217 protein-coding genes, 4 tRNA genes, 1 pseudogene and 2 riboswitches (2 of these 224 running past the window's edge) are annotated in these 228,017 nt (G+C 64.7%); of the genes and pseudogenes, 105 read left to right on the top strand and 117 right to left on the bottom strand.

Features of this window, described 5'->3' with window-relative positions; genetic code table 11:
- From AB0366_RS03285 to AB0366_RS03250, 8 genes are all read right to left on the bottom strand, one after another.
- Positions 1-267, bottom strand: partial view of a helix-turn-helix domain-containing protein gene (locus tag AB0366_RS03285; protein ID WP_347873186.1) — the 5' end (the start) only. 1,401 nt of this gene lie to the left of the window's left edge; 267 of the gene's 1,668 nt are visible here — the first part of the coding sequence; it begins with the start codon at positions 265-267; its stop codon lies off the left edge, out of view.
- Positions 268-302: 35 nt separating this feature from the next.
- Positions 303-860 (bottom strand): hypothetical protein, encoded by a 558-nt coding sequence (locus AB0366_RS03280; protein WP_347873187.1) that lies wholly within the window; start codon positions 858-860, stop codon positions 303-305.
- Positions 857-1,366 (bottom strand): SCO family protein, encoded by a 510-nt coding sequence (locus tag AB0366_RS03275; RefSeq protein WP_347873188.1) that lies wholly within the window; start codon positions 1,364-1,366, stop codon positions 857-859. The genes AB0366_RS03280 and AB0366_RS03275 overlap by 4 nt, the downstream gene beginning before the upstream one ends.
- Positions 1,363-2,913: a hypothetical protein gene (locus tag AB0366_RS03270; RefSeq protein WP_347873189.1), complete on the bottom strand. Its 1,551-nt coding sequence runs from the start codon at positions 2,911-2,913 to the stop codon at positions 1,363-1,365. Before AB0366_RS03270 ends, AB0366_RS03275 begins: the two co-directional genes overlap by 4 nt.
- On the bottom strand, positions 2,910-4,493 hold the full coding sequence (locus AB0366_RS03265) for an AMP-binding protein (protein ID WP_347873190.1): 1,584 nt from the start codon (positions 4,491-4,493) through the stop codon (positions 2,910-2,912). The genes AB0366_RS03270 and AB0366_RS03265 overlap by 4 nt, the downstream gene beginning before the upstream one ends.
- Positions 4,486-5,607, bottom strand: coding sequence for an NAD(P)-dependent alcohol dehydrogenase (locus AB0366_RS03260; RefSeq protein ID WP_347873191.1), 1,122 nt, complete (start codon positions 5,605-5,607; stop codon positions 4,486-4,488). The genes AB0366_RS03265 and AB0366_RS03260 overlap by 8 nt, the downstream gene beginning before the upstream one ends.
- Positions 5,604-7,064: an aldehyde dehydrogenase family protein gene (locus AB0366_RS03255; protein WP_347873192.1), complete on the bottom strand. Its 1,461-nt coding sequence runs from the start codon at positions 7,062-7,064 to the stop codon at positions 5,604-5,606. Before AB0366_RS03255 ends, AB0366_RS03260 begins: the two co-directional genes overlap by 4 nt.
- 96 nt (positions 7,065-7,160) lie before the next feature.
- A complete protein-coding gene (locus tag AB0366_RS03250) occupies positions 7,161-8,099 on the bottom strand; it encodes a hypothetical protein (RefSeq protein WP_366242672.1) in 939 nt (312 codons plus the stop codon).
- 80 nt (positions 8,100-8,179) lie between these two features.
- Between AB0366_RS03250 and AB0366_RS03245 the strand changes: the two genes are divergently transcribed.
- Complete coding sequence (locus AB0366_RS03245) at positions 8,180-8,794, top strand: TetR family transcriptional regulator (RefSeq protein ID WP_121870885.1); 615 nt, start codon at positions 8,180-8,182, stop codon at positions 8,792-8,794.
- A gap of 7 nt (positions 8,795-8,801) precedes the next feature.
- Here AB0366_RS03245 and AB0366_RS03240 read toward each other — a convergent pair whose 3' ends face one another.
- Genes AB0366_RS03240 through AB0366_RS03210 form a run of 7 tightly spaced genes read right to left on the bottom strand, consistent with a single transcriptional unit; the run spans position 8,802 to position 15,335 of the window.
- Positions 8,802-9,527, bottom strand: a complete 726-nt coding sequence (locus tag AB0366_RS03240) for a YoaK family protein (protein WP_121870884.1) — start codon at positions 9,525-9,527, stop codon at positions 8,802-8,804.
- Between the two features lie 50 nt (positions 9,528-9,577).
- Positions 9,578-10,330, bottom strand: a complete 753-nt coding sequence (locus tag AB0366_RS03235) for a TauD/TfdA family dioxygenase (protein ID WP_366242671.1) — start codon at positions 10,328-10,330, stop codon at positions 9,578-9,580.
- Positions 10,327-11,349 carry a D-alanine--D-alanine ligase gene (locus AB0366_RS03230; protein ID WP_366242670.1) on the bottom strand — a complete coding sequence of 341 codons (1,023 nt, stop codon included), beginning with the start codon at positions 11,347-11,349 and terminating at the stop codon, positions 10,327-10,329. The genes AB0366_RS03235 and AB0366_RS03230 overlap by 4 nt, the downstream gene beginning before the upstream one ends.
- Complete coding sequence (locus AB0366_RS03225) at positions 11,349-12,635, bottom strand: ATP-grasp enzyme (protein ID WP_366242669.1); 1,287 nt, start codon at positions 12,633-12,635, stop codon at positions 11,349-11,351. The genes AB0366_RS03230 and AB0366_RS03225 overlap by 1 nt, the downstream gene beginning before the upstream one ends.
- Positions 12,632-13,411 (bottom strand): class I SAM-dependent methyltransferase, encoded by a 780-nt coding sequence (locus AB0366_RS03220; protein ID WP_366242668.1) that lies wholly within the window; start codon positions 13,409-13,411, stop codon positions 12,632-12,634. The genes AB0366_RS03225 and AB0366_RS03220 overlap by 4 nt, the downstream gene beginning before the upstream one ends.
- 17 nt (positions 13,412-13,428) lie before the next feature.
- Positions 13,429-14,640 (bottom strand): sedoheptulose 7-phosphate cyclase, encoded by a 1,212-nt coding sequence (locus AB0366_RS03215; RefSeq protein WP_366242667.1) that lies wholly within the window; start codon positions 14,638-14,640, stop codon positions 13,429-13,431.
- 29 nt (positions 14,641-14,669) lie between these two features.
- The gene (locus AB0366_RS03210; protein WP_366242666.1) at positions 14,670-15,335 is read right to left on the bottom strand and encodes an HAD-IA family hydrolase; all 666 of its coding nucleotides are present in this window, start codon (positions 15,333-15,335) and stop codon (positions 14,670-14,672) included.
- Between the two features lie 262 nt (positions 15,336-15,597).
- Between AB0366_RS03210 and AB0366_RS03205 the strand changes: the two genes are divergently transcribed.
- The 4 genes from AB0366_RS03205 (at position 15,598) to AB0366_RS03190 (ending at position 20,702) form a co-directional block, all read left to right on the top strand.
- Positions 15,598-16,503 carry a diiron oxygenase gene (locus AB0366_RS03205; protein ID WP_121872676.1) on the top strand — a complete coding sequence of 302 codons (906 nt, stop codon included), beginning with the start codon at positions 15,598-15,600 and terminating at the stop codon, positions 16,501-16,503.
- Between the two features lie 38 nt (positions 16,504-16,541).
- Positions 16,542-18,038 (top strand): FAD-dependent oxidoreductase, encoded by a 1,497-nt coding sequence (locus AB0366_RS03200; RefSeq protein ID WP_366242665.1) that lies wholly within the window; start codon positions 16,542-16,544, stop codon positions 18,036-18,038.
- 99 nt (positions 18,039-18,137) lie between these two features.
- Entirely contained in the window at positions 18,138-19,235 is a 1,098-nt protein-coding gene (locus tag AB0366_RS03195; protein ID WP_187298412.1) for a ferredoxin reductase, read from the top strand.
- Between the two features lie 24 nt (positions 19,236-19,259).
- Positions 19,260-20,702, top strand: a complete 1,443-nt coding sequence (locus tag AB0366_RS03190; protein WP_121870876.1) for an acyl-CoA desaturase — start codon at positions 19,260-19,262, stop codon at positions 20,700-20,702.
- Between the two features lie 92 nt (positions 20,703-20,794).
- Here the strand turns inward: AB0366_RS03190 and AB0366_RS03185 are convergent, their stop codons facing one another.
- Both AB0366_RS03185 and AB0366_RS03180 read right to left on the bottom strand, forming a co-directional pair.
- Entirely contained in the window at positions 20,795-22,147 is a 1,353-nt protein-coding gene (locus AB0366_RS03185) for an MFS transporter (protein ID WP_128645279.1), read from the bottom strand.
- Between the two features lie 110 nt (positions 22,148-22,257).
- Complete coding sequence (locus tag AB0366_RS03180) at positions 22,258-23,145, bottom strand: DUF5996 family protein (RefSeq protein WP_121870874.1); 888 nt, start codon at positions 23,143-23,145, stop codon at positions 22,258-22,260.
- A gap of 141 nt (positions 23,146-23,286) precedes the next feature.
- Between AB0366_RS03180 and AB0366_RS03175 the strand changes: the two genes are divergently transcribed.
- Positions 23,287-24,108 (top strand): class I SAM-dependent methyltransferase, encoded by an 822-nt coding sequence (locus tag AB0366_RS03175; protein ID WP_366242664.1) that lies wholly within the window; start codon positions 23,287-23,289, stop codon positions 24,106-24,108.
- Positions 24,109-24,112: 4 nt separating this feature from the next.
- Here AB0366_RS03175 and AB0366_RS03170 read toward each other — a convergent pair whose 3' ends face one another.
- Positions 24,113-24,553: an SRPBCC family protein gene (locus AB0366_RS03170; RefSeq protein ID WP_366242663.1), complete on the bottom strand. Its 441-nt coding sequence runs from the start codon at positions 24,551-24,553 to the stop codon at positions 24,113-24,115.
- Between the two features lie 25 nt (positions 24,554-24,578).
- On the bottom strand, positions 24,579-25,046 hold the full coding sequence (locus AB0366_RS03165; RefSeq protein ID WP_366242662.1) for a polyketide cyclase: 468 nt from the start codon (positions 25,044-25,046) through the stop codon (positions 24,579-24,581).
- A 190-nt stretch (positions 25,047-25,236) separates the two neighbouring features.
- Between AB0366_RS03165 and AB0366_RS03160 the strand changes: the two genes are divergently transcribed.
- Positions 25,237-27,417: a glutamine synthetase III gene (locus AB0366_RS03160; protein WP_366242661.1), complete on the top strand. Its 2,181-nt coding sequence runs from the start codon at positions 25,237-25,239 to the stop codon at positions 27,415-27,417.
- Positions 27,418-27,582: 165 nt separating this feature from the next.
- The gene (locus AB0366_RS03155) at positions 27,583-28,656 is read left to right on the top strand and encodes an alkene reductase (protein WP_366242660.1); all 1,074 of its coding nucleotides are present in this window, start codon (positions 27,583-27,585) and stop codon (positions 28,654-28,656) included.
- 61 nt (positions 28,657-28,717) lie between these two features.
- On the opposite strand, the gene AB0366_RS03150 is transcribed toward AB0366_RS03155, so the two are convergent.
- The 3 genes from AB0366_RS03150 to AB0366_RS03140 are packed head-to-tail and all read right to left on the bottom strand — an operon-like array spanning position 28,718 to position 31,756.
- Positions 28,718-30,223 carry a tripartite tricarboxylate transporter permease gene (locus AB0366_RS03150; RefSeq protein WP_121870868.1) on the bottom strand — a complete coding sequence of 502 codons (1,506 nt, stop codon included), beginning with the start codon at positions 30,221-30,223 and terminating at the stop codon, positions 28,718-28,720.
- A gap of 16 nt (positions 30,224-30,239) precedes the next feature.
- Positions 30,240-30,770, bottom strand: a complete 531-nt coding sequence (locus AB0366_RS03145) for a tripartite tricarboxylate transporter TctB family protein (protein WP_366242659.1) — start codon at positions 30,768-30,770, stop codon at positions 30,240-30,242.
- Positions 30,767-31,756, bottom strand: coding sequence for a tripartite tricarboxylate transporter substrate-binding protein (locus tag AB0366_RS03140; RefSeq protein ID WP_366242658.1), 990 nt, complete (start codon positions 31,754-31,756; stop codon positions 30,767-30,769). Before AB0366_RS03140 ends, AB0366_RS03145 begins: the two co-directional genes overlap by 4 nt.
- A gap of 103 nt (positions 31,757-31,859) precedes the next feature.
- On the opposite strand from AB0366_RS03140, the gene AB0366_RS03135 reads away from it, so the two are divergent.
- The 3 genes from AB0366_RS03135 to AB0366_RS03125 all read left to right on the top strand — a co-directional run bounded on the left by AB0366_RS03135 (position 31,860) and on the right by AB0366_RS03125 (position 34,816).
- On the top strand, positions 31,860-32,264 hold the full coding sequence (locus AB0366_RS03135; RefSeq protein WP_366242657.1) for a universal stress protein: 405 nt from the start codon (positions 31,860-31,862) through the stop codon (positions 32,262-32,264).
- A 132-nt stretch (positions 32,265-32,396) separates the two neighbouring features.
- Positions 32,397-33,800, top strand: a complete 1,404-nt coding sequence (locus tag AB0366_RS03130) for a hemolysin family protein (RefSeq protein WP_366242656.1) — start codon at positions 32,397-32,399, stop codon at positions 33,798-33,800.
- A complete protein-coding gene (locus AB0366_RS03125) occupies positions 33,797-34,816 on the top strand; it encodes a hemolysin family protein (RefSeq protein ID WP_366242655.1) in 1,020 nt (339 codons plus the stop codon). Before AB0366_RS03130 ends, AB0366_RS03125 begins: the two co-directional genes overlap by 4 nt.
- A 317-nt stretch (positions 34,817-35,133) precedes the next feature.
- Here the strand turns inward: AB0366_RS03125 and AB0366_RS03120 are convergent, their stop codons facing one another.
- Positions 35,134-35,613 (bottom strand): DUF6764 family protein, encoded by a 480-nt coding sequence (locus AB0366_RS03120; RefSeq protein ID WP_366242654.1) that lies wholly within the window; start codon positions 35,611-35,613, stop codon positions 35,134-35,136.
- Positions 35,614-35,821: 208 nt separating this feature from the next.
- On the opposite strand from AB0366_RS03120, the gene AB0366_RS03115 reads away from it, so the two are divergent.
- Complete coding sequence (locus AB0366_RS03115) at positions 35,822-36,172, top strand: VOC family protein (RefSeq protein ID WP_366242653.1); 351 nt, start codon at positions 35,822-35,824, stop codon at positions 36,170-36,172.
- Between the two features lie 10 nt (positions 36,173-36,182).
- Here the strand turns inward: AB0366_RS03115 and AB0366_RS03110 are convergent, their stop codons facing one another.
- Positions 36,183-36,557, bottom strand: coding sequence for a helix-turn-helix domain-containing protein (locus AB0366_RS03110; RefSeq protein ID WP_366242652.1), 375 nt, complete (start codon positions 36,555-36,557; stop codon positions 36,183-36,185).
- A gap of 113 nt (positions 36,558-36,670) precedes the next feature.
- Here AB0366_RS03110 and AB0366_RS03105 point away from each other — a divergent pair, with 113 nt between their 5' ends.
- Positions 36,671-37,525 carry an SDR family oxidoreductase gene (locus tag AB0366_RS03105; RefSeq protein ID WP_366242651.1) on the top strand — a complete coding sequence of 285 codons (855 nt, stop codon included), beginning with the start codon at positions 36,671-36,673 and terminating at the stop codon, positions 37,523-37,525.
- Between the two features lie 59 nt (positions 37,526-37,584).
- The gene (locus AB0366_RS03100; RefSeq protein WP_366242975.1) at positions 37,585-38,169 is read left to right on the top strand and encodes an FKBP-type peptidyl-prolyl cis-trans isomerase; all 585 of its coding nucleotides are present in this window, start codon (positions 37,585-37,587) and stop codon (positions 38,167-38,169) included.
- 85 nt (positions 38,170-38,254) lie between these two features.
- Here the strand turns inward: AB0366_RS03100 and AB0366_RS03095 are convergent, their stop codons facing one another.
- On the bottom strand, positions 38,255-38,884 hold the full coding sequence (locus AB0366_RS03095) for a lipocalin family protein (protein ID WP_366242650.1): 630 nt from the start codon (positions 38,882-38,884) through the stop codon (positions 38,255-38,257).
- Positions 38,881-40,875: an MMPL family transporter gene (locus tag AB0366_RS03090; protein ID WP_366242974.1), complete on the bottom strand. Its 1,995-nt coding sequence runs from the start codon at positions 40,873-40,875 to the stop codon at positions 38,881-38,883. Before AB0366_RS03090 ends, AB0366_RS03095 begins: the two co-directional genes overlap by 4 nt.
- 207 nt (positions 40,876-41,082) lie before the next feature.
- On the opposite strand from AB0366_RS03090, the gene AB0366_RS03085 reads away from it, so the two are divergent.
- A complete protein-coding gene (locus tag AB0366_RS03085) occupies positions 41,083-41,562 on the top strand; it encodes a MarR family winged helix-turn-helix transcriptional regulator (RefSeq protein ID WP_366242649.1) in 480 nt (159 codons plus the stop codon).
- Between the two features lie 279 nt (positions 41,563-41,841).
- Positions 41,842-42,180 (top strand): STAS domain-containing protein, encoded by a 339-nt coding sequence (locus AB0366_RS03080; protein ID WP_366242648.1) that lies wholly within the window; start codon positions 41,842-41,844, stop codon positions 42,178-42,180.
- A 151-nt stretch (positions 42,181-42,331) separates the two neighbouring features.
- Here AB0366_RS03080 and AB0366_RS03075 read toward each other — a convergent pair whose 3' ends face one another.
- From AB0366_RS03075 to pruA, 3 genes are all read right to left on the bottom strand, one after another.
- Positions 42,332-42,520, bottom strand: coding sequence for a hypothetical protein (locus AB0366_RS03075; protein ID WP_121870857.1), 189 nt, complete (start codon positions 42,518-42,520; stop codon positions 42,332-42,334).
- A gap of 184 nt (positions 42,521-42,704) precedes the next feature.
- A complete protein-coding gene (locus AB0366_RS03070; RefSeq protein WP_366242647.1) occupies positions 42,705-43,649 on the bottom strand; it encodes a proline dehydrogenase family protein in 945 nt (314 codons plus the stop codon).
- Positions 43,646-45,295, bottom strand: coding sequence for an L-glutamate gamma-semialdehyde dehydrogenase (gene pruA, locus AB0366_RS03065; RefSeq protein WP_366242646.1), 1,650 nt, complete (start codon positions 45,293-45,295; stop codon positions 43,646-43,648). Before pruA ends, AB0366_RS03070 begins: the two co-directional genes overlap by 4 nt.
- Positions 45,296-45,394: 99 nt before the next feature.
- On the opposite strand from pruA, the gene AB0366_RS03060 reads away from it, so the two are divergent.
- Complete coding sequence (locus tag AB0366_RS03060; RefSeq protein ID WP_366242645.1) at positions 45,395-46,966, top strand: helix-turn-helix domain-containing protein; 1,572 nt, start codon at positions 45,395-45,397, stop codon at positions 46,964-46,966.
- Between the two features lie 28 nt (positions 46,967-46,994).
- On the opposite strand, the gene AB0366_RS03055 is transcribed toward AB0366_RS03060, so the two are convergent.
- The 4 genes from AB0366_RS03055 to chvE form a co-directional block, all read right to left on the bottom strand.
- Positions 46,995-48,005 carry a LacI family DNA-binding transcriptional regulator gene (locus AB0366_RS03055; RefSeq protein ID WP_366242644.1) on the bottom strand — a complete coding sequence of 337 codons (1,011 nt, stop codon included), beginning with the start codon at positions 48,003-48,005 and terminating at the stop codon, positions 46,995-46,997.
- Between the two features lie 91 nt (positions 48,006-48,096).
- The gene (gene mmsB, locus AB0366_RS03050) at positions 48,097-49,428 is read right to left on the bottom strand and encodes a multiple monosaccharide ABC transporter permease (RefSeq protein WP_366242643.1); all 1,332 of its coding nucleotides are present in this window, start codon (positions 49,426-49,428) and stop codon (positions 48,097-48,099) included.
- Positions 49,425-50,963 carry a multiple monosaccharide ABC transporter ATP-binding protein gene (gene mmsA / locus AB0366_RS03045; RefSeq protein ID WP_366242642.1) on the bottom strand — a complete coding sequence of 513 codons (1,539 nt, stop codon included), beginning with the start codon at positions 50,961-50,963 and terminating at the stop codon, positions 49,425-49,427. Before mmsA ends, mmsB begins: the two co-directional genes overlap by 4 nt.
- A gap of 8 nt (positions 50,964-50,971) precedes the next feature.
- Positions 50,972-52,108, bottom strand: coding sequence for a multiple monosaccharide ABC transporter substrate-binding protein (gene chvE / locus AB0366_RS03040; protein ID WP_366242641.1), 1,137 nt, complete (start codon positions 52,106-52,108; stop codon positions 50,972-50,974).
- A gap of 1,037 nt (positions 52,109-53,145) precedes the next feature.
- On the opposite strand from chvE, the gene AB0366_RS03035 reads away from it, so the two are divergent.
- Positions 53,146-55,974, top strand: coding sequence for a TrlF family AAA-like ATPase (locus tag AB0366_RS03035; protein ID WP_366242640.1), 2,829 nt, complete (start codon positions 53,146-53,148; stop codon positions 55,972-55,974).
- A gap of 281 nt (positions 55,975-56,255) precedes the next feature.
- Here AB0366_RS03035 and AB0366_RS03030 read toward each other — a convergent pair whose 3' ends face one another.
- The 4 genes from AB0366_RS03030 to AB0366_RS03015 all read right to left on the bottom strand — a co-directional run bounded on the left by AB0366_RS03030 (position 56,256) and on the right by AB0366_RS03015 (position 59,202).
- Positions 56,256-57,059, bottom strand: a complete 804-nt coding sequence (locus AB0366_RS03030; protein WP_366242639.1) for an ABC transporter — start codon at positions 57,057-57,059, stop codon at positions 56,256-56,258.
- 32 nt (positions 57,060-57,091) lie between these two features.
- Positions 57,092-57,406 (bottom strand): multidrug efflux SMR transporter, encoded by a 315-nt coding sequence (locus AB0366_RS03025; protein ID WP_366242638.1) that lies wholly within the window; start codon positions 57,404-57,406, stop codon positions 57,092-57,094.
- Positions 57,407-57,418: 12 nt separating this feature from the next.
- A riboswitch (guanidine-III (ykkC-III) riboswitch) is annotated at positions 57,419-57,481 on the bottom strand.
- Positions 57,482-57,517: 36 nt separating this feature from the next.
- Positions 57,518-58,255, bottom strand: coding sequence for a TIGR03943 family protein (locus AB0366_RS03020; protein WP_366242637.1), 738 nt, complete (start codon positions 58,253-58,255; stop codon positions 57,518-57,520).
- Positions 58,252-59,202 carry a permease gene (locus AB0366_RS03015; RefSeq protein ID WP_366242636.1) on the bottom strand — a complete coding sequence of 317 codons (951 nt, stop codon included), beginning with the start codon at positions 59,200-59,202 and terminating at the stop codon, positions 58,252-58,254. Before AB0366_RS03015 ends, AB0366_RS03020 begins: the two co-directional genes overlap by 4 nt.
- Positions 59,203-59,372: 170 nt before the next feature.
- On the opposite strand from AB0366_RS03015, the gene AB0366_RS03010 reads away from it, so the two are divergent.
- Together AB0366_RS03010 and AB0366_RS03005 are read left to right on the top strand one after the other, a co-directional pair.
- Entirely contained in the window at positions 59,373-60,080 is a 708-nt protein-coding gene (locus AB0366_RS03010; RefSeq protein ID WP_366242973.1) for a response regulator transcription factor, read from the top strand.
- A gap of 26 nt (positions 60,081-60,106) precedes the next feature.
- Positions 60,107-61,492 carry a HAMP domain-containing sensor histidine kinase gene (locus AB0366_RS03005; RefSeq protein ID WP_366242972.1) on the top strand — a complete coding sequence of 462 codons (1,386 nt, stop codon included), beginning with the start codon at positions 60,107-60,109 and terminating at the stop codon, positions 61,490-61,492.
- Here AB0366_RS03005 and AB0366_RS03000 read toward each other — a convergent pair.
- From AB0366_RS03000 to AB0366_RS02990, 3 genes are read right to left on the bottom strand one after another with little or no spacing between them, the layout of a single operon-like run.
- The gene (locus AB0366_RS03000) at positions 61,472-62,590 is read right to left on the bottom strand and encodes an AbrB family transcriptional regulator (protein ID WP_366242635.1); all 1,119 of its coding nucleotides are present in this window, start codon (positions 62,588-62,590) and stop codon (positions 61,472-61,474) included. The two genes, AB0366_RS03005 and AB0366_RS03000, sit on opposite strands and share 21 nt — an antisense overlap.
- The gene (locus AB0366_RS02995) at positions 62,587-62,997 is read right to left on the bottom strand and encodes a universal stress protein (protein WP_366242634.1); all 411 of its coding nucleotides are present in this window, start codon (positions 62,995-62,997) and stop codon (positions 62,587-62,589) included. Before AB0366_RS02995 ends, AB0366_RS03000 begins: the two co-directional genes overlap by 4 nt.
- Positions 62,998-63,030: 33 nt before the next feature.
- Positions 63,031-64,413, bottom strand: a complete 1,383-nt coding sequence (locus AB0366_RS02990; protein WP_366242633.1) for a CitMHS family transporter — start codon at positions 64,411-64,413, stop codon at positions 63,031-63,033.
- Positions 64,414-64,581: 168 nt separating this feature from the next.
- Between AB0366_RS02990 and AB0366_RS02985 the strand changes: the two genes are divergently transcribed.
- On the top strand, positions 64,582-66,246 hold the full coding sequence (locus AB0366_RS02985; protein ID WP_366242632.1) for a sensor histidine kinase: 1,665 nt from the start codon (positions 64,582-64,584) through the stop codon (positions 66,244-66,246).
- Positions 66,243-66,899, top strand: coding sequence for a response regulator (locus AB0366_RS02980; RefSeq protein ID WP_366242631.1), 657 nt, complete (start codon positions 66,243-66,245; stop codon positions 66,897-66,899). The genes AB0366_RS02985 and AB0366_RS02980 overlap by 4 nt, the downstream gene beginning before the upstream one ends.
- Here the strand turns inward: AB0366_RS02980 and AB0366_RS02975 are convergent.
- Positions 66,882-68,297, bottom strand: coding sequence for an MFS transporter (locus tag AB0366_RS02975; protein WP_366242630.1), 1,416 nt, complete (start codon positions 68,295-68,297; stop codon positions 66,882-66,884). The genes AB0366_RS02980 and AB0366_RS02975 overlap by 18 nt on opposite strands.
- A gap of 17 nt (positions 68,298-68,314) precedes the next feature.
- Complete coding sequence (locus AB0366_RS02970) at positions 68,315-68,740, bottom strand: HIT family protein (protein WP_366242629.1); 426 nt, start codon at positions 68,738-68,740, stop codon at positions 68,315-68,317.
- A gap of 124 nt (positions 68,741-68,864) precedes the next feature.
- On the opposite strand from AB0366_RS02970, the gene AB0366_RS02965 reads away from it, so the two are divergent.
- The 4 genes from AB0366_RS02965 to AB0366_RS02950 all read left to right on the top strand — a co-directional run bounded on the left by AB0366_RS02965 (position 68,865) and on the right by AB0366_RS02950 (position 74,783).
- A complete protein-coding gene (locus AB0366_RS02965) occupies positions 68,865-70,118 on the top strand; it encodes a bifunctional glycosyltransferase family 2/GtrA family protein (protein ID WP_366242628.1) in 1,254 nt (417 codons plus the stop codon).
- Positions 70,115-72,127 (top strand): glycosyltransferase family 39 protein, encoded by a 2,013-nt coding sequence (locus AB0366_RS02960; protein WP_366242627.1) that lies wholly within the window; start codon positions 70,115-70,117, stop codon positions 72,125-72,127. The genes AB0366_RS02965 and AB0366_RS02960 overlap by 4 nt, the downstream gene beginning before the upstream one ends.
- 78 nt (positions 72,128-72,205) lie before the next feature.
- The gene (gene purD / locus AB0366_RS02955; RefSeq protein ID WP_366242626.1) at positions 72,206-73,456 is read left to right on the top strand and encodes a phosphoribosylamine--glycine ligase; all 1,251 of its coding nucleotides are present in this window, start codon (positions 72,206-72,208) and stop codon (positions 73,454-73,456) included.
- A 178-nt stretch (positions 73,457-73,634) separates the two neighbouring features.
- Positions 73,635-74,783 carry a pyridoxal phosphate-dependent aminotransferase gene (locus tag AB0366_RS02950; protein ID WP_366242625.1) on the top strand — a complete coding sequence of 383 codons (1,149 nt, stop codon included), beginning with the start codon at positions 73,635-73,637 and terminating at the stop codon, positions 74,781-74,783.
- 32 nt (positions 74,784-74,815) lie between these two features.
- Here the strand turns inward: AB0366_RS02950 and AB0366_RS02945 are convergent, their stop codons facing one another.
- On the bottom strand, positions 74,816-75,847 hold the full coding sequence (locus tag AB0366_RS02945; RefSeq protein WP_366242624.1) for a GntG family PLP-dependent aldolase: 1,032 nt from the start codon (positions 75,845-75,847) through the stop codon (positions 74,816-74,818).
- A gap of 49 nt (positions 75,848-75,896) precedes the next feature.
- Here AB0366_RS02945 and AB0366_RS02940 point away from each other — a divergent pair, with 49 nt between their 5' ends.
- A complete protein-coding gene (locus tag AB0366_RS02940) occupies positions 75,897-76,535 on the top strand; it encodes a TetR family transcriptional regulator C-terminal domain-containing protein (protein ID WP_366242623.1) in 639 nt (212 codons plus the stop codon).
- A gap of 107 nt (positions 76,536-76,642) precedes the next feature.
- On the opposite strand, the gene AB0366_RS02935 is transcribed toward AB0366_RS02940, so the two are convergent.
- Entirely contained in the window at positions 76,643-77,293 is a 651-nt protein-coding gene (locus AB0366_RS02935; RefSeq protein ID WP_366242622.1) for a DsbA family oxidoreductase, read from the bottom strand.
- Positions 77,294-77,418: 125 nt separating this feature from the next.
- Between AB0366_RS02935 and purB the strand changes: the two genes are divergently transcribed.
- Positions 77,419-78,843, top strand: a complete 1,425-nt coding sequence (gene purB, locus AB0366_RS02930) for an adenylosuccinate lyase (protein WP_366242971.1) — start codon at positions 77,419-77,421, stop codon at positions 78,841-78,843.
- Here purB and AB0366_RS02925 read toward each other — a convergent pair whose 3' ends face one another.
- A complete protein-coding gene (locus AB0366_RS02925) occupies positions 78,844-79,635 on the bottom strand; it encodes an HAD-IIA family hydrolase (RefSeq protein WP_128646277.1) in 792 nt (263 codons plus the stop codon).
- A gap of 68 nt (positions 79,636-79,703) precedes the next feature.
- On the opposite strand from AB0366_RS02925, the gene AB0366_RS02920 reads away from it, so the two are divergent.
- Positions 79,704-80,129 (top strand): HIT domain-containing protein, encoded by a 426-nt coding sequence (locus AB0366_RS02920; RefSeq protein ID WP_366242621.1) that lies wholly within the window; start codon positions 79,704-79,706, stop codon positions 80,127-80,129.
- On the opposite strand, the gene AB0366_RS02915 is transcribed toward AB0366_RS02920, so the two are convergent.
- Complete coding sequence (locus AB0366_RS02915; RefSeq protein WP_366242620.1) at positions 80,116-81,231, bottom strand: ABC transporter substrate-binding protein; 1,116 nt, start codon at positions 81,229-81,231, stop codon at positions 80,116-80,118. The genes AB0366_RS02920 and AB0366_RS02915 overlap by 14 nt on opposite strands.
- 346 nt (positions 81,232-81,577) lie before the next feature.
- Between AB0366_RS02915 and AB0366_RS02910 the strand changes: the two genes are divergently transcribed.
- The 5 genes from AB0366_RS02910 to AB0366_RS02890 all read left to right on the top strand — a co-directional run bounded on the left by AB0366_RS02910 (position 81,578) and on the right by AB0366_RS02890 (position 86,762).
- Complete coding sequence (locus AB0366_RS02910; protein WP_121870830.1) at positions 81,578-82,849, top strand: SidA/IucD/PvdA family monooxygenase; 1,272 nt, start codon at positions 81,578-81,580, stop codon at positions 82,847-82,849.
- A 17-nt stretch (positions 82,850-82,866) separates the two neighbouring features.
- Positions 82,867-83,919 (top strand): iron chelate uptake ABC transporter family permease subunit, encoded by a 1,053-nt coding sequence (locus AB0366_RS02905; RefSeq protein WP_366242619.1) that lies wholly within the window; start codon positions 82,867-82,869, stop codon positions 83,917-83,919.
- Positions 83,916-84,983: an iron chelate uptake ABC transporter family permease subunit gene (locus AB0366_RS02900; protein WP_366242618.1), complete on the top strand. Its 1,068-nt coding sequence runs from the start codon at positions 83,916-83,918 to the stop codon at positions 84,981-84,983. Before AB0366_RS02905 ends, AB0366_RS02900 begins: the two co-directional genes overlap by 4 nt.
- Positions 84,980-85,786: an ABC transporter ATP-binding protein gene (locus AB0366_RS02895; RefSeq protein ID WP_121870828.1), complete on the top strand. Its 807-nt coding sequence runs from the start codon at positions 84,980-84,982 to the stop codon at positions 85,784-85,786. Before AB0366_RS02900 ends, AB0366_RS02895 begins: the two co-directional genes overlap by 4 nt.
- An 82-nt stretch (positions 85,787-85,868) precedes the next feature.
- Positions 85,869-86,762: a siderophore-interacting protein gene (locus tag AB0366_RS02890; RefSeq protein ID WP_121870827.1), complete on the top strand. Its 894-nt coding sequence runs from the start codon at positions 85,869-85,871 to the stop codon at positions 86,760-86,762.
- On the opposite strand, the gene AB0366_RS02885 is transcribed toward AB0366_RS02890, so the two are convergent.
- Entirely contained in the window at positions 86,759-87,958 is a 1,200-nt protein-coding gene (locus AB0366_RS02885) for an FAD-dependent monooxygenase (protein WP_366242617.1), read from the bottom strand. The genes AB0366_RS02890 and AB0366_RS02885 overlap by 4 nt on opposite strands.
- Before the next feature lie 117 nt (positions 87,959-88,075).
- Here AB0366_RS02885 and AB0366_RS02880 point away from each other — a divergent pair, with 117 nt between their 5' ends.
- From AB0366_RS02880 to AB0366_RS02870, 3 genes are read left to right on the top strand one after another with little or no spacing between them, the layout of a single operon-like run.
- Entirely contained in the window at positions 88,076-89,119 is a 1,044-nt protein-coding gene (locus AB0366_RS02880) for an iron ABC transporter substrate-binding protein (protein WP_366242616.1), read from the top strand.
- Positions 89,120-89,122: 3 nt separating this feature from the next.
- Entirely contained in the window at positions 89,123-90,691 is a 1,569-nt protein-coding gene (locus AB0366_RS02875; protein ID WP_366242615.1) for an ABC transporter permease subunit, read from the top strand.
- Entirely contained in the window at positions 90,688-91,743 is a 1,056-nt protein-coding gene (locus AB0366_RS02870; protein WP_366242614.1) for an ABC transporter ATP-binding protein, read from the top strand. The genes AB0366_RS02875 and AB0366_RS02870 overlap by 4 nt, the downstream gene beginning before the upstream one ends.
- On the opposite strand, the gene AB0366_RS02865 is transcribed toward AB0366_RS02870, so the two are convergent.
- A complete protein-coding gene (locus tag AB0366_RS02865) occupies positions 91,740-92,306 on the bottom strand; it encodes a hypothetical protein (RefSeq protein ID WP_366242613.1) in 567 nt (188 codons plus the stop codon). The two genes, AB0366_RS02870 and AB0366_RS02865, sit on opposite strands and share 4 nt — an antisense overlap.
- 23 nt (positions 92,307-92,329) lie before the next feature.
- Entirely contained in the window at positions 92,330-93,742 is a 1,413-nt protein-coding gene (locus AB0366_RS02860; protein WP_366242612.1) for an MDR family MFS transporter, read from the bottom strand.
- A gap of 62 nt (positions 93,743-93,804) precedes the next feature.
- Between AB0366_RS02860 and AB0366_RS02855 the strand changes: the two genes are divergently transcribed.
- The 3 genes from AB0366_RS02855 to AB0366_RS02845 all read left to right on the top strand — a co-directional run bounded on the left by AB0366_RS02855 (position 93,805) and on the right by AB0366_RS02845 (position 98,731).
- Positions 93,805-94,689 (top strand): phosphoribosylaminoimidazolesuccinocarboxamide synthase, encoded by an 885-nt coding sequence (locus tag AB0366_RS02855; protein ID WP_366242611.1) that lies wholly within the window; start codon positions 93,805-93,807, stop codon positions 94,687-94,689.
- Positions 94,686-96,812: a S9 family peptidase gene (locus AB0366_RS02850; protein WP_366242610.1), complete on the top strand. Its 2,127-nt coding sequence runs from the start codon at positions 94,686-94,688 to the stop codon at positions 96,810-96,812. Before AB0366_RS02855 ends, AB0366_RS02850 begins: the two co-directional genes overlap by 4 nt.
- 221 nt (positions 96,813-97,033) lie before the next feature.
- Complete coding sequence (locus AB0366_RS02845; protein ID WP_366242609.1) at positions 97,034-98,731, top strand: AAA family ATPase; 1,698 nt, start codon at positions 97,034-97,036, stop codon at positions 98,729-98,731.
- Positions 98,732-98,915: 184 nt separating this feature from the next.
- Here the strand turns inward: AB0366_RS02845 and AB0366_RS02840 are convergent, their stop codons facing one another.
- From AB0366_RS02840 to AB0366_RS02830, 3 genes are all read right to left on the bottom strand, one after another.
- Entirely contained in the window at positions 98,916-99,521 is a 606-nt protein-coding gene (locus AB0366_RS02840; RefSeq protein WP_366242608.1) for a hypothetical protein, read from the bottom strand.
- A gap of 567 nt (positions 99,522-100,088) precedes the next feature.
- Entirely contained in the window at positions 100,089-100,763 is a 675-nt protein-coding gene (locus AB0366_RS02835) for a response regulator (RefSeq protein WP_366242607.1), read from the bottom strand.
- Entirely contained in the window at positions 100,760-102,313 is a 1,554-nt protein-coding gene (locus AB0366_RS02830) for a sensor histidine kinase (protein ID WP_366242606.1), read from the bottom strand. The genes AB0366_RS02835 and AB0366_RS02830 overlap by 4 nt, the downstream gene beginning before the upstream one ends.
- Before the next feature lie 176 nt (positions 102,314-102,489).
- On the opposite strand from AB0366_RS02830, the gene AB0366_RS02825 reads away from it, so the two are divergent.
- The 3 genes from AB0366_RS02825 to AB0366_RS02815 all read left to right on the top strand — a co-directional run bounded on the left by AB0366_RS02825 (position 102,490) and on the right by AB0366_RS02815 (position 105,284).
- Positions 102,490-103,887, top strand: coding sequence for a cation:dicarboxylase symporter family transporter (locus AB0366_RS02825; RefSeq protein ID WP_121870820.1), 1,398 nt, complete (start codon positions 102,490-102,492; stop codon positions 103,885-103,887).
- Positions 103,888-104,020: 133 nt separating this feature from the next.
- Positions 104,021-104,527: a glutathione peroxidase gene (locus AB0366_RS02820; protein ID WP_121870819.1), complete on the top strand. Its 507-nt coding sequence runs from the start codon at positions 104,021-104,023 to the stop codon at positions 104,525-104,527.
- Positions 104,528-104,582: 55 nt separating this feature from the next.
- Positions 104,583-105,284: a DUF2334 domain-containing protein gene (locus AB0366_RS02815; protein ID WP_366242605.1), complete on the top strand. Its 702-nt coding sequence runs from the start codon at positions 104,583-104,585 to the stop codon at positions 105,282-105,284.
- Between the two features lie 166 nt (positions 105,285-105,450).
- Here the strand turns inward: AB0366_RS02815 and AB0366_RS02810 are convergent, their stop codons facing one another.
- The 6 genes from AB0366_RS02810 to AB0366_RS02785 all read right to left on the bottom strand — a co-directional run bounded on the left by AB0366_RS02810 (position 105,451) and on the right by AB0366_RS02785 (position 113,806).
- The gene (locus AB0366_RS02810) at positions 105,451-107,130 is read right to left on the bottom strand and encodes a glycerol-3-phosphate dehydrogenase/oxidase (protein ID WP_366242604.1); all 1,680 of its coding nucleotides are present in this window, start codon (positions 107,128-107,130) and stop codon (positions 105,451-105,453) included.
- A gap of 53 nt (positions 107,131-107,183) precedes the next feature.
- Positions 107,184-108,944 carry a thiamine pyrophosphate-binding protein gene (locus tag AB0366_RS02805; RefSeq protein ID WP_347871289.1) on the bottom strand — a complete coding sequence of 587 codons (1,761 nt, stop codon included), beginning with the start codon at positions 108,942-108,944 and terminating at the stop codon, positions 107,184-107,186.
- 62 nt (positions 108,945-109,006) lie between these two features.
- Positions 109,007-110,404, bottom strand: a complete 1,398-nt coding sequence (locus AB0366_RS02800; RefSeq protein ID WP_347871290.1) for an iron-containing alcohol dehydrogenase — start codon at positions 110,402-110,404, stop codon at positions 109,007-109,009.
- Complete coding sequence (locus tag AB0366_RS02795) at positions 110,401-111,258, bottom strand: HAD-IIA family hydrolase (protein ID WP_366242603.1); 858 nt, start codon at positions 111,256-111,258, stop codon at positions 110,401-110,403. The genes AB0366_RS02800 and AB0366_RS02795 overlap by 4 nt, the downstream gene beginning before the upstream one ends.
- Positions 111,255-112,754: a glycerol kinase GlpK gene (gene glpK, locus AB0366_RS02790; protein WP_347871292.1), complete on the bottom strand. Its 1,500-nt coding sequence runs from the start codon at positions 112,752-112,754 to the stop codon at positions 111,255-111,257. Before glpK ends, AB0366_RS02795 begins: the two co-directional genes overlap by 4 nt.
- A gap of 92 nt (positions 112,755-112,846) precedes the next feature.
- Positions 112,847-113,806, bottom strand: coding sequence for a hypothetical protein (locus tag AB0366_RS02785; RefSeq protein ID WP_347871293.1), 960 nt, complete (start codon positions 113,804-113,806; stop codon positions 112,847-112,849).
- Positions 113,807-114,214: 408 nt separating this feature from the next.
- Between AB0366_RS02785 and AB0366_RS02780 the strand changes: the two genes are divergently transcribed.
- Positions 114,215-115,780: an FGGY family carbohydrate kinase gene (locus AB0366_RS02780; protein ID WP_347871294.1), complete on the top strand. Its 1,566-nt coding sequence runs from the start codon at positions 114,215-114,217 to the stop codon at positions 115,778-115,780.
- Here the strand turns inward: AB0366_RS02780 and AB0366_RS02775 are convergent.
- Positions 115,744-116,586, bottom strand: coding sequence for a DeoR/GlpR family DNA-binding transcription regulator (locus AB0366_RS02775; RefSeq protein WP_366242602.1), 843 nt, complete (start codon positions 116,584-116,586; stop codon positions 115,744-115,746). The two genes, AB0366_RS02780 and AB0366_RS02775, sit on opposite strands and share 37 nt — an antisense overlap.
- An 18-nt stretch (positions 116,587-116,604) precedes the next feature.
- On the opposite strand from AB0366_RS02775, the gene thiM reads away from it, so the two are divergent.
- On the top strand, positions 116,605-117,423 hold the full coding sequence (gene thiM, locus AB0366_RS02770; RefSeq protein ID WP_366242601.1) for a hydroxyethylthiazole kinase: 819 nt from the start codon (positions 116,605-116,607) through the stop codon (positions 117,421-117,423).
- Positions 117,424-117,615: 192 nt separating this feature from the next.
- The gene (locus AB0366_RS02765) at positions 117,616-118,242 is read left to right on the top strand and encodes an LppP/LprE family lipoprotein (protein WP_366242600.1); all 627 of its coding nucleotides are present in this window, start codon (positions 117,616-117,618) and stop codon (positions 118,240-118,242) included.
- Here the strand turns inward: AB0366_RS02765 and AB0366_RS02760 are convergent.
- Positions 118,239-118,877, bottom strand: coding sequence for an MBL fold metallo-hydrolase (locus AB0366_RS02760; protein WP_366242599.1), 639 nt, complete (start codon positions 118,875-118,877; stop codon positions 118,239-118,241). The genes AB0366_RS02765 and AB0366_RS02760 overlap by 4 nt on opposite strands.
- 100 nt (positions 118,878-118,977) lie before the next feature.
- On the opposite strand from AB0366_RS02760, the gene purS reads away from it, so the two are divergent.
- Genes purS through AB0366_RS02735 form a run of 5 tightly spaced genes read left to right on the top strand, consistent with a single transcriptional unit; the run spans position 118,978 to position 120,786 of the window.
- A complete protein-coding gene (gene purS / locus AB0366_RS02755; protein ID WP_121870815.1) occupies positions 118,978-119,229 on the top strand; it encodes a phosphoribosylformylglycinamidine synthase subunit PurS in 252 nt (83 codons plus the stop codon).
- Complete coding sequence (purQ, locus tag AB0366_RS02750; protein ID WP_366242598.1) at positions 119,226-119,903, top strand: phosphoribosylformylglycinamidine synthase subunit PurQ; 678 nt, start codon at positions 119,226-119,228, stop codon at positions 119,901-119,903. Before purS ends, purQ begins: the two co-directional genes overlap by 4 nt.
- 34 nt (positions 119,904-119,937) lie before the next feature.
- Positions 119,938-120,288 (top strand): VOC family protein, encoded by a 351-nt coding sequence (locus AB0366_RS02745; protein ID WP_366242597.1) that lies wholly within the window; start codon positions 119,938-119,940, stop codon positions 120,286-120,288.
- Positions 120,289-120,295: 7 nt separating this feature from the next.
- Positions 120,296-120,628, top strand: coding sequence for a hypothetical protein (locus AB0366_RS02740; protein ID WP_032395921.1), 333 nt, complete (start codon positions 120,296-120,298; stop codon positions 120,626-120,628).
- Positions 120,625-120,786, top strand: coding sequence for a hypothetical protein (locus AB0366_RS02735; protein ID WP_179273649.1), 162 nt, complete (start codon positions 120,625-120,627; stop codon positions 120,784-120,786). Before AB0366_RS02740 ends, AB0366_RS02735 begins: the two co-directional genes overlap by 4 nt.
- A 275-nt stretch (positions 120,787-121,061) precedes the next feature.
- Here the strand turns inward: AB0366_RS02735 and AB0366_RS02730 are convergent, their stop codons facing one another.
- Complete coding sequence (locus AB0366_RS02730; RefSeq protein ID WP_366242596.1) at positions 121,062-121,184, bottom strand: hypothetical protein; 123 nt, start codon at positions 121,182-121,184, stop codon at positions 121,062-121,064.
- Between the two features lie 272 nt (positions 121,185-121,456).
- On the opposite strand from AB0366_RS02730, the gene AB0366_RS02725 reads away from it, so the two are divergent.
- On the top strand, positions 121,457-121,897 hold the full coding sequence (locus tag AB0366_RS02725) for a glycosyltransferase (RefSeq protein WP_366242595.1): 441 nt from the start codon (positions 121,457-121,459) through the stop codon (positions 121,895-121,897).
- A 30-nt stretch (positions 121,898-121,927) separates the two neighbouring features.
- On the opposite strand, the gene AB0366_RS02720 is transcribed toward AB0366_RS02725, so the two are convergent.
- A complete protein-coding gene (locus tag AB0366_RS02720) occupies positions 121,928-122,773 on the bottom strand; it encodes a hypothetical protein (RefSeq protein ID WP_366242970.1) in 846 nt (281 codons plus the stop codon).
- A gap of 130 nt (positions 122,774-122,903) precedes the next feature.
- Here AB0366_RS02720 and AB0366_RS02715 point away from each other — a divergent pair, with 130 nt between their 5' ends.
- Complete coding sequence (locus AB0366_RS02715; RefSeq protein WP_366242969.1) at positions 122,904-124,202, top strand: M18 family aminopeptidase; 1,299 nt, start codon at positions 122,904-122,906, stop codon at positions 124,200-124,202.
- Positions 124,203-124,530: 328 nt separating this feature from the next.
- Here AB0366_RS02715 and AB0366_RS02710 read toward each other — a convergent pair whose 3' ends face one another.
- Positions 124,531-125,295: a nucleoside phosphorylase gene (locus tag AB0366_RS02710; RefSeq protein ID WP_366242594.1), complete on the bottom strand. Its 765-nt coding sequence runs from the start codon at positions 125,293-125,295 to the stop codon at positions 124,531-124,533.
- A 102-nt stretch (positions 125,296-125,397) separates the two neighbouring features.
- Here AB0366_RS02710 and purL point away from each other — a divergent pair, with 102 nt between their 5' ends.
- The 10 genes from purL (at position 125,398) to purM (ending at position 138,859) form a co-directional block, all read left to right on the top strand.
- Entirely contained in the window at positions 125,398-127,689 is a 2,292-nt protein-coding gene (gene purL / locus AB0366_RS02705) for a phosphoribosylformylglycinamidine synthase subunit PurL (protein WP_366242593.1), read from the top strand.
- A 101-nt stretch (positions 127,690-127,790) separates the two neighbouring features.
- Positions 127,791-129,518, top strand: coding sequence for an alpha/beta hydrolase (locus AB0366_RS02700; RefSeq protein WP_366242968.1), 1,728 nt, complete (start codon positions 127,791-127,793; stop codon positions 129,516-129,518).
- Positions 129,515-130,108, top strand: coding sequence for a CPBP family intramembrane glutamic endopeptidase (locus tag AB0366_RS02695; protein ID WP_366242592.1), 594 nt, complete (start codon positions 129,515-129,517; stop codon positions 130,106-130,108). Before AB0366_RS02700 ends, AB0366_RS02695 begins: the two co-directional genes overlap by 4 nt.
- 2 nt (positions 130,109-130,110) lie before the next feature.
- Complete coding sequence (locus AB0366_RS02690; RefSeq protein ID WP_094615482.1) at positions 130,111-130,497, top strand: sterol carrier family protein; 387 nt, start codon at positions 130,111-130,113, stop codon at positions 130,495-130,497.
- A 127-nt stretch (positions 130,498-130,624) separates the two neighbouring features.
- Positions 130,625-132,187 carry an amidophosphoribosyltransferase gene (purF, locus tag AB0366_RS02685; RefSeq protein WP_037194761.1) on the top strand — a complete coding sequence of 521 codons (1,563 nt, stop codon included), beginning with the start codon at positions 130,625-130,627 and terminating at the stop codon, positions 132,185-132,187.
- A gap of 114 nt (positions 132,188-132,301) precedes the next feature.
- Positions 132,302-133,972: an ABC transporter substrate-binding protein gene (locus AB0366_RS02680; RefSeq protein ID WP_366242591.1), complete on the top strand. Its 1,671-nt coding sequence runs from the start codon at positions 132,302-132,304 to the stop codon at positions 133,970-133,972.
- A 96-nt stretch (positions 133,973-134,068) separates the two neighbouring features.
- Positions 134,069-135,064: an ABC transporter permease gene (locus AB0366_RS02675; RefSeq protein WP_183130429.1), complete on the top strand. Its 996-nt coding sequence runs from the start codon at positions 134,069-134,071 to the stop codon at positions 135,062-135,064.
- Positions 135,064-136,032: an ABC transporter permease gene (locus tag AB0366_RS02670; RefSeq protein WP_314145733.1), complete on the top strand. Its 969-nt coding sequence runs from the start codon at positions 135,064-135,066 to the stop codon at positions 136,030-136,032. The genes AB0366_RS02675 and AB0366_RS02670 overlap by 1 nt, the downstream gene beginning before the upstream one ends.
- Positions 136,029-137,666: an ABC transporter ATP-binding protein gene (locus tag AB0366_RS02665; RefSeq protein WP_366242590.1), complete on the top strand. Its 1,638-nt coding sequence runs from the start codon at positions 136,029-136,031 to the stop codon at positions 137,664-137,666. The genes AB0366_RS02670 and AB0366_RS02665 overlap by 4 nt, the downstream gene beginning before the upstream one ends.
- 92 nt (positions 137,667-137,758) lie before the next feature.
- Positions 137,759-138,859 (top strand): phosphoribosylformylglycinamidine cyclo-ligase, encoded by a 1,101-nt coding sequence (gene purM / locus AB0366_RS02660; RefSeq protein ID WP_032376541.1) that lies wholly within the window; start codon positions 137,759-137,761, stop codon positions 138,857-138,859.
- Positions 138,860-138,947: 88 nt separating this feature from the next.
- Here purM and AB0366_RS02655 read toward each other — a convergent pair whose 3' ends face one another.
- The 3 genes from AB0366_RS02655 to AB0366_RS02645 form a co-directional block, all read right to left on the bottom strand.
- Complete coding sequence (locus tag AB0366_RS02655) at positions 138,948-139,142, bottom strand: DUF3073 domain-containing protein (RefSeq protein WP_008719426.1); 195 nt, start codon at positions 139,140-139,142, stop codon at positions 138,948-138,950.
- 351 nt (positions 139,143-139,493) lie between these two features.
- The gene (locus tag AB0366_RS02650; RefSeq protein ID WP_366242589.1) at positions 139,494-140,129 is read right to left on the bottom strand and encodes an MOSC domain-containing protein; all 636 of its coding nucleotides are present in this window, start codon (positions 140,127-140,129) and stop codon (positions 139,494-139,496) included.
- Positions 140,126-141,247, bottom strand: a complete 1,122-nt coding sequence (locus tag AB0366_RS02645) for a folate-binding protein YgfZ (protein WP_366242588.1) — start codon at positions 141,245-141,247, stop codon at positions 140,126-140,128. The genes AB0366_RS02650 and AB0366_RS02645 overlap by 4 nt, the downstream gene beginning before the upstream one ends.
- A gap of 110 nt (positions 141,248-141,357) precedes the next feature.
- On the opposite strand from AB0366_RS02645, the gene AB0366_RS02640 reads away from it, so the two are divergent.
- The 6 genes from AB0366_RS02640 to AB0366_RS02615 all read left to right on the top strand — a co-directional run bounded on the left by AB0366_RS02640 (position 141,358) and on the right by AB0366_RS02615 (position 149,511).
- On the top strand, positions 141,358-142,656 hold the full coding sequence (locus AB0366_RS02640; RefSeq protein ID WP_366242587.1) for a dicarboxylate/amino acid:cation symporter: 1,299 nt from the start codon (positions 141,358-141,360) through the stop codon (positions 142,654-142,656).
- 34 nt (positions 142,657-142,690) lie between these two features.
- Positions 142,691-143,557 (top strand): aminodeoxychorismate lyase, encoded by an 867-nt coding sequence (locus tag AB0366_RS02635; protein WP_366242586.1) that lies wholly within the window; start codon positions 142,691-142,693, stop codon positions 143,555-143,557.
- A 131-nt stretch (positions 143,558-143,688) separates the two neighbouring features.
- Positions 143,689-145,200: a cytochrome ubiquinol oxidase subunit I gene (locus AB0366_RS02630; protein WP_366242585.1), complete on the top strand. Its 1,512-nt coding sequence runs from the start codon at positions 143,689-143,691 to the stop codon at positions 145,198-145,200.
- A 9-nt stretch (positions 145,201-145,209) separates the two neighbouring features.
- Complete coding sequence (gene cydB / locus AB0366_RS02625; protein WP_366242584.1) at positions 145,210-146,247, top strand: cytochrome d ubiquinol oxidase subunit II; 1,038 nt, start codon at positions 145,210-145,212, stop codon at positions 146,245-146,247.
- Positions 146,244-147,932, top strand: coding sequence for a thiol reductant ABC exporter subunit CydD (gene cydD, locus AB0366_RS02620; RefSeq protein WP_366242583.1), 1,689 nt, complete (start codon positions 146,244-146,246; stop codon positions 147,930-147,932). The genes cydB and cydD overlap by 4 nt, the downstream gene beginning before the upstream one ends.
- Positions 147,925-149,511: an ATP-binding cassette domain-containing protein gene (locus AB0366_RS02615; protein ID WP_366242582.1), complete on the top strand. Its 1,587-nt coding sequence runs from the start codon at positions 147,925-147,927 to the stop codon at positions 149,509-149,511. Before cydD ends, AB0366_RS02615 begins: the two co-directional genes overlap by 8 nt.
- A gap of 193 nt (positions 149,512-149,704) precedes the next feature.
- Here AB0366_RS02615 and AB0366_RS02610 read toward each other — a convergent pair whose 3' ends face one another.
- Positions 149,705-150,346, bottom strand: coding sequence for an FABP family protein (locus AB0366_RS02610; protein ID WP_366242967.1), 642 nt, complete (start codon positions 150,344-150,346; stop codon positions 149,705-149,707).
- A gap of 384 nt (positions 150,347-150,730) precedes the next feature.
- Here AB0366_RS02610 and AB0366_RS02605 point away from each other — a divergent pair, with 384 nt between their 5' ends.
- Positions 150,731-152,251: a cutinase family protein gene (locus AB0366_RS02605; RefSeq protein WP_366242581.1), complete on the top strand. Its 1,521-nt coding sequence runs from the start codon at positions 150,731-150,733 to the stop codon at positions 152,249-152,251.
- Positions 152,252-152,329: 78 nt separating this feature from the next.
- Here the strand turns inward: AB0366_RS02605 and AB0366_RS02600 are convergent, their stop codons facing one another.
- From AB0366_RS02600 to AB0366_RS02580, 5 genes are all read right to left on the bottom strand, one after another.
- The gene (locus AB0366_RS02600) at positions 152,330-152,635 is read right to left on the bottom strand and encodes a DUF1416 domain-containing protein (protein ID WP_037194601.1); all 306 of its coding nucleotides are present in this window, start codon (positions 152,633-152,635) and stop codon (positions 152,330-152,332) included.
- 1 nt (position 152,636) lies between these two features.
- Positions 152,637-153,473 (bottom strand): sulfurtransferase, encoded by an 837-nt coding sequence (locus tag AB0366_RS02595; protein ID WP_068049880.1) that lies wholly within the window; start codon positions 153,471-153,473, stop codon positions 152,637-152,639.
- A gap of 38 nt (positions 153,474-153,511) precedes the next feature.
- Complete coding sequence (locus AB0366_RS02590; RefSeq protein ID WP_121872656.1) at positions 153,512-153,988, bottom strand: DUF4395 domain-containing protein; 477 nt, start codon at positions 153,986-153,988, stop codon at positions 153,512-153,514.
- A gap of 253 nt (positions 153,989-154,241) precedes the next feature.
- Positions 154,242-154,661: a thioredoxin family protein gene (locus AB0366_RS02585; protein ID WP_366242580.1), complete on the bottom strand. Its 420-nt coding sequence runs from the start codon at positions 154,659-154,661 to the stop codon at positions 154,242-154,244.
- On the bottom strand, positions 154,658-155,437 hold the full coding sequence (locus AB0366_RS02580) for an LmeA family phospholipid-binding protein (protein ID WP_366242579.1): 780 nt from the start codon (positions 155,435-155,437) through the stop codon (positions 154,658-154,660). The genes AB0366_RS02585 and AB0366_RS02580 overlap by 4 nt, the downstream gene beginning before the upstream one ends.
- Positions 155,438-155,567: 130 nt before the next feature.
- On the opposite strand from AB0366_RS02580, the gene AB0366_RS02575 reads away from it, so the two are divergent.
- The 6 genes from AB0366_RS02575 (at position 155,568) to pstB (ending at position 161,386) form a co-directional block, all read left to right on the top strand.
- Positions 155,568-156,329, top strand: coding sequence for a response regulator transcription factor (locus tag AB0366_RS02575; RefSeq protein WP_121870786.1), 762 nt, complete (start codon positions 155,568-155,570; stop codon positions 156,327-156,329).
- Complete coding sequence (gene mshD, locus AB0366_RS02570; protein ID WP_366242578.1) at positions 156,330-157,235, top strand: mycothiol synthase; 906 nt, start codon at positions 156,330-156,332, stop codon at positions 157,233-157,235.
- A gap of 203 nt (positions 157,236-157,438) precedes the next feature.
- Entirely contained in the window at positions 157,439-158,536 is a 1,098-nt protein-coding gene (gene pstS, locus AB0366_RS02565) for a phosphate ABC transporter substrate-binding protein PstS (RefSeq protein WP_366242577.1), read from the top strand.
- A gap of 87 nt (positions 158,537-158,623) precedes the next feature.
- Entirely contained in the window at positions 158,624-159,661 is a 1,038-nt protein-coding gene (gene pstC / locus AB0366_RS02560; RefSeq protein WP_314145715.1) for a phosphate ABC transporter permease subunit PstC, read from the top strand.
- 3 nt (positions 159,662-159,664) lie between these two features.
- The gene (gene pstA, locus AB0366_RS02555) at positions 159,665-160,573 is read left to right on the top strand and encodes a phosphate ABC transporter permease PstA (protein ID WP_128645801.1); all 909 of its coding nucleotides are present in this window, start codon (positions 159,665-159,667) and stop codon (positions 160,571-160,573) included.
- 36 nt (positions 160,574-160,609) lie between these two features.
- Positions 160,610-161,386, top strand: a complete 777-nt coding sequence (gene pstB / locus AB0366_RS02550; protein WP_121870781.1) for a phosphate ABC transporter ATP-binding protein PstB — start codon at positions 160,610-160,612, stop codon at positions 161,384-161,386.
- Between the two features lie 154 nt (positions 161,387-161,540).
- Here the strand turns inward: pstB and phoU are convergent, their stop codons facing one another.
- The 6 genes from phoU to AB0366_RS02520 all read right to left on the bottom strand — a co-directional run bounded on the left by phoU (position 161,541) and on the right by AB0366_RS02520 (position 168,181).
- Positions 161,541-162,215, bottom strand: coding sequence for a phosphate signaling complex protein PhoU (gene phoU, locus AB0366_RS02545; RefSeq protein ID WP_121870780.1), 675 nt, complete (start codon positions 162,213-162,215; stop codon positions 161,541-161,543).
- 66 nt (positions 162,216-162,281) lie between these two features.
- Positions 162,282-164,174, bottom strand: coding sequence for an LCP family protein (locus AB0366_RS02540; protein WP_366242966.1), 1,893 nt, complete (start codon positions 164,172-164,174; stop codon positions 162,282-162,284).
- Between the two features lie 148 nt (positions 164,175-164,322).
- The gene (gene dusB, locus AB0366_RS02535) at positions 164,323-165,462 is read right to left on the bottom strand and encodes a tRNA dihydrouridine synthase DusB (RefSeq protein WP_366242576.1); all 1,140 of its coding nucleotides are present in this window, start codon (positions 165,460-165,462) and stop codon (positions 164,323-164,325) included.
- A gap of 94 nt (positions 165,463-165,556) precedes the next feature.
- Positions 165,557-166,513 carry an acyl-ACP desaturase gene (locus AB0366_RS02530; RefSeq protein WP_068283329.1) on the bottom strand — a complete coding sequence of 319 codons (957 nt, stop codon included), beginning with the start codon at positions 166,511-166,513 and terminating at the stop codon, positions 165,557-165,559.
- A gap of 271 nt (positions 166,514-166,784) precedes the next feature.
- Positions 166,785-166,860 (bottom strand) — tRNA-Lys (locus AB0366_RS02525).
- Positions 166,861-166,927: 67 nt separating this feature from the next.
- Positions 166,928-168,181, bottom strand: coding sequence for a lipase family protein (locus AB0366_RS02520; protein ID WP_366242575.1), 1,254 nt, complete (start codon positions 168,179-168,181; stop codon positions 166,928-166,930).
- Between the two features lie 665 nt (positions 168,182-168,846).
- Here AB0366_RS02520 and AB0366_RS02515 point away from each other — a divergent pair.
- The 6 genes from AB0366_RS02515 (at position 168,847) to AB0366_RS02490 (ending at position 171,039) form a co-directional block, all read left to right on the top strand.
- Positions 168,847-169,515: a TetR/AcrR family transcriptional regulator gene (locus AB0366_RS02515; RefSeq protein ID WP_121870772.1), complete on the top strand. Its 669-nt coding sequence runs from the start codon at positions 168,847-168,849 to the stop codon at positions 169,513-169,515.
- 79 nt (positions 169,516-169,594) lie between these two features.
- Positions 169,595-169,667: transfer RNA gene (locus AB0366_RS02510), tRNA-Glu, on the top strand.
- A gap of 124 nt (positions 169,668-169,791) precedes the next feature.
- Positions 169,792-169,865, top strand: a tRNA-Asp gene (locus AB0366_RS02505).
- A 56-nt stretch (positions 169,866-169,921) separates the two neighbouring features.
- Positions 169,922-169,998 (top strand) — tRNA-Phe (locus AB0366_RS02500).
- Positions 169,999-170,082: 84 nt separating this feature from the next.
- Complete coding sequence (locus tag AB0366_RS02495) at positions 170,083-170,652, top strand: DUF6584 family protein (protein WP_366242574.1); 570 nt, start codon at positions 170,083-170,085, stop codon at positions 170,650-170,652.
- Between the two features lie 84 nt (positions 170,653-170,736).
- Entirely contained in the window at positions 170,737-171,039 is a 303-nt protein-coding gene (locus AB0366_RS02490) for a hypothetical protein (RefSeq protein ID WP_220709110.1), read from the top strand.
- Between the two features lie 30 nt (positions 171,040-171,069).
- On the opposite strand, the gene AB0366_RS02485 is transcribed toward AB0366_RS02490, so the two are convergent.
- Together AB0366_RS02485 and AB0366_RS02480 are read right to left on the bottom strand one after the other, a co-directional pair.
- Positions 171,070-171,369: an ANTAR domain-containing protein gene (locus AB0366_RS02485; RefSeq protein ID WP_366242573.1), complete on the bottom strand. Its 300-nt coding sequence runs from the start codon at positions 171,367-171,369 to the stop codon at positions 171,070-171,072.
- Positions 171,370-171,459: 90 nt separating this feature from the next.
- Positions 171,460-172,044, bottom strand: coding sequence for a helix-turn-helix domain-containing protein (locus tag AB0366_RS02480; RefSeq protein ID WP_121870769.1), 585 nt, complete (start codon positions 172,042-172,044; stop codon positions 171,460-171,462).
- 135 nt (positions 172,045-172,179) lie between these two features.
- Here AB0366_RS02480 and AB0366_RS02475 point away from each other — a divergent pair.
- Positions 172,180-173,261 (top strand): annotated as a pseudogene (locus AB0366_RS02475) (hypothetical protein).
- Here AB0366_RS02475 and AB0366_RS02470 read toward each other — a convergent pair.
- From AB0366_RS02470 to AB0366_RS02450, 5 genes are all read right to left on the bottom strand, one after another.
- Positions 173,188-174,138: a pseudouridine synthase gene (locus AB0366_RS02470; protein ID WP_366242572.1), complete on the bottom strand. Its 951-nt coding sequence runs from the start codon at positions 174,136-174,138 to the stop codon at positions 173,188-173,190. The pseudogene AB0366_RS02475 and the gene AB0366_RS02470 sit on opposite strands and share 74 nt — an antisense overlap.
- 90 nt (positions 174,139-174,228) lie before the next feature.
- Positions 174,229-175,224, bottom strand: a complete 996-nt coding sequence (locus AB0366_RS02465; protein WP_366242571.1) for an NADP-dependent oxidoreductase — start codon at positions 175,222-175,224, stop codon at positions 174,229-174,231.
- 10 nt (positions 175,225-175,234) lie between these two features.
- Complete coding sequence (locus AB0366_RS02460) at positions 175,235-175,660, bottom strand: organic hydroperoxide resistance protein (RefSeq protein ID WP_027495882.1); 426 nt, start codon at positions 175,658-175,660, stop codon at positions 175,235-175,237.
- The gene (locus AB0366_RS02455) at positions 175,657-176,115 is read right to left on the bottom strand and encodes a MarR family winged helix-turn-helix transcriptional regulator (RefSeq protein WP_121870766.1); all 459 of its coding nucleotides are present in this window, start codon (positions 176,113-176,115) and stop codon (positions 175,657-175,659) included. The genes AB0366_RS02460 and AB0366_RS02455 overlap by 4 nt, the downstream gene beginning before the upstream one ends.
- A gap of 97 nt (positions 176,116-176,212) precedes the next feature.
- Positions 176,213-177,262, bottom strand: a complete 1,050-nt coding sequence (locus tag AB0366_RS02450; RefSeq protein ID WP_366242570.1) for an iron-siderophore ABC transporter substrate-binding protein — start codon at positions 177,260-177,262, stop codon at positions 176,213-176,215.
- Between the two features lie 251 nt (positions 177,263-177,513).
- Here AB0366_RS02450 and AB0366_RS02445 point away from each other — a divergent pair, with 251 nt between their 5' ends.
- Positions 177,514-178,605 (top strand): 3-deoxy-7-phosphoheptulonate synthase, encoded by a 1,092-nt coding sequence (locus AB0366_RS02445; RefSeq protein ID WP_366242569.1) that lies wholly within the window; start codon positions 177,514-177,516, stop codon positions 178,603-178,605.
- Here the strand turns inward: AB0366_RS02445 and AB0366_RS02440 are convergent.
- On the bottom strand, positions 178,602-179,222 hold the full coding sequence (locus AB0366_RS02440; RefSeq protein WP_366242568.1) for an alpha-ketoglutarate-dependent dioxygenase AlkB: 621 nt from the start codon (positions 179,220-179,222) through the stop codon (positions 178,602-178,604). The genes AB0366_RS02445 and AB0366_RS02440 overlap by 4 nt on opposite strands.
- Before the next feature lie 59 nt (positions 179,223-179,281).
- Between AB0366_RS02440 and AB0366_RS02435 the strand changes: the two genes are divergently transcribed.
- Positions 179,282-179,707, top strand: a complete 426-nt coding sequence (locus tag AB0366_RS02435; protein WP_366242567.1) for a VOC family protein — start codon at positions 179,282-179,284, stop codon at positions 179,705-179,707.
- 11 nt (positions 179,708-179,718) lie between these two features.
- On the opposite strand, the gene AB0366_RS02430 is transcribed toward AB0366_RS02435, so the two are convergent.
- A complete protein-coding gene (locus tag AB0366_RS02430) occupies positions 179,719-180,738 on the bottom strand; it encodes an AraC family transcriptional regulator ligand-binding domain-containing protein (protein ID WP_366242566.1) in 1,020 nt (339 codons plus the stop codon).
- On the bottom strand, positions 180,735-181,907 hold the full coding sequence (locus AB0366_RS02425) for a pyridoxal phosphate-dependent aminotransferase (RefSeq protein WP_366242565.1): 1,173 nt from the start codon (positions 181,905-181,907) through the stop codon (positions 180,735-180,737). The genes AB0366_RS02430 and AB0366_RS02425 overlap by 4 nt, the downstream gene beginning before the upstream one ends.
- Before the next feature lie 62 nt (positions 181,908-181,969).
- On the opposite strand from AB0366_RS02425, the gene AB0366_RS02420 reads away from it, so the two are divergent.
- Entirely contained in the window at positions 181,970-182,956 is a 987-nt protein-coding gene (locus AB0366_RS02420) for an LLM class F420-dependent oxidoreductase (protein WP_366242564.1), read from the top strand.
- Positions 182,957-182,972: 16 nt separating this feature from the next.
- On the opposite strand, the gene AB0366_RS02415 is transcribed toward AB0366_RS02420, so the two are convergent.
- The 3 genes from AB0366_RS02415 to AB0366_RS02405 form a co-directional block, all read right to left on the bottom strand.
- Positions 182,973-183,641, bottom strand: coding sequence for a DUF3239 domain-containing protein (locus AB0366_RS02415; protein WP_366242563.1), 669 nt, complete (start codon positions 183,639-183,641; stop codon positions 182,973-182,975).
- Positions 183,642-183,681: 40 nt separating this feature from the next.
- Positions 183,682-185,337, bottom strand: coding sequence for a DNA repair helicase XPB (locus tag AB0366_RS02410; RefSeq protein ID WP_037187427.1), 1,656 nt, complete (start codon positions 185,335-185,337; stop codon positions 183,682-183,684).
- An 88-nt stretch (positions 185,338-185,425) separates the two neighbouring features.
- Complete coding sequence (locus AB0366_RS02405) at positions 185,426-187,717, bottom strand: helicase-associated domain-containing protein (protein WP_366242562.1); 2,292 nt, start codon at positions 187,715-187,717, stop codon at positions 185,426-185,428.
- A 61-nt stretch (positions 187,718-187,778) separates the two neighbouring features.
- On the opposite strand from AB0366_RS02405, the gene AB0366_RS02400 reads away from it, so the two are divergent.
- A complete protein-coding gene (locus AB0366_RS02400) occupies positions 187,779-187,967 on the top strand; it encodes a hypothetical protein (protein WP_366242561.1) in 189 nt (62 codons plus the stop codon).
- Between the two features lie 78 nt (positions 187,968-188,045).
- Here AB0366_RS02400 and AB0366_RS02395 read toward each other — a convergent pair whose 3' ends face one another.
- The 3 genes from AB0366_RS02395 to AB0366_RS02385 all read right to left on the bottom strand — a co-directional run bounded on the left by AB0366_RS02395 (position 188,046) and on the right by AB0366_RS02385 (position 189,739).
- The gene (locus tag AB0366_RS02395) at positions 188,046-188,657 is read right to left on the bottom strand and encodes a resuscitation-promoting factor Rpf1 domain-containing protein (RefSeq protein WP_121870759.1); all 612 of its coding nucleotides are present in this window, start codon (positions 188,655-188,657) and stop codon (positions 188,046-188,048) included.
- 8 nt (positions 188,658-188,665) lie between these two features.
- Positions 188,666-188,873, bottom strand: a riboswitch (cyclic di-AMP (ydaO/yuaA leader).
- A gap of 269 nt (positions 188,874-189,142) precedes the next feature.
- Positions 189,143-189,517, bottom strand: coding sequence for a YccF domain-containing protein (locus AB0366_RS02390; RefSeq protein WP_366242560.1), 375 nt, complete (start codon positions 189,515-189,517; stop codon positions 189,143-189,145).
- A gap of 3 nt (positions 189,518-189,520) precedes the next feature.
- Positions 189,521-189,739 carry a hypothetical protein gene (locus tag AB0366_RS02385; RefSeq protein WP_037188795.1) on the bottom strand — a complete coding sequence of 73 codons (219 nt, stop codon included), beginning with the start codon at positions 189,737-189,739 and terminating at the stop codon, positions 189,521-189,523.
- Between the two features lie 197 nt (positions 189,740-189,936).
- Here AB0366_RS02385 and AB0366_RS02380 point away from each other — a divergent pair, with 197 nt between their 5' ends.
- The gene (locus AB0366_RS02380) at positions 189,937-190,353 is read left to right on the top strand and encodes a cold-shock protein (RefSeq protein ID WP_008719325.1); all 417 of its coding nucleotides are present in this window, start codon (positions 189,937-189,939) and stop codon (positions 190,351-190,353) included.
- Between the two features lie 13 nt (positions 190,354-190,366).
- Here AB0366_RS02380 and AB0366_RS02375 read toward each other — a convergent pair whose 3' ends face one another.
- From AB0366_RS02375 to AB0366_RS02365, 3 genes are read right to left on the bottom strand one after another with little or no spacing between them, the layout of a single operon-like run.
- Entirely contained in the window at positions 190,367-190,879 is a 513-nt protein-coding gene (locus AB0366_RS02375) for a DUF2771 domain-containing protein (RefSeq protein WP_366242559.1), read from the bottom strand.
- Positions 190,876-192,612, bottom strand: a complete 1,737-nt coding sequence (locus tag AB0366_RS02370; protein WP_366242558.1) for an MFS transporter — start codon at positions 192,610-192,612, stop codon at positions 190,876-190,878. The genes AB0366_RS02375 and AB0366_RS02370 overlap by 4 nt, the downstream gene beginning before the upstream one ends.
- Positions 192,613-192,616: 4 nt before the next feature.
- The gene (locus tag AB0366_RS02365) at positions 192,617-193,456 is read right to left on the bottom strand and encodes a glutaminyl-peptide cyclotransferase (protein ID WP_366242557.1); all 840 of its coding nucleotides are present in this window, start codon (positions 193,454-193,456) and stop codon (positions 192,617-192,619) included.
- A gap of 32 nt (positions 193,457-193,488) precedes the next feature.
- Between AB0366_RS02365 and AB0366_RS02360 the strand changes: the two genes are divergently transcribed.
- Genes AB0366_RS02360 through AB0366_RS02350 form a run of 3 tightly spaced genes read left to right on the top strand, consistent with a single transcriptional unit; the run spans position 193,489 to position 197,736 of the window.
- On the top strand, positions 193,489-194,469 hold the full coding sequence (locus AB0366_RS02360; RefSeq protein ID WP_366242556.1) for a DUF3027 domain-containing protein: 981 nt from the start codon (positions 193,489-193,491) through the stop codon (positions 194,467-194,469).
- A gap of 23 nt (positions 194,470-194,492) precedes the next feature.
- On the top strand, positions 194,493-197,195 hold the full coding sequence (locus AB0366_RS02355) for an ATP-binding protein (protein WP_366242555.1): 2,703 nt from the start codon (positions 194,493-194,495) through the stop codon (positions 197,193-197,195).
- A complete protein-coding gene (locus AB0366_RS02350) occupies positions 197,185-197,736 on the top strand; it encodes a phosphatase PAP2 family protein (RefSeq protein ID WP_366242554.1) in 552 nt (183 codons plus the stop codon). The genes AB0366_RS02355 and AB0366_RS02350 overlap by 11 nt, the downstream gene beginning before the upstream one ends.
- Here AB0366_RS02350 and AB0366_RS02345 read toward each other — a convergent pair.
- A complete protein-coding gene (locus AB0366_RS02345) occupies positions 197,705-197,848 on the bottom strand; it encodes a hypothetical protein (RefSeq protein WP_167327272.1) in 144 nt (47 codons plus the stop codon). The genes AB0366_RS02350 and AB0366_RS02345 overlap by 32 nt on opposite strands.
- A 143-nt stretch (positions 197,849-197,991) precedes the next feature.
- A complete protein-coding gene (locus AB0366_RS02340; protein WP_366242553.1) occupies positions 197,992-198,240 on the bottom strand; it encodes a DUF2530 domain-containing protein in 249 nt (82 codons plus the stop codon).
- A 74-nt stretch (positions 198,241-198,314) separates the two neighbouring features.
- Between AB0366_RS02340 and AB0366_RS02335 the strand changes: the two genes are divergently transcribed.
- The 3 genes from AB0366_RS02335 to AB0366_RS02325 are packed head-to-tail and all read left to right on the top strand — an operon-like array spanning position 198,315 to position 201,576.
- Positions 198,315-199,766, top strand: coding sequence for an NCS2 family permease (locus AB0366_RS02335; protein WP_366242552.1), 1,452 nt, complete (start codon positions 198,315-198,317; stop codon positions 199,764-199,766).
- Positions 199,767-199,818: 52 nt separating this feature from the next.
- Entirely contained in the window at positions 199,819-200,247 is a 429-nt protein-coding gene (locus AB0366_RS02330; protein WP_037188786.1) for a MarR family transcriptional regulator, read from the top strand.
- A 57-nt stretch (positions 200,248-200,304) separates the two neighbouring features.
- Positions 200,305-201,576: an MFS transporter gene (locus AB0366_RS02325; protein ID WP_317797822.1), complete on the top strand. Its 1,272-nt coding sequence runs from the start codon at positions 200,305-200,307 to the stop codon at positions 201,574-201,576.
- Between the two features lie 7 nt (positions 201,577-201,583).
- On the opposite strand, the gene AB0366_RS02320 is transcribed toward AB0366_RS02325, so the two are convergent.
- From AB0366_RS02320 to AB0366_RS02300, 5 genes are read right to left on the bottom strand one after another with little or no spacing between them, the layout of a single operon-like run.
- A complete protein-coding gene (locus tag AB0366_RS02320; protein WP_121870753.1) occupies positions 201,584-202,189 on the bottom strand; it encodes a response regulator transcription factor in 606 nt (201 codons plus the stop codon).
- A complete protein-coding gene (locus tag AB0366_RS02315; RefSeq protein ID WP_121872647.1) occupies positions 202,186-203,316 on the bottom strand; it encodes a histidine kinase in 1,131 nt (376 codons plus the stop codon). Before AB0366_RS02315 ends, AB0366_RS02320 begins: the two co-directional genes overlap by 4 nt.
- Before the next feature lie 38 nt (positions 203,317-203,354).
- The gene (locus AB0366_RS02310) at positions 203,355-204,128 is read right to left on the bottom strand and encodes an ABC transporter permease (RefSeq protein WP_366242551.1); all 774 of its coding nucleotides are present in this window, start codon (positions 204,126-204,128) and stop codon (positions 203,355-203,357) included.
- Entirely contained in the window at positions 204,125-205,060 is a 936-nt protein-coding gene (locus tag AB0366_RS02305; protein ID WP_347873581.1) for an ABC transporter ATP-binding protein, read from the bottom strand. Before AB0366_RS02305 ends, AB0366_RS02310 begins: the two co-directional genes overlap by 4 nt.
- Positions 205,057-205,284 (bottom strand): hypothetical protein, encoded by a 228-nt coding sequence (locus AB0366_RS02300; protein WP_183130231.1) that lies wholly within the window; start codon positions 205,282-205,284, stop codon positions 205,057-205,059. The genes AB0366_RS02305 and AB0366_RS02300 overlap by 4 nt, the downstream gene beginning before the upstream one ends.
- Before the next feature lie 172 nt (positions 205,285-205,456).
- Between AB0366_RS02300 and AB0366_RS02295 the strand changes: the two genes are divergently transcribed.
- Together AB0366_RS02295 and AB0366_RS02290 are read left to right on the top strand one after the other, a co-directional pair.
- On the top strand, positions 205,457-206,077 hold the full coding sequence (locus AB0366_RS02295; protein WP_366242550.1) for an MFS transporter: 621 nt from the start codon (positions 205,457-205,459) through the stop codon (positions 206,075-206,077).
- Positions 206,078-206,140: 63 nt separating this feature from the next.
- Positions 206,141-206,782 carry a hypothetical protein gene (locus AB0366_RS02290; protein ID WP_366242549.1) on the top strand — a complete coding sequence of 214 codons (642 nt, stop codon included), beginning with the start codon at positions 206,141-206,143 and terminating at the stop codon, positions 206,780-206,782.
- Here AB0366_RS02290 and AB0366_RS02285 read toward each other — a convergent pair.
- A complete protein-coding gene (locus AB0366_RS02285; RefSeq protein WP_366242548.1) occupies positions 206,763-207,962 on the bottom strand; it encodes a GNAT family N-acetyltransferase in 1,200 nt (399 codons plus the stop codon). The two genes, AB0366_RS02290 and AB0366_RS02285, sit on opposite strands and share 20 nt — an antisense overlap.
- Positions 207,963-208,079: 117 nt before the next feature.
- Between AB0366_RS02285 and AB0366_RS02280 the strand changes: the two genes are divergently transcribed.
- Together AB0366_RS02280 and AB0366_RS02275 are read left to right on the top strand one after the other, a co-directional pair.
- Entirely contained in the window at positions 208,080-208,883 is an 804-nt protein-coding gene (locus AB0366_RS02280) for an RNA methyltransferase (protein WP_121870747.1), read from the top strand.
- A complete protein-coding gene (locus tag AB0366_RS02275) occupies positions 208,880-209,149 on the top strand; it encodes a DUF2537 domain-containing protein (RefSeq protein ID WP_366242547.1) in 270 nt (89 codons plus the stop codon). Before AB0366_RS02280 ends, AB0366_RS02275 begins: the two co-directional genes overlap by 4 nt.
- Positions 209,150-209,255: 106 nt before the next feature.
- Here AB0366_RS02275 and AB0366_RS02270 read toward each other — a convergent pair whose 3' ends face one another.
- From AB0366_RS02270 to AB0366_RS02250, 5 genes are all read right to left on the bottom strand, one after another.
- Positions 209,256-210,008 (bottom strand): hypothetical protein, encoded by a 753-nt coding sequence (locus AB0366_RS02270; RefSeq protein ID WP_366242965.1) that lies wholly within the window; start codon positions 210,006-210,008, stop codon positions 209,256-209,258.
- Between the two features lie 92 nt (positions 210,009-210,100).
- Positions 210,101-211,000: a septation protein SepH gene (gene sepH, locus AB0366_RS02265; RefSeq protein ID WP_366242546.1), complete on the bottom strand. Its 900-nt coding sequence runs from the start codon at positions 210,998-211,000 to the stop codon at positions 210,101-210,103.
- 112 nt (positions 211,001-211,112) lie between these two features.
- Positions 211,113-211,784: a rhomboid-like protein gene (locus AB0366_RS02260; protein ID WP_366242545.1), complete on the bottom strand. Its 672-nt coding sequence runs from the start codon at positions 211,782-211,784 to the stop codon at positions 211,113-211,115.
- Between the two features lie 91 nt (positions 211,785-211,875).
- Complete coding sequence (serC, locus tag AB0366_RS02255) at positions 211,876-212,997, bottom strand: phosphoserine transaminase (protein ID WP_121870742.1); 1,122 nt, start codon at positions 212,995-212,997, stop codon at positions 211,876-211,878.
- A 69-nt stretch (positions 212,998-213,066) separates the two neighbouring features.
- Complete coding sequence (locus AB0366_RS02250) at positions 213,067-214,185, bottom strand: citrate synthase 2 (protein WP_366242544.1); 1,119 nt, start codon at positions 214,183-214,185, stop codon at positions 213,067-213,069.
- Positions 214,186-214,320: 135 nt separating this feature from the next.
- Between AB0366_RS02250 and pdxH the strand changes: the two genes are divergently transcribed.
- The 5 genes from pdxH to AB0366_RS02225 all read left to right on the top strand — a co-directional run bounded on the left by pdxH (position 214,321) and on the right by AB0366_RS02225 (position 219,477).
- Positions 214,321-214,938, top strand: a complete 618-nt coding sequence (pdxH, locus tag AB0366_RS02245) for a pyridoxamine 5'-phosphate oxidase (protein WP_366242964.1) — start codon at positions 214,321-214,323, stop codon at positions 214,936-214,938.
- Positions 214,935-216,227 (top strand): MFS transporter, encoded by a 1,293-nt coding sequence (locus AB0366_RS02240; protein ID WP_366242543.1) that lies wholly within the window; start codon positions 214,935-214,937, stop codon positions 216,225-216,227. The genes pdxH and AB0366_RS02240 overlap by 4 nt, the downstream gene beginning before the upstream one ends.
- Entirely contained in the window at positions 216,211-217,140 is a 930-nt protein-coding gene (locus AB0366_RS02235; protein WP_366242542.1) for an aldose 1-epimerase family protein, read from the top strand. The genes AB0366_RS02240 and AB0366_RS02235 overlap by 17 nt, the downstream gene beginning before the upstream one ends.
- Positions 217,137-218,108, top strand: coding sequence for a carbohydrate kinase (locus AB0366_RS02230; protein WP_366242541.1), 972 nt, complete (start codon positions 217,137-217,139; stop codon positions 218,106-218,108). The genes AB0366_RS02235 and AB0366_RS02230 overlap by 4 nt, the downstream gene beginning before the upstream one ends.
- A 70-nt stretch (positions 218,109-218,178) precedes the next feature.
- Positions 218,179-219,477, top strand: a complete 1,299-nt coding sequence (locus AB0366_RS02225) for a citrate synthase (RefSeq protein WP_037191728.1) — start codon at positions 218,179-218,181, stop codon at positions 219,475-219,477.
- 213 nt (positions 219,478-219,690) lie between these two features.
- Here the strand turns inward: AB0366_RS02225 and AB0366_RS02220 are convergent, their stop codons facing one another.
- Positions 219,691-220,491 (bottom strand): carbon-nitrogen hydrolase family protein, encoded by an 801-nt coding sequence (locus AB0366_RS02220; RefSeq protein ID WP_366242540.1) that lies wholly within the window; start codon positions 220,489-220,491, stop codon positions 219,691-219,693.
- Between the two features lie 182 nt (positions 220,492-220,673).
- Between AB0366_RS02220 and AB0366_RS02215 the strand changes: the two genes are divergently transcribed.
- The gene (locus AB0366_RS02215) at positions 220,674-221,033 is read left to right on the top strand and encodes an FKBP-type peptidyl-prolyl cis-trans isomerase (protein ID WP_094612261.1); all 360 of its coding nucleotides are present in this window, start codon (positions 220,674-220,676) and stop codon (positions 221,031-221,033) included.
- On the opposite strand, the gene AB0366_RS02210 is transcribed toward AB0366_RS02215, so the two are convergent.
- The 4 genes from AB0366_RS02210 to AB0366_RS02195 form a co-directional block, all read right to left on the bottom strand.
- The gene (locus AB0366_RS02210; protein ID WP_366242539.1) at positions 221,026-222,048 is read right to left on the bottom strand and encodes a 2-oxoglutarate and iron-dependent oxygenase domain-containing protein; all 1,023 of its coding nucleotides are present in this window, start codon (positions 222,046-222,048) and stop codon (positions 221,026-221,028) included. The two genes, AB0366_RS02215 and AB0366_RS02210, sit on opposite strands and share 8 nt — an antisense overlap.
- 62 nt (positions 222,049-222,110) lie before the next feature.
- Positions 222,111-223,412 (bottom strand): HAMP domain-containing sensor histidine kinase, encoded by a 1,302-nt coding sequence (locus AB0366_RS02205; RefSeq protein ID WP_366242538.1) that lies wholly within the window; start codon positions 223,410-223,412, stop codon positions 222,111-222,113.
- Positions 223,409-224,137, bottom strand: a complete 729-nt coding sequence (locus tag AB0366_RS02200; RefSeq protein WP_366242537.1) for a response regulator transcription factor — start codon at positions 224,135-224,137, stop codon at positions 223,409-223,411. Before AB0366_RS02200 ends, AB0366_RS02205 begins: the two co-directional genes overlap by 4 nt.
- 10 nt (positions 224,138-224,147) lie before the next feature.
- On the bottom strand, positions 224,148-224,354 hold the full coding sequence (locus AB0366_RS02195) for a hypothetical protein (protein ID WP_032395828.1): 207 nt from the start codon (positions 224,352-224,354) through the stop codon (positions 224,148-224,150).
- Between the two features lie 140 nt (positions 224,355-224,494).
- Here AB0366_RS02195 and AB0366_RS02190 point away from each other — a divergent pair, with 140 nt between their 5' ends.
- Positions 224,495-225,823: a deoxyribodipyrimidine photo-lyase gene (locus tag AB0366_RS02190; protein ID WP_366242536.1), complete on the top strand. Its 1,329-nt coding sequence runs from the start codon at positions 224,495-224,497 to the stop codon at positions 225,821-225,823.
- A 28-nt stretch (positions 225,824-225,851) separates the two neighbouring features.
- Here the strand turns inward: AB0366_RS02190 and AB0366_RS02185 are convergent, their stop codons facing one another.
- Both AB0366_RS02185 and AB0366_RS02180 read right to left on the bottom strand, forming a co-directional pair.
- Positions 225,852-226,754 (bottom strand): DMT family transporter, encoded by a 903-nt coding sequence (locus tag AB0366_RS02185; RefSeq protein ID WP_366242535.1) that lies wholly within the window; start codon positions 226,752-226,754, stop codon positions 225,852-225,854.
- A 74-nt stretch (positions 226,755-226,828) separates the two neighbouring features.
- Positions 226,829-228,017: the 3' portion of a propionyl-CoA synthetase gene (locus tag AB0366_RS02180; RefSeq protein WP_366242534.1), read on the bottom strand. It continues 668 nt past the right edge of the window; 1,189 of the gene's 1,857 nt are visible here — the last part of the coding sequence; its start codon lies beyond the right edge, outside the window — the gene reads right to left on this strand; the stop codon is at positions 226,829-226,831.

Below are 228,017 nucleotides of genomic sequence, written 5' to 3'. Positions count from 1 at the left end.
GACCGCGCGATTTCCGACGCGCCTGTCGACGATCTTCGAGGTGCGATCCGCCAGCAGGACGGAAAAACGAGTATCGGACAGTTCGTCGACCAGCTTGTCGAGAACAGGCGCAGCAGCACGAAGGAGGCTGCTACGGGTGTCGATGTCCTCGATGGTGCGTTCGCGTACATCCATACCCGGATCGAGCCCGCTCATCGCTGCCCGTCGCCACGCGAGCTCGATTTCGGGTCGTTGTCCGAGCGAACGTTCCGGGTGTTCGATGGCCATGTCGGTTCTTTCCTCTTTTTCTACGACCATAGCCCTCATACAGCCGAAAAAGCGGCCATCGGAACCATTGCCGTCACCATCAGGCCAGTGGACCATGCAGACCGGGCATCGCACGCCTGCAGTGTCTCGGAACGCCGTCGAAGGACGAGCGCGAACGCGGTCCCGGCCCAGCCGATCAGAACAGCCGGGCCCAGCCAAGTGGACAGCGCAACCGTGCCATCGGTGTGGTGGTGCTGACCGAGAGGCGTGAATCCCGTTGCGGTGGCGGCCGTGTGGACGTTGGCGGTCATGTGATTCGGGAGCACGAACAGCATCATCAATCCCATTGCAGCAAGGTCGAGGGAACACAGCATCCCGGTCCCAACCGGTCGGGGATCCGATGTCAGCCACAGCGCCAAGACCACCATGACCGCGCCGCCCAACAGACACAACCACACACCGAGGTCCCCGGTCGGCACCATCGATACCATCGCCACCGCGCACGCGATGTGCGCTGTGGCTTCACGGAAGGTGGGTTGCAGGCGTGCCATCAGAGGAAGCAGAGCGCCGCCCGCCCCCACGGCCATCGCCAGAGCGTGGAACCCTCCGTTCACGATGCTCCCAGCACTGCCTTCAGCTGTTCGACCAGCTCGTCCTCCCCGACTGCGTCCGTGAAATGGGTTCTGTACGCCCCGGTCGGATCGAGAACGAAGGTGAAGGCCGAGTGTGGCATTTGGTACCCGTCAGGAGCGTCCGAATCCGAGACGGTCGTCGAGAACACTCGGAACGATTGCTTGGCACGGTCGATCTGCGCCCGCGTTCCGGTGAGTCCCGTGAACCGCGGATAGTCCTCGGCGAGAAAGTCCTTCATCACTCTCGGCGTGTCACGCTCCGGATCGACCGTGATGTACAGCGGCCGAACGTCGTCGGCAAGTGAACCGATCCGGTCGAGGACCGACGACAGCCGTTTCAGTGCACGCGGGCAGACCATTCGGCAGTGCGTGAATCCGAAGAAGACCACCTTCCACTGTCCGTGGTAGGTCGAGTCGGTGACCGATTTCCCGTCGTCGTCGACGAGATCGAAGGTTCCGCTCACGAGGCGGGTGGGGACCGCGTTCACCGCGCCGCCCCCAACACGAGTCGGAGCGCGTGCGGTCGCCCGGGCCGTAGGACCACCGCGAGACCGCCGTCGGTGCGTGATGCGGATACATCACCGTCGGAGGCCGACGCCACTTGCTCGTCCCCCTCGTACAGGCTCCACTCCCGATCGTTCGGAACGTTCGAGATCAGCACTCGGCCGTCTCCCGAGCGATCTTCGTGTCGGGTGATTCGAAAGTGCAGAACCGATGTGTCGGAGTCGAAGCGAGCCTGGCTCACGGACACGTCGCCACCGACCTCGACGAGGGAGGGTTCACTGTGCCTCGACGCGTCCCAAGGCTCGTTGTAGAACTTGTTCAATCCGTCGGGCACGTTCAGTCGAGCGTAACCGAGGAGAACGTTGCCGGTCATGGGTTCGACTTCGGTGCGATGTCCGTCGGAGTCGGTCGCAGTGTCATTGCGCGGGTAGTACAGTCCACCGTCGCGCCAGGTCGGCATCATGAAGCGATCTGCATGGCGCAGCAGGCTTTCGAGTGTTTTGTCGTCGCCCATCTCCGACGACCACACTGTGGTCCAGCCGAAGTCGCACGAGTCGTATCTACCCACTCGCCCCATCGCCTCGGGATCGGGTGACGGGTGGACGCTCATCGTCCCGTCCGGGCCGTCGAACACGAGGTCGCCGATCTGCGACGCGTAATGCGTGTGAACGTATTCCGAGTTCCACATGTTCATGAGTGACCCGCACCAGGCGTCTGTCCATGCGCTGACCGGCCGCGTCGGAATGACGGTTCGTGAGTCCTCGAGAACCATCATGTTGTAGTGACCGGATTGGTCGAGCCGCCCCAGTTCGCTCCATACCTTCTCGTAGCTTTCGGTCACTTCTTCCGCCGTACTGCCGCCGTTGAGCAGATCGTGCATGCGAAAGCCCAGAATGGCTGGTTGGTTGCAGATCTGGAACACGCAATTCGGTTCGCACGCAACGCCCAGATAGCCGCTCTCGACCATTTGCCAGTACACCGTTTCGTTCAGTGAATTCTGATCGTATTCGAATCTATGACCTTCACCGCCCCAGTAGAAAGTCCATTGGTCGAACGTCAGTGCACCGGGCTCGGCGTATCGGTCGTCGGCGAAGAGATAGTTGTACATCAGCGCCATCGACTGCACATAGGCGCTGTACATGATGTTGTCCTTGACGACGGGGTTCCATTGCTCCCGGTACTCACCTGACAGATGTGCGTTCATGATGAATCCCCCGCGGCTGGTGTCGTGCCAGTACGACCAGACTTCGGGCAGCAACATCTTGTCGATGAGTCGCTCGAAGACCGGCTTGAACACGCCGGGCGCATTGGGGAGTCTGTGTCTGTAGGTCAATGCCATCGCGTAGGTCATGTACGCGAGCTGAAATCGGAACGAACCGAAATCGTCCTGCCCTCCGGCCTTGCCGTGCATGAGGGACCAATCGTTCGGCAGGTTGCGCGACAGATTGTCGAAGTGCCGCAGATGGCCGAGTTGTTCTTCGGACAAGATGTCGGACCGCATGTCCTCCGGGGTTCGTTCGATAGTTGTCATAGTGTCCTTCTCATTGTTTGCCGGTGGTTCGCCGGTGCTGGGTCGAGCTCGAATAGTTTGCGGCGCATCAATTTTCCCGACGAGGTCTTCGGTAGGTCGTCGATGAACACGACATCTCGTGGACGTTTGTACGCGGCCAGGTCGGCCTTGCAGAATTGGAGAATCGACTCCATGGTCGGCGAGGTTCCGGCCTTGGCCACCACGTACGCCACCGCTACCTCGCCGCGAACGTCGTCGGGTCTGCGTCCGACCGCGACCATTGCCACATCGGGGTGTGCGCCGACAACTCGCTCGATTTCTGCCGGATAGACGTTGTACCCGCCGGTGATCAACATGTCCTTCATGCGATCGACGACGAAGTAGTGACCTGTGCTGTCCACGGTTGCGATGTCACCCGTCCGCAGCCATCCGTCGGACTGGAGTACCTCGTCGGTTGCGTCGACATTGCGGTAGTACCCCAGCATCACCAAGGGCCCTCGAACCATCAGTTCGCCGGCCTCGCCCACCGGTGACTCACCTGAACCGTCCAGCGCGCGTATGCAGAGTTCTGTGCCGGGTAGCGAGACTCCGATCGATCCGGGTACTCCTGGCGCGTACAGGGTATGGGTGGCTCCGAGGCCGGCGATCTCGGTCATGCCCCACAGTTCGAGCATCGGTTTGCCGGTGAGTGCCTGCCACTCTTCGAGTACGGACGGCGGGAATGTCTGCCCGCCGACGGTCGAGACACGAATGCTTGTCAGATCGGAGCGACCGATCATGTTGTGCGCCAGCATCATCGAGTACATCGCCGGAACGCCCTCGAACATGGTGGCACGCTCGGACTGTATCGCTTGCAAGGCCGCGCCGGCATCGAAACGGTCCATGAGCACCACGGTCCCGCCGACGAGAAACGTCGAATTGATCGCGACGTTGCCGTACACGTGCGGTGCAGGCAGCGCGGTGAGGACGACGTCGTCGGCGGTTCGCCCGTGCATCGCCGCGGTGTATGCGCAGTTGAGCAACACTGCCTGATGCGACTGCATCGCGCCCTTGGGATGACCGGTGGTTCCAGAGGTGTAGCCGATCGAACACAGATCCGTGGGGCGCGGCCGCGCGACGGCAGGACGGTCAGCGTCTGCGGACTCGACGAAGGAGTCGAAAGACACGGCCCCCGAGATCGCTTCGTCGGCGAAGGTGACAACCAAACCGAGCGTTTCCACCACGACCGCGGAGGCGACTGCAACCGCAGTTTGCTCATGCCCGACAAATACCGCGCGGGCCTCGCAGTCCCGCAGTACGAACTCGAGTTCGGGTCCGGTCAACATCACGTTGACCGGATTGGCGACCGCGCCTGCGCGCAGAATCCCGTGATAGCTCACGACCCACTGCCAACTGTTCTGTCCGTACAGCGAGACGACGTCGCCTGCACCGATTCCGGCATCTCGAAGCGCTACCGAGACTCGACGCGCCGACGCGTCGAGTTCCGCGTAGGTCAGGCGTCGACCACCGGCAACCAGACCTACCTTGTGCGGAAAACGTCCGGCTGCGAATGCGAGAATCTCGGCCGGGCCGACGCGCGGGCGCGTGTCGACCTCAGGCATGGGCGCTGTGCTCGGAATCGAACACCACGACTGCTTTGGCCACTGCTCCGTGGTGGGCGGCGTTTACGGCGGCGTTGATGTCTGCGAACGCGTAGGTATCGATGAGCTTGTCGAAGGGGAACTGCCCCTGCTTGAACAAGCTGATCATTCGGGGGATGAATTCGGACGGAACTGCGTCTCCCTCCACCACACCCACCAACGACTTGCCGAACAACAGCAGCCCTTGATCGATGGTGATCTCGTTCGGGATCCCCTGGAATCCGACCGTGGCGCAGACGCCAGGAGTCTGCAAGCACTCGAGAGCGCTGCGAACCACGGCGGGAAAGCCGATGCAGTCGACCGAGTAGTGAACGCCAGCACCGTTCGTGATGTCGCGAACAGCCTGTGCAGCATCGACATCACGCGAATTCACGATGTGTGTCGCGCCCAGTTCGAGTGCTTTCTGCAGGTGCGAGTCGTCGATGTCGACGGCGATGATGGGCGAACATCCGGCTACCACCGCACCGAGAATCGCGGCCAAGCCGACGGCACCGACTGCGAACACCGCGATCGAGGAACCACGCCGCGGCCGAAGGGTGTTGAGAACTGCGCCCGCACCGGTCTGAATTCCGCATCCCAGGGGGCCGAGCAATTCCAGCGGAATGTCGTCGTCGACCTTGATCGCGTTCTGCACCTCGACCACACAGTGGTCGGCCCAGGACGACTGGCCGAACCAGGCACCGAGAACGGGTTTTCCGTTGCGACCGAGCGGTGTCGACCCGTCGGCTCGGGCACCGGAAAGGTTGCGAGCGTTGAACTCTCGGCAGTGCTGTGGCAGACCCGACGAGCAGTTGTCGCAGACGCCGCAGTGCGCGTACGACAGAACCACGCTGTCACCGACCGTCAATTCCGTGACACCCCGGCCGACCTCGACCACGGTGCCCGCCCCTTCGTGGCCCAGGACGATAGGAGTCTGACCCTCGGCAGGACCAGCGATCAGGCCCAGATCGGTATGGCACACTCCGGTTCCGGCAAGCTTGACCAGTACCTCGTTCTCACGCAATTCATCGGTCTCGAGTTGCTCGATGACGAGCGGCGAGTTCGCCGCACGGAGTACTGCTGCTTGTATTTTCACGATACGACGCCTTCGGTCTTGTTGATGGTGATCGTTTGATGATTGGTGTATTCGGCAAGTCCGTGGAGCGAGTTCTCTGCTCCGATCCCGGACTGCTTGTGACCCCCGAACACCTGATGCGGTGAATATTGGTGCACCTCGTTCAGCCACACCGTGCCCGCTTCCAGTTGTTCACCGATTCGCGTTGCGGCGTCCAGATCTGCACCCCAGACGGTGGCACCTAGACCCCACACCGTGTCGTTGGCTCGGCGAATGACATCGTCCTCGTCCGTCCATCGCAAGAGCGGCAAGATCGGGCCGAACGGTTCCTCGGTGACCAATCGCGAGTCCTCGGGTGGGTTGTCCACCAAAGTGACCGGCACGTACCATCCTTCGGCTGCGGGATCGATCTCACCGCCCAGCGCGAACTCGTACCCGTTCGCGGTGCAGTCCTCGAAATATTCGCGAACTTTGTCGTACTGTGCCTGATTCTGAATGGGTCCGAGGTCTGTTCCGGATTGTGCGCCGTCGCCGACGACGACCGTTTGTGCAAATGCAACCAGCTCGTCCCGAACGGCGTCGTATACGTCGTCATGGATGTAGATCCGTTTCGCGGCATTGCAGAACTGTGCGTTGTTCTGAAAGGCCGCCCAGAATATTTGCGGAGCCACCTTCACAGGGTCTACGTCCGCCAATACGATCGCGGGATCGTTTCCGCCCAGCTCGAGAGTGATGCGCTTGAGGCTCTCTGCAGCAGAACGCATCACGTGTTTTCCCGTGTCGGTGCTGCCCGTGAAAGCAATCTTGGAAATGCCGGGATGAGAGGTGATCCACTTGCCGAGATCGTCGTCACCACTGACTGCGCTGAGCACGCCTGGGGGCAGTACCTCCTGCGCCAATTCGATCAGTTTCAGATCGCACAGGGGAGTGAACGGAGACGGCTTCACGATCATGGTGTCCCCGGCCACCAGAGCGGGAGCGATTTTCCACACCATCAGCAGAATCGGAAAATTCCAGGGAACGATGGCACCGACCACACCCAGTGGTGTGTGGCGGCTGACGACTCGCCGGTCGGCACTGTCCTCCAGCACTTCCTCGGGGAGGGACTGTTTGGCGATCTCGCGGAACCAGGTGACCGAGCCGTAGACCTCCCACTCGGCCATCGGGCGTGGCTTGCCCTGCTCGGTGGTGAGCAGCGCCATGAATTCCTCGGCGTGCGCTTCGAGCAGGTCGCCGAGTGCGGACACTGCGGCCTGTCGATCTGCCAGCGGCGTCTTCGACCAGCGTGTGTAGGCGCGTTGTGCCGCCTCGACGGCGCGATCCAGATCATCGCGGGTCGCCACCGGCACGGTTGCAACGATGTCTTTGGTCGCAGGATTGAAGACAGGTGCGGTACTGGCGGTAGTCGCGGGACGGCCGTCGATCGTCATCACGAATTCGGTGTCGACCAGCGCGCGCGCTGCAGATTCGACGCTCATGGGAACTCCCCTCGGTAAGTACGTCACACCGAACAGGTGTGATGTGACTCATGATGGGCGCAAATCCATACGATCTCGTGTTCGGATTTTGGACACTCAGGCGCGCGGGCCGAACTCCTCGTACAGCTCTGGCAGGAACCCGGCGAGGTGGTTCATCTCCTGCCCGCAGTGCAGCAGCAGATCGCGAGCGAGATCGATCCCGAGCACGAGATCCGTCGGGTCCACCGACGCCCCACGGCGGACGGCGCACGCGGCCTGCTTCACGTCCGGTACGTGCAGCCCTCGAAGGTTGAGGAAGAAGCGGCTACGCATCTCGGCACCGCCGTCCACGGGGCGCACCTGGTGGGCCAGCCAGCCCAGGTCCACCGGTGCGATGGAGCTGCCCACTCGGCCGAAGACGATCGTCTGACCTGCGGGGACGTCGAAGCCGTGCGCAATGGGATCGCGAAAAGCGATGCCCAGCTGCTGCAACTTCGGACCGACGTACTCGTCCACGAACGTCGTGTTGCCGATGTATTTTGCCCTGTCGGGAATGTCGAGTGCCGTTCGATCCTCGGCGAGGTCTGCGTAGAGGTGGTCATCGGGATGCCACAGCTTGTAGCGTGCAGCCTCGACGGAATGCCAGCCGAACCACCAGTCCCACATCGCTGCCGTCACGCGCGGCATCACCGTGCGGACCGCCACGAACGTCACTCCGTCGGCGCGTCGACCGTATCCGGTTTCGACGCTGGAGTATCCGGTGGGCGCGAGATCGGTTGTGATCGAATCGAATCCGGGAATCGAATCGGGTGCGAGAGCTGGTCCCGCGCAGGTGTCCGTAACGACGGCCGGTGCGGGCACCGTGCGCTGTGCCATGTATCGGGCGTACGGCAGATTCCGATCGGCGTCGCGATAGCCCTGATAGCGCTCGCCGCACTCGTCGCCCGAACCGGTCGCCGGTGCCGCTGCCGCCTTGGCTACCGGGCCGACGACGGCGACCGTGGCCGCGGCGGCTGCTCCGATCAAGATCCGGCGTCGCGTCGGTCCCCGGCTCATGTCCCCACCCTGCTCAACATCTGTTGAGGCTAGGTTGTGGAATCGGCGAATGTCAACGGCCTGGCACTACACTGCGCGGTATGAGTCCGGCACACCCCAAGGACGATGAGTCGAGAGTGCGTCGGCGCGACGAGATCGCCACCGCCGCGATCGAGGTGCTCGCCAACCGAGGGCTTCGCGGCTTGACGCACCGGGCGGTGGACGCTGCAGCAGGTCTCGGCCCCGGGTCGGTCAACTACCATGCGCCCACTCGAAGTCGACTGCTTCACCTGGCGCTCGGCCAACTGTTCGTCCGTGACTTCGAGGTGGCCGGAGCGACGTTCGGCAGTCTCGTCGACGTCAAACCGCTCAACGTCGACGTCGTGGTGTCCCGCATCATCGATTTCATCGACGCCATGACGTCCGGGGATGCCGTCAAGCGGGTGATCGCTCGCCACATCATGCTCGGCGAGGCGCAGCACGACGACGAAATCCGCGAGCTGTTCGACAGTCAGCGAGCAGCATTCGTCACCTACACCCAGTGGATCGTCGCCTCGCTGGACTCCGAGGATCCGCCGTCCGACGCCGAAACCCTCGTGGTGATGATCGAAGGTCTGGTGCAGCGGCAAGTGCTGATCGGATCACGACTTTCCCCGACGTTCATCGAGCAGATGTTGCGCAAGATCGTCGTGGCCTCACCTCTGGTCGAGGACTGAGCGGACGTCATCCCAGTAGCGACCGACGCTCGGTGTGGGTGAACGTGAAGATCGTTGCGCCGAAGCTGATCAGCGCGGTGAGGAGCAATACCTGCGGGCCGGTGATGACGACGCCGATGAAGGCGCCGATCGCACCTCCCAGTGCGAAGGATCCGAGAAGAGCTGTGTAGCAGAGCCAGTCGTAGCGCGTTCCGCCGCCGAACATGTGCCGTTCGATACCCTGGCCGAGTTTGACCATGGTGCCGGTGACGTAGCTCAGGGGAATATAGGTTTCTTCCTTCTTCGTGAACGCGGTGTTCAGTGCACCGAGTGCGAAGGCCACCAACAGAATCGGGTAGAAGTTCACGGTGGCCGACGACCATCCGGAGATGGCGATGTCGATTGCTCCCGCGCCGGCGAGCGCGATCGTGGTCAGCACTGTCGCTCCGTGGGGATGGTTGGACCAGTAACGACGCCGGCAGATCGACGAGATCACCACGCCGGCCAGAAAGGAGCCCATGAGCGCGAGAGCCGCGATAGGTGAGGCACCCGGGGTGACCTCCTTGCCCTCGGGATGCCCGAAGTGTCCGACGACCGCGCGTTCGGTGTTGCCGGTCATGAAGGTCACGAAGTAGCCGGCGGAATGCAGGAACGCCACTGCACCCACCATCCCTGCCAACCCGGACAATATCCAGGACAGACGAGCTTCGGCACCGACGGCTGTTTCGCGGCTGATCGTCAATGGGGAAGTCATGACTCGATTCTCCTGGCTACGGGCGAACCGGCAAATCTTTGAGTTGTCAGTCACATAACCGACGGCGATTCAGCGTTCGCCACCATTCCGCGATGCATCACCCTGTTTCCCACGACTCCGCTGTGATCGGCTCGATGCATCACACATCGGTTGTCCCACATCACCACATCGTCGGGTGCCCACGCATGTCGCAGCACATTGGTTTCGCGAGTGGAGTGCTCGAACAGGTGGTGCACAGTCTCGTGGGCCTCCTCGGTGGACATTCCGCTGATCGCGACGCACCGCGCCGGTGCAGACAACGCCAGTGCGGTGCGCCCGGACACGGGATGTACTGCGAACAAGGGGTGTTCGGCACAGGAATCGGTGTCCGATGCCACCCCGGTCACTCGGTGTGTCACCGTTCTTCCGGCCAGGCTCGCTTTCAGACCGGCAGGCAATGTGTCGTACGCCGCGTACTGGTCGCTGAACAACGTGCTGCCACCGACCTCCGGCACCTCGACCGCACGTAATGCGGTGTAGGCAGGCGGATTCGGGACATACGTGGTGTCCACGTGGAAGGTCGATTTCGGAGGTGTGGTTCGGCCGACGTTGCTGATGACGTTCAGATCGGGAAAGCCCGGCACAGGTGTCTCGCCCTCGGTGAACATCATGTCGCCGAACCGCCGGAGAAACGCCAGGAAGCCTGCATCGTCCACGGGCTGATTCCGCAGAATCAGCACGCCGTGTTCGGCCAACAGCATTCGGAGTTCGTCGGTCGCAGTGGAGTTCAGGTCCAGATCGTCGATCTCGATTCCCAGCGTCACGAGGACATCTCCTTCGCCGACAGTTCGTCGAGCGATCGTGCGAACAGTTCGTCGACGGCGATGCCTGCCGCAGAGGCCATCACCGCGAGCACGCTCGACGGTGAGTACGAGCAGTACAGGCCTGCCTCGAGGAACCACGGCTGCCCGTCGGGGTCGATCCGGAAGTCGAAGAGTCCGTAGTGTCGGCAGCCGAGGGATCGATAGCACGATCGTGCTGCGGCCCAGACCTTCTCGGTGACCGGATCGGAAACGTCCACTATCCACGCCTTGGTCTGTTCCTTCGCGACCAGATACAGATCTCCGTCCGAGGTGCGATTCAACTTGTCGGCGCTGGTGCGAATCGACTCGACGGCATACTCCTCGAGGGGCAGGCAGATCAGTTCACCGCCTCGTTCGACGATGCCGCAGCGGACTTCGCGGCCGAGTTCGATGTACGACTCCACCAGCGCCGCAGACGAGTACGTCAGAGCCTCGCTCACTGCGGTTGCCAGACGGTCGGATTCGCGAACCAGGGTGACGCCCATCGAATTGTCCGAGTCCACAGGCTTGACGACGACCGGCAGATCGACGTCGACGTCGTCGCCGCAGCGGACCACGACACCGGCGGGAACGGCGACCCCGGCCGCCGCGACGACGGCTCGGGCGCGAGCCTTGTCCGCGGTCATCGCCATCACGTCCGGACCGTTGCCCACGTACGGCACGCCCAACAGATCGAACAGGCTGCGGTATGTCGTCATGCCGGGCAGACAGAACATCTGCGGCACCATGACATCGAAGTGCCACGACGACATGACCTCCACTGCCTGTGCCAACGACATCTGATGCGCCGCAGACACACTGGCAGCGTCGATTCCGCCGGGAAAGCTCCAGAGACCGCCGGGGGAGACGAACGCCACCTCGAACCGGTAGGCAGGATCCCCACCGAGCGCGTCGAGGAATCCGCCCGCGTACACCCGCGACAGATCGCAATGGAACTCGTCCACCGACGATCCGACCAACACCAGTACCGACAGGGCCATCAGTCGCCTCCGTTCTCCACGAGCTTGCCGATATTGAAGTCGATGCGAGACCAGCCGGTTCGCGCCAGAAGATTTCGCACCAGGAGCGACGGAATCTGGAGGTGGTGCACCAGCAGATAGGGCAGTGGATCCCAACCTGTGAGGATGGCGTCCTTACCCTCGAAGATGCTGCGAAAGCGAGCCTTTCGGTTGTCCTCGGTGAGCAGACGCCACACCTCGTGGTAGATCCAGTAGGTCGGGCGAGCCGAGGAGAGCGGCACAACCTCGGGGTGTCCGTCGTCGAGATACGCGGCAGCCAGGTCGGGATGGTCGTAGAACATCGTGATGGCCGAATGGGTGCGAGGGTTGCATTCGATGGCATAGATGTGGCCGTCGGCAGCGGACTCGATGAAGTCGAACGACAGCTGGCCGGTGACGTCCAGCGAATTGACGAAAGTGTGCACCCAGCTCAGGATTTCGGGCTTGTCCACCATCTCGTAGTTGACCTGGAACGCCGACGATTCGCAGCAGCCGTACACCTGCAACCGTCCTCCACGGACGGTGCCGTGGGTGCAGTACTCCTGCCCGGCGACGAACTGCTGGAGGATCCACGGATCGTCCTCGGAGATCCCGAGACCGCGTGCGAATCGCAGGTTTTCGGCGGGCGTGTCGCGGGTCAACCGCGTCAGGTCCATTCGGCCGACCGGGTTGTAGGAGATGCGTTTGAGGATGTACTCGCGGCCCGTCGGAAAGTCGAACTCCTCGATCTGCCGCACGTCGGTGATGCGCAGCCAATCGGGAACGCGCAGGCCGAGCGATGCAGCGCGCTCGGAGAATCGGGACTTGTCGTCGAGCATGCGAACGGTGTCGCCGTCGCCGTGAATCACCTCGCAGTGTGGATCGAGGAGTGCCCGTGCGTCGGCATCGTGAATGCTCGCAGCGGGACTTGCCACTGGGACGAAGACGTCGACGCCCTCGCGGAGCACCACATCCAGAAGTGCTTGGGCATAGCCGGATTCGGTCGGTTCGGGTACGCAGTGGAATCGGTCGACAGCCCGGGAGAATCGGTGGCCGGTGAAGCGATACTTGCCCGATTCCACCAGAACGACGCGATGGCCGGCGAGATGGAAGGACCGCGCGAGCTGCAGGGCCTTGGTCATCTTGCCGCCGCTGATCAGCACCGTCTTCGGTGAGTCGGTTCGGCGAGTGGCGGGCCGACCGCCGCGTACGGCGGCCACCCCCGCCGCCACGAGGTCGACGGGGAGGGTGGCCGCGAGGCCGACAAGCGCGGCAACCGTACGAATCATGTTCGACGGATCAGCGTCACGCCGTCGCGCAGGGGAAGCAGAACCTGCTCCACACGAGGGTCGTTCGCCACGTAGTCGTTGAATTCGGCGACGGCACGGCCGTTCTCGGACGGCTGTTCGCTGTACGGCTGGCCCTGCAACAGAGTGTTGTCGACAGCGATCACGGCGTTCTCGGCCAGCAGCTCGCTGCCGAGCAGGTGTTCCACGTACGCGCGGTATCCGGTCTTGTCGGCGTCGACGAAGACCAGATCGAACGTTCCGTCCAGCCGGCGGAGAGTGTCCAGCGCCGGCCCCACCTCCACCGTGATGGACGAGCCCGCTGGTGATTCCGCGAAGCAGGACTGCGCGAACTCGGCCACGTACGGATCCACCTCGCACGCGACCAACTCGCCGCCTGCGGGCAGAGCCTCGGCCATCGCCAGAGCCGAGTAGCCGGTGAACATACCGATCTCGAGCACCCGCTTCGCCCCGGTCATGTGCACGAGGAACGCAAGGAAGCGTCCCTCCACGTGGCCGGAGAGCATCTCCATCTCCAGGGGCCCCGAGCCGGAGACGACGTCACGTGATCTCCAGTCCTCGGTGCGGGTCCGCGACGCCAGAGTCGCCAGCGCTGCGGATTGGGAGGTGGTGCAGGTGTCGAGATACGGGTCGAGTCCCGCGGCGAGATCGCGGGCTCGATGAACACGGGTGGTCAGCTCGTCGGTGACCCCGGCGCCGGCGTCGAGCAGATCGGCTATCTCGCTCAGCTCGCGCGCCAGAATCGTCGTCGGGGTCACCGGTCGCGGGGCCTTCGTCACGGCGTCGGCGCGGTGAACATGTCGAGGCCCTCGCCTGCCCGGGGGAAGTCCAGGCAGATCTTCTTGTGCAGCGTCAGAACGTCGGCCAGCTCGGCTGCGTCGAGGTCGTTGAGGAAGCGGCACGTACCGATCGGATCGGGAACCGCGGCGCGCAGGATGCCGTCGCGGGTCTTGAGGATCGATGCCGTTGCCTCGGAAAGCAACTCCGGTGTCAGGTACGGGCTGTCCAGGGCCAGGCCGATGCTGGCCATCACGCCCAGTACCCGGTCGCGGTCGGCCGTGGACAGGTGTCCGCGTTGCTCGGCGACGGTCGTCGAGAGCGCCATGTCGATGTTGATCGCGTGGCCGTGGAAGAACGGGGCAGGCGGGGTCAGTTCGAGGGTCGGGCTCCACGTGTGGCCGAAGGCGATGACGCGATCGAGATCGATCTCGTGCAGATTGGGTGCTTCGAGTTCGAGCATCGTCGCGATTGCCGAGTAGGTCAGTCTGTCTGCGACCGAACGCAATTCCGCTGTTCCGTCGAGATGACCGAATCGGGTTCGCAGCAGTTCCGGACCGTACTGTTCGAGCATCTCGAAGATCTCCAGATTGCCGACGACGGAGATCTTGATCAGCTCGGCCATGCCGTTGCGCACCTGATCCTCGGGCAGCGTGCCGAGGAACGAGAAGTCCAGCAGCACCTTCTGCGACGCGTGGTAGGCACCGAGGCGGTTCTTGTGCTTTCCGTAATTGACGGCCACCTTGATGGACACGCTCGCGTCGATCAAGCCGATCAGTGTGGTGGGAATGCGAATGTACGGGGTGTTGCGGCGGTAGCTGGCGCACGCGAAACCTGCTACGTCCGTGGTCAGTCCGCCGCCCACCACGAGCACCGGCTCGGTGCGGACCAGACCGAACGCATCGAACTCTCCCACGATGCGCTCGAACGTCTCCAGCGACTTCGCGGTCTCCGCAATGTGAACCGGAACCACCGTCAGTGCGATCTCGTGGTGATCGAAGTACGCGCTGATCCGGTCGCCGTAGATCTCGTGCACCGATTCGTCGACGACCATCAGCGCGCGACCGTACGGCCGGTAGCTGTCGGCCAATTCGGTGTTCTCGATTGCGAACACTCCGTCGACATAGATCAGGTCGTACTCGATGCGCTCGTATCCCTCGACGCGAAACGACCTGTCCCCGGCAACGACCTGGGCCTGAAGATTGCTCACTGATTACTCCTGGAGGTTTGTATGGAAGGTCAGACTGAGAGCAGAGCTCGGACGCGCTCGGGATCGAGTGCATCGACGGTCTCGGTGGCCGAGACGAATTCGGTTCCTGCGGTGTTCTCGTTGGGGAATGCCACACAGGTGATGCCCGCGGCGACGGCGGCCTGGACTCCGCCGGCGTTGTCCTCGATGGCCACACTGTCGGACGCGCTCTCTCCCAGCGTCTTCAGGGCGTATTCGTACGAGGCGGGATCGGGCTTCCCGGGCTCGACCGAGGTCGCGTCGACGATGATGTCGAACGAGTCGACCGTCAGCTCAGGACTCAGAGCGGCCAGCAGCGCGTCGATGTTCTCTCGCGAGGTCGTCGTCACGAAGCCGACTTTGAGGCCGTTCGCTTTCGCGGAGTCGATCGTGTCGGCGACGCCCGGACGCGTCTTCACGTCCGATTCGCCGATCAGCCGTTGGAAGATCTCCGACTTGCTGGCGTGTATTGCGGCGGCGTCCACCTCGGTACCGGCCTCGGACGCGTATTCGCTGATGCGGTCGGCACCACCGTTCGATCCGAGCATGGCCCGGTAGTCGTCGCGGGACCAGTTCCAGTTCAGATCGTGTGCTGCGAAGGCCTCGTTGAACGAGCGGCGCTGCAGTTCGGACGTGTCGACGAGTGTGCTGATCGAGCCGAACAGAATTGCGGGCATGGTTGCCTTTCGGAGCGAGAGACGTTGTACCAGTCAACGTCTCGCGCATGCGCGATGGGGTGAGTTGGTTGCGGGGGTATGCCCCACCGGAACCGAATCGGAAACCTTCGAATTATTTTTCGTTCGGCTGCGAGAGCGCGCGTCGCGAGGCGAGGAGAACGAATTCAGGAAATTTGCCCGAGCGACTACCTGTGTCGCCGAGTACCTGGTAATCTCCGTAACAGTTATCTACAGCTTTTCGACGATGGAAGGAACCACGGCGATGACCAGCACACTCTCCAGGAACGACGTTCTCGAGCCCGAGGACGTTTCCGCTCGTTTGCTCGATTCCGCCGCCCAGTTGTCGTACGACCCGTCCGAGGAGGTCGACTGGGAAGCCGATCTCGATCCCTCCCTCTACGGACTCAACCCGGAGTGGAGCACCCTCTACGGCACGAAGCTGTGGGACGAGATGAGCGAGGAGCAGCGCATCACGCTCACCCGCCACGAAGTCTGCTCGATCATGAGCACCGGCATCTGGTTCGAGATGATCCTGCAGCAGATGGTTCTGCGCGATCAGTACTGCAAGGATTCCTCGGGATCGGACTTCCAGTTCGCGCTCACCGAGATCGCCGACGAGTGCCGTCACTCGATCATGTTCGCCCGCGCCTGCCAGAAGATGGGCATCAAGGCATACCTGCCGCGTCGATCCAGCATCGAACTCGGCCGCGGCTTCAAGGCCCTCGCGTCCGCCGAGATCGCCTACGGCGGCATCCTCGTCGCCGAAGAGGTGCTCGACGTCATGCAGCGCGACTGGATGCGCGGCGAGAACGTACTGCCGCTCGTGCGCACCACCAGCAAGATCCACGTCGTCGAAGAGTCGCGGCACATGACCTTCGCGCGCGCTCAGATGCGTGAAGACATCGCGGGGAAGAGCCCGGCTCGCCGCAAGGCCAGCGCGCTCGTCGTCGCCATCGCCGCCCGCATGATCGTGTCCAACATGGTCAACAAGGAGGTCTACGCAGCAGCGGGCCTCGACGTCGACCGCGCAGTGAAGGAAGCGAAGAACAACGCTCACCACCACACGATGATGCGCACCTCGAGCGAGCACCTGATGGCATTTCTTCTCGACTGCGGTTTGGTCACCAAGCCGGCCGAGATGATCTACCGTCGCCTGCACATGCTCTGACAAATACCGCTCGAGGCCGTGAAGGACATCCGATAACAATGCCGTTCGCGATCACGCAGAACTGTTGCAACGACGCATCCTGCCTGTCGGTGTGCCCCGTCAACTGCATCCATCCGACGCCGGACGAGCCGGATTTCGGCAAGACCGAGTTGCTCTACATCGATCCGCGCTCGTGCATCGACTGCGGGGCCTGCGCCGACGCGTGCCCGGTGGACGCGATCACTCGCGTCTCGAGATTGACGCCCGATCAGCAGATCTACGCCGACATCAACGCCGACTACTACAAGGACAAGCCCGCCGTGGCGGAGTGGGGCGCGCCCCGATTCCCGGTGGCGACGGTCAACGACCTGCCGCCGATCGACATCGCCATCGTCGGGACCGGACCGGCCGCCTGCTACACCGCCCAGGCGCTGCTGCGCGTGCCCGGCACCAACGTCACGTTCTACGATCGGCTGGCCACCGCAGGCGGTCTCGCCCGCTACGGCGTCGCTCCCGACCACCTGGGTACCCGACGCATCAGCGAGCACTTCCGTGGGATCTTCGTCCATCCACGGGTGACGATGAAGCTCGGTGTCGAGGTCGGTAAGGACATCGACCACGTCGAACTGGCCCGAAAGTTCGACTCGGTGGTCTACGCCGTCGGTGCCGACAAGGACCGAGCACTCGAGATTCCCGGCATCGACCTCGACGGATCCGTCAGCGCGCGCACCCTGGTGGGCTGGTACACCGGCCACCCCGACGTGCCCGCCGACGCGATCGACCTCACCGGCGTCGACCGCGTCACCATCATCGGAAACGGCAACGTCGCACTCGATGCCGCACGCATCCTCACTGCCGACCCGGACGGGCTCGACGGAACCGAGATCGCCCCGCACGCTCTGGCCGAGCTGCGTCGCCATCGGGTGAACGAGGTCGTCGTCCTCGCCCGTCGTGGTCCGGAGTTCGCCGCTTTCACCCGTTCCGAATGCAAGGCGCTGGTCGACCGCGCCGGCGTCGATGTCGTCGTGGCAGGACCGGACGGAATCGTCGACGCCATCGATCGCCTGCCGTTGTCCGCTCCCGCATCGGCTCTGGCCGGGGCACCGCGAGTCGAGCTGGGATCTACTGCGCAGGGCCGGCGTATCGTCTTCGCGTTCGGCCGGGCACCGTCCGCCCTGCACGGCAGCGGCTCGGTGCAGTCCATCGAGGTCGGCGTCGGTGAGCAAGCGGTTTCGCTCGAGACCGAGCTGGTACTGCTGGCCATCGGCTACCGCGGAACCCCGTCGCCGGGTATTCCGTTCGACGACATCACCGGCACCATTCGCAACGAGGGCGGTCGCATCACCACTGCCGACGGCACTCCGGTGCCAGGGTGTTACGTCGTCGGATGGGCCAAGCGAGGTGCCACCGGTGGCATCGGCGACAACAAGATCGACGCCGAGGAAACCGCCGAGGCACTGCTTGCCGATGTGCCGACCCGGGGCCCGGCTCGTCCACTCGGATGGTACGGAAAAGTGAGCGCGGCGCTGGGCGACAGGGTGTCGCGAGCACGCTGACCGGTCGGTATCGGCAGGTTCTGTTCACCTTGTGTAGCAGTCTCATTCGAGTCTGAGCAATTTCGGTGCACAGCTGTCCACGCGGGGTTACCGTTGAGTATGGCTGAACGGGGGGCCAAGCCCCAGGTTTCTTTTGTGAGACGGACGATGCTGCGCGCAGTCCGATCTTTGTTCAATCCGCTCCGGCCCGACGACTACCTGTCGATGATCAATCCGCTGTGGACCACCCGCGAGCTTCGGGGGAAGGTCGAGCGGGTGACACCGGAGGGCTCGGAGGCCGTCTCGGTCTACATCCGGCCCGGCTTCGAGTGGCAGGGCCATACGCCGGGACAGTACGTGCGGCTCGGGGTGCTGATCGACGGCCGCTATCACTGGAGGGCGTATTCACTCACCTCCGATCCGGACCCCGTGGACGGATTGGTCAGTGTCAGCCCCAAGCTCGTGCCCTCCGGGACGGTCTCGCCGTACCTGGTGGGAACGATCAGGACCGGAGACATCGTTCGGCTCAGCGAGGTGGAGGGTGAGTTCACCCTGCCGAGCCCGATTCCGGACAAAATGGTCTTCATCAGCGCGGGCAGTGGAATCACGCCCATCATCAGCATGTTGCGCGCCCTCGATCACCACGATCAGGTGCGCGACGTCGTGGTGGTGCACTCGGTGCACGACCGCAAGCAGTTGATGTTCGCCGAGACGCTCGACGAGCTCGACGCCAAACACGACGGTTTGACGGTGAAGTTGCGGATCACCAGCGACGAAGGTCGGATGAAAGCATCCGAACTGGACGAGTTGGTCCCGGATTGGCGTGATCGCGAAGCATTCTGCTCCGGACCGGGTGAACATCTGGACGATCTGCGTTCCTACTGGAAAGACCAGGGGGACTACGACAAGTTCCACCACGAGAGTTTCCAGCCCGTCATCGGCGGCGGAGACGATGCAGGTGAGGGCGGCACGGTCAAGTTCATCAACAGCAAGAAGGACGTCGAATGCGACGGTGGCACAACGATTCTCGCCGCAGGTGAGGAAGCCGGACTGGATCTGACGTTCGGTTGCCGCATCGGCATCTGCCACACCTGCGTGGGTACCCTGAAAAAGGGGCGTTTACGTGACCTACGTAACGGGGATATCTCCGAACCTACGGGGCAAGCGGTTCGGATCTGTGTCAACACTGCTGAGGGCGACATCGAAATCGAACTCTGATCAACACATCGAACAGGGGAATTCATGACGATCGACGAAACCACCAGGCGCACCACGACCAGTGACGAGCCGGTGAACCCACTGGCGCACCTGAGTGACGAGACCATTGCCGAACTCGCCAAGGAGTTCGACGCCATTCACGACGAGGTGTACGCCAGCCTCGGCGACAAGGACCGCAAGTACATCACCTCGGTGATCGCAGCCCAGCGCCAGTTGCTGGTCGCGGGACGAGTGTTGTTGCTCGGATCCACCAGCAAGCCGGCCTGGCTGGCGGGCACTGCGTGCCTCGGGATCGCGAAGATCCTCGAGAACATGGAGATCGGCCACAACGTCATGCACGGCCAGTGGGACTGGATGAACGATCCGGAGATCCACTCGTCCGTGTGGGATTGGGATACCGCCTCCACCGCGAACTCGTGGAAGCACTCGCACAACTACGTGCATCACACGTACACCAATATTCGCGGCAAGGACAAGGATCTCGGGTACGAGATCATGCGTATCGATCCGCGGCAGAAATGGCACCCCGCGTACTTGGCCCAGCCGTTCTACAACGTTCTGTTGATGGCGTTCTTCGAGTGGGGCGTGGCGCTGCACGACCTGGACATCGAAGCCATCCGACGCGGCGAGAAGCCGGTCAAGGATCTCGTCGAGGACCTCAAGGGCATCGGCGTCAAGGCACGCAAGCAGTTCGTCAAGGACTATGTGGGCTGGCCCATCATCAGCGCCGGTGCGTTCGCGCTGGCGCAGCTGGCCTCGGGTGGCCGGTTGCCCGAGAGCAAGAGGTCTCGTCTGGCGTCCAAGCTGCGTGGCTCCGCACGTTTCGGCAAGAACCGTCGCACCGCGGCACTGCTGGACAGCCGGTTCAGCGGGGTCGAGAGCACGTTCCTGTCGACGGTGGCCGCGAACTTCACCGCCAACATCATTCGTAACGTCTGGTCGAATGCCATCATCTTCTGCGGTCACTTCCCGGATCAGGCATACACCTTCAGCCAGGAAGAAGTGGAGAACGAGACTCGCGGCGGCTGGTACGTCCGTCAGCTCGTCGGTGCCGCCAATATCGACGGCGGACCACTGTTCCATCTGATGAGCGGCAACCTGAGCTACCAGGTGGAACATCACCTGTACCCGGATATGCCCAGCACTCGGTACTCGGACGTCGCGCCGAAGATCAAGGACATCTGCGAGCGCTACGAATTGCCCTACAACACCGGGCCGTTCTTTCAGCAGTGGGGAATGGTCCAGCGGACCATCGCCCGTCTGGCGTTCCCGGGCGGCAAGACTCGGCCGAAGCCGGGCCCCTACCGTCCCGAGGAGAGCTGGCGTCGCAAGTTCGCCGAGGGAGCCACCAAGGACAGCGAGGCCGCCAAGACGCGTGGTCGCGTTCCCGCCGGCCATCCAGCGGCCGGACCGGAGCACAACTCCGGCGGCGTCGACGTTCAGCCACCGCCCCGCGGCGACGACTAGAGATCGACCGCTCGAACCGACGAAGTACCGCGGCCACCCGATCATCGGGTGGCCGCGGTACTTCGTTGTTGGGGTTCCGTCGTTGCGGTCGATCAGGTCATGTCGACGTCCTTGGTCTCGATCAACCGCTTGGTGCACACCAGGCTGAGCACCGACAGCAGGGCCAGCATGACGCCGATGGAGATGCTGCCGAATGCAGCCGTGAGCGGTGCCGCGAGCATCGGCGGAATCGCGCCACCGAGGACGCCGGCGAGGTTGTAGCCCAAACCTGCTCCGGTGTAACGGAATCGAGTCTGGAACAGCTCGGGGAGCAGGGCTCCTGTCGGTCCGTAGGCCACTCCGAAGATGGCGAGCGTGACGCACATGCCGATCACGAATGCTGCGGGTGACCCGGTGTCGAGAACGGGGAACAGTGCGATCGACCAGGGAATCGCGAGCATGCACGCTCCCATGATCACTCGCCGTCGGCCGACGCGATCGGAGTAGGTCGCCGAGACCGCGATGGCGATTCCGAAGATGACCGCGGCGCCGATTCCGGTGATCAACACGAACGGGCGGTCGAATCCGAGGGTCTTGGTGCCGTAGCTCGTCAGGTACGCGGTCCCCATGTAGAAGAAGGCGAACAGGGATGCCAATGCGCCTGCAGCAGTGATGATTTCACGCTTCTGGATGCGCCAGGCGTCGAAGATCGGCAGTTTCGTCGGAGCCGCATTCGCCGGGGCCTGCTCCTCGGCGAGCTTGTTGGCGCGGAAGACCGGGGTCTCCTCGATGGCCAACCGCATGTACAGGCCGATGAGCACCAGAACGGCGCTGAGCAGGAACGGGATTCGCCAACCGTAATTGAGGAACGTCTCGTTGGTATCGCCGAGCAGCAGACCGGTCGCGAGGAATGTCGCACTGGAGAAGATGAAGGCTGCCGACGGTCCCAGCTGGGGGAACATCGCGTAGAAGCCACGTTTGCCGGGCGGTGCGTACTCGGCCGTGAGCAGGGTCGCGCCGGCCCATTCACCGCCGACCGCGAACCCTTGCCCGAATCTGAGCAGCACCAGGATGATCGGAGCGGCCACGCCGATCGTCTCCGCGCCGGGGAGCAGACCGATGGCGAACGTGGACACCCCCATCAGCAGCAGCGTCGAGATCAGGGTCTTCTTGCGACCGATACGGTCACCGAAGTGTCCGAACAGCACTGCGCCGACGGGCCTGGCGATGAACGCGACCGCGAACGTCGCGAACGAGGCCACAGTGCCTGCGGTGGAGCCGAGAGCCGGGAAGAATATCGTCGGGAAAACCAGCGCGGCTGCGGTGCCGTAGATGAAGAAGTCGTAGAACTCGATCGTCGTGCCGATGCCACTGGCGACAGCGACCCGGCGGACACTGGTCTTGGTCTGCACCGCAGGTGGCGTCGATGCGGACACACCCGGGTCGTCGGGTGAGACAGTGGTCATGGTTCCTCCGTTTTGTCGGGTATCGGGTAAATGTGCGATACCGAGTGCGACGAACGGTAGTGACCCGGGTCACCCCACGAATACCCCCGAATGGGGGGACCGGTCGAGGACTACTCCCAATGGGCGGTTTCGACGGCCGCTCGGTGGGTCTGCTCGAGAAAGGCCCTGAGCACGGCGTCGGGATCCTCGGCGGTGCGCACCGACCGATAGGGCAGGACGTATTCGCCGAGATCGCGATCGAAGTACGCCGGGGCAGTGACGGCCGGATGGCTGTCGTACCCCTCCGGATCGGGATACGCGTAGGCGTAGAAGACGCCCTCTGCGGCACCGCCCGGCCAGAAGCCGGCGCTGGAGACCTCGTCGCTGTAGGCCTCGTGCATCACCCAGTCCGGACAGTTCGGAATTCCGCCCGGGTGCTGTGGTGCGGGGCGACCCGAGAATCGAGTGACCGCGAGATCGAAAGCGCCCCAGAAGAAGTGCACCGGACTGGACTTTCCGCGGAAGTCGGCTCGGAAGGCCGAGAACACCCGATGTGCGCTCACGAGCGATCGCCAGAACTTCTCGATCGCGGCCGCGTCGTACGACGCATGCGAGACGTCTTCCGCGAACGGCGTGGCGTGCGTCAACTCGACGGGCACGCCCACCATCGGAGCGTCCACACCCAGTTGCGTCAGCAGGTCGAGGTACTCGGCGTAGAAGTCGGCGACGGTACGCGGTTCGAGCTTCATGCTCCGTCGCTCACCGTCGGTGGTGGCGAGTATCAGCCGGTGCTCGAGGAAATCGAAGCGAATCTCGAGCCCCCGATCGCCGAGCGGCATCAGCGACGTCGTCAGGCCCGACGCGTCGACGTACAGCGCAACGCCCCACCAGTGATTGATCGAGGGCGACAACGCCATTCGTGTCTTTCCGACGATCTGGGTCCACAGGTGCACGGTGTCGCGAGTGTCCACCCAACTGTCCACCTCGAGTCGAGGCCATGCGTCGTGAGAATTTGTCATGTGTCGATGATGCACGCTCGGCGGTGGCGGAGGCCACACTCGGTGCGTACTCGGCCTCAGGCGCACCTCAGGGTTCGCCGGTACCGTCTGCTCCAGGGGCGGGGCGCCTGTGTCTGCGGTCGGTGAAGCGGAGGTGATCGTATGTCCATAGACCACAATCGAGACGTGTTCGACAGCGCGCGGGTAGCCGCTGCATACGTGGAGTACGCCGGTCCCACCGATGGGTTTCTCGACCGTGGGGAGGCAGCGGCGCTGGTCGCGGCAGCCGGGGTTGCTCGCGGAACGCCGGTACTGGACGTGGGCGTCGGAAGTGGCCGAACCACGGCGCTGCTGCGATTGCTCAGCGACCGCTACGTCGCGATCGATTACGCACCGAACATGATCGAGGGCTTTCGGCGGAATTTCCCCGACCTGCCTGCGCACGTTGCCGATGCGCGCGATCTGGCGGACTTCACCGACGGCGAGTTCGGCTTGGTGGTGTTCAGCAACAACGGAATCGACACCGTGACACATGACGAACGGATTCGGGTACTCGCAGAATTCCACCGAGTTCTCGGCGAGTCCGGAATTCTGGTGTTCTCCACGCTCAACCGCAACGGACCGTCGTTCGGGGAGAAGCCGTTTCAGTTGAGCAGACCGACCCAACGGTTCACGTTCTCACTCGAGCGCGTCGTGACGGCCATCGGGAGGCGACTGCTCGATCCCGCCGGAGTCGTTCGCAGCGTTGCCAATTGGTGGTCTGCGCGCTCGAGGGTCGTCGATCGCGGAACGTGGGCCGTCGCTCCGCTCGCTGCGCACGACTTCGCTCCGTTCATGCACTTCACCACTGTGGCGGACGTGCGACGACTGGTGACCGATGCCGGGTTCACCATCTCCGAGATCTTCGCCGACGACGGTTCGATCGTGGCACCCGATGCCCTGGCGAGCTCGGCGGACAACTTCACCGTCGTCGCACGCAAGTAGGGCCTCAGCCCAGTCGCTCGAGCGCCTCGGTCATCTTCTCCACCGTCTCCGGAGCGACTTTCGCTTCGAATCCCGCTTTCAGAAACGGTCCGGCTACCTTGGCGGCACCGTTGAATTCGACCTTCGCGTGATAGTCGATTCGGGTCGAGTGTGATCCTTCGGCGGTCAACGTGATGTCGTCGACGCTGGTGGCCGTCTTGTTCTCACCTTCGAACACGATGTGATGGGGCTCGTCGGTGACCAACGTGTAGGTCAGTTCGGTCGTGATACCGAACAACTTCGAGACATTGTGCCACTGCGTGCCGACGGCAACCGGACCGTCGGAAATCTGCGTGCAACTCTGCGTCCCGGGATCCCACGCTGTCGCGTTGGAGAAGTCTCGGAGAAAGGCCGCGGCCTTCTCGATCGTGACTTCGGCGGTGAATGTTCTGGTGACGTCGACCATGAAGCTCTCTCTCTTTCTGTGCGGATCAGTCTTCGAGGCGGACGCCGAGATGGTCGGCGAGGCGGCGCATAGTGTCGACTATCTGGTCCTCGGTCACCCGAGGAAATCCGGCCATCTTCCGAAACTCGGGGTCGGTGACGCGAGACCAGTCGTAGACCTGAGTCAGCGCGGTGCGATCCGCCGAGACCGCGTCGAGCTCCCAGGACCACCGCGTACCGCGAGGCTCCATGCCCTGACGACGAGGAATCCAACCGATGCGCCGGTCCTGTTCGAATACGAACACGGTGTTCTCCATGACGTACTCGCCGAGCTCCGGCTGGTACATGTCCATTGCGAAGGTGTCGCCCACGGCTTCCAGCGGCGTCGGGTCGATCGCGCCGCGTAGCATTTCCGAGCCGTCGACAGCGGCCTGAACCTCGGGGTTGGCCAGTGCGGTGAACACCGAGGCAGGGGGCGCGTCGATCTCGCGGCGGACGGTCAGCTGGTCGGTCACAGGGCTCACTTTCGATTGTTTACGCTGGCTACGGAGTTACCCCCGTCTGCGCAGAAAGAAACTCCGATCGCCGTTTTTGCCTCGCAGTGGACACAACGACGAAACACGACCGCCACGTCGCATTCGTACAGTCGCCGAGTCGGACTCCGCAAAATCCAGCTGCGGAGCAGCACCTTGTCAAGGGGTAGCCATGAGTGGAAATACCGTCCGCCTGCAGGCGATCAAAGACGTCGAGGCGTATGTACCGCCTGCGGTCAGCTTCGTCGGAGACGAGAAGCCGGGCGAGATATTCGGTGAGAACGTCTTCAGCAAGGTCGTCATGCAGAAGCGTCTGCCCAAATCGGTCTTCAAGTCGGTGATGGCGACGATCGACAAAGGCAAGAAGCTCGACCCCATGGTCGCCGACGCTGTCGCGTCGGCAATGAAGGACTGGGCTCTCGAGAAAGGCGCGACGCACTACGCGCACGTCTTCTACCCCCTCACCGGATTGACGGCCGAGAAGCACGACAGTTTCTTCGACCCGGTCGGTGACGGCAGCGCACTCGCGGAATTCGCGGGCAAGACTCTGATCCAGGGCGAGCCCGACGCCTCGAGCTTCCCCAACGGCGGCCTGCGCAACACGTTCGAGGCGCGCGGATACACCGGCTGGGACGTCACCAGCCCGGCGTACGTGCTCGAGAACCCGAACGGCAACACCCTCTGTATCCCGACGGTGTTCGTCTCGATGACCGGTGAAGCCCTCGACCACAAGACGCCGCTGCTGCGCAGCCAGCAGGCGATGGGCGGTCATGCCGAGCGCATCCTGAAGCTCTTCGGCCACGAGAACATCGAGAACATCGTCTCGTTCTGTGGTCCCGAGCAGGAGTACTTCCTCGTCGACCGACACTTCTTCCTCGCCCGACCCGACCTGCTCAACGCGGGCCGCACCCTGTTCGGCTCGAAGCCGCCCAAGGGCCAGGAGTTCGACGACCACTACTTCGGTGCCATCCCCGAGCGTGTGCTCGGCTTCATGATGGACACCGAACGCGAGCTGTTCAAGCTCGGCATCCCGGCCAAGACCAGGCACAACGAGGTCGCACCAGGACAGTTCGAGATCGCCCCGATGTTCGAGCGTGGAAACATCGCGGCCGATCACCAGCAACTGCTGATGACGACCTTCAAGACCATCGCCAAGAAGCACGGCATGGAGTGCCTGTTCCACGAGAAGCCCTTCGAGGGCGTCAACGGTTCCGGCAAACACGTCAACTTCTCGCTCGGAAACTCCGACCTGGGATCGCTGCTCGTTCCCGGCGACAACCCACACGACAACGCGCAGTTCCTCGTCTTCTGTGCCGCCGTCATCCGCGCGGTACACAAGTACGGCGGCCTGCTGCGCGCCTCGGTGGCGTCGGCGACCAACGATCACCGCCTCGGCGCGAACGAGGCTCCGCCCGCGATCATCTCGATCTTCCTCGGCGATCAGCTCGCCGACGTGTTCGATCAGATCGCCAAGGGTGCAGCCACGTCGTCGAAGGGCAAGGGCACCATGATGATCGGTGCCGACACCCTTCCCGTGCTGCCGACCGATCCCGGCGACCGCAACCGAACCAGCCCGTTCGCCTTCACCGGCAACAGGTTCGAGTTCCGCGCCCCCGGTTCGATGCAGACCGTCAACGGCCCGATGGTCACGATCAACACGATCATGGCCGAGGCTCTCGACTACATGGCGACCAACCTCGAAGCGGCCGTCGCCGACGGCACCGATTTCGACACGGCCGTGCAGAATCTGTTGACGGAGATCATCACCGAACACGGCGCGGTGGTGTTCAACGGCGACGGCTACTCCGACAACTGGCAGATCGAGGCCGAGTCACGGGGCCTACCGAACCTGCGTACGACGCTCGACGCCTTGCCGGAGCTGATCTCGGACTCGGCGATGGAGCTGTTCGAGAAGTACAAGGTCTTCAACCACCGAGAAATGCACTCGCGCTACGAGATCGGACTCGAGCAGTACGCGCTGACTGTGTTCGTCGAAGCGCGGCTGACGCTCGAGATGGGTCAGACGTCCATCCTGCCCGCTGCGGTGCGCTACCAGACCGAGTTGGCGCAGAACGTCAGCGCGCTCAAGGGCGCAGGCGTCGACGACGTGGACATGACTGCGCTACAGGCAGTCTCGGCTCCACTGTCGGAGTTGCGCGCGGCTCTGGCGACGTTGAAGTCCGCTCTCGAGGCGGATCCGGGCGGCGACGCTCTGGCCGAGGCCACACACGCCAAGGACGAACTGCTGCCCGCGATGGCCGCCGTTCGTTCTGCAGCGGACACCCTGGAAGCGATGGTGGCCGACGATCTCTGGCCGCTGCCGACATACCAGGAGATGCTCTACATCCTTTAGTGCGCTACGCGCAGTGGTGTGGCTGAGTGCCGTCTGTGGCACTCGGTCACACCACTGTTGTTTTCGGGGTGAGCAATGTCTCGGACCGGAATAGCTTCGTGGAACTCCGTCGTTTCGAGTGAGCAGTGGCAAAGACTGTGCACGCACTCGTGAGGAGAGAGATCCATGAAGTTGTTTTCCCCGTTGACGCTCGGTGACCTGAAGCTCGACAACCGGCTGGTGATGGCCCCGCTGACGCGGGTGCGTTCGGGACGTAACGGAGTGCCTGGCCCGCTGGTGGTCGAGCACTACAAGCAGCGCGCATCCCTCGGTCTCATCGTCACCGAAGGCACCTACCCGAGCCACGCGGGCCAGGGGTTTCCGGGCCAGCCCGGGCTGGTGACGGACGAGCAGATCGCCGGCTGGCGCAACGTCACCGACGCAGTGCATGCCGACGGCGGATCGATCGTCGCGCAGGTGATGCACGCAGGTCGAGTGACGCACGAGGCGACGACGGGTGGCCACGAGGTCGTCGGACCCAGTGCGATCGCCATCGACGGCGAGACCCGCACCTACGAGGGCAAGAAGCCGTACCCCACCCCTCGTGCGCTGCGTGAAGACGAATTGCCCTCGGTGATCGCAGATTTCGTGCAGGCGTCGAAGAATGCCATCTCGGCCGGAATGGACGGCGTCGAGGTCCACGGTGCCAACGGGTACCTGCTGCACGAGTTCCTCTCGCCCGCCTCCAATCAGCGCGACGACGCGTACGGCGGCTCGCCCGAGAACCGGGCACGCTTCGTGGCCGAGGTGGTCGAAGCAGTGGCCGACGCGCTCGGAGCGGGCAAGGTGGGAATTCGCATCTCACCCGAGCACAACATCCAGGATGCGCTCGAGACGGATTCCGACGACGTGCGTGCCACCTACCGTGCCCTGGTCGAGCGGCTCGCACCGCTGGGGCTGGCGTACCTCAGCGTGCTGCACAAGGATCCGGCGGGCGAGCTCGTTCAGGATCTGCGGCAGGCGTTCGGCGGACCGGTGCTCGTCAACAGTGGCTTCGGTGAGATCACCACCCGCGACGAGGCTCTGTCACTGATGGAGGACGGTATCGGCGACGCCGTCGTCGTCGGGCGTCCGGCGATCGCGAACCCCGACCTCGCGTACCGCTGGCGTGAGGATCTGCCGTTGAACGAGCCGGATCAGAGCACCTTCTACTCCGAGGGTGCCAAGGGCTACACGGACTACCCAGCGTTCAGTGCCTAGCGGCAGTGGTGCGGTCGAGTGCCCTCCGGGGCACTCGACCGCACCACTGCGCGGAGCGCACTCAGAAGTCGGCGGTCTTGCGGGCGCGGACCTTGCTGACGATCGAGAACACCACGGCGATGATCATCAGTGCGTACAGCACGATGGTGATCGCGCTGCCGACCAGGATCGACGGGTCACCCTCGCTGACGGCCAATGCGCGACGCAGCGACTCCTCGGCCAGCGGGCCGAGGATCACCGCGATCAACACCGGTGCCAACGGAATGTCGTAGCGGCGCATCATGAAGCCGACGATGCCGAGCCCGAGCATGAAGATCAGATCCACGATCGAGGCACTCGATGCGTACACGCCGAGGGCGGCGAACACCGAGATGCCGGCGTAGAGGTAGTTCTTCGGGATCTTGAGCAGCTGCGCCCACAACGGTGCGAACGGCAGGTTGAGGATCAGCAGCACGATCATCGCCACGAACAGGCTGGCCAGTAGGGCCCAGACGATGTCGCCGCTGCGCTCGAACAACAGTGGTCCGGGCTGCATGCCGTACTGCTGGAAGGCAGCCAACATGATGGCCGCCGTCGCCGACGTCGGCAGACCCAGAGCCAGTAGCGCTCCCATTGCCGTTCCGGCCGTGGAGTTTCCCGCGGCCTCCGGCCCGGCGACACCGCGAATGGCGCCCTTGCCGAACATCGGCTTCTCGCGCTTGCGATCGAGCCTGCGCTCGGTGCCGTACGCCAGGAAGCTCGGCACTTCGGCACCGCCAGCGGGGATCACACCGAACGGCACACCGAATGCCGTGCCGCGCAACCAGGCCGGCATCGCATCGCGGAACTCGGCCTTGCTCAGCCAGGGGCGTCCCTGCGACTTGATGAGGCTTCGATCCTCGGGCCGACCGATCTTGGATGCGATGTGGATGACCTCACCGAGCGCGAGCATCGCGACGGTGATGACGACGATGTGAATGCCGTCGAACAGGGCAGGTACCTCGAACGTGAATCGTGAAGCGCCCGAGGGTCCGTCGATGCCGATCACGGCCAGGGTGAGGCCGATCAGCAGTGCGGTCAGACCCTTGAGAGCCGAGTCCGAGACCACGGCCGAGGTGGCGATGAACGCGAACACCGCGAGGGCGAGGTACTCGGCCGGGCCGAAGTTGGTCGCCAACGACGCGAGCGTGGGAGCGAAGAACACCACCAGGGTCGTGGCGACGATGCCGCCGATGAACGCGCCGATGGCCGAAGTGGCCAAAGCCTGTGGGGCCCGGCCGTTCTTGGCCATCCGGTGCCCCTCGAACGTCCCGGCGATCGCGGTGCTGTTGCCGGGGGTGTTCATCAGGATGCCGGAGATCGAATCGCCGAACAGACCACCGAAATACACTCCGGCGAACATGATCAGCGCGGCGGTGGGGTCGAGGGTGAAGGTGACGGGCAGCAGCAGGGCCACCGCCATGGCAGAGCCGAGACCGGGTAGGACGCCGACGGCAGTGCCGAGCAGCGCGCCGACGAACACCCAGACCAGGTTCATCGGTGTCAGCGCGGTGCCGAAACCGTCGATCAGATTACTCAATGAATCCATCGTGAAGTCAGCTCCGTCAGAAGATCTGGGCGAGAACGCCGCCGGGCAGGGTCAGGCCGAGGCCCGCGGAGAATGCAATCTGAATTGCGCTCGAGACCAGTAGCGCGACGGCCGCGTCGAACACGTACCGGCGACCACCCAATCCGACCGAGACACCCCAGAAGAGCAGCGCTCCGGCAAGAACCCAGCCGAGCGGGTCGAGCAGTGCGATGAACACGGCAACCGATCCGACGGTGATCGACAGGGTGCGCCAGTTGCTGACGGTGCCGGTGTGCGGCTTTCCGTCGGCGTCGACACCGCGGTCGATCACGTCGGGCTTGACCAACAATTGGATGGTGACCAACAGAGCGACGACGAAGCAGCCGCCGGCAACGATGGCCGGAAAGACCTGCGGGCCAGGTGATGTGGCCGTGGGTGGAACCTGCATCGTGACGGTTCCGTAGACCAGGAAGGCTCCGAGTGCGACGAGCAGCGCGGGAACGATCAGTCCACTGCGGCCCGTCCAGAACGATCGGGATGTGTCCGTGTCGGTAGTCGTCGTTGTCATACCAGCCCCAACTCCTCGAGAATTCCGGTGATTCGTTCCTGCTCCACGTCGAGGAATTCGCCGAATTCGTCTCCGGTCAGAACCGATTCCTTCCAACGGTTGCGTTCGACGGCCGTCGCCCACTGCTCGGTCTCGACCATCTCGGAGACGATCTCGATCAGAGTCTGTCGGTCCTCGTCCGAGATCCCCGGTGGGGCAACGATTCCGCGCCAGTTGACGAGGTCGACGTCGTAGCCCTGCTCGATGAATGTATCCACGTCGAATCCCTCGAGCGGCTCGGGCGAGGCGACTGCGAGTGCGCGCACGTTGCCGGCCTCGATCTGATCGCGGAAGTCGTTGAATCCACTGACTGCCACACCGACGGTGTTCGACAGCAGCGACGTGAGTACCTCACCGCCGCCGGAGTAGGCGATGTAATTGATTGCGGCCGGGTCGATGTCGGCTTCCTGTGCCAACTGGCCCGCGACGATGTGGTCGATTCCGCCGAGCGAACCGCCGCCGATCGGAAGGCCTCCGGGGTTGGCTCGCCACGCCTCGATCATGTCCTCGAGATTCTGGATCGGTGAATCCCTCGGCACGACGAACACTTCGAAGTCCTCGGCCAGTTTCGCGATCGGGACGGTGTCGGCCAGAGTCGTCTCGGAGTTGTTGATCGCGATACCGCCGAGCATGACGGTTCCGGTGATCATCACGGTGGTGGGCTGCCCGCTCAGGTTCTCGAGCTGGCTCAGACCGATCGTGCCGCCTGCGCCGGGGACGTTGACGACCTGGGCGTTGTTGACGATGCCGTCACTGCGCAGTGCCTGCTGCGATTCGCGGGCGACGAGATCCCAGCCGCCGCCCGCAGCGGCCGGTGCGATCAATGTGAGCTTGGCGCGAGCATCGGAGCCGCTGGCGCTGTTGGCGGCGTCGATTCCCGCGACAGTCACCGCTCCCACCACCGCCAATGCGCCGGCCGTTCGTAGGAGTGTGGGCGATATCGCCATCAGAGACCTTTCGTGTGGTGTGTCACAGCGTCAGGTTAGATACAGTCTGTCGGATTAGTCCAGTTCACAACTCTCCGAGGGCGATCCTCGGTGGATACGAGCAATGGGAGAGAACGTGTCGGTAGCGAGCGCAGTGGCAGTAGCGATGAGCAACACACCGGAGGGTCAGGAAGCATTGCGCCGCGGTGCCGCCGAGGCCGAGCTGCGTCAGGCCCCGTTGATCGTGTTGTCGGTGGTGGACCGGGATTCGGTGTCCGCGGACGACCGTAGCTCCGCTCAGTCCGAGGTCGAGCGAACGCTGCCGGGGATCGCGGCCACCGTGCGTGTCGAGCCCGACGGCGGCGACCCGGCCGGCGCTCTGGTCGATCTCGTCGCGGACGTCGGTGCGGGCATGGTCGTCATCGGTTCCAAGCGTCGTTCCGCGGTCGGCAAGTTCCTGATGGGCAGCACCGTGCAGCGGGTGCTGCTCGACTGCCCGGTACCCGTTCTCGTCGTCAAGGCGCCGTGACTTCCCTCGCGGCACGGTAGTATCGGACAAACTTCCCACCATACGACCCTGAGGAATCATGGACAGCGATAAACCCGGGCCGGACACGGCTCCCCGCACTACGGCTACTACGTGCGAGGCGGTGTCCGGCGAATGAGCGTAGTGCTCACTCTCTTGCTCGGCCTGCTCGTCGTTTTTCTCATCACCGTCGCGACCGGCTACTTCGTAGCTCAGGAATTCGCGTACATGACCGTCGACCGGTCCCGGCTCAAGGCTCGCGCCGAGGCCGGCGACGCCGTCGCGGCTCGTACCTTGACCGTCACCAAGCGCACGTCGTTCATGCTGTCCGGTGCACAGTTGGGCATCACGGTCACCGGCCTGCTGGTCGGCTACGTCGCCGAACCGCTGATCGGTCAGTCGTTCGGCGCAATTCTGGGCGGCGTCGGAGTGCCGACGGCAGTCGGTGTCGGCCTGGGCGCAGTTCTGGCGATCACGTTCGCGACGTTCGTGCAGATGCTCTTCGGCGAGCTGTTTCCCAAGAACTTCGCCATCGCTCGTCCCGAGCCGGTGGCCAGATGGCTGTCGCTCTCGACCACCATCTACCTCAAGCTCTTCGGCTGGTTGATCACCATCTTCGACCAGTCGTCGAACCTGTTGCTCAAGGCGCTCAAGATCGAGCCGGTGCACGACGTCGAGCATTCGGCCAGCCTGCGCGACCTCGAACACATCGTCTCGGACTCGCGGGAGACAGGCGATCTGCCCGACGAGTTGTCGACGTTGCTCGACCGCATCCTCGACTTCCCTACTCGCACAGTCGAACACGCGATGATTCCGCGTTCGCGCTCGGCGACGGTCCGCGATACCGACACCCTCGCCGAGGTCGCGGCCCTGATGGGTCAGGAACACTCTCGCTATCCGGTGCTCGACGACGACGACGGCATCGTCGGCGTGGTCCATCTCGCGGACGTCCTGTCGGCGACGGTGCCGGGTTCCACCCCGATCTCCGAGCTCACGCGTGATGCGTTGATCCTCCCGGAGATCCAGAGCCTGCCCGACGCGATGCGCGAGTTGCGCTCGACGAAGAACCAATTGGCTTGTGTGATCGACGAATACGGCGGTCTGACCGGCGTCATCACGATCGAGGACTTGGCCGAGGAACTGGTCGGCGAGATCACCGACGAGCACGACGACGACCTGTCCGATCCGAGTCCGGTCAGTGCCGACGACGGCAGCTGGACCATGGCCGGGGAGGTGCACGTCGACGAGGTCGAACGCGCCATCGGTATCGATCTGCCCGAGGGCGATTACGAGACCATCGCCGGTTTTGCCATCGCGCACAACGGATCTCTCCCCGACGTCGGGGAACGGATCGAAGTGGACCTACCACCGGACAACGCCGATCTGGCGAACGACGAGGAGAGTCCCATTCGCTTCGTGATCCTCGAGATCGAGGAGATCGACAGCCACGTCCCGTCCCTGCTGACCCTGACACTCGGCGAGCGTGACCCCGAGCACGACGACGAGTCGGCCGAGACGAAGGAAAGTGTGCACCGATGAGCAACATCTGGGTCTTCCTGGCCGTCACGATCGGCCTCATCGCTGCCAGTGCGTTCTTCGTGGCCGTCGAGTTCGCGCTGTTGGCCGCCAAGCGGCATCGGCTCGAGGACGCGGCTCCCAATTCACGGGCCGCGCGTGCCGCTCTGCGCAGCTCGTCCGAGCTGACCGTTCTGCTCGCCGGCTCGCAACTCGGCATCACGGTCTGCACCCTCGGCCTCGGAGCGACGACGAAGCCGGCGGTGCACTATTGGCTCACGCCGCTGTTCGAGAGCGGCGGCCTGCCGTACTGGTTCGCCGACGTTCTCGGCTTCGTGCTCGCGCTGATCGTCGTCACCTTCCTGCACCTGGTGGTCGGTGAGATGGCTCCGAAGTCCTGGGCAATCGCCCATCCGGAGAAGTCCGCGACGATGCTCGCAATCCCGATGCGCGGGTTCATGTTCCTGACGCGTCCAGTACTGACGGCGCTGAACAACATGGCGAACTGGTGCCTGCGACGGGTTGGCGTCGAGCCGGCCGACACCGTGGGTACGGGCCAGAACGCGGACGATCTGCGTCAGCTGGTGGAGCATTCGGTGAACGTCGGTGCTCTCGACGCCAGCTACCAGGCGCAGATCTCGAGTGCGCTCGAACTGCAGGAACTGACCGTCGGTGACCTGGTGCGCCAGTTCGGCAAGCCCACGTCGGTACCGTCGACGGCGACCATCGCCGACGTGCGCGAGGCCTCGCGTCGCTCGGGGCATCTGCGGATTCTGGTCAGCGACGCGGACGTGGTCAAGGGCGTGGTGCACGTGCGCGATACGTTGACCTCTCCGCAGACCCTGGCCGAGATCACGCGTCCGGCATACACGCTGGAGGCGACTACGCCGGTATACGTTGCCCTGCAGTCGATGCGCGAGACCCGGCATCACCTGGCACTGGTGGTCGACGGTTCGGCGGCGGCGGACGATCCGGCGCGCAGCGTCGGCGTCGTGACCTTGTCCGATGTGCTGACCCGGCTGTTGCCCCAGCCCGTCTGATTCGGTTTCGAACGAGGCATCCCCGCCCGGCCTGCGTGGCCGAGCGGGGATGCCTTTGTCGTGTCGGGTCCTGGATTTCAGACCGGGGCGACAACCAGCAGGTGTGCCCAGTACGACGCGACGTCGTGGCCGAGTTGGGGGAGCAGAACGTCGTAGAGCAGGTAGGACATCATTGCCGTCGAACTCCTTGTTCAGCGGGCCGTTGCCGACTCGCGTTCCGAGACTGTGGGTGACCGAGACTGTAGGTCACCCAGACTGTAGATCACGCGGCCTTCGGTCACATCCATATCGCCCACTCGCGCCCCCCGTGGCGTGCGTCAGCCGATGCAGCCCTGCAGGGTGGTGAAGCTGCCGGCAATTCCGGCACCGTCGCACACTGCGCCGGTCGGGGTGAGGGTGATGGTGGAGCCGGGTGCTGCCACCGCGATGGAGAGCCCGAGGCCGGCCGCGGTGTTCTGTGCGACGGCACCGGGGCCGAAGGCGATCGCTGCAGGCGCGCCACCGAAACTGCCGTTGCTGACTGCAGTTCCACCGTTCAGCCCGAGTGCCAGGGCTGCTGCGTTGTCCATTGCCTCGGCCGAACCCCACCCCTCGAGCCCGAGGCCGGCTGCCGCGCTCGCGCCGTCTGCCGAGCTGTCGCACTGCGATCCTCCGACGAGCGCAGCGATATCGGCCCCTCCCGGTGCGGTGGTGCAGGCGACCGGCGCTGCGGATGCGGTGCCGGGTACCAGCGCCGCGAACGCACACGCGAATCCGAATGCTGCCGCTCCGCCGACAATCCTCTTGGTGTGGAACATGGTGAATGCCTCCCCAGATCAGTGCGTCGGCACCGGTGTGCCGAGCGTGTCGGTCGCCGGGCCGATGTCGCACACGGCCCTCGCGTCCTGGCATCGAGTCTCGACGGGTCCGAACGCGGCACGGGTTCGGCATCATCACGGAAGCATCTCGTTAGTATCACGCTGAGATAACGCCCTTGTGGGTGCTCGCGGCCTCTAGGATCGGTCTGTGATCGGGCGGATGGACGAGGTCGTCTTCGACTGTGCGGAGCCGGCGTTGCTGGCGGAATTCTGGGCCGAGGTGCTCGGCGGCGAGCCGATGGTGCGCGATGAGCGCTGGCATTACGTCGACGTTCCCGGGTTCACTCGGCTCGCGTTTCAGCGAGTACCGGAGGGCAAGTCGGGCAAGAATCGACTCCACCTCGACGTCGCGGTATCGGATATCGACCATGCCGTCGGGCAGGCGGTTGTTCTGGGCGCGACGGTTCTCGGCGAACGACACTCCGACGCGGCGGGAACCTTTCAGGTTCTCCTCGACCCCGAGGGCAACGAGTGGTGCCTGGTGACGCCACCCGCGTGAGCCCGGTCGATCAGCGGGCGTCGTGTTCGGCGCGTGATTCGAGGACGGCAGGCATGTTGCCCTCGATGAGTTCGATGAGGTCGCTCAATCGGGTACCGACGTCGCGTCCCAGCGGGGTGAGGCTGTACTCCACCTTCGGTGGGATGGTCCCCTGCACGGTGCGAATCACGAGGCCGTCTCGCTCCAGGGTTTGCAGGGTCTGCGAGAGCATGCGTTCGCTGACGCCGTCGACGCGTCGGCGCAACGCATTGAATCGGTAGTCACCCTCGGTGAGCGCGGCGAGCGCGAGCACGCCCCACCTGCTGGTGGCGTTCTGCAAGGTCTGCCTCGACGCACAGTCACGCGCGAAGACGGACGCTTCGAGTGATTCTGCGGGCTCGGGCATATCGCCATGCTAGCGCATGCGAAAGAGTGAGTGATGACTTCAGGGGTTGCACTGTACGAAAAGTAAGTGCATAGTGATGTGGTACTTGAAACCTCAACCTCAGGAGCTCGATCATGACCACAGCGGTAACCGGAGCAACGGGCAACCTCGGCGGACTCGTCGTCGACGCACTCATCGAGCGTGGCGTCGCACCCGCCGAGATCGTGGCGATCGTCCGAAACGCAGACAAGGCCTCGCCGCTCGCCGAACGAGGCGTCGTGGTTCGGGTCGCCGACTACTCCGATTCCGCCGCGATGACGGCGGCTCTCGCGGGCGTCGACAAGCTGCTGCTCGTCTCGGGCTCGGAGGTAGGTCAGCGAATTGCGCAGCACACCAACGTGATCGAGGCAGCGGAGGGTGCCGGAGTGGGCCTCATCGCCTACACCAGCCTGCTCGCCGCCGATACGTCCGGAGTGAGCCTCGCGCCCGAGCACAAGGCCACCGAGGAACGCCTCGCCGCGTCCAGCATTCCCGCGGTATTCCTGCGCAACGGCTGGTACTGGGAGAACTACCTCGGCTCGCTCGCGCAGACCATCGAGGGCGGAGTGCTCCTCGGTGCGGCAGGCAACGGCAAGCTCGCCGCCGCGTCTCGCGTCGACTTCGCCGCCGCGGCCGCCGCCGTGCTGACACTCGATGATCAAGGCGGAAAGATCTACGAGCTCGGCGGCGACGAACGCCTCACCTACGCCGAGCTCGCGGCGGTCATCAGCGAGATCTCCGGCAAGCCGATCGTCTACAAGGACGTCTCCGAGTCCGAGTACACCGCGATTCTCCAGGGCGCGGGACTGCCCGACTTCGTGGCAAGCATGTTGGCCAGCGCGGACGCAGGAATCGCTCGCGGCGAGCTCGACTCCGATTCCGGAGACCTGCAGGCCCTGATCGGTCGAGCATCGACCCCGGTCGCAGACGTACTCCGCGCCGCAGTGTGACGGGCATCGGAGGCAGTACTTGTAGCGTGGGCGCGGTGAATCACTCCTACACCCGCACCATGTTCCTGGCCGCCTCCGTCTCGCTCGTCCTGCTGACGGGTGCATGCAGCTCGGACTCGGACTCCTCGTCCCCGGTGACCTCCACGTCGTCCGCTTCGTCCGACGCTGCTGCCCCGGCCGCCTCGAGCACCTGCCCCACGGCGACACCCGACGCCGCAGCCACCCCCGAATGGACGCTCGACGGGGACTCCGGCAGCATCGCCGTCGTCGGATCCACCGACACGGCCGCGCCCGCGGTCACCGTCGACACACCGTTCAGCGTCGCCGAGACGCAGGTCGAAACACTGGCAGCGGGGGACGGGCCGGTCATCGCAGCCGACGCCGAGGTGTCCGTCTGCTACATGGGCGTCAACGGACGCACCGGGGAGACGTTCGACAGCAGCTTCGATCGGGGTGCACCGGTCGAATTCCCACTCGACGGCGTCGTCGCCGGCTTCCAGAAGGCCATCGCCGGACAGACTGTCGGCTCGACCGTCGCCGTGGCAGTAACCTCGGCCGACGGATACGCGACCGGCAATCCGGCGGCCGGAATCGAGCCGGGAGACAGCTTGATCTTCGCGATCTCGATCCTGTCCGCGAGCTGAATCCGGCTCCGCCGGAGCTCGTGCGCGTTTTGCGTACCCAGAGCTACGCAAAACGCGCACGAGGGGTGGTGCGGCTCCGTCGGACTTACACCGTCGAGAGCTGCTGAATCGTCGTCGCGCCGCCCGGGGTGGGCGTCGTGGTGATGAAGTTCGAGTCGTAGCCCAGCGATTCGACGACGCTGCGGATCCCGCGGAACTGCTCGACGCTGACGTCGGGCGTGCGCTTGAGCACGAATCCGGACGTGCGGTTGGGGCTTCCCACGAACGCCCACGAGTAGTCGTCGGCGATGTAGGCGACGATGTAGTTGGTCGGCCCGTCGAGGCTCTCCTGGGTGGGCACTCCCGGGAAGCTCACGTGCAGTTGGGCATTGGTGACGGTGTCGTTGACCCGAGCGTTGCCGACGATGCGGTTCTCGCCACCGGTCCAGGTGGTGCAGGTGTTCTCGACGCGAATGTTGGATTCGTCGATCATCTGGTAGTTCGCCTGGGTGTCGCGGGCGCAGATCAGGTTGAACGGCTGCGGCACCGCGGCAACCTGGTTCCAGGTGCCCAGGTAGCGCTCGACATCGAGTGACGGGATCGGAGCCAGTGGCTCGAGACCGACCGATCCCAGGGGCCCGACCGGCTGAGCCTGAGCCGGGGCCGCGGTCAGCAGTGCGCCTGCGGCGAGGGCACCGACAAGTGCGGTTCGGCCGAATGCGTTGCGGATCTTCATGAATTTGCTCCTTGTGTTGTGTTCTTGCTCGAGTCGATCCTGTTCGGCCACCAGATCCCCGGGCCGATGAGGGTGAACAGGGCGGGAATCACGACGGTACGTACCACGAAGGTATCGAGCAGAATGCCGAGTCCGACGATGATGCCGAGTTGGGTCAGGGTGATCAGCGGTAGGACGCCGAGCACGCAGAAGACGGCTGCCAGAACGATTCCCGCGCTCGTGATGACACCTCCGGTGGCCGACACGGCCCGCACGATGGCAGACCTGGTGCCGTGCTCGGGCGTCTCCTCGCGGGTGCGAGTGACCAGGAAGATGGTGTAGTCCACGCCGAGAGCTACCAGGAACAGGAACGCGAACAGCGGAGTGTTGTCGTCGAGGGCGGGGAATCCGAAGACGTGCAGGCTCACCCAGCTGCCGATCCCGATCGCGGCCACTGCGCTCAATACCGTTGTGACAACCAGGATCACGGGTGCGATGAGGGCGCGCAGCAGCACCAGAAGCACGGCGAGCACGACCACGAGGATTGCGGGAATGACCACGAGGCGATCGCGGGCCGCTGCGTCGGAGGTGTCGAGTGCCTTGGCGTCGCTGCCGCCTACCTGTGCTCGGTCCACGCCGGTGACTGCGGCGCGGAGGTCCTTCACGACGGCGAACGACTCGTCGGATGCGGGGGCCGCATCGGTGACGACCGACAAGCGTGTGAGCCCGGTATCGGAATCTGCGACGCGATCGACCGAGACGACTCCGTCGATGCCCTGAGCGGTGCCGATGACTGCGTCGATGTCTGCGGTGGGAGCGAGGACCGTCATCGGATCGGCGGACCCGGCCGGAAAGTGTTGCGAGAGAGTGTCGAAGCCCTCGACGGACTCGGCGGTGACGCGGAACTGCTCGGTTTGCGAGAGACCGATCTGGGTCCCGAACAGTGCGGCGCAGCAGGCCAGGAGCGCGACGATCGTGACCGAGGCGGTGGCTACGGGGCGTCGGGCAACGCCTGCGGCGATCGAGTGCCACACGCCCTCAGTGGTGGTGTCCCGGTCCGATTCCTTGGGAACGAACGGCCAGAACAGCTTCGGGCCACACAGTGCCAGCAGGGGCGGCAGTACGAACAGGACGAACACTGCTGCGACGACGAGTCCGGCCGCGGCCAGCGCCCCCAGGCTGCGGGTGCTCGGCAGCATCGCCAGGAGCAAGGTCAGCAAGGCCAGCACGACGGTCGCGTTGCTGGCGAGGATGGCGGGGCCGGCCTGGCGAACGGCGCGGTGCAGGGCGAGGCGATGATCGGACTCGCGACGCAGCTCCTCGCGGTATCGAGAGATGAGCAGCAGTGCGTAATTCGTGCCTGCACCGAACACCAGGACGCTGGTGATTCCCGAGGTCGAACCGTCGAAGGAGAGGCCGGTGGCCTCGGCGAGCACGGTGCCGACGGTGGTGGCGAATCGGTCGGCGAAACCGATGACGGCCAAGGGCACCAACCACAGGATCGGTGATCGGTAGGTGACGATGAGGAGGACGGCGACCACGAGTGCAGTGACGGCCAGAAGCGTGATGTTGGCACCGGAGAAGGAGTTCGCGATGTCGGCACCGAACGCGGGTCCGCCGGTGACCTGAGCAGTCAGATCGGGCGAGAGGCCGTCGGTTGCAGCGGACCGCAGTTCGGTGATGAGTTCGTTGAGCGTGAAGCCCGACAACTCGGAATCGACCTGGACCAGCGCAATCGCAGCTTTGCCGTCGGGTGCGACGATCGGGGGCGGGCCGGGCTCGTCCGGCACCGAGCGATCGACGGCGAGCAGCCTGCTCTGTGCGGCAGCTGCGCCCTCGATATCGGCCGGTGTCAGGTCGCCACCGTCGGCGCGGCTCAGCACCAGAATCACGGGTGCGGTGTCGGAGTCGGGGAACTGGGAGAGGAGCTCGTCCACCTGGTAGGACTCGGCCGATGTCGGCAACGAGTTGGGCGATTGGTCGGCGGAATCGTTGCTGCCCACCAACCCCATCACGGCGACCGCGAGGATGAAGATCGCTGCCGCCAGGGCGCCGGATCTGCGCCCGGTGGCCGCAGCCGCGACGCGGTCCCAGACGGTCTTGTTCTCGGTTCGAGTGCTGTCCACGGTCAAACAATCTCATTTACTTAGATATTAAGCAACTGAATCTCTTGCGGGCAGTAGTCTGACGTTGACCGCAGCGAAGGAGTTACCACCGACATGGCCGACCGAAACCACCTCGAATCCGCGATTGCCGCGGATCTACGAGCGATGTCGTCGGTCTCCGAACAGATCGGCCAAGTGTTCGGTGCTCTGCACAGCCTGCGGCCCAACGACTTTCGTGCGCTTCTTCACGTCATGGTTGCCGACGTCGAGGGTGCGCCGCTGACGGCGGGGGAGCTGGGCACGATGCTGGGGCTGTCGTCCGCGGCGATGACCTACCTCGTCGAGCGCATGATCGCCTCCGGTCACATCCGCCGCGAATCCGACGCATCCGATCGCCGCAAGGTAATTCTGCGATACGACGAGCATGGGATGGAGGTCGCTCGCGGGTTCTTCGGGCCCCTCGGCAGGCGCACGAGCACCGCGTTGGCGGACCTTCCCGATGCCGATCTCGCCGCCGCGCATCGGGTGTTCGAAGCGCTCATCGGAGCCATGCGAGAACATCACGCCGACCTGGGAAGCAGCGGTCGAGCGTAGGGGCTGCGCCCGGGTTCAGTGTTCGAAACGCTGGTGGGCGGCCTGCTCGAGCCAATGCTGGACTCCGAGCGTGCAGTTGCCGTAAGGTTGGCCGCGGTTGAGCTAACAGCCGGTCACGGGGAAACGCAGCGAAGTCGGCGTCCGGGTCAGGCAACATTCTGCTCCCGCTGCGTCAATCGGTTTCCCCCTCAGTTCGACCGATCGATGGGATCTGCCATGAGTGTTGAATCTTCAGGCAACAAAGTTCGAACCACCCCGGTGACTGTCGCGGAGAAGTCCGTGTCCGTCGCAGCAACCGGAGCAATCTTTACCGCGCACGACGGTCCCGACGGCTCGCTCGTCGTCGCCGTCCACGGCGACATCGACATGCGCAGCGCGCCGATGTTCTCCGATTTCGTCTGCAGCCGCGTGTCCAGCAAACGGCATGTCACCCTCGACCTGTCCAATGTCGAATTCTTCGGCATCGCAGGTCTCACCGTCTTCGATGCAGTCCGTGAGTACACGGCAGGCATCGAAGCATCATGGTCGATCGTCGCAGGACGCTCGGTCTCACGTCTGATCCAGGTCGCCGACCTCGAGTCCACGATTCCGACGGCTCGTCCTTCGAACGACCAGTAATACTCCGGCGGTCATCGCCGCGACAAGAGGTGGGCAGCTCCAGTACAGGGGCTGCCCACTGTTCGTTCACTACCTCGGGTAAGAGCGGACGGCCCCGCGCTCGGCTGAGCCGACCTGCGGAGCCGTCCGAAATCCCTGCGGTGCAACCGAACTAGTCTTTGGTTCCCTCGGAGTCGCTGAAGAACGCCCACTCGCCGTCGTGCTCGACCTCGAGTCGCCACCCCAACTCCTCGTTGTCGGCGCGGCTGTCCTTGAACCAGGCGTGCGCGTCCTCGGAACTGGAAATGTCCTTGGTCGCGGCGACGGTTCCATGCGGATCGATAACTCTGTAATTTGCCATGCAGCCAGGGTGCCCCGATGTCGCAGAACCTAATCCACGGTGGGACGCGGTGGCCGACCCTGAGATCCGCAAACGCGCGCGCATTCGTCGAATGCGCGCGAAATCGCCTCGGATACGACGCGATACTGCGCGCACCTGGCAAACGCGCGCGCGTTTGCGGCGACCGGGTGGGGCGGTGCACCTTCTACGTGCGCGAGAGCACCGACCGCGCGAAGAACATCAGGTTCGCCGGACGCTCGGCCAGTCTGCGCATGAAGTAGCCGTACCACTGCGATCCGTACGGGACGTACACGCGTACGTTGCGCCCGGCGCCCACGAGTCGCCGCTGTTCGGGATCTCGGATTCCGTACAGCATCTGGAACTCGAACTCCTCGGACGACCGTCCTGCAGCCGACGCCAACCTGTCCGCCGCCTCGATCATCTGCGGGTCATGCGAGGCCACCATCGGGTAGCCGCGGCCGTTCATCAGGACCTGCAGACACCGGAGGTAGGAGTCGGAGACCTCCCGTGCACTCTGGAACGCCACCGACGACGGTTCGTTGTACGCACCTTTGCACAGTCGGATACGAGATCTCGGTCCGGACAGGTCGTGGCAGTCGGCCTCGGTGCGCCGCAGGTACGCCTGCAACACGGTGCCCAGGTCGGGGAAGTCCACGCGCAGTTCGCGGACGATCGACAGGGTCGAATCGGTGGTGGTGTGGTCCTCGGCGTCCACCGTCACCCACACCCCGGCCGCGGCGGCGGCAGTGCAGATCGTCCGTGCGTTCTCCAGTGCCAGAGTACGGTCGATTCCCTGGCCGAGCGCGGACAGCTTGAGCGATATCTCCAGTGCGGTTGCATCGGCATCTCGCGTCGAAAAGCGTTGTATCAGTGAGAGGTACGCGTCCACGGTTGCCCTCGCCTGGCCTCGGTCGGTGGTGTCCTCACCGAGGTAGTCCACCGAGACGAACCGGCCCGACGCCAGCAGGGCGTCGACTGCGCTGACGGCAGCGGGCTCCGATTCGCCCGCCACGAAGCGGTCGACGAGGGACCGGGTGGCGCGTAGACGTGTCACCGTCGCCTGCAGTTTCGGCGAACGTGCGGCCGCCAGCAGTGCCGGTCGCAGCGGGTTGCTCAGCAGAGTGGTCATCGCGTGCCCTCACCTTCCTGATGCGGGTAGCCGTGAGTGGTCGGCGGGACGAACGTTTCCTTCACGGTGCGGGCCGAGGACCATCGCAGCAGGTTCTGCGGTGAGCCCGCCTTGTCGTTGGTTCCCGACGCGCGGGCTCCGCCGAACGGTTGCTGTCCCACCACCGCGCCGGTCGGCTTGTCGTTGACGTAGAAGTTGCCTGCGGCGAATCGCAATGCCGCATGGGCTTGTTCGACGGCGGTGCGATCGGTGGCGATGACCGCTCCGGTCAATGCGTACTTCGATCCGGAGTCGACGGTGCGCAGCGTTTCGGCATAGGCGTCGGGCTTGGCGTCGTCGTACACGTGGACGGCGAGGATGGGGCCGAAGTACTCGGTGGTGAAGGCCTCGTCGGTGGGATCGTCGCCGAGAAGGACCGTGGGGGAGACGAAGTACCCCTCCGAGTCGTCGCAGGTACCGCCTGCAGCGATGGTCAGGCTCGAGACGGACTTCGCTCGATCGAGAGCAGCTGCGTTGCGGTCGAACGCTTTTCGGTCGATGACCGCTCCGCCGTAGTTGGACAGGTCGGTCACGTCGCCGTATTTCAGAGCCGAGACCTGCTCGATGAACTTATCGCCCATCGAAGCCCACAGCGATTTCGGTACGAAGGCCCGGGACGCTGCCGAGCACTTCTGTCCTTGGAAGTCGAACGCGCCGCGAATCATGGCGGTGGTCAGCACATCCGGATCGGCCGAGCTGTGCGCGACGATGAAGTCCTTGCCGCCGGTCTCGCCCACGAGCCGTGGATACGAGTTGTAGTTCGAGATGTTGTTGCCCACCTCGCGCCACAGCGTCTGGAATGTCGCCGTGGACCCGGTGAAATGGATCCCGGCCAGACGCGGATCGGCAAGGGCCACTTCGGATACCATCGGCCCGTCGCCGAGAACCAGGTTGATCACCCCCGGTGGCAGACCTGCAGCTTCGAGCAACTGGAGCGTCAGATACGCGGCCACTGCCTGGGTGGGCGAGGGCTTCCACAGCACGGTGTTGCCCATCAAGGCAGGTGCGGTAGGGAGGTTGCCTGCGATGGCGGTGAAGTTGAAGGGGGTGATGGCGTAGACGAAGCCCTCGAGCGGACGGTATTCGACGCGATTCCACACTCCCGGTGCCGAGATCGGCTGCTCGGCGAGAATCTGCCGAGCGAACGCGACGTTGAACCGCCAGAAGTCGATCAGCTCGCAGGGTGCATCGATCTCCGCCTGGTAGGCCGACTTGGACTGACCGAGCATCGTTGCGGCAGCGATTCTTTCGCGCCACGGGCCGGACAGTAGATCGGCGGCCCGCAGGAACACCGCGGCGCGCTCGTCGAAGGGAAGGTCGCGCCAGGCGGGGGCGGCTGCCGTCGCGGCGTCGATGGCGTCGCGCACATCCTGGTGAGTGGCACCGGTGAAGCTGCCGATGATCGACGAGTGCTTGTGCGGTTCGACGACGTTCTCGACCGGGCCGTCGGCCTGTCGGTGAACGCCGCCGATGACCTGACGGATCTCCACCGGGGAACTCCGGAGCTCGCCCAGACGGCTGCGCAAGCGGGCCCGTTCCGGGCTACCCGGGGCGTAGGTGTTGACCGGCTCGTTGGTGGGGGTGGGGACGGATGTGACGGCGTCCATGGCTGCTCCTCGTCTTCGATGTGTGGTGCCCATTGAAGTCCGATCCGCACGGCGTTCAATCAGCCCTTCGGCCAAAGAATTTGTGATCTACTTGTCCGTATGGCCAACACGGTGTCGCTGCGTTCCATGCTGACCTCACTGCACAGCGCCGTCGTCGAACTCATCCTTGCGCCCGCAGGAACGGACATGGCAGTCGAGTCGGTCGCGCTGCTCGATGCCGACGACCTGCGCCTGCCTCCGGGAACATCCTCCGATCTGACGCTGCTGGTGGGCGTGACCGAGGCCGATGTGGTGCGGTGGTTCGACGATCTCGTCTTGCGCCCGATCGCAGACCGACCACTCGCAGTGCTGACCAAAGTGGCCGCCTCGACTGCGCTGTCCCACGGTGCGCGGGAGACGGGCATCGCACTGGTTGCGGTGCACCAGCAGACACGGTGGGAGCTGCTGCTGTCGATGATGCGTGGAGTCCTGGACCAGGTTCGCGCCCAGAGCCCGGACGACGGACTGTTCGGAGCCGACACCGACCTCTACGAACTCGCGCAGACGGTGGCGTCACTGACGAAGGGCATGGTGAGTATCGAGGACGAGCGCTCGCATGTGTTGGCCTACTCGGCATCCGACGACGCGGCCGACGAACTGCGGACTCTGTCGATCCTCGGACGCGAGGGGCCGGCCGACTATCTGCGCAGACTGCACGAGCGAGGCGTGTTCGATCGACTCCGCCGCACCGACGAGGTGATCGACGTGCCAGCCGATGCCGAACTGGGAATTCGTCGACGCCTCGCGGTCGGAATCCGTCGGATATCCGGCAGCCCAACGACTCTCGGGACGATCTGGGTGCAGGAGGGTGCCGCCCCGCTCGCCGCCGATGCCGACGCGGTGCTGCGTGGTGCCTCGGCCGTCGCGGCCCGCCTGATCACCCGCATCGCGAACGCCCCGACCAACGAGGCCCTGCAGATTCAGCGCCTGCTCGGGGCCAGGGGCGGCGGTGTCGACGTCCCTTCACTGGCGTCGGCGCTGTCGATACCCACCTCGGGATCCGCGGCGGTCGTCGGATTCGCTGCCTGCGGGGGGTTCGAGATCAGCGCCCTGGCACCGTCTGTTCGACTGCATGCCAGCGCTTTTCGACGAGACTCGTTGGTCACCACCATCGGTGAGAGAATCTACGCACTGTTTCCCGGGGTGGCGTCGGGCACGGGGATTGCGGCGTGGACCGCCGATGCCGTGGGGCGGATCGAGACGCGTACCTCGCTGGCATTGCGAGCCGCGGTCGCCGCACCGATCGCCGATCTCGACGGGGTGGCGGTGGCCAGATTCGAGGTCGACCGAGTGCTCGACGGCACCACCGGCGAGGTGCGCGTCACGACGCTGGAGGAGTCGAGAACCTCTGTGTTGCTGGGCGAAATCCTGGAATTGATCGCCAATCACGAACAGCTGCGAGACCCGCGCATCACCGCCCTCGACCGATACGACGCCACCAACGACTCCAGAATGCGCGAGAGTCTCGAGACTTATCTGGCGTGCTTCGGCGACGTTCGCGCCGCCGCCGAGCGACTGCACATTCACCCGAACACCCTGCGCTACCGCATTCGCCGCGTCGAGCAGATTCTGGACCTCGATCTGACCGACGCCGACGCGCGTCTATTGGTGGAACTGCAGCTGCGCATGTGAGCGAAAACTCGTAGCAGGCTACGAGGTTCTATGCACGTGCGGCACCGGTGCTCGCTCGGATCACCAGGCTCGGCTCGATGCTCGAACGTCTGGTGCTTCGGTTTCCGGTGTCGATCTGGTCGAGCAGAATTTCGACGCTTCGGACGCCGACGTCGGTGAATTCCTGGCGGATGGTGGTCAGGGGCGGCGAGAAGAATTCTGCGTCGGGAACATCGTCGAAGCCGACCACGCTGACGTCCTCCGGTACTCGCTTGCCGTGGACCTCCAGTGCGCGTAGCACCCCGAGAGCCATGGCGTCGTTACCTGCGAACACTGCGGTGACGTCGGCGTTCCCGGCCAGTTCGCTGCCTGCCCGGAATCCCGATTTCGCGGTCCAGTCGCCGCTGAGAGTGGCCGGTGGTTCTATGCCGGCATCCTCGTGGGCCATCCGCCATCCGGTGACGCGGTCGGCGGCCTCGTACCACCCCAGCGGGCCGGCGACGTGCCATACGGCGCGGTGTCCGAGCGAGAGCAGGTGTGCGGTTGCGGCCCTGGCTCCGGCGATCTGGTCCACCGATACGACGGCCAGATCACCGGCAGGCGAACCCTCGACGGCGACGAGCGGCAGCTCCCCGGCCAGATCGGCGATGTCGCCGCCGTCGGTTCGCAGGGGCGCAATGACGACGACGCCGTCGACACCCTGCTTCTGCAACCGGCGCACACAGGTGATGATGGCCGACTCGTCGAACGAGGTGGGAACGCCGACCACCACGGAGTAGCCGGCGTGGCGGGCCGCGTACTCGACGCTGTAGAGCGTCGACACCGGACCGTAGAGAGCGTTTCCGGTTCCCACGATTCCGATGGTCTTGCTGCGGCCGGTGACCAGAGCGCGAGCCGCAGTGTTCGGCCGGTAGCCGAGTTCCGAGATCGCTTGATCCACCTTGGTTCTCGTCGCTTCGGTCACGTTGGGATGACCGTTGATGACGCGGGAGACGGTCTGATGGGACACGCCTGCGAGCCGGGCGACATCGGTCATGGCGGGTCCGCGAGTCGGTGTCATCTTTTCCGAGCCTCCCTTCGTGGTCGAAGACAATCACAGCATGCCCGGGGCTGCGGTGCCCGCGACTGCGTGGTTTATGTGGGTGTGTGGTTCACGTGGGTGTGGTCACCGCCGAACCGGTCGTGGTGGGCGCGGGCTTACCGGGCTCGGCACCGGAGAACATCTCGGCAGGCACGGGCACCCCCAGATAGCTGCTCGGCGGCGCGGCTTTGTCGCCCTTGCTGCCCTTACCGCTCGCTGCTCGGCGCTTGGTCCAGATGTCGAACGCCACCGCGGCGAGGAGTACCAGGCCCTTGACCAGCTGAACGCGTTCGCTGGGCGAACCGATGAGCGACATCCCGCTGTTGATCACGGCGATGATGAGCCCCCCGGTCAGCGCGCCGACGATGCGGCCGACGCCGCCCTGCACCGCTGCGCCGCCGATGAAGGCCGCTGCGATCGCATCGAGCTCGAAGCCGTTGCCCGCGGTGGGTCCGGCCTGATTGAGGCGGCCGGCGAAGATGATTCCGGCGAGTGCGGACAGCACGCCCATGTTCACGAAGATCCAGAAGGTGACCGGCTTGACCTTGATGCCCGAGAGCGACGCAGCGTGAATGTTTCCACCGATGGCGTACACGTGCCGACCGAACACCGTCCGGCCTGCCACCGTGGAATAACCCATCACCAGTACGGCGAGAAGGATCAGCACGTACGGCAGGTTCTTGAAGCGCGCCAGCTGGACGGCGATGGCGAGAACCAGACCGCCGGCCAGAACCATCTTGAGCAGGAACAGCGGCATCGCATCGACGGCCTGACCGTACTTCTGCCGTCCCGTTCGAGAACGCCACTGGCCGAACACGATTGCGGCCACTGCGAGGATCGCGACGAGCAAGGTGAAGATGTCCGCACCGCCGAGCGGACCGAGACCCACATTTCCCAGGAAGCCGGGGAGGAAGCCGTTCGCGAGCGTTCGTACGGGTCCGGGGAACGGTCCGATGCCCTGGTTGCCGAGCACGATGAGGGTGACGGCGCGGAAGATGAGCATGCCCGCCAGGGTCACGATGAACGCCGGAATGCCGAAGTACGCAACCCAATAGCCCTGCCAGGCTCCGATCAGACCGCCGATGATCAGCGTGATGAGCACTGCGAGCGGCCACGGCACGTTCTGCTGGACCATCAGCACACCGGAGATCGCTCCGGTCGCCGCGACGACCGATCCGACGGACAGGTCGATGTGGCCCGCGATGATGATCACGACCATGCCGATGGCCAGGATGAGGATGTACGAGTTCTGCACCACCATGTTGCTGATGTTCTGCGGCACCAGGAGTTGGCCGCCGGTGAGAACGGTGAACAGCAGGATGATCAACGCGAACGCGATGAAAATCCCGCTCTGGCGGAGGTTTCGCGTGAGCAGCCCCCGGACGGTGATGAGCTGATTCATCGAAGTACTCCTGTTCCACGGGTCATGAGATGCATGAGGGATTCCTGTGTCGCGTCCTCGCGAGTCACCTCACCGGTGATCCGGCCTGCGGACAGCGCGTAGATCCGGTCGCACAGCCCGAGCAGTTCCGGTAGCTCGGAGGAGATCACCAGAACTGCCTTGCCCGCGTCGGCGAGACCGTTGATGATCGAATAGATTTCGAACTTCGCGCCGACGTCGATTCCTCGCGTCGGCTCGTCGAGGATGAGCACATCGGGATCACTGAAGATCCACTTGCTCAGCACGACTTTCTGCTGATTGCCGCCGGAGAGCTTGCCGACAACGGCGGAGACGTTCGGTGCCTTGATGTTCATGCTCTTCCGAAAGCCCTCGGCGACCTTGTACTCCTGGTTGTCGTCGACGAAACCGCCGGTCACCAGTTTGTCGAGCGCGGCAGTGGAGATGTTGCGCTTGATGTCGTCGATCAGGTTGAGGCCGTATCGCTTTCGGTCCTCGGTGGCATACGCGATTCCGTGATGGATGGCGTCGCTGACGGATTTGACGTGAATTTCCTTGCCGTACTTGTACAGGTGCCCCGAGATGTCGATGCCGTAGCTGCGTCCGAAGACACTCATGGCCAACTCGGTGCGTCCGGCACCCATCAACCCGGCCAGGCCGACGATCTCACCACGGCGCAGCGTCAGATTCGCCCCGTCGACGACGGTTCGGCCGTGCTGGGTGGGGCTGTGCACGGTCCAGTCCTCGATGCGCAGAACTTCCGCTCCCACAGTGGATTCGTGGGGAGGGAACCGGTGCTCGAGATCGCGGCCGACCATCAGCGAGATGATGCGATCCTCGGTGACCTCCGGGTTGCGCATGTCCAACGTCTCGATGGTTCGGCCGTCGCGAATGATCGTCGTCCGGTCTGCGATAGCGGCGATCTCGTTGAGCTTGTGCGAGATGATCACGCACGTGATTCCCTCGTCTCGCAGACCGCGTAGCAGGTCGAGGAGATGAGAAGAGTCCGAATCGTTCAGTGCCGCAGTCGGTTCGTCGAGGATGAGCAGCGTCACGTCTTTCGACAGTGCCTTCGCGATCTCGACGAGTTGCTGCTTGCCGACGCCGAGATCGCCCACCACGGAGACGGGGTTCTCCCGCAGCCCTACCCGGTTCAGTAGGGCTGCGGCCTCGGAGTTGGTGCGGTTCCAGTCGATGAACCCGCGCCTGGTCCGCTCGTTGCCGAGAAAGATGTTCTCGGCGATGGACAGATGCGGACTCAACGCGAGTTCCTGGTGAATGATGACGATGCCCTCGGCTTCGCTGCTCCTGATGTCGGAGAACGCACACGGCTTACCGTCGAACACGATCTCGCCGTCGAAGGTTCCGTGCGGGTAGACACCCGACAGGACCTTCATCAGAGTCGACTTTCCGGCACCGTTCTCGCCGCAGATCGCGTGAATCTCACCGCGCTCGACCGTCAACGTGACGTCCTGGAGAGCCTTCACTCCCGGAAACGTCTTGGTGATGCCGTGCATCTGCAAGATGTGGCTCGTCATCTCCGAACTCACTTCAACTGGTCCTGGGTGTAGTAGCCGCCTTCGACCAGCAGCTGCTCGTAGTTGCCCTTGTTGACGATCTCGGGCTGCAGCAGGTACGCGGGAACGACCTTGTCGCCGTTGTCGTAGTCCGTCGTGTTGTTCGTCTCCGGCGTCTGGCCGTCGAGCATGGACTGAGCCATCTGAATCGTGACCTCGGCCAGTTCCCGGGTGTCCTTGTAGATCGTGGAGTACTGCTCGTCGGCGATGATCGACTTCACCGACGGCACCTCGGCGTCCTGACCGGTGACGATGGGGTACGGCTGACCGGCCGTACCGTAGCCGTTGCTCTTGAGCGCGGAGAGGATTCCGATCGACAGGCCGTCGTACGGAGAGAGCACGCCCTGCACCTGCTGGCCCGAGGAGTACGTCTTGGTGAGCAGATCCTCCATGCGCTTCTGTGCGGTCGCCGGATCCCAGCGAAGTGTTGCGGCCGTCTCGAAATCGGATTCGCCGCTGCCGATCTTCAGGGTTCCGGCGTCCAGATACGGCTGCAGAGTCTCCATCGCGCCGTCGAAGAAGAACGTGGCGTTGTTGTCGTCGGGCGATCCGGCGAAGACCTCGATGTTCAGTGGGCCCGCGGGGGCGTCGGCCTTGTCGGTACCGTCCTCGTTCTTCAGTCCGAGGCCGACGAGCAACGATGTGGCCTGGTCGACGCCGACCTTGTAGTTGTCGAACGTCGCGTAGTAGTCGACGTTGGGGGAATTGCGAATGAGGCGGTCGTACGCGATGACGCCGATGCCGTTGTCCTTGGCTTCCTGCAACTGCGTGGTGATGGCCGTGCCGTCCACCGAGGCAACGATGAGAAGCTTTGCGCCCTGGGTGATCTGGTTCTCGATCTGGTTGACCTGAGTGGGGATGTCGTTCTCTGCGTACTGCAGATCGACCTTGTAGCCCTGGCCCTCGAGCGCGCTCTTGAGGTTGTCGCCGTCGGCGATCCATCGAGCCGAGGACTTGGTCGGCATCGTCACGCCGATCAGCGCGCCTGCCGTGCTCCCTCCGTCGGCCGGCTCGACGTCCGCGGTCTTGGTGCTCGATCCGCATGCGGTGACCGTGATGGCCAGTGCCACCGCGGCCGCGGCCATGGGTAGATGTCGAAACTTCATCGTTTCTCCCTGCTCGGTGAAATCAGATCTCGAAAGTCGTTGGTCGAGGCCTCGCATGTGCCTCACATCACATCAAGACGAAAGTGTGAGCGATAACATCGGCAATGTCAAAGATTATTTTCCGCAACCCAGTTGACCAGTGTGAGCGCTAACATCTGCAGCAGACGGCATCGAACCGTTACCTCTGCTTTCGAACCCTCAGCGACCTCGCCATCATGGCCAAGATGGCTGATGCCACGTGTGTGATCCCGGTTCTACTCGACGGACCCAGCCTCGCCGCTCGCGCGGTCCCCCTGCCCAGGGGTGATTGCATTCCCGCATGGAAACGGGCAGTCCGCATTGCGGCTGGCCACCGCTCCCGCACCCGGCAATTCCGCCGCCGCCCGTGACTCGACCTGGCGACGATCGGGTGGTGCTGATCGACGTCGACGGAGTCCTCGCGGACCTCGACGCCTACCAATCCCTACTTGCCGCCGAGGAACGGCCGGCCGAGCCTCGGTGCCAAGAGTTCTCCGCCCACATTCCCGACGCCGCCCTGATCAACACCGGATTCGCCCCTCCCGGACGAACTACACCCATAACCAGCCTGGCAGACCAAGCGTTTCCACGCCCGATCTGTCACCCACCAATACCGAGCTTGGCTCCGCGCATTCATCGACGACGACCCCGTTGTGCGCGCCAGACTGGCGGATGCCGAGATCCCCGCCTTTGACGCGCACCCTCGCAACTCTGACCACGCATGCCTGCGTAGTGCATTTGAACCACCGACGTGACCTGCTGATGGTCGGCCGCCCGCACGGACCCAAAATTAATGGCCGCTGGGTAGCCCGTGAACGCAGTCGACTCTGACACTGATATCGGTGACAGAAACGTTTCTGGCACCCCTGTCGGGTCCCATCTTCCGGAGATCAATGATGCCCACAGCGAAGCATGGCGCAAGAGCTGTACGAACCGCATACCGGATGGTCTTCTGTCGGACTGCGCCGCTAGTGTCTAAAGCACTGAACCGGGTCCGGAGTGAAAGAGGACGGCGCACCATGAGCAGCTACGAGGTCGAGTACGCCAGAGGGTCTGAGTGGAGAAAGTGGGACCTTCATGTCCACGTCCCAAGCGCAACCGGTGCCGAGAACCGCTACACAATGCTGCCCAACGGTGAACCAGACTGGGACAGATTCTCCACCCTTGTCGAGGCTTCGGATGTTGCCGTCGTTGGAATTACAGATTACTTCAACTTAGATCGCTACTTTGATTTTGTAGCTGCATTCAGGCGCAAATATCCCACGTCTGACAAACGTTTTCTTCCGAACATGGAGGTTCGCTTGAATGAGGCTGTCAACAAGGCGGGGGAGGAAGTAAATCTGCACCTAATATTCTCTGATAGCCTGACCGTAGACGATGCAGACCGGTTTATGCGTTCGTTGCGAACCGAGCTGCACACATCAGACGATCGGAAAATGTCTTGCCGTGACCTCAAGACTGCAGAGCACCTCGGTTCCGCGACGGTAACCCGGAAAGCGATTGCCGATGCGATTAGAGATACCTTCGGGATGAAGAACGATCAGCAGGATAGTGTCCTTATTTTGACTTCTGCGAAGGGCGATGGCATACGCGCGCAGCGTGGAGCAAAACGCAAAGCGAACTTGACTGACGAGATTGACAAAATGTCTGACGGTTTCTTTGGTAGGTCGACGAGCAGCGAGTATTTTCTCAACACGTCGCGTCTAGAGAATGAGCATGATGAAATCCGTGCAAAGCCGGTTTTCTCCGGCTGCGACGCTCATACATTCGACGATCTCAAGGACCGGCTTGGAAAATCGATCTTAGATGGTCCCAACCAAACTGAAGTGACTTGGGTCAAAGCCGATCCAACTTTTTCTGGGCTGCGTCAAACTTTGATTGAACCGTTAGACAGGGTGCGAATACAGCCGACGATGCCAGATTCTAAGGAACCGTACAACGTCATTTCAAGCGTGTCTTTCTCTGATACCAGTACTTTTCCTGCTGAAATCAAGTTCAATCAGAATCTCTGCTCCATCATTGGTAGTAGGTCTTCCGGAAAATCGTCTCTCCTGGCTTACATCTCACACGCAGTCGATCCGCAGCTAACGGTTGAGCAGCAGATCGCCGCGCGAATTGCGGCCAATTCAGAAGCGGCAGGTCCGGCAGCAGGTTACCGTTGGTCGCAAGTGCCTGCTGGCACGTGTCAAGTAAATTGGGGCGGTACGTCAGGCGGCTCTGGGCAGGTTATCTATATTCCGCAAAACTCTCTGTACGCGATCAGTGAGCGCCCTGACGAGATCACCCAGAAGATAAAGCCCGCGCTGTTTCGTGATGATGCCGAGTTTCGGGCTGCAACGGAACGGGCGACAGCCGACCTTGAATCGGCAGATTCCGCGATGGAACACGCAATCAAGCTCTGGTTCGACCTTTCTCTGAAGATCGAGAAGGCGGAGCAAGACCTGCGATCTATGGGCGATCCCGATGGAATCGCTGCGGTGAGGGATGAGCTAGCAGCCGAAATCAACAAGCTTCGGGATGAGTCTTCGTTGACGCCGGAGCAGGTGCAGCAATATGAAAAGGTTATTGAGGCCATCGCAACTTCGCGAGTGCACGCAGCCGAGATTGAGGAGAAAATACGGCAGCTATCGGTGTACGTGGAGCCTCAGGCGGACGGTGGGATCAGCGCAGGGCAGCTACAAAACTGGGCGGTAACGGAAGCCGTGGGCGTCCAAGTCGAAACCATTCCGATCCCTTCCGATGTGGATCAGACTCTCGCAACTGAGATCACCAACCTAGTAATAAGTACCCGCGAATCCATTCTCGAATCTCTCTCGAACTTGTTGGTCAACGCTCGTACACAACTGGAGGCTGATTTGCGTGAAGCCCGCCTCTCTGGTCAGCGACTGGAGGCGGAAAACGCCGATCTTATCGCAATGAACGCTATGAACGCCGAGCTGGATTCGGTTGTCCAGCGGCATCAAAACCAGGTGGAGGCGCTAAAGCGCATAGAGGTCCAGAAAGAGGCGATTTTACGACTGGCCGCGCAGCAGGCTGAATCAGTGAATTCGGTGAAGGGGTCCTTGGGCACACGTAACGAAGCGTTAGCAACGCTTCGCACTGTATTTGATCGGCGACGGCATGAGTTGGACGAAATGGTACTGGGTATGGAGATTTCCCTGAACCCTGACACCGTTGACGCGCTGAGTCAAGATCTCCACAAACAAAACAAGAGTCCATTCTTAACCGAAGATAAAGTGCTCGATCTAGCGCATGTGCAAGCCAACCCAGAAGTATTCATGCGTGCTTTGGCCTCAGGCACGCAGAAAGTGAAGCAAGGAAGAAGTCCGGCCGATGTAGCGACTGCAGTGCTACAAGCCACGCCTGAGGTTCGATATTTTGCTGAACTCGATGGGGACAGGGTGGGAGGTTTCGCGGTTTCAACGATGACCCCTGGGAAGCAAGCTCTGTTTGCATTGACGTTAATCCTCAACGAGTCAACCGATAAATGGCCTCTACTTATTGATCAGCCAGAAGACGACCTTGATAGCCGGTCCATTTTTGAACAAATTGTTCCTTATCTCGTGAAAAGGAAGTCAGACCGGCAAATAATAATGGTTACTCACGACGCGAACCTAGCAGTCGGAGCGGATTCTGAACAGATAATTGTTGCGAACAGGCATGGAGACGACCGGCCGAATGCAAATGGGCGGACTTTCGATTACAGATCTGGCTCTTTGGAGCACAGTGGGCCGATGATAGATCATGCGGAGGCTCTGAAAGTTTGTGGTACACGGGAGCATGCGTGCTTAATCCTGGACGGAGGTGAAGATGCGTTCAGGAAGCGGCGCCAGAAATATCAGATTTGAGATTGGTTGCTTTCGCTTGCCCGCTGAACGTCGCGGGCCAAGCGCTTGCCGCCAACCGATCTTGCGACCTCTACCTCCAGCTGCAGAATGAGAACCTGGCCGACCCTGCGTAGGCCGAAGCTGGTCTCGTAGCTGGTATCGAAAGACGGGAAGATTTGACTGACAACTACTTTGACTGGAGATGTCGATAGGTAATCGGCCTTGTAACACCGGCCTTCTCCGTTCCACAAGGACGGGCCAGCAGACAGCCTGTCGGCGGTGCCGGCCACCGGCCGGGGGCGTCAGTGCAGCTCGTGAACCGACTGCTTGCCGCTCTTGAGCCAGCGACTCGGGAGTCGTCCGACCAGCTCTCCCAGCGGGTGAACGGCAGCCGAGAGGATCTCCACAGAATCCTGCAGGATGTCGATCGAGATGCTCATCCGCTCGATGTTCGGGGCCACCGATGTCAGCGTTTCCGAGAGCTTGACCAACTGATCGAGCGGACCGTCCTTGGCCGTCAAACGCTCGACGGCACCGTCCTCGGCGAGAAGCGTTTCGAGGATGCCCTCCTCGGCGATGGCCCGTTCGATGAGGCCGTCCTGACGCGTGAGCACCTCGAGCGGGCCGTCCTTTGCCGTCAGTCGTTCGAGCGGTCCGTTGGTGGCGGTGATGCGGTCCAGTAGGCCGCCCTCCGCGAGGAGTCGTTCGAGCGGTCCGTCCTCGGCGAGCAGTCGGTCCAAGGGGCCGCCGGGAGCCAGGATTCGCTCGACCGGGCCGCCCGGGGACAGCAGTCGTTCGAGGGTGCCGTCCTCGGAGGTGAGGCGGTCGACGACGCCACCCTGGGCGAGGAGGCGATCGAGTGGCCCGCCTTCCTTGAGTGCATTGCCCAGGGCGCGGTCGTCGGAGGTGAGCTGGCCGAGCTGGGCGAGCAGCTGCATCGTGCCACCGCGCGGGTTGGCGAGCGAGGCGACACCTGCGGTGCCGGACGCACCGGTGGCCAAGGCCATCCTGGTGGTCGCCAGCGCGACCTCCGCGACGCCGATCGCCTGCTCGGCGATGGCAATTCCGGCGCGCGCGGGCAATGTGATCGCTGACACCCAGTTCATCGTTTTACTGTAACTGCTCGTAGCCCAGAAAATCAGTGAAGAACCTTCAGTCCCACGACGCATCCGACGATGCCGACCAGAAGCGCAACCTTGAGCAGCGAGGCGGATTCGGCACCGGTGATCATGGCGTACGTGACGGTGAGGGTGGCACCGATTCCCACCCAGACGGCGTAGGCGGTGCCGGTGGGCAACGAGCGCATCGCGATCGCGAGGCCGATCATGCTGAGCACCACCGTGACTCCGAAGACGACGGACGGTCCGAGTTTGGTGAAGCCCTCGGACTTACCGAGTGCTGTCGCCCAGACTGCTTCGAGGACGCCGGAGACGACGAGAATGATCCAAGCCATGAGAAATCACTCCTTGCACCGTCTTGTCGCTGTTCGGGTACGGTGCGCTCGTCCGATTGTCGGAAGTGACTTGTACGATCGTACCAATTTTGGCCGACAGTGGCCACAGTGTCAGTACGCGTACGTGTTCGCCGGTGCCTCGATTCGCTCGACCGTCGACACCGTCATCGTGGGTGTGAACGCGGTGTCCTCCGTCGCCGTGGCAGCGTCGACGGTTCCCGATATCTGCAGCCAGGTGCCGTCCGGAATGTCGTCGAGAGCTGCGCTACCTGCGTCGAGGTGGATGCGAACGGACCTGGCGTCGGCCGCGCAACAGATGATGAGAATGCGAGCGAGGTCGATGCCTTCTCTCGTTCCGTCGGCGCGCGGCGAGCCTCCGTTCGCGGTCGCGACGGCAAATCCGGTGACGCGAATCTCCCGTCCGTCGAGGCTGCCTTCGGTGTCCCTGACCGCGCGTTGCACAACATCGAGCAGTGGAACCTCGGGTGCGCGCTCGTCCGGCAGGGGTGGAAACGCTGTCCTCTGACGATCGGCCGCCGAGGTGACGGATCGATCGCCGACCGCCGAGACTCCCAGCGCGGGTGGTGCGATGAACAGGATGACCGCGAGCGGGACCAGGAGCAGCCAGTACGGACGCGAATCGTGATCATGACCGTCGTCACCGGGCCCACCGCGGCGGATGTCGGCGACGATCGACGCGATCGCCAGGGCGACGATCAACACCCCGGCGGTCAGCAGATACGGATGCAGCGACGGTTTGACGTATCGCACAAAGCTGCCGTCCCACGAGATCTTGACCATCGCTCCGCCGAGGAGCAATAGCAGCAGATTCTGCACCTCGCGTTTCATCGCGCACCCAGAAACAGGTAGCCGCTCACCGAGGCGCACACGATTGCGACCACGAAGGTCAGGGGAGCGAAGCGAGCCACGAAGCCGCGTCCGAAGCTGCCCGCCTGCATCGCCATCAGCTTCACATCGACAGCAGGTCCCACCACCAGAAAGACCAGCCGCGGCAGCAGCGGCAGCATCGACATGCTCGCCGCGACGAATGCGTCGGCCTCCGAGCACAACGCCAGGATCACCGCGAGCACGGCCATCACCAGGATCGACAGCAGCAGCTGCCCGGCGAGATGGGCGAACACCCAGTCGGGCACCACCAGGTGCAGCAGCGCGGCAGCCGCTGCTCCGAACACGAGGAAAGCTCCGGCCTGGAGCAGGTCCGTACGCGCCGACTCACGGAAGGTCTCCCACTTCGAGGTTCCGTGGCGGTGTTCGCGATCCGCGAGTCGAGCGGTGATCCACTCGGCCTTGCCGAACCTGGTCCACAACCAGCCCATCACCAGTGCGGTGGCGAGCGAGCCGAAGAACCGCGCGAGAACCATCGCCGGTTCGCCGGGAAAGGCCACTGCGGTGGAGACCAGGACGACGGGGTTGATCGCCGGTGCGGAGAGCAGAAACGCCAGAGCTGCAGACGTCGGCACACCCTGATCCATCAGCCGACGCGAGATGGGAACGGCTCCGCACTCACAACCGGGCAAGGCCATTCCCGCGAGACCGCTCACTCCGACAGCAGCGGTGGCGTTCTTCGGCACCACCTTCTGCAGAACAGCGGGTGAGACGAATGCGGCGATGCCTCCGCTGACGAGCACACCGAGCACCAGGAATGGCGTCGCCTGCACGAAGATCCCGGTGAAGACCGTCGCTCCGGTCTGCAGCGCGGGGGACGAGTCGACCCACCGGGTGGCGTCGGCACCGAAGACGATGCCCAACACGAGCAGAGTTGCGAATACGTGCATGGATGACACGGGAGGCCGAGTCCTGAATCGGCCGTCCGTCTTCGCGTCGAGCATCGCTGCCATCATGCCTCCTCCGGGGTTCCACCGTGCTGCCGGTGGCTCACAGCTGTCGGTGGCTCACAGCAACCTCACAGCGAGAGTGCAGCGGACGAGCAGCTTCCCGGACGATGATGGACACCGTGAGCGAGACACCCGAGGCACGAGTCCTGATCGTCGACGACGAACCGACCATCGTCGAGCTGCTGTCGGTCAGCCTCCGATTCCAGGGGTTCGAGGTCGCGACGGCGTCGTCCGGTCCCGAGGCTCTGGACAAGGCCCGCAACTTCAGGCCCGAGGCTCTCATTCTCGACGTGATGATGCCCGGCATGGACGGCTTCGGTCTGTTGCGCCGGCTCCGAGCGGACGGAATCGATGCCCCCGCCCTGTTCCTGACCGCGCGAGATTCGGTGGAGGACAAAGTGACCGGCCTGACGCTCGGTGCGGACGACTACGTCACCAAACCGTTCTCGCTCGAAGAGGTGGTGGCCCGGCTCAGGGTCATCCTGCGGCGATCGGGCAAGAGCGAGGACACTCAGCCGTCCCGAGTTGCGTTCGCAGACATCGAACTCGACGACGACACCCACGAGGTGTGGAAGGCAGGCGAGCCGGTCTCGCTCTCACCCACCGAATTCACGTTGCTGCGGTACTTCATGGTCAACGCGGGAACCGTGCTGAGCAAGCCGCGGATTCTCGACCACGTGTGGCACTACGATTTCGGCGGCGAAGTGGGAGTGGTGGAGTCCTACGTTTCGTACCTGCGCCGCAAGGTCGATACGGGTGATACCCGATTGATCCACACACTGCGGGGAGTCGGCTACGTCATGCGTCAGCCACGGTGACGGGCATTCGAGGTCGGATTCGGAGTCTGCCGCTGCGTTTCACCTTGGTCGCAGCGCTGCTGCTTCTGGTCGGGCTCGGTCTGCTGGCGTCGGGGGTTGCAGTGACCTCCTCGCTCGAGACCTCGCTGATGCGTCGGCTGGACAGTCAACTCATCGAGGCGTCCCAGGGGTGGGCGAAGCCGGGTGGAGAACGCCCGCCTTTTCCGGTCGACGAACCCAACCCGAACAGACCGCCGTCCAACTTCTTCGTTCGCTCGGTGGCCAACGACGGTACCGTCCGCGGCCCGATCAACGATGTGGCGGAGGATGTTCCGGATCTGTCGGGCACGCCGTCGGCCATCCCGACGACCGTCGGTTCCGAGGGTGACCCGTCGAAACAATGGCGGGTGATCACGGTGACCAACAACGAAGGCTCCACCACCGTGGGAATGTCGCTCAGCGCCAACCAGCAGACCGTCAGCAGGCTCGCGGTACTTCAGTTCTACATCGGAGCAGCGGTGTTGCTGGCCCTGGCCGTGATCGCGTATTTCGTGGTGCGGCGCAGTCTGCGACCGCTGCGTGAGGTGGAGACCACTGCTGCGGCCATCGCTGCCGGGGATCTGCATCGCCGAGTGCCCGAGTGGAGTGAGAAGACCGAGGTGGGCCGGCTGTCGGCGGCCCTGAACGGAATGCTCTCGCAGATTCAGCGCGCGTTCGCCGCAACTGCGGCCTCGGAGGAGGCGGCACGTGCGTCCGAGGATCGGATGCGCCGCTTCGTCGCCGACGCCAGTCATGAACTACGGACGCCGCTGACGACGATCCGCGGGTTCGCCGAGCTGTACCGGCAGGGTGCGATGAGCGACATCGCCGTGCTGATGAACCGAATCGAGGGCGAGTCGGCGCGCATGGGACTGCTCGTCGAAGACCTGCTGATGCTCGCGCGCCTCGACGCCCAACGACCCCTCGAAGTACGCCGAGTCGATCTGCTCACCATCGCCGCCGACGCCGTGCACGACGCGAAGGCGGTCTCGCCGCAGCGCGACATCTCGCTGAAGGTGTTGGCAGGACCGGGAATTCCTGAGGTCGACGGTGACGATGCTCGGCTGCGGCAGGTACTCGCGAACCTCGTCGGGAACGCGGTTCGGCACACGCCCGAATCCGCGTCGATCACCGTGTGTGTCGGGACCACCCGGTCTTCGGTGCTGCTCGAAGTACAGGACACCGGGCCGGGTCTGCGAGAGGAGGAGGCCGCGCACGTCTTCGAGCGCTTCTATCGAGCCGATTCCTCGCGGACCAGGGAGAGCGGCGGCAGCGGGCTTGGGCTGTCGATCGTCGCGGCGTTGGTCGCCGCTCACCGAGGCACGGTGCGAGTGCACAGCACCCCGGGGCAGGGCGCGACCTTCCGGGTCGAATTACCCCGCGCCGACGGTTGATTCGCTCGCCGCCCTGGCCTTCTTGCGTTCGGCCAGCCTGGTGTACGCGGCTGCGGCGAGTGGCGCAGCGACGAGCATCGACACCAGCCGGATCACCTGAACGCACGCCACGAAGGTGACGTCCGATCCGGTCGTCGCCGACACCGCCAGCACAGCGGCCAACCCGCCGGGGGTGGTGGCGAGGTAACCGGTCAGCATGCTGACCCCGGTGACGGCGGAGAGCGCCCAACCGAACAGTGCGCACACCAAGCCGATCGAGAGGACCAACAGCGCCGCCCACGGAAATATCCGTCCGATGGCCCGCAGGCTCGCGGTCGTGAACGCAAGTCCCGCTTGCCATCCGATGACGATGAACGCCACCGGCAGCAGGACCGTGGGCACCGAGATGTCCACGGGCCACCCGAGCAGCTCGCATGCGCCCGCCACCATCAGCGGTCCGAGCGTTGCCGGTGCCGGCAGTCTGATCAGACGCGCGAGCACGATCCCCGTGACGACGGCTCCGAGCAGAAAGGCCGTGCCGAGATACCAGGGCGTCGAGATCTCCTCTCTCGCCGCACCACTGCCGGAGTCGGCGTGGAAGGCGAACGTGACGATCAAGGGCATCGTGACCACCACGAGTGCAACGCGCAGGTACTGCACCACGGCGACGATGCGCTCGTCGCCGCCGAGCTCCCGGGCGATGGACACCAGACCCGTTGCGCCACCCGCGATCAGGGACAGTGCGCCGGTGACCGGGTCGACATCGCGATGCAGGGCCAGCAGCGCGCCACAGCCGGCGCTGACGACCAGCGTTCCCGCGCCGACGAGAACGGCGGGAATCCAGTTCTCGCCCAACGCACCGAGTGTCTCGGTGTCGAGCATCAGCCCGATCGTCACCGCCAGGGTCCCCTGCGCCGCCATCGACAATGGACGGGGGACGGCCGCGGGTCCGAGACCGGTCAGTGCGAAGACCACGGCGACGACGAGCGCCGCGAACAACGACGGTGCTGTGAGCCCCAGCGCCGCGAAAAGGGCCCAGCCCCCGACGGATACGGCTGCGAGGCCGATCCATCGGAGGCTGTGCCCCACTACTTTTCCGGCGCGGTCGGAGACACTCACACTCCGGACTTGACCAGCAGAACCGGAACCGGAATCTCGAGCAGCAGCCGCTGAATCGTCTGTCCCATCAGGAACTTGCCGACGGCCGAACGGTGGCGCGACCCGACGACGAGGATCTCGGACTTCTGTTCCTCGACCAGTGTCAGCAGGGTGTTGACGGCATCGGGATCGGGCCTACCCACCGCCACGGTCCAGGTAACGGCGTCGGCGTGGTCGATGTCGGTCAGAGCGGTCTCCACCGAAGTGGACACTGCCTGCGTCTCGGCCGCCTCGGCGGACGGTTCGGCAGATCCCGACAGTGCGTGCAGGACGACGAGGTCCGTCTCTCGGATGCGTGCTTCTCGAACGGCGGCCGCCAGTGCGGCGCGGCCCTCGGGTGAATTGTTGTGCAGTACGCCAACGGTCATGAGGGGTTCTCCTACGCGAGGTGGGGTGGGGGATCAGCCGAACGGGATCTGGCCGAGGACGATGCCGACGGCCAGCATCGCGAGGGAGACGACCACCGCTCTCCACAGGACTTTCTTGTGGTGGTCGGCCAGCGACACTCCGGCGAGGGTGACCAGCAGCAGGATGGCCGGAACCAGCGGGCTCTGCAGGTGGACGGGCTGACCGGTGATCGATGCACGGGCCATCTCGACCGGGTCGATGCCGTACTTCTCGGCGGTCTCGGTCAACACCGGGAGGATGCCGAAGTAGAACGCGTCGTTGGTCATGAAGAACGTCAGCGGGATGCTCAGGATGCCGGTGATGACGGCCAGGTACGGGCCCATGCCGGGCGGGATGACGTTGAGCAGCCACTCGGCCATGGCCTCGACCATGCCGGTGCCCTGGAAGACGCCGGTGAGGATTGCCGCGGCGAGCACCATGGCGACCACGGAGACGATGGAGGACGAGTGCCGTGCGATCGCGTCGCCCTGCTCCTTGACCTTGGGGAAGTTGACCGTCAGGGCAATCGAGGCGGCGATCATGAACAGCACCGGGATGGGCAGGATGTCCATGACGAGGATGACGAGGAGGACGACCGTCAGTGCAGCGTTGAACCACAGCAGCTTCGGGCGCAGGGTGTCGCGGTTGGGGTCGAGGCCGTCGAAGAACTGGCCCGATTCGCCGTCGTCCGATCCGCCGGTGCCTGCTCCGCCGGTTGCCTTGCCACCCTTGCGGATACTGCCGCCGCCACCGGAGGCCACCAGTTCGGGTTCGTAGATCAACTTGCCGATGCGTCGGCGTTCCATGATGCCGAGGTGAACGGCAAAGAGCAGCACGATGATCAGGCCGACGATCATCGAGGGAACCATCGGAACGAAGACGTCGGACGGGGAGATGCCGAGAGCGGAAGCAGCGCGAACCGTCGGGCCGCCCCACGGGATGATGTTCATCGTGCCGTTGGCGAGACCGGCGACGACCGTCAGAATCACCGGGCTGACACCGAGTTTGAGATAGAGCGGCAGCAGTGCGGACGTCACGATGATGAAGGTGGTGGAGCCGTCACCGTCGAGCGAGACGACCATGGCCAGAATGGCAGTTCCGACAACGAGTTTCATCGGGTCGTTGCGCACCAGGCGGAGAATTCCGCGCACCAGTGGGTCGAACAGGCCGACGTCAATCATGATTCCGAAGAAGATGATGGCGAAGAACAGCAGAGCCGCGGTGGGGGCCAGGGACTTGATGCCGTCGGTGATCATGTCGCCGATGCCGAGCCCAGCGCCGGCCAGCAGACCGAAGATGACGGGTACGAGGGTGAGTGCGACGACGGGCGTGGCTCTCTTGGTCAGGATCAAGAACATGAAGGCGGCTACCATGAGGAAGCCGAGTATCACCAACATCGTGCACTCCTTCTCGAATGTGTGAGGTGGGTCCGGTTGGACTGCGTGTGTGACTGAAGTTACGTAACCGGCATCACATGGTCGCCGTTGTGCGCACTACCCGCGCAAGCAACGTAAAGAGCCTTTTGCGCATTGTGCTCGAGCCCGCCCGGCGCATAGCCTGAGTGGGTGCGATTGAGGACCCAGGTGCTGTTGTTGCAGGCAGCGCTGGTGGCGGTGGCCTTGGCAGTGGCGTTCGGGGTGTTCGCGATCAGCAGTGGCAGGCAGGCGAGCGAGGAGTACGGCGAACGTGCGCTCGCAGTCGCCCGGACGGTGGCGTCGGACCCGGAGGTGCGCTCGCTGGTCGAGCAGTTCTCGGCAGTCGACACCGCCGGCACCGATGCCGCGCCCGCGGGTGTGTTGGCGGGTGGGGCGTTGCAGCGCGCGGCCGAGGGTGCCCGCACTCGCACCGACGCCCTGTTCGTCGTCATCACCGATGATCGGGGTCTGCGGTTGGCGCACCCCGATCCGACGGTGCTGGGCCAGCGGGTGAGTACCGATCCTTCGGGTGCGTTGGCGGGCAACGAGGTGGTCGAACAGGAGCGTGGCACGCTCGGCGACTCCGTACGTGCGAAAGTGCCTGTGCTGGCGCTCGGTTCGACCGACATGGTGATCGGTGAAGTGAGTGTCGGTATTTCGACCACGGCCGTGCGCACCGAGCTGGTGAAGGATCTGGTCAACGGCGGGTTGGTGACCGGCGCCGTGCTGTTGCTCGGGCTGGCCGGCTCGACCCTGTTGGCGCGCAGGTGGAAACGGCTGACGCTGGGGCTCGAGCCGGAGGAGCTCGCCGAATTGGTCCGTGAACAGGAGGCAGTGCTGCACGGGATCGGTGAGGGTGTAGTCGCCATCGATCCCGACGGAGTCGTCACGGTCGTCAACGACGAGGCACGTACGTTGCTCTCGATCGACGGCAAACCTGGAATGCGCATCGAGAACATCGGTCTGACCCCCAGGTTGCTCGAGGTCATCCGATCTCCGACGGCCGAGCCGGTGCTGGCCGCCGTGGACGAGTTGGTCGTCATCGCCTCCGCCCGAAAAGTGCTGCGTGACAATCGCAATCTGGGTACGGTGCTGACCGTGCGTGACCGGACCGACGTGGAGACACTGACGCGTCAGCTCGACGCGGTGCAGTCGATGTCTGCCGTGCTGCGCGCCCAACGCCACGAGTTCGCAAACCGAATGCATCTGGTCAGCGGACTGCTGCACGAGGGCCACCCCGATCGAGCGTCGCAGTACATCGACGAAATACTCGGTGTCGGACCGAGATCGGAAACCGTCGAGGGTATCGATGCCGTGTCCGACGCCTATCTGCGGTCGTTCCTGACCGCGAAAGCCGCGCACGCCCGCGAGAGCGGAGTTCGGATGGTGTTGGGCGAGAACACCTGGGTCGGGGGAGAGGTGGCCGTTCCCGTCGACGTGACGACTGTGCTGGGTAATCTCGTCGACAACGCGATCGATGCTGCCAGGCTGGGAGTCAGGCGGCCGGCCGAGGTGGAAGTGGAACTGGTGCAGGACGGTTCGACCCTGCACATCGTGGTCGTCGATTCCGGCGACGGGGTGGATCTGGAGCTCGATCAGGTGTTCGTGGAGGGAGTCTCGACCAAGTCGACGGCGGAATCCCCGGGCGGTCGAGGGGTGGGGTTGGCGCTGAGTCGGCAGATCGCGCGCACCCGCGGCGGCGACGTGACGCTGGCCGATGTCGGCGGGCAGATCACCGAAGAGAATCAACGAGGAGGCGCAGTCTTCATCGCGTCGATACCGGACGCACTACTGACCGACGAGGTGACCCAATGAGAGTACTGGTCGTTGACGACGATTTCCGAGTCGCGGATCTACATGCGGCACTGGTCAATTCGCTGGACAACTACGAGGTGGCCGCGGTGGCGACGAGTATCGCCCAGGCGCGGGAGTTGGCGTCGACCCACTCGTTCGATCTGGCGCTGGTCGATGTCTATCTGCCCGACGGATCCGGAATCGACCTGGTGCGCGAACTCGAGTGCGACGCCGTGGTGCTCTCGGCTGCGGCGGATCAGCAGACGGTGCGCTCGGCGATGACCGCCGGTGCCTGGACGTACCTGATCAAACCGTTTCCGCGTTCGGCGCTGGTCGATCGCCTCACCGGATACCTGACGTACCGCAGCGCTCTGGACCGTTCGGAGGAGCTGAGCCAGGCCGACATCGACAGCGGACTCGACGCGTTGCGGCCGCGCGCTGCGGCACCGTTGCCGTCCTCGCAGTCCGTCACCCGTGATCTGGTGCTCGAGGCGGTCCGCACGACGGCCGAGCCGATGTCCGCGGGTGAAGTTGCTGCCGCCATCGGTATTTCACGTGCGACGGCGCAGCGCTACCTGGCGACCCTGGTGTCCAAGGGGCGATTGCGCATGCAGCTGCGCTACGGGTCGACCGGGAGACCGGAACAGGAGTACTCGCTACCGCCGGGAGCGTGAGGCCGCCACGACCACCGCTCCGATTACGGAAATCGCTGCGGTGACCAGAGCTGCGGTGTTCCATCCTTGGGTCAGCGCAGTCGCGCTGTGGCTGCTAATCGATTGGGTCATTCCGCGGGCTCCACTCCCGGCAGGAACGGCCACTACCGCAACGACGGTGACACCGATGGCGGATCCGACATAGCGCGCGGTGTTGTTCGCCCCGCTGCCCATGCCGCCGCGTCCGGCGGGCACGCTGGCCACGGCCTCGCGTCCGAGAGCGGCGTTGAGCACTCCGCTCGCAAGGCCTGCCACGAGCAGTCCTGGCAACAGTCGCGGGCAGGATGCGTTCTCGGACAACCCCGTCAGCATCAGCATGCCGATCGCGACGCCGACCAGGCCGACGGCAAGTTGCGTTCGGCCACTGAGCGACGCGGGCAGCCTGCGGGCGAGTAGGGCAGTGACCACGGACGTGGCCGACCACCCGAACAGCAGCAGCGCGGCACCGAGCGCATCGATTCCCAGTACGGTTCCGAGAAATCCGGGCATGTACGACATCAGCGCGATGATGCCGCCGCCGTTGGCCAGCGCGGCGACCGTGGCGGCCAGAAACGGTGGGTGCCGGAAGAGTGTGAGATCGAGCATCGCTGTGGCGCTGCGTAATTCGAGGATGGTGAAGGCGGCCAGGAGGAGAACTGCGAGCACGAAGAGAACGATCGGGGTCACCTCGGTCCAGCCCTGTCTGCCCTCGACCAACGCGGCCAACAGTGCGGCCATGCCCGTCGCCAACAGCAGCGCGCCGATCGGATCGAGGCCACGCGGGGCGTCGGACCTGGATTCTTCGACGAGCCGATGCGCCGCGACGGCCAGCGCGAGCGTGGCGACGGCGAGAACCACGTAGGCCTCACGCCAGCTGGCCCAGCGATCCAGGGCGGCGGCGAGCAGCGGGCCGAGCGCGATACCGGCACCCACGCTCGCACCCCAGACTCCGCTGGCCTTCGCGCGCACGGGACCGGCCGGATGGGTGTGCGCGATGATGCCCAGACTCGACGCGACGACGGCCGCGCCGCCGAGGCCCTGCAGTATGCGGGCCAGAACGAAGATCAGTGTGTTCGGAGAGGCTGCGCAGACGATCGCGCCGACGGCGAGGACCGCGGCACCGAGTGCGAACGTGCGGCGACGGCCGAAGTCGTCGGCGACGGTGCCGGTGGTCAGCAGCGCGGCCGCCAGGCCGATGCTCATCGAGCTGAGAATCCAGGTGCGTCCTGCTGCGTCGGACATCAGATCGGCCGCGGTGCTGTTGATCGTCGCGAGCGGTGCAGTGAACGCCATCAGGGTCAGCAGGGTGCCGAGCGCTGCGATGGTGAGCGCTCGGGTGCTGTTCGTGGTGCCGGCGGGCGAGGGTGCAGTGTCGGTCATGCTGGAGCCGCTTCGTGTCAGTTCGGGACGTGCGCCTCGTGCCCGAGGTCACGCAACGCCGCCCGCAGCTTGGTCGCCGCCTCGTCCTGTGACTCCGCCGACGGATTCGGATCGGCACCCGAGATGTCGAAGTTGCCCATGTCGTAGGCAGGAAACACATGCAGATGCAGGTGCGGCACCTCGAGCCCGGCAATCAGCAACCCGGCGCGGGGAGCGTCGAACGCGGTCCTGACTGCCTGGCCGATGATCTGAGCAACGGCGGTGATCTTGGCGAACGCGGCACCGTCGACGTCCTGCCACTGGTCGATCTCCTCACGCGGAACCACCAGCGTGTGGCCCTGGGTGACCGGTGCGATCGTCAGAAACGCAACCACGTCGTCGTCCTGCCAGACGAAACGTCCCGGGATTTCGCCGGCGATGATCTTGCTGAAAATGGAAGCCATGGGAACAGGATGCCCTATGTGGCTCCTGCACATCGGTCACTCCGCAGGCTCCGCTCCTGTCCTCCCAGGTGATTGCCAGGTTCGTCGCAGGGTGGGTCCAGCTCAGGGGCCGATTCTGGTCCACATGACAACGAATTCCCTCGCACGAGCAGGCCAGCGGCCCGGCTCGAACGCCACGGCCACTCTCGAGGTGGTCATCCCGGTATACAACGAAGAGGCGGATCTCGAACAGTGCATTCGTCGTCTGCACGAGCACCTGGACGACCGGATCCCGTTCCGGTCGCGAATCACCATCGCCGACAACGCCAGTACCGACGGCACCCTCGCGGTGGCACATCGGCTCGCCGACGAGATCGAGGGAGTTCAGGTTCATCACCTGGACGAGAAGGGGCGCGGACGGGCACTCAAAGCCGTCTGGCTGGCATCGGACGCCGATGTCGTGGCCTACATGGACGTCGATCTCTCCACCGACCTCAACGCTCTGATGCCGCTGATCGCGCCGCTGATGTCCGGTCACTCGGACCTCGCCATCGGATCTCGGCTCAATCGATCGTCCCGGGTGGTCCGCGGCGCGAAGCGTGAATTCATCTCGCGCAGTTACAATCTCATTCTGCGCACTTCGCTGCGCGCACGCTTCTCGGACGCGCAGTGCGGTTTCAAGGCCATGCGCACCGATGTGGCCCGGCAACTGCTGCCGCTCGTCGAAGACACCGGATGGTTCTTCGACACCGAACTGCTCGTCATCGCGGAGAAGGTCGGCCTGCGTATCCACGAGGTACCCGTCGACTGGGTCGACGACCCGAACAGCAGCGTCAACATCATCGACACCGCCGTCAAGGACCTGCAGGGATGCTGGCGCGTCGGCCGCGCCCTGGCCACCGGAGTGCTTCCGGTCGCCGAACTGCGTCGAAGCCTGGGACGGGAGCCGCTCGTGCCGGGAGTACCGCACGGAATGATCAGCCAGATGGTGCGATTCGGCATCATCGGCATCGCCAGCACCGTCGCGTACGCGTTGCTCTACCTGGTGTTGCACTCGTTGATCGGTGCGCAGGCCGCGAACTTCTTCGGACTGCTGATCACCGCGGTGCTCAACACCGCGGCCAACCGCGCCTTCACCTTCGGCGTCCGCGGATCGGACGGCGCAGGCAAGCATCAACTGCAGGGACTGGCGATCTTCGGGTTCGCCCTCCTCGTCACCAGCGGATCGCTCGCCGTGCTGCACGCGTGGGCACCCGATGTGTCCCGGCACGTAGAACTCGCCGTCCTCATAGTCGCCAATCTCGTTGCCACCGTGTGCCGATTCGTCGCCCTGAGGTGGGTCTTCCGTAGCTCTCAGTCGGCCGATTCCCAGTCCGCCGGTTCGGAGAAGGCTCTGTGACGACGACGATCGAACGCCCCTCCGCGGCTGCGCCGTCCACGCCTGCGACCTCCTCACGGTGGGAATGGATCGGGCTGATCGCGCTGTTGGTCGGCACCGGTGTCGCCTACATCTGGGGACTCGGTGCCTCGGGGTGGGCGAACTCCTTCTATTCCGCTGCGATACAGGCGGGTTCGGTGTCGTGGAAAGCGTTCTTCTTCGGATCCTCCGACGCCGCCAACTCGATCACCGTCGACAAGCCCCCGATGTCGCTGTGGCTGATGTCGTTGTCGGTGCGCATCTTCGGACTGAACGCCTGGGCGATGCTCGTGCCCCAGGCTCTCCTCGGAGTCGCCTCGGTGGCACTGTTGCGAGCCACCGTCAAGCGTCGCTTCGGTGGCGCGGCCGGCCTGCTCGCAGGCCTGGTACTGGCCGTGACTCCCGTTGCCGCACTGATGTTCCGGTTCAACAATCCCGACGCGCTGCTCGTGCTGCTGATGATCGCATCGGTATGGGCGCTGCTGCGAGGCGTCGAGACCGGAAAGACCAAGTGGCTGTTGATCACCGGCATGTTCGTCGGATTCGGCTTCCTCACCAAACAGCTCCAGGTGATGCTCGTGGTGCCGCCGCTGGCACTGACCTACCTGATCGCCGGGCCGCCGAAGTTCCTCACCCGGCTGTGGCAGCTGTTCGGAGCTCTGGGCGCGATGATCGTCGCGGCCGGATGGTGGCTGCTGATCGTCGAATTCTGGCCGGCGTCCTCCCGGCCGTGGGTCGGCGGCTCGCAGAACAATTCGATCCTGGAACTCACGCTCGGCTACAACGGATTCGGCCGCCTCAGCGGTGACGAGACCGGAAGCGTCACTCCGGGACGCGGCGGTATGGGCGGGGACGTCGCGGGCGGGATGCCCGGTGGTATCTGGGGAGAGACCGGCATCTTCCGCATGTTCGACGCCTCCCAGGGCGGCCAGATCGCCTGGCTGATTCCGGCTGCATTGGTCCTGCTCGTCGTCGGACTCGTGTTGCGCGGCAGGGCCCCTCGGACGGACGTACAACGAGCGTCACTGATCGTCTGGGGATCGTGGTTGCTCGTCACCGGCCTGACGTTCAGCTTCATGGCCGGAATCTTCCACTCGTACTACACCGTTGCGCTCGCGCCCGCCGTCGCTGCTCTCGTCGGCATCGGCAGTGTGGTGCTGTGGCGGCAACGCGAGAGGTATTGGGTGCGCATCGCAATGGCCGTCGCGGTGGCGTCGACCGTCGCCATGGCGTGGGTGCTGCTCGGTCGCAGCGAGAGTTTTGTGCCCTGGCTGAAGTGGGCAATTCTCGTCGTCGGAGTTCTCGCGGTCATCGCACTGCTGATCCCGGCGCTGACTCGCGGCAGATTGGCTGCGGCGTCGATCCTGGCGGTGATGTTCGCCGGACTAGCCGGCCCGACGGCCTACGCCGTCGACACGATCGGCACTCCGCACAACGGATCCATCGTCTCGGCCGGACCCAACACCGGCATGCGCGGATTCGGCGGCATGGGCGAGGGCCGACGAGGCCAGGGCGGTATGCCGGGTGGGATGCAATTGCCGGCCGGGATGCAGCTACCGGCGGGCGCTCCCGGCCAGATGCCGGGTGGTGACGGTGCGGCCGGTGCCGAGATGGGTGGCGGTATGGGCGGTGGAATGGGTGGTCTGCTCGAAGGCAGCACGCCGACCAACGCGATCACCGAGATGCTCGAGCAGGACGCCGACTCCTACACCTGGGTGGCAGCGGCCATCGGGGCCAACACCGCGGCGGGCTACCAATTGGCCACCGAGGAACCCGTCATGCCCATCGGCGGATTCAACGGCACTGACCCGTCGCCGACCCTCGCCGAATTCCAGCAGTACGTCGCCGATGGAGAGATCCACTACTTCATCGGAGGCGGCGGCATGCCGGGCATGGAGTCGGGTACCTCGGCCGCGATCTCGGCGTGGGTCACCGAGAACTTCACCGCGACCACCGTCGACAATGTGACGTTCTACGACCTCACGCAGTAACACCGAACCACCACGAAAGAGCCCCGCACCATGACAGGTGCGGGGCGCTTTCGCGTCGAGCAGATAGTCTGATGCACTGTGCGCGTACTCGTCATAGGTTCCGGTGCTCGTGAGCACGCCCTTCTACTTGCGTTGAAGGCCGATCCGTCGGTCGAGAAGCTCTTCGTGGCTCCCGGCAACGCAGGTACCGCAAAGCTCGCCGAGCAGCACGCCGTCGACGTGGCGTCCGGCGAAGCGGTGACTGCACTGGCGAAGAAGGTCGAAGCCGATCTCGTCGTCATCGGACCGGAGGTGCCCCTGGTCCTCGGCGTGGCCGACGCCCTCCGCGAAGCCGGTATCGCCGCATTCGGCCCGTCCGCCGACGCCGCCCGCATCGAAGGGTCCAAGGCCTTCGCCAAGGACGTGATGGCAGCGGCCGGTGTGCGAACCGCGCACAGTGAAATCGTAGATTCGCCCGCCCTGCTCGACGCAGCCCTTGACCGTTTCGGCCCCAACTGGGTGGTCAAGGACGACGGCCTGGCCGCAGGCAAGGGTGTCGTCGTCACCACCGATCGGCTCGTCGCCCGCGATCACGCCGCCGAACTCCTCGAGAACGGCCACCCGGTGCTGCTCGAATCGTTCCTCGACGGCCCCGAGGTGTCCCTCTTCTGCCTCGTCGACGGCGAGACCGTGGTGCCGCTGCTGCCCGCGCAGGACCACAAACGCGTCGGCGACGGAGACACCGGACCCAACACCGGCGGCATGGGTGCGTACACCCCGCTGCCGTGGTTGCCCGAGACCGCAGTCGAGGAGATCGTCCGCGATGTGGTGAAACCCGTTGCCGCCGAGATGGTGCAGCGTGGTGTGCCGTTCTCCGGTCTGCTGTATGCCGGTCTGGCGATGGGTGCCGACGGCCCGGCGGTCGTCGAATTCAACTGCCGCTTCGGCGATCCCGAGACTCAGGCAGTGCTGGCGCTGCTCGATTCACCTCTCGGTGAGGTGCTGAACGCGACGGCAACCGGCACGCTTGCTTCACTTCCGCAGTTGCGCTGGAAGGACGGCGCGGCCGTCACCGTCGTCATCGCCGCCGAGAACTACCCCGGTCGACCGCGTACCGGTGACGAGATTCTCGGCTCCGAAGGCGCAGGCGTCCTGCATGCAGGCACCGCGGTGAAGGACGGCGCGGTCGTCTCCGCGGGCGGGCGCGTGCTGAGCGTGGTCGGCACCGGATTCGACCTCACCGCCGCCCGTGACGACGCCTACTCCCGTATCGCGGGAATTCGGTTGCCGGGCAGCCACTTCCGCACTGATATCGGCCTGGCTGCGGTGGAGGGTCGGATCTCGCTGTAGATGTGCTGCGTCGGCCGGGTTTGTCGAGGCCGGTCGTCGGGGGCAAACGCGCGCGCATTCGTCGGATGCGCGCAGAATCGCCTCCGAAACGACGCGGTTTTGCGCGCGCATGGCAAATGCGCGCGCGTTTGCGAAGGCCTGAGGTACCGAGCGTCCCAGGATCAGTAGTGTCGAGCCAATGCACAGTGAATCGCAGCGATCGATGGTCGAGCCGTTCCACGTGATGGATGTGTTCGCCGCGGCGGCCGAGCGGGCGCGCACTCACGGCGACGTGCTCTCTCTTGCTGCAGGTCAGCCCTCCACGCGAGCGCCCGAGCCGGTATTGCGGGCCACTCGCGAGGCTCTGGATGCGCACCTGCTCGGGTACACCGAGACGCTGGGGATTCTGCCGCTGCGTCGCGCGATCGCCGAGTATCACAGCGCGCGGTACGGCATCACCGTCGACGCCGACGACGTGGTGATCACCACCGGCTCGTCGGGCGCGTTCACGTTGCTGTTCCTCGCTGCGTTCGACGCGGGGGACACCGTCGTCATGGCCAGGCCGGGATATCCGGCGTATCGAAACACGTTGGCAGCGTTGGGCTGCCGCGTCGTCGAGCTCGACTGCTTGGAGAGCACGCGATTTCAGCCGACCGTCGCGATGCTCGAGGACCTGCCCGAGCCGCCCGCAGGGCTCATCATCGCGAGCCCGGCCAACCCCACCGGCACGATCATCGACCCCGACGAGTTGGCCGCAATTGCGCGTTGGTGCGACGAGCACGGAACTCTCCTGATCTCGGACGAGATCTACCACGGAATCGCCTACGGGGACGCGCGTACGTCGAGCGCCTGGGAGACCTCGAAGGAATCCGTCGCTATCGGATCGGTGTCGAAGTACTTCTCGATGACCGGATGGCGGCTGGGTTGGATGCTGCTGCCGACCCGATTGCGCAGAGCCGTCGAACGATTGGCGTCGAACATGACGGTCTGCCCACCGGCGATCTCCCAGGTTGCCGCCATCGCGGCGTTCACCGAGGAGTCCCGCGTCGAGCTGGATTCACATGTCGAGCGCTACGCCGTCAACCGTCGAATTCTGCTCGACGGTTTGCCGGCCATGGGTATCACCGACCTCGCACCGGCCGACGGTGCCTTCTACGTCTACGCCGATATCGCGCACCTGACCGACGACTCGCGGAACTGGTGTGCGCGAGTGCTTTCCGAGACCGGAGTCGCGTTGGCACCCGGCGTCGATTTCGACACCGAACGCGGGAACCACACCGTGCGATTCTCGTTCGCAGGCACGACCGCCGACGTCGAGGAGGCATTGGAGCGACTTCGTCGCATGTGAGCGTTTTCTCGTAGCAGGCTACGAAGTTTCGCTCACGTGCGGCGCAGCCGCTCCAGCGCCTCGGAGATATCGGAGGCATCGACGTCGCGGTGGGTCACGAAGCGCACCTTGCCCGCGACGGTCACCGCGGCGATGCCCAGCTCGGCCAGCTCCGCGACCGTCGACGCCGGGTCGGGAACCGTTGCGAGCACGATGTTGGTCTCCGGTTCCGGTACCTCCCAGCCTCGCTCGCGCAGCCCGGAAGCAAGGGTGGACGCGTTGGCGTGATCCTCGGCCAGATCACCGATGCGATCCAACGCGACGAGCCCGGCAGCCGCCAGGACGCCACCCTGACGGACGCCGCCGCCCAACATCTTTCGTACGCGTCGAGCCTCGTGGATCCGTGCAGAATCCGAGACCAACATCGAACCGACGGGTGCGCCGAGGCCCTTGCTCAGGCACACCTGCACCGTGTCGGCACCGGCAGTGAGCGACGCGATCGGAACATCGAGGGCGACAGCAGCATTCCACAGCCGCGCGCCGTCCAGGTGCACCTTCAGTCCGCAATCACGCCCGGCGGCAACGAGATCCGACCACTCGTCCGCTCCGATCACAGCACCGCCGGCGAAGTTGTGGGTGTTCTCGAGCGAAAGCAGCGTCGTCCGTAGCGCGAAATACGGCCCCTCGCCGCCGGCTTTCGCGCGCACCGTCGACGCGAGGGGACGGCCGGGGCCACCGTCGTGGGGGAGGGCGTCGGGCATCCCGCCCGCCAGCCATGCGGCGGTACCGAGCTCGGACCCCAGTACGTGCGCGTGCTCGGGGGCCAGGAAGCGATCGCCGCGTTGCAAATGCAGCATCAGCGCGATGATGTTGCCCATCGAACCCGACGGCACCCACAGCGCCGACTCGAACCCGAGCAGCCCTGCCACCGCTTCTTCCAGCGCTGCCATCGTGGGGTCGTGGTCGAGGACGTCGTCGCCCACTTCGGCGTCGGCCATGGCTTTTCGCATGACCGAATCGGGTCGGGTGATGGTGTCGGAGCGAAGGTCGATCGTTCGATGTGCCACGAATACTGACAATTCCATAGCGCCAAAGCAGTCCGACGAACGGCCTCGAGCTGGCACGATGACTTGAATGTCCGCAGGTCCGACCGAGTCGCAGCACAAGGTGTCGGGTGCGACTCCGAAGGGGGTGCGCCGCCGCCAGGCATTGGCGTCGGCCGCTGCGGACCTTCTAGTCGAGGGCGGATTCGACGCGGTGCGGCACCGATCGGTGGCCGCACGAGCCGGGTTGCCGCTGGCGTCGACCACCTACTATTTCGAGTCCCTCGGAGACCTGGTAGCCGCGGCGGTCGACGTCGTCGGGACGCGCGAGATCGACGTCATGCGCGGTCGCATCGACGACGAGGGCAAGTGCTCGAACGAAATGGAGTCGACGGTCGATCTCATCGTCGACCTGCTCATCGGGCCGCAGGACGGCCACGAGCAGCTGATCGCGAGATATGAACGCTTCATCGCCTCGGCACGGCATCCCGAACTGCGCGAGGTGCAACTGCGGCTGCGCGCCCAGATCGACGACCTGCTCACCGACGTACTGCGCAGATCGGGCCGAACCGTGCAGGAAGAGCAACTCAGGCGGCTGGTGGCAGTGGTCGACGGAGCCGTCGTCGGAGCGCTCAGCGAAGTGGACCCAGACCCCCGCCACATGGCCCGAAGCATGCTCCTGGCCGTCATCGACATCGTGGCACCGGCGGTACAGGTGCCTGCCGATTGACTGTCAGTCGGTCTCGCCGGTATCTGCGTCGTGAATCTGTGGCACCTCGCACACGCCGTCCTCGCAGACGGGGCCGTGTTCGTCGCCGACCATCTCCAACGGACCGCTCATGAGCCGGCAGCGGCCTTCTGCAGGACGTCGGCGAACACCGACGGGGCCTGCGCGCCCGACACACCGAGCCGTCCGTCGATCACGAAGAACGGCACACCGCTGATCCCGTAGGCGATGGCCTGCTCCTTGTCCGCGCGCACTGCCGGCAGGAACTCCTCGGACTTCAGCGCCCGGGCCGCCTCGTCACGGTCGAGGCCGACCTCCGCGGCCAGGTCGGCGAGGTCATCGGTGCGGCCGACGTGGCGGCCCTCCTCGAAGTAGGCCGCCAGAAGACGTTCCTTCATCTCGACTTGCTTGCCCTTCGACTTGGCGAAGTGCAGAAGTTCGTGCGCCTTGACGGTGTTGGTGTGCTGCATGGCGTCGAAGTCGTACGCGAGCCCTTCGCCAGCGGCCAGCTCGGTCATCTGCCCCAACAGCTGCGTGACCTGTTCGGCCGGCATGCCTTTGTGGGAGACGAGAAAATCGACCTCGCTGCCGTCGAAGTCGACCGGTGTGTCGGGTGCCAGCTCGAACGAGTGGAACTCCACCTCGAGCGTCCCGCCTCCGGCGGTGAACTCCGCAGCGCCTGCCTCGAAACGGCGCTTACCGACGAAGCACCACGGGCACGCGATGTCGGACCAGATGTCGACCTTCACTGTTCGGCTCACGGCGGCTGCAACATCGAAATGCGCTGCGGTTATTCCGCGCTGCGGCGATAGTCTCGATGCTCGGTCCGACGGCCGAATTCGAGTCCGACCTCATCCGAGACCGACAACTGCGCCACGTAAGCTGGATGCTCGTGAGCATCCCGAATGTCCTGGCCACCCGTTACGCGAGTCCCGAACTGGTGGAGCTGTGGTCTCCGGAGCACAAGATCGCCCTCGAACGCCAACTGTGGATCGCTGTGTTGCGCGCGCAGTCCTCCCTCGGAGTCGACGTCCCCAACGCTGCCATCGCCGATTACGAAGCCGTCGTCGACCAGGTCGACCTCGCGTCGATCGCCGAGCGTGAGCGCGTCACCCGCCACGACGTCAAGGCCCGCATCGAGGAGTTCAACGCCCTCGCCGGCCACGAGCACATCCACAAGGGGCTCACCAGCCGCGACCTCACCGAGAACGTCGAGCAGCTGCAGATTCTGCGCTCACTCGAACACGTCCACGCGCACGGCGTCGCCGTCGCGAAGCGGTTGGCCGAGCGCGCCGCCGAGTACTCCTCGCTGGTGATGGCCGGCCGCAGTCACAACGTCGCAGCTCAGGCCACCACACTGGGCAAGCGGTTCGCGTCTGCCGCAGACGAGCTGCTGTTGGCTCTGTCGAGGGTGCAGGAATTGATCGCGCGCTACCCGTTGCGCGGAATCAAGGGCCCGATGGGTACCTCGCAGGACATGCTCGACCTGTTCGGCGGCGACTCCGCCAAGCTCGTCGCGCTCGAGCGGATCGTCGCCGATCACCTCGGCTTCCGGCACACGATGACCAGCGTCGGCCAGGTGTACCCCCGATCGCTCGACCACGAGGTCGTCTCCGCGCTGGTCCAGGTCGGTGCCGGACCGTCCTCGTTCGCGCACACCGTTCGCCTGATGGCCGGCCACGAGCTCGTCACCGAGGGCTTCCAGGCGGGCCAGGTCGGCTCGTCGGCGATGCCGCACAAGATGAACACGCGCTCGTGCGAACGCGTCAACGGCCTGCAGGTGGTGCTCCGAGGCTACGGATCGATGGCCGCCGAGCTCGCAGGAGCGCAGTGGAACGAGGGCGACGTCTTCTGTTCCGTCGTGCGCCGTGTCGCCCTGCCCGACGCGTTCTTCGCGATCGACGGACTCATCGAGACCTTCCTGACCGTGCTCGACGAATTCGGCGCGTACCCGGCCGTCATCGCGAAAGAACTCGACCGCTACCTGCCGTTCCTCGCGACGACCAAGGTGCTGATGGCTGCCGTGCGCGCAGGTGTCGGACGCGAAACCGCACACGAGGCGATCAAGGAACACGCCGTCGCCGTCGCGCTGGCCATGCGTGAGCAAGGACTGGAACCGGACCTGCTCGACCGTCTGGCCGCCGACGATCGCCTGCCCCTCGATCGGGCTGCCCTCGATGCTGCACTGGCCGACAAGACAGCATTCACCGGGGCGGCCGACGCTCAGGTCGATGCGGTCGTCTCGGCAGTGGAGCGACTGATCGCGAAATTCCCGGCCGGGGCGTCGTACACGCCGTCGCCGATTCTGTAGTCAGGAGAGGACACCGGGGAGGTCGGCAACCGAGTCGATCACGTGGTCGGGTTCCATCGCGAACTCGTCCGTGATGCGTCGATCGAGTACGTCCTGGCGGAACTTCCCGGTGCGCACGAGCACTCCCGTCATTCCGACGACCTGGGCGGCCAGGACGTCGTTGTCGAGATCGTCACCGACCATCACGACGTCGTCCGGGTCGACGCCCATCCGCTCGGACGCCGTCCGGAATCCCAGCGGAGCCGGCTTTCCGATGGCCTTCGCGGTGTGTCCCGACGCCTGCTCCATGCCGCCGAGGTACATGCCGGTGTCGATGCGTAGTCCGGCCCCGGTGCTCCACATCAGCGATCGATGCATCGCGACGACGGGTATGCCCCGGCACAGCCAGTCGTAGACGCGACTGAGGCGCTCGTGCGTGAACTCCGGGCCTGCACCGCCGACGACCACGACATCGGGATCCTCGGACGTCTCGTCGACGAATTCGATTCCCGGCATGTCGCCTGCGATCTCACCGTTGTTGATCAGTACCACTCGCGCATCCGGATAGTTCTCACGCAGATGGTCCGCGGTGAGTGACGCGGCCGTGACGATCTCGTCCGAGTGCACGTCCAGCCCCACGTCGCGCAGTGCCGTAGCGATCTGCTCACGCGTCTTCGACGTCGTATTGGTCAGGAACGCGCGAGCAATGTCCTTGCTGTCCAGGTACTTCAGAGTGTCTGCTGCCCCTGGCACCGCCTGCCACGACGTGACAAGGACGCCGTCGATGTCGAAGAGAACCCCGCCGATGCTCATCGGCAAACAGTAGTCTCCGGCTCCGGGCCCCGCAGCGTCAGTGCACCGAGCGCCTACGCTCGGAGACTGTGAACCCCTACACGATTTTCGCCGAGATCATTGCCGGGACGGCCGAGGCCTCTCGCGTCCACGAGGACGAGACAGCGATTGCGTTCATGGACATCAGGCCGCTCACCAGCGGACATGTGTTGGTGGTGCCCAGAGAGCAGTTCCGGACCCTTGCGGAGTTGCCACCCGAGATCGGTTCGCACCTGTTCGTGGTGGGGCAGAAGGTGGCCGCCGCTGTGCGAGCGAGCAATCCGCGTGTCGCCGGCGTCAACTTCTTTCTCGCCGACGGCACGGTGGCCGGTCAGGAAATCTTCCACGTGCACCTGCACGTCATCCCCCGGATGATCGGCGACGGCTTCGGGTTGCAGGCTCGGCCGTCGTCGCCGCAACGATCCGAACTGGACCGGCAGGCCGGGGAGATCGCAGCGGCTCTCACTCGGTCGTGACCTTCTTCGCCTTGGACAGAGCGTCGGCGTAGATGTCGATGGTCTTGGTGTAGCGGCTGTAGCTCTTGTTGGCACCGTAGTCCCACAGCACCATCTGTTGGTTGTCGACGGCGGCAATGGCGTCGAAGCCGGGGTAGCGGCTGGGAATGTCTGCAAGTGTCACATCGGCGGCGTTGGCGACGTCGTGATAGACGAAGGCGACATCGGCGTCGACGGTCGACACGTTCTCCCACGACACCTTCTTCCAGTACCCGTCATCGGTACCGTCGGGGGTGTACATCTTCAGTCCCCAGCGCTGGTAGTCGCTGAAGTCTGGGTCGGCCGACGGATCGAGTACGTAGGCGACGTCGAGGGGCCAGACTCCCACGCCGGTGAGGTCCTGGCGTTCGGAGGCAACCTTCTCGAAATTCGCGACGGCGGCGTCGTAGTCGGCTTTGATGTCTGCCAGTTGCGGGGTGTCGAGGTCGACTCCGAGTGATGACGCAAGACCGGCGTAGTTCTCGATCGTCTTGGCCGTCGATGTCGTATCCAAGGTGACTCCCAGGGTGGGAGCGAGCTGATCGATGGTGTCGGCCTTGGACGAATCGGCCGTGGTGGTCAGCTTGCCGAATTGCCCGAATCGAGGGTTGAACTCGCCGATGACGAGATCTGGGTCGAGGCCGGCGGCCTTCTCGAAGTCGAATGTGCCCCAGCTTTCGCCGACCGATTCGATGCCGGACAGATCCTGGCAGGCCAGGATGGGGCTGGTGGCCATCGGCGTCGTCGACCAGATGGCGACGGGCTTGATTCCGTACGACATCAGCGCTGCGGCCGATTCCTCGTCGGCGATGATTCTGGTCGGTTGCGAATCGAGGGAGATGGTCCGTCCACGGCCGTCGGTGTACGTGAACGGTCCTGCTTCTCGGTCGACCGTGTCGACGCGGTCGTTCTCGCCGCAGGCGGCTGGGTTCGCGTTCAGGTCGACGACCTGGGTGCCGGCGTCGTCGGTGGTGCCGCTGCTGCACGCTGCCGCAGTGGCGAGCACGAGAACCACGATGCCTCCGGTGAGGGCGCGGGGTGCGGTTCTGTATCGCCGTACGGTGCGGTTTCTTCGTGGGGACATGCGCTCACTTTCGTGTTCGACGATGGACGGTGGAACCGAGGAAGTCGAGAGCCACGGACCTTGCCGGGCCCACCCGGTGGACGACGGAGCCGTTGTACCCGAGGAAATGTTAGGTTAGCCTACCGTAGGCGCGTAGCGTTGCCCGTGGCATCGAGCCACGGCGAAGGGCAGTGCCGAGACGGCCATCGACGGCCCCTCGCCGGCGTCCCGTATCTCGTCCGCAAGAAGAAGGAAGACGCCTGATGCATCGCACCAAGCTGGGTGGAACGATCCACCGTGCAGGTCTCGTTCATGCCGAACTGCACAACCTCGGCTCCACCGATCGGTTGCCGGGGGCGAGCGTTCGATGACCTCGGACGACAACTACGACATCGTCGGAGTCGGATTCGGGCCGTCCAATCTGGGACTGGCCATCGCGATCGAGGAGCACAACCGAAACTGCTCTCCCACAGAGCGATTGACGGCCTGCTTCGTCGAGTCCAAGGACGAGTTCGCCTGGCACCCCGGCATGTTGTTGCCCGGGACGTCGATGCAGATCTCGTTCCTCAAGGACCTGGCGACCCAGCGCAATGCCAGCAGTGAGTACACCTTTCTGGCATACCTGTCGGAGCAGGGTCGGCTCAATCACTTCATCAACCTGCAGACGTTCTTCCCGAGCAGGCTCGAGTTCCACGACTATCTGGCGTGGGCCGCCGGAAAAGTCGACGCTACGGTGCACTACGGCACCCGGGCGGTGGACGTCGTCGACACCGGCGACGGCTACGGCGTTCGAACCGAGGGCCGGCGAACCGGGACCGTGCGAGGGCGCAACATCGTGCTCGCCGGAGGACTGACAGCCACCCTGCCCGACGGGGTCACGGCGTCGACGCGGCAGTTCCACAATCACGATCTTCTCGGCCATCTCGATCGGTTGCCGTCGCGGACGCATCGCACGTTCGTCGTGGTCGGTGCCGGGCAGAGCGCCGCCGAGGTGGTGGACTACCTGCACTCGACGTACAGCGACGCGTCGGTGCACGCGGTGCTGCGCAAGTACGGGTACAGCCCGGCCGACGACAGCCCCTATGCCAATCGCATCTTCGATCCGACGGCCGTCGACGACTTCTATTCGTCCTCGCACACGCTGCGCGAGCAGCTGTTGCAGTATCACCGCGGCACCAACTACTCCGCCGTCGACCTGCCTCTGATCGAGGAGTTGTACGCGCGCGAGTACGCCGAGCGAGTCAGCGGGCAGCGCCGGTTGTTCGTGCACGGAGCATCCCGGTTGATCGGGGCCACCGAGGAGCCCTCGGGCGTGCGTGCCTCCGTCGAGCACGGCCCGACGGGGCTGGCCGAGGACATACTGTGCGACGCTGTCGTCTATGCCACCGGCTTCACGTCCCTCGATCTACCCGAGATCCTCGGTCCGCTGTTCGACGCCGTCGAATACGACTCTCGCGGTCCTCGCGTGACACGTGACTACCGACTCGTGACGCGTGAACAGAGTGCGGGTTCGATCTACCTGCAGGGCGGCACCGAGCACACGCACGGTCTGACCTCGTCGTTGCTGTCCAACATCGCTGTCCGCAGCGGTGAGATCGTGAAGTCCGCTGTGAGCGCGAGGGTGCGATCGGTGGTGTGAATCGGGTGAGGACGAGCGTGGGCGACGAGCCGGAACAGCGAGATGTTCCGGCTCTCGCCGGTGGTCTCGCTCGCACCGATGCGCGTCGCGCCGCGGGGTTGTTCGTCGTCGTCGGTGTTCTGGCAGTGCTGTGCCTGGTGAGCATTTCGGTGGGCACCGAGTACATCCCGATCGGTCAGGTGTGGCACGGGCTGCTGCACGCCGACGGATCCACCGAATCCGTGATCGTCCGCGAACTGCGGCTCCCGCGTACGGTTCTGGGGTTGCTCGTCGGGATTGCCCTCGGGGTGGCCGGTGCGCTGATTCAGGCGATGACGCGAAATCCGCTGGCCGACCCGGGAATTCTCGGCGTCAATGCCGGGGCGGCGTTCTTCGTCGCGTTCGCCGTCGGCGTGCTGGGTGTCACCGGCATCGGGTCCTACATCTGGTTCGCGTTCGCGGGGGCGGTGGTCGCCACGATCGTGGTGTACGCACTGGGGTCGCTGGGGCGAGCAGGAGCTACTCCGATTCGCTTGACACTGTCCGGAATTGCGCTCGGTGCGGTACTGGGCGGCGTCACCTCGGGCATGCTGTTGCTCGATCCGGATGCCTTCGACAGGATGCGGTTCTGGGGAGCCGGGTCGTTGGCCGGTCGAGGTCTGGACATCGCGTCCGAGGTCGCCCCGTTCATCGCGCTCGGAGTCTTCCTGGCTGCCCTGATCGCACGTCCCCTCAATGCGATTGCGCTCGGCGACGATCTGGCCCAGTCGTTGGGGGCGAATGTGATTCGTACGCGAATCGTCGGTGTCGTCGCAGTGACTCTGCTCGCCGGCGCTGCGACGGCGGCGGCCGGGCCCATCGGATTCGTCGGACTGATGATTCCGCACATGGTGCGGTGGTTCGTCGGACCGGACCAGCGTTGGATTCTGATCTACACGGTGTTCGCGGCACCGGGCTTGCTGCTGCTCTCCGATGTGGTCGGACGCATCGTGATCAGGCCGGGGGAGCTGCAGGTCGGTATCGTCACCGCGTTCGTCGGCGCACCGGTGCTGATCGTGCTGGTTCGCCGGAAGAAGGCGAGCGGACTGTGACCCGTGAACAACGCGGCGGCGACATCGATTTCGGCCGAAGGCTGTGGGTCGTGCGAGTGCGGGACCGAGTGGACGGCCGCATCGACATCCGAACAGTGGGCGTCTGCGCGGCCTTGCTTCTCGTGACGGTGATGGTCTCCGTCGTCGCGGTCGGTACCGGCGACTACTACATTCCGCCGAACGAGGTGCTCGCCGCGGTGTTCGGCGACGCGCCGCGCCTCACCGAGATCGTGGTGATGGAGTGGCGCTTTCCCCGAGTGGCACTGGCCTTCCTGTTCGGAGCCGCCCTCGGCGTATCGGGAGCGGTCTTTCAATCCTTGACGCGAAATCCGTTGGGCAGCCCGGACATCATCGGATTCGGCACCGGTGCCTACACCGGCGCTCTCGTGGTCATCCTCGCCCTCGGTGGCGGCTACTACCGGACCGGAGCGGGCGCGCTCGTCGGCGGACTCGCGACGGCGGCCGTGGTCTACCTGCTCGCGTACCGGCGCGGGGTGCAGGGCTTTCGGTTGATCATCGTCGGGATCGCCGTCAGTGCCGTCCTCGCCTCGGTCAACACCTGGCTCGTGATCAGGGCCGACCTGGACGACGCGATCGCGGCCGCCGTGTGGGGTGCGGGCACCCTCAACGGGCTTGGATGGTCGCTGGTGGGGCCCGTGCTGGCCGTGTCGGTCGTCATCGCGTCGGGCTTGGCGGTGCTCTCGCGTCGGCTGCCGATGTTGGAGATGGGGGACGATGCAGCGAGGGCGCTCGGTGTGCGCGCCGAGCCGACCCGTCTGATGCTGGTGTTCCTGGGTGTTGCGCTGATCGCGATGGTCACCGCGGCGGCGGGGCCCATCTCGTTCATCGCCCTCGCCGCGCCGCAGCTGGCGCGCCGCCTCACCGGCACCTCGTCAGTGGCGATGGTGCCCGCCGCGTGCATGGGAGCGCTGCTGCTGGTCGTGAGCGACGTTGTTGCGCAGCGCGCCTTCGCTCCCACTCAGCTGCCGGTGGGTGTGGTGACCGTATCGGTCGGCGGCGCATACTTCGTGTGGTTGTTGGCGCGGGAAGGCAGGAAGCAGTGACGAAGCCTCGGTTGCACACCGACGACATCACGGTCGGATACGACAAGAGCGTCATCAGTGAGAACCTGACCGTCGAGATTCCCGACGGCAAGTTCACCGTCATCGTCGGACCGAATGCCTGCGGTAAGTCGACTCTGCTGCGGGCACTTTCGCGGCTGCTGAAGCCCTCGCACGGAACCGTTCTGCTGGACGGGAAGGCGATCTCGTCGTATCCCGCGAAAGAAGTTGCCCGACGCCTCGGCCTGCTTCCGCAGACTTCCATCGCACCCGACGGTATCTCGGTGGCCGATCTCGTTGCGCGGGGCCGCTATCCGCATCAGAAGCTGATCAGGCAGTGGTCGACGACGGACGAAGCCGCGGTGATCGAGGCCATGAACGCAACGGCGGTGACATCGCTGTCTGCTCGTCCGGTGGACGAACTGTCCGGCGGGCAGCAGCAACGCGTCTGGGTGGCAATGGTTCTGGCGCAGCAGACGCCGCTGTTGCTGTTGGACGAGCCGACCACCTTTCTCGACATCGCCCACCAGATCGAGCTGCTCGACCTGTTGGCCACTCTCAACCGCGAGAACGGCCGCACCCTCGTGGCGGTACTGCACGACCTCAATCACGCCTGCCGGTACGCCGACCACATCATCGCGATGAAGGACGGCGCGGTGGTCACCGAGGGCGCGCCCGCCGACGTCGTCACCGCCGAGCTGGTCGAGGCGGTCTTCGGGCTGCCGTGTCGCATCATCGATGATCCGGAATCACACACTCCGTTGGTGATCCCCAAGGTGGTCGGTCGCAGGCTAGGCAAGGCTTAGTTTAGAGTCGAGGAAGAACGGCTCCGAGTCAGCCTGAGGGTTTCTCGCAGGAGTTACGTCGAGATATGTATCGAGGACGAAGATGAGTGAACAACCGCGTGGCTTCTACTACGCCGACGTCGTTGCGGTGGAACGACTCACGGTGCACATGGTGCGCGTGACGTTCGGCGGCGAACATGTCGCCGGCTACCGCACGCTCGGTGTGCCCGACGAATGCGTCGGAGTCTATTTTCCCCGGGCAGGCGAAGCTGTCCCGCCGCCGATGACCGAGGTGGACGGGTTCTGGTGGTTCCACGGTCTCGACGACGCCCCAGAGGGTCGCAACTACACCATTCGTCGTCTCGATCCGGAGCGCGGTGAGCTGACCATCGACTTCTTCGCACACGAGGGCGGTGTCGCATCCACCTGGGCCCAGCAGGCCGTCCCGGGGCAGACCGTGCTGTTCACCCGCCCGCGATCCTGGTATTCACCGCCCGCCGATGTCGAATGGCTGCTGCTGGTCGCGGACATGACCGGGTTGCCCGCGCTCGGCCGACTCGTCGAGCAGTTGCCCGCAGGAATGCGGGCGCACGCGATTGTCGAGGTTCTCGAACGCGGCGACATCCAATCCTTCGAGACCCTGGCCGACGTCACGTTCGACTGGCGCATCGGATCCGGAAACGGCGACAGCGCAAGCGTTCTCGACGACGCGGCGCTGGCCTACCCCGTGCCCGAGGGACGTGGGTACGTGTGGTTCGCCGGCGAGGCGTCGTCCTCGCGTCGGGTGCGCAAGCATTTCCGCAAGGAATTGGGTTACGAGATCGCGTATTTCGACATCATCGGATACTGGCGCGCCGATTCGGAGAAGTGGCTCGAGAAATACAAGCAATATCAGGAGGAGGCGCTGGCGGTGTACAACGGCGTCATCGAATCCGGCCGTTCCGAGCAGGAGGCCAGCGAGGCCTTCGACGCGCTGCTCGAGCGGGTGGGGCTCTAGCCTGCGTTGTCGAACTCGTAGTCCGGCAGCTCGAGTGTCGCCGCGTCGGGACCGAGGAACTTGCTGCTCACGGACTGCACCGGCTTGGATCCGGCCAGGCGCAGTACGGTGCGGAATGCGGCCACTCCCACCGAGGTCTTCGGATGCGCGACGCGAGGAACGCCGGGTGGGAGTTTCTGCGCCTGATCGACGAACGGACGCATGCGCGCCTCGAAGGCCTCGAACCCGGCGCGATGATCACTCGCCCGTGCGAGTTCGCCGGCGAGCACGTACGCGCCGGTGACCGACAACGTTGTGCCCATGCCGGACAACGGAGTTGCGCACCAGGCGGCATCGCCGAGCATGCCGATTCTGCCTTTCGACCAGCGCGGGGCCTTCACCTGCGCCAGATAGTCGACGTACAGTTCCGAGTCCGGTCCCAGCGAGTCCAGGATCCGGGGCACTTCCCAACCGACACCGGCGAACTGCGCTCGTAGCGCAGCAAAGACCTGTTCGTCCGACGCTCCCTCGTACCCGCCGGCGTCGGACACCCAGGAGAGGCTGAACCGCGTCGTGCCGAGGTTGTCCGGTCGTAGATTCGCCACTCGGGATCCGGGCGCGTTGTACCAGCGCCACCAGCCGTCGTCGCTCGGTCCCTTCGGCAGTACGCCGTAGGCGGTGTACAGGCCGACGGGTGTGGTCGTGGCCTCTCCGGAAAACACCAGTTCCCTGCTGCTGGAGCGGATTCCGTCGGCAAAGAGAACCAGATCGAATCGCTCGGACGGTCCCGACGCGAATGTCACATCGACTCCGTCGGCATCTTGGGCCACGTCGACGACGCGATCGCCGTAGCGATACTCGGTTCGCGGTCCGGCGGATTCGACCAGAATCCGCGCGAACTCGCCGCGCAGAATCTCCAACTCCGCCGTCGGGCCGTCGTGGGATCCGTCGCCGGCCGGGAAGGCCGCGATGGTGGCGTCGGCGTCGTCGACGAAGCGGGTGCCCTTCTCGGTGGTGCCGTTCGCGAGGAGGGTTGCGTCCAGGCCCATGCGCCGCAGTACCTCGCGGCCGGAGCCGCGAACGTCGATGTTCTGGCCGCCGAGTCGCAGTTGCGGTGCGCGTTCGAGGACGGTGACCTCGAAGCCTGCCCGGTCCAGCCAGAAAGCCACGGTGGGACCGGCAATGCTGGCACCGGTGACGAGTACGCGAGAAGTCATGGGGCGCGAATGCCCGGGCGGCCGGACGTTCAATCCCGGAGGGAAAGTAGCTGAGCCTCACCTTTGTGGTGTACTTTCATCGAATTGTCCGAATGACCCGTTTTCGTCAGGAGAACCGTGTTCACCGTTCGCCGTTTGGCGCTGCTCTCGTTCAGCGCAACCCTCGCCCTCGGTCTCGTCGCATGCAGCTCGGAAGGCTCGTCCGACGAAGGCACGTCCACCTCCGAGTCCGCCACCGCCGAGTCCGCACTCGTGGTGTACTCCGGCCGCGGTGAAGAGCTCGTCGACCCACTGATCGAGCGCATCGGTGGCGGCATCGAGGTCGACTACTCGGGCAACACCAACGCCCAGGCCGCAAAGATCCTCGAAGAGGGCGACGCGACCCCGGCAGACGTCTTCTACGGTCAGGACGCAGGAGCACTCGGTGCCCTCGACGAGGCGGGCACTCTCGCACCGCTGCCCGAGGACATCCTCTCCCTCGTTCCCGAGCAGTACCGCGGTGCCGACGGCACCTGGGTCGCCACCTCCGCCCGGGCCCGCGTGCTGGCCTACAACTCCGATTCGGTGCAGGCCGGCGATCTGCCGACCGGTATCGACGGTCTGCTCGATCCCCGCTGGCGCGGACAGATCGGCTACGCACCGACCAATGCGTCCTTCCAGGCCTTCGTCACCGCCCTGCGTGTGCAGCGCGGCGAAGACGGAGCCCGCACGTGGCTCGAAGCCTTCGTCGCCAACGAGCCCGTCGCCTTCGAGGGCAACGGCCCGCTGCTGACCGCCGTCAACGACGGACAGGTCTCCGCCGGTCTGACCAACCACTACTACTGGTACCCCTTCAAGGAAGAGAACGGCGACGACGCCCCGGTCGAGCTGCACTACTTCGAGCCCGGTGACCCCGGCGCGCTGATCAACGTCGCCGGTGCCGGTGTGCTGGCTGCCTCGGACAACCAGGAAGCGGCATTCGACTTCGTGCGCGAGTTGCTCTCGACCGAATCGCAGACCTACTTCGCGAACGAGACCGCCGAATACCCCGTCATCGACGGAGTCACCTCCGATTACGACCTGCCGCCGCTGTCCGAGCTGGGCTCGACCGATCTCGATCTGGGTCAGCTCTCGTCCCTCGAGGCCACCCAGACTCTCCTCACCGACGTCGGAATCATCTAGTCGGTGCTCGGCTCTGCACTCCAGCCGCTTCGGCGGCGCCACTTCGGCGGTCGTCCCGTTCTCGGGACGACCGCGTTGTGCGTGGGAGCGCTGACGCTGACGCCCTTGGTGTACCTGTTCGTTCGAGCGTTCGACGGCGGAACCGAGAAGGTTCTGGGACTGCTCCTTCGGCAACGCACACTCGACCTCGCCATCCGCACGGCAACCCTGACGCTCACCGTGCTCGTCGCGTCGGTCGTGGTCGGGACTCTGCTGGCGTGGTTGACCGTCCGTACCGATCTGCCGGGGCGACGCTTCTTCGCGATGGTCCTCGCAGCTCCACTCGCCATCCCGTCGTACGTGTCCGGGTACCTGTGGATCGCCGAGTTCCCCTCGTTGGCAGGGTTTTCCGGTGCAGCCCTGGTGCTCACGTTGTCTTGCTTCCCGCTGGTGATGCTGCCGGTGTCCGCGGCGTTCGCCACCGCGGACCCATCGTTGGCCGAGGTCTCTCGAACCCTCGGTCGAGGCGCTGTGCGCACGGCGCTGACCGTCGAGTGCCGTCGCGTGGTTCCCGCCGCGGCAGCAGGCGCGCTGCTGGTCGCGCTGTACACCATCAGTGACTTCGGGGCGGTGGCTCTGATGCGATACGACGCCTTCACCCTCGGCATCTACAGTGCGTACCGCGGGGGACTCGATCGCACCGCTGCCGCCGTCCTCGGACTGGTCCTCGTGGTGGGCGCGTTGGTGCTCACCCTCCTCGAACGGCGTGCCCGACGCGGCGCCACGGCGAGGGTGGGATCGGGAACCGACCGGCAGGCCGAGCCGATCGTCCTCGGCCGGTGGCGCATCCCGGCTCTGGCCGTTGTCGTTGCGGCACTGACTCTGTCGGTGGTGGTACCGATACTGGCCTTGGCGCGATGGCTGAGCCGGTCGTTGCGGTTCACCTTCGATTGGGTGGACGTGCTGGCCGTCACGGCCAAGACCGTTCAGTACTCCGCGACCGCCGCGGTGGTGGTGGCCGTGCTGGCGCTGCCGGTCGCACTGTTCGCGGCCCGATCCACGTCGAGGGCCGCCCGCGGTGCCGAGTTGTCCACCTACATCGCGCACGGACTACCGGGTATCACCGTCGGGCTCGCCACGGTCTTCCTCGGAATCAGGTTTCTGCCGTCGTTCTACCAGACAGCGGTGCTGCTGGTATTGGCATACGTGGTGCTGTTTCTGCCGCTGGCCGTCGGCAGCACGAGAGCGGTCGTCGACGCCACTCCCGTTGTCCTCGAGGATGTCTCACGGACCCTGGGCGCGGGTCGGATGCGTACCGACCTTCGAGTGACGATTCCGATCGCGGCCCCCGGCATCGCCGCCGGTGCTGCTCTGGTGTTCCTGACCGTCGCCAAGGAGCTACCTGCGACGTTGATGCTGCGCCCTCGGGGAGTCGATACGCTCGCCACTACGCTGTGGTCCACCACCGAGGCGTTCCGATACGGCGAGGCGGCTCCCTACGCCCTGGCCCTGATCCTGATCTCGGTGGTCCCTACGGTCGTCCTGACACGGGCGCTGGGGCGCACGACGCGGAAGCGAGTAGCACTGCCATGAGCATGGTGATTTCCGGACTCGTTGCCTCGTACGGCAGTACGGCCGTGCTGCACGGCATCGATCTCGACCTCGGCGACGGCGAGATGCTCGCCGTTCTCGGCCCCTCCGGCTGCGGCAAGACGACCCTGTTGCGATCCATTGCGGGGCTGCACCGCATCGACGCGGGCCGAATCACCTCGGACGGTCGGGACATCTCGGTGGCGGGCCAGATTCAGGTGCCACCGGAGAAGCGGGAGATCGGCCTGATGCCGCAGGAAGGTGGGCTCTTCCCGCACCTGACGGTACGGAGGAACATCGAATTCGGTTTGCGTGCAGGGTTTCTGCGGCCATACCTGTCCGGTCGCGGAGAGCGCGCACAACGCGTGGACGAGATGCTCGAGCTCGTCGGACTACCCGATGCCGGTGGGGTCAAGCCCAGCGAGCTCTCGGGTGGTCAGCAGCAGCGCATCGCGTTGGCGCGTGCGCTCGCGCCGGCTCCGTCGGTGGTGTTGATGGACGAGCCGTTCGCCGCCCTCGACGCGGGGCTGCGTACCTCGATTCGTCAGGACGTACGAGAGCTGTTGCAGTCCAGCAAGACCGCGTCGATCCTCGTCACCCACGACCGGGCCGAGGCCCTCGGAACTGCCGATCGAGTTGCCGTGCTGCTGGGTGGTCGCTGCGCCCAGATCGACACCCCGCGTGAGGTGTACGAGCGACCCGCCACACCCGCGGTCGCGCGCTTCGTCGGCGACGCCTACTTCGTCGACGCTGCGGCCCAGGGCGGCCACGTCGACACCGTCCTCGGGCGTCTCGAGTCCACCACCCGAGCGACAGGAAACGGGCAGGCGTTGCTCCGGCCCGAGCAGCTGGCGGTCTCGGAGCGCAAGGACGGCGCATTCGTCGTCGAACACGAGTTCTTCACCGGCCCCGAATCCTCGGTGACCCTGCGGCACAGCGATACCGGGCTCCTGCTTCGCGCCATCGCCCGAACCGCCGACCGATTCGCTCCCGGTACTTCCGTGGAGGTCTCCGTGACATCGCCGGTGCACTGGTTCGCGGGTTCGTCGGACTAGTTTCGCAACTCCACCAGCACGATCGGCTCGTCCTGGCCCGGCCAGGTACCCAGCAGATGGGGCAGCTCGGTCGGAGTCGCATCGATCACGCGCCGGACCTGCAGGTGGGGTGACGTCAAGGCGCTTCCACCGGAACCCCACACCTGCGTGGTGGACTCACGCACCGATCGAGAACCGTCGGCCGCCTGCACCACCAGCTCTGCCTGACGAGTGCCCTCGACGATGGCCGCGGTGGTGACCGCCACGTACACCGGATCGCCGACGCCGTCGTACAACCAGCGTGTGCCGAGCACCGAATGTTCCAACGTGGCAACGAGATAAGCGTCTGCCCCGGCCAGCGGTGCGCTGCGGTACGTCAGGGGTACCTGAAACACGATGCCCGACGCCGAACGCAGGAGATGTGTCTCGATACCGACCTCGCCGTCGGGATCGTCGAACCGATACGCGGCGACGGCCTCGAGTCCGGTGATATCCCGACGGGCATACCACTCCTGCGTCGGAAGCCACGCTGCGATGGCGTCCAGTTTCGATGGAACGAGCGTCGCCTGATGAATGAGGGCCATGCGCAAAAGCTACCGAAGGGACGCTATCGGGTCGGCTCCGCGCCACGCTTGGGCATGAACAGTGCCGCGACGGCCATCACCGCTGCCGCCGCCAGGACACCCAGAAAGACCGGATGGATGGCGTCGGACAGTTGTTCGGGGCTCGGGTCGTCGGAGATGCGTGAGTTGACGATGGCACCGAACACCGCGACCCCGACTGCGCTGCCGATGGAGCGGGCGAACATGTTGGTCGAGGTGGCGACGCCGCGCTCGGACCACTCGACGCTCGACTGGGCGGCGATGAGAGTGGGGCTGGCGATCAGGCCCATACCGAGGCCGATCACGAAGCACACCGCGCCGACCTGCCACACCTGTGAACCGGCACCGAGGCCGGTGGCGAATGCCGCTCCGACGACCGCGATGGAGGCACCGATGAGTGCCGTGGTGCGGAAACCGAACCGGAGGTACACCCGTCCGGAGAGGGATGCTGCGATGGGCCAGCCGAGTGTGAGGGTGGACAGCGCGAAGCCGGCGACGATCGCGCCGGTGCCGAGCACGCCCTGCACGAACGTCGGAACGTAGGACGTCAAGCCGAGGATCAGAGCGCCGACGAGCAGCGAAATGGTACTGCTGACCACCAGGACCCGGCGCGTGAACACCCACAGCGGCAGGATCGGCTCCTCGACTTTGGTCTGAACCACCGCGAACGCGGCCAGCAAGGAGACTCCGGCAGCGAAGATGGCGATGCTGACGGGGGAGTTCCAGGCCCAGGACTGTCCGCCCTCGAGCAGCCCGAGCAGCACCATCGCTGCGCCCACCGTCAGCAGCCCGGCACCGAGGTAGTCGATCTTGGGCTTGGTGCGTTCGACGGCTCCCTCGTCGAACTTGCGCCACAGCATCACCGCGGCCAGCGCGCACAGCGGAATGTTGACGAAGAAGATCCAGCGCCACGTGAGGAACTCGGAGAAGACACCGCCGAGTGCCGGGCCCAGTACCGAGGACATCGCCCAAACGCTGGCCAGGTAGCCCTGCACCTTGGCGCGCTCGGCCAGGGTGTAGATATCGCCGGCGATGGTGATGGCCATCGGCTGCACGGCACCAGCGCCGAGGCCCTGGACCGCCCGGAAGGCGATCAGGGCGGGCATGCTCCAGGCGAGGCCGCACAGGATGGAGCCGAGCAGAAACACCGCGATGCCGAACAGCATGATCTTCTTGCGGCCGAACAGGTCGGCCAGTTTGCCGTACAGCGGCACCGATACCGCCTGCGCCAGAAGATAGATGGAGAACAGCCACGGAAACTGCGTGAACCCGCCCAGGTCGTCGACGATGGACAGTACCGCCGTGGCGATGATGGTCGCATCGAGGGCGACCAGAGACGTGCTGAGCATCAGCGCAACCAGTATCGGTCCGCGTTCGGAGCGGAATCCGACATCCGATGTCGTGTTTTTCGTTGCCACGGCTACCAGTCTGATGCCTGCCGGCACCCCCGCGGCCACCGGCCCAGATAGTGTTGAACACCGTGCGACCATCACTGAGTAGCTACGAGCATCTGGCCGGCGGCAAGGTCCGCGATCTGTACACGATCGACGACGCGCATCTGTTGCTCGTCGCGAGCGACCGAATCTCGGCCTACGACCACATCCTCGACACCCCGATCCCGGACAAGGGACGCGTGTTGACGGCGATGAGCGTGTTCTTCTTCGAGGAGCTCGGCGGCGTCAACCATCTGGCCGGCGATCCGCTCGACGAACGCATTCCCGCCGAACTGCTCGGCCGCGCCCTGGTGGTGAAGAAGCTGAACATGGTGCCGATCGAATGCGTCGCGCGCGGCTACCTCACCGGATCCGGGTTGGCGGACTACAACGCGACCGGAGCGGTGTGCGGCGTGCAGCTTCCCCCCGGGCTCGTGGAATCCAGCAAGCTCGGCGAGGCGATCTTCACCCCCGCGTCCAAGGCCGAACTGGGCGATCACGACGAGAACATCACCTTCGACCAGGCCGTCGAGCAGGTCGGTGCCGAACTCGCGTTCAAGTTGCGTGAAGACACCATCGAGATCTACTCGCGCGCAGCAAACTTCGCCCTGGAACGCGGAATCATTCTCGCGGACACCAAGTTCGAGTTCGGTACCGACGCCGACGGCAACCTCGTCCTCGCCGACGAGGTTCTCACTCCTGATTCCTCACGCTACTGGCCCGCCGATTCGTACCAGGAAGGTCGCGTCCAGCCCAGCTTCGACAAGCAGTTCGTCCGCGACTGGTTGACGGGCGAATCCGGCTGGGATCGCAGCTCCGACACTCCACCGCCACCGTTGCCGGACGACATCGTCGCCGCAACCCGCAGCCGCTACATCGAGGCCTACGAGCGCATCTCGGGCCTGAACTTCGACGATTGGGTCACACCATGACGATCACCCCACCCGTTGCCAAGACGGTGCCACACGAGCGCACCCACCACGGCGATACGTTCATCGACAACTACGAGTGGCTGCGAGCCAAGGACGATCCCGAGGTGATCGCCTACCTCGAAGCCGAGAACGCCTACACCGAGCAGCAGACCGCAGGCCTGGAGTCGTTGCGGGGCAAGATCTTCGACGAGATCAAGTCGCGAACCCAGGAGACCGACCTGTCCGTGCCGACGCGGATGGGGCAGTGGTGGTACTACTCGCGCACCGTCGAGGGGCAGTCCTACGGACTCCAATGCCGTTGCCCCGTCGACTCTGCCGACGACTGGACTCCGCCCACGCTCTCGTCCGACGTGGACGTCCCCGGTGAGCAGATCCTGCTCGACGCCAACGAAGAAGCGAAGGGTCACGACTTCTTCTCTCTCGGCGCGTTCTCGATCAGCCTCGACGGCACGCTGCTGGCGTATTCCACCGACACCGAGGGCGACGAGCGCTACACGCTGCGCTTCAAGAACCTCGAGACCGGCGAGCTGCTCGCCGACACCATCGAGAACGTCGCGCCCGGAGCTACCTGGACGGCCGACGCCACCCACGTGTTCTACCTGACGGTCGACGAGTCCTGGCGTCCCGACACCGTCTGGCGGCACACCCTCGGAAAAGCTGAGGACGTCAAGGTCTTCCACGAGCCCGACGAAAGTTACTGGGTCGGTTTCGGTTCCACCCGCAGCGAGAAGTACCTGATGATCTGGGTCGGTTCGAAGATCACCTCCGAGTGCCTCGTGCTCGAATCCACCGATCCCGAAGGCGAGTTCCGCGTCGTGCTGCCGCGCACGGACGGCGTCGAATACAGCATCGAACACGCCGTCGTGGCCGGTGAGGATCGATTCCTCATCACCCACAACGGCTCGGTGAACGGCTGGGGCACCGAGGGAGAGAAAGCCGAGAACTTCCTGCTCGCTGAGGCACCGGTCTCGGACCCACTCGACCAGCGCACTCTGGTTCCGCATCGCGACGACGTTCGGGTCGAGGACATCGATGCGTTCGCCGGCCACCTGATCTTCACCTACCGTCGAGAAGCCTTGACGCGCATGGCGATCTGGCCACTGACCGACGAGGGGTACGGCGAGTACCGCGAGCTCGAATTCGAGGAGGAGCTCTACTCCGTCGGCGCAGGCTCGAACCCGGAATGGGATCAGCCGCTGCTGCGGATGGTGTACACCTCGTTCATCACCCCCGGCCAGGTCTACGACCTCGACATCGCCAGTGGCGAACTGCTGCTCCGCAAATCGCAGCCGGTTCTGGGGAAGTTCGATGCCGGTGACTATGTGCAGCACCGTGATTGGGCCACCGCGCCGGACGGAACTCAGGTTCCGCTGTCGGTAATCCGGCGCAAAGATGTGCCCGACGGCCCTGCGCCGACGCTCCTCTACGGCTACGGATCGTACGAGGCCTCGATGGACCCGTCGTTCTCGGTTGCCCGGTTGTCGTTGCTCGACCGCGGCATCGTCTTCGTCGTCGCACACGTACGCGGCGGCGGCGAGATGGGTCGGCACTGGTACGACAACGGCAAGACGCTGAAGAAGAAGAACACCTTCACCGACTTCATCGCTGCCGCACAGCATCTCATCGACACCGGACGCACCTCACCGAAACACCTGGTCGCCGACGGCGGCAGCGCAGGCGGACTGCTCATGGGAGCGGTGGCCAACATGGCACCGGAGCTGTTCAACGGCATCCTCGCCAACGTTCCGTTCGTCGATCCGCTCACCTCCATCCTCGACCCGTCGTTGCCGCTGACGGTCATCGAATGGGACGAATGGGGAAACCCGTTGGCCAACAAGGAGGTCTACGAGTACATGAAGTCGTACAGCCCTTACGAGAACGTCGAGGCCAAGGACTACCCGTCGATCCTGGCGATCACGTCCATCAACGACACCCGCGTCCTCTACGTCGAACCCGCCAAATGGGTTGCTGCCCTGCGTGCAACGAAGACCGGTGACTCGGACCTGCTGCTCAAGACCGAAATGAGCGCCGGACACGGAGGAGTCAGCGGACGCTACGAGAAATGGAAAGAAGCGGCCTTCGAGTATGCCTGGATCGTGAGCGCCTCCGGCGCACGTGCATAGAACTTCGTAGATTGAGGAACTGCGTCTTCGAATTAGTGAATTTTGCACGCGAACTGTCTGTTCGAGTTAAACTTTCGAAGCAGATATCCTGCGTTCGCAAGGGGGGGCAGGCAAAAATCGGATAGCGTTCTTGGCGGAAACGAAAGCCGCCACGCGTTGTTTGAGTAGTCCGCGCGTACTGCGATTCGTGCTGACGCCGAAAGATCAGGGAGATTTTGAGTATGGGGACGATTGTTTCTAGCATTTACATCGAGAATTTTCGATCCTTTCGCAAGTCATGGTTCGAGACAAGCGGCGACACTGTACCCATAATTGGTTTGAACTCGGCAGGAAAGTCTAACGTCTTGCGCGCGCTGGACTTGTTCTTCAACGATTCGATCGATGGACAATCTTTGGACTTCTCGAAAGACCTAAGTGCTCATCTCCCAAGCAAAACTAAGAAAAAAATCGGTGTGGGCGTGCAGCTCGAATATCCTTCGAGCTTCGGCCTCAAGGGAAACCAGGCATTTTTCAAGGCCAATGACTTGAACGAATCCATTTCGATCTACAAAGAATGGTCGGTTGCGCCAAGTGGGTCTCTGCAGTGCAATACCACATTCGGCCCAGACATCGACAATCAGAAGCCAGCATTTTCGGACGGTGATGTGGCGGCGGTAACAGCAATCGTCCGTTCGGTAAAGTACCACTATGTGTCGAATCATATTCGCCCAGCCGATAAAGTCGCCGAAATTCTGGAGATCATGCGACCGGAGATAATGAAGAGTTGGAAAAATAATTACAAACAATCGGGAGACTTTCTCGACCATCTCACGGCTGCAGCTAATCAAATGTTCGGTCCAGTTTCGCAGTCTGTTTCTAAGGGCATCGATGGTTTAACGATTAGCGCGGCTGTGCCCAAAGACCTTGGTGATCTTGCGTTCGATTTGGGTATGAATGCGATCGCGGGCGCAGACATAATTCACGACCTAACGCAGGAGGGTTCGGGAGCTCAAGCCTTTACTTTGCTGCACTTTCTTCAGCTGCAGGACAAGATCGCACGCCAGAGGAGGTTCGGATGGGTGCAGGCAAGTATTTGGGGCCTTGAGGAGCCGGAGTCCTTTTTGCATGCAGGCTTGCGCACGCGATTTGCCGACGATTTGAGGATTTACACTGAGTCGGACCGGCGGCAGGCTCTGATCACAACTCATGACGACGACTTTATTAGATCGGCCTCCGAGACTTTGATTGTGTCGGGATCCCCCACGGGATCGAAGGCTGATCGGACCACTAGCCGTGACGCGATCGCGCACTCGGCAAAAGCGCGAATTACGTCGTATCGGCATCCTTTGGTGACTTATACGGACGACCCTTTGGTGGTTGTAGAGGGTAAATCTGACAAAATTTACCTATCCGCAGCTATTCGGAAGGCAAATTTGCGTCCAAGGTGGCGTCTAATTTCACCTGATGAGGACTTTGAAATTGGATCATCGGGTGATGCGTTGCAGAAATATTTCCAGATGAATCAGAAGGCGTTGAGCGCGCGGCCTGATTCTGCATTCATTTTGGCTCTAAAAGATTGGGAAGACGGCGGGAAAGTGGCCAGACTCGACTCGACGTTGCAGACGCATCCGTACTCCAGGGCAATTGTCTGCCCGAGTTCACTATGTAACCCTGAGCTGGGCAAGAAGTTCGTTGGAATAGAACGGTACTTGCCAACAGTGCTGATTACCAAAACAGCGGATCCGGCGCAGCTAGAGTCAAATGTTCAAACGGAAGTGCTAGGAATCGACAGGCAGCATCTCGAATCGATCAAGGGCTCACTTGCCTCGGCGGTAAATTTAGGTGCAGACGTCGGCGACCACCTTGTCGAATTAGTCAATTGGATCGACTCGGAGGTGGAAGCGACGTTAAAGACCGTTCCTGTTGAGAGCTTCTTGTGACCATGACGCGCGACACTCGCTCTAACACCGCGTTTACGATGCCGAGTCCGGCTCGCCTTGAGGCTGAGGTCGTGAATCAGTTGTAAGCATCTTTGCTTATCAGGTGGTTTATGCATTCTATTCTAGATTACTGGGTAAAGTGCCAACTATTTGCGTAGCGGTACTGATTTGTCTAATTGACCTGCTATCTGGTGTGGTAATTCCAGGTTACAACTCGGGCCTTCTTGATCTTGAAGACGTAGACCCATGCGATGGTTATCGTCAACATACATGCCAGGTTGATGGAAGTTGACAGCACTGCGTATGGCCATGCGCCGTTGAGCCAGGCTTGCGAAATGCTAATTACCGCAAAAGAGATTGCAATTACCGCTCCACCCCCATAGGAGAGTAAAGTTGCTGCGGCGAATGGCCAGCGTTCACGGTTCCAAAGGTCTGGCAGATCGACGACTGTTCGACTGGCGTTACGTCCGACCGCTTTCCTGTTTCCTCCGGGCAGATCAGCCTCTTCGATTAGCTCTATTTCGAGTGCTTCGATGGAGATGTTGTGGACCCAAACTTTTGCAATTATCAAGACGTGGAATCCTAGGAATGCCCAAACTGGAATTGGTAGCCACGGTGCGATTTCCCACGGGATATCATCACCGCGGGTAGCCCAGACAGCGGCCGCTCCGGCCATGTAAGCGAGCGATAGGTTGGACAAGTGAAGCGCGTTTCCTGAAATTGTTGCCAGGTCGGATCGCTCCGCTTCATATAGTGCACTCAATGCGGCCACTTTATCGTTGCTGGTCATCTCACACCTTCGCTCGCATGGATGCACTTTGTGCCTGTGCTGCAGGCTAGTTGGGGGTTAAGCTACCGCATGAATGGCTTTCCTGTCCACCGGTCACGCAAACTTGATCGTAATGCTAAAGGGGTGACGGTGGGTAGTTAGTTGATGCTGCAGTCGGGCCAAGTAATAGTTTCATTGCGGAACACTTGCTCAAAGGTTTTCTGGTCTCTTAGTTCAAGCAAATGGTTGGGCTCGGGGTTTCCAAACGTCAGCAAGTTTCTGCTCTTGGAGCTGACGTCTGTCACGGAAGGGGAAGAACTTGGGGCCGATTGTCTGACGTTGAATAACGTCAAACGATATGGCGATAAGATTTGGCCTGGAGTGGTGGTCGGCGTGTAATTTCCTGAGTTCAAGGGTCTGTGGCGAGCCGGGCGCTGAGTTAGCGTGCCTCGTGGATAGGACGTTGCTCTAGGGTAGGTTGCGGTGGCCGGGCAATCGACCACTCAAGCCTGATCGATCAACGCGCTGTCGTGCGTTCTCCATTGGAAGCTGCGCGGAGTTGAATCGGTGCACCTTAAAACATGAATGTCAACGCCACACGTAGCGGACCTGCGGTCGCCCGGCCTTGCCGTATTCGGTGTGCCGGGTGACCAGTCCGTCGTCGGCCAGTCGCTCGAGGTAGCGCCAGGCCGTCACTCGGGAGACTCCGACGACCTTGGCGGCCTCGGATGCGTTGAGTCCGTCGGCCGCTTCCTTGATGCTCGCGCTGATGCCGTCCATCGTTTGCGGGGCAATGCCCTTGGGTGTCGAGACGCGTTCGTCGGCCGTCCGTAGATGCGCCATGGCGCGGTCGATATCGCGTTGACTCGACGCGTTCTCCCCGGCCGGCAACGCAGCATGGAATTCGCGGTAGCGCTCGAGCTTGTCTCGAAACGCAGCGAACGTGAAGGGCTTGAGCAGATACAGCACGATGCCGTGTGCCACTGCCGAACGCACCACCGACAGATCGCGCTCGGAGGTGATGGCGATGACGTCGGGACTCGGGCGTAGACCGCCGAGAGCTGCCGCCACGTCGATACCGCTCGCGTCGGGCAGACCGATATCGAGCAACACCAGATCGACGGCCTCGGTGCTGGCGAAGCGCATGGCCGACGCTCCGGTGTGCGCCACCCCGGCCACTTCGAAGCCCGGGGTGCGCTCGACGTACGTCTTGTGCGCCTCGGCGATGAGCGGTTCGTCGTCGACGATCAGGACGCGGATCACGAGAGCGATCCCGGAATGGTCGCAACGAGGACCGACCCGTACGTCACTTCCGAGGTCAAGGTGCCGCGATGGCGACCGATCACCTGGGTCACCAGGGCCAGGCCGAGGCCGCGGGAGCCGGACTTGGTCGAGTAGCCGCGCCGCAGAGCAGCTTTGAGCGTCTCCGGCGGCATTCCTGGACCACTGTCGGCGACTCTGACGACGAGTTCACCATCGGCGTCACGGACCGTCACTTCGACCCACGGCTGGTCGGATTCTTTCGAGGCATCGATGGCATTGTCTATCAGATTGCCTACCAGCGTGACCAATTCACGTGCCGTGAGCACACCCTCGTGCTCCATCGCCGTGTCGTCGGTGATCGTCAGTTCCACGCCCTGCTCGGCGGCCTGACTGACCTTGCCCAGCAGCAGCGCAGCGAGCGCAGGTTCGCTCACCGCGTTCATCAGACGATCGATGAGGGCCTGCGAGAGTTCCAGATCGGCCGTCGCGAATTCGACTGCCTCCTCGGGTCGGCCGAGCTCGACCATGGTGATGACGGTGTGCAGCCTGTTCGCCGACTCGTGAGCCTGCGAACGCAGCGACTCCGCGAAGCTGCGCACCGAGTCCAATTCACCCATCAACGAACGCAATTCGGTCTGATCGCGAATCGTCAGCACATTGCCCAGGCGTCGGCCCTCCCACATCACCGGATCCTGATTGACGACGAGTACGCGATCCTTCGTCAGATGCAATTCGCCGCGCACGATGCCGGTGTCCATCTGCTGCATCGACTCCGGCAACGACTCGAACGACACCGGGCCCTCGGGCAGATCGAGGAGGCGTCGGGCCTCGTCGTTGACCAGCTCGGCTTCGTCGCCGCGGCCGAACACTAGCAAGCCTTCACCGATCGAGTGCAGCACCGCGTCGTGATGCTCGTACATCGTGCGCAGTTCCGCCGGTGCCATTCCCAGTGTCTGACGCCTGAGCCGGCGGCTGAGCAGCGTCGATCCCGCTGCTGCGACGACGAAGGCGGCGAGTACGACCCCGATGATGAGCGGCAGGCCCTGGAAGAACTGATCACTGATCTTCTGGCGAGTGACGCCGGCGGAAACGAGGCCGACGATCTCACCTTCCGTATCTGTGACCGGGGTGACCGACCGGATCGACGGCCCGAGTGAACCGACGTACGTCTCGGTGAACGTCTCGCCCAACAAGGCGCGATCGATGTTGCCGCTGAACGGTTTACCGATCAGGTCGACGGTCGTGTGCGTGAAACGCGTGCGATCCGGTGCCATCACGACGATGAAATCGACACCGGTGACCTGACGGATCTTCTCCGTTTCCGGCTGCAGACGCGACGTCGGATCGTCGGATTCGATCGCAAGAGGCGTCGACGGTTCGTTGGCGATGCTCACGGCAACTGCCGTGACTTCGCGTCGGGTCGCGTCGTCGCTGTTGGACCGCTCGTTGAGCACCGTCAGGATGCCGCCGGCGAACACGACGACGCCGATGACGACGAGCTGCAACACCAACACCTGGCCGGCGACACTCAGCGGACGTTTGGCGGACAACGGATTCCTTTCGCGCAAGAACAGTCGGTGTGAACGAAATGAACGTATAGGTGACTCCAGTCACGGCGTCGAGCAACATCATCTCTCAGCAGGCGTGATCCACCTCACTCCACTCCCAGTAGTCACGAAGTCAGCCAGTTCGACTCGCGCTTCACCAGAAACCAGAAGGAACATTCATGACAACCATCGATGCCGAGCGGTTCGACAATCCGCCCACCGAGCCCAAGAAGAAGCGCGACAAGACTCACTGGCTCTACATCGCCGTGATCATTGCCGTGATCGCAGGTGTTGCCGTCGGCCTGCTGTGGAAGGACTTCGGCGTCGAGCTGGCAGTTCTCGGCACACTGTTCGTCAGCCTGATCAAGATGATGATCAGCCCGGTCATCTTCTGCACCATTGTCCTCGGCATCGGATCGGTCCGCGCCGCAGCCAGCGTCGGACGAGTCGGCGGACTGGCACTGGCGTACTTCCTCACCATGTCGACCATCGCGCTCGGCATCGGCATGGTCGTCGGCAACCTGATCCAGCCCGGTGACGGCCTGAACATCCCCGTTGCGGGCGCAGGTTCGGAGTATGCGGCCGACGCCGAAGCCGCGGGCGGCACGATGGACTTCATCGCCGGCATCATTCCGACGTCGCTGTTGTCCTCGCTCACCGCAGGTTCGGTTCTGCAGACACTCTTCGTCGCCATCCTGGTCGGCTTCGCGTTGCAGGCCATGGGCAAGAGCGGCGAAGGCATCCTCAAGGGCATCGGCGCAGTACAGAAGCTCGTCTTCCGCATCCTGACCATGATCCTCTGGCTCGCCCCGATCGGTGCGTTCGGTGCCATCGCCGGTGTCGTCGGCAAGACCGGCTTCGACGCCGTGATCCAGCTCGGCACCCTGATGCTGGCCTTCTACATCACCTGCTTCATCTTCGTCTTCTTCTTCCTCGGCCTGATCCTGAAGTTCGTTTCCGGATTCTCGATTTTCAAGCTGGTCAAGTACTTGGCCCGTGAGTACCTGCTCATCGTCGCCACCAGCTCGTCCGAGTCGGCCCTGCCGCGTCTGATCGCCAAGATGGAGCACGTCGGAGTCGAGCGCACCACCGTCGGCATCGTCGTCCCCACCGGCTACTCGTTCAACCTCGACGGAACCGCGATCTACCTGACGATGGCCTCGATCTTCATCGCCGACGCCATGAACCTGCCGCTCTCGCTCCCCGAGCAGTTCTCGCTCCTCCTCTTCATGATCATCGCCTCGAAGGGTGCGGCAGGAGTCTCGGGAGCAGGTCTGGCCACGCTGGCCGGTGGTCTGGAAAGTCACGCTCCTCAGCTCCTCGACGGCGTCCCGATCATCGTCGGAATCGACCGCTTCATGTCCGAGGCCCGCGCAGTGACCAACTTCTCCGGCAATGCCGTCGCCACGCTGCTGGTCGGCACCTGGACCAAGACGATCGACAACGATCGGGTCAACACCGTTCTCGACGGCAAGCTGCCGTTCGACGAGGAGACCATGGTCGACGACCACCTCCCCGAGGACGATCGACCTGCCGACAAGCAGGTCATCATCGAAAAGTCCGCCGCCAAGGCGTAATACCTGCCGGGCGCCGCGCATCCCCCCGTCGCCCGGTTCGGAAGAACGCAAGTACGACCCCGCCACCAGCGGGGTCGTACTTGCTTTTGTACGTCGGTTCCATTCTGTCGGTACTCACAGGTAAGTTCGGGTGATGACTGAAGTTCAGAACATCGGCATCAACACGCTGGGTGGTGCGCCCACCTCGCTCGACGAGTACGCCGGACGGGCCGTGCTCGTGGTCAATGTCGCATCCAAGTGTGGACTGACCCCGCAGTACGAAAAGCTCGAGAAGCTCGCCAACGACTACTCCTCTCGCGGCCTGTCGGTCGTCGGAGTGCCCTGCAACCAATTCGGTGGCCAGGAACCCGGTACCGCAGAGGAGATCGAAACCTTCTGCTCCACCACGTACGGCGTCACCTTCGCGATGACCGAGAAGGTCGACGTCAACGGTGACAACCAGCACCCGTTGTACGCCGAGCTGACCAAGACCGAGGACGCCGAAGGCAAGTCCGGAGACGTCCAGTGGAACTTCGAGAAGTTCCTGATCTCGCCCGACGGCGTCGTCACCAACCGTTTCCGTCCGCGCACCGAGCCGGACGCCCCCGAGGTGCTCGCAGCGATCGACAAGATCCTGCCGAAGGAAACGATGTCCGTTTAGCTTCTGTCTGCATCGACTTCGAGCCTCGTTCACGCTGGTGTGCGAGGCTCGAGTCATGTCTGGACGTCTGATCGTGTCGGTGAGCGGGATCAAGAACGACACCTACGAGCACGCCGCCGAATTCGCGCGGATTCTGGACGGTCGAAGCGTCCCGCTGTCCCTGCTCGTCGCGCCTCGGTTGAAGGACAAATACCGTCTCGCAGCGGACGTGCCCACCCAGGAATGGCTGCGGGCGCGACGCGACGGAGGCGACGCGATCGTTCTGCACGGCTACGACCAGGCCGCGACGAAGCGTCGACGGTCCGAGTTCTCCGCACTGCCGCGTCACGAAGCCCGACTTCGACTGATGGCCGCCGACCGCGTCATGGAACAGACCGGCCTGCGCACCCGAGTGTTCGCCGCTCCGCGCTGGATCGCCTCACCCGGTGCCGTGGAAGCACTCCCGGACGCGGGATTCCGAATGTTGGCTGCGTTGAACGGTATTCACGACCTCGACCGGGACGGCACCGTTCGCGCCCGGGTATGGGGAATCGGCGAAGGATTCAAAGCCGAACCCTGGTGGTTCAAGGCTCTGGTACTCGGCGCAGGCCGCACCGCTCGCCGTGACGGAGTGGTGCGCCTGGCCATCAGTGCCAAGCAACTCGGACGGCCCGGACCGCGACAGGCAATCCTCGACGCCATCGACCTCTCCCTGCACCACGGAGCCGAGGCCGGGGTCTACGAATGGACCCCGCGATCCAAAGCCCGCGTGGCATAGCGGACCGCTTCGCTCGCTCTCGCGTCAATGGACCCTTGCACGGTCCAGACGTATGCAAAGTGCCATTCACGCGCACCTCGGTAATGCGTGAATGGCACTTTGCAGCGCTCAGACGTATGCAGTGGCCCATTGACGCGACGGGAGTGGGGGCGTGCAAACCCGTCGATCAGTGACTGCTCGTCGAGTACGACACCTCGTTCTCGGGTTCGGCCGCTATGGAGCGGCGCGTGCAGGAAGTCAGACGCTTGACGTACTTCGCGTTTTCCTGAATGTCCCGTGCGACGTGTTCGGGGGACCAGCCCGCGAACTGCGCCAGAACTCGCCCCACGGCCTCGGCAGCCCCCTCGTCCACGCCGGGTTCGATGCCGATCATGATGCGGCGGTGCAGGATATCGGCCAGTGTGACGGCATACTCCTCTCGAAGGGCAAGGATGACTTCGGCGGCGAGGAACGAACCCCGTCCGCGGCCGACGACCTCGGCCAACTCGGGCTCGCACCGAACCAAGTCGAGCAGTTCCTCGACTCGACTTCCGTAGACGGCAACCAATCGATCGACGAGCACGTCGGAGAGGCCGAGTTCGGTTGCGGCCGAACGCAAGGCGTGGGCTGGATCGGGCCCGGCACCCGGTAGTGGCATGCTGCGGGCATAGAAAGTCGGCTTGCGCAGCTTCATCCGGCCGTAGACCATCGTCAGAGTTTCCTCTGCCAACGACAAGTGCGGCGTCAGCTTGCCGCCCACCACGGAGATCAGGCCCTGCAGATCCTCGTGGGCGACGATGTCGTGACTGCGTGAGATGGCCCGGGTATCACCGTCCGCCTGGTACGGCAGCGGCCGAACACCCGCGTAGGTCATCACCACCGACTCGCGTGTCAGCCCTGCCCCCGGGATCAATTCGTTGGTTTCGGAGAGGATGTAGTCGATCTCGTTCTGCGTTGCCGCGACGGTGTCCAGGTCGCCGTCGAAGCGGTCGTCGGTGGTGCCGATCAGATAGTGCCCTCGCCACGGGATGACGAGAATGGCCCGATTGTCCGAGCGAGCCTCGTAGTAGACCGCACACGTCGGTGCGCCGGGAAACGGTCCGACAACTGCGTGAGTTCCCTTGGTGCCACCGATCAATCGCTCGACCGACGGTGCAGAACCGACGAGAACATCGTCCACCCACGGTCCGGCCGCATTGACCACGACGCTGCAGCGCACCGAGGCCGTGTGTCCGGTGAGTTCGTCGATCAGATCGACGCCGGTGACCTTCGACCCTTCAGTGATCAATCCTGCTGCGCGAGTGTGGTTGCGTACGATCGCGCCACGACGTGCGGCGTCGAGCACGTTTTCGACCACCAACCGCTCGGCGAACTCGACCTGCCCGTCGTAGTAGTGCAGTCCGCCTTCGAGGGAGGCAGTGTCGAGACCGCGAAGTTCGACGGCCATTGCCTTCTTGTTGAGCCTGCGGTGTCGAGGTACCGACTTCTTCCACGACAGGCCGTCGTACATGGCCATACCCACACGCATCATCCAGCCCGGCTTGTGGTTGTGGCCGTAGAGCGGAACGACGAACGGCAACGGTTTGACCAGATGCGACGCGATGCCGAACAAAGCCTCACGGTCCCGCAACGATTCGTGTACCAGTGCGAACTCCATGAATTCGAGATAGCGCAGACCGCCGTGCATCAGCCTGCTCGACCAACTGGACGTGCCGCCGCCGAAATCTCCCTTGTCGATCAACAGGATTCGGCTGCCCTGTAGAGCGGCCTCGCGGGCGATCGCGGCCCCGTTGATACCCGCACCGATCACGACGAGGTCGTAGTCCTGCGCGGCCACCTCGTCGAGATCCGGCCGTGTGCTGTTCATCATGTCTGTCCTTCTTGTCGTTCCGCTCGGTCATCGGACCTGTTGTTGTGCAGTTACTTTCGTCCAGCGGACTGCCGCCATGGGCGAGCCTGGTAGACCGTGCCCGGGCGCGGATAAAATTTGCCCGACGCCAACCTGCGGGTGTAGCTGTCGATCGGCGTTGCGTCGGGATCGATCCTGATCTCGACCACCGTCGGTCCTTCGGTGCTGAAGGCCTTGTCGAATGCACTGGCCAACTCGTCTGCGGAGGTGACCAGGATTCCCTGCATTCCCAGCCCTGCCGCCGCTGCGGCGTACGAGGTGCTGGCCTTCTCGCTCTCGAGGTCGACGGAATAACGCAGGCCCTCGTAGTGCAGGTGCTCCCACATGCGGAGCCATCCCCATGTTCCGTTGTTGAGCACGACGTGCACGATGTTCATTCCGTGTGCGGCCTGGGTGGCCAATTCTCCCACCGAGTAGCTGAATCCGCCATCGCCCGAGACGGTGACGATCCGCGCTTCGGGGCGCGCCTTGGCGGCACCCATCGACGCCGGGGTCGAATATCCGAGTCCGCCCTGTCCGCGTGCGAACAGGAAATTGCGGCCGGGAACCGGGTTCTTCAGATAGTTCGATATCCACCCGGCGCTGAAGCTGGCGTCGGAGACGACGATGTCGTGGGGGCGCAGATGCTTGGCCAATTCGGTCATGGCCCTCGGCGGCATGACCGGGCTTGCTTCGCTCAGCCTCAGTGGCTCGGTCGAGGCCCACGCGGCCGTCTTCGACTCCGCAATTCTGTTCTGCCACTGCGGAACCGACTTGGGTTCGATCAGGGGAATGAGCGCCTCGAGGGTGGCCTTGACATCACCCAGCAGTCCGGACGAAGGACCGAACGTTCGACCGAGCTGACTGCCGTCGACGTCGACCTGGATGGTCATCTGCTCAGGTTTCGGGAGGGCCCAGTTCAATGAAGTATTCTGTCCCACTTTCGATCCCAGCCAGATGATGAGATCGGCCTCGCCGGCCAGCTCACGCGCGGCCTGTGATCCGAGTGGGTTCAGCACGCCCACCGAGTAGCTCTCGGTCTCGGTGACCGAGCCCTTGCCGGTGAAGCTGGTGCCCACGGCAGCGCCGACGCGAGTAGCGAATTCGGCCAGTTCGGCGGTTGCGCTCGAACCCAGAACACCGCCGCCGGCAATGATGTATGGACGCTCTGCTTTCGCGATCAGCGCTGCGGCAGTGCGCAGTTCGTCGTCGGACGGTCGGCTTCGGTATGCGGGCGCAGAATTGAATCTTTCCTCGACCTCGAGATCGGTTTCTTCCCACTCCTCGTCGAGCACATCGTGCGGGATCACCACCGCCGTCGGACCGGGCTTGCCGGTGGTGGCGGTGCGAAACGCCGCCCGAACCAGATCGGGCACGGTTTCAAGGTCCGGTGCCAACCAGGACTGCTTGGTCATGGTCTGCAAGAACGGCATCTGGTCGAATCCCTGGGAGCCGACGCCACCGTCGCGCAGAGGAACCCACGATCGTGGAAGTTCGCCGACGATGGCAACGATGGGAACCGAGGCGTTCATGCTCTCGATGAGTCCGTCGGGAAGCTTCGTCGTACCCGGTCCGACCGTCACGTCCACGATTCCCGGCTTACCGCTCACCCGAGCGTAGGCGTCGGCGGCGTAGGCCGCGGAACGTTCGTCGCGGCAACCGAGATGGGACATGTCCTTCCTGTTCGACAGGCCCTGGTAGAACGCAGCCGTCTGGCCGCCAGGCTGGCCGAACACCTGAGTCACTCCGTGCTTGCGCAGAATTTCTGCGACGAGATCGCCACCGTGTGGCATGAGACACGCTCCTTTTCATTGGGTCGAAAGATGTTGTTGTACAACGGAAAATGGTCTTCGGTTCAGAATCCGCCGCCGGCCGCGGCGGCACGGTCGAGCACGCGGTCGATGAAGTCGTCGGTCCAGCGGCCTGATACGAGCAGCAGGTCGCACAACGTGAATCGATCACGCATGAGCGGTAGTGTCCGCAAGATCCAACGGACCGTCTCGCGGTCCACGGGCGGTGTCAGTTCGGAGAATCGCGTCGGTGCACCGATAGCGCTCAGATCTGCTGCGATATCCGACGCGGGTCTGAGCAGCGCGGTCAATACGAGTCGATGTTCGGGCCACTTTTCCACGAAGGAACTCAGTTCGGGACGCAAGTCGACCCACCGGCCCATCTTGCTCGCGACATTCCGGGCACACGCTGCACCCACCTGCCCGGTGGGATCGATTGCCTGCCAAGCCATGGCAACCGACGTCTCGAGGTCGGGAATGAGTGTCGTGGCGTCGTCCACGTCGATCGCGACGCCATCGAACGATTCGATTGCGCTCTCCCACAGTGCCGCTGATACCACGGCGGCAACACCGACTTGAGCGCCGTGCAGGTCGTGCTCGGCACCCCGGGCGACTGCGGCCATGTCGATCAGATGGCTGACGAGATGTTCGCAACCCGAGACCACCGCAGTGGTACCGGTGACGCCGATGCCGAGCCCGCCGTACGTGAGGGTGTCCAGCAGTGCGTCGAGATCGAGCCCCGACAGGGAGGGCACCCCCCGAAGCCGCTGCGCCGCTGTCCCGATCACGGCAAGAACCTCGGAGTCGAACTCGGTGTCCATGCCGAGCGCGCAGGCCAGATACCAGTCGGCAGGTGCGCACCAGATCGCGGCTGCGTCCCCGAAGCCTGCTCGGGTCAGCTCGGCCGGCGCGTTCGCGACCACCTCGTGGTCGATGATCAGTGCGACGGGCCAGGCAGTGGGAACCGTGCTCTTGGTTCCGTTGCGGACGAGGACCGAGAGTGGATCGGAGAAGCCGTTCACCGATGCGCAGGTCTGGATCACCACGAGAGGGACGTCGTGGTGGTGCGAGAGCACTTTGCCGAGATCGACGATGGTCCCGCCGCCGACGGCCACGACGGCGGCGCACCCGGCACTGGCGGCCGTGGAACGGTTCACGGTTGCCTCGTCGAGTATCACCGACTCGTGCTGCTTCTCGGGAACGAGCATCACAGCGGTGAAGGTCTTCGCGACCTCGCTGTCGATCTCGGCGAGAATGTCGCGTGTGCCCACCGAGATCGGCGTTCCGTCGTGCAGGATCACGGCGGTACCCGTGGTGTTCAGCTCGGCCAGAACGGCGTTCAGTTCGGACAGAGCACCGGGAGAGCTGACGAGGGTTCGCAGAGTAGAGGTGTCGTGGTCGATACCGATCCGGTCGAGATAGCCCGCAGTGCTCGATGGACCGATGGTTCGGAGCCGACTCATAGCGCAGCCCGTTCCAACGGACCGGGGAGAAGATCTGCGACCGATCGGACGATGTAGGTCGGCCGCTCATCCGCTTCGGTGCGATCGACGTCGTCCAGAGTCGATTCCCCGGTGAGAACGAGAGCTGTGGAGGTGCCGGCCCCGGCTCCCATGGCGATATCCGTGGTCAATCGGTCGCCCACAACGACGGTGGTGGCCGGATCGATTCCGGTGAGCGCGCGGATCGTCTCGAACATGAAGGCGCTCGGCTTGCCCATCTGCGCCACCGCGGTCAGTCCTGTGCTCGCCTCGATGGCTGCGGTGACCGCCGCCGCGTCCGGATCGCCGAATCCTCCGGGGAGAGGGCAGAATCGGTCGGGGTTGGTGGACACCAGAATCGCGCGACGATGGACTGCGAGAGCCTCGAAGGCGATCTTGAGTTTGCGGTAATCGAACCCTCGGTCGTAGCTTGCGACCACTATGTCGAGCTCGCGGGGGTCTTCGCTCAACTCGAATCCGGCCGCCGAGATCGCCTCCTTCAGCGGTGGTTCACCGATCACGAATATCCGCTTGCCCGCGGCGTTCTCGGACAACCAACGCACCGTCGTCATCGACGTGGTGATCACGTCACAGGTATCGGTCGAGATTCCCAGCGCCGTGAGCTTGGCGGCGTACTGCTCCGGCTTGCGGGTCGGGTTGTTGCTGCAGAACAACACTCGCTTGCCGAGAGCGCGGAGGGTCTGTACCAGGTGCGCGGCACCGGGAAGCAGCTCGTCGCCGAGATACAGCGTGCCGTCGAGATCGAAGACGTAGGACTCGAACAGCTGTGCCGGCTTCCGTAATACCGACTGTGCGAGTGTCGAAGTCGACGTCATCGGGTTGTCACCTTGCGGGCCCAGCCCTTGGAGAGCTCGACCGCCTCGATCCAGCCTGCGTACATCTCCTCGGCCTTGGTGCGGTCCATCTTGGGCTCGAAAGTGCGGTCCACCGACCACAGTGCCTCGATCTCGTCGAGGGATTCCCATACCCCCGTGCTCAATCCGGCCATCAGCGTCGCCCCCAGGGCAGTGGCCTCGGTGATGGCCGGCCGGATCACCGGAATGCCGAGGATGTCGGCCTGGAGTTGGCAGAGCATGTTGTTGTTCACGGCCCCGCCGTCGACCCGCAGTTCGGGCAGAGTGACCTGACCGTTGGCGGTGATCGCGTCCACGACGTCGCGGGTCTGGAAGACCATCGATTCGACGGCTGCGCGGATGATGTGCAATCTGTTGGTGGAGCTGCTCATTCCGACGATGCAGGCCCGAGCGTATGGATCCCAGGTCGGAGCGGCAAGTCCGGTGAAGGCGGGAACCAGATATACGCCTTCGGTGCTGGCCACCTGGCCTCCGTACCATTCGCAGTCCGCGGCTCCGTGAATGAGTTTCATGTCGTCGCGCAGCCACTGCATGGTCTTGCCCATGCTGAACAGCACGCCCTCGTTCTCGTAGCGGACATCGTCGCCGATGCCCCACGCAACGGAAGTCGTTGCGCCCTCCACCATCTGAGGAGTGTCGCCGCAGTTGATGGTCAGAACCCCGGCCGTCCCGTAGGTCATCTTGGCCTGACCGGCTCGGAAACAGACCTGCCCGAACAGCCCGGCCTGCTGATCGCCCATGTTGGACGCAATGGGAATCGGGGCCCCGAAAGTAGCACCGGCATCGCCCACGATCGTGTCGGAGGGTACGACCTTCGCGAGCATGCAGCGCGGAATGCCGTAGGCGTCGAGCAGATCCTGATCCCACTCACGGGTGTGGATGTTGAACATCATCGTTCGCGAGGCGTTGGAGTAGTCGGTGACGTGTGCGCATCGTCCGGTGAGGTTCCAGATGAGCCAGGTGTCGATGGTGCCGGCCAACAGTTCCCCCTTCTCTGCTCGCTCGTGGGCTCCGGGTACGGTCTCGAGAATCCAGGCGATCTTGGACGCGGAGTAGTAGGCGTCCGAGTTCAGGCCGGTGCGTTCGCGAATGACGGAGTCGAGTCCGCGTTCCCGCCATCGCTCGATCACGCCGTTGCTCTGTCGCGATGCCCAGACCACGGCGTTGTGGATCGGCCGCCCGGTCTCCTTGTCCCAGACCACGGCCGTTTCGCGTTGATTGGTCAGTGCGATGGCGGTGATGTCGGTCGGTTCGAGATCTGCGCTCCGCAGCGCCTCGCGCATCGTTTCCAGCTGCGCGGTGAGAATTTCCTGTGGATCGTGTTCGATCCATCCCGAGTTCGGATAGATCTGAGTGATTTCGCGCTGAGCGACCGCGCGGACCTCGCACTTCTCATCGAAGATGAGAGTTCTTGCGCTGGTGGTACCTTCGTCGATTCCGAGGATGTACTGAGTCATGGCTGACGCTCTTTTCCGTCGTTTCGTGGCGAGATGGGTGGGGTGTGTCGAATGAGATCGAGCAGGTGCCGCTGTGGGGCCGACAGGCCGGTTCAGAGTTGACCGAGTACGAGTTGGGTGCCGACGATCAACGACGTCGTGACAGCGATTGCGCACGCAGGCGGGTCGAAGTGGCTGTCTCCGAGTGTGTGGAAGATGCGAGAGCTGAGTTCGGCGAGAAACGCGCTGAACAGCCCCACTCCGACGGCCACCAGCAGGGCAATCGAGGTGTCTGCACCTGCGGAGAGGACGGCGACGGCGGCCAGCCCGGCGGGCAACGTGATGTGATGCGATACCGGACCGGACAATCCGATCTGCAACAGCAGAAGTGTTGTGGCACTGAAACCGAAGAGCAGAATCGGACCGAGTGCGCGTGCCGAGTCCGGGAGACTGACGATCAGCCACCCCGCTGCGAGTCCGAAGCCGACAGCGACGGTGGCAACTTGCAGCCGGTGTGATTGGAACGGTAGCCAGGCCTGCGTGGCAGTCGGGTGCCACCGGGTGGCGATCTGTGCGCCCGGCCCACCGCGATTCGATGCCACCAAACCGGTTCGGCCGAACGAAAGTCGAGTTGCTGCAGCAAGAACGACGACCGTGAGGGCGACCGTATCGGTGAGCACCACAGTCGAGGCGATCGTCGAGTCGAAGCTCAGGGCGGATTTGAGAGCCTTCTCCAGTCCGAAGCCGAGAACTCCGAACACTCCGCCGACGAGCAGCACACTGCTGCTGCCCAGGCCGACGAGCGGGGAGAGAATGTTCTTACCGTCGTCCAGCTTGCCGGTGCGTTTGGCGTAGGCCGCTGCCGCAACTGCCCCGACGAACGCTACCTGCGGGCCGAGAAAGGGCCCGAATGCCAACTGCCCCAGGAAGTCGTAGTCGACGCCGGCCAGCGCTGCCACCACACCGACGATGCAGAAGATGCCGCAGAGGCTGAAGACGAACAGTCCGCCGAGTGCTGCACCGACCAAACCACCGCCGAATGCAGCGAGGTAAGCGACCAGTTGAAAATCCACGACAAGAGTCCTTTGTTCGAGACGGTGAGGTTCCCGGTCGTCGGGGTCCTCGTGGTCGTGCCCGTCGACTCCTGGCCCGAGGTGACGGGTGGGAGTACAGGGCGGAACCTCTTCGAATGCCACCTGCCGTGCCGAGCGAGGGCGGTGACCGAGGGAGCTCGTGTTCGAGCGGCGCCGGGATAAGAGGAACTGACTTCGTGTTTATGCCGGTTTGTGCGACTTAGTGACGAAGTTAACTCAGTGCGGAGTGGCAGTCAATATCTACCGGGCGGTAATATTTTCGACTTCAAATGCCATTTCACTAGGGGCGTCGGGGAAACTGTGTGATCCTTGTCATCTAGTCCTGAGGCGGTAGCCCTCCGCGCGGGATCGCAAGAGCTGCATTAAAACGCAGACGGAATGGTGGTCATGGAGCAATACATCGTCGGAATCGACGCCGGCGGAACCTTCGTCAAAGCGGGACTCTTCGACGCACGTGGACGCGAACTGGCGGCAGCCAGAGAACTCAGTCCGCACTCGACGGTGCGCGGGGGCAGGCGTGAGCAGGATCCCGACGCGCTGTGGCGCGCGGTGTGTTCCTCGGGGCGGGCCCTGCTGCGCTCGTCGGGCATCGGAGCGCGCGACATCGCCGCAATTTCGGTCACCGGCTACGGCAGCGGGTTGTGGCTGGTCGACGAGCACGGTGTGGCCGTCGGAAACGGAATTCTGTCGACCGATGTTCGGACGGACGTCGACACCGAGTCCGTTGTGGACGAGGTGACTGCTGCGCGCGTCGCACGACTGGTATCGCAGCGAATGTGGAGCGGGCAGACCGCGGCCCTGCTGAGGTGGTTCGACAAGCACGAACCTGCGATGCGGCCGCGGGTGCATCGCGTCCTCGCGTGCAAGGACTACATCAGGTCCCGGTTGTGTGGTGACATGTCCACCGATCACACCGACGCGGGGCTCACCGGATTGTGTGACATCGAGCGGAATTCGTGGTCGGAGGACGCACTCGGTTTGCTCGGAATCTCGCAGTGGCGCAGTTCGTTACCCGACATCGGTTCGGGAGCGGAGACGGTCGGCGTGGTCACTCCCGAGGCCGCCGAATCCACCGGATTCGCAGTGGGCACGCCCGTCGTTCGCGGAGTGGTCGACGTCGTCGCCTGTGCCGTCGCCTCGCGGGTGCTGGACGAGACGCACATGTCCGTTGTCGCAGGGACGTTCGGAATAGACCAAACACTGCATCGACGGCCCAGGACCAGCACGTCCCCGTTGCTCCAATGCCGATACGTAACGGGCGAGACGTATCTGGCGAGCGAAGGCGGGATCACCTCGGCGAGCAACCTCGAATGGTGTTGTCGGCAGATCCTTCGACACTCGGTCGACGAGACCGTCGCAGGCGGCGATATGTACCGTCGGTGCGACGAGGCGGTAGCTCGCGCATACGCCCGAGATCGCCCCACCGGCATGATGTTCTTCCCCTACCTGTTCGGAGGGCCCAATGGCGCTCCGGCCGGCCTGCTCGGTGCCGTGGCCGAGGACGGATTCGACGACACAGCCCTGGCCGTGTACGAGGGAATTGTCCACGCGCACAAAGCAGATATCGAGGTGCTCCTCGGAGGTGACGACGCTGCTCGGCCCACCGCCGTCAGGATGTCGGGGGGTGCATCGCGCAGCTCGATCTGGCCGCAGATCTTCGCCGACGCACTCGGCCTGCGTGTGGACGTCGCCGACAGCGGCGAGATCGGTGTCCGAGGTGCCGCGATCACTGCTGCAGTGGCGGTCGGTTTCTTTGCCGACTTCGATTCCGCTGCATCAGCATTCACGCCTGATGTCCGATCCTACGAACCCGACCCGCGCAGGGTGTCCGCGATGCGGGTGCGATACGACCGCCACCGTGCGCTGACCACTTCCCTGGCTGCGCTGTGGAGCGGGGGAGATGCAGTCGACGATCGCTACTGCGATCGGTCGGTCGTCGCAGCGGATGCCTGACCGAGCGAATCGATGTCGTCGACGGAGATGCACTCGACGCCACTGTCGCGGTACTGCCGCAGAAGTGCGGGATCGAGGCCGGGCTCGACCGCCAGGGTGGTGATCGCCGTCAGCGGAGCGACCTGGAATGCACCGGAGTAGCCCAGCTTGTCGCTGGTGCACAGCACGATCGAGCGGTGGGCACCCTCGATCATCGCGCGTTTGATCTGCGCCTCCTCGTACTCGAAATGAGTGATGCCGGAGTCGACGTTGATGCCCAGAATTCCCAGGATCGCGACATCTGCGTTGATCGACTCGTAGGTCTTGAGGGTCTGTGCTCCCACCGTCACCATCGCATTCTTCAGGAGGCGACCCCCGACCACGACGACCTCGGAATGTGGATGTTCGGCAAGATTCACCGCGGTGGACGGGCTGTGCGTGACGAAGGTTGCGCGAAGTTCGGGATCCAACTGTTTCGTCACCTCGATCGCCGTCGTACCGCCGTCGATCAGAATCACCTGGCCGTCCTGCAACAGGCCGGCAGCAGCACGGGCGACGAGCGATTTGGCCGAAACCTCCTGGCCTCGCCGATCCCGGTAGTCCTGGTGCAACGTGGACACGACCAGTGCGCCGCCGTGCACTCGCTTGAGCTTTCCTTCTGCTCCGAGCTCGTCGAGATCCCGGCGGATGGTGTCCTCGGAAACGTCGAACGTCACGGCGAGTTCGGAAGAGAGAATCTTTCCCGTCGTACGCAGTAGCTCGAGGATTCGGAAGTGCCGCTCGGGCTTGAGGAGTGTGGCCACCAGGGCATCGTATCCGGCGATCACGGTCGTAGACTCGGTTCGATGAGTGCCATGAGCGTGACCCTGGATGACATCGCCCATGCCCATCGACTTCTGCGCGATCGCAATCCGCTGGTGCAGTGTCTGACCAACACCGTGTCGGTGCAGTTCGTCGCGAACGCACTGTTGGCCGCAGGCGCGGCTCCGGCGATGGTGGACAACCCCGAGGAAGCGGCGGGCTTCGCCGAGATCGCCGACGCGGTGCTGATCAACCTCGGAACGCCGACGGCCGCTCAGGTGGAAGGTTCTCGGCTGGCGTCGGCCGCAGCGAGGGCAGCGGGGAAGCCATGGGTGCTCGATCCGGTGGGAGCGGGCGGTCTGCCGTGGCGAACCCAGGTGGCCGTCGAGCTACTTGCCAACCGGCCCAGCGTCATTCGCGCGAACGCGTCCGAGGTCATGGGACTGGCGGGTGCGGACGGCGGATCGCGAGGAGTGGATTCGTCTGCGCAGGTGGCAGATTCGGTCGATGCGGCCCGGTCGCTGCTCGATCGATCGGACGTGGTGGCGGCATCGGGGGAGACTGATCACATTCTCGGCCCGGATGTCATGGTGAAGGTCGGCGGCGGAAGTGCACTGCTGCAGCGGGTTACCGCAACCGGATGTGCCCTCGGTGCGCTGACGGCTGCCTACTGCTCGGTGTCACCGAATGCGCTGATCGGTGCCGTCGCGGCGCACGCGCATGTTGCGGTGGCGTCGGAGATCGCTGCTCGGTCGACGTCGCGGCCAGGGTCCTTCGCTGCCGCATTCCTCGACGGACTCGACTCGGTGGACGAGTCGGCAATTCGTGAATTGGTTCGGCTCGACATCGGCTGGCCTGAATGACGCGCGTTCCAGTGTGCAACTGGTGCTCCACTGTGCCGAAATTTCCGCGGGAATGTCGCGAAATGTGCGCGTAGTGGTGCGAAAAATGCTGATCGCCTGGATGTAACGGCACCTTGACCGAAACGTGATGTAACGGAACACGTTTACGAGCGGACATACCTGGCGTCGGGCAAATCCAACCAGGTGGTCTTCATGAAACGACTTCTACTCCTCGTAGTCAGTGCAACAGCCCTCGTCGCGTGCGGCGGAGCGGAGCAAGGAACCCCGTCGGCAGCACCGTCCTCGGCCGTTCCGTCGACCACCCCGGCGCGTCCGGTGCCGGTGACGCCCGACCCGGCCACCGTGACCGAGGGAGCACAGCCGCAGCGGACGCCACCAGAGGAGGCCAGCGACCTGATTCCCATGGGTACGTCGGAAGCCGAGCCACTGTGCCTGGATCTGACGTGGGGGCAGGTACCGCAGGCCGTGGACTCGCTGCCGCTCGTGTTCGCAGATTCACCGTGGGTCGCTACCGACATGGGCGATCCCTGTGCGTCGTTCACCTGGGTCGAAGCTCTGCCGTACGGCGCGACGGTCAGCTCACCGACACATCTGCTGTTCTTCCACGACGCTGAGTACCTCGGCACTGCGACGTCGGAGCCGTACGGGTTCACGTCGGTGGCGGCCCAGTCCGCCGACACGATCACAGTGAGTTACCGCTGGCCACTCGCCGCTGACGCAAACGCGAATCCGACCGGCGGCCCGGTCACGATCGACTATCGGTGGGACGGGACGCAGGTGACCATGATCGGCACTCTCCCGCCCGAGGTCACCGGTTAGATCGAGACGGACGATTCTTCGGGAAGCTCGCGGATTTCGGCGTCGGACATCTCCTTGAAGCGGCTGTAGTAGATGCCCCTGGCCTGTTCCGCGACGATGGCCTGGTGGATGGGAAATGCCATCCTCGGGGCCACTGCGCGCAGGAACTCGACGGTCTCGGAGAGTTTCGACCACGGCGCGGCTGCGGGAAGTGCAAGTACCTCGACCTGCTGCTCGGGGACGAACAGCGAGTCGCCCGGGTGGAACAGCTGACCTGGATTCTCCGGCGTGCCGAGCAGGTAGCCGGTGTTGTCGATCTCCGGCAGTTCGGGATGGATGACGGCATGGGTGCCGCCGACGCCGGTGACCGTGATGCCGCCGACGGTGAAAGCTCTGCCTGCGGGAGCCGGCGTCCACTGGCCACCGAGTTGGCCCGCAGTCATCGGATCGGCGTGCAGTGCCGCTCGCGGATTCGCCTCGACGAGCGCGGGAAGTCGTTGCAGGTCAACGTGATCCGGGTGCTGATGGGTGACGAGGATCGCGTCGAGTCCGGTGATGCCCTCGAACCCGTGCGAGAACGTGCCGGGATCGAACAGCACGGTGGTGCCGTTGAGTTCGACGAGAACGCAGGAATGTCCGAAGTGTGTCAGCCGCATGGACCCCACAGTAAGCGCGGTTTCGCGCCTCCCGCCAGGGCTGCGTAGACTCCCACCTGCCGGTAACTGTCTTGCTGTACGTATTTCAAGGAGCGCTTTCGTGGCCCGAGTCGTTGTCGATGTCATGCCCAAGGCCGAGATTCTCGATCCGCAGGGTCAGGCGATCGCAGGAGCGCTCGGCCGTCTGGGGATCTCCGGCGTGTCCGACGTCCGCCAGGGCAAGCGTTTCGAACTCGAGGTCGACGATTCCGTCGACGACGCCGAGCTCGAGAAGATCGCAGAATCACTGCTGGCCAACACCGTCATCGAGGACTGGACGGTCACTCGGGTGTCGGTCGAGCCCGTCGCATGAGCGCCCGCGTAGGGGTCATCACCTTCCCCGGAACCCTCGACGACGTCGACGCCTCCCGCGCGGTCACCCTCGCCGGTGGCGAAGCCGTCAGCCTGTGGCACGCCGACGCGGACCTGAAGAACGTCGACGCCATCGTCGTTCCCGGCGGATTCTCGTACGGCGACTACCTCCGGGCCGGCGCTATCGCGCGTTTCGCCCCCGTGATGGAGTCCGTCGTCAAGGCGGCCGAAGGCGGAATGCCGATCCTCGGCATTTGCAACGGTTTTCAGGTGCTCTGCGAAGTGGGCCTGCTGCCCGGCGCTCTGACCCGCAACGAGGGCCTGCACTTCGTGTGCCGCGATCAGTGGCTGAAGGTGGAGAATTCCGATACCGCGTGGTCGTCGCGATACGAGCCCGGTGCCGAAATCCTGATTCCGGTGAAAAATGCCGAGGGTCGGTTCCAGGCATCGCAGGATGTGCTCGACGAGCTCGAGGGTGAGGGTCGCGTCGTCTTCCGCTACAGCGGCAGCAACCCGAACGGATCGCAGCGCGGGATCGCCGGCATCTCCTCGGCAAACGGTCGGGTCGTCGGTTTGATGCCGCACCCCGAACACGCCACCGAGCCGCTCACCGGACCGAGCGACGACGGCCTCGGGATCTTCTATTCCGCCTTGGACACCATCGTCAACGCCTGAGTTTCATGTCGGTGGTCGCGGTTACTGTGCCGCCATGACACTGACCTTGGGCATGATCACGTTCGACACCGCAGATCCGGAACCGCTCGCACACTGGTGGGCCGCGCAGGCGGACGGAACGATCGTGGAGGAGAACGACGGCTGGTTCTACGTCGTCGAACTCGCTGCGGCACCGTACCGAATGGCTTTTCAGAAAATCGACGACCCGACGCCCGGCAAGAATCGCGTCCACCTCGACATGACCACTGCTGACCTCGACGCTGAGGTCGCGCGCCTGGTCGAGGCGGGTGCAAGTGAAGTTGCGCAACACACCATGGGCGACTTTCGCTGGGTGACACTGACCGACCCCGACGGAAACTCGTTCTGCGTGTCCGGGTCGCACTGAGCATCGAATGCCGGCGCAGGCATGGGTGACTCTGGTGGTGGGCGTCCTCGCCGTCGTCGGAGTCGCTCTGACCATTCGTCAGCGCACCGTCGCCGACAAACGAGCGCAGGCATGGCAGCGGATCACCTGGTGCCTCGACCACACAGTCAGCACGGACGACGCCGAAGCTGCCCTGGGGTGGGATATCTACGGGGCGGTCACAGATTCTCCACTCATAACCAGAACAGAACAGGACGTTCTCGTTGCCGTTGCCGATCGCGCCCTCCGGCGCGCACTGGCGGAACCCTCTGAATGCGAGGACACTGACAATCGAGTCGATGAGCTGGAGGAACCGCGATGACCACCACCGAGGAACGCAAGATCAAAGCCGGGCGTCCGGAAGTCGCCGCGGCCGCCGCTCGCGCATCGATCGCAATCCGTGAACGCAACGGGCGTGAGGTACCTCAGTGGATTCGCGACGCCGCAGCGGGACGACCCACCGTCCCGCCGCCCGAATAGCGCGGCCTCTCGACACTCGAACGCTCGCACTCCCCTCGCGGAAGTGCGGGCGTTCGTCGTTGATTGTCCGTTTCGGCACCGCCCGCCCAATTGTCGGGTGGTCCACTTCCGCGTGTTTGCTTCCATCGCTCTACCCCGTCAGTCGTCGCCATCGAGCTGCACACGCCTACCTGCCGCTACCGATCCCCTTGCCCGACCACCTTCGATCCCTGCCACCGGCGCACCCCGAGTTTCGAAGCGATACTTCGACACCTTGGCGCTGCGCTCCATGTCGATCACACCGAGCGATTCCCGATCCCGAGGCGGTCGCGCGGGTTGCCCCAGACGGTCGTCTCGCCGACGTCCTCGAGTATCACGAAGTCGTCCTCGCCGTCGACGGCATGAGCTGCATCGGGCATCGATGCAGATTCCGGTCCGGAACCTCCGGCGTCCGGTCCGGATAGTCGAACTCGCCTCTGATCAGCGGTTTCGTGTTGACGGGGGTGGTGGTGTGCGGCCGTAGATGGCTGACTCGAGTTGCAACCCGACACCGGGGGGCATCATCCGATTCAGAAAGGCCTGACATGGACAACACCACGAATCACTCGACCGCCCCGGCCGTCGGGCGCACTACTGGTTGACCGATCCGGCGGGACCGATCCGTAACCACCTGTGCGACGGACCGCCCCGGGTGCCGATCCATCGTGGGTTCAGCGACAGTTCCGCTGATCTCTACGCCGCCGCCGATCTCGTGGTGCTGCCGTCGTCGTGGGAGGGTTGGGGGCTGCCGGTACTCGAGGCCGCCGCGGCCGGGAAGCCGATGGCGGCGGGGCCCTGTCCGGTGCTGAGCGAGATCCGCGAACTCGGCGTGACGGTGTTCGATCCCTCCGACATCGCATCGATTCGGGCATTGCTCGACGACCCCGATGCGCTGCGCGCGATGGCAGCCCGCAACGTCACGGCCGCCTCGGCCCGCTCGACCGCGACCCTCCCCGACGTACTGTCGGACCTCATCGGTGGCGCGCGAGCCTTGATGCGTACGCGGCGGCCCGAGGAACCCTGCGCAGTCGCCGCCGCGACAACGCGGACGGACACGACGGACGTCGATGTCCAACTCCGCCGGAGCTCTTGATCCCGAATACGTATCAGCAGGTGATCTACGTCAGGCCGCACACTCTCGCAGCTCGTTCACAGTCGACGCAAAGATGCCGGTGGGTTCGATCGAGATCCCGTCGAACACCTGGCAGTACTCGCCGTCTCGCCAGAAGAACACCGAGCGCGACAGTGGGCTCGGTGTGTCACGCGAGAACACGTCGGCCAGTTCGGCGAGCTCGGCTGCTGCCGCGAGCGCCACGTCGGCGTTGCGCGGCCGGTGAAAAATGAACTCGTAGGCATTGGGAACGACGAACAATACGCCGTACAGACATTCGCCGAGGTGCGCGGAGATCAGCTTGGTCATATCGGCAACCTTCGACGCGAGGTAGATCGAATCACCGCTGAGGACCTCGATGTCGATGCTGTTTCTGCTGAGAGTTCGGCCGTCCTCGAACTTCAGCGCTGCGGTGTTCCTTCGGCCGGCTGCCCAGGCGGCGTTCAGGTCTCGGCCGACGAGATGCCGATCTGCCAGTGTCACAGCGCGATTCGGAGAAGACAGGTTCAGTACCCGTCGCGGTGCGCCCGGCACGTCGAGTAGTGGGACGGAATACTCGTACTCGCACTCACCCGTAGCCGCCAGGGCGGACGGAGCGATGACGCGCTCGCGCAGCCTCGAGTGGAATTCGTCGTCCGACAATCCGGTGAAGAACGTGGGATCCGCCTCGCGCATCGTCTCGATCATGAGGTCGACATGGCCGGCGATGATGCCGTCCCACGCCGATCGACTCACCCCGGAGCACCGGGCGAACAAATTGTTCAGTGACATGCGAACGCCCGAGCCCACCGCCAAAGTCGTCGCGTCCTCGCGGTGAACCACCACCCCGCGCTTGCGAAATGCTTCGATCGTCTTCATCCGCACGATGGCGAATGTGGTCGCATGAACTGCGCCATAGTCTGGCAAAGAATGAAATTTCATGAAGTCGTCCCCCCGGTCGGTGTGTGCTCTCGAGGTGTTCGACGCGGCGGCTGCCACAATGGTTCCCATGCCGTCCAACGCTTCTGCAACCGGTCTCTGTAACTTCGTCGACGTCTCGCCGTCCCCGTTTCACGTGTGTCGGACGGTGTCGGTGCAGCTCGAGGACGCCGGTTTCGTACGCCTCGAGGAGACCGATGCCTGGCCGACGGAGCCAGGCCGCTACTACCTCGTTCGAGGCGGATCACTCGTCGCGTGGAGTACCGAGCACAGTAATTCGGGTCGTTCCGCAGGCTCCACTCCTGACGGCCCTTTCCGCATCGTCGGCGGGCACACCGACAGCCCCAACCTCCGCGTGAAGCAGCATCCCGATCTGCAATCAGCGGGATGGCAGATGGTGGGCCTCGAACCGTACGGCGGTGCCTGGCTCAACTCCTGGCTCGATCGCGATCTGGGTATCTCCGGTCGGTTGAGTGTGCGCGACGGCAACACGGCCCGCGAGGTACTGGTGAAGGTGGACGAGCCCATTCTGCGAGTTCCGCAGCTGGCAATCCATCTGTCCGAGGATCGCAAGGGCGTCACCCTCGACCCGCAGCGACACGTCAATGCCATTTGGGGCGTGGGCAATTCGCCACAATCGTTCATTGCATACGTCGCCGAAAGAGAAGGCGTCGACCCGCATTCGGTACTGGGTTGGGAGTTGATGACACACGACCTCGCACCCAGTGCCGTCGTGGGCGTCGAATCCGAACTGGTCAGTGCGCCGCGTCTCGACAACCAAGGAACCTGCTACGCCGGAACCCAGGCTTTGCTTGCCGCAGTGGAGAATCCGACCGGGGTCACGCCGGTGCTGGCACTGTTCGACCACGAGGAAGTCGGCAGTATGTCCGACCGCGGCGCGTTCTCGGATCTGCTGAACACAGTGCTCGAGCGCATCGTGTTGGGACGCGGCGGTGGCCGTGAGGACTTCCTGCGCACGATGGCCGGATCCATCTGTGCATCAGGCGATATGGCGCACGCGACGCATCCCAACTACCCGGACCGGCACGAGCCCGCACACCGCATCGAACTCGGTGGGGGACCGGTGCTCAAGGTCAACCAGAACCTGCGCTACGCAACGGATTCCGCGGGTGCGGGTGCCTTCGCGCTTGCTTGCGATCAGGCCGGAGTTCCCTTGCAGCGCTACGTACATCGCGCCGATCTGCCGTGCGGATCGACCATCGGACCCATCACCGCGTCGCGCACCGGCCTGTCGACGGTGGACGTGGGCGCAGCGCAGCTGGCCATGCACTCGTCGCGAGAGTTGATGGGAGCCAGCGACGTGAAGTCCTACGCCGACGCGTTGGCGGCATTCCTCGCCCCTGCCTGAGCTCGATCGGCAGCCGCAAACGCGCGCGCATTCGTCAGGTGCGCGCGGATTCGTGACCCGTGCGGGGGCGATTTCGCGCGCGTGTGGCAAAGGCGCGCGCGTTTGCGGGGGCGGGGGCGGGGGCGGAATCTGAATACCGCGGCGCGACCCCGTTCCCCGTTTCTCGTTCGGCGGTCGCAAACGCGCGCGCATTTGTCAGGTGCGCGTGGATTCGTGTCCGATCCTGGGGCGATTACGCGCGCGTATGGCAAACGCGCGCGCGTTTGCGGGGGCGGGGGGTGGGCAAGGGGTGCGCCGGTAACCCAGGATCGGTGAACCCGCGACTCGGCTAGACCGGGCTCAATTGCAGGCACGCATCCGCCGCGAGCCAGAACAATTGCTCGCGCACCGTCGTTGCCTTGGTCCAGCCTCGGTGATCCCAGTCGGCGGCGAGGGAATCGCCCGCGTACAGCAGTTGGGCGAATCGGACTCCGCGGAATCGGGCAACCGCGCAGAAGGCCGAGGCCTCCATGTCGACCGTTCGGCAGCCCTCCTCGACGCGGCGCGACACGCGGGCGCGGGTCTCGCGGTAGAGCGCATCGGTGGTCCAGGATCGGCCGGTGACGAAGTCGACTCCGGCGTCGGTGAGCACGGATTGCAGCACGGCCACGCCGTCCGGGTCGGCGTCGACCACCCGCCCCGGCGGTAGGTAGTGGAACGAGGTGCCCTCGTCGCGGACGGCACTGTCGACCACCATCACGTGTCCCATGCCCAGGTCGTCGGACAATGCTCCCGCGCCGCCGACGGCCACGAACTGGGTGCACCCCATGGCGATGGCTTCTTCGAGGAACAGCGCGGCCAACGGAGCGCCGACGCCGGGGTGGAAGACGGCAAGTTTCTCCCCGTTCCGTTCGATCTCGTAGACGGGGTGTTCGCCGTGCTCGGAGCGCATTATCGAGACGACTCGGGCGTCGCCTTTCGCGCAGATGCTCTCGATCACCTCGGAGAAGAAACAGACGACGGCTTTCGGCGGGACGTCGACTCCCTTGGCCACCATCGACGGGTCGATGACGCCCGTTTCGTCCAGATCGTTCTCGGTCAGTGCGATGTCCATCCGGTGATGTTCGCACGACGGCCAACACTCGATGAGAACCCCGGCCCCTGCGCCCGATAGACTCTCCCTGGCATTTCGCTCCATCGAAGGGACCTATTCCTCGTGTCCGCTAGCTCTGTACCCACAGACACCGTCTCCAACGCCGTCGCCACCCCCGACGTTGCGCAGCCGTACAAAGAACTCGGACTCAAGGACGACGAATACGTCCGCATCAAGGAAATCCTCGGCCGTCGGCCCACCGACGCCGAATTGGCGATGTATTCCGTCATGTGGAGCGAGCACTGCTCGTACAAGTCCTCGAAGGTGCACCTGAAGTACTTCGGCGAGACCACCACCGACGAGATGCGCAAGCCGATGCTCGCCGGTATCGGTGAGAATGCGGGCGTCGTCGACGTCGGCGACGGCTGGGCCGTCACGTTCAAGGTCGAGAGCCACAATCACCCGTCGTACGTCGAGCCCTACCAGGGGGCAGCGACGGGCGTCGGTGGCATCGTCCGCGACATCATGGCCATGGGCGCTCGCCCGATTGCCGTCATGGACCAGCTGCGATTCGGTGCTGCCGATGCACCCGATACGCGCCGCGTCCTGAGCGGAATCGTCGCAGGCGTCGGCGGTTACGGTAACTCCCTCGGCCTGCCGAACATCGGCGGCGAGACGGTGTTCGACGCCTCCTACGCCGGTAACCCCCTGCTCAACGCTCTGTGTGCCGGCGTCATGCGCGTCGAGGACATGCATCTTGCGTTTGCGTCGGGCCTGGGCAACAAGATCATTCTGTTCGGCGCACGAACCGGTCTCGACGGCATCGGCGGCGTGTCCGTGCTGGCCTCGGAGACGTTCGACGGCGACGAGACCGGTGGGGGGCGCAAGAAGCTCCCCGCGGTCCAGGTCGGCGATCCGTTCACCGAGAAGGTGCTCATCGAAGCCTGCCTCGAGCTGTACTCGAACAAGCTGGTTGTCGGCATCCAGGATCTCGGCGGTGCCGGGTTGTCCTGCGCCACTTCGGAACTGGCATCCGCGGGCAGTGGCGGCATGCACATCGAGCTCGACAAGGTGCCGATGCGCGCCACCGGTATGACCCCTGCCGAGGTGCTCTCGAGCGAATCCCAGGAGCGCATGTGCGCGGTGGTCACGCCCGACAACGTCGACGCGTTCATGGCCGTCTGCCGCAAGTGGGACGTCCTCGCCACCGTCATCGGTGAAGTGACCGACGGTGACAACCTGCAGATCACCTGGCACGGAGATACCGTCGTCGACGTTCCGCCGAAGACCGTCGCGCACGAGGGCCCGGTGTACAACCGTCCCGTGCAGCGGCCCGCCACCCAGGACGATCTGGTCGCGAACACCACGGCGTCGCTGAAGCGTCCGGAAACCGGTGACGAGCTGAAGGCGACGTTGCTGAAGATGATCGGCTCGCCGCAGCTGTGCAGCCGTCGTTTCATCACCGAGCAGTACGACCGCTACGTGCGCGGCAACACCGTCCTCGCCGAGAACGCCGACGCCGGCGTCATCCGCATCGACGAGAAGACCGGCCGCGGAATCGCTTTGGCCACCGACGCGTCGGGCCGCTACACAGCACTCGACCCGTATCAGGGTGCGCAGCTCGCGTTGGCCGAGGCGTTCCGCAACGTCGCCGTCACCGGCTCGACCCCCATGGCCGTCACCAACTGCCTGAACTTCGGCTCGCCCGAGGACCCAGGCGTCATGTGGCAGTTCCAGCAGGCCGTGCGCGGATTGGCGGACGGCTGCGTCACCCTCGGCATTCCTGTGACCGGCGGCAACGTCAGCTTCTACAACCAGACCGGTGCCGAGCCGATCCTGCCGACGCCCGTCGTCGGTGTTCTCGGCGTCATCGACGACGTGCATCGCCGCATCCCCACCGGCCTCGGCCTCGAGCCCGGTGAGACGCTGATCCTGCTCGGTGATACCTACGACGAGTTCGACGGGTCCATCTGGGCTCAGGTCGAGCACGATCACCTCGGCGGTGTACCACCCAAGGTCGATCTCGCCCGCGAGCAGCTGCTCGCAGACATCCTGCTCTCGTCCTCGCGTGACGGACTGGTCTCGGCGGCACACGATCTGTCCGAGGGTGGCCTCGCGCAGGCCGTCGTCGAAGCCGCTCTGGCCGGTGAAACCGGTTGCCGCATCATCCTTCCCGAGGGTGCCGATCCGTTCGTTACGCTGTTCTCCGAGTCCTCGGGCCGCGTACTGGTCGCTGTACCGCGCACGGAAGAAACTCGCTTCACCGGCATGTGCACCGCCCGTGGTCTGCCGTGGGCGCGCATCGGCGTCGTCGACGAGGGCTCGGATTCGATCGAGGTGCAAGGGCAGTTCTCCGTCCCGATGACGGAGTTGCGCGAGACGTTCGAGAGCACTCTTCCCAGACTCTTCGGCTGACCGAGGTGGGGGGACGCACATCGGTCGGGGACAACACATCGGAGCAGGGCCTGACCGAGCCCGACGCGGCACTCGAGCAGGACCAGCATCACCGGTACCACCTGCCCTCGGTCGAGTTCTCCGTCCCCTCACCCGCCAAGCACCCGTTCGTCATGTGGGCCTGGGGCCTACTGCGCCTGGACTTCACCGGAATTGCGTTCAGCGCGTTGTTCTTCTGCTGGTCGTTGACTCCGTCTCTGCTCCCGCGTGGATGGTTGTTCCAGGGCATCATCGGCGGTATCAATGCGGCCATCGGCTACGCATTCGGCGTGGCGGTGGGATGGGCCGTGACCCGTTGGTGGCTCTCGTCCCGATCGTGGTGGCCGCTTCCGCGCAAGGTCGAGCTGGCCGTCAAGGTCGCCGTCCCCGTCGTGGCGATCGCGGCATCGATGATCATGCTGGCGATCTCGGCGGAATGGCAGCGTGAACTGGCCGCACTGATGAACGCGGAGGGAACCACCACAACGGGGTACCTCCGCACCGGGGCTCTCAGTATCGCCATTGCAGCGGCGTCGATTTCGTTGTGGCGGGTGCTGCGTGACCTCGTTCGACTGCTCGCCCGTCAGATCAATCGCATCGTGAAGATGCCACGCGAAGTGGCCAATGCGCTCGGGGTCGTCGTCCTCGTCGTGCTGTCCGTCGCACTGGTTCAGGGTGTTCTGCTGCGCGCGGTCTCCGAGGTCACCAACTCCGCGTTCAGTCTGCAGAACGACGAAACCCGTGACGGCGCAGAACAACCCGTTGCCGACGAACGCTCCGGCAGCCCGAATTCGTTGGCTCCGTGGGACACCCTCGGATTCGAGGGTCGCAACTTCGTCTCCAGCGGGCTGCGCGCCGACGAGATGGAGCGGGCCACGGGCCGTCCCAGCCTCGAGCCGATCAGGGCATACGCAGGCCTGGAAACCGCAGAGACCCAGGACGAGCGACTGAACATCGTGGTCGCCGAACTCGAACGCACCGGGGCATTCCAGCGCGCGGCTCTCGTCGTCGTTCCGACCACCGGAACCGGATGGGTCAATCCCACGGCCATCGAAGCCGAAGAGCTCATGTTCGACGGCGATGTCGCCACCGTCGCATCCCAGTACTCGTACCTGCCGAGTTGGATCTCCTTCATCGCCGAGGGAGACAAGGCCGCGCAGGCGGGCAAAGCTCTGATCGACAAGGTGCACGACCGCTGGCTGCAGGAACCGGAGGCCACGCGCCCCAAGTTCTACGTCTACGGCGAGAGCCTCGGTACCCAGGCGGGGGAGGGCGCGTTCGACGGTCTGGCCGACATCCGGGCCACCACCGACGGCGTCCTGTGGGTTGGACCGCCGAACAACAACCGCATCTGGAGTCAGTTCGTCAGCCGACGCGACCCGGGAAGCCCGGAGGTCCGGCCGGTCTACTCCGAGGGACTGACGGTCCGATTCGCCGACAACTCGTCGGGCATCCCGCCGGAGGATCAGCCCTGGTTCGAGCCACGGATCCTCTACGTCCAGCACGCGTCGGATCCGGTGGTCTGGTGGTCGCCTGACCTGCTGTTCGAGCGTCCCGACTGGCTGTCCGAGCCACCCGGGCCGGACCGCTTGCCGAGCATGCGGTGGTTCCCGGTCGTCACCTTCTGGCAGGTGGCCGCCGACCTGACCAACGCCGCAGGCGTTCCCGACGGTCACGGCCACAACTACGGAACCCTCGTGCTCGACGGCTGGGTGGCCGTCGCCGCGCCCGAGGGCTGGACCGACCGCGACACCGAACGAGTTCGCGGTGTCATGGAGCAATTCGCCGGCCGAGACGGTCCCGAGAAGTGAGCACCGAGGCGTTGGCGATCGGCTCCGCGACGACGGCGTGGAGTACCTACCTCCTTCCCGCGCTCGGTCTCGATGCCCGTGCGAGGGCGGTGGCCAATGCCTCGTTCGCAGTGGCCGTTTCGGCGGTCTCGGGCCGTAGCGCCGCGCAACTGGGTGTGCGCAATACTGCTGCCGGACTGAAGTGGGGCGCTGCGGCGTCGGCGATTCCGGTGCTCGGATCTGCCGTCGTCGCTGCGATTCCCGCGTTGCGACGCCGCGTCCGACCGTCGCAGGACGAGCTTGCCGAGTGGGTCCTGTTCAGGATTCCGGTGGGGACGGTCCTCACCGAGGAGTTGCTCTTTCGCGGCGTGCTCGACGCCGCGTCGCCTGCCCTGTCGCCGATCTTCTTCGGGCTCTGGCACATTCACCCCGCTCGTGCGGCAGGTGACACCGTGGTGGGGACGGTCGTCGCGACGGCCGCGGCCGGGGTGGTGTTCTCGTGGCTGCGAGCCCGCAGCGGCAGCGTCCTCGCGCCGGCCTTGCTGCACTATTTCCTCAACGCCAGCGGCGCCGTGCTGGCGCATCTCGCTGCAAACGACAGGAAGCGGTAGCAGTGCCACCACACAAGGAAGTCGGCCCAGCCGAGGTGCGCGACGCCGTTCTGGCCGTCGAGGACTGGATCAAGGGCGAGGCGGACAAGCCTGCGCGGGCGCAGATCGCCGCAGCGGTGCGCACCACTGCCAGAACTCTGGGCCAGAATGCGCCGGGGTCCTCGGTGGAAGTGCGGGTACCGCCGTTCGTCGCGGTGCAGTGCATCGTGGGGCCGCGACACACACGGGGAACTCCACCCAATGTGGTCGAAACCGATGCGTTGACGTGGCTGCAGGTGGTCACCGGGATCCGGGATTTCGCCGACGCTCTCGCCGACGGTTCGATCGATGCGTCGGGCAGTAGAGCGGCCGAAGTGGGTCGCTGGCTGCCACTGTTGTCCATCAGGTGATTCGCTCTGATTCGGACACGCGTTCACCTGCTGGGAATCTCCCGTACACACGATGCGTTGACTGAGGCCGTGTGCCCGTAGACTCGGGTACGGCCCCCCGCCCCGTACCCCCAAGGGAGCAATGCCCGTGACCAACGCCGATTTGTCGGTCGACAGTCCGAATCTTCTGGTAGGCAAACCGCTCGACGAACCGGAGAACGAGCCGCGCGAGGAATGCGGAGTGTTCGGAGTGTGGGCACCGGGCGAGGATGTGGCCAAGCTCTCGTATTACGGCCTCTATGCGCTGCAGCACCGTGGCCAGGAAGCTGCCGGAATCGCCGTGTCCGACGGCTCCCAGGTGTTGGTGTTCAAGGATCTCGGTTTGGTCAGCCAGGTGTTCGACGAGCAGACGCTCGGTGCCATGCCCGGGCACGTCGCCATCGGACACTGCCGTTACTCCACCAGTGGCTCGGTGACGTGGGAGAACGCGCAGCCGATCTTCCGCACCACCACTGCGGGGACCGGGATCGCGCTCGGTCACAACGGAAATCTGGTGAACTTCGCCGAGCTCGCCACCAAGGCGCGCGACGCCGGGCTGATCAGTGATCGGCTGCAGGGCAACGGCACCTCGGATTCCGACGTGGTGACCGCGCTGCTGGCGCACAAGGCCGCCGACTGCACCATCGAGCAGGCGGCGATGGAACTGCTGCCCTTGCTCAAGGGTGCCTTCTGTCTGACGTTCATGGACGAGCACACTCTCTACGCTGCGCGCGACCCGCACGGCGTGCGCCCGTTGTGCCTCGGCCGTCTCGATCGTGGCTGGGTGGTGGCCAGTGAGACCGCAGCACTCGACATCGTCGGTGCCGCGTTCGTCCGCGACATCGAGCCCGGTGAACTGCTCGCGATCGATGCCGACGGTGTTCGGTCCTCGCGATTCGCGGCACCCGAGCCCAAGGGGTGCGTGTTCGAGTACGTGTACCTCGCTCGACCCGACAGCGTCATCGGTGGTCGTTCGGTGCACTCGACGCGAGTCGAGATCGGACGACGCCTCGCGAAGGAGCATCCGGCCGAGGGCGACCTGGTGATCCCCGTGCCCGAGAGCGGAACTCCCGCTGCGGTCGGTTTCGCGCAGGGCTCCGGCATTCCCTACGGCCAGGGCTTGATGAAGAACGCCTACGTGGGCCGCACGTTCATTCAGCCCTCGCAGACCATTCGCCAGCTCGGCATCCGGCTCAAGCTCAATCCTCTCAAAGAGGTCATACGGGGCAAAAGGCTGGTGGTGGTGGACGATTCGATTGTTCGCGGCAATACTCAGCGCGCCCTGATCAGGATGCTGCGCGAGGCCGGTGCGCTGGAGATTCACGTGCGTATCGCGTCGCCGCCGGTGCGCTGGCCCTGCTTCTACGGCATCGACTTCGCTTCTCCCGCAGAGCTGATCGCCAACGGTGTCGACTCCGAGGACGGGATTCTCGAGGGCGTTCGGCAGGCGATCGGTGCCGATTCGCTGGGGTACATCTCCATCGACGGCATGATCGCTGCCTCCGAGCAGCCTGAATCTCGCTTGTGTGCAGCATGTTTCACCGGCAAGTACCCGATCGATCTGCCTGCCGACAATGCGCTCGGCAAGCACGTTCTCGAGGGTCTACTGGCCTCGGCCGCCGGGCAGCCGGTGGACAACGACGCGAATGTGAGTGCTCTGAGTCGTCCGTGAGCTGGGCGTTCCTGCAAGGGAACAGCAGGGTTTTCTCAATGCCACATATTGGAAACAGTCCATCGGTACTGTCCCGAGTTACATAGGACACACCGAATTGGATAGAGGCATCAGATGACCCTGTCGCCCGACGACGGACGCATGCAGCGCTACAGCGCCGCATCCAGAACAGCAGTACGCAAGCACGGCAAGAAGACCGCAGCAGTGGCAGCACTGTCGGTACTCGCATTGACGGCCGCAGCTTGTGGCTCGGGCCGCACCGACGAAGCCGGTGGATCCGGCGACGGCGGCGGCGAGACGATCACGGTCGGCACCACCGACCAGGTGACGTCGCTCGACCCGGCCGGCTCGTACGACAACGGCTCGTTCATGGTGATGAACCAGACGTATCCCTTCCTGATGAACTTCGCGCCCGGTAGCTCCGAGCTCGAGCCCGACGCGGCCGAGAGCTGCGACTTCGCCGAGCCGACCGTCTACACGTGCACGCTCAAGGACGACCTGACGTTCGCGAACGGCAATCCGCTGACGAGCGAGAGCGTCAAGTACTCCTTCGATCGAATCGTCGCGATCAACGATCCCAACGGGCCCGCGTCGTTGCTGACCAACCTCGACAGCATCGCCACGCCGGACGAGAAGACTGTCGAGTTCACCCTGAAGGCCGCGAACGACCAGACGTTCCCGCAGATTCTGGCGACCCCGGCCGGACCGATCGTCGATCAGACCGTCTTCCCTGCCGATTCGATTCTCGACGACGACGCCATCGTGGCGGGTACGCCGTTCGCCGGACCGTACTCGATCGCGAGCTACGCCAAGAACTCCCTCGTCAGCTTCACCGCGAACGGTGACTACAACGGCATTCTCGGAACGCCGAAGACGTCGTCGGTCAACGTCAAGTACTACACCAGCTCCGACAACCTCAAGCTCGACGTGCAGAACAAGGCCATCGACGTCGCGTGGCGTTCGCTGACGCCGACGGACGTCGAATCGCTCGGCAGCGTCGACGGTCTGACGGTGCACGAGGGACCCGGCGGCGAATCGCGCTACATGGTGTTCAACATGAACACGATGCCCGGTGACACCCCGGAGCAGAAGTTGGCCGTGCGCAAGGCAATTGCGTCCTCGGTCGATCGTCAGGCGTTGTCCGACGGCGTCTACAAGGGCACCTACACCCCGCTGTACTCCGTGGTTCCCACCGGCCTGGCCGGCGCGAACACCGCCTTCGGCGACGTCTACGGCACCACGCCCAATCGTGACGAGGCAGCCGGATTCCTCTCTGCCGCAGGCATTGCCACTCCTGTTCAGCTCAATCTGCAGTACAACCCGGACCACTACGGTTCGAGCTCGAGCGAGGAATACGCCGCGATCAAGAGCCAGCTCGACGCGACGGGCCTGTTCAACGTGAACCTGCAGTCCACCGAGTGGAGCACGTACACCAAGGAACGCGTCGCCGATGCGTACCCGGTGTACCAGCTGGGCTGGTTCCCGGACTACCCCGATGCAGACAACTATCTGACGCCGTTCTTCGCACCGGACAACTTCCTGCAGTCGCACTTCGAGAGCCCGGAGATCACCTCGCTGCTCGATCTCGAACGCACGACCGCCGACGAGAATGCGCGGATGCAGATCATCGGTCAGATTCAGACCGAGCTCGCGACGAACTACCTGCCGACGCTTCCGTTGTTGGAGGGCAAGCAGATCGCCGTCGCCACCGACGAGATCAGCGGTGTGGACGAGACTCTCGACGCCTCGTTCAAGTTCCGTTTCGTCACTCTCGCCAAGAGCTGACCGGTGCCCACTACCGCGGACGCGCCGGTAGGGGAGAAGCAAGCGAAGCAGGCGAGCGCGCCGTCACGATACGGCGCGCTCGCCCGCTATCTCGGGATCAGATTTCTGCTGATCATTCCGACTGCCTGGATTCTCGTCACCGTCGTCTTCTTTCTCATGCGGGTGATCGGTGATCCGATCACCGCCGCGCTCGGCGGCCGCCTACCCGCCGAACAGATCGCCCAGCGCAAGGCCGAAGCCGGATACGACCGGCCGATCCTGACGCAGTACTGGGAGTACCTGACCGGATTGCTGCGCGGCGACTTCGGCCGCTCGGCCACCGACAATCGCGCGATCAGCGACGTTCTGCTCGTGAACGGCGCTGCCACACTGGAATTGGCGTTCTGGGCACTGCTGGTCGCCTTCGCGGTCGGCATCCCGCTCGGCTTCTTCGCCGCCACCCATCGGGACAGATTCGGCGACGCCTCGCTGCGGATCTTCGCGATCCTGGCGTACGCGGCTCCGGTGTTCTTCGTCGGCATGCTGCTCAAGCTGCTGTTCGCGGTCAAGCTCGGCTGGCTGCCGGTCGCGGGACGGGCCAGCACCAATGTGGAACTGGCACTGCAGAACGTCTCGCCCAAGACCAACATTCTGATCGTCGATTCGTTCCTCTACGGCGACTCGGGCTACACCATCGACGTGCTCGAGCACGCCGTACTTCCCGCTCTCGCCCTCGGTCTGTTGACGGCCGGAGTGTTCCTGAGACTGGTGCGCGTCAACCTGATTCAGACCCTGCAGGCACCCTTCGTCGACGCCGCGCGCGCTCGCGGGTTGAGCGAGGGCACGGTGACGCGGCGGCATGCGTTCCGCAACGCCATGATTCCCATCGTCACCGTCATCGGCCTGCAGATCGCCGTACTGCTCGGCGGCGCGGTGCTGACCGAGACGACCTTCGAGTGGCAGGGCCTGGGCTACGAACTCGCCCGGTACCTGCAGGCCCGCGATTTCGTTGCGGTGCAGGGCATCGTGACGTTCCTGGCCGTGGTGGTCGCCGTCGTCAGCTTCGTCACCGACGCGATCGTCGCACTCATCGACCCAAGAGTGAGGTTCTGATGAGCACCGAAGTCGTGCTGTCCGACGTCCCTCCCACCCGTCCGCACCGTCGAGGATTTCCCGGCGTCGCGTTCGTCAAGTCCACGTCGGGGTTGCAACGCGTCACCCTGATCGTCGGGTTGGTCCTGATGGTGGGCTTCGTGATCGCCGCAGTGTTCGCTCCGCTTCTCGCGCCGTACGGGTTCTCGCAGACCAGCGACGCCGGGCAGGATTTCGCCCGCCAGGCAGCCCCGTCCGCGCAGCATTGGTTCGGTACGTCGGTCCGCGGTGAGGACGTGTTCTCCCGCGTGATCTACGGTGCGAGAACAGCATTGATGGTGATCGCATCGTCGTTGGTGCTCTCGCTGATCATCGGTGTTCCGCTCGGCCTGGCCTCGGGCTACATCGGCCGTTGGTTCGACCGCGTGCTCGTGCTGTTCATGGACGCGATGTACGCCTTTCCATCGCTGCTCCTCGCGGTCGTCATCTCGATCGTCGTCGCAGGCGGACAGTCGTCCAGTTTCGGCGGTATCGCGTCCGCAGCAATCGCCATCACGGCGATCTTCGTGCCGCAGTACTTCCGCGTGGTACGCAACGCCACGGTGGCGGTCAAGACCGAACCGTACGTCGACGCCGCACGTGTCACCGGGGCCGGCACTCCGCGAATCCTGTTCCGCCACATCCTCGCCAACGTGGTGCAGACACTGCCGGTCATAATCACCCTCAACGGTGCCGAGGCCATCCTGACCCTCGCCGGACTCGGCTTCCTCGGATTCGGCATCGAGCCCACCTCCGCCTCGGAGTGGGGCTACGACATCAACAAGGCCTTGCCGGACATCTCCAACGGCATCTGGTGGACGTCGGTGTTCCCGGGCCTCGGCATCGTGCTGGTGGTGCTCGGTCTGACCATGGTGGGCGAAAGCGCAAGCGAGACACTCAATCCGCTGCTTCGTACCCGCAAGAAGTTCAAGAAGGCGGTGAAGGTATGACCTCGAGTGTCGCAACCCCACAGGAGTCCGCGCTGTCGGTGCAGTCGTTGTCCGTCACGTTCATCACCGATGCCGGTGAAGTCGATGCCGTCACCGAGGTCTCGTTCGAGGTGTTCCCCGGTGAAGTCCTGGCCGTGGTGGGCGAGTCCGGATCGGGTAAATCCGTCAGCGTCAGATCCGCCATCGGACTGCTGCCCGACACCGCACGCGTGGAGGGCCACGTGGTGCTCGGTGGCCAGGACGTGACGACGCTGAGCAACAAGGCGTGGGCGCAGTTGCGCGGCAACAAGATTTCGATGGTGTTCCAGGAACCGGGCAGCGCCCTCGATCCGCTGTTCACCATCGGATATCAGATCGTCGAAGCGCTGCGGGCACATCCTGGTAGCGACGGTAATCGGATGTCGGCCAAAGACGCCAAGGCGCGAGCGATCGAACTGTTGACGATGGTGGGTCTGCCCAGCCCCGAGCAGCGGTTCTCGTACTACCCACACGAGCTCTCGGGTGGCCAGAAGCAACGTGTCATGATCGCGATCGCCATCTCGTGTGAGGCGAAAGTCATCATCGCCGACGAGCCGACCACTGCCCTCGACGTCACGGTGCAGGCCGAAATCCTGGAGTTGCTTCGCGATCTCAAGGACCGGCTCGGCTGCGCCGTCGTGCTGATCACCCACAGCATGGGCGTGGTCTCGGATCTGGCGGACCGCGTCGTCGTGATGCAGAACGGTCGCGTCGTCGAGGAAGCTCCGGTGGCGCAGCTCTTCGACGCACCCGCAGACGACTACACCAAGAAGCTGTTGGCCGCGGTGCCCACACTCGCCGCGGTGGAGTCCGACAAGACGGTCGACACCTCGGGTGAACCGGTACTCGACGTCTCGCGGCTGGTGGTGCAGTTCTCCGGTGGTGTCGGCTCACCTGCGTTCCGGGCGGTCGACGACGTCTCGCTCACCATCCATCGCGGCGAAACCCTTGGCCTGGTGGGCGAATCGGGCTCGGGAAAGTCCACGATCGGCAGATGTGTTGCAGCACTGCAGAAGCCGACGAGTGGCAGCGTGACGGTGATGGGGCAGAACATCGCAGGCGTGAGCGAACGCAAGCTCAAGCCGCTGCGCAAGCGATTCGGGTTCGTCTTCCAGGACCCGTCGGCATCACTGAACCCCCGGCTGACCGTCGGGCAGTGCATTGCCGAGCCGATGATCGTGCACAAGTACGGCTCCAAGGACGCGATCGCCGCGAGGACCACCGAACTGCTCGACGCCGTGCAACTGCCGTCGGGCACCGACAAGCGCTACCCACACGAGCTCTCCGGTGGGCAGCGGCAACGCGTCAGCCTGGCGCGGGCACTGGTGCTGGGACCGGATCTGGTGGTCGCGGACGAACCGACCAGCGCACTGGACGTCTCGGTGCAGGCAGCCGTGCTGGACCTGTTCGAGGCATTGCAGCAGGAATTCGGCTTCGCGTGTCTGTTCATCAGTCACGACCTCGCGGTGGTCGACCGCGTCGCGCATCGCGTGGTGGTGCTGCGCAACGGGGCGATCGTGGAAGAGGGAACACCGTGGAAGATCTTGCGATCGCCGGAGGCGGACTACACGAAGAAGCTGTTGGCGGCGATCCCGGGCAAGCGCCTGCACACGTGAATTCTTCTCACCACCGGGCACTCCGGTACCGTTAGGGCGCTATCTGTGCCGGTATGGGCGCTGACATGATCGAGTACACAGGCTGGAGCCGAATGACCGAGGAATCCCAACCCACGAGCGCAACTCACTCGGGCGGTGCCTCCTACGCGGCGGCCGGGGTCGACATCGCCGCAGGAGATCGAGCAGTGCAACTGTTCGCGCCGCTCGCCAAGAAGGCCAGCAGGCCCGAGGTCATGGGCGGTCTCGGTGGTTTCGCCGGTCTCTTCGCGCTCAAGGGCGACTACCGCGAACCCGTCCTGGCCGCCTCGACCGACGGCGTCGGTACCAAGGTGGCCGTGGCGCAGGCCCTCGGCAAGCACGACACCCTCGGTCTCGATCTCGTGGCCATGGTCGTCGACGATCTCGTCGTCTGTGGTGCCGAGCCGTTGTTCCTGCAGGATTACATCGCCGTGGGCCGCGTAGTTCCAGAGCAGGTCGCCGAGCTGGTCAAGGGCATCGCAGAAGGCTGCATCATCGCCGGCTGCGCACTTCTCGGCGGCGAGACGGCCGAGCACCCGGGACTGATGGCCGACGGCGATTACGACCTCTCGGCCACCGGTATCGGCGTCGTCGAGGCAGATTCGATCCTCGGACCCGAGCGGGTGCGTCCCGGTGACGTCGTCATCGGCATGGGATCGTCGGGTCTGCACTCCAACGGCTACTCCCTCGCTCGCAAGGTGCTGCTGGAGATCAACCACATGGATCTCGGCGGACACGTCGAGGAGTTCGGTCGCACCCTCGGTGAGGAACTGCTCGAGCCCACCAAGATCTACGCCAAGGACTGCCTCGCGCTTGCCGCGGAAACCGATGTGCGGACCTTCTGCCATGTGACCGGCGGCGGATTGGCGAACAACCTCTCCCGGGTCATGCCCGAGGGGCTGGTCGCCGAACTCGACCGCACCACGTGGAGCCCAGCTCCGATCTTCTCGCTGATCGCTCAGCGCGGACGCGTCGAGCGGGCCGAGATGGAGCAGACGTTCAACATGGGTGTCGGCATGGTGGCCATCGTGGCACCCGAGGACGTCGACCGAGCACTCGCAGTGCTGACCGCACGCCACATCGACTGCTGGACGCTGGGCACGGTGAAGAAGGCGACCGGTAAGGACGTCGCCGACGAGCGTGCGCTGCTGCTGGGTAACCACCCGCGGTTCTGAACGGCAAGGTTCTGATCGCCCGATCACCGGGCAAACAAGTGAGGGGGAGCCGCATCGCGGCTCCCCCTCAGTCGTTCAGTGCACAAAACTAGCGTCGCCAGTCCTCGTACTCGTCTTCCTCGACTCGGGAATGCACATCCGAGTCAGAGTGGATGCCACGATGGGAGTTGGACGAACCACCGGAGAGTTCTTTCTGCAGACTCTCCAAGTCCGTTGTCGGCGAGCTGTACTTGAGCTCACGAGCGACCTTTGTCTGCTTTGCCTTAGCCCTGCCTCGGCCCATGGCGGTGCCCCCTCGCGGACTTGCGGGGCGGCCTGGGGAAATTTGGCGGCCCCGTTAGAGTTGGTATTTCTTCCTGGCACACACTCTAGCGCGCGAATCGCCGCGATGCGTAGACGGCGCCACGTGTCGGTGGCAGGCGAACGGGCGCGACACGCCCGGGGCAGGGGTCGGCGCTGCCTGTACCTGCACATATCCGTGCACAGGCAAACTATCTTTGTTCTGCGACACGAGAACTACGTGCTGCGCGTCATGGGGAGCGGAGCCCGCAGGAGCGACCAGAGGGGTGGGGAGCGAAGCCCGCAGGAGTGACCGGAGGGGTGCGGAGCGAAGCCCGCAGGAGCGACCGGAGGGTCAGTTCCGCGTCGATTTCAGCGCAGCTGCCGCATCGCGGTACACCTTCGGTGCCAATCCCGGCGCGTCCAGCAGAGTCTGCATCGCAGCTGTATCCCTCCCCTCGAAGAGCATCCGCACCGTCACCCCGTGCTCGGGGACCGACGTCACAGTCACAGCGTCACCGCTACCGAAGACCCCGGGTTCGAGAACGCGGAGATACGCACCCACATCGCCGCGCGCGGTGAATCGACGGATCCAGCCGGGTTCGGCCATCCACCGCGCGAACGTTCCGCATGGCTTGCGGGCGATCGTCACCTCCAACTCGACACTGCCCACTCGCCACCGCGAGCCGATCACCGCATCGGTCACCGGGACACCGGTGGTCCGTAGATTCTCACCGAACCGTCCAGGAGGAACGGGCGTCCCCAGCTGATCGGCCCAGTACCTCGCCTCGTCCTCGTCGTAGGCGTAGACGGCCTGATCGAGCCCGCCGTGGAACTTCGTGTCCCGGCAGTGATCGCCCCCGATACCGAGCTCGTGGACGTCCACCCGCCCGTCGACGGGCCGCTTGTCGATGCCGCTGTCGACCACCGCGCGGCGTCCGAACGGAACATCGGCGTGCACGACGCAGACAGCGAGAACGGTCCCGATCACCGGCCGCGCAGGCGGTCCACCGCAGCGCGACCGGCCTGGACGTCGTCGTACGCCGGGATCGAATCGGGATCGATCGACGCGGCACACGGACCGGCCTCGAGGGCGGTGTCGACCGGAATCGTTCTCTTGAGCAGAGCCAACGCGATCGGCCCCAGCTCGAAGTGATCGATGACGGTACCCAGACGCCCCACCGCCCGTCCGCCCGCGGTGACCGGATCGCCCGTGCTGGGTCGACCGTCCGCGGAACCGTCGAGATGCAGCAGCACCAGATGCCGGGGCGGGCGACCGAGGTTGTGGACGCGCGAGACCGTCTCCTGTCCGCGGTAGCAGCCCTTCTCCAGATGCACCGCGCCGAACTCCGCCGCGCTGCCGATCCAGCGCACCTCGTGGGGAATGGTCTTCTCGTCGGTGTCCACGCCCACGCGCGGACGCAACGATTCCACTCGCAAGGCGTCGAACGCCCAGGTTCCGGCCGGGGCGGCCCCGGCGTCGCGTAGCCGGAGGAACCAGTCGCTCGCGTTCGCGCGGGGAATCACCACGTCGTACGAATTCTTGCCCGGCCAGGGCATCCGTCGAACGAAACCGCCGCCGTCGATCGGCGAGGCACCGTAGATCTCGCCCGGAGCCGGCAGGCCGGCCTTCTCGAGCGCCGACACCGCGTCGGATCCGAGGACGGTGAGAACGGCGAGTTCGTCGGCCTGACGGGGTTCGGCCTTGGCCCAGAACACCATCTTCTTCAGGAACGAGAGCAGATTCGGGCCGGCTGCGCGCTCGGTGTCGATGTAGGTGACGCCGGCCAGGTCGGTCTGCACGAAGTGATGCTCGATGCGGCCGTTGACATCCAGGCTCAGGTTCTCGGCCGAGCTGCCGTCGGCCAGGTTCGTCACGAGTTGGCTCGAGATCGTGTTCAACCAACTCAGGCGTTCGTCTCCGCTGATGGCGAGCACGAAGCGGTGGGATCGATCGATGACGGCAGCGCCGCTGACCGCGTCGCGTTGTTCACCGAACGGATTGCCGTAGTGCCAGGCCACCCCGGCATCGACGCTGTCGTCGGGGGAGGGCACTGCGCCGGGGAGTGTCAGAAGTGGGCTCGGGCTGATCGTGACTGTGTCGGACACATCTCCATAGTAGGAGCCCGTCGGCGCAGCAACTCGGTGACCGGTCCCTTTACACCCTCGAAACGGCGACGACACGGCACTGCGACGACGCGGACCTAGCGTTTCGATCCATGAAGAAACTGGCGCATCCGGCCGCGCAGATCGGCCTCGCCGCGATCGGCGGCATCGTGTTCGGGTTGGTGGTCGGCGAGTGGGCCGCGAACCTGAAGTTCATCGGCGATCTGTTCATCCGACTGATCCAGATGTCGATCGTCCCGCTGGTGATGGCCTCGGTCATCGTCGCCACCGGATCGATGGCCGGGGCGGGAACCGGCAAGATCGCCTTCCGCACCTTCAAGTGGATGATCGGGTTCTCGGTCGTCGCTGCCGTGCTGGCCTGGGTGCTGAGCAGCATCATTCGCCCGGGCGCGGGCATGGTGTTCACCCAGCAGCTCGATCCGTCGCTCGAGGAATCGGCGAGCGAGGCGCTCGGCTGGCAGGACACGCTGCTCAACTTCGTCAGCACCAACGTGTTCGACGCCATGTCGACCGCGACGATGGTGCCGATCATCATCTTCTCGCTGCTCTTCGGTATCGCGCTGCGCAGTCACATCACCAAAACCGGGAACACCCAGGTGCTCTCGTTCATGGACCAGATTCAGCAGATCGTCCTGACGATGATCCGGCTGGTCATGGTCATCGCCCCGGTCGGTGTGTTCTGCCTGCTCGCCGCGCTCGCCGGAGACGTCGGCTTCTCCGTGGTGTCCACCGCGCTGAGCTACCTCGGCACGACGCTGCTCGGGGTGTTGATTCTGTTCGCGCTCTTTGTCGTGGTCGTGACGATGCGGACCCGATTGAACCCGTGGAAGCTGCCCAGCAAGCTCACCGAACAGACCGCCGTCGCGGTGACGACCACAAGCTCGGCCGTGACGTTCCCCACGGTGCTGCGCAACACGGTCGAGAAGGTCGGCGTCAGTCAGAAAGTCGCCAACTTCACGCTGTCGATCGGGTTGACGATGGGCTCCTACGGTGCCGTTCTCAACTACATGATCGTGGTGATGTTCCTCGCGCAGGCAGGCAACATCGACCTGAGTCTCGGGCAGATCGTGCTGGGCATGGGCCTGGCGGTTCTGCTCAACATGGGCACCATCACCGTGCCCGGCGGATTCCCCGTCGTCGCGATGTTCCTCGCGACCTCGCTCGACCTCCCCTTCGAGGCCGTCGGCCTGCTGATCGCCGTGGACTGGTTCGCCGGGATCTTCCGTACTTTCCTGAACGTGAACGGAGACACGTTCGTCGCGATGCTCGTCGCCAACGCCGACGACGAGATCGACCGCGAGGTCTACAACGGCACCAAGGTCGTCGTTGCCGAGGATCTCGACCTCGACGAGTACGCCGACGCGATGGCGACGGCCGACCGAGCGGATTGATCGACCGCGTCCGCGCCCCTCTAGGGTGACGGGCATGTCGGAGTCGGTAGTGGTGACGTTGGACGGCCGAGTGCACGACGCGAATCGGCCGTTGCTGTTCGCCGACGATCTGGCCGTGGTGCGCGGCGACGGGGTCTTCGAGACGCTGCTCGTGCGCGGCGGCGCGGCCTGTGCGGTCGAGTTGCATCTGGCCCGGCTGGTGGCGTCGGCGAAGGCACTGGACCTGCCCGCTCCCGATCTCGAACAGTGGCGCACCGTCGTCGAACAGTCCGTCGGTCTGTGGGCGCGAGAGTCCCAGGACGAGGCGGTTCTCCGGCTGGTCCTCAGCCGCGGACGCGAGAGCGGTGGTGACCCCACCGGGTACGTCACGGTCGGGCCGCTGCCCGAGCGAGTGCGAGCAGCGCGCACCGACGGGGTATCGGTGATCACCCTCGATCGCGGCTACTCGGTGGATTTCTCGTCGGGAGCGCCGTGGCAGCTCGCGGGGGCCAAGACGTTGTCGTATGCGACCAACATGGCCGCGCTGCGGCACGCCGCCGCTCAGGGCGTCGACGATGTGATCTATCTCAGCAGTGAGGGTCGGGTGCTCGAAGGTCCGCGCTCGACGGTGGTGCTCGCGCGCGGTAAGACTCTCGTCACACCGTCGGTCGAACAAGGCATCCTGGCCGGAACCACGGTCGCCGGACTGTTCTCCGTGGCCGAGTCTGCCGGTTGGACATGTGAACACGGGCACCTGTATCCGGCGGATCTCATTGCAGCAGATGGCGTTTGGCTGGTATCGAGTGTCACTCTCGCGGCGCGGGTCACGGCGATGAACGGCGTTCCTCTCGGCACGCAGATGCTCGCCGACGATGTCCGATCGATGGTCGATGCCGCCGTGGAGACGGTCGAAACTCGGTAGGAGTCCAACGACCCTGCCGAAAGACTCTTCCCTACTACTACCCGTAGTAGTACTGTCGAATTCGTCGCGGGCCAACGCCCTGACCTGCGGTGTTGCCCGTCACAGCACGGGTGGAAGAGTTCGGAGCTTTGATGGACGCCTTGGATGTCTCACGATGGCAGTTCGGTATCACCACCGTCTACCACTTCATACTCGTTCCCCTCACCATCGGCCTCGCTCCGATGGTGGCTGCCATGCAGACGATGTGGGTGATCACCGGCAAGGACTCCTGGTACCGACTGACCAAGTTCTTCGGCAAGCTGTTCCTCATCAACTTCGCCCTCGGCGTCGCCACCGGAATCGTCCAGGAGTTCCAGTTCGGCATGAACTGGAGCGAATACTCCCGCTTCGTCGGTGACGTGTTCGGCGCTCCTCTCGCACTCGAAGGCCTCGTCGCCTTCTTCCTCGAGTCCACATTCCTCGGGCTGTGGATATTCGGTTGGAGCAGACTCCCCAAACTCGTTCACCTGGCCACGATCTGGCTCGTCGCCATCGGAGTCAACGCCTCGGCGTACTTCATCATCGCGGCCAATTCCTGGATGCAGCATCCCGTCGGCGCGATCTACAACGAAGAGACCGGCCGCGCCGAACTGACCGACATCTGGGCACTGCTCACCAACAACACTGCGCTGGCGGCATTTCCACACGCCGTGGCCGGAGCGTTCCTCACCGCCGCCACCTTCGTCGCAGGCATCTCCGGTTGGTGGATGGTGCGCGAGGCTCGCAAGAACAAGGCTGCGCTCGCTCCGCTGTCCGAAAACGGGGTCGATACGCAGGCTGCGCTCCCGGCCACCGACTCGCGTCCGATGTTCAGGTCGGCAGCACGCATGTCCTTCGTCATCATGATCGTCGCCGGTGGTGCGCTGGCCATCACCGGAGACATCCAGGGCAAGCTCATGTTCGAGCAGCAGCCGATGAAGATGGCATCCGCAGAATCGTTGTGCGACACCGAAACCGGAGCCAGCTTCTCGCTCCTGACCGTGGGTACCCACAACAACTGCGAATCCGTGGTGCACCTCATCTCGATACCCGGCCTCACCTCGTTCCTGGCGGAGAACGATTTCGGTGCCACCGTGCAGGGCGTCAACCAACTGCAGGAGCAGTACGAGCAGCAGTTCGGCCCGGGTAACTACAAGCCGAACCTGTTCGTCACCTACTGGGCATTCCGGATGATGATCGGACTGGCCGCAGGCTCGGCACTGCTCGCGATCGCGGGTCTGTGGGTCACTCGGGGTGGCCGGATTCCCGACCAGAAGTGGTTCTCGTGGTTGTCGCTGTTGGCGATCCCGACGCCGTTCCTGGCCAACAGCGCCGGTTGGATCTTCACCGAAATGGGCCGTCAGCCATGGGTTGTGGCACCGAACCTCTCGGGTGTCGATCAGATCCGGCTCACCGTCGATCAGGGAGTTTCCGACCATCCCGTCGGCCTCGTCGTCGCCTCGCTGGTGACGTTCACACTGCTCTACGCCGCTCTCGGTGGTGTGTGGTTCTACCTGCTTCGGCGCTACGTCGTCGAAGGGCCTCTCGACCACGACGCGCATCCGCACGTCGACCCACCGGAATCGGAAGACGAAGAGCCCAAACAGCTCTCGTTCGCCTACTAGGGGATAGCAATGTCACTGCCCGAATTCTGGTTCTTCATCATCGCCTTCTTCTTCGTCGGCTACTTCGTGCTCGAAGGGTTCGACTTCGGCGTCGGTATGCTCATGCCCATCCTGGGCAGGCACCCCGACGCCGCGACGGGGGAGAAGCGCAGGCGGGCCGTCCTCAATACGATCGGCCCGGTCTGGGACGGCAACGAAGTCTGGCTCATCACCGCAGGCGGTGCCCTGTTCGCAGCGTTCCCCGAGTGGTACGCAACACTTTTCTCGGGCTTCTACCTGCCGCTGCTGCTCATTCTGGTGGCACTGATCCTGCGCATCTGCGCCATCGAATGGCGCGGCAAGATCGACGACCCGGTGTGGCGCAAACGCTGCGACATCGGCATCGGCATCGGCTCGTGGGTTCCGGCGGTGCTGTGGGGCGTCGCCTTCGCCAACATCGTGCGCGGCGTCGCCATCGACGAGAACAAGAAGGTCACAGCCGGCTTCTTCGATCTGCTCAACCCGTATGCATTGCTCGGCGGAGCCACGATGGCGCTGGTGTTCGCGTTGCACGGCGCGGTGTTCATCGCACTCAAGACCTCCGGCGACGTGCACGAGGACTCGGTGAAAATCGCAGCGCGACTCGCGATTCCGGCAGTTCTCGTCGGCGGAGCATTCGCTCTCTGGACCCAACTCGCCTACGGCAAGACGTGGACCTGGGTACTGGTCGGCGTGGCCGCGGTCGCCCTGCTGCTCGTCGTCGCACTGACGGCGAAAGTGCGTGAAGGCTGGGCCTTCGTGTTCACCAGCATCGCCATCGTTGCGGTTGTGGTGCTGCTGTTCGCATCCTTGTTCCCGAACGTCATGCCGTCCAGCACGGATGCCGCGTTCGATCTCACCATCGCGAACGCGTCGTCGAGCCCGTACACGTTGAAGGTGATGACCTGGGCTGCAGCCTTCGCCGCCCCTGTTGTCCTCGGATATCAGGCCTGGACGTACTGGGTGTTCCGCCAGCGTATTTCGAGTGCCCAGATCCCGGACTCGATCGGACTGACGGTGAAATCGTGACCGCGCCCGCTCGCTCGCGGGGACCGGTCGATCCCCGCCTGTGGAAATACTCCAGATCTGCGCGGGGCTACCTGATCGTCACTGTCGCTCTGTCTACCGTGGTCACGCTCTGCATCATCGTGGGCGCGTTGACCATCGGACGTGTGCTGGCAGGTGTCATCACCGACCCGACCGCCAGGTCGTTGTCCGCTTGGACGACCGAACTGGCCGTGCTGGCGGGCGCAGTGGCCGTCCGTGTGCTCGCCACCGGAGCCCAGTCCCGCTACGCGCACCGGTCGGCGTCACGGGTGGTGGCCGAGCTCGAAGTCGAGGTACTTTCGGCAGCAACACGATTCGAGCCTCGGGAGCTCGACCGAGAGCGCGAAGAGTTGGCCGTCGTCGTGACCCGAGCCATCGGGGGTCTGCGGGCGTACCTGACCGGATACCTGCCGGCGCTGGTGTCGGCGGTCATCGTGACTCCGCTGGTTCTGATCGTCATCGTCACCCAGGACGTGACCTCGGCGTTGATCATCGCGGTGACCTTGCCGCTCATCCCGATCTTCATGATTCTGATCGGGTTGCTGACCAAGGGTCGCGCGGCTGCGACGCTCACCACGATGACCCGGTTGTCTGCGCAGTTGCTCGATCTACTGGCCGGTCTACCGACCTTGCGTGCGCTGCGCCGCGAACACGGACCGGCCGCTCGCATCCGTGCACTGGGCGATGCCCATCGACGAACCACCATGCGCGCGTTGAAGGTTGCCTTCCTCTCGTCGATGGTGCTCGAGTTGCTCGCGACCCTGTGCGTCGCGCTGGTGGCCGTCGGCATCGGATTGCGCTTGGTCTTCGGGGAGATGACGCTCGAAGCAGGCATCATCGCGTTGATCCTCGCCCCCGAGGTGTACTTTCCGCTGCGCGCCGTGGGGACCCAGTTCCACGCGGCAGAGGACGGCGTCGAGGCCGCGGACCGGGCATTCCGAGTCCTGGATCGGCGTACGACACAGCCGATCGGCGGCCGGACCGTCGACGCCACTACCGCGGACATCGAACTCGTCGGACTCACCGTCGCGAACCGGGACGGCGACGCTCCGGCAGCACTGAGCGCGCTGTGCCGGAAGGGCACCATCACGGTGCTCACCGGTCCCAACGGATCGGGTAAATCTACTGCGCTGCAAGCGGTTCTGGGACTCACGACGCCGACGAGCGGTGCGGTTCTCGTCGGCGGCGTGCCCGTGGTCGATCTCGATCTCGACCGGTGGTGGGCTCAGGTCGCCTGGCTCCCGCAGCGGCCGGTGCTGCTTCCCGGCACGCTCTACGAGAACGTCACCCTCCACGGCGTGCCCGACGCCGCTGCCCTGGACGCAGCCTGCCGCGCTGCGGGATTCGATGCCGTGCTGCGAGACCATCCGAACGGCTGGAACACCCGTGTCGGGCAGGGTGGAGTGGGTCTGTCCCTCGGCGAACTGCAACGCCTGGCCCTGACCCGAACATTCGTCTCCGACGCTCCGGTGATGGTGCTGGACGAGCCGACGGCACACCTGGATGCGGCGAGCGAAAAGACTGTCCTGCAGGCCATTCGAGATGCGGCCGACCGAGGCGTCACCGTGGTGATGGTCGGCCACCGACGCTCGGTGCTGCACGCCGCAGATCGCGTCGTCGAGGTGCGTAGCAGCTCACCGGTGGCACGGGAGTTCGATCATGTCTGACCTGAAACGCGCATTGGCCCTGTTCGAGCTGTCCCCGCGTCGGGTGGCACTGGCCGTGGCCGCGGGCGTGGCAACCCTCGGCAGCGCACTGGCTCTCGCCGCGCTGTCGGCATGGTTGATCACCCGAGCCTGGCAGATGCCTCCGGTGATGGACCTGACCGTCGCAGTGGTAGCCGTTCGGGCGCTGGGCATTTCCCGCGGCGTGTTTCGCTACCTCGAACGATTGACCACGCACGACGCGGCCCTGCGCGGTACGACGGCAGCGCGCACGAGGATCTACGAGCAACTGGCGAACGGCGACGGCGCGCTCGCTCTGCGGCGCGGTGACGTCCTGGCTCGCACCGGGGCGGACGTCGACGTGCTCGGCGACGTCGTCGTACGCGCGATCGTCCCCATCTGCGTCAGCGTCGTGATGATGCTCGCAGCCGTGGGACTGCTCGCCGGGATCTCGCCTGCTGCCGCGTCGATCCTGGCGGTGACGTTGTTGATCGCCGGGGTGGGCGCACCGATCCTGGCGGCGCGGTCGGCACGGATCGCCGAGGAGGCCGGAGCAGACGCCGACGCACGGTTCGCCGAGACCGCCGTCCGGGCACTCGATCACGCCGCAGAACTGCGGGTCGCCGGACGACTCGACGCGACGCTCACCGAAGCCCGCGGGGCAGCACAGGATTCGGTGGTCGCGCGCGATCGGGCCGCGCGGCCGTCGGCGCTGGCCGATGCCGCCGGTCCGCTGTCGATCGGTGCCTCGGTGATCGGATCCTTGCTCGTCGGCATCGGGCTGTACGGACCGGCCGGAGGCACCGCAGGCGGCATGACACCGATGGCCCTGGCGATCATGGTGCTGGTTCCGCTGGCCGCTTTCGAAGCGACCGCGGCACTCCCCGGAGCGGCAATCGCCCTGATGCGTGGCCGAATCGCGGCAACTCGAATCCTCGCCATGCTCGATGCGGCTCCGCCGCATGTGCACGGAAACTCGACCCCTGCTACGAACTTCCGCGCACATGCGCGCAGCGCTCTCGTCGGACCGAGCGGATCGGGCAAGACCACGATGCTGCGGGAGTTCGCCGAGGAATGCGGTTCGGACGCAGCGCTGTTCGCCGAGGACGCGCATCTGTTCGACACCTCGATTCTGGAGAACCTGCGGGTGGTGCGCGGCGATGTCGACGAAGAACAGGCATCGGAGGCGCTGCGACGCGTGGGCCTGGGTCCATGGCTCGACGCTCTGCCTCTCGGCGTTCACACCACCCTGGTCGGCGGCGCGCAGGCCGTCTCGGGGGGAGAGCGCCGCAGACTGCTGCTGGCGCGCGCCCTGCTCAGTACGGCACCGATCGTGTTGCTCGACGAGCCGACCGAGCATCTGGACCGAATCTCCGGCGAATCGATCCTGCGCCAGCTTCTCACCACCGACGGAGGGCTGTTCGGAGCCGACCGAACTTTGGTGGTCGTCACCCATCAACTGCCCGAGAACACCGACGCCGACCAGGTGATCGACCTCGGCCCGGACCGCGCGAAAAAACACTTTGCCGACTCGGAAACTCGGGCGTACGTTGTGAAGTACACGAGAGAGGAGGTGGTCTGAAGTTGATGAACTCTAGGACGCGTGAGGTGGCTGTCAGCTAGCCGCAATCGCTGACGGATTCACTGTGAAGACCGCGCGAGCGGCAGGCGAATCCCAGGCAGCTACCCGGCCCCCGAGCCCCCGACCTGTCCGGTCGGGACCTGAAAGCAGGTACGGCTCGGGGGCCGTTCGCGTGCAGTGGGTAGTGAGAGAGTCAGCCGATGTAGCGAGTCAGGCGCGCGGACAACCGCGGTGCCAGTGGGCCGTCGGCGACGACGCGCTCCTCGACGTATGCAAGGTCTCCGCCGTCGACGATGCCGTAGAGCCGCCTGGCCCCGCCGACCAACACACCCGAAGTGCTTCGAATGACGACATCGGTGGCCAGTTCCCAGGACGACTGGGTGAGCGCATGGCCGTAATACAGTTCGACGACGCCGGTGCTGTGCGTCAGCAGTAGCTCGACGACCTCTTCGTTGTCGGAACCCTTGACGCCGTCGCCTCCGCTCATGCGCCAGAATCCGGTTTCACGGAGATCGGGGTGTGCGAAGTTGCCGTCGGAATCGAGTCGCCACGAGCGCGATTCCCAGCTGAGGTAGCTGCCGCCGTCGTGGGTGACGACGATCTGCTGACCGAAGGGGTAGTCGGTACCGGACTCGGGGTCGTGGCCCTCGCCCTCGCCACGCCACACGCCGACGAGCGGCAACAGAGCGAGCATCGTCGGGTGCAGATCGGGACCGAGACGAAGATTGGCCGTGTCGTCGGGATGCGGGATGTCCGGCAGGACCGGAACGTTCCGCGTCGACGCGTCGGCGAACTTCTGTTCGGCAGCCGCTATTGCTTCGTCGCCACTGGTGATGGGGGCGTCGAGCCCCTCGTCAGCACTGCCGGGTTGCCCCGCGACCGGTTCCGTCACGACTCGTCGTTGACCAGTCGGTAGACGACGTAGAGCGAGAACGCGATGATGGCTATTGCCGCAAGCACCAGCAACAACTCGAAGAAGATGACCACGTGTGCGAGTTTAACCCGCAGCGATCCTGATCGAGAACAGCGGCCCGAATCTGCACTGTGTCCTTGGTGACATCTAACCGAATTGGGGGTCATCAGTGCGGTGGATCACTCGTAACGGTGGAGAAACGGCGTCGAGCAGGTACCTTCTTCGGGGGGCGTCGGGCGCTCGAGGGTGAATTTCCGACGTTGTTCACTGTGTTCTGTCACGAAGGCTGGGGAGGTCTCCGCAATAATGCTGCGTCGTAAACGGGCTCTGACATCGTCGTTCGGATCCGTGTTGTTCAGGTCCGCGGTGGTGACTCTGGCGTTGGCGCTTGCCGCTCCCGCAGCTGCGCTCGCCGCTCCGGACTCGGGATCGGCAGAGTCGGGATCGTCCGACTCCGGTTCCGCCGACTCCGGATCGTCCGACTTCGGGTCTTCGCAGGGCCCGAACATCGACCCCAACAACTATGCGCAGGACTGCCCGGACGTGTTGATGCTGGCCGTGTCCGGTGCCACCGACTCGGATTCGGGTCGCAATCCTCTCAACGAGGAATCGCAGACCGTCGCATCCAACTGGGTCGGGAACGTCACCGTTCCCACCGGTGAGGTGAACGCAGGCACCCCCGGCACGGTCGGCTGGCTGTACGTCCCCTATACATCGACCTACGGAGTCGGCTTCCTGGACGACGTGGCCACGTATCAGGAGTCGATCAGGGACGGCGTCGCGTCGACCAATCGTCTGCTGGACGAGTACAAGACCAAGTGCGGTGACCGCACGAAGTTCGTTCTCGTCGGCTACAGCGTCGGCGGAGAGATCCTCGACCGGCTGGCCGTCGACATCGGCCGACGCGACCCCGGCGCGCTGGTCAGCGGCGACGACATCGCAGGCGTGATGATGATCGGCTCGCCCTATCGTCCGGCCGGTGTGCCGAACTTCGGGGACGAGCCCGGTGAATCGCTCGGCGGGTTCATGGACCAGTCCCCCCGGGATTACGGCACGCTGACCGACAAGGTCAGCTGGTCGTGCCGGCCCTACGACCTGTCGTGCGACGCTCCGGCCGACATCGAGCTGGCGCAGTTGGCACTCGAGATCATCTCGCAGATGCGGATGACGCTGGTCAACCCGGTGCAGACCGTGGCCGACTTCGCGCGGGCAGTGTCGACCATCGCCACCCGCGCGATCATCGACATCGCAACCAACAAGGCCTGGCTCGAATCCGACGAAACACTGCTGCAGGTTCTGGTGAAGGTCGCGGACGTGGACTACACGGTCGCCGATCAGCAGGCGGTCGACGCTCTCACGCCTGAGCAGCTCCTCGCCGATCTCAACTGGGCGATGGGGCCCGGTGCCGAGACCGTGGAAGCCAAGCTCCGTGCCGAGGCCACAGGGTTCGAGGAGAACAACAAGGGCATCGCCGATGTCGTGCTCGGGCCCTACCTGGCGATCGGATTCCTGCAGCATCTGTCGTACTGGTACAACGATCCCAACGACGGCTACGAGTGGGAAAGTGAGAAGGTGGTGGCCTGGGTCACCGATCTCGCGCGCACCGAACGCGAGAAGAAGAACGCGCCCGAGGCAGTCACACCGGAAGCCCCCGCTCCCGAGGCTGCACCCGAACCCCGACTGCTCCCGGTGCCCGGAACGCAGACGAGGGTCAGCGATCTCGGAGCGTTCCTCGAATCCCAGGGAATTCCGGTACCGGAAGGGATGTTCCCGCCGCAGTACTCGACGGTTCCCGACCCGGCGGCCTCTGCACCCGTTCCCAACTAGAACCTCCGCTGGACCGAAAGAACCCCGCACCTGCTCGCAGGTGCGGGGTTCTTTTCTCGTTCGGTACGAGCGGTGGGATCAGACTCCGACGGTGACGTTCGCCGAGTGCACGCCTGCGCCCTCGGGAGCGATCACGGTGTCGCCGTTGCCCGATGCCGACAGTGCACGCAGCGTCCACTGTCCGGGAGCGGCGAAGAACCGGAAGTCTCCGGTGCCCGACGCGACGACCTCTGCGGTGAATTCGCCGCTGCCGTCGAGCAGCCGGACGAACGCGCCTGCTACGGGCTCACCGTCACCTGCCAGGACGCGGCCGGTGATGACCGTTTCCTTCTCGACGTCGACGCCTGCGGGGATGGTCTGGCCCTGTACGGGTGCTCCACACATATCAGTGAACCTCCAACTCGATGGGTGCTCCGACGAGAGAGCCGTATTCGACCCAGCTGCCGTCGTAGTTCTTGACGTCTTCCTTGCCCAGAAGCTCCTTGAGGACGAACCAGGTGTGGCTCGAACGCTCACCGATGCGGCAGTAGGCGATGGTGGCCTTGCTGTCGTCGTAGCCCTTGGTCTTGTACAGCTCTTCGAGCGCCTCGTCGGACTTGAACGTGCCGTCCTCGTTGGCGGTGGTGCTCCACGGGATGTTGATCGCGGACGGCACGTGGCCACGCTGCTGAGCCTGCTCCTGCGGAAGGTGAGCCGGGGCGAGGATCTTGCCCGAGAACTCGTCGGGCGAACGCACGTCGATCAGGTTCTTGTTGCCGATGGCGTCGATGACCTCGTCGCGGAACGCACGGATCGACAGGTCGGGTGCCTCGGCGCGGTACTGCGTGGTCTCGCGGCTGACGACGTCCTTGGACAGCGCCCGGCCGTCGAGTTCCCACTTCTTGCGTCCACCGTCGATGAGCTTGACGTCCTTGTGGCCGTACAGCTTGAAGTACCAGTAGGCGTAGGCAGCGAACCAGTTGTTGTTTCCGCCGTACAGGACGATGGTGTCGTCGTTGCTGATGCCCTTGGCCGACAGCAGATCCGAGAACTGCTCCTGATTGAGGAAGTCGCGGCGAACCGGGTCCTGCAGGTCCTTGCGCCAGTCGAGCTTGACCGCACCTTCGATGTGTCCGCCGTCGTAGGCGCTTGCGTCTTCGTCGACCTCGACGAAGACGGTCTTCGGTGCGTTCAGGTTCTGCTCGGCCCAGTCGGCAGAGACCAGGACGTCGGAGCGAGCCATGGTGTTCCTTTCGGTCTTTCTTTACGGATCGGTGAGGGTCAAGCAGTGGTGCGCAGTCGCGCGGCGAGGGGGTAGATCATGCAGCCGAGGCACACCGCGAACGCGGCATTGAGGAAGGCCGCGAACAACGCGAAGCCTGCCGCCACGGTGCCGACGACGGGAGCGCCGAGCGCGAAGCCGAGAACTCCCACGGCGGCGAACACGAAGCCCACCAGTTGAGCGAACTTCAACGGTGCCACCGGCTCACGTTCGCTGGTGGGGGAGAGCCGCGGTGCGACGAATGTCGCGAAGATCGTGCCGTACGGACTGCGCTTGGGTCCGCGGACGGCTCCGATTCCGAACACGATCGCCTGTAGCCCGAGCAGGATTGCCGCCGCGGGGACCGAGAACGTGGTCAGGAGGAGAACGACGACCAGAACGGCGGTGGTGATCCACGCTGCGAAGCGCGGACCGCGAACGTCCACCTGGTCGATCGTGGCAGTGGGGATGGTGGTCCGGGTGTCGGGTGTCGACATCGAGAGGTACTCCTGTGCGAGGCCGGGGCACGCCGCATCGGCAGTGCTCGGACGTGGATTTCGATCATCGGGCCGTACATCACGCATGGGCGTGGCGGCAGAAGGAAATCAGCAGCAGCGACAGCAACAACCGCCCAGTCGGCACAGATCAACTGTGCGACGACTGGTGAGCATCAGCTCGCGGCGGGAGAACACGAAGAGCATCGTACCCGCTACCAGCGGCGCGTCCTACCGCCGGCCCGAAGAGGCGAGGTCACAGTGCGTCGAGCGCCGACCGCAGTGCCGCCGCAGACGGCACCCCCGCGATTCTGGAGCGCCGTTGCAACGTGGTGTCGAGGACGAACGTCGTGGGCAGTGACAGCACGCCCAGTTCACGAGCGAGGATCGGATGGGCGTCGATGTCGAGTTCGAGTTCCCGGGCATCGCTTCGGTCGTCCAACACCTGCTGGACGACGCGTCGCACGGCTGCGCACGGTCCGCACCAGTCCGCCGAGAAGTGCAGCACGGTCGCGGAGTCGGTCGTGGCACCCGCGTCGAGCAGGAGTGGGTACAGAGCGTCGGTCTCGGAGTCGGTGTTCCGCACTGCCCGCACCGCACCCGATCGGCTGCGGAGGAACAATCCGGTAGCGACGGCAAGGATCGCCACGACGGCCAGGACTGTGATCCCTGTCACGGCTTTTCGATCTCGTTGAGGTCGATGGTCACGTTCTCGCCCGATCCTTCGACGACTATCTGTGAGCCCTCCGCGTAGACGTCGGTCGGCAGGAGTCCGAAGGGCAGGCTCTGACGCTCGATGGTCTTGGTGAACAGCCCGAGGACCGTGGGCTTGGCGAACTCGGGGATCGAGAAGTCTGCCTGACCCTCCGGGCCGAAGTAGAAGTCCGTCGCGACGATGGCGACGCTGTCACCCTCGAGCAACAGGTCGGCCTGGACGCTCACCGTCGTCTCGAGGGGGCCGACCGGAACCGTTCCGGTCAGCACGACGCCCCCGGTCGTGGTCTTGCCCGACCCACCGGAACCGCCGGTGCCGTCCGACTTGTCGGCCGGCGGTGCGGAAACCTGCAGGTCGACGATGCCGAGGAACCGGCCGAGGTCTGTGGCCTCGATACGGACGCGGCCGTCGAGCTCGTCCACCGGGATCGCCCGCACGTTGTTGTCGATCAGGTCGGACAGTGCGATGTGCACGCCGCGGAGATTGGCCTCGATCGTCGTCGAGCCGACGTACTCGGTCGGAACGTCCTGCGCTCGAATCTCGATGTTCTCGTAGTGGCCGTCCGCCGCCTGGGTGAGGAACGGGAAGCCGTGCACGATCACCTGAGGGTCCGAGGTGAGCTCACCGCCGGCGCGGATTGCGCGAGAGACTCGGTACTCCGAGTAGGCCGCAGCGCCGAAATCCACCACGAGCGCGAGGGCCAGCAGGCTGGCGAGTCCGATGAGAAGTGTGCGCACGGGTCCATTGTGACCGACGAATCGTGCACTGCCCTCTTCGGCCGGTTGTACGGACAAGCTAGTCTGTGTCCTTGACGATCACTCAAGTCCAGCCTGGGCTGGACCGGCCAGCAGTAAGAATGGAGACGCAGTGGAGCTCCTACTACTGACCTCCGATCCCAATCCGGAGGGCGTTCTGCCGTCCCTTGCTCTCCTGGCGCATCACATCCGTCCGGTGCCCACCGAGGTGTCCTCGCTTCTCGAAGCAGGTTCGGCAGACATCGCACTGGTGGACGCTCGCACCGATCTGGCTGCCGCTCGCGGACTGTGTCGCCTGTTGGGAAGTACCGGATCTGCCATCCCCGTCGTCGCTGTCCTCACCGAAGGCGGCCTCGTGGCGGTGAACTCCGATTGGGGCCTCGACGACATCCTGCTCCCCGGTACCGGTCCCGCCGAACTGGACGCTCGACTGCGGTTGCTGGTCGGCCGTAGCGGCGGAGTCGCCAGCCCCGAGACCTCGGGCAAGATCACGCTCGGCGAGCTCGTCATCGACGAGGGCACCTACACGGCGCGACTGCGAGGCCGTCCACTCGATCTGACGTACAAGGAATTCGAGCTGCTGAAGTATCTGGCTCAGCATGCGGGCCGGGTCTTCACCCGCGCCCAGCTCCTGCAGGAAGTGTGGGGCTACGACTTCTTCGGTGGCACGCGCACCGTCGACGTCCATGTTCGACGCCTCCGTGCCAAGCTCGGTACCGAGTACGAGTCGCTCATCGGTACGGTGCGCAACGTCGGATACAAGGCCGTTCGTCCGGCGCGCAACGCCAAGGGCGGACCGGTGGCATCGGACGCTGCCGACGGCGATTCCGACGATGCGAATTTCGAGTTCGAGCAAGAGAGTACTCTCTCGTAGATGAATTCGGATTCTGCCTTCGACGTCCATTCGATCGACGGCGGCGCACCGTCTTCCCGTGTGTCCTACGAGATTCATCGAATCCTTTCCCGCGCAACGGAAGTCGACGGCACCGCACCCTTGTCGGAGCAGGCCGTCAAGGCCGTCGACGACGGTGACGAGGTGGTTCGTTTCGTCGCCACCGAGGGTGATCGTGTCCTCGGCTACGTCGGAATCGCCGACGGGATGGCCGAGGCCGTCGTGGATCCTCCGGCCCGCGGTCGCGGCGTCGGACGCGAATTGATTTCTCGCGCACTCGATATCGGCTCCGACACTCGAATCTGGGCACACGGCAACCTGCCCGCTGCGCAGTCCGTTGCGGCGCGGCTCGAGTTGCAGGTGGTTCGCGAGCTGCTGCAGATGCGTCGCACGTCCGCGCACCCCGAACTTCCGGATGTCGTTGTGCCGGAGGGAATCTCACTTCGAACCTATCGAGGGCATCAGGACGATGCCGAGCTGCTGCGTGTGAACAACGCGGCATTCTCCTGGCATCCCGAACAGGGTGGCTGGACCGATCGCGACATCGACGCACGACGAGAAGAATCGTGGTTCGATCCGGCCGGTCTGTTCCTGGCGTTCGAGGAGGGCAGTGACCGCCTCCTCGGTTTCCACTGGACGAAGGTCCACCGGGCCGAAGGTGTGGAGCCGGCCATCGGCGAGGTGTACGTGGTCGGCATCGACCCGCAGTCGCAGGGGCGTGGTCTGGGTCGAGTGCTCACGCTGGCCGGCCTGCACTACCTACGCAGCAGAGAGCTGGGACAGATCATGCTCTACGTCGAGGCCGACAACACCGCTGCCGTGCACACGTACACCAAGCTGGGTTTCGAGAACTACCACGTGGACGCCGCATACGCGCGCAGCGTCTGAAACGGACATATCAACTGCGGTGTTCATCTTCCGTTCACCCACGCGGGGGTAAACGTCTACCACCTGCCCCTACCTTTCTCCATGGGCGGCAACCTACGCCGCCTGGTGCGAGGTTCTCTTCTCGAGCCGGCACCCACACAGTCACAGCGCGGCCGATCAGGTCCGAGCCGTGGACACGGCCCAAGATTCCTCGGAGGAAACAGGTGAACCTCAAGCGCAACGGTGCTCTCATGAGTGCAGTGGCCATCAGCGCCATGTTGCTGACCGCATGCGGTAGCGACGCGAACGTCGAAACCGTCGGCGCGGATGATTCTTCCGCCTCGTGCGAGGGCAAGTCTCCGCTCACGGGCGAAGGATCGTCTGCACAGCAGAACGCGATGTCCAACTTCACCTCGGTCTACTCGAGCGTCTGCTCCGGCAAGTCCGTCGAGTACACCACCAGCGGCTCGGGCAACGGTCGTACGCAGTTCGTCGCCGGTCTGGTCGACTTCGCCGGATCCGACTCCGCGATCAAGGACGAGCAGGCAGCCGAAGCGGCCACTCGCTGCGACAGCAACCCGGCATGGAACCTGCCGCTGGTCTTCGGGCCGGTCGCAGTGGCCTACAACCTCGACGGCGTCGACAGCCTGGTGCTCACGCCCGATGTCACGGCACGGATGTTCACCGGCCAGATCACCACCTGGAACGATCCCGCGATCGCCGCCCTCAACGAAGGCGTCGACCTGCCCGCCACCCCGGTCACCCCGGTCTACCGCTCCGATTCCTCGGGCACCAGCGACAACTTCCAGCGCTTCCTGAGCGATGCTGCTCCCGAGGCGTGGACCCTGGACCACAGCTCCGACTGGGCCGGCGGCGTCGGCGAAGGTGCCAACGGCTCCTCGGGCGTCGCCCAGGCCGTTTCCGGGACTCCCGGCTCGGTCACGTACGTCGAGTTCGGCTTCGTGGAGCAGGAAGGCCTCAGCGCCGCGAACATCGACTTCGGCAACGGCCCGGTCGAGCTGAGCAACGACACTGCGGCCGCAGCCATCGACGCCGTGACCTTCTCCGGTGAGGGCAACGACCTGGTGCTCGACCTCGACACGCTGTACGCCAGCAACGAGGCCGACACCTACCCGTTGGTGCTCGCCACCTACGAGATCGTCTGCTCGGCGGGCTACGACGCCGACACCTCGGCAGCAGTCAAGTCGTTCCTGCTCAGCGCCGCGAACGAGGGCCAGCAGGGCCTCGAAGAAGCCGGCTACGTGCCGCTGCCGGACCGCTTCAAGGAGCGCCTGATCTCCGCTATCGAAGCAATCGCCTGATTCAATGAGACGTAATCCTGCTTCGGCTCGCGAAAACGCGAGCCGAAGCAGGACCGTCCTCGACCTCCACACGAGACAGTGAGCGGTATGAGCGACACCCACTCGATGACCGGCGTTCCCTCCGCGGCCACCACTCCCTCCGCGGGTGCCGCGCACAAACCGGAAGAACCACAATTGTCAACGAAGAAAAAATCGGGGACCGTCACCCGCCCCGGTGACAGGATCTTCTCCGGCCTCGCCACGGGCTCGGGTATCTTCATCATCGCCCTGATCGCTGCCGTCGGCATCTTCCTGATCTGGCGCGCGATCCCCTCACTGTCGAACAACACGGTCAACTTCCTGACCTACAACGGTGCCTGGGACACGACCAACACCTCGGCCATGGTGTTCGGTGTTCTCGATCTGTTCCTCGTCACCGTCACGGTGTCGCTGTTCGCACTGATCCTCGCGATGCCTGTCGCACTCGGCATCGCCATCTACCTGACGAACTACGCACCCAAGCGAGTCGCGGGACCGCTCGGCTACGTCATCGACCTGCTGGCCGCAGTCCCGTCGATCGTCTTCGGTCTCTGGGGCCTGTACGTCCTCGCGCCGGTTATCAGCCCGTTCGCCGAGTGGCTGAACACCAACCTGGGTTGGTTCCCGCTCTTCGGTACCGGGTCGGTCTCCATCGCCGGCGGTGGCACCATCTTCACCGGTGGCATCGTGCTCGCCGTCATGATCCTGCCGATCATCGCCGCCGTCACTCGCGAGGTGTTCATGCAGACGCCGAAGGGGCAGATCGAAGCCGCTCTCGCACTCGGGGCTACCCGCTGGGAGGTCGTGCGCACCACGGTCATTCCGTTCGGAAAGTCCGGTTACGTCAGTGGCTCCATGCTCGGTCTCGGTCGTGCACTCGGTGAGACCATCGCGCTCTACATCATCATTCGCAGCACCCAGTCGACCTTCGGCGGAACGTTGTTCGACGGCGGTTCCACCTTCGCCACGAAGATCGCGCTGGCCGCAGGCGAGTTCAACAACCCGCTCCAAGCCGGTGCCTACATCGCCGCGGGTCTGGTGCTCTTCGTCCTGACCTTCGTCGTCAACGCCGGTGCTCGCGCCGCCATCGCCGGAAAGAAGGACTGACCCATGACCGCAACCATGGACAAGCCCGTCAAGGAACCCACCTTCCAGGGCGTCAGCGCTCGGCGTAAGGCGTCCAACCTGTCGGCGACGATCCTCGTCAGCCTCTCGGTGCTGGTGGCTCTCGTCCCGTTGATCTGGGTGCTCTACACGGTGATCTCCCGCGGACTGTCCGCGGTCGTGTCGCCCACCTGGTGGCAGAACTCGCAGGCCGGCGTCACCCAGTTCATCGCAGGTGGCGGTGCCTATCACGCCATCGTCGGCACACTCCTGCAAGGACTGTTCTGCGCCATCATCTCCATCCCGATCGGCATCTTCGTCGCCATCTACCTCGTCGAATACGGCGTGGGCACGCGGCTGGCCCGAGTCACCACCTTCATGGTCGACATTCTCACCGGAGTGCCGTCCATCGTCGCGGCCCTGTTCATCTACGCGCTGTGGATCGCCACCTTCGGATTCCAGCGATCCGGTGTGGCCGTCGCATTCGCCCTCGTTCTGCTGATGATCCCCGTGATCGTGCGGTCGGCCGAGGAAATGCTGCGCATCGTTCCTCAGGATCTGCGCGAGGCGTCCTACGCGCTCGGCGTGCCGAAGTGGAAGACCATCGCCAAGATCGTCATCCCCACGGCCCTGTCCGGCATCGTCACCGGAATCATGCTGGCTCTGGCCCGCGTGATGGGTGAGACGGCACCGGTGCTGATCCTGGTGGGATCGGCCACCGCCATCAACTTCAACATCTTCGAGGGGCCGCAGACGTCTCTGCCGCTCATGATGGTCGACCTGCAGAAAGCAGGAACCGGCGTGCTCACCGCTGAGCGCATGTGGGGAGCAGCCCTGACGCTGATCCTGATCGTGGCAATACTCAACATCGGCGCGAAGTTGGTCTCGAAGTTCTTCTCGCCCAAGAACTTCTGACCCACCCGACTCCAGCGAATTCTAAGGACGAAGAACATGGCAAAGCGTCTCGATCTCAAAGACGTCAACATCTACTACGGCAAGTTCCACGCCGTCTCCGACGTCACTCTGGCCGTACCGCCGCGCAGCGTCACCGCGTTCATCGGACCGTCCGGCTGCGGTAAGTCGACCGTCCTGCGATCGCTCAACCGCATGCACGAGGTCACCCCCGGTGCCCGCGTCGAAGGTTCGGTGCTGCTCGACGGCGAGGACATCTACGGCGGCGGCGTCGACCCCGTGGGTGTGCGTCGCACCATCGGCATGGTCTTCCAGCGCCCCAACCCGTTCCCGACGATGTCGATCCGGGACAACGTCGTCGCCGGCCTGAAGTTGCAGGGCGGCCGCGGCAAGAAGGAACTCGACGAGATCGCCGAGCGCTCGCTCAAGGGTGCCAACCTCTGGACCGAGGTCAAGGATCGCCTCGACAAGCCAGGCGGCGGCCTCTCCGGCGGTCAGCAGCAGCGTCTGTGCATCGCTCGCGCGATCGCGGTCTCGCCCGACGTTCTGCTGATGGACGAGCCGTGCTCGGCTCTCGACCCCATCTCCACCCTTGCCATCGAGGACCTTATCCAGGAACTCAAGCAGGACTTCACGATCGTGATCGTCACGCACAACATGCAGCAGGCTGCACGCGTGAGCGATCAGACCGGCTTCTTCAACCTCGAGGCGACCGGCAAGCCCGGCAAGCTCATCGAGATCGACGACACCGAGAAGATCTTCTCCAACCCGACGCAGAAGGCCACCGAGGACTACATCTCCGGCCGCTTCGGATAACCACACACGAACGCCAGAACCCCCGTCGAGCGAAAGCGCGGCGGGGGTTCTTCGTGCGTGTCTGCGATCGTTGGTCCGATGCGGCTGGCTACTCCGCTACGAAAGCCGAGTAGCGCTGCAGCGCAGCGCCACTCGGTCTCGACGAGGGTGGGTACTACGAGGTGGGAATGTTGTTGTGGCTCAGGTCGAGGGGCAGTTCGCCCGTCACCAGGAAGATCACCCGACGGCCGACCTCGACGGCGTGATCGGCGAATCGCTCGTAGAAGCGACCGAGCAGTGTCACGTCGACTGCAGCAGCGACGCCATGGCTCCACTCGCGGTCCATCAGCACCGTGAAGAGGTGACGGTGCAGGTCGTCCATTGCCTCGTCCTCCTCCTGCAGCTTCGCAGCGCGCTCGGGATCGCGGGTCTCGAGGACCTCGCGGGCCGAAGCGCCGATCTGAACGGCGAGGCGACCCATCTCGGCGAAGTACCCGTTGACGACCTCGGGGAGGGCGTGGTTCGGGTGCCTGCGACGGGTGATCTTGGCGACATGGAGTGCGAGTGCGCCCATACGGTCGATGTCGGCGACGATCTGAATGCCGGCCACCACCGAACGGAGATCGCCTGCGACCGGAGCCTGCAGGGCGAGAAGCGTGAAGGCCTTCTCCTCGCACACCGCGCTGAGCTCGGTGATCCTGTCGTGTTCGGAAATGACCTGCTCGGCGAGCACCAGGTCTGCTTGAAGGAGGGACTGAGTGGCCTTTTCCATGGCCGTACCAGCCAGGCTCGCCATCTCTCCGAGGAGATCGGCAAGCTCGTTCATCTGTTCGTTGTAGGCGACGCGCATGAGCGAAGTTTAGTAGGTCACTCCGACCAGTTCTCTGTCCCGAGGGTTAACGGAGCATGAATGAAGTCAGGCGCACGTGTCGTCGGCGGCATTGGTGTACGAGAGATCCTCCGGAAGGGGCGCACTCTGGGTGGTCCCTTCCACCTGAGTGGGATCGATTTCGGTGCCGAATGCCGTCGGGTACTGGGTGTATCCGGGATAGTTCGAGCCGAGCACGACATCGACGACATTGTTCAGGCTCGGTGCCAGCTCGATGGCAGCGCCGGGGATCGCCGATGCGACCGTCGCCGCAGCCGCCTCCTGATCCTGCGAGTAGCGCACCACGGTCTGCGCTGCGGTGCCCGAGAAGTTGCCGACCGTCAGGATCTGGAATCCGTAGACCGCGAGTTCGTCCGACGCCGTCTGAGCCATCCCGGCGATGTCGGATGCGTTGGACACCTGCAGAGAGACGGTTCCCGGATCGACGGCCAACAGCGGCGCGTCGGGTGCGGCGGCAGGTGCGGGCGCTTCGGGTGTGACCGGCTCCGCGCGTTCCTCACCGGGCAGGGGAGCGTCGTCGATGATGGCCTGGAAGATCGCACCGATCGCGTCGTCGTTGGGGATCTCGTTGCCGTAGTCGTTGGTGCCGGTGGTGGGGATGGTCAGGAAGGTGACCGCACCGGCGTCCACGTTCTGCAGCGAGCGTCCCAGTGTCACCAGGTCCTGAGTCCTGACGTTCTCGACGAAGGTGTCCGAGGTGAACGCGTTGACGAACCCGTTGAGCTTGCCTGGATCGAGCAGCACGTTGTTCGAGAGAGCAGACCTGAGCAGTGACGACAGGAAACGCTGCTGTCGCTTGATGCGGCCGTAATCGCCGTTGCCCTCGGACTCGACGTTGCGCGCCCGAACGTAGTTCAGTGCGGTTCGGCCGTCGATGCGCTGTGTTCCGACGTCGGGAAGAACATTTCCGAGTTCGTAGTCGAACAGGGGTTGCGCCGTGCAGACCTCGACACCGCCGACCTCGTCGACCATGGACTCGAACCCGGCGAAGTCCATCCCTACGAAGTGTCCGATGCGCAGGCCCGAGATCTTCTGGATGGTCTTGACCAGACACTTCGGGCCGCCGAGGGCATAGGTGGCGTTGAGCTTGTCGCCGTAGGCCTCGGGGAACATCTCCCCGGTGTAGGTATTGGTGACGTTGTCGAACTGCTCGCACTCCGGCCGCGTCACGTCGAGGTCGCGGGGGAAGGACACCGCGACGACGCGACTGCGGTCGGCGGGGATGTTGACCAACATGACGGTGTCCGAGCGCGATCCTTCGGCGTCGGCGACGGTACCGGCTCCCACCTCACCGCTGGCTCCGGCGCGGGTGTCGGTGCCCACGATCAGATATGTCTCGTCGCCGTATTGGCCTGCGGCGTCGACGACGTCGGTCGAATCGGGGTCGAGCGCGGCGACCTGGAGAAATCCTTGATCGGTATTGCGTAGGTATCCCCACACCACTCCGGTCAGGGCCACCGCCAGGATCGCGACGAGGGAGACCAGGCTTCGGCCGATCATCCGCACCCGGCGGCGTCGACGCACTCGGCTCATCGCCAATCGGGTCAGAGCCGGGCGATCCGCTGCGGGCGATCCCACCGGTTCCGGTGCCGCATGCGGGGGCGGAGTCGGCGGCACTGCTCGGGCGGGCGGGGGAGTGGAATCGGTGATGGGGGCGATGACCTCGGTCGGCTCTTCGACTTCGGGACGTTCGGCCGGCACCCGCCGCATCGATCCCGAGCGCGACATCTTGTCCACCAACTCGGCCACCGAGACGGTGTCGGCGTTACGCGGTGATCGTTTGCCGAGCCTGCCGCTGTCTCCGGGCTGCGGCGGTTGCTCCGCGTCCGGTGTTGCAGGGCTGTCGGAGCGAGGTGGGCGCTGCCCGGAACGTCCGATCGATGACAGCGGGCGCTCCCATGGGGCGCGACCCTCGGGCATGGACGGGCCCGACTCTCGATCGTCTCCCACGAATTCGAACCTGGCCTTCCATCACACGCACGCGCCGTCAACTCGGCAATCCCAGCCATAGTACTGACTCGAGCGGCATGGTCCACTCGTGCGAGGTGGGCGGCTGGTCAGCTGCGAATCAGCCGCCGGAATGCATCAGGTCGGCACCGGCGGGGACGCAGACGTCCTCCGGATCGTCGAGCCAACCGTCGGGCAGCGACACCGCGCCCGGCGAGCCCTGCCGACCACGGGGGCCTTCGGCGTCCTTGGGAAACGGAACGGTCGGATCGAGCTGCGCCAGAAGGTCGTCCAGTTCGGCGAGAGTGGACACCAACGCCATCGAGACCCGCAGGTCCGATCCCGCCGGAAAGCCGCGGAGGTACCACGACACGTGCTTGCGCAGCTCACGCAGACCCTTGCTCTCGCCGTGATGCTGAGCGAGCAGCTCGGCATGCCGAGCGATGATGGTGGCCACCTCGCCGAGGGTGGGTGGAGTGGGCTCGGGCCTGCCGTTCAGTCGGGCACTGAGCTCTGCGAACAGCCAGGGCCGACCGAGGCAACCACGCCCGACGACGACGCCGTCGCACCCGGTCTCCGCCATCATGCGGACCGCGTCGGACGCCGAGAAGATGTCACCGTTGCCCAGCACCGGGATGCCGGAGACATGTTCCTTGAGTCGAGCGATCTCGTTCCAGTCGGCGGTGCCGGAGTAACGCTGCGAGGCAGTTCTGGCGTGCAACGCCACTGCTGCCGCGCCCTCGTCGGCGGCGATCCGACCTGCATCGAGATGAGTGTGGTGGTTCTCGTCGATGCCGACGCGGAACTTGACGGTGACGGGAATGTCGGTGCCCTCGGTCGCCTTGACGGCAGCAGCGACGATGCGGCCGAACAGGTTCCGCTTGTAGGGCAGCGCGGCACCGCCGCCCTTTCGGGTGACCTTCGGAACCGGGCAGCCGAAGTTCATGTCTATGTGGTCGGCCAGATCGTCGTCGACGATCATCTTCGCCGCGGCGTACGTGGTGTCCGGATCGACGGTGTAGAGCTGCAGTGACCGCGGGGTTTCGGTGGGGCCGAAGGTCGTCATGTGCATCGTGGCCGGCTGCCGTTCGACGAGCGCGCGTGCTGTGACCATCTCGCACACGTACAGGCCCGAGGTGCTGCCTGCCCGCTCCAACTCCTGCTCCCTGCACAGGGTGCGGAACGCCACATTGGTGACGCCGGCCATCGGTGCGAGGACGACGGGGCTGCGCAACTCGAGTGAACCGATCTGCAATGTCATGGAACACAAGCCTTTGGAACGGAGGGAGAACTGTCAGGAGAAAAAAGGGTGCCCGGTACCGAGGTCGGTACCGGGCACACCAATCGATCCGAGCTTACGACGCGCGTGCTTCGGCCTTCGCGCGTTCGCGGGCGAGGGAGCGATCGCGCATCTCCTCGAACTTGGTGGCCTGACGTTCGAGGTCTTCGAGGAACGCGGCGAGTTCTTCGCGCTTGTTCTCACCGCGTGCGGTGAAGTCGTTGCGCTCGAAGACGCTCCACTTGCGCAGTACCGGCCAGACGACGTCCTCGAGGTGTTGACGCAGGTCGTAGATGCCGTGCTTGGCCATCAGCACACCGTTGCGGCGGAAGTTCGGCATCCCGGCACCGGGCATGACGAAGTTCGTCACGATGTCGGAGACCGCGTCGAGAGTCTGGTCGGGAGCGATGTCCATCGCTGCGCCGGTGATGTTGCGGTAGAAGATCATGTGCAGGTTCTCGTCGGCGGCGATGCGCTGGAGCATGCGGTCGGCGATCGGATCGTCGCAGACCTTGCCGGTGTTGCGGTGCGAGACGCGGGTGGCGAGCTCCTGGAAGGTCACGTAGGCGACCGAGTGCAGTAGGCCCGTCTGCGACCCTGCCGGCGAGGCGAACCCGTTGGTCATGTGGATCATGCGGGCTTCTTCGAGGGCGACGGGATCGACGCCGCGGGTGACGACGAGGTAGTCGCGCATGACGATGCCGTGGCGGTTCTCTTCGGCGGTCCAGCGACCGACCCAGGTTCCCCAGGCACCGTCCTGGGAGAAGTTCTCGGCGATCTCACGGTGGTAGGACGGCAGGTTGTCCTCGGTGAGCAGGTTGGTGATCATCGCGGCCTGTGCGACGTCGGAGAGTTTGGACTGCTCCGGGTCGTAGTCCTGACCGCCGAGTGCGGCGAAGTTACGGCCTTCGTCCCACGGAACGTAGTCGTGAGGGTGCCACTCCCGCGCCATCGAAATGTGACGGTTCACATTGTCCTCGGCAGTGGGCACCAGCTCTTGCAGAAGCTCGAGCTGTGTCAGATCCCTCGCCATTAGATCGCCTCCATAGATTGCGTACGACCGGTCCAGCTTACGGCACCGTAGGTTCGGTGTGAACCTCGTCGCGCCTGTTCACTTGCTGTTCCGGCGGTCGTGATGTTCGGTGTCGATCGGCGCGAAGTGCCCCCGGAGCGCCGATCTTCCGGCCGGCCTTCGCGAGTTCACGACCGCTGCAGTTCCCCCTGCACGTCGCTCGGTCTCGGCCGATCGTTACGTTCGAGTGTACGTTCCGGACAGGTGTGATCACTGTTACCCGGACGGTGTGTGGTGCCCCCAGTAGGACTCGAACCTACGACCTGCGGATTAAAAGTCCGTAGCTCTACCAACTGAGCTATAGGGGCGCGGGTCGAAAGTGTAATGGGCCGCGCAGCACCGACGGGCAGTACCCCCGGCACCGGTGCCGACCGGTCAGCGTCCGAAGCTGCTGCATCCTTGCGGCACCGGAATGCCGGCCAGCCGGTCGTCGATCCAGGCGTACGCGCCGGGAATGCCGCTGAAGGCAACGATCAGGTGCTCGCCGAGATACTCCTCGAGTCTGACGTTCGCACCCTGAGCGCACCATTCGTCGTAGAGGGTCTCGGCTCCTTGCCGAGGAATCCAGAACTCCTGTTGGCCCTGGTAGATCATGGTGGGGATGGTGGGCGCGAGGTCACCGCCGAGACGGGTCGCGGCGATGACACTCTCGGCGATCTCGGTGCGATCGACATTCGGGATGTCCGAGAGCGCCTGCGCCGGGATCGGGGCCACCACTCCACCGGGGGCGAGCAGGCTGACGCACATGTCCTTGGCGATCGTGGCCAGACGCAGTCCGTTGGCGTTCATGAGCGAGAACAGTTCGGGGTACTCGCGGGCCACCCCGAGTGCTGCGGACAGGAAGAGCGTCGACGCGGCCGTTCCGTTCATCGACGTCAGCAGAATCCGGTAATCAGTCGGTGGACCACCGAACGCCGCGCCGACCAGATTGACGTCGGGCGCGTACGTGGGGGCCAATTGTGCGGCCCATCCTGTGGCGATCGCCCCACCCGAGTACCCCGTCACGGCGATGGGAGACGACGCGGGCAAACCGAGCTCGGGCAGTCGGACCATGGCTCGGAGGGCGTCGAGCACCGCGTGCCCGGCCATGCGTCCGGCCGCGTAGGCCTGTCGTGGCCCCTCGTGGTCGGTGACGACGACGGCGTAGTTCTTGGCCAGGAAGGCCTGAACAGCGGGGATCTCCCGCGCGAGCCCGCGGGGGAGCAGCCAGGACGGCGCGCATGTGTTGCCGAGTGAGTTGATGGCCATGTTGTATGCGACGACGGGTCGGCTCCCGGCCCCGGTCCACGGTGCGACCGGCACGATCACGGTGGTGGCCGCAGCAACGGGGCGGTCCTTGGAATCGGTGGTGCGAAACAGGATCTGAGTCGAAGTGACCGGCGTGAACAGCGGTCCGACGGTCACCTGTCGGGTTGCCAGCACCGACCCGGGAGGTTGTTGTTCGTAGCCTGCGGGGGGATCGAACCAGGGCTCGCCCAGTGGGGTGGGTAGATAGAGTGCCGGGTCGGGGACGGGAGCGATGAAGTTGCCCAGGGGGTCTGCAACCGCCGTGCCGGTTGTCGACAGAGCGAGCACGGCCACCGCGAACAGAGTTGTGATGGAACGAAATGGGCGGATCGATACCTTCATGGCATTCACTCGTTTCCGATCGGCCGAACTCCCCATATGGTGCATGTCACAGTAAGTCAGCGCGGGCGTGAGCTCGGCGCTTGACCTTCGAACGTGTCGAAAACGTTACCGACCGGTCTTTCTCATATCGATTACCGTGCAATGGATTTGACCGATTGGTAGTAGCGGTACCTGCGTATTCGATTGGTGGGCAATAGATTTGAAATGCTAACGAGCAATGCGAAGCTTCCCGGGCTCGAGATCCCTTACCGTGAAATGTAATTCGGTTTTCAACCGAAATCGGTTGTAGGCCCGACGGCGGCATGGGCGATGCGTCGACCATTCGGTTCGCGAAACTCGGTTGTGCCTCGAATGTGCCCCGAATGCCGCCGAGGGAGAGTCGGTCGGGGTGTGATTCTGCGCAGGAAAGTTCTGAGTAGTGCTGCGTTGCCGACGGTTGTGGACCACGTCGAGAAGCGGCTCGAGTGCGCACCCCCTGCAGCGCACTCGAGCCGCGCAGATCATACCATCCGGCTTGTTTCGGTTGCCTAACCGATTTTTCTGTCGGGTGTGTGTGTCGAAGCGAACCGTAGGTGAGTCGACTCGCGTGTCGTTCGGGTGAAGTACTCTCTATCTGTACTACCTGCGGATACGCAGGGCGCTTGGGGCTCGGAGGCACGGAATAAATGGCACAACAAGAGCGCGCACGGCGGACCCGGGCTGCCATCGTGGAGGCGGCGGCGGCGGAATTCGCCAAGCGTGGATACGCAGCGGCATCCGTCAACACCATCTTGGAGGGCTCCAATGCCACCAAGGGTGCGATGTATTTCCACTTCCAGTCGAAGGAAGATCTGGCCCGAGCTGTGCTCGGGGCCGGACTGGATCGGTACGTCGCCATCACGGAGAAGTGGGCCGACACCACTGCACATCCGTTCTATGTCATCCGCGGGATCGTGGACGACATAGCGCAGAACTTCCAGAACGACGTGATCGTGCGTGCCGAGTTTCGGCTGATAGTCGAGCCGGAGTTCTACGCGGAAGTTCATTCGGGTGGCGGTCGAGTCTGGGGCGCTCAGGGGCACGCGCAGGCCGAGCGGGCGCTGGCGATGGGTGACCTGAAACCGGAGTTCGACGCGACCAAGTTCGTACGAGTGCTCGCCGCGTCGATGGCGGGTCAGCGGTACATGTCGGATCTGGTGGCAGACAACGCAGATCTGCGCGAGCGGTTCGAGGAGTCCGTCGAGGTCGTGCTGCTTGCGATGGCGTCGGAGCGTTGGCTCGCGGAATTCAAGTTGCACGGGTGGGAGCACTACGGCGAAAACTGCGCGAAAACCACCTCTGACCTGCCAGTTTGAGATTTACAACAAAAGTGTCCTAAGCTATCCCAGCTCCCAACGGAACGCCGTTGAGGGTAACGTCGAAGCAGTTCGGCGGGCCCCCTTCGTCTAGCGGCCTAGGACGCCGCCCTTTCAAGGCGGTAGCGCGGGTTCGAATCCCGTAGGGGGTACGTAGGAAGAGATCGGATTGACAATCCGGTCGGCAGTACAGCATTCTTCGTCTCGCTTCCTGCGAGATGCGGATTTGCAGTTCGGAGAGTTACTGCGCTAGAAATAGCGCGGCAACAACAGCAAGGCCCTGTGGCGCAGTTGGTTAGCGCGCCGCCCTGTCACGGCGGAGGTCGCGGGTTCGAGTCCCGTCAGGGTCGCAACATCGGTACGAAAGTACCGACATTGCGATGGCATTGTTTTACCGGTGCCGCCCGGCCAGGTAGCTCAGTTGGTACGAGCGTCCGCCTGAAAAGCGGAAGGTCGCCGGTTCGATCCCGGCCCTGGCCACCACGGTGTTGGATCGACAAGCACGATGAAAGCCCCTTCCGGTTGTCCGGCAGGGGCTTTTTCGTGTGCACGAGTTATTGTCGACGCGTGGACGTGATCGATCGAGCGCAGGAGGATCTGGCGCGCGGAGACAGCATCGCTGCTCGCGATCGACTGGTCGGCGCATTGGTTCGGAACCCGACGTCGCCCGGCATTCTCGAATTGCTCGCGTACACGTATCTGGTGCTCGGCGATCGTGCGGCGGCTGGAGCGGCATGGTTCCTCACCGACAAGTCCGATGACGATCCGACGGCGTCCGCTGCGTTCGCCGCACTGGAGAAGCAGTACAGGTCGCCTCTGATGATGGCGCGGGCCCTGCCCATCCACGCGCCCTCCGACTGGTATCCCACCCGCGCTCGGATACGGCTGGAACGGCTCGGAGCCGCGATAGAAGCCAACGGTCAGCAATGGGTGCCGCCGCGAGACGTCGTCTACTTCGACGAGGACGGGCTGAACTCGGACGACTTCTACGGCACGGACGGCGATCAGGACGACTCCGAGTACGACCGCACAGGGTCCAGCTACCGAACGGTGCGGCAGCGTGCGATCGCGGCGACCATTGTCATCGCCATTGCTGCCACCTCGGCATCTGTCGTCCTGGCGCTCGTCTTCGGGTGACCCCGGTTCACGGACGAAGCGTTCGGTGCCGAGCGTAGAGTCGCGAAAGAATTTACGGCCGACGATCGAGGGTGACGAGTTTTCATGGGCACAGCGAACGGCGCGGCGTCACCGGCTCCGCGAGACGACAACTATGCCGTCAACCTCGAGCAGGCGAGGGTGTTCGCGAGAGGACTGGCCGAACACATCGAGACGTGTTCGGCGTCCATCGAACAGGCACAGTCCAAGGCGTTTCGTGCTCGCGCGGATCGCGCCGAATCCCGGGCCCGAGCGTTCGAGTCCGAGGCGTCGAAGCTCCGGACCGAGCTCTACGAAATGTACCGACACATCGATGCGATGACGGCGCGATTTCCGGAGCTACGCAGCGATCCATCCGTTCGCGGCTAGCTTCCCGGTTCGATCGGATCGCTGGTTCGATCAGATCGCTGCGGAATCGGTGACCAAGCCGAAGGTCGTCTCTGCGCCTCGACGGCCGAGTGCCGAGCCCCATACCTCGTACACCGCATCGGTGGCCGAGGATCGCTCGATATCGCGGCCCTCCGCGACGGTGATGAGCGTGCGAGAGAGCTCGAACAGACTGACCCGGTGATTTCTCGCGGTCGTGAACAGCTCGTCGATGGCGTCGGCAACGGATCCACCGTGGATCCCGACGAGCACTCCGGTTGCGATGTCCACGTGAGTGCGAGATGCAGGCGATTCGGGCAGTCTGTCGGTCATCTTTTTCCTCGAGATGTTGTGGTCGGTGCGGATGACCGAAGCGGATCCTGGCGTCGAGCGGGCTTCACTGTCTCACACGGACATGACATTTCATACCGTCGGTTTTGCCCGCACGTGCATCCGCTCGCCCTGGGGTCCGAACAGGCTCAGAAGCTCCACCGGCCGGTTGCCGACGGCACCGAACCAGTGCGGCACACGAGTGTCGAATTCGGCTGCCTCACCGGCCTTCATCGTCAGATCGTGCTCGCCGAGAATCAGGCGGAGGGTGCCGTCGAGGACGTAGAACCACTCGTACCCCTCGTGGGTCCTGGGCCGCGGCTCCGAGCTTTCCGGGCGGATCAGGAGCTTGTACGCCTGCAGGCCGCCCGGACGCAGCGTCAGGGGAAGGATCGTCACGTTTTCGCGAACGGTGGCCGTGGTGCGCACCCGAGGGTCCGCCACGGGCGGCGCGGTCACCAGATCGTCGAGTTTCATCTGATGGGCCCGAGCGATGGGCCACAGCAGTTCGAGGCTGGGCTTGCGGTCACCGGACTCGAGTCGCGACAGTGTGCTGATCGAAATTCCCGTGGTGTCCGACAGCGATGCCAGTGTCGTGTTCTTCTCCATCCTGATGCGCTTGAGGCGGGGGCCGAGGCCAGCGATGACCTCGTCCAGGCCGGTGTTCGACTCTTCCATGACACCATTGCAGTTTCGGCAATCAGATTTGTCAACCCAGGAAACTTCAGACCTGCGAAAACGGCCCCCGGTCGACGGCAGGCGGCACATACTCGATCGATGACCGGTCGTCCGGGGACCACATATCGCAGTGGCATGATTCGCGATGCCTACGGAAGCCCCGCATCCGAGGCATTCATGGTCGTCGCCATCGCGACCATTCTGATCACCAGGGCTTACCTGGAGTTGACCCACTATCCCCAGGTAGGCGGCAAGTCGCTCCACATCGCTCATGCCCTGTACGGCGGCGCGGCGATGATGTTCGCGCTGCTGATCGGGTGGATGTTCATCGGGTTCGGCGTTCGGGTGTTCACCGTGCTGCTCGGCGGGATCGGATTCGGGCTTTTCCTCGACGAAGTCGGCAAATTCGTCACCAAGGACAACGACTATTTCTACGGACCCTCGTCGGAGATCATGTACGTCCTGGTGGTCCTGCTGTTGGTGTTCAGCAGGATCGTCCGGGAGTTCCGCCGGCCCTCGGTCGACGAATCGCTGGCCAACGCGGCTGCGATCGCCGCCGACGGCGTCGCGCACGGCCTCCCCGAGCATCGACGCGAATGGGCGCTACGGATGGTCACGCGGGCCGAGGCCGAGGGCGCCGACGCGGACACCGTGGCCGGAATCAGACTGTTGCTCGGTCGCTGCCGTCTGTCGACGTCGCGGACCCACTCGCTGCGCAACTTCGTTCCCCGTTTGATTCCCGCGTTCTTCACCAGTCCCCGGTGGATTCCCGTCGTCGGCTGGGGGTTGGTTCTGCTCTCCGGGGCCGGGGTGGTGTTCGGAATCGTCGAACTCGTCCTCGGGGACCTGCACATCGATCGGCGCGACCTGACGATCGACATCGATGGAATGGGGATTGCCAGCGGGATCCTGTTCGTCAGTGCCTGCCTCACCTTCGCCACGGCGCTGCCGGCGATGCTGTGGTTACGCGCTGGAGGACCACTCTGGCCCCGCGCACCCTCCGAGTGTCCGCGTTGATCTTCACGCTGCTCAACGCCCTCGTGGACTTCGCTCAGGAAGGATTCGCCGCGCTGGTGAACGTTGCGATCGGACTGTTCGCGCTCGCAGTCATCTCGCATCGCATCACGGTGCGCACAGCCGAGCTCATGGAGAACTCTGTTGTGCTGCAGGTGGATCGAGACTCCGATTGCTCTCGAACCGTCGAACCAGGCCGCTGAGCGGATCGACGAATTCGATCGAACGCGCCAGCAAGCGAAGCGGGTCGGAGTAGTCGTCGTCGGCGACATCGCGGAACGAGGGGTAGAAATTGTCGCCGACGATGGGAATTCCCAACGAGCACAGATGAACCCGCAGTTGATGCGTCTTGCCGGTTCGCGGATGCAATCGGTACAGGCCGTGGGCCCCGAGCGTGTCGACGAGCTCGACGCGTGTTTCCGCGTTGGGCTCGCCGGGTACCTCACGGGCCTGAAGTACGCCGCGCTCCTTGATGATTCGGCTGCGTACCGTCAGCGGGAGATCGAGATCGGGAGTGGAGCCCGCGGAACGACCCGTAATATCGGCCGCGAGAGGGGCAATCGCGTCGTACTGCTTGGTGATCGTACGTTGAGCGAAGAGCTCCTGGTACGGCCGGCGAGCCTGCGCCCTGACGGTGAACACCAGTACCCCGGCGGTGAGTCGGTCCAGGCGATGCGCTGGACTCAGCTCGGGCAGGTCGAATCGGCGCCTCAGCAGAACGAGTGCAGACCGCGCGACGTAGGCACCGCGTGGGGTGGTGGCCAGAAAGTGCGGCTTGTCTACGACGAGCAGGTTCTCGTCGCGATGAAGGACGTCGAGGGAGAACGGCACCGTCGGCTCCACGGGTGGGTCGCGGTAGAGGTAGATGTCCGCTCGCGGTTTCGCGACCGTCGTCGAATCGACGGGTACGCCTGCCGCGTCGACGATCTCGCCGCCGTCGACCTTCTCGGTCAGCCTGGCCGCGTCCTGAGGAAACCGGGCGCACAGGTACTCGAGCACCGTCGCTCCGGTCGCGATGTCGGGCATCCGCACCCGAGTGGGGTCGAGACCGTCGCGCAACGGCAAGGGAGCGGCGGGCATGTACCGACTGTAATCGGTGGGGCATGGAAACACCCCGGTCGGAAATTTCCGACCGGGGTGTGGACTGCGGTAGAACCGTTCGGGTCCGACTCAGATGGTGACGACCATCTTGCCGGTGTTCTCGCCCTTCATCAGTCCGATGAACGCCGAGGGAGCGTTGTCGAGACCGTCGACGACCGTTTCGTCGAATTCGATTGCGCCGCTGGCGAGCCACTGGGTCATCTTGGTGCGGAACTCCTCGGTGAGGTGCGCGTAGGAGCCGACGATGAAGCCCTTGAGCGTCAGTTCCTTGCCGATGGCCAGGGCGAGGTTGCGCGGTGCGGGAGTCGGCTCGGTGGAGTTGTACTGAGCGATGGCTCCGCACATGGCAATTCGGCCGTGCTTGTTCATCGACCCGATGGCGGCCTCGAGATGTTCGCCGCCGACGTTGTCGAAGTACACGTCGATGCCGTCCGGTGCTGCCTGTCGCAGCTGCTCGGCAACAGGGCCGTCGTGGTAATCGAACGCCGCGTCGAAGCCGAGCTCGAGCAAGCGAGCAACTTTGGCGGGGGAGCCCGCACTGCCGATCACCCGGGATGCGCCGAGCGCCTTGGCGATCTGCCCGACGAGCGACCCGACTGCGCCGGCAGCGCCGGACACGAACACGACGTCACCTTCCTTGAACGACGCAACGTCGGTCAGGCCGGCGTATGCCGTCGTGCCGGTCATTCCGAGCGCGCCCAGGTACGCCGAGGCCTTGGCTGCGCCGAGATCGACCTTGCTCGCACCCTTGGCCGGGACGATGGCGAGATCTCGCCACCCCTGGCCGTGTACGACCGCGTCGCCGACAGCGAAACCCTCGGCCTTGGATTCGATGATCTCGCCGACGGCACCGCCGTCGAGCGGTGCGTCGATCCGGAACGGCGGGACGTACGACTTCACGTCGTTCATCCGGCCGCGCATGTACGGATCGACCGACATCACGATGTTGCGGACGAGGATCTGCCCGTCGGCGAGTTCGGGAAGGTCGACGACCTCCGCACGAAAGTTGTCTTCCGTCGGCCAGCCTTCTGGGCGGGACGCGAGGTGAATTTCGTGTGCCTTCAATGTATTTCCCTTACTCGTCTTCGGTGACTGTGACGGTGACGTCGATGTTGCCGCGGGTGGCGTTGGAGTACGGGCACACCTGGTGGGCCTTGTCGGCCAGAGCCTGGGCGTTCTCGCGACTCAGATTCGGCAACGTCACCTCGAGGGTGACGGCGAGCTGGAAGCCGCCCGCGTCGTTGGGGCCGATGTCGACACGAGCGCCGACGGCCGAATCGGTCACGTCGGCCTTGTCCTGACGTGCCACCATCTGCAGTGCGGAGTGGAAGCATGCGGCGTAGCCGGCGGCGAAGAGCTGCTCGGGGTTGGTGCCGTTGCCGCTGCCGCCCATGGCCTCCGGGATGGCGAGGTCGAGATCGAGCCGTCCGTCGGAAGTGCGGGCGTGGCCGTTTCGGCCTTCACCGGTAGCAAGTGCTTCGGCGGTGTAGATGGTCTTCATGATTCTCCTTCTGTCGTGCTCGAATCGGTGTGATGCAAAGCGCTCGTCAATGCGTCGAGCGACTCTTTGAGCTTGACGAGATCGTCGACGTTCATTCCGGTCTTCTCGGCCAGCTTGCGTGGAATGTCGAGTGCCTTTGCGCGCATGGCACTTCCGGTCTCGGTGAGGTGGATCTCGACGCGGCGTTCGTCGGTGCTCAGGCGTCGGCGCTCGATGAAACCGAGACCTTCGAGCCGCTTGAGCATCGGCGACAGAGTGCCGGTGTCGAGATCGAGTTCGGCGCAGATGTCCTTGACGCCGCGCCCGTCCTGTTCCCACAGCACCAGCAGTACGAGGTACTGCGGGTATGTGACACCGAGCTCGTCGAGCATCGGGCGATACACCGCGGTGGTAGCCCGCGATGCGGAGTACAGCGCGAAGCACACCTGACGGTCGAGTGCGAGTTCGTTGGTCACTCCAAGAACAGTAGTGCACGGTTAAGTTGTGCGCAACCTACCTGTCCGATGTGAGCGAAACTTCGTAGCCTGCTACGAAGTTCTGTGCACAATGGGGTCAGCTCTGCAGGGCGCTCTTCAGGCCGTCGAGCACGATGGTTGCCGCCGTCGGCCCGGCGTTGAGGTACCACGGGTCGTCGTCGACTCGGACGATGTGATTCTCGGTTGCCGCGCTCATTCCGGTCCACAGCGGGTTGGTGGTGTACGACGCGGCGCTCGAATCGGCTCCGGCGTCCTGGCTGGAGACGAACACCCAGTCCGCGTTCGCCAGTTGAATTTCTTCCTCGCTGAAGTCCTGTGAGGTCTTGTCGAACTGCTGGCTTTCCGGGCGGGCCAGGCCGGCGTCCCAGGCAATGTATCCCGCGAACGACGGGATACCGAACACGCGTGCCCGATCGGCGGTGAAGCGGACGAACGAGACCGTGGGCGTGCCGCCATCGGCAACCGAATCACCCAGTGCCGCAGCGTCGGAGGCGTAGGTGTCGAGGAAGCTCTGCGCTTGCTCGGTGCGGCCCAGCGCGTCGCCGAGGAGGAGGAAGTCCTGCTTCCAGTTCACTCCGGTGCCCTCGGTGAGCACGGTCGGCGCGATGGTCGAGAGAGTCGAATAGATGTCCTCGGAGCCCGCCTTGTTCGCCAGGATGAGGTCCGGTTCGATGGCCGCGATCGCCTCGATGTCGACTTCCTGCCGGTTGCCGACGTCGACGAACTGCGCCATGCGATCTGCGTACTGCGGAAACGAGAAGCCGATGTAATCCGGTACCAGTGCGGCACCGTCTCCGTAGGCGACTCCGGTGGGTACGACGCCCAGAGTGAGGGCCGCGTCGAGCTGACCGGTGGCGATCACGACGATCTTCTTCGGTTCGGCGGGAATTTCGGTGGAGCCGCCGAAGTGGCCGACCGTGCGGGGGAACACTCCGTCCGCGGCACCCGAACCCATGCCGTCGGGGATGCCGGTGGGGCCGGGTGCGTCCGTAGCCGCGTCGTCGGAGGAGGTGGCCGACGCCGTGCTGGTTGCGGGAGAGGCCGTCTGCTCGGCGGTACCGCCGCAGGCAACTGTGGTCAGTGCGGTGACCGCGGCGATCGTGGTGGCCAGGAGTAGACGTTTCACTTCGTTCTCTTTCACAGGGCGGGCGTAACCAGGTAAGCCTATCCTGAACCGGATCGGGTTGAGGTCCGCGGTTCATTCGTCTGCTACGGTGCTTTTCATGCAGCGCACGTATTTCTGGTTTAGCAGGCCGGCCCCGGGTGGGTCAGCCAGCGACGCCATGCGCTGACCCTCCACCCCACGAGCCGGATACAGACCGGCTCGAAGTGCGTGTGGAGCATGAAGAGCCGGCCTGGGAACAGGAACGCCCTCTCATGACACTCTCTCTCGACACCCCACCTCTCGACGATCAGCGGACCATCAGTATCAGTCCGCTGGTTGCCCCGTCGGTGCTGCGCCGCGAACATGCTGTGGACGACGCGATCTCGGCCACCGTCAGAACCGGGCGCGCCGGCGTGGTCGACGTGCTGGACGGCCGCGACGATCGGCTGATCGTCGTCGTGGGACCGTGCTCGGTGCACGACACCGACGCGGCCCTCGACTACGCCCGACGACTTGCGGCCAAGGCATCCGAACTGGGCGATCGCCTGCACATCGTCATGCGGGTCTACTTCGAGAAGCCGCGAACGACGCTGGGCTGGAAGGGCCTGATCAACGATCCGCACCTCGACGGCAGCTTCGACATCAATGCCGGTCTGCGCGTGGGACGTCAACTGCTGCTCGATATTTCCGCGCTCGGTCTGCCGGTCGGGTGCGAGTTCCTCGATCCGATCACCCCGCAGTACATCGCGGACCTGGTCAGCTACGGCGCAATCGGTGCGCGGACTGCGGCCAGTCAGGTGCATCGCCAGCTGTGCAGTGCGTTGTCGATGCCGGTGGGGATCAAGAACTCCACCGAGGGCGACATCCAGGTCGCGGTCGACGGCACCCGTGCTGCCGCAGCGAGCCACGTCTTCCCCGGCACCGATCTCGACGGCCAGGCGGCTCTGATCCGCACCGTCGGAAACCCGGACTGCCACGTCATTCTGCGCGGCGGCGTCGACGGACCGAACTACGACGCGGAATCGGTCGCCGATACCGTTGCGCGACTGCGTAAGTCGGGCCTGCCGGAGCGAGTGATCATCGACGCGAGCCACGGCAACAGCCGCAAGGACCACAACAAGCAGGTCGACGTGGTCACCGACGTGGCAGCGCGGGTCGCGGCAGGCGAACACGGCATCGTCGGTCTGATGCTCGAGAGCTTCCTGGTCGCGGGGCGTCAGGATCTCGAACTCGGCCACCGGGACGAGCTCGTGTACGGGCAGTCGATCACCGACGCCTGCCTCGATTGGGACACCACGGCAACGCAATTGGACACGTTGGCCGCAGCGGTCGAGCAGCGTCGAAGCTCGATCACCGCTCGTTAACGGACCCCGCGCGGTCGGAACTGGACGCTGATGCGTGGGCCGATCGCGCGGGTGGACTTGGGAATCGCATGCTCCCATGTCCGTTGACACGAGCCGCCCATCACCACCAGGTCTCCGTGACCGAGCGTGAACTTCAGCGACGTTCCGCCGCCGCGCGGTCGGAGCATGAGTTGCCGTGTGGCACCGAGCGATACGATCGCGACCATGGTGTCCTCGGTTGCGCTTCGGCCGATGTTGTCGCCGTGCCAGGCGACGCTGTCGGATCCGTCGCGGTAGTAGCACAGTCCGGCGGTGGCGAAGGATTCGCCGAGTTCGGTGCGGTAGTGATCGTCGAGGGCATCGCGTGCGCCGTACAGTGCTGCGTCGGGCCACCGCTCGCGCTCGGCGTAGAACCGAACCAGGCGCGGCACATCGACCACGCGGTCGTACATCTGCCTGCGCTCGGCTCGCCAGTCGACGGCGTCCACCAGCGAATCGAACAGGTGGGTATCGGCCAACCAGCCCGGGCGAACGTCCACCCACGCCCCGCGTGTGAGTTCGCGACGGGTGACGGACTCGAGCGACCCGACGCCACCGTCGGCGTCACCGAACAACGAGCCCTGCATGGCGAGCGACATGACCGTCACTGTATCGAACGTGCGTTCCCATTTCCAGTGAACGGCGGTACCGTGCCGTCATGGGATACACATTTCAAGTCGTCGTCGACAGTGCCAACGCCCATTCACTGGCGAAGTGGTGGGCGCAGACTCTGGGCTGGCAGGTCGAACCCAGCAACGAGGACTTCATTCGTGAGATGGTCGCCGCTGGGCACGCCCGCGAAGAGGACACGATCACGTTCGAGGGCGTTCTCGTGTGGCAGGCGGGCGCGGGAATCGTCGATCCCGAGTCGCCCGGCAGCCCGCGGGTGTTGTTCCAGTCGATCGCCGAGCCGAAATCGGTGAAGAATCGGTTGCACCTCGACATTCGCGTCGGCGACGAGCGCGAGACGGTGGTCACGCAACTTCAAGCACGGGGTGCATCGGTACTGCATCGAGGAGATCAGGGCCCCAGTGTCTGGATCACCATGACCGATCCCGAGGGCAACGAGTTCTGCGTCAGCTGAGACGGTGTCCGCTACCGATATGCGCCGGGGGTCTGGCCGGTCCACCGCTTGAAGGCCCGGCGGAAGGCGCTGGGCTCGGAGAACCCCAATCGGGTCGAGATGTCGTCGACGCTGTCGCCGCGGCTCAGCCCGGAGATCGCCGCATCGCGCAGCACTTCTTCGCGCAGTTGGTTGATGGAGGTGCCCTCCTGCCGAAGAATGCGTCGCAGGTGCGGTGGGCTGATGTTCAGCATTGCGGCGATTTCCTCGGTTCCCGGTGCGCCACCTTTGAATCCGGTTTCCAGGGCGCGGCGAACCTGGCTCGACGCAGTGCTGTCGTAGTCTCGGGACGAGAACAGTAGATTGGGCGACTCCGCGAGATAGTCCGCCAAGGTCGCCTCGGTCTGCACGATCGGTGCCCGCATCACCGCGCTGTCGAATTCCAGTGTGGCGAGGTCGGTTCCGAACTCCACGTGGGTTCCGAAGATGGCGTCGTACATCTTTCCCGCTTCGGGTCCCGGCAGTGGGTAGGGCAGTTGCACCGACAGAAGTTTGACCCGGTTACCGATGAGCCACGCCGCGAATCGGTGCAGCAGAATCAACAGGAAGTCGGTCAGAAGTCGCTCGGCGAGTTCGTTGCCTTCCGGGCTCAGGTGAGTGGTGGGAGTGACGTGCACGGTCAACACCGTGGATTCCTCGGTTCGCTCCATCGTCATGGGGCGCACCGGAATCAGCACCCGCATGGTCTCGGACATCCGAACCAGCGCAGCCCACAGGTTCTCGGTGTGGATGAGTGTCTGACACACCACGCGAAAGCTCCCGCGCCGCACCGGTACTGCGGCGAGACCGAACAATTCGTCGCCGGTCATCGCCCAGACCGCCTGGGTGAACGCGGTGACCTGCCGGGTGGTCAGCCGCTCCGCCGGGTTGTCGAGGATGGTGGAACCGATGCCGGCCATCGACAGCGGGTAGGTCAGGTCCACCCCGCTCTTCGTCGCGAGGTCGACGGCCTGCCTGACGAAGTAGGCCGGGATCGTCGGTTGCGCAGTCACAACTTCCGTAGCCTCTCGGCCGCGTCGGCGAGCACCTCGTCCTGCTTGCAGAAAGCGAAGCGCACCAACGACTTCCACGGAGCGGGCTCGTCGACGAACGCGGTCACCGGAACCGCCGCGACGCCGACCAGGTCCGGTAGGGCACGGCAGAATTCGTAGGCGTCACCGCGCCCGATCGGGGCGATGTCGGCACAGACGAAATATGTTCCCGCGCTGTATTTCACATCCGCTCCTGCGGCGGCGAGAGCAGTCGAGAGCGTGTCCCGCTTGCGTTGCAGGCCGTCGCGCATGGCCGCTATCCACGCCTGCTCGTGCTCCAACGCGTAGGCCACAGCCGGTTGGAAGGGAGTGCCGCCGACGAAGCTCATGAACTGTTTGGCGGCGCGGACGGCGTCGATCAGTTCGGCAGGCCCCAGCGCCCAGCCCGTCTTCCATCCGGTGGCGTTGAAGGTCTTGGCGGCACTCGACACGGTGACGGTTCGCTCGAACATCCCGGGCAGGGTCGCGATCGGCGTGTGCACGCGGCCGTCGAAGACGAGGTGCTCGTAGACCTCGTCGGTGAGGACCAGCAGATCGTGCGCCACGGCGATGTCGGCGATGCGGATCATGGTGTCGCGGTCGAAGACCGTGCCGGTGGGGTTGTGCGGAGAATTGACGATCAGCATGCGCGTGCGCGGCCCGATGGCGCGTTCGAGGGCGTCGGTGTCGACGGTCCACCCATTGCCGTCGGCGACCAGCGACACGGCGGTTCGGGTGGCACCGGCGAGAGCGATGGCGGCCGCGTAGGAGTCGTAGAACGGCTCGATCAGCAGGACGTCGTCGCCCGGTTCGATCAGCCCGAGGAGCGACGCCGAGATCGCCTCGGTGGCACCGACGGTGACGAGTATCTGCGAATCGGGGTCGTAGCTCAGACCGAATCGAGCCGACCTGTCGTCGGCGATGGCAGCGCGCAGCACCGACATGCCAGGGCCGGGGGAGTACTGGTTCAGGCCGCTCGCGATGGCCTCACGCGCGGCCTCGAGCATGGCCGGTGGGCCGTCGGTATCGGGGAAGCCCTGCCCGAGGTTGACGGCCTTCTTCTCGACGGCGAGTGCGGTCATCTCGGCGAAGATCGTCGATGCGAACGGGCGCAACCGTGCCACTGTGCGCGAGGGGTACAACTCGGACATTCCTGCAGCGTAGTTCACAGACGGCAGACGGTCGTTCGCCCTGCGTCTGTACTGTGCCTGTCATGCGTTTCGGATTGTTCGTGCCACAGGGGTGGCGTCTCGATCTCGTCGGTATCGACCCTGCCCGGCAGTGGAGTGCGATGCGTGACCACGCGCTCGCCGCCGAGGCCGGTCCGTGGGAATCGCTGTGGGTGTACGACCACTTCCACACCGTTCCCACCGCGACCGACGAGGCGACGCACGAGGCATGGTCGCTGATGTCCGCTCTGGCCGCAACCACCTCGCGGATCAGGCTCGGGCAGATGTGCACGGCGATGGCGTACCGCAACCCGGCCTACCTCGCCAAAGTTGCTGCCACCGTGGACATCGTTTCCGGCGGCCGCGTCGAGATGGGCATCGGCGGCGGCTGGCACGAGCACGAGTTCCGTGCCTACGGCTACGGGTTTCCCTCTGCCGGAGAACGATTGGGCAGGCTCGACGAGGGCGTGCAGATCTTCAAGCAGGCATGGACGGCCGGGGAGGTGTTCCTCGACGGTAAGTACTACGAGATCGACGGTGCCGTGGTGCGACCCCTGCCGTTGCAGGAGGGCGGCATCCCGCTGTGGATCGCGGGCGGCGGCGAGAAGGTCACTCTGAAGATCGCCGCGAAGTACGCGAACTACACCAACTTCGACGGAACCCCCAGCGGATTCGCCGGCAAATCTGCTCTGCTGCGCGAGCATTGTGCAACCGTGGGTACCGATTTCGATGCCATCGTCCGCTCGGCCAACTACAACGTCGCGATCGGCGCAACCGAGGCCGAGGTGGAAGACAGACTGCGCGCGCTCGAGAGTCGCCTGACCGAGTACGTGGGTGCCGAGAAGGCACACAGTGCACTCGACGCGTACCGCGGCATGCCCGCAGTGGGAACTCCGGAGCAGATCGTCGAAAACTTGTCGGCGCTGCAGGAGCAGGGGATGACGTACGGCATCTTCTACTTCCCCGAAGCGGCCTACGACCGCTCCGGCATCGAACTCTTCGAGCGGGAAGTCATACCCGCACTGGCCTAGGTCGTTGTTGCAGGCTCTAGCGCAGGTCGTCGGGAAGATCCGCAGGATCGATGAGCAACTGTTGGTTCTTGGCCGTGCGGACCTTCTCCGACAGGCCGATGTTGGCGTGCAGCAACGCCCACTCGCCCTCGGTGATCTCCCGGGCGGCGCGCGCGAGGACCGCCTTGTCGGTGGTTCCCCATGCGATGGGCATCGCCGAGGCCAACTGCCACGTTCGCCCACCGGTGTTTCGGCCGCGGTCTGCGAGAACCGACACCGCAGGCACCTGTGCGCCCCGCTCGACGGCGTGGCCGGGAAGCGCCCGTACGACGCGGGTGATCAACACGTAGTGCGGCTCGTCCACCTCCGGCTTCCCGATGTCGACCAGGGCCAGCAGTATCGCTCCACCCGGTAGCTTCTCGGCCACCACCGCCGGCACGAGATCGCCTGCTGCATATTGCGATTCGATGGAACCCATCTTTCGGGGTGCCCACAGCATCACCCAGAGCGAGGTGGCCGCGCCGATCAGGAACACCGCGCCGAGGATGTACGACCACGGGGCCGCGATCCAGATGAACCAGGCACCCAGCGCGATGAGGAACACGGCGGTGAGTGCGGCAGAGGAACGTAGCCGACGAAGCTCGGTGAACGTCTCGTTGACCGACTTCGCGTGGGCTACGTCTACGGGGAACTCGAACTTGCGCACAGAGGTATTCCTAGCACGGCCGTCGAGTCGACCCGAAGTCTCAGATCGCCGGACCGAGCAGATCGTCCGCGTCGGTGATGCGGTAGGCGTAGCCCTGTTCGGCAAGGAAACGCTGGCGGTGGGCTGCGTACTCGGCGTCGAGGGTGTCGCGGGAGACCACCGAATAGAAGTGCGCCTGACCGCCGTCGTGCTTCGGCCGGAGCAGTCGGCCGAGGCGCTGCGCCTCTTCCTGCCTGGAGCCGAACGTTCCCGAAACCTGCACTGCGACGGAGGCTTCCGGAAGGTCGATCGAGAAGTTCGCCACCTTGCTCACCACGAGCGTCTGGATCTCGCCCTTGCGGAACGCGTCGAACAGCACTTCGCGTTCCTTGTTCTTGGTCGAGCCCTGAATGACCGGAGCGTTCAGCGCTTCACCGAGCTCGTTCAACTGGTCGAGGTACGCGCCGATGACCAACGTCGGAGCGTCCTGGTGTTTGGCGAGGATCGACTTCACGACGGCGATCTTGGTGTGCGCCGTCGAGCACAGCTTGTAGCGCTCTTCGGGCTCGGCGACCGCGTACGACATGCGCTCGGCATCGGTGAGGGTGACGCGAACCTCGATGCACTCGGCCGGCGCGATCCAGCCCTGTGCCTCGATGTCCTTCCACGGTGCGTCGTACCGCTTGGGTCCGATCAGCGAGAAGACGTCGCCCTCGCGGCCGTCCTCGCGGACGAGCGTCGCGGTGAGGCCGAGGCGTCGACGCGACTGCAGATCGGCTGTCATGCGGAACACCGGCGCGGGGAGCAGATGCACCTCGTCGTAGATCACCAATCCCCAGTCGCGGGAATCGAAGAGTTCGAGGTGCTTGTACTCACCCTTGGTGCGACGCGTGATCACCTGGTACGTGGCGATTGTCACAGGGCGAATCTCTTTGCGTTCTCCCGAATACTCGCCGATCTCCTCCTCGGTGAGCGAGGTACGTGCGATGAGTTCGCGCTTCCACTGCCGACCGGCGACGGTGTTGGTGACCAGAATCAGCGTGGTCGCCTTGGCTCTGGCCATTGCGGCTGCGCCGACCATCGTCTTGCCCGCGCCACAGGGCAGTACGACGACGCCCGAGCCGCCGGCCCAGAACGAATCGGCCGCCATCTCCTGGTAGTCGCGCAGTGTCCAGTTGCCGCCCTCGGTGTCGAGCTCGATGGGGTGGGCTTCGCCGTCGACGTAGCCGGCGAGGTCCTCGGCAGGCCAGCCGATCTTGAGCAACATCTGCTTCACGTGGCCGCGTTCGCTCGGATGCACGATCACCGTGTCCTCGTCGACCATCGCGCCGAGCATGGGCGCAATCTTCTTGTGGCGCATCACCTCTGTGAGCACCGCGCGGTCCAGGCTGATGAGTACCAGGCCGTGGATCGGGCTCTTGACCAACTGCAACCGGCCGTAGCGCGCCATGGTGTCGACGATGTCGACCAGCAGCGGCTGCGGCACCGCGTAACGGGAGAAATTGACCAGCGCGTCGACCACCTGCTCGGCGTCGTGGCCTGCGGCACGTGCGTTCCACAGCGCCAGCGGGGTGATGCGATAGGTGTGCACGTGCTCGGGGGCACGTTCGAGCTCCGCGAACGGTGCGATGGCCGCCCGCGCTGCGCCCGCGAGTTCGTGATCGACCTCGAGCAACAGCGTTTTGTCGGACTGGACGATCAGCGGGCCGTCGGTCACGGTTCCTCCTAGAGACATCTGCTGCGCCCGAAAGAGCGCAACTTCTCCATTGTCCACAGGTAGGGGCGTGCGTGCACGTGAGCCCGGTCTACTCGACCAACGCGACCGAGGTGATCCGATGCAGGGTGAAGCGCCGAACCCCACCGGTGGCGGGGTCGAACGCGTCGAGTTGGCCGCCGCCGATGCTGATCGGATCGACGATGCGATGGGTCGCCACCCCCTGGGCGTCGACGTAGCCGATGCTCACGCTCCGTTTGACCTTCGCCGCGGTCTGCAGCAGCGTCATCGTCGCGGTGCTGCTGGCCCGAGATCCGTCGGCGCGCACCACTGCGCCGCCGTTGCCTGCCGCTCTGTCGGCAGCGCGCATTCCGCGCACCAACGAACCCAGCTGTTCCTCGGTGGGGACGGCCGGAGTGCGGAACGCCTGGCGTGGCCGCCTCGCCGATACCCTCGACCCGCGGGCACGCAGATCGACGATCGTGCCGGACGAGTCCTCGCCCGCAGGCGCGAACCCCGCTCCGGCCAGGACCGTCAGCACCTCGGCGAGCGGGGCCTGCGAGATCGCGACGGTCGGAGCCAGCGCTCGCAGGGCCAGCGATTCGGCTGCCGGGGACGCCATCACCTCGGCCAGCAAGGCCGGGTCCTCGCACCGAACGAACGACGCGGCGACGCCTGCTCGTAGGCGGCCGTGCCGACGAGCCACGTCGTCGATCAGGTAGGTCAGGGCCTGCGGCACCGGGGTTCGTGAGTGGGTGGCGAACAACGAGTGCAGCTCGGAGGCGGTCAGTCCCACATCGAGAGCGCGGCGCAGGCTGGTGTCGCTGATCCTGTACATCGTGGCTGCGCCCGCGGACTCCACATCGGCGACCAGTTCGATTCGATCCTGCAGGTCCGGTTCGAGCGGGCCCGGTGCCACCAGGGTGAGGTCGGCCTGCACCAGGACGTAGTCGATGGGCTCGGGCAGGGCCGCACGCATGTCGGCCTCGGCATTGCCGTCGTGCAGCAGGGAGCGGCCAGGGGTCGAGATCGCCCCACGGGCGACGATACCGAGAGCCGTTGCTTCGGCGAGAACGTGTCCGACGGGCGTGACGCCGAAGCGCCCGGACCATCGTGGTCGACGCCACGCCAGGGTGCGGGCGAGGTCGGCGGGCTGCGCTGCGTGTCCGCTGCCGAGTTCGGCGAGCAATTCCAGGACCATCCGTCGATCCCGCGGTGCGGCCGGAGAGCGGACTTCCTCGGACAGGGCGGCGATGGGTTTGTCGTTGGGGTCACGCATCCCGATGACCCACGGTGCTCGCGGCACTTCGAGCCAGGCGGCGGCGAGGGTGTGCCAGCGGGCCGCCGGGGCTGCGGTGAGCCATGCGTCGACAGCCGGGGTCGGTGCCCAGTAGTCGTCGCCGTTGTCGGACGCAGGCACCGGGTCCGGTGTTCCGCTCGAGATGAGGTGGGCGGCGGCCAGCAACTCGACGAGGATGCTCACTCGATCGTCGTCGAGGCCGGTCGCCTTGGTGATCTTGCGGAGCTCGCGCACGCCCAGGCCGCCGGCCTTGAGCGCGGGGGCAGGCGAGGCCGACAACGCCTCGAGCACGGCCACGCAGTGTCGGCCCAGCTCGAGTGCCTCTCCTGCGGCAGCGGCGTCGACATCGGCGAGCGTGTGGGTGCTGGTGGCGAGCTTGGGTTCGGCGAGCGAGCGCGGGTCCGACATCGGTTCGCCGCGCAGGATCTGCCCGACCTGGACGGGAAGCTCGACGGTTTGCTCGTCCAACCAGATCAGCAGCCCTGCGGCGAGCAGCTTCTGGACGGGTCGATCCGGCGGCGTGCCCGGTGCGGCGTCTCGGGTGCGGCCGGTCGGGGACGATCTGGCGAGGGTGTCGAGAAGGCTGCGTTCGCCGTCTCCGAGTTCGGCCAGGGCCGCGGTGATGTGTGATTCGGTGAGGTTGTCCACCGGGTCGAGTGCGCGGCCGATTCGCCACGGCACCGCGTCCGCTGCTGTGGCGCTGATCCGGAAGCCGGCTGCGTCGCCCCACACCAGCAAGCGTTCGCGCAGCTGGGCCAGTGCCTTGTCCACACTCTTGGCCGGTGCGCGTCTGGCGATCACTGCCAGTAGCGCGGCGCGGGTGACGGGTCGCTCGTACGCCTCTTCGATGGCGAGGATCTCGAGCACCGTCAGAGCGAGGGTGTCGAGGGTGTCCGCGGTGTGCAGGATCGACCGGCGCTGCTCGGCCCGTCCGGCCAGCACGGCCAGGGATGCGGGCGGCGGCGCGGTCAGATCCGGACGCAGCGACATGGCCTTGATCAGCTCGGCGTCGCTGCGAGCTGCGATCCACTGAGGCAGATCAGGGGGCGTGTCGGTGTGTCGGTGCGCAGTCGTGTCGGTCATCGTCTATCAGATTAGAGACCTGGGCTGGTGCTTGCCGCAGGGCAGGTGTCAAAATAGGCGCATGGTGAACAAGTCGAAGAAGCCCTATGTCGATCCAGGCTGGCCGGAAACCGCTCGCGGTGACCACGCGGTGACCGAACTCTCGTCCGCTCGATCGGGTAGCTTGTCACCCTTCGGCGAGGACACCGAGTTCCCGCTGCCCGTCGAAGACCTCCCCTACGCCCATCCGGTGACCGTGGTCAATCGCTAGCTGCGGCCCTCGACCCACGAAAAAGCCCCCGACATTCGTCGGGGGCTTTTTTCGTACGAGCTGAACCGTCGCGGGCGCTTACTGGGGCAGGAACGCCTTGTTGGCCTGGTAGAAGTTCACGATCTGCGGATCGAGCTGGATGCCCTGGGCCGCGTTCTGCACGAACGAGGCGATCTGCGGATCGTTGGTGATGTTCTGGACGGCGGTGACGATGCCCTCGACGACCTCGGCCGAGTTGTCGACTGCCGGGATGGACGCCAGGTCGGGCAGTGCGGGAACTTCCGGTGCCTTGGGGGTGACCGGAACGCTGCGCTCGGTGGGCGCGCTGTTCAGTCCGAGGCTCGAGGAGCAGGACGGCCATGCGCCCCAGCCCTGCGAGTCGAGGACCTTCTCTGCGACTGCGATCTGCTCTTCGCGGCTGGCCTGGTTGGCCGTGGCCGCGTACTGCTGGCCGCCGTGCGCGTTCCAGGTGCTGGGGGAGAACTGCAACCCGCCCTGGTAGCCGTTGCCGGTGTTGATGCCCCAGTTGCCGCCGGCTTCACACTGTGCCAGGCGGTCCCAGTCGGAATCCGGTGCCGCGTTGGCGGTACCGGTGAAGGCGATGCTTGCCGTGCCCATGATGGCTCCGGTGACTGCGACCTTTGCAACGGTCTTGCCAGTGGTGCTCGGCTTACGATGACGTCCGCTCATACGAGTTGAAATCCTCTCCACACGCGCCTGCGAGGTCAGCTGTCGGGTTCGGGCTGAGAGGTAGCCCGGCCTTTTCGCTCACTCCTGCGAGTGGGCAATTGGGCTTCACCCCAAGGGAAGTCGGTGCGGCTTCGTGAGTCGCTACAACTTCCCGGTTGTCCGTGGAGGACGTGGGTCCCCCGTCCTCGTCCCCTGGGTGATCGTCGAGGGTGTTCCGGTTCCCGCGGGACGAGGTTTGGCGCTGCGGGCCGGAATTCGGCCGAACTTTCCGGCCGCTGCTGACCGTACTGAAATTCCCGCCTTACGTCACTATTTGGTAACTGTCGATTTCGGGGCGTCGCCGAGAGCACATTTTGTACCTCTTTCGGGTCTCTCGAGTCGGCCCAGCTAGTGGACGTGCCGGGCATTGAACCCCTGTCCGTTGCCTGTCCGTTACCGGAGCGTGATGTGATGGAAGTCACATCGGCTTGAGCCGGTTCGGAAGGTCACCGAACGGCAACGATGTCCTTGCCGAGGGGCATCGGGGATACGGGAATCATCTTCAGGTTCGCGATCGCCAACGGAATGCCGATGATGGTGATCGCCATCGCGACGGCAGTGACCACGTGAGTCAGGGCCAGCCACCAACCGGCCAGAATCAGCCAGAGCACGTTCCCGACGAGCGCGCCGGATCCGGACCCCGGCTTGTCGACGATCGTCGACCCGAACGGCCACAGCGCGTAGACGCCGATGCGGAACGACGCGATGCCGAACGGGATGGTCACGATCAGGATGCACAGCAGCAGTCCGGCGAGGAAATAGCCCAGCGCCAGCCACAGGCCGCCGAAGACCAGCCAGATGACGTTCAGTATCAATCGCATGGTCTACCGGGCCCGTCGTCCGGATGCCAACGCGTACACCAGGGCCAGCACGAAGCCGGTCGGCGCGGAGAACATGGCCGTCAGGTACAGCCCGAGTGGGGGCTTGGCGTCGGAGAAGATCGGAAACATCAGGATCGCGACGATGGCGACGAGGCCGATCGCGAACAGGGCCAGCGCGATGCGCAGCAGAGCGGTGCTGCTCTTACGGGTCGTTGTGTCCACGTGCACCACGGTAGTGCGAAGCGGGGCACTGTGAAGAGCGTGGTGCGGGGAACAACTCGAATGCTCTATCCGGGCTCACCGCGCTAGACTGACGTATTCGCGTCCTACGTTCTCGTGGGGCGCGAAACTCGTGCGGGCCGAACATCGGTCACACGGCAACGCAACCAACGACAGCAACAGATGAACGGGTGAGCTCAGTGCCGACCGGCAAGGTGAAGTGGTACGACGTCGACAAGGGATTCGGATTCCTCTCGCAGGAGGAAGGCGAGGACGTCTACGTGCGTTCCTCGGCGCTGCCCGAGGGCGTCGAGGGCCTCAAAGCCGGTCAGCGAGTCGAGTTCGGAATGGCCGCGGGACGTCGCGGACCGCAGGCACTGAGCCTGAAGGTGCTCGAGCCGGCACCGTCGGTGCGTCAGAACACCGGCAGCACCCGCCGCGAACCCGTCGAGCGCAAGCACACACCCGACGAGCTGCACGGGATGGTCGAGGACATGATCACACTGCTCGAAGCGACCGTGCAGCCCGAGCTCCGCAAGGGCAAGTACCCGGACCGCAAGATCGCGCAGCGCATCTCCGAGGTGGTCCGGGCCGTCGCCCGCGAGCTCGACAGCTGATCGCTCGGCCGACCTACGGGCGCGTGCCGATCGACCAGATGGCGTGGCTGACGAAGCCCTCCTGATTGGTATCGGTGTCGATGATGCCGGTGGGCAGACGAACTTCGATCCCCAGCAGGGTCCGGTCGCTGTCGTCCGTGGTGGGCACCGTGACGCTGAGCCTGGTTCCGGGTTCGTTGAACTCGCTGTTCTCGACGACGTTCCCGCTGTCGTCGCCGTAGATCAGGGCGAGTACCCACGGCGCCGAGTAGACGGCCTCGGGGAGTGAGAGCTGCACCGTCGGGGCTTTGCCGACCCGAATCTCGGTGGTCTCTCCCACGTTGGTGCACAACGGGTCGCTGACGGCGCAGTACAGGTACGGCTCGACGTCGACGGCCCGGCCGTTGGAGTAGGCGGCGACGGTCGGCTCCTTCTCCGGTGCGTTTCCGATCAGCAGGGCGAGCACCGCTACGAACGCAACGGCGACGACGAGCAGACCCGCGGCGGTCAGGGCGGCGATCTTCTTGGTGCGGGGAGCGAGATTCACTTGGTCACGTTTTCGCCGAAGGAACCGTCGGACACTTCTTGTTCGACGTGGTCGGGGCGGTTGCCGCCGAATCCGGGTAGGAGCGATCTGCCGCGGTAGGTGAGGAATGTCTGCACGAGCCCGATCGTAAGCAACACCGAGACCACGGTGAAACCGAGCCAGTACTCGGTGGGGAGCAGGACGCCGAGCGTGCCGCCGAGGACCCAGCACAGCTGCATGACGGTTTCCGATCGGCCGAATCCCGACGCGATCGACTCCGGCGGCAGATCGGCCTGCAGGGACGCATCGAGGGAGACCTTGGCGAGTGCGCTGGCGCTCGACGCGACGAGCGCGGCCACCGCTGCGGTGAGCAGGCTGTCGGTGACCGCGGCGACGACGGCCACCACCGTGACTGCGAGGGTGCAGCGAAGAACCACCAGGGACGGCCGGCCGAGCTTGATCCTGGCACCGAGCGCGTTGCCCGAGAAGTTGCCGAGACCGGCGGCGGCTCCGACGAGTCCGAGCATCGCGGCCTGCTGAAGCGGCTCGTGTTCGGTACGGGATTTGGCGACGAACGCGATGTAGAGCGTCAGGAAGCCGGTGAGAATGCGGATGGTGCCGTTGCCCCACAGACCGACGATGACCGCTCGACCCAGGGGCTGTCTGCGGTTCTTGGTGCTGCTCGACGTCGGCGGGGACGAGGCCGCGCGGCGGAGGTTCTCGGTGGGGGCACCGCTTCCGGCGTAATCGCGTCCACCGTGCTGATCGGCGTGGTAGCTCAGCGTCGCAGGCACTTCACCCTCGGTGATCTCCACCCAGGACGGGATGCGCATGCTCAGATAGGCGCCGAGCACGGTGATCGTGGCGACGAACCACAGGGCTCCCGGCGAGCCCGCGACGAACGCGATACCGCCGGCGAGCGCACCGGCCGCGATGGTGCCGCCGAGCAGACCGAACACCGTAAGACGGGAGTTGACGCGCACGAGGTCGATCTCCGGAGGCAGTACTCGCGGTGTCACCGCGCTCTTGAGCACCGCAAAGGACTTGCTGAGGACGAGCATGCCGAGCGCGGCCGGATACAACACCCAGCTGTCGAAGTTGAACACCAGCACCACCGCCAGCACGGTGCGCAACCCGAAGGAGGTGGCGAGCGCGATGCGTCGGCCTTGCTGCAATCGGTCGAGCAGCGGTCCGATGAGCGGCGCGATCAACGCGAACGGCGCGATGGTGATGACGAGATAGAGCGCGACCTTGGTCTTGTCCTCACCGGTGGCGGCCGAGAAGAAGAGTGTGTTGGCCAATGCGATCGCCAGCGCGGCGTCCGAGGCGAAGTTGGCCATGGTCGCGTAGGTGAGTGCCGTCAGACCGGACTTGTCGGCACCGTCGGCCTTCGCGGCTCGCTGGAACGATGCGATGCCCTTGCCGGTCAGTTCGCGTCCGCGCATGGCGGCGACGCGGGTGACGGTCAGCTTCTTGGGCATCGGCGGCGGCTTGCGTGGGCCGGACTTGCCACGCGCCGCAGTGATCTGCTCGGTCCGCGGCGGGTGCAACGGCGGCAAGGGCTGACGCCGACTCGGAACATGCGTGGACGCGAGAGGAACAGCGGGCGGGTAGTTCGCCAGACCGGGGTGCTCGAGCGGGTCAGGAGCGGAGCCTGCGGAGTGACCGGCTGGGTCAGGAGCGGAGCCCGCGGAGTGATCCTGTTCTGAATCGTCCGCACCCGGTGGGGTGTGGGGGAGACGTGGATCGGTCACGGGGTCAATTCTGTCCTACCGGCGCGGTATCGGTGAATCGCACCTCGAAGATCTTGGGCCAGTATTTGCCGGTCACGAGGAACCGGTCGGTGCCGGGGATCTGCGCGATGCCGTTGAACACGTCGGCACCGCCTCGTTCGGAGGCCGACATCGAATTCCACAGTGGGGTGCCGTCGATGACTGCGGTCACCGCGCCGGTGGCCGGGTCGATACGCATGATGTCGAACGTCTGCCACACGTTGGCGTACACCGATCCGTCATCGGCGCATTCGAGTTCGTTGAGCCGCTCGACGGGATTGCCGTCGAGGGTGACGTCGACGGTGTTCTCGGCATCGAACGACGTGGGGTCGCGGAAGGTGAGGGTGGACGAGCCGTCGCTCATCACGAGGCGGTCATCCGGCGTCTGCGTGCACAGCCCCCAGCCTTCGCCGTCGTAGTTCACCCGGCGTCGTTCGGCGAGGGTGTTCGGGTCTCGGGCGATTGCGACGCCGTCCTGCCAGGTGATCTGCCACAGGGTGTCGCCGTCGACGGTGATGCCTTCGCCGAACAGGTCGGCCGGCAGATCCACGCGATCGAGTTCGGTCATGTTCTCGAGCGATGTCCGCCTGACGAACGAGGAGCCTTCCAGTCCGGTGCCCTCGTAGAGCACGTCGCCGTCGATCTCGAAGCCCTGGGTGAACGCGTCGTTGCTGCGGTCGTATTCGCGCACGATCTCGGTGGTCAGTGTCGGAACCGAGTCGGACGTCACCGGGGTCGGCTGCGTCGTCGACGAGCAGGCGGACACAGCGAGCAGCGAGGTCACGAGGGCAGCGCAGGTGCGAGCACGGACGGTCATTGCACCCATGATGGCAGCCCGAACTGGGCGTCACCGAGTCGATGCGGCAAACTGAATGTGTGAGTTTCGTATCTTCTCCAGAGCTCGATTCCATCCGCCCCGTCTTGGCCGATGCCGTGGACCTCGCGCGGCAGGCTCTGCTCGACCTGGGAGAGGGCGGTATCGGCGAGTACCTCGGGGTCACCGCCGAAGACTCCAGTGCGGCCACCCACCGGTTCGCCAGCGATCTCGAGGGGTACCGCGGGTGGCAGTGGGCCGTCGTGGTCGCCGCCCCGGAGGACGCGGACCACGCCACGGTCAGCGAGCTGGTTCTGCTTCCGGGCCCCGATGCTCTCGTGGCACCGACCTGGGTGCCCTGGGACGAGCGCATCCGACCCGGCGACCTGGGACCCGGCGATCTGCTGTCTCCGCGCCAGGACGATCCGCGGCTCGTGCCCGGGTACGTCGGATCCGGTGACCCTGCCATCGACGAGGTGGCGGGCGAGATCGGTCTGGGCCGAGCCAAGGTCACCAGCCTCGAAGGACGCCTCGACGCCGCCCAGCGCTGGCACGACGGCGACTTCGGTCCCGATACCGAGATGGCCAAGGCTGCGCCGTCGACCTGCGGGCTGTGTGGTTTCTACCTCCCCCTCGCCGGTTCGCTCTCCGCCGCATTCGGGGTGTGCGGCAACGAATTCGCGGCCGACGGACACGTGGTGCATGCCGAGTACGGCTGTGGAGCGCACTCCGACACCGAACTCCCCACCGGAGCCGGATCGCCGCAATTCGAGCCGTACGACGACGCTGCACTCGACGTCGTCGCATCGCCGGTCGCCCCGGTCGAGCCGGCTGCAGTTGCCGAGACAGCCGACAGCGTCGAGACCGTCGACACGACCGACACCGTCGAAACCACGGGAGAGGCCCCGGAAGAGTCGGGGGCTGCCGAGGTCGTTGCGGACGACGAGGCCGACACAATCGCCGATGATGCGTCGAATACCACCGATCTTGCTGCGCAGGAAGAAGCTTCGGCATCTCCGAGCTGATCGATCCGTTCGATACCGGGTCGTTGCGGGAGTCGATTCTCGCGGCGTGGGGCTCTTCTCCCACCCGGCTTCGGGAGGATTCGGCGTCCGAGTCCGATCTGGTGCGCGGGGGCTACCGCGATCGTCTGCTCACCGAGTTGACGCAGAACGCAGCCGACGCCGCTCAGCGAGCCGGGGTCCCGGGCCGCTTGGCCGTGTGGACCGATGACGTCGGTGCCGTGCATGTGGCCAATACCGGTGCTGCGCTGGATGTCTCGGGCGTGCACGCGTTGACCGCCTTGAGGGCGTCGGGCAAGGCTGCTGCGGATTCGGGCGTCGGGCAGTTCGGAGTCGGGTTCACTGCCGTGCGTTCGGTATCCGACGAGATCGAGGTGCGATCCCGCGGCGGCGGCGTGGCGTTCAGCGCGCGGCGCACGCTCGAGGCGTTGCGTGAGCGAGACCTGCTCGCGCCCGATACCGGCGTTCCGGTGCTGCGGCTCGCGTGGCCGGTCGACGCCCCGCCCGCTGATGGGTTCGATACCGAGATCGTGTTGACAGTGCGAGCCGACGTGGCTGTGGAGTCTTTCGCCGCAGGCTTTGCCGACGAGGCGGTCGACCTGCTGCTCGAACTGGAGGCGTTGAACTCCGTCGAGATCGATGGTGTCGTGATCGACTGCGTCAGAACGGAACTCGACGACAGCAGCGCCGAGGTCGCGATCGGATCGCGAACCTGGCGGCAGTTCGTCACCCCGGCTGCCCGGTGGCTCGCTCCGGTCGTCGACGGTCTGCCCGTTCCTGCGCCGCCCGATGTGTTGCGCGCTCCGACTCGCTCGGACGAGCTGATGTCTCTGCCCGCGTTGGTCATTGCCGATGTGCCGATGCAACCCGATCGGCGACGCGTGTTGCCCGGTGTCTCGTTCGACGCGGTAGCGCACGGATACGCGGACTTCGTGGCCTCGCTACCTGCCGTATCCAGGGTGTCGTTCGTGCCCGAGGTCGGATTCGCTCGCAGCGAGGTCGACGGCGCACTGCGTGAGCTGATATTCCGTCGATTGTCCAGTGCACCATGGCTTCCCGGTGCCGACGGACGCGACCTGGTGCCCGAGCGGGCGAACGTGGTCGCCGACGCCACCGAGGAACTCGTCTCGGCGCTGATCGATGTCGTACCGAATTTGGTCGACGCATCACTGTCCGGTACGCGGCACGCGTCGGCGCTCGCGGCAGTGGGTGTGCACCGGATCGGGTTGGCGAGGCTGGCGGAGATGGTCGGTGGGCTCGATCGCGAGCCGAGTTGGTGGCGTCGACTGTTCGACGCGTTGGTCCCACTCGTGGTCGACGGTGTGGCTGCGGAAGAGCTTGCTGCGCTGCCTGTTCCGCTCGCAGACGGTCGTACGGTGACCGGTCCACGGACGACGGTGATCGGCTCCGACGCCTCGGCTGCGGTCACCTGGGTCCGGTTGGTGCATCCGGATGCGGTGAGTCCGCTGCTGACGCGGCTTGGTGCCCGTGAGGCGACTGCGACCGAATTGCTCACCGACCCGGCGCTCGAGGCGGCTCTGGACGATCTCGACTGGGACGAGAGCGAGGAGGTCGACGAGCTGGTCGCCGCCGTGCTCGCGCTGGCGGGAGAGGCGGGCGAATTACCGGGTTGGCTGGGCGGCCTGCCCCTCGCGGACGACGAGGGCGAATTGCGCAGCGCCGACGAATTGTTGCTTCCCGGAGCGCCGTTGGCGGATCTGCTGATCGATGATTCGCCGTTCGGCGTACTCGCGACTGCGGTGGTGGACAGGTTCGGTGAGCGGGCGCTGCGAGCAGTGGGCGTCGGGTGGGGTTTCTCGGTGGTGCGTGACGAACTGCCGACTGGGCCGGATCACGATCTCGACGACGAGTCGGCGTGGTGGTCGAGTCTGGCCGAGGAGCCGGAGACGCTCCTCGCGGTCCGGGATCTCGACCTCGTCCGATCGGACGGATGGTCCGAGGCGATGACCGTGCTGCTCGACGATCCGAGCACCCGCGCGGCACTGATCGATCGTGACGGCTACACCGCGTGGTGGATCGGACGGCATGCGCGACTGCACGGTTCGCGTCCGATCGAGTTCCGGGCACCGTCGGACGAAACGTTCGCCGGGTTGCTCGATCCACTGGATCATCCACGTGCCGACGAACTGCAGGCGGTGCTCAGCGCGCCGATCTGCGAGAACGCCGAGACTGCTCGTGTGCTGCTGGCAGCGCTGTCGGATCCACAGCGGAGTCCTACCCCTGCGGTGATCGCGCGCACCCACACGCTCATCGCCACCGCTGTTGCAGAGCGGCGCATCGAGGTCTCGGACATCGATCCACCGGATCGTGTCCGCACGCTCGGCGGCGCGGTGGTGGACGCGTCGGATGCGCTCGTGATCGACGCTCCGTGGCTGGCGAGCGTGGTTCCACCGGAGGTCGCCGTGCTCTCGGACATGGCCACCGCTGCCGCACTGGCAGATGTTCTCGACATCAGGCACGCGTCGGAGGCGATCAGCGGAGAAGTGCTCGGAACCGGACGCGTCAGCTCCTGGGATCGCGAACCCGGAGCCGTGTCCGCCTGTGCCGTACTGGGATTGCCGCTGCCATCAGGAGGGGTGGTGGTGCATCGCGAACTCGTGGTGCGGCTGTCCGGTGAGGTGAGCGGAGACAAAGTAGTCCCGTGGTGGGTGACCGCCGACGGAACGGTCCACTGCACGGAGAGTTGGGAGCGACCTCGTGGGGCTTGACGGTGTGATCCTGGACTGGATGGTCGAGCACCGAGTCGGGTGGGTCACGACGATGTTCTGGATCATCACCACGGTGGGCAACACGTTCATGATGTTCGTGTTGTCGACGGCGGCGTGGGCTGCGTTGCTGACATCCAAGAGGCCAGTCGACGCATGGATGGTCGCGGGCTCGATGCTGACCGGGTGGGGTCTGATGAATGCGCTCAAGTTCGCGTTCGCGCGGGAGCGGCCACCGATTCCGGAGCGGCTGGTGGATATTGCGAGCCATTCGTTTCCGTCGGGCCACGCGATGATGTCGATGGTGCTTGCCACGGTGGCGATCGCGGTGATGCTGCGATCGCCGAATCCGTGGCTGCATCGGCCGGTACTGCTCGTGCTACCTGTGGTCGCGTCCCTGCTGATCGGATTCTCTCGGATCTACCTGGGTGCGCATTGGACCACGGACGTGCTGGCCGGCTGGGTGTTCGGTGCCCTGTGGGGGCTGGGGTGGATCTATGCCGTCAGGCTGATCAGCGCGAGAAATCCGAGCGCTGTGCGATGACGAGCAGCTCGTCGCGCATGGCCGGGCTGGAGACAGCGTTGGCGCGTGCGTAGAGGGCGCGGAGCGAGCGGACGTGGTTACGGCGATTGCGGTACTGAGCGACGAACTTCATGGCCTGTGCTTTCGTGGATCGAGAGGTTTATCTGAACTGACATAACCCATGGTCCACGTTAACTTTGTGTTACTCAACCGGCTGACGGGTTAGTTTGCCCACGTCAGGGGGCTTGCGGTGATCGAGCTAACGTGATCCTGATCTCAATCGAGGCCGCGTTGGGCGGTTTTGCTCCCGCGACGTGACGCCGCTCTCTGTATCAGGAAGATTCCGAACCCTACGGCACCTACGGCGATACCGGACCAACACGTCGCCAGTGCGTCGCCGCTCCGATCTCCGGTGGCCGTGAACACCACCAGCGCGATGATCCAGCCGAGGATGCCGATCGCCAACACCGGCACCGGATCGGTGAGGCTGCGCGGAATCTGGGGGAGGTCGGCCACGAAATTCAAGCTACGCCACTGTGTCGGTCTCGGCTGCGCCGCTGCGGTTACCCAACTGCTTCGGTGTGCTTTATCGTTCGCTCATGCAATTGTCGTCGCGGCTACTCGACAACTACTTCAAGATCACCGAACGCGGCTCGACGGTCGGATCCGAGGTTCGAGGAGGCGTGGTCACCTTCGTGGCCATGGCTTACATCGTCGTCCTCAATCCGCTGATCCTGGGCAGCTTCTCCGCCGACGACGCAGCGGCCAAGACCGACGTGCTCGGCAACATTCTGCCGGTCGCCCAGGTCGCCGCCGTGACCGCGCTGGTGGCCGGATTCATGAGCATCGCCTTCGGCATCGTCGCCAACTATCCCTTCGGCATCGCGGCAGGCCTGGGCATCAACACCCTGCTCGCCGTCACGATCGCACCGCAGGTGACGTGGCCCGAGGCGATGGGGCTCGTCGTCATCGACGGCATCATCATCGTGTTGCTGGCGGTGACCGGATTCCGCACGGCGGTGTTCAACGCGATCCCGGCCGAGCTCAAGGCTGCGATCGCCGCTGGTATCGGCGCGTTCATCGCCTTCATCGGGCTGGTCGACTCCGGCTTCGTGCGCCGCATCCCCGATGCCGCGGGCACGACGGTTCCCGTCGGGCTCGGCATCGACGGGTCCATCGCGTCGTGGCCGACGGTGATCTTCGTGTTCGGGTTGTTGCTGATGGGTGTGCTGGTGGTGCGCAAGGTGCGTGGCGGTCTGCTGATCGGCATCGTGGTCACGACGGTGCTGGCGGCGATCGTCGAGGCCGTCACCGACGTGGGTCCGTCGAACGGCGTCGACCCCAAGGGCTGGAACCTCTCGGTCCCGCAGCTGCCAACCGAGTTGATTCAGTCTCCTGATCTGTCCCTGGTGGGCGAGGTCGATCTGCTCGGAGCGTTCACTCGCATCGGCGTGCTCGCGGCGAGCCTGCTGGTGTTCACGCTCGTGCTCGCGAATTTCTTCGACGCGATGGGCACGATGACGGGTCTGGGCAAGGAAGCGAAGCTGGACAAGGACGGAAAATTGCCGAACATCGGCAAGGCGCTGGTCGTCGAGGGGGCCGGAGCCATCGTCGGAGGCGGTGCGTCGGCGTCGTCGAACACCGTGTTCGTGGAATCGGCCTCCGGAATCGCCGAGGGTGCGCGTACCGGACTGGCCAACGTCGTCACCGGACTGCTCTTCCTGCTGGCCATGTTCTTCACCCCGCTCACGGCCGTCGTTCCGATCGAAGCGGCTGCTCCGGCACTGGTCGTGGTGGGTGCGTTGATGATCGGGCAGGTTCTCGACATCGACTTCCGCCGCTTCGATTACGCGCTGCCTGCCTTCCTGACCATCGTGGTGATGCCCTTCACGTACTCCATCGCCAACGGGATCGGCGTCGGTTTCATCACCTGGGTCCTACTCGCGGTCGGGTCCGGTCGGGCGAAGTCGGTCCATCCCCTGTTGTGGATCGTCGCGTTGTTGTTCGTCGCATATTTCGCCGTCGGACCCATCACCGAGGCGGTTACATGACGCGTGGTCGGTACCAGGGCGTATTCTCTGCGCTGTGACGTCGGGAAATGGTGTGAAGGACAATCGGGAATTGGCAAGCGACCTGTCGCTTGCGGTGGTGAGGCTGACTCGCCACCTTCGGGGTAGGCGAGTGGACTCGCAAGTCTCGCTCACTCAGCTGTCGGCTCTGGCCACGCTGAGTCGGGAGGGCGACATGACGCCGGGTGCATTGGCCGCGCGAGAGAAGGTCCAGCCGCCGTCGATGACGCGGGTGATCGCATCGTTGGCCGAACTCGGTCTGGTGGCGCGTACCCCGCATCCCACCGACGGGCGGCAGGTGATCGTCTCGCTCTCACCGGCCGGTCGAGAACTGATCGCGGACGAGGCCAGTGCCCGCGAAGCGTGGATGACCGCGCAGCTCGCAGGCCTCGGGCCCGAGCAGCTCGACACACTCCGTGACGCGGTGACGATCATCGGGGCCCTCGTCAGCGACTCCGAGTAGTTACCTAGGTTTATTATTTGAACGGTGGCCCCTGCTTCCCGTACCTCCGGCTCGACGATGTTCGCCGCCCTGAAGACTCGCAACTACCGATTGTGGGCGTCGGGGCAGATCGTCTCGCTGGTCGGCACGTGGATGCAGCGGGTTGCCCAGGACTGGCTCGTTCTGACGCTGTCCGGCGGCAACGGCTTCGCCGTCGGCATCGTCATGGCCCTGCAGTTCGGGCCGACGCTGTTCCTCTCGGTCTGGGGTGGGGTCCTGGCAGACCGTTACGACAAGCGCAAGCTACTCATGATCACCCAGGTCTTCGCCGCGGTATGCGGTCTGGTGCTCGGCGTGCTCGACGTCGGGGGGATGGTCGAGCTGTGGCACGTCTACGTCATCGCATTCATCCTCGGCTGCTCGTCCGCGATCGACGCACCGGTGCGGCAATCGTTCACCATCGAGATGGTCGGCAAAGAGACCCTCGCCAATGCGATCGCGCTGAACTCGATGACCTTCAACATGGCACGCATCGTTGGCCCTGCCGTGTCCGGAGTGCTCATCACCCTCGTCGGCACCGGCTGGGTGTTTCTCATCAATGCCGTGTCGTTCGCGGCGGTCTTCGGTGCCCTCGTGGCGATGAACGTCGGTCAGCTCTTCCGCGTCGAACCGGCCCCACGCGCCAAAGGGCAGGTGCGGGAGGGCTTTCGGTACGTCTGGGGGCGCGGTGACCTACGAGTACTGCTGGCCACGGTCTTCATGGTCTCGACGTTCGGCCTCAACTTTCCGCTGAGTCTGTCGGTGTTGGCGCGCAACACGTTCGGTAGCGGAGCAGACGCCTACGGTCTGCTCTCGACCACCCTGGCAGTCGGAACGTTGGCCGGAGCGACTCTGGCTGCGCGGCGGGCGAGCGCGCCGCGCCTGCGGCTGTTCATCGGTGCCGTCATCGCATTCGGAGCCTTCGAGCTGATCGTCGGATTGATGCCCAACTACCTGCTCGTCGCACTTCTGCTGATACCCACCGGTGCCCTGACGTTGACGTTCACGACGTCGGCGATGAACATTCTGCAGATGTCGGTGCCGTCCGACATGCGCGGACGCGTGATGGGCATCTACATGCTGTGCTTCCTCGGCGGCACTCCGCTGGGCAGTCCGGTTCTCGGTTGGCTCGCCGACGCCCTCGATCCGCGGGCACCGTTGCTGTTCGGCGGGGTCATCTCCCTGGCGACCGGCCTCTTCGCGGCCGTGTATCTGCTGCGGCACAACAATTTGAGGATCACCGTGGTACCACCCGCAGACGGTCACCGGCTCCCCACCCTCGACACCGTCGCCGTGAGCACGAAGGTGTGACGGTGGATCAGATCCAGCCGTGGCGTCGAGCGAGAGCGCAGGCCTCGTGCCGGTTCGCTGCACCCAGTTTCGCCGCGGCAGCGGACAGGTAGTTGCGGGTGGTGCCGGGCGAAAGATGGGCCCGCTGTGCGATCTCCGCGATCGACGCGCCGTCGGCGGCGAACTCGAGCACATCGGCCTCGCGCGGTGTGAGCGGCGAGTCGCCGGCTCCGATCGCTTCCGCGGCCAGCGTCGGGTCGACGTAGCGCCCGCCGCCGTGCACGGTGCGCACCACCTCGGCCAGGGTGGCAGCCGAGGTGGTCTTGGGGAGGAACCCGCGCACGCCCGCTTCGAGCGCCTTCTTGAGGTAGCCCGGCCGACCGTGGCTGGTGACGATGATCGACGCGCAGGTGGGTAGCGTCTCGGCGATCTTCTGGGCCGTCTCGATGCCGTCGATCCCGCCCATCTGCAGGTCCAGCACTGCCACGTCGGGGGCGAGCGAGGCTGCGACGGTCAGCGCCTTCTCGCCGGAGTCGGCCTGCCCGACGATCTCGATGTCGTCCTCGAGATCGAGCATGGTCGCCAGCGCAGCACGAATGAGATTCTCGTCGTCGGCCAGCAGAACTCGAATCATGATGTCGTCCTAGGGTTCTCGGTCGGTAGCGCCGCCGTGAGGGTGAATTCCTCGGAGGTCTTCTCGACATTCAGGGTGCCGCCGACGGCAACCAATCGTTCGCGCAACCCGCTCAGGCCCGTGCCGTCGTCGCGGCCCGACGATGCACTGGGACGATCGTTGGTCAAGCGAATGCTGCCGGCGCTCAGCTCGATCCGGCAGTAGGTGGCAGCGGAGTGCCGCAGAATGTTCGTCACACCCTCACGGACCACCCAGGCGGCGGCCTCGGCCGCGCGTTCGTTCAGGATCGAGGTTTCACCGACCAGTTCGGTGGCGATGCCTGCGGCGGACAGCAGGGATCGAGCGCCGTCGAGTTCCGAGGCCACATCGACCGATCGGTACCCCCGCACCAGTTTTCGAGCGTCGGTCATCGATTCCTGGGCGAGTGCGCGAACCTCGTCCATCTGGCCCGCCGCTCGATCGTCACCCCGGCGAGCCAGTGTCGCGGCGAGTTCGCTCTTGACTGCAATGGCGGACAGTGCGCGGCCGACGACGTCGTGCAGATCTCGGGAGAACCGCAATCGCTCCTCGGCGACCGACAGTGCTGCTGCGGCGTCGCGCGTGGCGTCGAGTTCGGTGACGATGCGCAGCAGCCATGCCGACAGTTGCAGGGTGACGGCCAGAAATGCGATGAAGAGACCGAGCACGACCGCCTCGACCGCAGGGCGTCCCAGAGCCGCCGCAAGCACTGCGGCGGCCACGGCGGCCGCCAGGCACCACCGCAACGGAATGAGGGCTGCCACGGCAGTGGTGGCGAGGGCGGCGGCCCAGAGCATGTTGTTCGAGTCTCCGCTGAACGCCACCACGACGGCGGAGACGGCCATGACGCCCAGGGGTACGCGCGGACTGGCCTTCGACTCGCCACCGATAGCGGGAGTGCGCTGCACGATCACGAAAGTAGCTGCGGCGCAGACCGCCTCCGCCGCCATCGACAGATAGTCGTCGTACTGCAGAGATGTGAGCATCGCAGCGACGGCGACGGCGACGGCGAGCGTCAGGAACGACTGGCGGGTGTAGACGCGCACCTTCTCCACGTCACTGCTGTCTTTCCAGCCGTGCAGTGGGTTGAGGTACTCGTGCAGCTTCATGATCTCCACCCTTGCAGACGGTCGACGAAAGGTGCGATCTAGGACCGCGGTTCCCAGCGGAAGTGCGTGCGGGCGATCAGCAGGCTGCCGACGATCCAGGCGAGCATCACCACCAGCGGCATTCCGGCTTCGGTGAAGGTGGCAGCGAAGCCGATCGACGCGTCTCCGGGAGTGGTGGTGCCGAACCAGCCCAGGTTGAGCAGGTCCGAGACCGCGGCCATCGGGGTCAGGTCGATCACCCTGCTGAACGAATCCGGGAGGGCGTCACGGAGCAGTGAGGAGCCGGCCATGGCGACCAGAATCACCGGCAAGCTGGTGATCTGCGCGGCCTCTGCGTTGCGGGTGAACGCCGACGTGATCAGCGCCAGGGCAGCGAACAGTGCAGCACCGCCGAACAGGGCGGCCACGACCAGTAGCACGTTGGTGGGGACGGGTCCGCCGAAGGCCAGCACCACTGCGCCGACGATCAGGCCGAGGACGACGGTGAGAATCAGCGAGGGAATTGCCGGTCCGAGCAGAATCTGCACATCCGAACTCTCTCCGGTGCGAAGTCGCTTCAGCACCAACTCGTCTCGTCGCGTGGCATAGACCGAGAGCATGTTGTAGTACACCATGAACACGAGCAGGAACAGTGCGAAGATCTCGAGTGCAGCTCCGACGCCTGCATCGGTCAATCCGTCGTCGCTGCGGCTGCCGACGATCAGCAGTGCGATGGGGAAGATCAACGGCATGACGATCGCGTTGAACAGTAGTACTCGGTTGCGTCCGAGCAGAGTGAACTCTGCTCGTGACAGTGCGGTCATCGTGCTCATGCGCTCATCACCTTCGTGTGTGTGAAGTCCGGATTGTCGAATTCGTCTGCGATGGAGAGGAATACGGTTTCGAGCGATGCTGCTCGGGCGTCGAGGCCGTGCAGGGTCACTCCATTGGTGCGGGCCCACACGAGCAGGTCGGTGAGCGTGTCCTGTACCGAGGACGTCTGGATCGAGATGGTCTCTCCCGAGACGTCGATCGCGGTACCGGGCAGTGTCGGCAACGCCGTACCGGGGGCCTTCAGTTCGATCTTCGCGGGGTGGTCGGCAACCACCTCGTCGACCGTTCCACTGCGAACGACTGTGCCGCGGTGCATGATCGCCAGTCGATCGCACAGTGACTCGGCCTCGTCCAGGTAGTGCGTCGTGAGCATGATCGTCACACCGGAGTTCTTCAGCTCCTGGATCAAACGCCATGTGTTGCGGCGGCTTTCGGGATCGAGTCCGGTGGTCGGTTCGTCCAGGAACAGCACTCGCGGACGGCTGATGATGGCGCACGCCAGATCCAACCTGCGCTGCTCGCCGCCCGAGAGGAACTTCACCCGGGTATCGGCGCGGTCGGCCAGGTCTACACGCTCGAGCACCTCCGCCGTCGGCAGCGGGTTGCTGCACGTGCCGGCCCACATCCGCAGGCTCTCCGCGGTGGTCAGATCCTGGGGCAGGCCGCCCTTCTGCAGCATGATGCCCAGAGACGGTCGAACCTTGCGGCGATCGGACACCGGATCCATTCCCATGATCCGCACCGTGCCCTCGCTGGGCCGTGAAAGTCCCTGAATCACTTCGAGAGTGGACGTCTTGCCGGCACCGTTGGTGCCCAGCAGACCGAACAGCTCACCCTCCGCGACATGCAGATCGAGTTCCTTCACGGCCTCGAAAGCATTCTTGCCCGAACCGTAGCGGCGAGTCATACCATTGACTTCGATGATGGTCATGATTGCTTCTCCCAGTGGCGGAGTCCGATGACGAACCGCACGCCCATGAAGGCGACGATGACGCCGAGTGCGACGAACGCCGGAACCGACGTACCGACGATCGCGAACAGCACGGCGACAATGGCGATGCTGATGACGATGACGACGATCTCACGCGCCATCGTCGGAGCCGGCCCGAGCTCCATGAGATCGGTGAACAGGTTTCCTTCGTCTGGTTGCTTCATGACTACGAGTCTGCTGCGACCGAACCACCGAAAACAGTGCGGCGCATCATGACCTGAAGTGACACCGTCACGATCCAGCCATGACAAAAGTCATGCGCGTGCTGTTACGCGACGGCTGTTCGGCTCGCACGAATCGCGCGCGGTACGGTCGGAGGCCGGGTACCTTCAGCACGTGAATCGCACCGAGTCGGCGAGCCCCGACCGTCGTACGCAGGTACGCGTCATTCTGGCGGGTTCGATTCCGAACCTGGTGCAGTGGTTCAACCTGTATCTCTACGCGACGTTCGCGCCGTATTTTCGGACCGAGTTCTTCGATCCGGCTTCGACCAATTCACTCGTCTACGTCTACGGACTCTTCGCACTGACCTTCGTCGTACGCCCGCTCGGCTCGTGGCTGTTCGGCAGGCTGGCGGACGTGCGAGGCCGACAGTTCGCGCTCGTCGCGGCGGTCACGCTGATGTTGGCCGGATCGGTGGCTCTGGCGCTGACTCCCACGGTCCACGACATCGGTGCCTGGGCTGCGGTGATCCTCGCGGTCGTCAGCATCGTGCAGGGCATCGCCACCGGTGGCGAATATGCGGCGGCGACGGTGTTGCTCTCCGAGTCGGGCACGCGCGGACACCGCGGATTCTTCGCCTCGTTCCAGGCCGCGACCATCGTCGGCGGCCTCGTGCTCGCGCAGGGATGTCTACTCGTGCTCCTCGCGAGCACGGACCGTGTGTCAATCTCCGAATGGGGCTTTCGCCTCGCGTTCGCCGCGGGAGGCGCGGCCGGCCTGGCGTCGCTGTGGTAGGCGCGCGGACTCGATCGCGCGCCCCGCGAACCGGGAGCACCACGGGCAGACCGAGACGCCACGATGGGGGCGCTGTTCCGCGATCATTGGCGTCCGCTCGTCTGGGTGTTCTTGCTGACCGCGGGAGGAAGTGCGGCGTTCTACACCTACACCGTCACGGTTCCCTCGATCGTTCGCGAGACGTTCTTCGCTGCGGACGGCGCCAGGGGTGAGCTCATCGCGACCGGTCTGGTTCTCGCTGCTTTCGTGGTGCTGATGGTGCTGCAGCCGGTCGGCGGTGCGCTGAGCGACCGCATCGGAAGAAAGCCTCTTCTCGTCGCGTTCGGGGCGCTGGCGATACCGGCCACCGGCGCATTGGTGCTGGCCACCACCCGGGTGACGTCTCCGCCTGCGGTGTTCGTCATCCTGGTGAGCGCGTTCGTCGTTCTCACCTGCTACCTGTCGGTGAACGGCATCGCCAAGGCCGAGGTGTTCCCCGCGCACATTCGTGCCCTCGGCGTCGGCTTCGGCTACGCCGTGGCGAACTCCCTGTTCGGGGGCACGGCACCGTTGATCTACCACGCCACCAGCGGCCGTGGCAGCGCCGACTTCATCGTCTACACGACGGTGCTGCTCTCGGTGACGCTGTGCGCAGCCCTCTGGATGCGGGGCGGCTCGGCGACCGCGATCGATGAGCCGAAGAGTCCTAGAAACCCCAACCCATGACGGCCGGGCGCGCAGTTCCGAATGTCAGGTCGAGTGCGTGCAGTGACGCGTCGTTGCGCGCGGTGAGGCGGTTGGCCGCGGCGAACAAGCGGGCACGGTGGGTGCCGAAGTAGATGCTTGCGAGCACGTCGATATCGAGTTCGATGTCCGGTTCGGATTCGACCCGGGTGCAGGTGGCGCGGCCGTCGGTCACGGTCAGCGAGTAGGTGCCGCCCGCATCGAGGAAGGGATCTCGCACCGCGATGATCAGCGAGGTGTCGAGAGCGTAGGTGCGAGCCTCCAGCGCTGCCTCGACGTGCATGATGCGGCCCCACAGCGCGTCGTGGTGAGCCGTGACCTTCGGGAGCCGATTGTTGGTCAGCAGGAACGGCAGCGCTTCGTCCCGTGCTTGCCGTACCTCGATGGTGTCGACCAGGTCCACTCCGACGAGTATCTGCCACAGCGCGGCGTACGCGTCGTCGGTCACCGCGATGAATTCTTGCACCACAACCCGGCTGGGGTTGCGACCGCGCCGGTAGGCGACGTATCCGTCGGGATGGACGACGAAGAACAGTGCTGTCAGACCCTCGCGTCGGTTCTCGCGATCGGCGAAGAACCGCTCCCAGCGGATCGGCGGCTTGGGCTGCGCGCCTGCGGTCTGCTGCTGCCAGCGGTGGTAGATGTCGGGGAGCAGTTCGGCTGCCTCGGCCGATTCGATCAGCCGGACACCGGTGGCCGGGGGAGCGTCCTTGCGGAACTGCGCGAATCGACGATCGATCGAGACGCTGATCTCCTCGGTCACCGGTCCGTATCCGAAGCGTCCGTAGATCGTCGCCTCGCTGGCCGTGAGCAGCGAGAGCGGTGCGCCCGCGTCGTTCAGGGCGCGGTGCTGCTGGGTGAACATCGATCGCAGGATGCCGCGTCGACGATGCGTCGGCGCGACCGAGACCCAGGAGACTCCGGAAGCCTCGACCTGCGCACCACCGGGAACGGTGACCGACATCGGGAAGTGCATGGCCACACCGACCGGGGTCTCGCCGTCCCACGCCAGGTACACGTGCTCGGACTGAGTCAGGATCTGCGTCTCGGCCAGGTCCTCGGCGTTCTGGTGCTCGCCGAATGCGTGGGCGTCGAGCAGCGCGACGGCATCCCAGTCGTCGTCGGTGGCGGTACGGATGGTGATCGATTCGTCGGTAGTCATCGCTCTTTACTTTTCCATACAGGAGTGGAGCCCGCGGAACGACCCGAAAAATCTGCCATACAGAAGTAGGCCTTCGCCGACGGAGTCTCGAAATCGGTCGGGTGACAAGATGAGCACGTGGTGCATGTAATCGACATCGACGACCCATCGGACCCGCGACTGGACGATTTTCGCGATCTCAACTCGTCGGATCGGCGGCCCGACCTGCCCGAGGGCAAGGGCCTGGTGATCGCCGAGGGTGTGTTGGTTGCGCAGCGCCTGCTGACCTCGCGGTTTCCGATGATCAGCCTGCTGGGCGTGGATCGACGGCTCGACGCCTTGCGCGACGATCTCGTCGACTCGGACGTTCCGTTCTACCGGACCTCCGCCGAGGTGATGGCCGAGGTCGTCGGCTTCCATCTCAATCGAGGGGTGTTGGCGGCGGCGAACAGGCCGCAGGCCCTCGATCTCGACGAGGTGTTGGCCGGAGCGAAGACGGTGGCGATTCTCGAGGGCGTCAACGATCACGAGAATCTCGGGTCGATGTTCCGCAACGCGGCAGGCCTCGGAGTGGATGCGGTGCTGTTCGGGGCCGCATGCGCGGATCCGCTCTACCGACGTTCGGTGCGGGTATCGATGGGGCATGTGCTGCGGGTGCCGTTCGCCAAGGTGCCCGAGTGGCCGCGCGGCCTCGATCGCGTTCGCGCGCATGGCTTTCAGCTGATCTCGCTGACGCCCAATCCGGCGGCGGTATCACTGGCGGCGGCGATGACGGGGGAGAAGGTCGCGTTGTTGCTCGGCGCGGAGGGCCCGGGTCTGACCGAACATGCCATGCGTGCCACGGACATTCGCGCGCGCATTCCGATGGCTCCCGGCACCGATTCACTCAATGTGGCCACGGCCGCGGCGATGGGGTTCTACGAACGCGTGCGCCTGACGTGAACGACAACGACCCGGGCGTCCGCTGGACCGGCATCCCGATCGCCGTGATCTCGGCGGCGCTCGTGGGTGTGGCACTGACGGCCTTCGGTCTGGAACTGGCCAGAATTCATCCGCTGCTCGCGATCGGTCTGAACATCATCGTCGTTGCGGGTGCAGCACCGACGGTCATGCGGTGGCTCGCGATACCGGTGTGGCGCTGGGCCGTGTACGGAGCCGGTATCGGTTCCATCCTGAGCTTCGTGGCACTGGCGGCGCTGGCGTTCTGACGTTCGCCGGGCACTGGGTGCGGGCAGAATTGCGCACTACCGGCGACAATCGGCGGAAACCCGTCGAGAGGCGGTAGTTGCGTGCAACGGTGCCCACCCCGAGACGCTATTTGCGCGAGAACCAACGCTTCTTCGGCCGCGGTGCCTGTTCCTCGGGGGCGTCGGGCATCGGTTCCTGTGCGGCGCGGCCGTTCGAGCTTTGGTTCGGCGGCGGCGGCTCCTGCCCCGGAACGTACATCGTGAAGCCGCAGACCGGCAGGGTGTTCGGATCGAATTCGTCCGCGTGCGGTGCGCCGGTGTAGCGGAATCCGAGCCACTCGGCGTTGGCCGCCTCGGCGAATTCCTGTGGGTGGAACGGCAGCGACTGCGGATCCGGCATCACTCCGGGCGGGTAGATCAGCGGATGCTCACCGGCCCAGAACGATCGCTCCCACACCAGCGGCAGGCCCGCGTCCTCGTAGATGTACACCGGGGTGGCGCTGAAGGATCGGCGAAACTCACCGCGCTCCCAGTACGCGAATGCACCCCAGGCGTGTTGGGGATCCGAGGCGACGAGGTAGGTGTGCTCGGACGCCAGAGGGCGAGTGAAGGATTCGGGAAGCGTCGACGGTGTGGGCACCGCGAGATTGGACCCGCAGACCACGGTGACGCCCGGGTAGCAACCGATGAAGACGTGATCGTCGTCCACGCCTGCCGAGGTCGATATCGGACCCTGTCCGAGGGGCACTGCCGTCAGGTGGGGGTACAGACGTCCGACGAGTGCGCTGGCAGCATTCCAGTCCGAGGTGGTGGCCTCTCGGAGTACCGAAATGGGATCCGGTGCGTCCACGTACCAGATCGTTGATGCTTTGGCCCCCACTACCGGCACCTCTCTCTCCGTTACCTCCTGGGAAGCCTACGGTGTGAGCGTCGGCGGTTCTGCACCGCGCGGCACATCGGTCACATCAGAACTCAGTTGTGACCGCTGCTGCGAACGCCGAGCAGGACGTCCTCCCACGACGGCATGGCGGGCTTGCCACGCTTGTCCTTGCCACTGGTGTGACCGGCGGCAGGCTTCGGTGCGGGCCTGGGCTCCCTGGCCACCGGTTCGCGTGGCTGCTCGGTCTCGGGAGTCGGCGCATCGTCCACCTCGACCTCGATGGTCTCGGCGTCGATCTCGCTGTCGGCGGTGGTGCCGTAGTACTCGTCGAAGCTCTGCTGCGAGGCCTCGTCGTCGGAATCATCGGCCGACGTCAGTGCGCGCACCGGTGCCAGACCGCGTAGTTGGCGTCCGAAGTCGGGATCGATCAATTCGTGTGCGGTGTCGTCGAGTGGCGCGATGGTGCCGCCGTGCCCGTCGGGCAGGAACTGCCAGTGCGCCTTGTTGGTGGTACGGCCCGCCTGCCACTTGAGCTGCGCGACCCACTTGTTGTCCTCGTCGCGCCAGGCGTCCCACGCCGCGTCGTCGAGATTGTGGCCGCGAGCGCGGAAGGCGAGGGTGACGATCTCGAGCAGGGTCTGCACGGCCGGGCCGTCGTGGCGCAGCGGATGACCGGCCTGGGCCATCGACGCGGCCTGCGAGCGTTCGAGCAGCACCGGGTGAGCGAACACCTCGACGCGACTGATGGCCATTCCCGAGTCGGCGGCAACCTGTTCGATGGTCGCTCCGCTGCGGATACGGGCCTGAATTTCTTTCGGCCGAAGCAAGCTGTCCATTTCGATCTCAATCTGTCCTAGTCGAGCGATGTCACCGCGAGAGGCCGCGCGGAGCTTGTCGTCGGCTGGAAGCCGGAATCTGTCGCCGGTCTTGGGATCTGCGCACACGACGAACTTTCCGTCGGCCTCGAGACCCACCACACGTAAGTCTCGCACCTTGACCTCCTCATCGCGCCGGCTCGCGATACCGTCGAATTCGAGCCTAGTTCACCTGCCGTATTCGGTGGGTGTTCGACACGCATCGCTTCTGCCGACGATCGTTTCCCTATCAGAGGGTAGACAGCTGCGGGCTCGGCTGCACCCATTCGGTCGATCTTCCGTCGATTGCTTTGTGGGACAACGCCGATGCGTCTCTGCGAAGGTAGAGGACGCCCAAACCGAAGCCGATGGTCAGGGCAATCGCATGCCCGACGGCGGTGAAGGACGGGTCCGACACTCCACTGATCGCGACGACACCGATCCACAGTGCGGCCCAGCCTGCACGCCACGGCATCGGCAGGTACCGAATCATCGACCCTGCGACCGCGGCTGCTGCGTAGCTGACACCGACGTCGACGGCCATCGCCAGCGAGTCCGAGAGCCAATCGTTGTGAATGCCGATGAGCAGTCCGACGGCAACCAACGCCGTCGCACCGAGGTGTCCGGCGCTGAAGGTCAGCAGGAAGCGTCGCCAGCCGGAGATCCACTCGGCGACGGCGAACAACAGAGCGACCGCGGCCAACCACAGCCAGTTCACCCGTCCTTCGGTGAGAAAGACGCTCGTGACGAGGGTGGCGAGGTGGCCGTCGGTCAGATTGTGCAGATTGGTGCTCGCCGCGTGGAGAACGTGCCAGCGATCGTGCGGGCCGATCTGGCCGAGCGCTATCGTGCCTGCCACCGCGAGTGCGCAGTACACCAGAGTCACACGAATCCGCAGCGCCGATGCCAGGAGCCTGTACATACGAGCGCTCCCTCCGAGGTCGTTACGCTTGCTTACTTGATAGCAAGTGTAGGCCTCGAAGGGAGCGCTGGAGCTGTGAGCTTGCTGGTAATCAGCTCAGGGTGGAGACGACCCAGTCGATGCTCTTGGTCAGTGCGGTGATGTCGTCCGGCTCGATGGCCGGGAACATACCGACACGCAGCTGGTTGCGGCCGAGCTTGCGGTACGGCTCGGTGTCGACGACGCCGTTCGCGCGCAGGATCTTCGCAACCTGGGCTGCGTCGACCTTCTCGTCGAAGTCGATGGTGCCGACGACCTGGCTGCGGTGATCCGGGTTCGTCACGAACGGCGTTGCGAACTCGCTCTTCTCGGCCCAGTCGTACAGGCGTGAGGACGAATCGGCGGTGCGCTTGGTGGCCCAATCGAGGCCGCCCTGCGCGTTCAGCCACTCGATCTGGTCCGCGAACATCAGCAGTGTCGCCACGGCCGGGGTGTTGTACGTCTGGTTCTTGCTGCTGTTGTCGACGGCGATCGGCAGCGACAGGAAGTCCGGGACCCACCGATCCGTGGCAGCGATTTCGCTGACGCGCTCGAGTGCGGCCGGGCTCATCAGCGCGACCCACAGGCCACCGTCGGCGGCGAAGCACTTCTGCGGAGCGAAGTAGTAGACGTCCGAGTCGGCGACGTTCACCGGCAGACCGCCTGCACCGGAGGTGGCGTCGATCGCGATGAGGGCGTTCTCGGAGCCGGCCGGACGGCTGACCGGGATGGCCACGCCCGTCGAGGTTTCGTTGTGCGCCCAACCGATGAGGTCGACGGACGGGTCGGAGGTGGGCTCGGGCGCGCTGCCCGGCTCGGCCTTGACGACGATCGGATCACCGATGAACGGGTTGTTCTTGGCCACCGAGGCGAACTTCGAGCTGAACTCGCCGTTGGTCAGGTGCAGCGACTTCTCGCGAATCAGGCCGAACGCAGCAGCGTCCCAGAATGCGGTGGTGCCACCGTTGCCGAGGACGACTTCGTAGCCCTCGGGCAGCGAGAACAGATCCTTCAGACCACTGCGCACGCGTCCGACGACGTCCTTGACGGGCTTCTGACGGTGGCTGGTGCCGAACACGGAAGCGCCGACGTCGACCAGGGATTGCAGCTGCTCGGGGCGAACCTTGGACGGGCCACAGCCGAAGCGTCCGTCGGCGGGCAGGAGATCGGCGGGAATGATCGGCAATTCGGCCATGGAGTAGCGCGTCCTAGCGTCGATGGAATATGGCACCCACAGGGTAGTCGGGTGCTACTCCAGCTTCGACTACCGGATCAGGTCCCAGCCTTCGACGGACTCGGGTGAGCGCGGTTCGGGGCCGGTGTAGAGGGCAGCAGGTCGGACGAGCTTGCCCAGTCGCTTCTGCTCCAGGATGTGCGCGCACCAGCCCGCGGTACGTCCGCAAGTGAACATGGCGGGCATCATGTGCGCCGGCACCTCGGCGAAGTCGAGGATCACTGCGGCCCAGAATTCGACGTTGGTTTCGATAGCTCGATCGGGCCGGCGCTCACGCAGTTCGGTCAGTGCAGCTTGCTCGAGCGCGGCGGCGACCTCGTAGCGCGGTGCGTTCAGTCTCTTGGCCGTGGCGCGCAGAACACGGGCGCGAGGGTCCTCGGCGCGGTAGACGCGGTGCCCGAAGCCCATGAGCTTCTCTTTGCGGTCCAGGATTCCGGTGATCAAGGCGCGTGCGTCGCCGGTTCTCTCGACCTCCTCGATCATCGGCAGGACGCGAGCGGGCGCGCCGCCGTGCAGGGGCCCGGACATCGCACCGATGGCACCGGAGAGGCAGGCGGCGACGTCGGCTCCGGTGGAGGCGATGACGCGCGCGGTGAACGTCGAGGCGTTCATGCCGTGTTCGGCGGCCGAGACCCAGTACGCGTCGATGGCAGCGACGTGGGCGGGATCCGGTTCGCCCTTCCACCGGACCATGAATCGCTCGGTGACGGTTGCGGCCTGATCGATGCGCGTCTGCGGGACCGCGGGCTGATAGATACCGCGAGCGGACTGGGCGACGTAGGACAGGGCCATCACCGACGCGCGGGCGAGGTTGTCGCGAGCGGTGGAGTCGTCGATGTCGAGCACCGGTTGGTAGCCCCAGATGGGAGCGAGCATCGCCAATCCGGCTTGGACGTCGACACGGACGTCACCGGTGTGGATCGGCAGCGGGAAGGGTTCGGCCGGTGGTAGTCCTCGACCGAACTCGCCGTCGACGAGCAGTGCCCAGACATCACCGAAAGTGACGTTCTGCGCGACGAGTTCCTCGATGTCGACGCCGCGATACCGCAGTGCGCCACCGTCCTTGTCGGGCTCGGCGATGTCGGAGGTGAACGCGACGACACCTTCGAGTCCGGAGACGAAATCCTCGGGAACTTCTTGAACAGCCATGGCCTGTGGACTCCCTCGTCGCAACTGCACCCGGCTCTGCGCCGCATCCGGGCGTACTTCGTCAGAACCATAGTCGGGTTCTACGCGGGAGTAGCGTCTGGGCTTGTGTCTGCAGATGAACAGCGCCTGGCGAACATGCGGGTGGACTACGGAGAGCCCGAGGACCTCGACGTCGATGCTCTGGCGGGCGGGTGGTGTTCGCTGGCGCAGCAGTGGTTGTCCGACGCGATAGCCGCGAATCTGCCCGAGCCCAACGCCATCGTGTTGGGGACGGTCGACGAGGCAGGTAGACCGGCCACCCGCACCGTGTTGTGCAAGGACTTCGACGCATCCGGGGTGGTGTTCTACACCAACTACGACTCGGACAAGGGCCGTGCGCTCACCGCTACGCCGTATGCGTCGATCACGTTCCCGTGGATCGGAATTGCCCGCCAGCTCACCGTCCGCGGCCCGGTGGTCAAGGTCGACGCCGAAACCACCGAAGCGTATTGGCGCACGCGGCCCCGGGGGTCCCAGCTGGGGGCGTGGGCGTCCGAGCAGTCGCGCCCGATCGGCTCGCGGGAGGATCTGGCTGCGCGACTGGCCGAGGTCACCGCGACGTTCGACGGAATCGAGGTGCCGGTTCCGCCGAACTGGGGCGGCTTTCGCGTCGAACCGGAGACGGTCGAATTCTGGCAGGGCCGAACGAGCCGCATGCACAACCGAATTCGCCTGACTGTGGCAAGCGGTGTGATCGAGCGTCTGCAACCGTGAGCGGGTTGCGCGGCATTCTTGCCGACACGACTCCGCTGAAGACTCCGGCCTACAAGCGGTTGTGGTTGGCGAACATCGTCACCGTCATCGGGGCGCAGCTGTCCATCGTCGCTGTGCCGCAACAGGTTTTCCAGATCACGCTGAGTTCGGCCTACGTGGGCCTCACCGGTGTCTTCGCGCTGGTGCCGCTCATCGTGTTCGGTCTGTGGGGTGGGGCGCTGGCCGATGTGATGGACCGACGCACCCTGTTGATGATCACCACCTGCGGCCTGATCGGAACGTCGGCGCTGTTCTGGTTGCAGGCGTTCCTCGACCTGAACAATGTGTGGATCATCCTGGTGCTGTTGGCCGTTCAGCAGGCATTCTTCGCGGTGAATCAGCCGACGCGCAGCGCGCTTCTCCCGCGAATCCTGCCTGGCGAGCAGTTGCCCGCCGCGAACTCGCTGAACATGACGGTGATGAATTTCGGCGCTATCGCCGGACCGCTCAGCGCCGGCATTCTCATCTACTACATCGGGCTCGAGACCCTCTATCTCATCGACACCATCGCACTGTTCGCCACTCTGTGGGCGGTGATCCGGCTGCCGGGGATTCCGCCGGCGAAGTCGGGTCAGCGCGCCGGATTGCGTTCGGTGTTCGACGGTTTCGCCTACCTCGCGACGCAGAAGGTGCTGCTGGCCTCGTTCGTCGTCGACATCATCGCCATGGTGTTCGGTATGCCCCGTGCGCTCTTCCCGCAGATCGCCCACGAGAGCTTCGGCGATCCGGCGTCGGGCGGTCCGGTGTTGGGCATGCTGTTCGCGGCGATGTCCGCGGGCGCTGTGGTCGGTGGAGTGTTCTCCGGCTGGCTGCCCCGAGTGCGCAGGCAGGGCCTGGCGGTGCTGATCTGCATCGTGGTGTGGGGCGTGGCGATGATCGGCTTCGGTCTGGCCGTCGGCGCGGCCACCGACGGGGCCACCACTGTCGCCCTGTGGTTCGCACTGGCGTTCCTGGCCCTCGGCGGCGGAGCCGACATGATCTCGGCGGCCTTCCGCAGCACGATGCTGCAGCAGGTCGCCACCGACGAGATGCGCGGTCGCCTGCAGGGTGTCTTCATCGTTGTGGTCGCCGGTGGCCCGCGCGTCGGGGACGTGCTGCACGGCGCAGCGGCCGCATCCGTCGGCACGGCGGCCGCAGCTGCGGGCGGTGGAGTGCTGGTCGTCATCGGGGTCTCGATCGCCGCGCTGGCACTTCCGGCGTTCATCCGCTACCGAGTGGGTGCGGTGGTAAAGAATGGCACTCATGGCTGACGCGCAGACGTATTCGTTGACGAGCGGCAAGTATCGGGCAGACATCGCTGCCGTCGGAGCGGGCCTTCGGGCGCTCGAGTACGACGGCGCATCGCTCACCGAGACGTGGGAGGCGGGTTCGAAGCCGCCGCTGTCGGCGGGACTGGTGTTGGCCCCGTGGCCCAACCGGACGGCCGACGGCACGTTCACATTCGAAGGCGTCGAGCATCGGATGGAGATCACCGAGCCCGCTCGAAACAACGCCAGTCACGGATTCGTCCGACGCGTGGCGTGGACTCTCGTGGAGCACACCGACAGTCGCGTCGAACAGAGTGTGGACATCGGTACGCATCAGGGTTGGCCGTTCTCGGTGACCGTCACCGTGGTGCACGAGCTGTCGGCGGACGGTCTCGCAGTGACAGCAACGGCGAAGAACACCGGTGATTCGCCCGCGCCCTACGGGATGGGTTTTCACACGTTCGTCAGGGTGGGGGACGTGCCGCTCGACGAGTGCACGCTCGAGCTCTCGGCCGGGACGCGGCTGCCGCTGGACTCGGTTCGTAATCTGCCCGTGGGCAATTCGGTGCCGACGGCCGATACCGAGTACGACTTCCGGCAGCCGCGAACGCTGCAGGGCGTGCAGCTGGACACTCCGTTCAGCGCCTCGCTTCCCGAGGCCGACGGCCGGGCGAACCATGTTCTTCGTGGCCCCGACGGCACCGCGACCGTGCTGTGGACCGACAGCAGCTTCGGGTGGGTTCAGGTGTTCACTGCCGATCCCGCCAACGATCAGGCCTATCCCGAGCGTGGACGGGCGTTGGCGATCGAGCCGATGACGTGCCCGCCCGATGCGTTGAATTCCGAAATCGATCTGATCGTGCTGGATCCGGGGCAATCCTGGTCCGGCACCTGGGGAATGAGGTACGAGAAGTGACCATTCTGGTGTGCGGCGAGGCGTTGGTCGATCTGGTCCCGGTGCACGAGGGGCCGCTGCTCTCGCCCAAACTCGGCGGCGGCCCGTTCAATGTCGCCGTCGCGATAGGTCGACTGGGTTCGCCCGTCGCATATCTCTCGCGGATCTCCCGCGACCCGTTCGGCGAGCAGATCCTGGCGAGTCTGCGCGACGCGGGAGTGGACACCACGTGGGTGCAGCGCGGCGACGAGCCGACGACGTTGGCGATGACCACCCTCGCCGACGACGGCAGCGCCGAGTACTCGTTCTACGCCGACGGCACGGCCGACCGCCTCGTCGCCGATCCCGGCGATCTGCCCGACGAGATCAGCGTGCTCTCGTTCGGCACATTGTCGCTGCTCTACGAGCCGGGCGCGTCGATGTACGCGGGCCTGCTGCACCGGGCCCGGGCGGCGGGCAAGCTCACGATGCTCGACCCGAACATCCGGCCTGCCGCCATCGACAGCACCAGCGGAGACATCACCGCCGACGGGTTTCGCGACCGTTTCCGTTCGTGGTTGCCCAGCATCGACATCCTCAAGGTCTCCGAGGACGACTCGCATTGGCTGGGGCTCGGAACCCAGGGCACAACGGTCGACGACTGGCTCGCGTCCGGGGTCACCGCAGTGGTCATGACCCGCGGCGGCGACGGAATTTCGGTGTTCACGGCACCCGCGGAGGCGTCGGGTACGGGAATTGTCACAGCCGAGGAGATCTCGGTGCCGGGTGTCGCGGTCGACGTCGTCGATACGATCGGCGCTGGTGACACCGTGCACGGGGCTCTGCTCAGCTTTTTGCAGAAGGAGAGCATTATCACATCGAACGCGGTGAAAGAGATGAGCAAGCAAGATTGGCAAGAAGCGCTCGATTTCGCCGCAAAAGCAGCGGCAATCACGGTTTCTCGACCCGGTGCCGACCCTCCCTGGGCGTCCGAGGCGTCGAGAGACTAGTTTCACTATCGACGTTAGAACTGTCCGCTTCAAGTACGTGTCCGTTACACGAGTTCGAGAGGGACCATTCGTGCCCGCTGAGAATGATGCCAAAGCCACCCTCACCTATCCCGGTGGCGAGTACTCCATGTCGATTGCCGAGGCCTCCGAGGGCAACAACGGCATCGAGCTGGGAAAGTTGCTGGCCACCACCGGCTACACGACGTTGGACGGCGGGTTCGTCAACACCGCGTCGACCAAGTCGGCCATCACCTACATCGACGGTGACGCAGGCATCCTGCGCTACCGCGGTTACCCGATCGAACAGCTCGCGGGCAAGTCGTCGTTCATCGAGGTCAGCTACCTGCTGATCTACGGTGAGCTGCCGTCCGAGGATCAGCTCGAGAAGTTCACCGACAAGATCCGTCGGCACACTCTGCTGCACGAGGACCTCAAGCGGTTCTTCGACGGCTTCCCCCGTAACGCGCACCCGATGCCGGTGCTGTCGAGCGCCGTCAACGCACTGTCGGCGTACTACCAGGATTCGCTCGACCCCAACGACCCGGAGCAGGTCGAACTCTCGACCATCCGCTTGCTGGCCAAGCTGCCGACCATCGCGGCGTACGCCTACAAGAAGTCCGTCGGTCAGCCGTTCCTGTACCCGGACAACTCGAAGAGCCTGGTCGAGAACTTCCTGCGTCTGACGTTCGGCTTCCCGGCCGAGCCGTACGAGGTCGATCCCGAGATCGTCAAGGCACTGGACATGCTGCTCATTCTGCATGCCGACCACGAGCAGAACTGCTCGACGTCGACGGTCCGCCTCGTCGGATCCTCGCAGGCCAACCTGTTCACCTCGATCTCCGGCGGCATCAACGCGCTGTGGGGCCCGCTGCACGGCGGTGCCAACCAGGCCGTGCTCGAGATGCTGGACAAGATCAAGGCCGAGGGCGGCGACGCTTCCGAGTTCCTGCGTCGCGTCAAGAACAAGGAAGACGGCGTCAAGCTCATGGGCTTCGGACACCGTGTGTACAAGAACTTCGACCCGCGCGCGACGCTGGTCAAGGAAACTGCACACACGATCCTCGGCAAGCTGGGCAACGGCGACGAGCTGCTCGAGATTGCGCTCAAACTCGAGGAGACCGCGCTCACCGACGATTACTTCGTCGAGCGCAAGCTCTACCCCAACGTCGACTTCTACACCGGCCTGATCTACCGCGCGATGGGCTTCCCGCCGCGCATGTTCACGGTGTTGTTCGCGATGGGTCGCCTCCCGGGCTGGATCGCGCACTGGCGCGAGCAGAACGAGGACACGACCGGCAAGATCGGCCGTCCGCGCCAGATCTACACCGGCTACACCGAGCGCGACTACCAGGACGTCAGCTCCCGCTAGATCTCGCTGTACCCAACGCCGCCGACTCCCATCAGGGTCCGGCGGCGTTGTCGTTTCCTGCTGCGCCGAGTTCGCAGTTATGCAGCCAAAATGGCTATTTCCTCGACATAACTGCGAACTCGGTGCGTGACGGGGGCCTGGTGTCCCGGCGAACTCGAAGTTATGGATGCTTTTCGGCCGAATTCCGTCCATAACTTCGAGTTCGCGGCAGCATCAGGCGTCGAAGTGCTTGCGGTTCTTCAACACCGGCAGAGTTTTGCGCACGGCGTCGACCAACTCGGTGTGGATGTCGATGGTGAGCATTCCCGGCGTCGCGTCCAGTTGGCCGAGGATCTCGCCGGTGGGGGAGCAGACGATGCTGTGCCCGACGCCCAATGGCGCATTACCCTCGGCAGCAGCGGGTTCGGCTTGGTCGCAGGCTGCGACGAAGGTCGTCGAATCCAGGGCGCGAGCGCGAGCGAGCAGGGTCCACTGCTCGACCTTGCCGTCACCGGATCCCCACGACGCCGGAACCACCACGAGCTCCGCGCCGAGATCCCCCAGTTTCTGAAAAAGGGCTGGGAATCGGATGTCGTAGCAGGTGGCGAAGCCGACTCGAACTCCGGCGATATCGACCACGAGAGGCTCCGAACCCGGTGCGACGGTATCGGATTCGGCGAATCCGAAGGCGTCGAACAGGTGAATCTTGTCGTAGCTCGCGTCGATTCCGGGGCCGGTGACCAGAAGGGTGTTCGTCACCCTGTCTTCTGCAGCGGGAGTGAACATTCCGGCGACGATGGTGATGCCGGCGGCGGACGCGATGTCACGCACCGCGTTCGCCCATTCGCCGTCGAGGGGCTCGGCGAACTTGCGTATCGGCCCGCCGAAACACCGCATCGTCGCCTCCGGAAACACCACGAGGTCCGAGCCGGCGTGCGCGGCGGCACGGGCATGAGTGTCGATGAGTTCGAGGTTCTCGGTGGGGTGTTCGCCACTGGTGATCTGGGCGAGACTGACGCGGATCGTGTCGCTCATGCACTACATCGTATGCCCCGAGCTGCTGATGGGTCTGACCAGCGGATACGTGTCTTTTTCGGGTGCCAGCGCCCGTCGGCACCCGTCTACGACGTAGAGTCGAACTGCTCAACGTTCAGACCATATCCATTCAGAGCACCACAGCCGGCGTCGGCGGGCCGGCGCAACCGCAGGAGACTTCAGTGACGAAGCCAGTAATCGAATTTCAGGCCGGACCCCCACCCGTGGACCTGGTGACGGTCGACCTCGTCGAGGGTGACGGCGCAGAAGCAGTGGCCGGAGGAAACGTCGAGGTGCACTACGTCGGCGTCGAGTTCGACTCGGGCGAAGAGTTCGACTCGTCCTGGAACCGTGGCGAATCCATCCAGTTCCCGCTGCGCGGACTCATCCAGGGCTGGCAGGACGGCATTCCCGGAATGAAGGTCGGCGGACGCCGTCAGCTCACCATTCCGCCGGAGCTCGCCTACGGCCCCGCAGGCGCAGGTCACCGCCTGTCCGGCAAGACGCTCGTGTTCGTGATCGACCTGCTCGACGTCAAATAACGGCATTGCGCACCCGCTCGGCTTCGCGGGTTGCCGAGGCATTGGCAGTTCCCCCTCGGGAACCCGCGAGCTTGGCGTGAATGTGCTCGGCCACGGTGACCGGTTCGTACCGGGCCACGTCGCCGGGCTCGATGCACGACGGCAGTGGCGCGATCACCGCGTCGAGGTTGCCGTCGTGGAAGAAGGCGGCAGAGCGCCTGCGCTGGATCGTCCCGTCGGTGATCGGCGGACGCACTCGATGCAGCGTCGACATCCAGCGATCGTTGGTCAGTCGGGCCGTCAGATCGCCCAGGTTCACGAGCAACGCTCCTTCGACGGGTTGCACGTCGTGCCACCGTCGGTCGGTGCCGAGAACCTGCAGACCGGGCACACGATCGGCCCACAACACCGTCACCAAGCCGTAGTCGGTGTGCTCGCTCATCCCGGTGAGCTCGGTGTCCGGCACACACAAGCCGGGTTCGAGCGCGTAGTTGTTCATCCGCAGGGTGTCCAGCGATCGATCGGTGATGTCGGAGAACACATTCGGTGACACATCGAGTGCATCGGCGAACACAGTGGTCAGCGTCCGGGCCACCCGCGCTGCTTCGGTGAAATACTCTTCGACGGCGCGCTGGAACCCCGCAGAGTGGGGCCAGATGTTCGGCTCGCCCGTCCCGACGTTGAAGGCCTCGAACCAGTCATTCATGCCCGACGCCGATTCGACTCCCAGACTCAGGCTCAGCGATTCGCTTTTCGGGGCGGTGTACCCGCGGTTGCGTTCGGGTGGGCAGATGTAGGCCCGCTTCGCCGCCGAGTCGAGTCCGAAGAACGAATCCATCGCCGACGCGAGTGCGGCCACGGTGTCCTCGGGAACGCCGTGCCCGAGGATCTGCATGAATCCGACTGTGCTGCAAGCGTAATCGATGTCAGCTGCGACGCTGCGCCGGCCGGTCCCGTCGGCCGCCGAGGTGGCATCACCGAGAACGTACGGCGAGATGTCGATGGTGGGGACGAAGAAATCCGACGACGTGTGCATGGGTACATGATCGTCGGTTCGGATGGACCCGTAGGTTTCTCCCGCGTAAAGACTGCCGTACGTCAGCTGTCTTGCAGCTCCAGCACCAATCGAGCTCCGCCCAGCGGACTGTCGGTGAACCAGGCCCGCCCACCGTGCAATTGGGCTTGCTGCGCCACCAGAGCCAGGCCGAGCCCCGAGCCGCCCTTGGCTGCTCGGGTGCCGCGCTCGAACCGGCCGAACACCGTCTCGCGTTCGTCGAGGGGAACGCCGGATCCGTTGTCGTCGATCAGGACACGTACCGTCGTACCTTCGCGCTCGGCGGTGATGACGATCGACGTCGCGTTGCCGTGCCGAACGGCGTTGCCGATCACGTTGTCGACGGCCAGTCGAAGGCCGGTCGGCAGTGCGCGCATCGTGATCTCGGAGTCGGCGGCGTACTCCACGCGTATGTCGAGTCCCGGATGCAGTCGTTGCGCGTCCTGGGCTGCGACGTCGCAGATGTCGATGATGTCGGTCTCGACTCTGTCGCCCTCACTGGACAATTCACCCGAGGCCAGTCGTTCCAGGGCGGTCAGCGTGGTCTCCACTCGACCCTGCGTCCGCTCGAGATCTCCCAGTATTTCCTGCTGCTGCGTCGGCTCGAGGTCGAGTGTTCTGAGCACCTCGATGTCGGTGCGCATCGCAGTCAGTGGGGTCCGCAGCTCGTGTGCGGAGACGGCCGCGAAGTCGCGTGCGGTGTCGAGCGCGGCGTTGGTGCGGTCCTGTGCCTCGTTCAGTCTGGTCAGCATGCCGCCGATCGCGACTGCGAGCGCATCGGCTTCGGTGACGCCGGTGCGGGTTTCGGGTGCGGTCGGAGGTTGCGCGCTGACCTGCCGGGTCAACGTCACCAACGGTCTGACGGCTCTACCGCCGAAGAGCCAGCCCAGTCCGGTGGACACCGCGATCGCGGCCAGTCCCAGCAGGATCACCTGCTTCTGTTGCTCGTCGGTGACCTGTTGCGCTTCGATGGCCGGCACGCCGATGGAAATCGAGATGGACGACACCGCGGTCGATACGGCGGTGTAGACCCGGAAGCGTTGCCCGTCGACGTCCACGGTCTGTGACCCGGTGTCGAGCGCGGGCAGCCGTGTCGGTGTGGACGCGACGACGATGTCGCCACTGCGGATGGTGACGGCGAACGCGCCCGAGAGCTGATCGAGGAAGGCCTCCAGCGTCGTCGAGGTCGGGATCAGCACCTGAGATGCCGTCGTCAGCCGCTCGTCGAGCTGATTGACGTTGTTGCGCGAGATGGCGACCGAGGTGACCACCGAGAGGGCAGCGACCACGAGGGTGGCACCGAGCGTGGTGGCGGCGGCTACTCGGGCGCGCAGCGAGAAGCTCATGCGGCGTCCCGGACGACGAAGCCGACGCCGCGGACCGTGTGCAGGATGCGCGGCGACCCGTCGGCCTCGAGTTTGCGTCGCAGATATCCGACGAACACGTCGACGACGTTGGTGTCGGCGACGAAGTCGTAGCCCCAGACCAGTTCGAGCAGTCGTTCACGCGTGAGAACGACGCCCTTGTTGCGGGCCAGGATGGCCAGCAACTCGAATTCTCGCTTGGTCAGGTCGATGTCGGCTCCGCCGCGGTGGACGCGATAGCCGGGGATGTCGACCACCAGGGTCCCGATGGCGACGGCAGAGTTCGGTGCGCCCGAATCTGTCACCGGCACAACCGGACCGGTGCCGCGTCGACGCAGCATGGCTCGGATCCGGGCGACGAGCTCGGCCAACACGAACGGTTTGGTGAGGTAGTCGTCGGCACCGGATTCGAGTCCGGCGATGCGATCGTCCACCGAACTGCGGGCACTGAGTACGCAGATCGGAATATCGTTTCCCATGGCGCGCAACGCGGTCACCACGCTGGCACCGTCGAGCACCGGCATGTTGATATCGAGCACGATGGCGTCGGGCACCGATCGCGACACCACGCCGAGCGCCTCCGCGCCGTCCGATGCGGTGATGACGGTGAACCCGGACAGGCGCAGTCCGCGTTGCAGCGACGACAACACGTCTGCGTCGTCGTCGACGACGAGAACGGTGGCGGGGGTGCTCGGCGATTCGGTCACCGGACCAATGCTATGCAACCCAGCTATCGACGGTGGTGCGGCGTTCCTCGGGTGTCTTGGCGAAGAAGTCTTCGAGGGCACTGCGGCGGCCGGTGTCGGCATCGAGTGACCAGGCGAGCGCGGGTGCCTTGGCGTAGAGCTGCTCGTAGTACTTCTCGAAAGTGCAGGTGCTGTCGATCAGGGAGAGTGCACCGGGGAAGGGGCGGGTGTTCGTCATGATGTTCTCCTTGTCTGTTCGGTATATCCCAAGGTAGAGGTCGTTGTTGCGGCCTTGGTGAGTCGTCGTTGGCGGTTCTCTGAGAATCGAACGGCCGAGGGAGGGGATTGCTCGCGGCGGGGGTGGGTAAGACTGGAAGCATGTCGATCGTCTGGTTTCGCCGTGACCTCCGTCTGGGGGATCTGCCCACAATCACCGCCGCTGCCGAGTCGGGAGATCCGGTGCTCGGGCTCTTCGTGCTCGACGACCGTCTGCTGAAGCCGTCCGGCGGGCCGCGTAAGGACTTCCTGTTCCGCTCACTCGAAGCCCTCGACGACCAACTCGGCGGACGGCTGATGGTCGTGCACGGTGACCCCGAGACGGTGGTCCCGAAGGTGGCGAAGGCGATCGGCACCGAGGACGTACACATCAGTGCCGATTACGGCCCGTACGGGCGCGAGCGAGACAAGCGGGTGGGCGAGAAGGTGACCCTGGTCGAGACCGGGTCACCGTATGCGGTTGCCCCCGGGCGGATCGTCAAGAACGACGGGGAACCGTACAAGGTGTTCACGCCGTACTCACGCCAGTGGATGGAACACGGGTGGCGCGGTCCAGCGGACACCTCGGCCGACTCCGCCGACTGGATCGACCCGGACGAGGTGAAAGGCGTTCGGCGCGTGAAGATTCCTTCCGAGAAAGATGCGTCCGACGCGGCAGCCGGTGAGGCGGCCGCCTCGAAGCAGTGGAAGGAATTTCTCGACGAGGTTTCTGCGTACGACGACGAGCGCAATCGTCCCGACCTCGACTCGACGAGTCGGATGTCGGTGCATCTGAAGTACGGAAACATTCACCCGCGAACGATGTTGGCCGACCTGGGAAAGCTCCGCAACGAGGGCGCGGCCTCGTATCGTCGACAGATCTGCTGGCGAGACTTCTACGGCGACATCCTCTTTCAGCGTCCCGACAGTGCACGGGAGAACTACGTCAAGAAGTTCGATACGATCGAACTGGACTCGGGCAAGCATGCCGACGAGTTGTTCGATGCCTGGTGCAAGGGCGAGACGGGCTTTCCGATCGTCGATGCCGGTATGCGGCAGCTGAACTCCGAGAAGTGGATGCACAATCGGGTACGGATGATCGTCGCGTCGTTCCTGGTCAAGGATCTGCATCTGCCGTGGTGGCGGGGCGCGCGATACTTCATGCAGCATCTCGTGGACGGGGATCTGGCCAGCAACCAACACGGCTGGCAGTGGACCGCGGGAACGGGCACCGACGCGTCGCCGTACTTCCGAGTGTTCAATCCCATCACCCAGGGCGAGAAGTTCGACCCCACCGGGGACTATGTCCGACGCTGGGTGCCGGAGCTGCGCGGTGAAGAAGGAAAAGCCGTGCACACGTTGAAGTTCGGCCGGCCCAAGGAGTACCCGGAGCCGATCGTCGACCACAAGCACGAGCGGGAAGTGGCGATCGCGCGTTTCAAGGCGCTTTGACGCAGGAGCGCAGCCTGCGGAGTGACCCCTATCTTCTGCGGGACAACCCAACTCCCACCAGGCAGATCACTCCGCCGACCACGGCGAGGTAGTGCGGAACCTCGCCCAGCAGCAGCCAGGCCAGCACGATCGTGATCGGTGGGACCGCGTACGTGGTGATGCCGAGCTTGCCCGCGTTCATCCGCGTCAACGCGTAGGCCCAGGTGCTGAAGGCCAGTGCAGTCGGGACGAGACCGAGGTAGATCAATCCGCCTGTGGCACCGGCAGAAGCGGACCCGAGGTCGTCGAGCAGAGCCGGTGCGAACGGCAGCGTGCAGACCACGCCGATGGTGCATGCCATCCACGTGACCTGAAGTCCGGGGATGGTGCGCAGCACGGGCTTCTGGCTGAGCACCCCGATCGCGTAGGTCACCGCGGATACCAGACACAGTGCGATGCCGAGGAAGTCGGCGTCGGTCTTGGTCGTGGACGTGGTGGTCACCGCCGTGACGACGCCTACCATGACCGCGCCGGCGAACGCGACACCTGCGCCGATCACCAGCCACCTCGGGAAGCCTTCGCCCAGAAGCAGACCCGCGAACAATGCGACCAGGATCGGACCGATCTGAATGATCATCGACGTCGTACCGGCATCGACGCGTTGCTCGGCGGCATTGAGGGCGACGTTGTAGATGCCGAACCAGAACACGCCGATACTGACGATCTGCAGCCACTGCGTGCGGTTGGGCTTGACCCATTGTCTTTTGGCCAGAACTATCACGCCGAGTGCCACAGATCCGATCAGCAACCGGCCGAGCGCGAGCGGGCCTGCCCCGAAGGATTCGCCGACACCACGGATGGCCACGAATGCCGATGCCCACGAGATCACCGTGATGGTGACGGCTCCGAGCGCAAGCCAATCGACGGCGGGACGTGTGTCGAGATCTGTCATGAGCACGACGCTATCGCGCGCGAACGGCCCCTGGCGCGCGGATTTCGGCCATCGTTGCTCGAATTAGCGTCTCGCTACCTGCCGAGCAACTTCTCCAGCGCATCGAGTACCGCCGGATCCTCGATGGTCGACGGCACGCCGTATTCCTCGCCGGCAACGATCTGCCGCATCGTCTTCCGCAGGATCTTGCCCGAGCGGGTCTTCGGCAACGCCCCGACGATCGTCACGTCCCGGAATGTCGCGAGTGCGCCGATCTGATCCCGCACCATGGCCACCAGTTCGGTACGCAGCTGCTCCTCGGTGATGGTCTCCCCGGCCTTGAGCACCACGTAGCCGCTGGGGCGCTGGCCCTTGAGGTCGTCGTGGATACCGATGACTGCGCATTCGGCAACCGCGGGGTGACCGGCCAGTACCGCCTCCATCGATCCGGTGGACAGGCGGTGCCCGGCCACGTTGATGACGTCGTCGCTGCGGCCGAGGACGTAGACGTAGCCATCGGCGTCGATGTACCCGGAATCTCCGGTGAGGTAGTAGCCCGGGAACGTGTCCAGATACGAACGCTGGAACCGTGATTCGTCGTTCCACAGTCCCACCAGGGCCCCCGGTGGCAGTGGCAGCTTCACGACGATGTTGCCCTCGGTGCCTGCCTCGACCGGGCTGCCCGAGGCGTCGAGTATGCCGACCTGGAATCCCGGCACCGGTACCGTCGGCGATCCCGATTTGATCGGAAGTGGTTCGAGGCCGCGAAGATTGGCGCAGATCGCCCACCCGGTCTCGGTCTGCCACCAGTGGTCGACCACGGGGCGGTCCAGGGTTCGCGAAATCCACTCGTAGGTATCGGGATCGAGGCGCTCACCCGCGACGAACAGTGTCTGCAGGGACTTCACGTTGTACTTATCGAGCTCGGCGGCGTGCGGGTCCACCTTGCGGATGGCACGCAATGCCGTCGGCGCGGTGAACAACGCGCGGACGCCGTGATCCTGGATCACCCGCCAGAATGCGCCCGCATCGGGAGTTCCGACGGGCTTGCCCTCGTAGAGAACCGTTGTGGCACCTGCGAACAGCGGTCCGTAGACGATGTACGAGTGCCCGACGACCCAGCCGACATCGGACGCCGTCCACATCACCTGACCGGCACCCACGTCGTAGATGTTGCGCATCGACCACGTCAACGCGACGGCATGACCGCCGTTGTCACGCACCACACCTTTGGGCTTTCCGGTCGTGCCCGAGGTGTAGAGGATGTACAGCGGATCCGTCGCC

Source organism: Rhodococcus sp. NPDC076796 (genome assembly GCF_040702765.1).
Taxonomy (GTDB): domain Bacteria; phylum Actinomycetota; class Actinomycetes; order Mycobacteriales; family Mycobacteriaceae; genus Rhodococcoides.
Note: the sequence above shows the minus strand (reverse complement) of the source record. Positions and strands in the feature narration are given on the sequence as shown.

What these genes read in the sequence shown, in the direction of transcription:
- AB0366_RS03270 (WP_347873189.1), bottom strand. Translation starts at nt 2,913, where the DNA reads ATGACAACTATCGAACGAACCCCGGAGGACATGCGGTCCGACATCTTG.
- AB0366_RS03265 (WP_347873190.1), bottom strand. Translation starts at nt 4,493, where the DNA reads ATGCCTGAGGTCGACACGCGCCCGCGCGTCGGCCCGGCCGAGATTCTC.
- AB0366_RS03255 (WP_347873192.1), bottom strand. Translation starts at nt 7,064, where the DNA reads ATGAGCGTCGAATCTGCAGCGCGCGCGCTGGTCGACACCGAATTCGTG.
- AB0366_RS03250 (WP_366242672.1), bottom strand. Translation starts at nt 8,099, where the DNA reads ATGAGCCGGGGACCGACGCGACGCCGGATCTTGATCGGAGCAGCCGCC.
- AB0366_RS03245 (WP_121870885.1), top strand. Translation starts at nt 8,180, where the DNA reads ATGAGTCCGGCACACCCCAAGGACGATGAGTCGAGAGTGCGTCGGCGC.
- AB0366_RS03240 (WP_121870884.1), bottom strand. Translation starts at nt 9,527, where the DNA reads ATGACTTCCCCATTGACGATCAGCCGCGAAACAGCCGTCGGTGCCGAA.
- AB0366_RS03230 (WP_366242670.1), bottom strand. Translation starts at nt 11,349, where the DNA reads ATGGCCCTGTCGGTACTGGTGTTGGTCGGATCGTCGGTGGACGAGTTC.
- AB0366_RS03225 (WP_366242669.1), bottom strand. Translation starts at nt 12,635, where the DNA reads ATGATTCGTACGGTTGCCGCGCTTGTCGGCCTCGCGGCCACCCTCCCC.
- AB0366_RS03210 (WP_366242666.1), bottom strand. Translation starts at nt 15,335, where the DNA reads ATGCCCGCAATTCTGTTCGGCTCGATCAGCACACTCGTCGACACGTCC.
- AB0366_RS03205 (WP_121872676.1), top strand. Translation starts at nt 15,598, where the DNA reads ATGACCAGCACACTCTCCAGGAACGACGTTCTCGAGCCCGAGGACGTT.
- AB0366_RS03200 (WP_366242665.1), top strand. Translation starts at nt 16,542, where the DNA reads ATGCCGTTCGCGATCACGCAGAACTGTTGCAACGACGCATCCTGCCTG.
- AB0366_RS03195 (WP_187298412.1), top strand. Translation starts at nt 18,138, where the DNA reads ATGGCTGAACGGGGGGCCAAGCCCCAGGTTTCTTTTGTGAGACGGACG.
- AB0366_RS03190 (WP_121870876.1), top strand. Translation starts at nt 19,260, where the DNA reads ATGACGATCGACGAAACCACCAGGCGCACCACGACCAGTGACGAGCCG.
- AB0366_RS03185 (WP_128645279.1), bottom strand. Translation starts at nt 22,147, where the DNA reads ATGACCACTGTCTCACCCGACGACCCGGGTGTGTCCGCATCGACGCCA.
- AB0366_RS03180 (WP_121870874.1), bottom strand. Translation starts at nt 23,145, where the DNA reads ATGACAAATTCTCACGACGCATGGCCTCGACTCGAGGTGGACAGTTGG.
- AB0366_RS03175 (WP_366242664.1), top strand. Translation starts at nt 23,287, where the DNA reads ATGTCCATAGACCACAATCGAGACGTGTTCGACAGCGCGCGGGTAGCC.
- AB0366_RS03170 (WP_366242663.1), bottom strand. Translation starts at nt 24,553, where the DNA reads ATGGTCGACGTCACCAGAACATTCACCGCCGAAGTCACGATCGAGAAG.
- AB0366_RS03160 (WP_366242661.1), top strand. Translation starts at nt 25,237, where the DNA reads ATGAGTGGAAATACCGTCCGCCTGCAGGCGATCAAAGACGTCGAGGCG.
- AB0366_RS03155 (WP_366242660.1), top strand. Translation starts at nt 27,583, where the DNA reads ATGAAGTTGTTTTCCCCGTTGACGCTCGGTGACCTGAAGCTCGACAAC.
- AB0366_RS03150 (WP_121870868.1), bottom strand. Translation starts at nt 30,223, where the DNA reads ATGGATTCATTGAGTAATCTGATCGACGGTTTCGGCACCGCGCTGACA.
- AB0366_RS03145 (WP_366242659.1), bottom strand. Translation starts at nt 30,770, where the DNA reads ATGACAACGACGACTACCGACACGGACACATCCCGATCGTTCTGGACG.
- AB0366_RS03140 (WP_366242658.1), bottom strand. Translation starts at nt 31,756, where the DNA reads ATGGCGATATCGCCCACACTCCTACGAACGGCCGGCGCATTGGCGGTG.
- AB0366_RS03135 (WP_366242657.1), top strand. Translation starts at nt 31,860, where the DNA reads ATGGGAGAGAACGTGTCGGTAGCGAGCGCAGTGGCAGTAGCGATGAGC.
- AB0366_RS03130 (WP_366242656.1), top strand. Translation starts at nt 32,397, where the DNA reads ATGAGCGTAGTGCTCACTCTCTTGCTCGGCCTGCTCGTCGTTTTTCTC.
- AB0366_RS03125 (WP_366242655.1), top strand. Translation starts at nt 33,797, where the DNA reads ATGAGCAACATCTGGGTCTTCCTGGCCGTCACGATCGGCCTCATCGCT.
- AB0366_RS03120 (WP_366242654.1), bottom strand. Translation starts at nt 35,613, where the DNA reads ATGTTCCACACCAAGAGGATTGTCGGCGGAGCGGCAGCATTCGGATTC.
- AB0366_RS03110 (WP_366242652.1), bottom strand. Translation starts at nt 36,557, where the DNA reads ATGCCCGAGCCCGCAGAATCACTCGAAGCGTCCGTCTTCGCGCGTGAC.
- AB0366_RS03105 (WP_366242651.1), top strand. Translation starts at nt 36,671, where the DNA reads ATGACCACAGCGGTAACCGGAGCAACGGGCAACCTCGGCGGACTCGTC.
- AB0366_RS03100 (WP_366242975.1), top strand. Translation starts at nt 37,585, where the DNA reads ATGTTCCTGGCCGCCTCCGTCTCGCTCGTCCTGCTGACGGGTGCATGC.
- AB0366_RS03095 (WP_366242650.1), bottom strand. Translation starts at nt 38,884, where the DNA reads ATGAAGATCCGCAACGCATTCGGCCGAACCGCACTTGTCGGTGCCCTC.
- AB0366_RS03090 (WP_366242974.1), bottom strand. Translation starts at nt 40,875, where the DNA reads ATGGGGTTGGTGGGCAGCAACGATTCCGCCGACCAATCGCCCAACTCG.
- AB0366_RS03085 (WP_366242649.1), top strand. Translation starts at nt 41,083, where the DNA reads ATGGCCGACCGAAACCACCTCGAATCCGCGATTGCCGCGGATCTACGA.
- AB0366_RS03075 (WP_121870857.1), bottom strand. Translation starts at nt 42,520, where the DNA reads ATGGCAAATTACAGAGTTATCGATCCGCATGGAACCGTCGCCGCGACC.
- AB0366_RS03070 (WP_366242647.1), bottom strand. Translation starts at nt 43,649, where the DNA reads ATGACCACTCTGCTGAGCAACCCGCTGCGACCGGCACTGCTGGCGGCC.
- pruA (WP_366242646.1), bottom strand. Translation starts at nt 45,295, where the DNA reads ATGGACGCCGTCACATCCGTCCCCACCCCCACCAACGAGCCGGTCAAC.
- AB0366_RS03060 (WP_366242645.1), top strand. Translation starts at nt 45,395, where the DNA reads ATGGCCAACACGGTGTCGCTGCGTTCCATGCTGACCTCACTGCACAGC.
- AB0366_RS03055 (WP_366242644.1), bottom strand. Translation starts at nt 48,005, where the DNA reads ATGACACCGACTCGCGGACCCGCCATGACCGATGTCGCCCGGCTCGCA.
- mmsB (WP_366242643.1), bottom strand. Translation starts at nt 49,428, where the DNA reads ATGAATCAGCTCATCACCGTCCGGGGGCTGCTCACGCGAAACCTCCGC.
- mmsA (WP_366242642.1), bottom strand. Translation starts at nt 50,963, where the DNA reads ATGACGAGCCACATCTTGCAGATGCACGGCATCACCAAGACGTTTCCG.
- chvE (WP_366242641.1), bottom strand. Translation starts at nt 52,108, where the DNA reads ATGAAGTTTCGACATCTACCCATGGCCGCGGCCGCGGTGGCACTGGCC.
- AB0366_RS03035 (WP_366242640.1), top strand. Translation starts at nt 53,146, where the DNA reads ATGAGCAGCTACGAGGTCGAGTACGCCAGAGGGTCTGAGTGGAGAAAG.
- AB0366_RS03030 (WP_366242639.1), bottom strand. Translation starts at nt 57,059, where the DNA reads ATGAACTGGGTGTCAGCGATCACATTGCCCGCGCGCGCCGGAATTGCC.
- AB0366_RS03025 (WP_366242638.1), bottom strand. Translation starts at nt 57,406, where the DNA reads ATGGCTTGGATCATTCTCGTCGTCTCCGGCGTCCTCGAAGCAGTCTGG.
- AB0366_RS03020 (WP_366242637.1), bottom strand. Translation starts at nt 58,255, where the DNA reads ATGAAACGCGAGGTGCAGAATCTGCTGCTATTGCTCCTCGGCGGAGCG.
- AB0366_RS03015 (WP_366242636.1), bottom strand. Translation starts at nt 59,202, where the DNA reads ATGCACGTATTCGCAACTCTGCTCGTGTTGGGCATCGTCTTCGGTGCC.
- AB0366_RS03010 (WP_366242973.1), top strand. Translation starts at nt 59,373, where the DNA reads ATGGACACCGTGAGCGAGACACCCGAGGCACGAGTCCTGATCGTCGAC.
- AB0366_RS02995 (WP_366242634.1), bottom strand. Translation starts at nt 62,997, where the DNA reads ATGACCGTTGGCGTACTGCACAACAATTCACCCGAGGGCCGCGCCGCA.
- AB0366_RS02990 (WP_366242633.1), bottom strand. Translation starts at nt 64,413, where the DNA reads ATGTTGGTGATACTCGGCTTCCTCATGGTAGCCGCCTTCATGTTCTTG.
- AB0366_RS02980 (WP_366242631.1), top strand. Translation starts at nt 66,243, where the DNA reads ATGAGAGTACTGGTCGTTGACGACGATTTCCGAGTCGCGGATCTACAT.
- AB0366_RS02975 (WP_366242630.1), bottom strand. Translation starts at nt 68,297, where the DNA reads ATGACCGACACTGCACCCTCGCCCGCCGGCACCACGAACAGCACCCGA.
- AB0366_RS02970 (WP_366242629.1), bottom strand. Translation starts at nt 68,740, where the DNA reads ATGGCTTCCATTTTCAGCAAGATCATCGCCGGCGAAATCCCGGGACGT.
- AB0366_RS02965 (WP_366242628.1), top strand. Translation starts at nt 68,865, where the DNA reads ATGACAACGAATTCCCTCGCACGAGCAGGCCAGCGGCCCGGCTCGAAC.
- AB0366_RS02950 (WP_366242625.1), top strand. Translation starts at nt 73,635, where the DNA reads ATGCACAGTGAATCGCAGCGATCGATGGTCGAGCCGTTCCACGTGATG.
- AB0366_RS02945 (WP_366242624.1), bottom strand. Translation starts at nt 75,847, where the DNA reads ATGGAATTGTCAGTATTCGTGGCACATCGAACGATCGACCTTCGCTCC.
- AB0366_RS02940 (WP_366242623.1), top strand. Translation starts at nt 75,897, where the DNA reads ATGTCCGCAGGTCCGACCGAGTCGCAGCACAAGGTGTCGGGTGCGACT.
- purB (WP_366242971.1), top strand. Translation starts at nt 77,419, where the DNA reads ATGCTCGTGAGCATCCCGAATGTCCTGGCCACCCGTTACGCGAGTCCC.
- AB0366_RS02925 (WP_128646277.1), bottom strand. Translation starts at nt 79,635, where the DNA reads ATGAGCATCGGCGGGGTTCTCTTCGACATCGACGGCGTCCTTGTCACG.
- AB0366_RS02915 (WP_366242620.1), bottom strand. Translation starts at nt 81,231, where the DNA reads ATGTCCCCACGAAGAAACCGCACCGTACGGCGATACAGAACCGCACCC.
- AB0366_RS02910 (WP_121870830.1), top strand. Translation starts at nt 81,578, where the DNA reads ATGACCTCGGACGACAACTACGACATCGTCGGAGTCGGATTCGGGCCG.
- AB0366_RS02890 (WP_121870827.1), top strand. Translation starts at nt 85,869, where the DNA reads ATGAGTGAACAACCGCGTGGCTTCTACTACGCCGACGTCGTTGCGGTG.
- AB0366_RS02885 (WP_366242617.1), bottom strand. Translation starts at nt 87,958, where the DNA reads ATGACTTCTCGCGTACTCGTCACCGGTGCCAGCATTGCCGGTCCCACC.
- AB0366_RS02870 (WP_366242614.1), top strand. Translation starts at nt 90,688, where the DNA reads ATGAGCATGGTGATTTCCGGACTCGTTGCCTCGTACGGCAGTACGGCC.
- AB0366_RS02865 (WP_366242613.1), bottom strand. Translation starts at nt 92,306, where the DNA reads ATGGCCCTCATTCATCAGGCGACGCTCGTTCCATCGAAACTGGACGCC.
- AB0366_RS02850 (WP_366242610.1), top strand. Translation starts at nt 94,686, where the DNA reads ATGACGATCACCCCACCCGTTGCCAAGACGGTGCCACACGAGCGCACC.
- AB0366_RS02845 (WP_366242609.1), top strand. Translation starts at nt 97,034, where the DNA reads ATGGGGACGATTGTTTCTAGCATTTACATCGAGAATTTTCGATCCTTT.
- AB0366_RS02840 (WP_366242608.1), bottom strand. Translation starts at nt 99,521, where the DNA reads ATGACCAGCAACGATAAAGTGGCCGCATTGAGTGCACTATATGAAGCG.
- AB0366_RS02825 (WP_121870820.1), top strand. Translation starts at nt 102,490, where the DNA reads ATGACAACCATCGATGCCGAGCGGTTCGACAATCCGCCCACCGAGCCC.
- AB0366_RS02820 (WP_121870819.1), top strand. Translation starts at nt 104,021, where the DNA reads ATGACTGAAGTTCAGAACATCGGCATCAACACGCTGGGTGGTGCGCCC.
- AB0366_RS02815 (WP_366242605.1), top strand. Translation starts at nt 104,583, where the DNA reads ATGTCTGGACGTCTGATCGTGTCGGTGAGCGGGATCAAGAACGACACC.
- AB0366_RS02810 (WP_366242604.1), bottom strand. Translation starts at nt 107,130, where the DNA reads ATGAACAGCACACGGCCGGATCTCGACGAGGTGGCCGCGCAGGACTAC.
- AB0366_RS02805 (WP_347871289.1), bottom strand. Translation starts at nt 108,944, where the DNA reads ATGCCACACGGTGGCGATCTCGTCGCAGAAATTCTGCGCAAGCACGGA.
- AB0366_RS02800 (WP_347871290.1), bottom strand. Translation starts at nt 110,404, where the DNA reads ATGAGTCGGCTCCGAACCATCGGTCCATCGAGCACTGCGGGCTATCTC.
- AB0366_RS02795 (WP_366242603.1), bottom strand. Translation starts at nt 111,258, where the DNA reads ATGACGTCGACTTCGACACTCGCACAGTCGGTATTACGGAAGCCGGCA.
- glpK (WP_347871292.1), bottom strand. Translation starts at nt 112,754, where the DNA reads ATGACTCAGTACATCCTCGGAATCGACGAAGGTACCACCAGCGCAAGA.
- AB0366_RS02780 (WP_347871294.1), top strand. Translation starts at nt 114,215, where the DNA reads ATGGAGCAATACATCGTCGGAATCGACGCCGGCGGAACCTTCGTCAAA.
- thiM (WP_366242601.1), top strand. Translation starts at nt 116,605, where the DNA reads ATGAGTGCCATGAGCGTGACCCTGGATGACATCGCCCATGCCCATCGA.
- AB0366_RS02765 (WP_366242600.1), top strand. Translation starts at nt 117,616, where the DNA reads ATGAAACGACTTCTACTCCTCGTAGTCAGTGCAACAGCCCTCGTCGCG.
- AB0366_RS02760 (WP_366242599.1), bottom strand. Translation starts at nt 118,877, where the DNA reads ATGCGGCTGACACACTTCGGACATTCCTGCGTTCTCGTCGAACTCAAC.
- purQ (WP_366242598.1), top strand. Translation starts at nt 119,226, where the DNA reads ATGAGCGCCCGCGTAGGGGTCATCACCTTCCCCGGAACCCTCGACGAC.
- AB0366_RS02745 (WP_366242597.1), top strand. Translation starts at nt 119,938, where the DNA reads ATGACACTGACCTTGGGCATGATCACGTTCGACACCGCAGATCCGGAA.
- AB0366_RS02740 (WP_032395921.1), top strand. Translation starts at nt 120,296, where the DNA reads ATGCCGGCGCAGGCATGGGTGACTCTGGTGGTGGGCGTCCTCGCCGTC.
- AB0366_RS02735 (WP_179273649.1), top strand. Translation starts at nt 120,625, where the DNA reads ATGACCACCACCGAGGAACGCAAGATCAAAGCCGGGCGTCCGGAAGTC.
- AB0366_RS02730 (WP_366242596.1), bottom strand. Translation starts at nt 121,184, where the DNA reads ATGCCCGATGCAGCTCATGCCGTCGACGGCGAGGACGACTTCGTGATA.
- AB0366_RS02720 (WP_366242970.1), bottom strand. Translation starts at nt 122,773, where the DNA reads ATGAAGACGATCGAAGCATTTCGCAAGCGCGGGGTGGTGGTTCACCGC.
- AB0366_RS02715 (WP_366242969.1), top strand. Translation starts at nt 122,904, where the DNA reads ATGCCGTCCAACGCTTCTGCAACCGGTCTCTGTAACTTCGTCGACGTC.
- AB0366_RS02710 (WP_366242594.1), bottom strand. Translation starts at nt 125,295, where the DNA reads ATGGACATCGCACTGACCGAGAACGATCTGGACGAAACGGGCGTCATC.
- AB0366_RS02680 (WP_366242591.1), top strand. Translation starts at nt 132,302, where the DNA reads ATGACCCTGTCGCCCGACGACGGACGCATGCAGCGCTACAGCGCCGCA.
- AB0366_RS02670 (WP_314145733.1), top strand. Translation starts at nt 135,064, where the DNA reads ATGAGCACCGAAGTCGTGCTGTCCGACGTCCCTCCCACCCGTCCGCAC.
- AB0366_RS02665 (WP_366242590.1), top strand. Translation starts at nt 136,029, where the DNA reads ATGACCTCGAGTGTCGCAACCCCACAGGAGTCCGCGCTGTCGGTGCAG.
- purM (WP_032376541.1), top strand. Translation starts at nt 137,759, where the DNA reads ATGACCGAGGAATCCCAACCCACGAGCGCAACTCACTCGGGCGGTGCC.
- AB0366_RS02655 (WP_008719426.1), bottom strand. Translation starts at nt 139,142, where the DNA reads ATGGGCCGAGGCAGGGCTAAGGCAAAGCAGACAAAGGTCGCTCGTGAG.
- AB0366_RS02640 (WP_366242587.1), top strand. Translation starts at nt 141,358, where the DNA reads ATGAAGAAACTGGCGCATCCGGCCGCGCAGATCGGCCTCGCCGCGATC.
- AB0366_RS02635 (WP_366242586.1), top strand. Translation starts at nt 142,691, where the DNA reads ATGTCGGAGTCGGTAGTGGTGACGTTGGACGGCCGAGTGCACGACGCG.
- AB0366_RS02630 (WP_366242585.1), top strand. Translation starts at nt 143,689, where the DNA reads ATGGACGCCTTGGATGTCTCACGATGGCAGTTCGGTATCACCACCGTC.
- cydB (WP_366242584.1), top strand. Translation starts at nt 145,210, where the DNA reads ATGTCACTGCCCGAATTCTGGTTCTTCATCATCGCCTTCTTCTTCGTC.
- AB0366_RS02615 (WP_366242582.1), top strand. Translation starts at nt 147,925, where the DNA reads ATGTCTGACCTGAAACGCGCATTGGCCCTGTTCGAGCTGTCCCCGCGT.
- AB0366_RS02605 (WP_366242581.1), top strand. Translation starts at nt 150,731, where the DNA reads ATGCTGCGTCGTAAACGGGCTCTGACATCGTCGTTCGGATCCGTGTTG.
- AB0366_RS02600 (WP_037194601.1), bottom strand. Translation starts at nt 152,635, where the DNA reads ATGTGTGGAGCACCCGTACAGGGCCAGACCATCCCCGCAGGCGTCGAC.
- AB0366_RS02595 (WP_068049880.1), bottom strand. Translation starts at nt 153,473, where the DNA reads ATGGCTCGCTCCGACGTCCTGGTCTCTGCCGACTGGGCCGAGCAGAAC.
- AB0366_RS02590 (WP_121872656.1), bottom strand. Translation starts at nt 153,988, where the DNA reads ATGTCGACACCCGACACCCGGACCACCATCCCCACTGCCACGATCGAC.
- mshD (WP_366242578.1), top strand. Translation starts at nt 156,330, where the DNA reads ATGAATTCGGATTCTGCCTTCGACGTCCATTCGATCGACGGCGGCGCA.
- pstC (WP_314145715.1), top strand. Translation starts at nt 158,624, where the DNA reads ATGAGCGACACCCACTCGATGACCGGCGTTCCCTCCGCGGCCACCACT.
- pstA (WP_128645801.1), top strand. Translation starts at nt 159,665, where the DNA reads ATGACCGCAACCATGGACAAGCCCGTCAAGGAACCCACCTTCCAGGGC.
- pstB (WP_121870781.1), top strand. Translation starts at nt 160,610, where the DNA reads ATGGCAAAGCGTCTCGATCTCAAAGACGTCAACATCTACTACGGCAAG.
- phoU (WP_121870780.1), bottom strand. Translation starts at nt 162,215, where the DNA reads ATGCGCGTCGCCTACAACGAACAGATGAACGAGCTTGCCGATCTCCTC.
- AB0366_RS02540 (WP_366242966.1), bottom strand. Translation starts at nt 164,174, where the DNA reads ATGCCCGAGGGTCGCGCCCCATGGGAGCGCCCGCTGTCATCGATCGGA.
- dusB (WP_366242576.1), bottom strand. Translation starts at nt 165,462, where the DNA reads ATGACATTGCAGATCGGTTCACTCGAGTTGCGCAGCCCCGTCGTCCTC.
- AB0366_RS02530 (WP_068283329.1), bottom strand. Translation starts at nt 166,513, where the DNA reads ATGGCGAGGGATCTGACACAGCTCGAGCTTCTGCAAGAGCTGGTGCCC.
- AB0366_RS02520 (WP_366242575.1), bottom strand. Translation starts at nt 168,181, where the DNA reads ATGAAGGTATCGATCCGCCCATTTCGTTCCATCACAACTCTGTTCGCG.
- AB0366_RS02515 (WP_121870772.1), top strand. Translation starts at nt 168,847, where the DNA reads ATGGCACAACAAGAGCGCGCACGGCGGACCCGGGCTGCCATCGTGGAG.
- AB0366_RS02490 (WP_220709110.1), top strand. Translation starts at nt 170,737, where the DNA reads ATGGGCACAGCGAACGGCGCGGCGTCACCGGCTCCGCGAGACGACAAC.
- AB0366_RS02485 (WP_366242573.1), bottom strand. Translation starts at nt 171,369, where the DNA reads ATGACCGACAGACTGCCCGAATCGCCTGCATCTCGCACTCACGTGGAC.
- AB0366_RS02480 (WP_121870769.1), bottom strand. Translation starts at nt 172,044, where the DNA reads ATGGAAGAGTCGAACACCGGCCTGGACGAGGTCATCGCTGGCCTCGGC.
- AB0366_RS02470 (WP_366242572.1), bottom strand. Translation starts at nt 174,138, where the DNA reads ATGCCCGCCGCTCCCTTGCCGTTGCGCGACGGTCTCGACCCCACTCGG.
- AB0366_RS02460 (WP_027495882.1), bottom strand. Translation starts at nt 175,660, where the DNA reads ATGAAGACCATCTACACCGCCGAAGCACTTGCTACCGGTGAAGGCCGA.
- AB0366_RS02445 (WP_366242569.1), top strand. Translation starts at nt 177,514, where the DNA reads ATGACACTCTCTCTCGACACCCCACCTCTCGACGATCAGCGGACCATC.
- AB0366_RS02440 (WP_366242568.1), bottom strand. Translation starts at nt 179,222, where the DNA reads ATGTCGCTCGCCATGCAGGGCTCGTTGTTCGGTGACGCCGACGGTGGC.
- AB0366_RS02435 (WP_366242567.1), top strand. Translation starts at nt 179,282, where the DNA reads ATGGGATACACATTTCAAGTCGTCGTCGACAGTGCCAACGCCCATTCA.
- AB0366_RS02425 (WP_366242565.1), bottom strand. Translation starts at nt 181,907, where the DNA reads ATGTCCGAGTTGTACCCCTCGCGCACAGTGGCACGGTTGCGCCCGTTC.
- AB0366_RS02420 (WP_366242564.1), top strand. Translation starts at nt 181,970, where the DNA reads ATGCGTTTCGGATTGTTCGTGCCACAGGGGTGGCGTCTCGATCTCGTC.
- AB0366_RS02405 (WP_366242562.1), bottom strand. Translation starts at nt 187,717, where the DNA reads ATGACCGACACGACTGCGCACCGACACACCGACACGCCCCCTGATCTG.
- AB0366_RS02400 (WP_366242561.1), top strand. Translation starts at nt 187,779, where the DNA reads ATGGTGAACAAGTCGAAGAAGCCCTATGTCGATCCAGGCTGGCCGGAA.
- AB0366_RS02395 (WP_121870759.1), bottom strand. Translation starts at nt 188,657, where the DNA reads ATGAGCGGACGTCATCGTAAGCCGAGCACCACTGGCAAGACCGTTGCA.
- AB0366_RS02390 (WP_366242560.1), bottom strand. Translation starts at nt 189,517, where the DNA reads ATGCGATTGATACTGAACGTCATCTGGCTGGTCTTCGGCGGCCTGTGG.
- AB0366_RS02365 (WP_366242557.1), bottom strand. Translation starts at nt 193,456, where the DNA reads ATGGGTGCAATGACCGTCCGTGCTCGCACCTGCGCTGCCCTCGTGACC.
- AB0366_RS02360 (WP_366242556.1), top strand. Translation starts at nt 193,489, where the DNA reads ATGCGGCAAACTGAATGTGTGAGTTTCGTATCTTCTCCAGAGCTCGAT.
- AB0366_RS02345 (WP_167327272.1), bottom strand. Translation starts at nt 197,848, where the DNA reads ATGAAGTTCGTCGCTCAGTACCGCAATCGCCGTAACCACGTCCGCTCG.
- AB0366_RS02335 (WP_366242552.1), top strand. Translation starts at nt 198,315, where the DNA reads ATGCAATTGTCGTCGCGGCTACTCGACAACTACTTCAAGATCACCGAA.
- AB0366_RS02325 (WP_317797822.1), top strand. Translation starts at nt 200,305, where the DNA reads ATGTTCGCCGCCCTGAAGACTCGCAACTACCGATTGTGGGCGTCGGGG.
- AB0366_RS02320 (WP_121870753.1), bottom strand. Translation starts at nt 202,189, where the DNA reads ATGATTCGAGTTCTGCTGGCCGACGACGAGAATCTCATTCGTGCTGCG.
- AB0366_RS02315 (WP_121872647.1), bottom strand. Translation starts at nt 203,316, where the DNA reads ATGAAGCTGCACGAGTACCTCAACCCACTGCACGGCTGGAAAGACAGC.
- AB0366_RS02310 (WP_366242551.1), bottom strand. Translation starts at nt 204,128, where the DNA reads ATGAGCACGATGACCGCACTGTCACGAGCAGAGTTCACTCTGCTCGGA.
- AB0366_RS02305 (WP_347873581.1), bottom strand. Translation starts at nt 205,060, where the DNA reads ATGACCATCATCGAAGTCAATGGTATGACTCGCCGCTACGGTTCGGGC.
- AB0366_RS02300 (WP_183130231.1), bottom strand. Translation starts at nt 205,284, where the DNA reads ATGAAGCAACCAGACGAAGGAAACCTGTTCACCGATCTCATGGAGCTC.
- AB0366_RS02290 (WP_366242549.1), top strand. Translation starts at nt 206,141, where the DNA reads ATGGGGGCGCTGTTCCGCGATCATTGGCGTCCGCTCGTCTGGGTGTTC.
- AB0366_RS02285 (WP_366242548.1), bottom strand. Translation starts at nt 207,962, where the DNA reads ATGACTACCGACGAATCGATCACCATCCGTACCGCCACCGACGACGAC.
- AB0366_RS02260 (WP_366242545.1), bottom strand. Translation starts at nt 211,784, where the DNA reads ATGTACAGGCTCCTGGCATCGGCGCTGCGGATTCGTGTGACTCTGGTG.
- serC (WP_121870742.1), bottom strand. Translation starts at nt 212,997, where the DNA reads ATGGCCGAATTGCCGATCATTCCCGCCGATCTCCTGCCCGCCGACGGA.
- AB0366_RS02250 (WP_366242544.1), bottom strand. Translation starts at nt 214,185, where the DNA reads ATGGCTGTTCAAGAAGTTCCCGAGGATTTCGTCTCCGGACTCGAAGGT.
- pdxH (WP_366242964.1), top strand. Translation starts at nt 214,321, where the DNA reads ATGCGGGTGGACTACGGAGAGCCCGAGGACCTCGACGTCGATGCTCTG.
- AB0366_RS02235 (WP_366242542.1), top strand. Translation starts at nt 216,211, where the DNA reads ATGGCACTCATGGCTGACGCGCAGACGTATTCGTTGACGAGCGGCAAG.
- AB0366_RS02220 (WP_366242540.1), bottom strand. Translation starts at nt 220,491, where the DNA reads ATGAGCGACACGATCCGCGTCAGTCTCGCCCAGATCACCAGTGGCGAA.
- AB0366_RS02210 (WP_366242539.1), bottom strand. Translation starts at nt 222,048, where the DNA reads ATGCACACGTCGTCGGATTTCTTCGTCCCCACCATCGACATCTCGCCG.
- AB0366_RS02205 (WP_366242538.1), bottom strand. Translation starts at nt 223,412, where the DNA reads ATGAGCTTCTCGCTGCGCGCCCGAGTAGCCGCCGCCACCACGCTCGGT.
- AB0366_RS02195 (WP_032395828.1), bottom strand. Translation starts at nt 224,354, where the DNA reads ATGACGAACACCCGCCCCTTCCCCGGTGCACTCTCCCTGATCGACAGC.
- AB0366_RS02190 (WP_366242536.1), top strand. Translation starts at nt 224,495, where the DNA reads ATGTCGATCGTCTGGTTTCGCCGTGACCTCCGTCTGGGGGATCTGCCC.
- AB0366_RS02185 (WP_366242535.1), bottom strand. Translation starts at nt 226,754, where the DNA reads ATGACAGATCTCGACACACGTCCCGCCGTCGATTGGCTTGCGCTCGGA.